Annotated in this window: 195 protein-coding genes and 1 pseudogene (2 of these 196 only partly in view); 73 read left to right on the plus strand and 123 right to left on the minus strand. The window is 33.7% G+C overall.

Annotated elements, in window-relative coordinates:
• The 7 genes from ABWH96_RS19650 to ABWH96_RS19680 all read right to left on the minus strand — a co-directional run.
• A protein-coding gene (locus tag ABWH96_RS19650) for a DUF5686 and carboxypeptidase regulatory-like domain-containing protein (protein WP_375579190.1) crosses the window boundary here: on the minus strand, positions 1 to 2,064 show its 5' portion. The gene continues 609 nt to the left of window position 1, outside the view; the window shows 2,064 of its 2,673 coding nt (coding positions 1-2,064); its start codon is at positions 2,062 to 2,064; the stop codon falls past the left edge of the window.
• 68 nt (positions 2,065 to 2,132) lie between these two features.
• Positions 2,133 to 2,711 (minus strand): nicotinate (nicotinamide) nucleotide adenylyltransferase, encoded by a 579-nt coding sequence (gene nadD, locus ABWH96_RS19655; protein ID WP_375579191.1) that lies wholly within the window; start codon positions 2,709 to 2,711, stop codon positions 2,133 to 2,135.
• Positions 2,712 to 2,714: 3 nt separating this feature from the next.
• Complete coding sequence (locus ABWH96_RS19660; protein WP_375579192.1) at positions 2,715 to 3,056, minus strand: DUF86 domain-containing protein; 342 nt, start codon at positions 3,054 to 3,056, stop codon at positions 2,715 to 2,717.
• Positions 3,046 to 3,357, minus strand: coding sequence for a nucleotidyltransferase family protein (locus tag ABWH96_RS19665; RefSeq protein WP_375579193.1), 312 nt, complete (start codon positions 3,355 to 3,357; stop codon positions 3,046 to 3,048). Before ABWH96_RS19665 ends, ABWH96_RS19660 begins: the two co-directional genes overlap by 11 nt.
• Before the next feature lie 61 nt (positions 3,358 to 3,418).
• Complete coding sequence (gene gmk, locus ABWH96_RS19670; protein ID WP_375579194.1) at positions 3,419 to 3,997, minus strand: guanylate kinase; 579 nt, start codon at positions 3,995 to 3,997, stop codon at positions 3,419 to 3,421.
• Complete coding sequence (locus tag ABWH96_RS19675; protein ID WP_375579195.1) at positions 3,994 to 4,239, minus strand: zf-HC2 domain-containing protein; 246 nt, start codon at positions 4,237 to 4,239, stop codon at positions 3,994 to 3,996. Before ABWH96_RS19675 ends, gmk begins: the two co-directional genes overlap by 4 nt.
• Positions 4,240 to 4,326: 87 nt before the next feature.
• Positions 4,327 to 4,899: a sigma-70 family RNA polymerase sigma factor gene (locus ABWH96_RS19680; RefSeq protein ID WP_375579196.1), complete on the minus strand. Its 573-nt coding sequence runs from the start codon at positions 4,897 to 4,899 to the stop codon at positions 4,327 to 4,329.
• Positions 4,900 to 4,993: 94 nt separating this feature from the next.
• On the opposite strand from ABWH96_RS19680, the gene ABWH96_RS19685 reads away from it, so the two are divergent.
• On the plus strand, positions 4,994 to 5,281 hold the full coding sequence (locus tag ABWH96_RS19685) for a hypothetical protein (RefSeq protein ID WP_375579197.1): 288 nt from the start codon (positions 4,994 to 4,996) through the stop codon (positions 5,279 to 5,281).
• Positions 5,282 to 5,343: 62 nt separating this feature from the next.
• Entirely contained in the window at positions 5,344 to 6,096 is a 753-nt protein-coding gene (locus ABWH96_RS19690) for a glycosyltransferase family 4 protein (protein WP_375579198.1), read from the plus strand.
• 269 nt (positions 6,097 to 6,365) lie between these two features.
• Here the strand turns inward: ABWH96_RS19690 and ABWH96_RS19695 are convergent, their stop codons facing one another.
• Both ABWH96_RS19695 and ABWH96_RS19700 read right to left on the minus strand, forming a co-directional pair.
• Positions 6,366 to 7,181, minus strand: a complete 816-nt coding sequence (locus ABWH96_RS19695) for an FkbM family methyltransferase (protein ID WP_375579199.1) — start codon at positions 7,179 to 7,181, stop codon at positions 6,366 to 6,368.
• Between the two features lie 116 nt (positions 7,182 to 7,297).
• On the minus strand, positions 7,298 to 8,386 hold the full coding sequence (locus tag ABWH96_RS19700) for a glycosyltransferase family 4 protein (RefSeq protein WP_375579200.1): 1,089 nt from the start codon (positions 8,384 to 8,386) through the stop codon (positions 7,298 to 7,300).
• A 166-nt stretch (positions 8,387 to 8,552) separates the two neighbouring features.
• On the opposite strand from ABWH96_RS19700, the gene ABWH96_RS19705 reads away from it, so the two are divergent.
• Positions 8,553 to 9,326 carry a glycosyltransferase family 2 protein gene (locus tag ABWH96_RS19705; RefSeq protein ID WP_375579201.1) on the plus strand — a complete coding sequence of 258 codons (774 nt, stop codon included), beginning with the start codon at positions 8,553 to 8,555 and terminating at the stop codon, positions 9,324 to 9,326.
• Positions 9,323 to 10,411: a glycosyltransferase gene (locus ABWH96_RS19710; RefSeq protein ID WP_375579202.1), complete on the plus strand. Its 1,089-nt coding sequence runs from the start codon at positions 9,323 to 9,325 to the stop codon at positions 10,409 to 10,411. The genes ABWH96_RS19705 and ABWH96_RS19710 overlap by 4 nt, the downstream gene beginning before the upstream one ends.
• Positions 10,412 to 10,463: 52 nt before the next feature.
• Here the strand turns inward: ABWH96_RS19710 and ahcY are convergent, their stop codons facing one another.
• Together ahcY and ABWH96_RS19720 are read right to left on the minus strand one after the other, a co-directional pair.
• Complete coding sequence (ahcY, locus tag ABWH96_RS19715) at positions 10,464 to 11,765, minus strand: adenosylhomocysteinase (protein WP_375579203.1); 1,302 nt, start codon at positions 11,763 to 11,765, stop codon at positions 10,464 to 10,466.
• A 104-nt stretch (positions 11,766 to 11,869) separates the two neighbouring features.
• Positions 11,870 to 12,634, minus strand: coding sequence for a biotin--[acetyl-CoA-carboxylase] ligase (locus tag ABWH96_RS19720; protein WP_375579204.1), 765 nt, complete (start codon positions 12,632 to 12,634; stop codon positions 11,870 to 11,872).
• 59 nt (positions 12,635 to 12,693) lie between these two features.
• Between ABWH96_RS19720 and rsfS the strand changes: the two genes are divergently transcribed.
• The gene (gene rsfS, locus ABWH96_RS19725) at positions 12,694 to 13,047 is read left to right on the plus strand and encodes a ribosome silencing factor (RefSeq protein WP_375579205.1); all 354 of its coding nucleotides are present in this window, start codon (positions 12,694 to 12,696) and stop codon (positions 13,045 to 13,047) included.
• Positions 13,048 to 13,113: 66 nt separating this feature from the next.
• The gene (gene ftsH / locus ABWH96_RS19730) at positions 13,114 to 15,219 is read left to right on the plus strand and encodes an ATP-dependent zinc metalloprotease FtsH (RefSeq protein ID WP_375579206.1); all 2,106 of its coding nucleotides are present in this window, start codon (positions 13,114 to 13,116) and stop codon (positions 15,217 to 15,219) included.
• A gap of 45 nt (positions 15,220 to 15,264) precedes the next feature.
• Here ftsH and ABWH96_RS19735 read toward each other — a convergent pair whose 3' ends face one another.
• From ABWH96_RS19735 to ABWH96_RS19755, 5 genes are all read right to left on the minus strand, one after another.
• Positions 15,265 to 16,563, minus strand: coding sequence for a hypothetical protein (locus tag ABWH96_RS19735; protein WP_375579207.1), 1,299 nt, complete (start codon positions 16,561 to 16,563; stop codon positions 15,265 to 15,267).
• Between the two features lie 350 nt (positions 16,564 to 16,913).
• A complete protein-coding gene (locus ABWH96_RS19740) occupies positions 16,914 to 17,354 on the minus strand; it encodes a hypothetical protein (protein WP_375579208.1) in 441 nt (146 codons plus the stop codon).
• Positions 17,355 to 17,390: 36 nt separating this feature from the next.
• Complete coding sequence (locus ABWH96_RS19745; RefSeq protein WP_375579209.1) at positions 17,391 to 17,894, minus strand: histidine phosphatase family protein; 504 nt, start codon at positions 17,892 to 17,894, stop codon at positions 17,391 to 17,393.
• A gap of 19 nt (positions 17,895 to 17,913) precedes the next feature.
• Positions 17,914 to 19,749 carry an ATP-binding protein gene (locus ABWH96_RS19750; RefSeq protein WP_375579210.1) on the minus strand — a complete coding sequence of 612 codons (1,836 nt, stop codon included), beginning with the start codon at positions 19,747 to 19,749 and terminating at the stop codon, positions 17,914 to 17,916.
• A gap of 216 nt (positions 19,750 to 19,965) precedes the next feature.
• A complete protein-coding gene (locus tag ABWH96_RS19755; RefSeq protein WP_375579211.1) occupies positions 19,966 to 20,601 on the minus strand; it encodes a carboxypeptidase-like regulatory domain-containing protein in 636 nt (211 codons plus the stop codon).
• Positions 20,602 to 20,882: 281 nt separating this feature from the next.
• Here ABWH96_RS19755 and ABWH96_RS19760 point away from each other — a divergent pair, with 281 nt between their 5' ends.
• The 3 genes from ABWH96_RS19760 (at position 20,883) to ABWH96_RS19770 (ending at position 23,993) form a co-directional block, all read left to right on the plus strand.
• Positions 20,883 to 21,266, plus strand: a complete 384-nt coding sequence (locus ABWH96_RS19760) for an ArsR/SmtB family transcription factor (RefSeq protein ID WP_375579212.1) — start codon at positions 20,883 to 20,885, stop codon at positions 21,264 to 21,266.
• The gene (locus ABWH96_RS19765; RefSeq protein WP_375579213.1) at positions 21,254 to 21,958 is read left to right on the plus strand and encodes a YjjG family noncanonical pyrimidine nucleotidase; all 705 of its coding nucleotides are present in this window, start codon (positions 21,254 to 21,256) and stop codon (positions 21,956 to 21,958) included. The genes ABWH96_RS19760 and ABWH96_RS19765 overlap by 13 nt, the downstream gene beginning before the upstream one ends.
• Before the next feature lie 133 nt (positions 21,959 to 22,091).
• Complete coding sequence (locus ABWH96_RS19770) at positions 22,092 to 23,993, plus strand: DUF3857 domain-containing protein (protein WP_375579214.1); 1,902 nt, start codon at positions 22,092 to 22,094, stop codon at positions 23,991 to 23,993.
• On the opposite strand, the gene ABWH96_RS19775 is transcribed toward ABWH96_RS19770, so the two are convergent.
• The 7 genes from ABWH96_RS19775 to ABWH96_RS19805 all read right to left on the minus strand — a co-directional run bounded on the left by ABWH96_RS19775 (position 23,990) and on the right by ABWH96_RS19805 (position 33,047).
• Positions 23,990 to 25,015 (minus strand): hypothetical protein, encoded by a 1,026-nt coding sequence (locus ABWH96_RS19775; RefSeq protein ID WP_375579215.1) that lies wholly within the window; start codon positions 25,013 to 25,015, stop codon positions 23,990 to 23,992. The two genes, ABWH96_RS19770 and ABWH96_RS19775, sit on opposite strands and share 4 nt — an antisense overlap.
• 521 nt (positions 25,016 to 25,536) lie before the next feature.
• Positions 25,537 to 26,373, minus strand: coding sequence for a UDP-2,3-diacylglucosamine diphosphatase (locus ABWH96_RS19780; protein ID WP_375579216.1), 837 nt, complete (start codon positions 26,371 to 26,373; stop codon positions 25,537 to 25,539).
• Positions 26,374 to 26,600: 227 nt separating this feature from the next.
• A complete protein-coding gene (locus ABWH96_RS19785) occupies positions 26,601 to 27,464 on the minus strand; it encodes a DUF4249 family protein (protein ID WP_375579217.1) in 864 nt (287 codons plus the stop codon).
• Entirely contained in the window at positions 27,464 to 29,842 is a 2,379-nt protein-coding gene (locus ABWH96_RS19790) for a TonB-dependent receptor domain-containing protein (RefSeq protein ID WP_375579218.1), read from the minus strand. The genes ABWH96_RS19785 and ABWH96_RS19790 overlap by 1 nt, the downstream gene beginning before the upstream one ends.
• 181 nt (positions 29,843 to 30,023) lie before the next feature.
• Entirely contained in the window at positions 30,024 to 30,293 is a 270-nt protein-coding gene (locus tag ABWH96_RS19795; RefSeq protein WP_375579219.1) for an acyl carrier protein, read from the minus strand.
• A gap of 26 nt (positions 30,294 to 30,319) precedes the next feature.
• Positions 30,320 to 31,669, minus strand: coding sequence for a PAS domain-containing sensor histidine kinase (locus tag ABWH96_RS19800; RefSeq protein WP_375579220.1), 1,350 nt, complete (start codon positions 31,667 to 31,669; stop codon positions 30,320 to 30,322).
• A complete protein-coding gene (locus ABWH96_RS19805) occupies positions 31,656 to 33,047 on the minus strand; it encodes a sigma-54-dependent transcriptional regulator (RefSeq protein WP_375579221.1) in 1,392 nt (463 codons plus the stop codon). The genes ABWH96_RS19800 and ABWH96_RS19805 overlap by 14 nt, the downstream gene beginning before the upstream one ends.
• A 221-nt stretch (positions 33,048 to 33,268) precedes the next feature.
• Between ABWH96_RS19805 and ABWH96_RS19810 the strand changes: the two genes are divergently transcribed.
• Positions 33,269 to 33,697, plus strand: a complete 429-nt coding sequence (locus ABWH96_RS19810; protein WP_085518834.1) for a peptidylprolyl isomerase — start codon at positions 33,269 to 33,271, stop codon at positions 33,695 to 33,697.
• Between the two features lie 62 nt (positions 33,698 to 33,759).
• Here the strand turns inward: ABWH96_RS19810 and ABWH96_RS19815 are convergent, their stop codons facing one another.
• Positions 33,760 to 34,437: an SDR family NAD(P)-dependent oxidoreductase gene (locus tag ABWH96_RS19815; protein ID WP_375579222.1), complete on the minus strand. Its 678-nt coding sequence runs from the start codon at positions 34,435 to 34,437 to the stop codon at positions 33,760 to 33,762.
• A 263-nt stretch (positions 34,438 to 34,700) separates the two neighbouring features.
• Between ABWH96_RS19815 and ABWH96_RS19820 the strand changes: the two genes are divergently transcribed.
• Positions 34,701 to 35,828 (plus strand): DUF4221 family protein, encoded by a 1,128-nt coding sequence (locus tag ABWH96_RS19820; protein WP_375579223.1) that lies wholly within the window; start codon positions 34,701 to 34,703, stop codon positions 35,826 to 35,828.
• 3 nt (positions 35,829 to 35,831) lie between these two features.
• On the opposite strand, the gene ABWH96_RS19825 is transcribed toward ABWH96_RS19820, so the two are convergent.
• Entirely contained in the window at positions 35,832 to 36,512 is a 681-nt protein-coding gene (locus ABWH96_RS19825; protein WP_375579224.1) for a septal ring lytic transglycosylase RlpA family protein, read from the minus strand.
• 100 nt (positions 36,513 to 36,612) lie between these two features.
• Here ABWH96_RS19825 and ABWH96_RS19830 point away from each other — a divergent pair, with 100 nt between their 5' ends.
• From ABWH96_RS19830 to ABWH96_RS19860, 7 genes are all read left to right on the plus strand, one after another.
• Positions 36,613 to 38,676, plus strand: a complete 2,064-nt coding sequence (locus ABWH96_RS19830) for a GAF domain-containing SpoIIE family protein phosphatase (protein WP_375579225.1) — start codon at positions 36,613 to 36,615, stop codon at positions 38,674 to 38,676.
• A gap of 44 nt (positions 38,677 to 38,720) precedes the next feature.
• Positions 38,721 to 39,074 (plus strand): STAS domain-containing protein, encoded by a 354-nt coding sequence (locus ABWH96_RS19835; protein ID WP_375579226.1) that lies wholly within the window; start codon positions 38,721 to 38,723, stop codon positions 39,072 to 39,074.
• Positions 39,058 to 39,474 carry an ATP-binding protein gene (locus ABWH96_RS19840; protein WP_375579227.1) on the plus strand — a complete coding sequence of 139 codons (417 nt, stop codon included), beginning with the start codon at positions 39,058 to 39,060 and terminating at the stop codon, positions 39,472 to 39,474. The genes ABWH96_RS19835 and ABWH96_RS19840 overlap by 17 nt, the downstream gene beginning before the upstream one ends.
• Before the next feature lie 91 nt (positions 39,475 to 39,565).
• The gene (locus ABWH96_RS19845; protein ID WP_375579228.1) at positions 39,566 to 41,713 is read left to right on the plus strand and encodes a peptidylprolyl isomerase; all 2,148 of its coding nucleotides are present in this window, start codon (positions 39,566 to 39,568) and stop codon (positions 41,711 to 41,713) included.
• Positions 41,703 to 42,596, plus strand: coding sequence for a peptidyl-prolyl cis-trans isomerase (locus tag ABWH96_RS19850; protein WP_375579229.1), 894 nt, complete (start codon positions 41,703 to 41,705; stop codon positions 42,594 to 42,596). Before ABWH96_RS19845 ends, ABWH96_RS19850 begins: the two co-directional genes overlap by 11 nt.
• Positions 42,577 to 43,929 (plus strand): peptidylprolyl isomerase, encoded by a 1,353-nt coding sequence (locus ABWH96_RS19855; RefSeq protein WP_375579230.1) that lies wholly within the window; start codon positions 42,577 to 42,579, stop codon positions 43,927 to 43,929. Before ABWH96_RS19850 ends, ABWH96_RS19855 begins: the two co-directional genes overlap by 20 nt.
• A 5-nt stretch (positions 43,930 to 43,934) precedes the next feature.
• On the plus strand, positions 43,935 to 44,915 hold the full coding sequence (locus ABWH96_RS19860; protein WP_375579231.1) for an AAA family ATPase: 981 nt from the start codon (positions 43,935 to 43,937) through the stop codon (positions 44,913 to 44,915).
• Here the strand turns inward: ABWH96_RS19860 and ABWH96_RS19865 are convergent.
• Positions 44,912 to 45,427: a TrmH family RNA methyltransferase gene (locus ABWH96_RS19865; protein ID WP_375579232.1), complete on the minus strand. Its 516-nt coding sequence runs from the start codon at positions 45,425 to 45,427 to the stop codon at positions 44,912 to 44,914. The two genes, ABWH96_RS19860 and ABWH96_RS19865, sit on opposite strands and share 4 nt — an antisense overlap.
• Positions 45,428 to 45,496: 69 nt before the next feature.
• The gene (locus ABWH96_RS19870) at positions 45,497 to 46,636 is read right to left on the minus strand and encodes an AI-2E family transporter (protein ID WP_375579233.1); all 1,140 of its coding nucleotides are present in this window, start codon (positions 46,634 to 46,636) and stop codon (positions 45,497 to 45,499) included.
• Between the two features lie 287 nt (positions 46,637 to 46,923).
• Between ABWH96_RS19870 and dnaK the strand changes: the two genes are divergently transcribed.
• Positions 46,924 to 48,861: a molecular chaperone DnaK gene (gene dnaK, locus ABWH96_RS19875; RefSeq protein WP_375579234.1), complete on the plus strand. Its 1,938-nt coding sequence runs from the start codon at positions 46,924 to 46,926 to the stop codon at positions 48,859 to 48,861.
• Positions 48,862 to 49,198: 337 nt separating this feature from the next.
• Positions 49,199 to 49,855: an outer membrane beta-barrel protein gene (locus tag ABWH96_RS19880; RefSeq protein ID WP_375579235.1), complete on the plus strand. Its 657-nt coding sequence runs from the start codon at positions 49,199 to 49,201 to the stop codon at positions 49,853 to 49,855.
• A 238-nt stretch (positions 49,856 to 50,093) separates the two neighbouring features.
• On the opposite strand, the gene ABWH96_RS19885 is transcribed toward ABWH96_RS19880, so the two are convergent.
• The 6 genes from ABWH96_RS19885 to ABWH96_RS19910 all read right to left on the minus strand — a co-directional run bounded on the left by ABWH96_RS19885 (position 50,094) and on the right by ABWH96_RS19910 (position 53,943).
• Entirely contained in the window at positions 50,094 to 50,570 is a 477-nt protein-coding gene (locus ABWH96_RS19885; RefSeq protein ID WP_375579236.1) for a DUF4168 domain-containing protein, read from the minus strand.
• A gap of 124 nt (positions 50,571 to 50,694) precedes the next feature.
• A complete protein-coding gene (locus tag ABWH96_RS19890; RefSeq protein ID WP_375579237.1) occupies positions 50,695 to 51,276 on the minus strand; it encodes a TIGR00730 family Rossman fold protein in 582 nt (193 codons plus the stop codon).
• Positions 51,277 to 51,305: 29 nt separating this feature from the next.
• A complete protein-coding gene (locus ABWH96_RS19895; protein WP_375579238.1) occupies positions 51,306 to 51,842 on the minus strand; it encodes a DUF4269 domain-containing protein in 537 nt (178 codons plus the stop codon).
• Between the two features lie 192 nt (positions 51,843 to 52,034).
• Positions 52,035 to 52,340: a type II toxin-antitoxin system RelE/ParE family toxin gene (locus tag ABWH96_RS19900; RefSeq protein WP_375579239.1), complete on the minus strand. Its 306-nt coding sequence runs from the start codon at positions 52,338 to 52,340 to the stop codon at positions 52,035 to 52,037.
• Complete coding sequence (locus ABWH96_RS19905; protein WP_375579240.1) at positions 52,324 to 52,560, minus strand: hypothetical protein; 237 nt, start codon at positions 52,558 to 52,560, stop codon at positions 52,324 to 52,326. The genes ABWH96_RS19900 and ABWH96_RS19905 overlap by 17 nt, the downstream gene beginning before the upstream one ends.
• 39 nt (positions 52,561 to 52,599) lie before the next feature.
• Positions 52,600 to 53,943 carry a dihydroorotase gene (locus tag ABWH96_RS19910; RefSeq protein WP_375579241.1) on the minus strand — a complete coding sequence of 448 codons (1,344 nt, stop codon included), beginning with the start codon at positions 53,941 to 53,943 and terminating at the stop codon, positions 52,600 to 52,602.
• A gap of 34 nt (positions 53,944 to 53,977) precedes the next feature.
• Between ABWH96_RS19910 and ABWH96_RS19915 the strand changes: the two genes are divergently transcribed.
• The 3 genes from ABWH96_RS19915 (at position 53,978) to ABWH96_RS19925 (ending at position 58,905) form a co-directional block, all read left to right on the plus strand.
• Positions 53,978 to 55,297 (plus strand): DEAD/DEAH box helicase, encoded by a 1,320-nt coding sequence (locus ABWH96_RS19915; RefSeq protein ID WP_375579242.1) that lies wholly within the window; start codon positions 53,978 to 53,980, stop codon positions 55,295 to 55,297.
• 241 nt (positions 55,298 to 55,538) lie between these two features.
• Positions 55,539 to 56,741, plus strand: coding sequence for an MFS transporter (locus ABWH96_RS19920; protein ID WP_375579243.1), 1,203 nt, complete (start codon positions 55,539 to 55,541; stop codon positions 56,739 to 56,741).
• A gap of 151 nt (positions 56,742 to 56,892) precedes the next feature.
• Complete coding sequence (locus tag ABWH96_RS19925; RefSeq protein ID WP_375579244.1) at positions 56,893 to 58,905, plus strand: hypothetical protein; 2,013 nt, start codon at positions 56,893 to 56,895, stop codon at positions 58,903 to 58,905.
• 202 nt (positions 58,906 to 59,107) lie between these two features.
• Here the strand turns inward: ABWH96_RS19925 and ABWH96_RS19930 are convergent, their stop codons facing one another.
• On the minus strand, positions 59,108 to 61,483 hold the full coding sequence (locus ABWH96_RS19930; protein ID WP_375579245.1) for a prolyl oligopeptidase family serine peptidase: 2,376 nt from the start codon (positions 61,481 to 61,483) through the stop codon (positions 59,108 to 59,110).
• Between the two features lie 186 nt (positions 61,484 to 61,669).
• On the opposite strand from ABWH96_RS19930, the gene ABWH96_RS19935 reads away from it, so the two are divergent.
• Entirely contained in the window at positions 61,670 to 63,388 is a 1,719-nt protein-coding gene (locus ABWH96_RS19935) for a hypothetical protein (protein ID WP_375579246.1), read from the plus strand.
• 208 nt (positions 63,389 to 63,596) lie between these two features.
• Here the strand turns inward: ABWH96_RS19935 and ABWH96_RS19940 are convergent, their stop codons facing one another.
• From ABWH96_RS19940 to ABWH96_RS19960, 5 genes are all read right to left on the minus strand, one after another.
• Positions 63,597 to 64,151: a hypothetical protein gene (locus ABWH96_RS19940; RefSeq protein WP_375579247.1), complete on the minus strand. Its 555-nt coding sequence runs from the start codon at positions 64,149 to 64,151 to the stop codon at positions 63,597 to 63,599.
• A 107-nt stretch (positions 64,152 to 64,258) separates the two neighbouring features.
• The gene (locus ABWH96_RS19945) at positions 64,259 to 66,664 is read right to left on the minus strand and encodes a PKD domain-containing protein (RefSeq protein ID WP_375579248.1); all 2,406 of its coding nucleotides are present in this window, start codon (positions 66,662 to 66,664) and stop codon (positions 64,259 to 64,261) included.
• A gap of 318 nt (positions 66,665 to 66,982) precedes the next feature.
• Positions 66,983 to 69,379 carry a PKD domain-containing protein gene (locus ABWH96_RS19950; protein ID WP_375579249.1) on the minus strand — a complete coding sequence of 799 codons (2,397 nt, stop codon included), beginning with the start codon at positions 69,377 to 69,379 and terminating at the stop codon, positions 66,983 to 66,985.
• A 174-nt stretch (positions 69,380 to 69,553) separates the two neighbouring features.
• Positions 69,554 to 70,270: a LytR/AlgR family response regulator transcription factor gene (locus ABWH96_RS19955; protein WP_375579250.1), complete on the minus strand. Its 717-nt coding sequence runs from the start codon at positions 70,268 to 70,270 to the stop codon at positions 69,554 to 69,556.
• A complete protein-coding gene (locus tag ABWH96_RS19960) occupies positions 70,239 to 71,747 on the minus strand; it encodes a sensor histidine kinase (RefSeq protein ID WP_375579251.1) in 1,509 nt (502 codons plus the stop codon). The genes ABWH96_RS19955 and ABWH96_RS19960 overlap by 32 nt, the downstream gene beginning before the upstream one ends.
• Before the next feature lie 195 nt (positions 71,748 to 71,942).
• Here ABWH96_RS19960 and uvrA point away from each other — a divergent pair.
• Positions 71,943 to 74,770, plus strand: a pseudogene (uvrA, locus tag ABWH96_RS19965) (excinuclease ABC subunit UvrA).
• A 5-nt stretch (positions 74,771 to 74,775) separates the two neighbouring features.
• Here the strand turns inward: uvrA and ABWH96_RS19970 are convergent.
• The 3 genes from ABWH96_RS19970 to ABWH96_RS19980 all read right to left on the minus strand — a co-directional run bounded on the left by ABWH96_RS19970 (position 74,776) and on the right by ABWH96_RS19980 (position 76,596).
• The gene (locus ABWH96_RS19970) at positions 74,776 to 75,225 is read right to left on the minus strand and encodes a hypothetical protein (protein WP_375579252.1); all 450 of its coding nucleotides are present in this window, start codon (positions 75,223 to 75,225) and stop codon (positions 74,776 to 74,778) included.
• A 53-nt stretch (positions 75,226 to 75,278) separates the two neighbouring features.
• The gene (locus ABWH96_RS19975; protein WP_375579253.1) at positions 75,279 to 76,127 is read right to left on the minus strand and encodes an HAEPLYID family protein; all 849 of its coding nucleotides are present in this window, start codon (positions 76,125 to 76,127) and stop codon (positions 75,279 to 75,281) included.
• 88 nt (positions 76,128 to 76,215) lie between these two features.
• Positions 76,216 to 76,596 (minus strand): hypothetical protein, encoded by a 381-nt coding sequence (locus tag ABWH96_RS19980; protein ID WP_375579254.1) that lies wholly within the window; start codon positions 76,594 to 76,596, stop codon positions 76,216 to 76,218.
• Positions 76,597 to 76,703: 107 nt separating this feature from the next.
• Between ABWH96_RS19980 and gdhA the strand changes: the two genes are divergently transcribed.
• Positions 76,704 to 78,062, plus strand: a complete 1,359-nt coding sequence (gene gdhA, locus ABWH96_RS19985; protein ID WP_375579255.1) for an NADP-specific glutamate dehydrogenase — start codon at positions 76,704 to 76,706, stop codon at positions 78,060 to 78,062.
• Between the two features lie 77 nt (positions 78,063 to 78,139).
• On the opposite strand, the gene ABWH96_RS19990 is transcribed toward gdhA, so the two are convergent.
• A complete protein-coding gene (locus tag ABWH96_RS19990; RefSeq protein ID WP_375579256.1) occupies positions 78,140 to 78,361 on the minus strand; it encodes a hypothetical protein in 222 nt (73 codons plus the stop codon).
• 149 nt (positions 78,362 to 78,510) lie between these two features.
• On the opposite strand from ABWH96_RS19990, the gene ABWH96_RS19995 reads away from it, so the two are divergent.
• The 3 genes from ABWH96_RS19995 to ABWH96_RS20005 all read left to right on the plus strand — a co-directional run bounded on the left by ABWH96_RS19995 (position 78,511) and on the right by ABWH96_RS20005 (position 81,498).
• Entirely contained in the window at positions 78,511 to 79,986 is a 1,476-nt protein-coding gene (locus tag ABWH96_RS19995) for a DUF5687 family protein (RefSeq protein WP_375579257.1), read from the plus strand.
• A 4-nt stretch (positions 79,987 to 79,990) separates the two neighbouring features.
• Complete coding sequence (locus ABWH96_RS20000) at positions 79,991 to 80,698, plus strand: ABC transporter ATP-binding protein (protein WP_375579258.1); 708 nt, start codon at positions 79,991 to 79,993, stop codon at positions 80,696 to 80,698.
• 569 nt (positions 80,699 to 81,267) lie between these two features.
• Positions 81,268 to 81,498 (plus strand): hypothetical protein, encoded by a 231-nt coding sequence (locus ABWH96_RS20005; protein ID WP_375579259.1) that lies wholly within the window; start codon positions 81,268 to 81,270, stop codon positions 81,496 to 81,498.
• A 54-nt stretch (positions 81,499 to 81,552) separates the two neighbouring features.
• Here ABWH96_RS20005 and ABWH96_RS20010 read toward each other — a convergent pair whose 3' ends face one another.
• Entirely contained in the window at positions 81,553 to 84,102 is a 2,550-nt protein-coding gene (locus ABWH96_RS20010) for a M14 family metallopeptidase (RefSeq protein ID WP_375579260.1), read from the minus strand.
• A gap of 232 nt (positions 84,103 to 84,334) precedes the next feature.
• On the opposite strand from ABWH96_RS20010, the gene ABWH96_RS20015 reads away from it, so the two are divergent.
• The 7 genes from ABWH96_RS20015 to ABWH96_RS20045 all read left to right on the plus strand — a co-directional run bounded on the left by ABWH96_RS20015 (position 84,335) and on the right by ABWH96_RS20045 (position 97,193).
• Positions 84,335 to 87,658 (plus strand): carboxypeptidase regulatory-like domain-containing protein, encoded by a 3,324-nt coding sequence (locus ABWH96_RS20015; protein WP_375579261.1) that lies wholly within the window; start codon positions 84,335 to 84,337, stop codon positions 87,656 to 87,658.
• A gap of 33 nt (positions 87,659 to 87,691) precedes the next feature.
• Positions 87,692 to 88,768 carry a fasciclin domain-containing protein gene (locus tag ABWH96_RS20020; RefSeq protein ID WP_375579262.1) on the plus strand — a complete coding sequence of 359 codons (1,077 nt, stop codon included), beginning with the start codon at positions 87,692 to 87,694 and terminating at the stop codon, positions 88,766 to 88,768.
• Positions 88,769 to 89,155: 387 nt separating this feature from the next.
• Positions 89,156 to 91,120, plus strand: coding sequence for an endonuclease (locus ABWH96_RS20025; RefSeq protein ID WP_375579263.1), 1,965 nt, complete (start codon positions 89,156 to 89,158; stop codon positions 91,118 to 91,120).
• Positions 91,121 to 91,308: 188 nt separating this feature from the next.
• On the plus strand, positions 91,309 to 92,382 hold the full coding sequence (locus ABWH96_RS20030; protein WP_375579264.1) for an efflux RND transporter periplasmic adaptor subunit: 1,074 nt from the start codon (positions 91,309 to 91,311) through the stop codon (positions 92,380 to 92,382).
• A 4-nt stretch (positions 92,383 to 92,386) separates the two neighbouring features.
• Positions 92,387 to 95,446, plus strand: coding sequence for an efflux RND transporter permease subunit (locus ABWH96_RS20035; protein WP_375579265.1), 3,060 nt, complete (start codon positions 92,387 to 92,389; stop codon positions 95,444 to 95,446).
• A gap of 6 nt (positions 95,447 to 95,452) precedes the next feature.
• Entirely contained in the window at positions 95,453 to 96,766 is a 1,314-nt protein-coding gene (locus ABWH96_RS20040; protein ID WP_375579266.1) for a TolC family protein, read from the plus strand.
• Between the two features lie 139 nt (positions 96,767 to 96,905).
• Positions 96,906 to 97,193: a DUF6787 family protein gene (locus ABWH96_RS20045; RefSeq protein WP_375579267.1), complete on the plus strand. Its 288-nt coding sequence runs from the start codon at positions 96,906 to 96,908 to the stop codon at positions 97,191 to 97,193.
• An 86-nt stretch (positions 97,194 to 97,279) separates the two neighbouring features.
• Here the strand turns inward: ABWH96_RS20045 and ABWH96_RS20050 are convergent, their stop codons facing one another.
• The 8 genes from ABWH96_RS20050 to ABWH96_RS20085 all read right to left on the minus strand — a co-directional run bounded on the left by ABWH96_RS20050 (position 97,280) and on the right by ABWH96_RS20085 (position 106,836).
• Positions 97,280 to 98,218 (minus strand): OmpA family protein, encoded by a 939-nt coding sequence (locus ABWH96_RS20050; protein ID WP_375579268.1) that lies wholly within the window; start codon positions 98,216 to 98,218, stop codon positions 97,280 to 97,282.
• Positions 98,215 to 98,952, minus strand: a complete 738-nt coding sequence (locus tag ABWH96_RS20055; protein ID WP_375579269.1) for a hypothetical protein — start codon at positions 98,950 to 98,952, stop codon at positions 98,215 to 98,217. Before ABWH96_RS20055 ends, ABWH96_RS20050 begins: the two co-directional genes overlap by 4 nt.
• A 6-nt stretch (positions 98,953 to 98,958) precedes the next feature.
• On the minus strand, positions 98,959 to 99,288 hold the full coding sequence (locus tag ABWH96_RS20060; protein WP_375579270.1) for a hypothetical protein: 330 nt from the start codon (positions 99,286 to 99,288) through the stop codon (positions 98,959 to 98,961).
• Between the two features lie 6 nt (positions 99,289 to 99,294).
• Positions 99,295 to 99,894, minus strand: coding sequence for an OmpA family protein (locus ABWH96_RS20065; protein WP_375579271.1), 600 nt, complete (start codon positions 99,892 to 99,894; stop codon positions 99,295 to 99,297).
• A 181-nt stretch (positions 99,895 to 100,075) separates the two neighbouring features.
• Positions 100,076 to 102,364 carry a patatin-like phospholipase family protein gene (locus tag ABWH96_RS20070; RefSeq protein WP_375579272.1) on the minus strand — a complete coding sequence of 763 codons (2,289 nt, stop codon included), beginning with the start codon at positions 102,362 to 102,364 and terminating at the stop codon, positions 100,076 to 100,078.
• 59 nt (positions 102,365 to 102,423) lie between these two features.
• The gene (locus ABWH96_RS20075) at positions 102,424 to 103,722 is read right to left on the minus strand and encodes a peptidoglycan DD-metalloendopeptidase family protein (RefSeq protein WP_375579273.1); all 1,299 of its coding nucleotides are present in this window, start codon (positions 103,720 to 103,722) and stop codon (positions 102,424 to 102,426) included.
• A 255-nt stretch (positions 103,723 to 103,977) separates the two neighbouring features.
• Positions 103,978 to 106,053 (minus strand): hypothetical protein, encoded by a 2,076-nt coding sequence (locus ABWH96_RS20080; protein ID WP_375579274.1) that lies wholly within the window; start codon positions 106,051 to 106,053, stop codon positions 103,978 to 103,980.
• 78 nt (positions 106,054 to 106,131) lie between these two features.
• Positions 106,132 to 106,836: a 2-phosphosulfolactate phosphatase gene (locus ABWH96_RS20085; protein WP_375579275.1), complete on the minus strand. Its 705-nt coding sequence runs from the start codon at positions 106,834 to 106,836 to the stop codon at positions 106,132 to 106,134.
• A gap of 121 nt (positions 106,837 to 106,957) precedes the next feature.
• Here ABWH96_RS20085 and ABWH96_RS20090 point away from each other — a divergent pair, with 121 nt between their 5' ends.
• From ABWH96_RS20090 to ABWH96_RS20115, 6 genes are all read left to right on the plus strand, one after another.
• Positions 106,958 to 108,079, plus strand: a complete 1,122-nt coding sequence (locus ABWH96_RS20090; protein ID WP_375579276.1) for an ABC transporter substrate-binding protein — start codon at positions 106,958 to 106,960, stop codon at positions 108,077 to 108,079.
• Complete coding sequence (locus ABWH96_RS20095; RefSeq protein WP_375579277.1) at positions 108,076 to 109,098, plus strand: iron chelate uptake ABC transporter family permease subunit; 1,023 nt, start codon at positions 108,076 to 108,078, stop codon at positions 109,096 to 109,098. Before ABWH96_RS20090 ends, ABWH96_RS20095 begins: the two co-directional genes overlap by 4 nt.
• Positions 109,091 to 109,852: an ABC transporter ATP-binding protein gene (locus ABWH96_RS20100; RefSeq protein ID WP_375579278.1), complete on the plus strand. Its 762-nt coding sequence runs from the start codon at positions 109,091 to 109,093 to the stop codon at positions 109,850 to 109,852. Before ABWH96_RS20095 ends, ABWH96_RS20100 begins: the two co-directional genes overlap by 8 nt.
• Positions 109,853 to 109,950: 98 nt before the next feature.
• On the plus strand, positions 109,951 to 110,166 hold the full coding sequence (locus tag ABWH96_RS20105; RefSeq protein WP_375579279.1) for a hypothetical protein: 216 nt from the start codon (positions 109,951 to 109,953) through the stop codon (positions 110,164 to 110,166).
• A complete protein-coding gene (locus ABWH96_RS20110; protein ID WP_375579280.1) occupies positions 110,156 to 110,572 on the plus strand; it encodes a putative toxin-antitoxin system toxin component, PIN family in 417 nt (138 codons plus the stop codon). Before ABWH96_RS20105 ends, ABWH96_RS20110 begins: the two co-directional genes overlap by 11 nt.
• A 169-nt stretch (positions 110,573 to 110,741) precedes the next feature.
• A complete protein-coding gene (locus ABWH96_RS20115) occupies positions 110,742 to 111,140 on the plus strand; it encodes a hypothetical protein (protein WP_375579281.1) in 399 nt (132 codons plus the stop codon).
• Here the strand turns inward: ABWH96_RS20115 and ABWH96_RS20120 are convergent.
• Complete coding sequence (locus ABWH96_RS20120; protein ID WP_375579282.1) at positions 111,128 to 111,556, minus strand: Fur family transcriptional regulator; 429 nt, start codon at positions 111,554 to 111,556, stop codon at positions 111,128 to 111,130. The genes ABWH96_RS20115 and ABWH96_RS20120 overlap by 13 nt on opposite strands.
• 136 nt (positions 111,557 to 111,692) lie before the next feature.
• Entirely contained in the window at positions 111,693 to 113,483 is a 1,791-nt protein-coding gene (locus tag ABWH96_RS20125; RefSeq protein ID WP_375579283.1) for an ABC transporter ATP-binding protein, read from the minus strand.
• A 521-nt stretch (positions 113,484 to 114,004) separates the two neighbouring features.
• Between ABWH96_RS20125 and ABWH96_RS20130 the strand changes: the two genes are divergently transcribed.
• The 11 genes from ABWH96_RS20130 (at position 114,005) to ABWH96_RS20180 (ending at position 124,812) form a co-directional block, all read left to right on the plus strand.
• Positions 114,005 to 115,108, plus strand: coding sequence for a Glu/Leu/Phe/Val dehydrogenase (locus ABWH96_RS20130; RefSeq protein ID WP_375579284.1), 1,104 nt, complete (start codon positions 114,005 to 114,007; stop codon positions 115,106 to 115,108).
• A gap of 115 nt (positions 115,109 to 115,223) precedes the next feature.
• On the plus strand, positions 115,224 to 116,372 hold the full coding sequence (nusB, locus tag ABWH96_RS20135) for a transcription antitermination factor NusB (RefSeq protein ID WP_375579285.1): 1,149 nt from the start codon (positions 115,224 to 115,226) through the stop codon (positions 116,370 to 116,372).
• Positions 116,373 to 116,467: 95 nt separating this feature from the next.
• Positions 116,468 to 116,779, plus strand: a complete 312-nt coding sequence (locus tag ABWH96_RS20140; RefSeq protein WP_296621072.1) for a YtxH domain-containing protein — start codon at positions 116,468 to 116,470, stop codon at positions 116,777 to 116,779.
• A 30-nt stretch (positions 116,780 to 116,809) separates the two neighbouring features.
• Positions 116,810 to 117,376, plus strand: a complete 567-nt coding sequence (locus ABWH96_RS20145; RefSeq protein ID WP_375579286.1) for a DUF1573 domain-containing protein — start codon at positions 116,810 to 116,812, stop codon at positions 117,374 to 117,376.
• A gap of 6 nt (positions 117,377 to 117,382) precedes the next feature.
• Entirely contained in the window at positions 117,383 to 117,700 is a 318-nt protein-coding gene (gene yajC / locus ABWH96_RS20150) for a preprotein translocase subunit YajC (RefSeq protein WP_375579287.1), read from the plus strand.
• A gap of 7 nt (positions 117,701 to 117,707) precedes the next feature.
• Entirely contained in the window at positions 117,708 to 118,685 is a 978-nt protein-coding gene (locus tag ABWH96_RS20155; RefSeq protein WP_375579288.1) for a hypothetical protein, read from the plus strand.
• Positions 118,682 to 119,269: a dephospho-CoA kinase gene (gene coaE / locus ABWH96_RS20160; RefSeq protein WP_375579289.1), complete on the plus strand. Its 588-nt coding sequence runs from the start codon at positions 118,682 to 118,684 to the stop codon at positions 119,267 to 119,269. Before ABWH96_RS20155 ends, coaE begins: the two co-directional genes overlap by 4 nt.
• A gap of 216 nt (positions 119,270 to 119,485) precedes the next feature.
• A complete protein-coding gene (acs, locus tag ABWH96_RS20165) occupies positions 119,486 to 121,381 on the plus strand; it encodes an acetate--CoA ligase (protein WP_375579290.1) in 1,896 nt (631 codons plus the stop codon).
• Between the two features lie 118 nt (positions 121,382 to 121,499).
• Positions 121,500 to 123,758 carry a tetratricopeptide repeat protein gene (locus tag ABWH96_RS20170; RefSeq protein WP_375579291.1) on the plus strand — a complete coding sequence of 753 codons (2,259 nt, stop codon included), beginning with the start codon at positions 121,500 to 121,502 and terminating at the stop codon, positions 123,756 to 123,758.
• A complete protein-coding gene (locus ABWH96_RS20175) occupies positions 123,758 to 124,351 on the plus strand; it encodes an ion channel (protein ID WP_375579292.1) in 594 nt (197 codons plus the stop codon). The genes ABWH96_RS20170 and ABWH96_RS20175 overlap by 1 nt, the downstream gene beginning before the upstream one ends.
• Positions 124,336 to 124,812 (plus strand): hypothetical protein, encoded by a 477-nt coding sequence (locus ABWH96_RS20180; RefSeq protein WP_375579293.1) that lies wholly within the window; start codon positions 124,336 to 124,338, stop codon positions 124,810 to 124,812. The genes ABWH96_RS20175 and ABWH96_RS20180 overlap by 16 nt, the downstream gene beginning before the upstream one ends.
• Positions 124,813 to 124,821: 9 nt before the next feature.
• Here the strand turns inward: ABWH96_RS20180 and ABWH96_RS20185 are convergent, their stop codons facing one another.
• Positions 124,822 to 125,034, minus strand: coding sequence for a hypothetical protein (locus tag ABWH96_RS20185; RefSeq protein ID WP_375579294.1), 213 nt, complete (start codon positions 125,032 to 125,034; stop codon positions 124,822 to 124,824).
• Between the two features lie 99 nt (positions 125,035 to 125,133).
• A complete protein-coding gene (locus tag ABWH96_RS20190; protein WP_375579295.1) occupies positions 125,134 to 126,321 on the minus strand; it encodes a glycosyltransferase family 2 protein in 1,188 nt (395 codons plus the stop codon).
• Positions 126,322 to 126,507: 186 nt separating this feature from the next.
• Between ABWH96_RS20190 and ABWH96_RS20195 the strand changes: the two genes are divergently transcribed.
• From ABWH96_RS20195 to ABWH96_RS20205, 3 genes are read left to right on the plus strand one after another with little or no spacing between them, the layout of a single operon-like run.
• Positions 126,508 to 131,583 carry an MBG domain-containing protein gene (locus tag ABWH96_RS20195; RefSeq protein WP_375579296.1) on the plus strand — a complete coding sequence of 1,692 codons (5,076 nt, stop codon included), beginning with the start codon at positions 126,508 to 126,510 and terminating at the stop codon, positions 131,581 to 131,583.
• Positions 131,540 to 132,607 carry a PorP/SprF family type IX secretion system membrane protein gene (locus tag ABWH96_RS20200; protein WP_375579297.1) on the plus strand — a complete coding sequence of 356 codons (1,068 nt, stop codon included), beginning with the start codon at positions 131,540 to 131,542 and terminating at the stop codon, positions 132,605 to 132,607. The genes ABWH96_RS20195 and ABWH96_RS20200 overlap by 44 nt, the downstream gene beginning before the upstream one ends.
• Positions 132,601 to 133,914 carry a hypothetical protein gene (locus ABWH96_RS20205; RefSeq protein ID WP_375579298.1) on the plus strand — a complete coding sequence of 438 codons (1,314 nt, stop codon included), beginning with the start codon at positions 132,601 to 132,603 and terminating at the stop codon, positions 133,912 to 133,914. The genes ABWH96_RS20200 and ABWH96_RS20205 overlap by 7 nt, the downstream gene beginning before the upstream one ends.
• Before the next feature lie 158 nt (positions 133,915 to 134,072).
• Here the strand turns inward: ABWH96_RS20205 and ABWH96_RS20210 are convergent, their stop codons facing one another.
• The 11 genes from ABWH96_RS20210 to ABWH96_RS20260 form a co-directional block, all read right to left on the minus strand.
• Positions 134,073 to 134,837, minus strand: a complete 765-nt coding sequence (locus tag ABWH96_RS20210; protein ID WP_375579299.1) for a hypothetical protein — start codon at positions 134,835 to 134,837, stop codon at positions 134,073 to 134,075.
• 74 nt (positions 134,838 to 134,911) lie between these two features.
• Positions 134,912 to 135,475, minus strand: a complete 564-nt coding sequence (locus ABWH96_RS20215) for a Crp/Fnr family transcriptional regulator (protein WP_375579300.1) — start codon at positions 135,473 to 135,475, stop codon at positions 134,912 to 134,914.
• Positions 135,476 to 135,590: 115 nt separating this feature from the next.
• The gene (locus tag ABWH96_RS20220; RefSeq protein WP_375579301.1) at positions 135,591 to 136,190 is read right to left on the minus strand and encodes a WG repeat-containing protein; all 600 of its coding nucleotides are present in this window, start codon (positions 136,188 to 136,190) and stop codon (positions 135,591 to 135,593) included.
• Between the two features lie 440 nt (positions 136,191 to 136,630).
• The gene (locus tag ABWH96_RS20225) at positions 136,631 to 137,461 is read right to left on the minus strand and encodes a hypothetical protein (RefSeq protein ID WP_375579302.1); all 831 of its coding nucleotides are present in this window, start codon (positions 137,459 to 137,461) and stop codon (positions 136,631 to 136,633) included.
• A 66-nt stretch (positions 137,462 to 137,527) separates the two neighbouring features.
• On the minus strand, positions 137,528 to 138,976 hold the full coding sequence (locus ABWH96_RS20230; protein WP_375579303.1) for an MBOAT family O-acyltransferase: 1,449 nt from the start codon (positions 138,974 to 138,976) through the stop codon (positions 137,528 to 137,530).
• Positions 138,977 to 139,076: 100 nt separating this feature from the next.
• Entirely contained in the window at positions 139,077 to 139,685 is a 609-nt protein-coding gene (locus ABWH96_RS20235) for an HAD family hydrolase (RefSeq protein ID WP_375579304.1), read from the minus strand.
• Complete coding sequence (locus ABWH96_RS20240; protein WP_375579305.1) at positions 139,678 to 140,544, minus strand: decaprenyl-phosphate phosphoribosyltransferase; 867 nt, start codon at positions 140,542 to 140,544, stop codon at positions 139,678 to 139,680. The genes ABWH96_RS20235 and ABWH96_RS20240 overlap by 8 nt, the downstream gene beginning before the upstream one ends.
• Positions 140,544 to 140,903 (minus strand): SxtJ family membrane protein, encoded by a 360-nt coding sequence (locus tag ABWH96_RS20245; protein ID WP_375579306.1) that lies wholly within the window; start codon positions 140,901 to 140,903, stop codon positions 140,544 to 140,546. Before ABWH96_RS20245 ends, ABWH96_RS20240 begins: the two co-directional genes overlap by 1 nt.
• 2 nt (positions 140,904 to 140,905) lie before the next feature.
• A complete protein-coding gene (locus ABWH96_RS20250) occupies positions 140,906 to 141,055 on the minus strand; it encodes a DUF5989 family protein (RefSeq protein WP_375579307.1) in 150 nt (49 codons plus the stop codon).
• A 27-nt stretch (positions 141,056 to 141,082) separates the two neighbouring features.
• A complete protein-coding gene (locus tag ABWH96_RS20255) occupies positions 141,083 to 141,601 on the minus strand; it encodes a carbamoyltransferase C-terminal domain-containing protein (protein WP_375579308.1) in 519 nt (172 codons plus the stop codon).
• Positions 141,602 to 141,639: 38 nt separating this feature from the next.
• Positions 141,640 to 142,944: a carbamoyltransferase gene (locus tag ABWH96_RS20260; protein WP_375579309.1), complete on the minus strand. Its 1,305-nt coding sequence runs from the start codon at positions 142,942 to 142,944 to the stop codon at positions 141,640 to 141,642.
• 675 nt (positions 142,945 to 143,619) lie between these two features.
• Here ABWH96_RS20260 and ABWH96_RS20265 point away from each other — a divergent pair.
• Positions 143,620 to 145,836, plus strand: coding sequence for an exopolysaccharide transport family protein (locus ABWH96_RS20265; RefSeq protein WP_375579310.1), 2,217 nt, complete (start codon positions 143,620 to 143,622; stop codon positions 145,834 to 145,836).
• On the opposite strand, the gene ABWH96_RS20270 is transcribed toward ABWH96_RS20265, so the two are convergent.
• Complete coding sequence (locus ABWH96_RS20270; RefSeq protein ID WP_375579311.1) at positions 145,833 to 146,762, minus strand: sulfotransferase; 930 nt, start codon at positions 146,760 to 146,762, stop codon at positions 145,833 to 145,835. The two genes, ABWH96_RS20265 and ABWH96_RS20270, sit on opposite strands and share 4 nt — an antisense overlap.
• Positions 146,763 to 146,883: 121 nt before the next feature.
• Here ABWH96_RS20270 and ABWH96_RS20275 point away from each other — a divergent pair, with 121 nt between their 5' ends.
• The 4 genes from ABWH96_RS20275 to ABWH96_RS20290 all read left to right on the plus strand — a co-directional run bounded on the left by ABWH96_RS20275 (position 146,884) and on the right by ABWH96_RS20290 (position 150,395).
• Complete coding sequence (locus tag ABWH96_RS20275; RefSeq protein WP_375579312.1) at positions 146,884 to 148,095, plus strand: glycosyltransferase; 1,212 nt, start codon at positions 146,884 to 146,886, stop codon at positions 148,093 to 148,095.
• Between the two features lie 105 nt (positions 148,096 to 148,200).
• Complete coding sequence (locus tag ABWH96_RS20280; protein WP_375579313.1) at positions 148,201 to 148,956, plus strand: hypothetical protein; 756 nt, start codon at positions 148,201 to 148,203, stop codon at positions 148,954 to 148,956.
• Between the two features lie 49 nt (positions 148,957 to 149,005).
• Positions 149,006 to 149,635 carry an O-antigen ligase family protein gene (locus ABWH96_RS20285; RefSeq protein ID WP_375579314.1) on the plus strand — a complete coding sequence of 210 codons (630 nt, stop codon included), beginning with the start codon at positions 149,006 to 149,008 and terminating at the stop codon, positions 149,633 to 149,635.
• Between the two features lie 55 nt (positions 149,636 to 149,690).
• Positions 149,691 to 150,395, plus strand: coding sequence for a TolC family protein (locus tag ABWH96_RS20290; protein WP_375579315.1), 705 nt, complete (start codon positions 149,691 to 149,693; stop codon positions 150,393 to 150,395).
• A gap of 707 nt (positions 150,396 to 151,102) precedes the next feature.
• On the opposite strand, the gene ABWH96_RS20295 is transcribed toward ABWH96_RS20290, so the two are convergent.
• Together ABWH96_RS20295 and ABWH96_RS20300 are read right to left on the minus strand one after the other, a co-directional pair.
• Positions 151,103 to 152,722, minus strand: a complete 1,620-nt coding sequence (locus ABWH96_RS20295) for a hypothetical protein (protein ID WP_375579316.1) — start codon at positions 152,720 to 152,722, stop codon at positions 151,103 to 151,105.
• Positions 152,700 to 153,902 carry a hypothetical protein gene (locus ABWH96_RS20300; RefSeq protein ID WP_375579317.1) on the minus strand — a complete coding sequence of 401 codons (1,203 nt, stop codon included), beginning with the start codon at positions 153,900 to 153,902 and terminating at the stop codon, positions 152,700 to 152,702. The genes ABWH96_RS20295 and ABWH96_RS20300 overlap by 23 nt, the downstream gene beginning before the upstream one ends.
• Before the next feature lie 162 nt (positions 153,903 to 154,064).
• On the opposite strand from ABWH96_RS20300, the gene ABWH96_RS20305 reads away from it, so the two are divergent.
• The 3 genes from ABWH96_RS20305 (at position 154,065) to ABWH96_RS20315 (ending at position 159,484) form a co-directional block, all read left to right on the plus strand.
• Positions 154,065 to 158,039, plus strand: coding sequence for a T9SS type A sorting domain-containing protein (locus ABWH96_RS20305; protein ID WP_375579318.1), 3,975 nt, complete (start codon positions 154,065 to 154,067; stop codon positions 158,037 to 158,039).
• Between the two features lie 129 nt (positions 158,040 to 158,168).
• A complete protein-coding gene (locus ABWH96_RS20310) occupies positions 158,169 to 158,624 on the plus strand; it encodes a lipopolysaccharide biosynthesis protein (RefSeq protein ID WP_375579319.1) in 456 nt (151 codons plus the stop codon).
• A gap of 23 nt (positions 158,625 to 158,647) precedes the next feature.
• The gene (locus tag ABWH96_RS20315; protein WP_375579320.1) at positions 158,648 to 159,484 is read left to right on the plus strand and encodes an oligosaccharide flippase family protein; all 837 of its coding nucleotides are present in this window, start codon (positions 158,648 to 158,650) and stop codon (positions 159,482 to 159,484) included.
• Between the two features lie 2 nt (positions 159,485 to 159,486).
• Here the strand turns inward: ABWH96_RS20315 and ABWH96_RS20320 are convergent, their stop codons facing one another.
• Together ABWH96_RS20320 and ABWH96_RS20325 are read right to left on the minus strand one after the other, a co-directional pair.
• Entirely contained in the window at positions 159,487 to 160,395 is a 909-nt protein-coding gene (locus ABWH96_RS20320; protein ID WP_375579321.1) for a sulfotransferase, read from the minus strand.
• A 10-nt stretch (positions 160,396 to 160,405) separates the two neighbouring features.
• Entirely contained in the window at positions 160,406 to 161,470 is a 1,065-nt protein-coding gene (locus ABWH96_RS20325; protein WP_375579322.1) for an acyltransferase family protein, read from the minus strand.
• A 137-nt stretch (positions 161,471 to 161,607) separates the two neighbouring features.
• Here ABWH96_RS20325 and ABWH96_RS20330 point away from each other — a divergent pair, with 137 nt between their 5' ends.
• From ABWH96_RS20330 to ABWH96_RS20340, 3 genes are all read left to right on the plus strand, one after another.
• Positions 161,608 to 162,936: an FAD-dependent oxidoreductase gene (locus ABWH96_RS20330; protein ID WP_375579323.1), complete on the plus strand. Its 1,329-nt coding sequence runs from the start codon at positions 161,608 to 161,610 to the stop codon at positions 162,934 to 162,936.
• Between the two features lie 95 nt (positions 162,937 to 163,031).
• Entirely contained in the window at positions 163,032 to 163,772 is a 741-nt protein-coding gene (locus ABWH96_RS20335) for an SDR family oxidoreductase (protein ID WP_375579324.1), read from the plus strand.
• A 42-nt stretch (positions 163,773 to 163,814) separates the two neighbouring features.
• Positions 163,815 to 164,987: a hypothetical protein gene (locus ABWH96_RS20340; protein ID WP_375579325.1), complete on the plus strand. Its 1,173-nt coding sequence runs from the start codon at positions 163,815 to 163,817 to the stop codon at positions 164,985 to 164,987.
• Between the two features lie 501 nt (positions 164,988 to 165,488).
• Here the strand turns inward: ABWH96_RS20340 and ABWH96_RS20345 are convergent.
• From ABWH96_RS20345 to ABWH96_RS20410, 14 genes are all read right to left on the minus strand, one after another.
• Positions 165,489 to 165,773, minus strand: a complete 285-nt coding sequence (locus ABWH96_RS20345; protein WP_375581501.1) for a T9SS type A sorting domain-containing protein — start codon at positions 165,771 to 165,773, stop codon at positions 165,489 to 165,491.
• Positions 165,774 to 165,803: 30 nt separating this feature from the next.
• Positions 165,804 to 168,503, minus strand: coding sequence for a dienelactone hydrolase family protein (locus tag ABWH96_RS20350; protein WP_375579326.1), 2,700 nt, complete (start codon positions 168,501 to 168,503; stop codon positions 165,804 to 165,806).
• Positions 168,504 to 168,894: 391 nt separating this feature from the next.
• Entirely contained in the window at positions 168,895 to 169,962 is a 1,068-nt protein-coding gene (locus ABWH96_RS20355; protein WP_375579327.1) for a hypothetical protein, read from the minus strand.
• Between the two features lie 16 nt (positions 169,963 to 169,978).
• Positions 169,979 to 177,673, minus strand: a complete 7,695-nt coding sequence (locus ABWH96_RS20360) for a fibronectin type III domain-containing protein (protein WP_375579328.1) — start codon at positions 177,671 to 177,673, stop codon at positions 169,979 to 169,981.
• Between the two features lie 406 nt (positions 177,674 to 178,079).
• Positions 178,080 to 179,546: a PorP/SprF family type IX secretion system membrane protein gene (locus ABWH96_RS20365; RefSeq protein ID WP_375579329.1), complete on the minus strand. Its 1,467-nt coding sequence runs from the start codon at positions 179,544 to 179,546 to the stop codon at positions 178,080 to 178,082.
• A 24-nt stretch (positions 179,547 to 179,570) separates the two neighbouring features.
• Positions 179,571 to 184,841, minus strand: a complete 5,271-nt coding sequence (locus ABWH96_RS20370) for a tandem-95 repeat protein (RefSeq protein ID WP_375579330.1) — start codon at positions 184,839 to 184,841, stop codon at positions 179,571 to 179,573.
• Positions 184,842 to 184,969: 128 nt separating this feature from the next.
• On the minus strand, positions 184,970 to 185,863 hold the full coding sequence (locus ABWH96_RS20375) for a hypothetical protein (protein ID WP_375579331.1): 894 nt from the start codon (positions 185,861 to 185,863) through the stop codon (positions 184,970 to 184,972).
• Positions 185,860 to 187,026 (minus strand): glycosyltransferase family 4 protein, encoded by a 1,167-nt coding sequence (locus ABWH96_RS20380; RefSeq protein ID WP_375579332.1) that lies wholly within the window; start codon positions 187,024 to 187,026, stop codon positions 185,860 to 185,862. Before ABWH96_RS20380 ends, ABWH96_RS20375 begins: the two co-directional genes overlap by 4 nt.
• Before the next feature lie 78 nt (positions 187,027 to 187,104).
• Positions 187,105 to 188,229 carry a glycosyltransferase gene (locus ABWH96_RS20385; protein WP_375579333.1) on the minus strand — a complete coding sequence of 375 codons (1,125 nt, stop codon included), beginning with the start codon at positions 188,227 to 188,229 and terminating at the stop codon, positions 187,105 to 187,107.
• Complete coding sequence (locus ABWH96_RS20390; RefSeq protein WP_375579334.1) at positions 188,222 to 189,112, minus strand: glycosyltransferase family 2 protein; 891 nt, start codon at positions 189,110 to 189,112, stop codon at positions 188,222 to 188,224. The genes ABWH96_RS20385 and ABWH96_RS20390 overlap by 8 nt, the downstream gene beginning before the upstream one ends.
• A gap of 18 nt (positions 189,113 to 189,130) precedes the next feature.
• A complete protein-coding gene (locus ABWH96_RS20395) occupies positions 189,131 to 189,907 on the minus strand; it encodes a methyltransferase domain-containing protein (protein WP_375579335.1) in 777 nt (258 codons plus the stop codon).
• A 7-nt stretch (positions 189,908 to 189,914) separates the two neighbouring features.
• Complete coding sequence (locus ABWH96_RS20400) at positions 189,915 to 191,138, minus strand: glycosyltransferase (RefSeq protein WP_375579336.1); 1,224 nt, start codon at positions 191,136 to 191,138, stop codon at positions 189,915 to 189,917.
• On the minus strand, positions 191,096 to 192,220 hold the full coding sequence (locus ABWH96_RS20405; RefSeq protein WP_375579337.1) for a sugar transferase: 1,125 nt from the start codon (positions 192,218 to 192,220) through the stop codon (positions 191,096 to 191,098). The genes ABWH96_RS20400 and ABWH96_RS20405 overlap by 43 nt, the downstream gene beginning before the upstream one ends.
• A gap of 4 nt (positions 192,221 to 192,224) precedes the next feature.
• On the minus strand, positions 192,225 to 192,605 hold the full coding sequence (locus tag ABWH96_RS20410) for a response regulator (RefSeq protein WP_375579338.1): 381 nt from the start codon (positions 192,603 to 192,605) through the stop codon (positions 192,225 to 192,227).
• 429 nt (positions 192,606 to 193,034) lie between these two features.
• Between ABWH96_RS20410 and ABWH96_RS20415 the strand changes: the two genes are divergently transcribed.
• On the plus strand, positions 193,035 to 193,589 hold the full coding sequence (locus ABWH96_RS20415) for a hypothetical protein (protein ID WP_375579339.1): 555 nt from the start codon (positions 193,035 to 193,037) through the stop codon (positions 193,587 to 193,589).
• 1 nt (position 193,590) lies between these two features.
• On the opposite strand, the gene ABWH96_RS20420 is transcribed toward ABWH96_RS20415, so the two are convergent.
• The 3 genes from ABWH96_RS20420 to rimO are packed head-to-tail and all read right to left on the minus strand — an operon-like array spanning position 193,591 to position 197,044.
• On the minus strand, positions 193,591 to 194,166 hold the full coding sequence (locus tag ABWH96_RS20420) for a 5-formyltetrahydrofolate cyclo-ligase (protein WP_375579340.1): 576 nt from the start codon (positions 194,164 to 194,166) through the stop codon (positions 193,591 to 193,593).
• Positions 194,159 to 195,724: a bacillithiol biosynthesis cysteine-adding enzyme BshC gene (gene bshC, locus ABWH96_RS20425; RefSeq protein ID WP_375579341.1), complete on the minus strand. Its 1,566-nt coding sequence runs from the start codon at positions 195,722 to 195,724 to the stop codon at positions 194,159 to 194,161. The genes ABWH96_RS20420 and bshC overlap by 8 nt, the downstream gene beginning before the upstream one ends.
• A 9-nt stretch (positions 195,725 to 195,733) precedes the next feature.
• Positions 195,734 to 197,044, minus strand: coding sequence for a 30S ribosomal protein S12 methylthiotransferase RimO (gene rimO / locus ABWH96_RS20430; RefSeq protein ID WP_375579342.1), 1,311 nt, complete (start codon positions 197,042 to 197,044; stop codon positions 195,734 to 195,736).
• A gap of 227 nt (positions 197,045 to 197,271) precedes the next feature.
• Between rimO and ABWH96_RS20435 the strand changes: the two genes are divergently transcribed.
• Both ABWH96_RS20435 and ABWH96_RS20440 read left to right on the plus strand, forming a co-directional pair.
• The gene (locus tag ABWH96_RS20435) at positions 197,272 to 197,736 is read left to right on the plus strand and encodes a DUF6452 family protein (RefSeq protein ID WP_375579343.1); all 465 of its coding nucleotides are present in this window, start codon (positions 197,272 to 197,274) and stop codon (positions 197,734 to 197,736) included.
• Positions 197,705 to 198,439 (plus strand): DUF6048 family protein, encoded by a 735-nt coding sequence (locus ABWH96_RS20440; protein ID WP_375579344.1) that lies wholly within the window; start codon positions 197,705 to 197,707, stop codon positions 198,437 to 198,439. Before ABWH96_RS20435 ends, ABWH96_RS20440 begins: the two co-directional genes overlap by 32 nt.
• Here ABWH96_RS20440 and ftsY read toward each other — a convergent pair.
• The 4 genes from ftsY to rpmB all read right to left on the minus strand — a co-directional run bounded on the left by ftsY (position 198,436) and on the right by rpmB (position 200,155).
• Positions 198,436 to 199,395 (minus strand): signal recognition particle-docking protein FtsY, encoded by a 960-nt coding sequence (gene ftsY, locus ABWH96_RS20445; RefSeq protein ID WP_375579345.1) that lies wholly within the window; start codon positions 199,393 to 199,395, stop codon positions 198,436 to 198,438. The two genes, ABWH96_RS20440 and ftsY, sit on opposite strands and share 4 nt — an antisense overlap.
• 156 nt (positions 199,396 to 199,551) lie before the next feature.
• A complete protein-coding gene (locus ABWH96_RS20450) occupies positions 199,552 to 199,701 on the minus strand; it encodes a DUF4295 domain-containing protein (protein WP_013454144.1) in 150 nt (49 codons plus the stop codon).
• A 2-nt stretch (positions 199,702 to 199,703) separates the two neighbouring features.
• Positions 199,704 to 199,886, minus strand: coding sequence for a 50S ribosomal protein L33 (gene rpmG / locus ABWH96_RS20455; protein ID WP_085518014.1), 183 nt, complete (start codon positions 199,884 to 199,886; stop codon positions 199,704 to 199,706).
• A 29-nt stretch (positions 199,887 to 199,915) separates the two neighbouring features.
• Positions 199,916 to 200,155, minus strand: a complete 240-nt coding sequence (rpmB, locus tag ABWH96_RS20460; protein WP_375579346.1) for a 50S ribosomal protein L28 — start codon at positions 200,153 to 200,155, stop codon at positions 199,916 to 199,918.
• 187 nt (positions 200,156 to 200,342) lie between these two features.
• Here rpmB and rocD point away from each other — a divergent pair, with 187 nt between their 5' ends.
• Positions 200,343 to 201,623, plus strand: coding sequence for an ornithine--oxo-acid transaminase (gene rocD / locus ABWH96_RS20465; RefSeq protein WP_375579347.1), 1,281 nt, complete (start codon positions 200,343 to 200,345; stop codon positions 201,621 to 201,623).
• 96 nt (positions 201,624 to 201,719) lie between these two features.
• Here the strand turns inward: rocD and ABWH96_RS20470 are convergent, their stop codons facing one another.
• Both ABWH96_RS20470 and ABWH96_RS20475 read right to left on the minus strand, forming a co-directional pair.
• A complete protein-coding gene (locus tag ABWH96_RS20470) occupies positions 201,720 to 202,823 on the minus strand; it encodes an acyltransferase family protein (protein ID WP_375579348.1) in 1,104 nt (367 codons plus the stop codon).
• A 10-nt stretch (positions 202,824 to 202,833) separates the two neighbouring features.
• Positions 202,834 to 203,418 (minus strand): ankyrin repeat domain-containing protein, encoded by a 585-nt coding sequence (locus ABWH96_RS20475; RefSeq protein ID WP_375579349.1) that lies wholly within the window; start codon positions 203,416 to 203,418, stop codon positions 202,834 to 202,836.
• Between the two features lie 215 nt (positions 203,419 to 203,633).
• On the opposite strand from ABWH96_RS20475, the gene ABWH96_RS20480 reads away from it, so the two are divergent.
• Positions 203,634 to 205,712: a helix-turn-helix domain-containing protein gene (locus ABWH96_RS20480; RefSeq protein ID WP_375579350.1), complete on the plus strand. Its 2,079-nt coding sequence runs from the start codon at positions 203,634 to 203,636 to the stop codon at positions 205,710 to 205,712.
• A gap of 196 nt (positions 205,713 to 205,908) precedes the next feature.
• Here the strand turns inward: ABWH96_RS20480 and ABWH96_RS20485 are convergent, their stop codons facing one another.
• Entirely contained in the window at positions 205,909 to 206,217 is a 309-nt protein-coding gene (locus ABWH96_RS20485) for a hypothetical protein (RefSeq protein WP_375579351.1), read from the minus strand.
• Between the two features lie 733 nt (positions 206,218 to 206,950).
• Here ABWH96_RS20485 and ABWH96_RS20490 point away from each other — a divergent pair.
• Positions 206,951 to 208,117 carry an AIR synthase related protein gene (locus ABWH96_RS20490; protein ID WP_375579352.1) on the plus strand — a complete coding sequence of 389 codons (1,167 nt, stop codon included), beginning with the start codon at positions 206,951 to 206,953 and terminating at the stop codon, positions 208,115 to 208,117.
• 3 nt (positions 208,118 to 208,120) lie between these two features.
• On the opposite strand, the gene ABWH96_RS20495 is transcribed toward ABWH96_RS20490, so the two are convergent.
• From ABWH96_RS20495 to ABWH96_RS20625, 27 genes are all read right to left on the minus strand, one after another.
• A complete protein-coding gene (locus ABWH96_RS20495) occupies positions 208,121 to 208,513 on the minus strand; it encodes a hypothetical protein (protein ID WP_375579353.1) in 393 nt (130 codons plus the stop codon).
• Between the two features lie 68 nt (positions 208,514 to 208,581).
• Complete coding sequence (locus ABWH96_RS20500; protein WP_375579354.1) at positions 208,582 to 209,064, minus strand: GNAT family N-acetyltransferase; 483 nt, start codon at positions 209,062 to 209,064, stop codon at positions 208,582 to 208,584.
• 21 nt (positions 209,065 to 209,085) lie between these two features.
• A complete protein-coding gene (locus tag ABWH96_RS20505) occupies positions 209,086 to 210,126 on the minus strand; it encodes a serine hydrolase domain-containing protein (protein WP_375579355.1) in 1,041 nt (346 codons plus the stop codon).
• Positions 210,127 to 210,316: 190 nt separating this feature from the next.
• Positions 210,317 to 210,700: a hypothetical protein gene (locus ABWH96_RS20510; protein WP_375579356.1), complete on the minus strand. Its 384-nt coding sequence runs from the start codon at positions 210,698 to 210,700 to the stop codon at positions 210,317 to 210,319.
• 92 nt (positions 210,701 to 210,792) lie between these two features.
• Positions 210,793 to 210,984: a hypothetical protein gene (locus ABWH96_RS20515; RefSeq protein WP_375579357.1), complete on the minus strand. Its 192-nt coding sequence runs from the start codon at positions 210,982 to 210,984 to the stop codon at positions 210,793 to 210,795.
• Positions 210,974 to 211,549 (minus strand): zeta toxin family protein, encoded by a 576-nt coding sequence (locus ABWH96_RS20520; protein WP_375579358.1) that lies wholly within the window; start codon positions 211,547 to 211,549, stop codon positions 210,974 to 210,976. The genes ABWH96_RS20515 and ABWH96_RS20520 overlap by 11 nt, the downstream gene beginning before the upstream one ends.
• A gap of 67 nt (positions 211,550 to 211,616) precedes the next feature.
• A complete protein-coding gene (locus ABWH96_RS20525; RefSeq protein WP_375579359.1) occupies positions 211,617 to 212,186 on the minus strand; it encodes a hypothetical protein in 570 nt (189 codons plus the stop codon).
• A gap of 210 nt (positions 212,187 to 212,396) precedes the next feature.
• On the minus strand, positions 212,397 to 212,987 hold the full coding sequence (locus ABWH96_RS20530; RefSeq protein ID WP_375579360.1) for a toxin-antitoxin system YwqK family antitoxin: 591 nt from the start codon (positions 212,985 to 212,987) through the stop codon (positions 212,397 to 212,399).
• Positions 212,988 to 213,145: 158 nt separating this feature from the next.
• Positions 213,146 to 214,432 carry a hypothetical protein gene (locus ABWH96_RS20535; RefSeq protein ID WP_375579361.1) on the minus strand — a complete coding sequence of 429 codons (1,287 nt, stop codon included), beginning with the start codon at positions 214,430 to 214,432 and terminating at the stop codon, positions 213,146 to 213,148.
• A 187-nt stretch (positions 214,433 to 214,619) separates the two neighbouring features.
• A complete protein-coding gene (locus ABWH96_RS20540; RefSeq protein ID WP_375579362.1) occupies positions 214,620 to 215,795 on the minus strand; it encodes a hypothetical protein in 1,176 nt (391 codons plus the stop codon).
• Positions 215,796 to 215,944: 149 nt separating this feature from the next.
• A complete protein-coding gene (locus ABWH96_RS20545; RefSeq protein WP_375579363.1) occupies positions 215,945 to 217,015 on the minus strand; it encodes a HEAT repeat domain-containing protein in 1,071 nt (356 codons plus the stop codon).
• 197 nt (positions 217,016 to 217,212) lie between these two features.
• Positions 217,213 to 217,755: a hypothetical protein gene (locus tag ABWH96_RS20550; RefSeq protein ID WP_375579364.1), complete on the minus strand. Its 543-nt coding sequence runs from the start codon at positions 217,753 to 217,755 to the stop codon at positions 217,213 to 217,215.
• Positions 217,756 to 218,130: 375 nt separating this feature from the next.
• Complete coding sequence (locus ABWH96_RS20555; RefSeq protein WP_375579365.1) at positions 218,131 to 218,517, minus strand: hypothetical protein; 387 nt, start codon at positions 218,515 to 218,517, stop codon at positions 218,131 to 218,133.
• Positions 218,518 to 218,760: 243 nt separating this feature from the next.
• A complete protein-coding gene (locus ABWH96_RS20560; protein ID WP_375579366.1) occupies positions 218,761 to 219,441 on the minus strand; it encodes a hypothetical protein in 681 nt (226 codons plus the stop codon).
• 228 nt (positions 219,442 to 219,669) lie between these two features.
• Positions 219,670 to 220,287 carry a hypothetical protein gene (locus ABWH96_RS20565; protein ID WP_375579367.1) on the minus strand — a complete coding sequence of 206 codons (618 nt, stop codon included), beginning with the start codon at positions 220,285 to 220,287 and terminating at the stop codon, positions 219,670 to 219,672.
• A gap of 170 nt (positions 220,288 to 220,457) precedes the next feature.
• On the minus strand, positions 220,458 to 221,201 hold the full coding sequence (locus ABWH96_RS20570) for a hypothetical protein (RefSeq protein ID WP_375579368.1): 744 nt from the start codon (positions 221,199 to 221,201) through the stop codon (positions 220,458 to 220,460).
• Positions 221,202 to 221,369: 168 nt separating this feature from the next.
• Complete coding sequence (locus tag ABWH96_RS20575; RefSeq protein WP_375579369.1) at positions 221,370 to 222,503, minus strand: helix-turn-helix domain-containing protein; 1,134 nt, start codon at positions 222,501 to 222,503, stop codon at positions 221,370 to 221,372.
• A gap of 3 nt (positions 222,504 to 222,506) precedes the next feature.
• The gene (locus tag ABWH96_RS20580) at positions 222,507 to 222,914 is read right to left on the minus strand and encodes a hypothetical protein (protein ID WP_375579370.1); all 408 of its coding nucleotides are present in this window, start codon (positions 222,912 to 222,914) and stop codon (positions 222,507 to 222,509) included.
• Between the two features lie 322 nt (positions 222,915 to 223,236).
• Positions 223,237 to 224,889: a mercury(II) reductase gene (gene merA, locus ABWH96_RS20585; RefSeq protein WP_027375687.1), complete on the minus strand. Its 1,653-nt coding sequence runs from the start codon at positions 224,887 to 224,889 to the stop codon at positions 223,237 to 223,239.
• On the minus strand, positions 224,886 to 225,245 hold the full coding sequence (locus ABWH96_RS20590; protein WP_027375686.1) for a heavy-metal-associated domain-containing protein: 360 nt from the start codon (positions 225,243 to 225,245) through the stop codon (positions 224,886 to 224,888). The genes merA and ABWH96_RS20590 overlap by 4 nt, the downstream gene beginning before the upstream one ends.
• A 47-nt stretch (positions 225,246 to 225,292) precedes the next feature.
• A complete protein-coding gene (merTP, locus tag ABWH96_RS20595; RefSeq protein ID WP_027375685.1) occupies positions 225,293 to 225,898 on the minus strand; it encodes a mercuric transport protein MerTP in 606 nt (201 codons plus the stop codon).
• Entirely contained in the window at positions 225,895 to 226,272 is a 378-nt protein-coding gene (locus ABWH96_RS20600) for a metalloregulator ArsR/SmtB family transcription factor (protein ID WP_027375684.1), read from the minus strand. The genes merTP and ABWH96_RS20600 overlap by 4 nt, the downstream gene beginning before the upstream one ends.
• A 316-nt stretch (positions 226,273 to 226,588) precedes the next feature.
• Positions 226,589 to 227,608, minus strand: a complete 1,020-nt coding sequence (locus tag ABWH96_RS20605) for a hypothetical protein (RefSeq protein ID WP_375579371.1) — start codon at positions 227,606 to 227,608, stop codon at positions 226,589 to 226,591.
• Between the two features lie 165 nt (positions 227,609 to 227,773).
• A complete protein-coding gene (locus tag ABWH96_RS20610) occupies positions 227,774 to 228,811 on the minus strand; it encodes a toxin-antitoxin system YwqK family antitoxin (protein ID WP_375579372.1) in 1,038 nt (345 codons plus the stop codon).
• Positions 228,812 to 229,025: 214 nt separating this feature from the next.
• Positions 229,026 to 229,604, minus strand: a complete 579-nt coding sequence (locus tag ABWH96_RS20615; protein WP_375579373.1) for a hypothetical protein — start codon at positions 229,602 to 229,604, stop codon at positions 229,026 to 229,028.
• Entirely contained in the window at positions 229,601 to 230,146 is a 546-nt protein-coding gene (locus ABWH96_RS20620; RefSeq protein WP_375579374.1) for an RNA 2'-phosphotransferase, read from the minus strand. The genes ABWH96_RS20615 and ABWH96_RS20620 overlap by 4 nt, the downstream gene beginning before the upstream one ends.
• A 353-nt stretch (positions 230,147 to 230,499) precedes the next feature.
• Positions 230,500 to 230,686, minus strand: the final stretch of a protein-coding gene (locus ABWH96_RS20625; RefSeq protein WP_375579373.1) for a hypothetical protein. 392 nt of this gene lie beyond the right edge of the window; the window shows 187 of its 579 coding nt (coding positions 393-579); its start codon lies beyond the right edge, outside the window; the stop codon is at positions 230,500 to 230,502.

Genomic DNA, 230,686 nt, shown 5'->3' on the forward strand with positions numbered 1-230,686 from the left:
TTTTACAAAAGGTTGATAATAAAATTTTACATTTGCTGTCAATGCCTTTTGCCCATCAAAATCATCAATTGGATTGATATTCACTGGAAAATTAGGGGTAAATTCTCTTTTCCAATCTATAGTTCGAAAGTCCGCATTATTATTAAGCCTTTTTCTTTCTTCATATTCTATTGCTGCAGACATACCCAATTTTGCAGAAAACTTTCTTTCATAATTCAATCTCATAAAGTCCTTTTCATAGATTTTCATGAAATTTTGCTCCCAGAGGGTAGTGAAACTAGTATTGAGCAATGGAAGAACAACAGGAGCATCATTAAATTGTTGGACATAACGCCCCACTCTAAAAGAGATATCACCTGTTTTGAACTGGTATTTGGCTAAAACTTTTCCAATAAATTTATTTCGAGCTACCGAATAACGCACTGTTGGTTTAATCAAAGCATAAGAGCTTCTATTGAAGTAACTTCTATCCACTGTCGATTTATCTACAGTAGTGTCAAATTTCATGGGTATAAATCGTTTTAAACCAATGCTATAATCAATGTTTAATCCCTCAATTGTATTGTAATGAATTTTTAAGAATGGGTTATATATCTTAAACTGAAGCTTTTTCGCACTGTCCAATTTATACTCACCACCAACCAGAATATCAGTAATCTGAAAGCTGGTTTTTTTCTCAGCTTTTACTGAGTCTTTTTCCAGCTGCTCATCATTAATTACATTGAGACTATCGATTTTTGCATAGCCCCTTGCTTCATCAGTAGAAAGTGGAATAGGTCTAATTTGTGCCCAGAACATAGAGTCTTGATTGTATGCAGCAGAATCTACCTCAAAATCATAAACGCCAATTACATCTTGCTTTGCCAATGAATCTTGCTGTGTTTTTTTGTAAGCTTTCATGATATCAGATAGGTCTTCTGACTTTACAGCAACTTCCTCTTTCTTTTCATTTTTCACTAATTCCTGAGCCTCCTCAATAATTTCCTCAGTCATTTTTCCTTGTTCGGAATCATCTTTGTCTAATATCTTAATTTTTCTTGGCAAAGCAGGATTTAGCTCAATATTATAATCACTCATTGAAGCTAAGTATTTACCTTCAAAACCTACACCCATTAGCTTCCCATCTACATCGAATTGATGGGTGATTGGCATCCAAGCTAAATCATTAATATTTTGATAAACTTGTCTAATCCTCACTTCTATTCCCAATTCAATTTGAGCATTTAAATCCACCCCGAACAATGCCCAATCCTCCTCTACTAATTGAATTTCTCCTTCAAAAACATTTGGTGCGGGCACTTTAGGGATAACTTTTATCTTATTGATCAAATTACTGCCATCCATAAATGCACCCATATGCCTGAATTTATAATAGCGGAAAGCTTTGGAAGAAAGAGGTGAAATAACGGAAGCAATCTCATCCTGATAAAAGCTTCCTGCAATAAAACGCATCGGATTAGCATTGAAATCTGTTTTCTTTGATGCATAAACGGAAATTACTTTTTCTGAAAATTGATTAGGCCTTCGGTAACTGACTTCACTTACCGATTCAGTAATAATCATCGTTTCAGTATCTATGCCTTCCTTTTTTAAAACACTGGTTAAATAAAAAGGAATATCGGTAACTCTTCCTTTACCTTTTACATATACAGTAGCACCATAGGCATCAATTTGTTGTCGGTGATAACTGCTCTTAGCAATGGCTTTTCGCATCATCCAGTTAGCCGGATCAGTAGCTTTGGCCGTGGTGGAAACTTCCTCTAACAATAAACTTTGCTTTGGCAATTTCACATCTAACTGAAGATTTTCATCTCCTAAGTCAATTTCTTTTGTTACGGTCTCATAACCCACAAATTTATACTGAAGTGTATATTTACCTTTTTTGAGTTGTAATTCGTAGTAGGCTTCTTGATTAGTAGAAGTTCCTGAACCAGTTTCCTGCACATAAATAGTGGCAAAGGGCAATGCTTCTCCATCTTCACCATACACCACACCGCGAACCCCTTGAGCACTAATTTGAAATATAGAATGGAATAAAATACAGAGCGTAAATAATTTCTTCATAAACTGGTTCGAATGGAGTTCAAGATATTAAAGTTAAGGTTGATAAATGAAGCTAATTAGAAAAATATTCAGATATAAAGCTTTTTTCCTTTTATCCTATCTAAAACCGCATCTGGCACCAAATATTTCACAGAGCGATTATTTTTTATTGATTTTCTGATAAATGTAGCAGATATGTCCATCAAAGGTGCTTCCACAAAGCGTACATTTTCATGCTCTTCCAATTCAGATTTTTTAGCATTTGGACGAGGATAAACCAACAAACCATAATCGCGCAAAATCACATCGCTGTTCTTCCATTTAGGAAAACTCTTCAAATTATCTTGCCCAATTATTAATTTAAAATGATGGTTTGGATGTTGATCAGTTAAATAAGCTAGTGTATCTGAAGTATAGCTTGGTTTGGGCATAGTGAATTCTATATCTGTTACTTTCATATGAAAATGATCGCCTATAGCTGCTTGAACCAAATCATATCGGTCAAATTCATGCGCTAGTGATTTCTGCTTTTTAAAAGGGCTTTGAGGAGAAACTACAAACCAAACTTCATCTACATCAGGCTCTTCCAACATGGTGTTGGCGATAATCAAATGCCCCACATGAATAGGATTAAAAGAACCAAAAAACAGACCTACGTTTTTATTCATGAGTTATTCAATTGTATCTAAGAGCTCTTCTACTTCCTTTTTCAATTTAGGCAAATGATTCACCACAATACCCCAAATAATTACGTCATCAACTTTATCATAGGAATGAATTACCCAATTTCTTGTATCTACAATTCTTCGAGCATTTTCTATTTTAATTTCAGGATAAAGTTTCAATATGTTATTAGTGGCTTCACCAATAATTTCAATTTCTCTTTCTATCCCTCTTTTTAATAATTTGTTACTTTGAAAATCATGAAAATTCAATTCCCCACCTAAATAATCATGGATTGACTCAATAGAAATCTTAATATCAAAAAGATATTTTTGCAGTTTATGCTGCATAAATTAATTCTTTGGATTCCTCTATTGATTGAATGAAGTATGGATTTGATAAGGAGCGAGAAGTAACTAGATCAATATCTCTATTAAAAATCTCTCTTAGTCGATATTGAAGTGCAAAATAATTCTCAGTATAATCTTCTACAGAAATCCCCTCCTGAAAGGTAATTAAAAAGTCTAGATCGCTATTTTTTGAAAAATTTTCTTTTTGAATAGCAGAACCAAATAAATACAGACTTTCCACCTGATATTTTTCACACAAAGATTTTAAAACTGGTATTTTATTTGAAATTTCAGCATTCATAATAACGAAAAATTAATCTGATTCTAAAAATACGGAATTTATTAAAAAAAGTACAGTCTATTTAAGCTTTCCCAATAAAACCAGCCACCATATCCTCTGCCTTTTTAAGGGAAGTTGGCAAGTCTTCATTCACCAAAGTAACATCAAATTCCTTTTCAAAAGTCATTTCAAACTTGGCTTTATAAAGTCTTTGTGATAAACTGGATGAGGATTCCGAATTACGATTTTTTAATCTTTCCTCCAAAACTTCAAGTGAAGGGACTTTTACGAAAACTGCTAATGCATACTTACCAAAGTATTTTTTGAGCTTTAAACCTCCTTTTACATCCACATCAAAAATCACAGCTTTACCCGAATCCCAGATTCTTTGAACTTCTTCTTTTAAGGTTCCATAAAAATTTCCTTCGTAAACTTCCTCCCATTCAACAAATTCATCCTTATCAATGCGCTTTTTAAATTCTTCTGGGGTAAGGAAATAATAATCCACACCATCAACTTCAGTTCTTCCTCTTTTATCGCGAGTACAGGCAGAAATTGAAAAGCCTAATTCAGGATGTTTATCTAATAAATGTTGGACTATAGTGGTTTTACCAGCTCCGGATGGAGCTGAGAAGATAATTGCTTTACCGTTTTTCTTCATTTTAAGGAGGCTGTTTCAGAAATCTTAGTTTGAATGGAATTGGCTAGTCCTGAAGGGGTATGATTGGGTTTTATATGATTCTTAAGACTCTCTTGTATGGATTTACTCAATAAATACTCCTCTCTACAATATTCGCATTTCTCCAAATGGCCCATTAACTTCTGATGCTGTTCTTGGGTAGCTTGTCCATCAATTACTAATTCTAATAATTCTGTACACGCTTGGTTTTGCTCAACTTCCATGGTTTGCTTATTCTTTAAAAAATTTTGGCTGTTGCCTTAATTATGCAAATATGCCTAATGTTTTCCTCACCTAAAAATCTCCTCCTATTATTTTCGCTTATCCTTATAGCCTAAGGAACTAGCATATTGCTTCAACTTTTCTTTCAATAAATTTCTTGCTCTATGTAACCTACTCCTTACAGTACCTATTGGAATATCTAGTATTTTAGCCATCTCCTCATAAGTAAAGCCTTCAAGATCACATAATATAATTACGGTTCTGAAATCAACATCCAGCGCATTGAGCGCATTGGTGATCTCATCTCCAATTAAATGCTGAACAGTTTCTACCCTAAGGTCGGTTGTAATATTTTCATTAACCGAATCAGAATTATAAAAAGATTCAACTTCCTGATAATCTACTTTATTAGGTTGCTTACTTTTTTTTCTGTAATTATTTATAAAGCTGTTCTTCAAGATTCGAAACAGCCAAGCTTTGGCATTGGTTCCCGTTTCAAAAGAATTGATGAATCTATAGGCTTTCATGAAGGTCTCTTGCACCAAATCCTTGGCATCATCTTCATCCAAAGTAAGCCTAAAGGCAAAATTATACATCGCATCAATATGCGGCATAAATTCCTCGTTGAATACTCTTTGTTTATCTTTGCTTTCGTATGACATGCGCTCTCCCACAGACTAGTTTAATTATTGTATATAACCGAAAAATGGAGAGAAGGTTATACCAAGTAATTCTTAAATTTATATAAATTAAATTATGAATATTCTTATTCTTTGTGCTCAAGGGGGTGTAGCAGGCTCTACTTACAGTATTTCTTATCTGGCTAAGGGTCTGGCTGAAAGAAATCATAATGTTTTTTTAGGGTTGAAAAAAGATACTTTTCTGGATAGTCTTGTAGAGGAATCTAAAGTTAAAAGAGTTTACATGCCATTTGAGGGTAAAACTGATAAAAGAACACGCTCTATAATCAAAGAATTAATTGAAAAAGAAAATATTCAAATCATTAATGCGCAGTCTTCCAAAGACCGCTATGTTGGCCTTTAGTGAATTTCCTAAATCGGAAAAAAGTCAAAATAGTACAAACCAGAAGGCAAAACCCGAAGAAAATGTTTGGGTTAAATAAATTCTTTCAAAATATTTTCAATAATTATTTCTGCGATAAGGTAGTAGTAGTGAGTGAAGCTTTAAAAGAAATTTTTATTCAAAGAGGCATAAAGGAAAGTAAACTTAAGGTAATCCATAATGGAACTCCTACCGAACAGTATCAAGCTAACTTAGAATTAATAAAGAAATTACAAACTGAATTGGGCTATACCGATGATGATATTATAATTGGATGTGTAGCTCGATACAAAAATCAACCACAATTTGTAAAAGCATTACAATTTCTTCCGAAAGAATGGAAAGTGCTTTATGTGGGTTTAGATGAAAAAAGCTATAGGAATAGATTTCCTGATGAACCAGACATACTTGATGTCCCACAGGAAGTAAAGTGTTTAGGAATAGTGAATGACAAAGCCACTGTAATTCAATACTACTCATTGATGACTGTAAATGTACTACCCTCCACTATGGACGGTTTTGGGCTTACTTTAGTAGAAAGCATGGCTATGGGTACTCCTGTAGTCGCTACAAATTATGCAGGCATTCCTGATGTGGTACAACATGAGGAAAATGGGTTGCTGTATGAAAATGAAAATTATGAAGACTTTGCTAAGCAAATCAAACGATTGGTAGAAGACCATAATTTGAGAAATAAGTTATTAGAAAATGGGAAAAAGACTTCCTTTGAAAAATTCTCAATAGAAAACACTATCAATAATTATGAGAAATTTTTTAAGGAGATTTTAGGGAGTTAAGAGTGGGAAGTTGGAAGTGGGTAGGTTGTCCATCCCTAAATAGCATTGACCATTTTGATTAAAAATAGAAATTATAAATAATTCTTCAATGGGAGAAGGAAAAACAGATTCAATGCAAGCTTGAAAAAACTTTGGTTAATTTCTTATGTATCTTTGTGAAATTCTTAGACATACATTGTGGTTAAAAGAAAACAGCCACAGGCTGTCCTTTTTTATCTTTTTGTGGTGAAATACAATGGTTCAGATTAACAAAAAATATTAGAAGTTAGCTAGCTAAATGTCTTCATCATTTCCATTCCGAAAGCAAAATCATTTCGAACTGCAATACTATCGCCTTTAACCCTTTTTACGACAAACCCATTATCAGTGAAGTACTGCTCAGCTTCAGCATATTCTTGAACTCCTAAATGTCGGCTTTCAAATACAATTACCTTAGGCTTATTTTGGCTTAAATCATATAACTTAATTACTTCAAAATCGAATCCTTCCACATCAATCTGCAGCACATCTACTTTCTCTATCTGATATTTTGATCTAAGAAACTCAAAGGTCTTCGATTCGACTTTAACTTGATCAATGTAATTCTCTTTCTGCTTTGGAACCTTAATTCCTTTTCTTTTTGCTATAGCGTCCACTTCTCCTCTGTCCACTTTATCTTGTAGAGTCTTTTTATGAAAAGTAGTCAGTCCAGTAGCCCATCTTTCTCTGGTAAAACTGATTTTATACATATCCATCAAACTGATCTTATCACTAACAGCAATATTTTCCATGAAAACCCCCTTATCTCTCTGATAAAGCGGAAAAAGCTGATAGCGAAACACATCTGGTTGTGGTTCAATTAATAGTCCTTTCCATTTATCTCGTTTTACAAATTTATGAATTGGGTCATGATTAATGCCATCATTGGCTCCAACTTGTATTACAAATACTTGGTCAAGTTTTTTTGATATATGATTGTAGAAGTAGCCTAAACTCCCCTTTTTAGGCTTAAAAAAATATTTGTAGAATATTTTGAATATTATGGAATTACGTGCTGAAAGTCTGAATACAAATTTTTTATAAGCTTGAGTGAAGTATTTTTTCATCCAATTGGGTTGTTTTTTTAAAATAATAAACCACAATAGTACAAAGAATCAAATTTCAGAAAGAAAAATTAGATAATAATTAATTCTAAGCTAATGTAAGGTTAGATTAGCTTTAATTAATCTAAGATTAACTCATTATAAAATTCCTCATACTCTTCCACTGTTTTACTCGTATGAAATACATTTTGAATTCTATTTTGTGCTGCTTCTCCGTATTTCTCTATTAATTTAGGATTGTAAATATATTGCTTCATACCCTCTGCAAGCCCCTCAGCATCTGCTTTTGGCACCACAATTCCTGATTCTCCTGATACCACTAATTTCTTATTTCCAGGAATATCTGTGATTAAAGGAGCCTTCCCTAGTGCCATGGCCTCAATTGCTGCCTTTGTGATGGACTCCCCATAAAGTGAAGCCAGTACAAATACATCACAATTATTCTCTACCTCCAAAATATCGTTTCGGTAACCCAAAATATGGATTTTATCTTTCACAGGGCTCTCTTCAATTAGCTTTAAGAATTCAGGCCTATCCATATTATTACCAGCCAAAAATAATTCAAAAGGAGCATCTTTATCCAAATAATGAGTAGCTTTCAATAAGTATTTTAAACCTTTCATTTTTCGGTCATTGGCAGTACAGATAAATTTGACATTATCTTTACTTTGAATGTATTCTGATAAATCAGCTTTTTCATCAACCTGATACCAGGAAATGTCATGACCTTTATTAATGGTTTTAAAAATAATCCTGTTGCCAAAATAATTCTTAACAAAAAGCTCTTCAATTGCTTTTACATTGCAAATAACAGCATCAACAGTTTTGTTGAAATATTTTAGGTAAATAAAAGGATCATACCATGCAATATTTCCAGTATAACCCCTGTATAAACTCACCTTTACGGGTAATCCTTTAGCAGCAGGAATTCCATTCAAATAAGCCAAACTATTGTACATCTGAAGAATGTCATATTCGCCTTTAATTAATTCTTCTCTAATAAAAGCTATGCTTTCTTTATCTCTTTTTTTGGTAGGATGAAAGGGTATAACTTTTATCCCATGTTCTTCAAAACGAGGAATATAATCAGCTCCTTCATAAGTCATTACCGTAATTTCATGGCCTTTTTTAGCTAAACCGATGAAAATCTCAGCTTCTGGCCTTACTGTCACAATTGATTTATAATTACTAATGACTAATATCTTCATAAAACTATTTTAATTTCGCTGATATAAGAAGTGAGTCTATGCTAAACTAACTTTTTCGCAAAAATGTAGATGTTTCTGCGGTTCGACTTACATTTATAAGTCAAATTTAGGAATTACACCTGCAAAACACATATTTTTGACTATAACTATTAGAATAATCTGGTAAATGAAGCTTTCAGTCACTATCATAACTTTCAATGAGGAGAAAAATATTCAGGCTTGTATTGAGTCAGTAAAGGATGTTGCGGATGAAATTATTGTGATAGATAGCTTTTCAAAAGATAAAACTGCTGAAATTTGTAAATCGTATTCAAAAGTAAAATTCATTGAAAATTCATTCGCTGGCCATGTTGAACAAAAGAATTTTGCAATCAATCAAAGTAATTTTGAATTTATACTTTCCTTGGATGCCGATGAAAGGTTAAGTGAAAAACTAAAAGAAGAAATTCATCAATGGAAAAATGAAGATACATCAGAAAAAGATGCTTATAACATGCCGAGATTAAACAACTATTGTGGCAAATGGATTAGGCATAGCGGTTGGTATCCCGATAGGAAGATCAGGCTTTGGAATAAAAATAAAGGCGAATGGGGAGGCAATAATCCGCATGACAAGGTGATTATGAATAGTGATAGCACGATCGGCAAATTGAAAGGTGATATATTGCACTACACAACTGAAAACTTAAAGACTCATCTTGAACAGGTTAATAAATTTTCTGAAATAGCCGCACAACAACTTTTAAATAAGAATAAAGGTAAATCAGAATATTTGAAGATATATTTCAATCCTCCTTTCACTTTTTTTAAGAGATATATTTTGCAATTAGGCTTTTTGGACGGTTTTTATGGATTTACCATTGCTATTATTTCAGCTCATGCTAAATTCCTGAAATACGCTAAATTCAAACAAATGCGAGATCAACAATCAACCAAATGAAAGTAATCCATTTCAGCACAGAAAAAAATTGGAGAGGTGGCGAACAACAAATCGCTTACTTAATTGACGAACTTAATTCCCATGGAATTGAGAATCATTTGATTTGCAAGAAAAATTCAGAGATGGAAAAGTATGCCATAAATCAAAATATCTCCTTTTCAGCACTTTCAATAAGAAATTCTATTGATTTAAAAGCGATTTTAAATGTAAGCAAGATTTTCAATCAACAAAAAGCTGACTTTGTCCATTTACACACTTCCAAAGCTCACACCATTGGCTTAGCTGCAAGCTTCTGGGCACCAGATCAAAGTTTTATCCTACATAGAAGAGTCTCCTTTCCTATTAGAAACTCATGGATCAATAGAAAAAAATATAATAGTAAAAGCATCAAAAAGATTGTATGTATTTCTAATGATGTAGCCAGTATGGTTGGTAAAATGGTCAATAATACTCAAAAAATAGAAATTATTTATAGTGGGGTAGACTTGGAAAAATTCAATCTTTCTTCTCATAATTTTAATATTAGAGAAGAATTAAAAATCTCTGAAGACAAAAATATTGTGATAGGTGTAGGTGCTCTGAGTCCTGAAAAAGATTTCACGACCTTCCTTAAAACAGCTAAAATTACTTTAGAAGAAGCTCAGAATGTACATTTTCTGATCGTAGGCAAAGGTAAGGAAGCCCCTCAATTGAAAGAACTCTATCAAGAATTGGGAATAAAGAAGAACATAAGTTTTTTAGGATTCAGAACTGATATTCCTTCTATCTTACTTCAATCTGATATTTTCATGCTATGTTCTCAATCTGAAGGCTTAGGAACTAGCTTTATTGATGCTTCAGCAGCAGAATGTGCATTAGTAGGAACAAATACTGGAGGAATACCCGAAATTATTGAGGATGGAAAAACAGGATTTCTGGCAACAGTTGGGAATGAGCAGGAACTTTCAGAAAAGCTCATAACGATTTTACAAAACCAAGAGCTCAGACATACTTTTGCAGCAGCCGCCAAAGAGAAAGCAAAAGCATTCAGTAAGGTGGAAATGGGGAAATATTATATCAATCTCTATGAGAAATTAAGAGAATAAAAAAAGCCCGAAAACAATAATGTTCTCGGGCTTTGGAAAAAATAATTCAATATTAATATCTGTAATACTCTGGCTTATATGGTCCTTCAACCGTAACGCCAATGTATTCAGCTTGATCTTCAGATAAAGTATCTAGTTCAACACCGATTTTCAATAAGTGTAAAGCTGCAACTTTTTCATCCAAATGCTTAGGCAAAGTATAAACCGCATTTTCATATTTATCTTTATGCTTCCATAATTCAATTTGAGCCAATGTTTGGTTCGTAAATGAATTAGACATCACAAATGATGGGTGACCAGTTGCACAACCTAAGTTTACTAATCTACCTTCAGCCAATAAAATAATTTGCTTACTTGATTTCATAGTGATTAAATCAACCTGAGGTTTGATATTATCCCACTCAGCATTGTCGTGTAACCAAGCTACATCAATTTCATTATCGAAATGACCGATATTACAAAGGATAGCTTTATCTTTCATCAAGTCAAACATATCTCCTTTGATGATGTCTTTATTACCCGTTGCAGTTACAATAATATCCGCTTCTGGTAAAGCATTCTTCATTTTCTTTACTTCAAAACCGTCCATTGCAGCCTGAAGCGCACAAATTGGATCAATCTCCGTAACGATAACTCTAACACCAGCACCTCTTAATGAAGCTGCAGAACCTTTTCCTACATCACCATAACCACCGACAACGGCAACTTTACCAGCCATCATCACATCAGTAGCTCTTCTGATAGCATCTACCAATGATTCTTTACATCCATATTTGTTATCAAATTTAGATTTTGTAACTGAATCGTTTACATTGATGGCAGGCATTGGTAGCGTTCCTTTCTTCATTCTTTCGTATAATCTGTGAACACCAGTAGTAGTTTCCTCAGAAAGCCCGTTGATGCCTTCAGCAAGTTCAGGATAGTTATCCAACACCATATTGGTTAAATCACCACCGTCATCCAAAATCATGTTCAATGGCCTTTTATCCTCACCAAAGAAAAGCGTTTGTTCAATACACCAGTTGAATTCTTCTTCTGTCATTCCTTTCCAGGCATAAACAGGAATTCCAGCAGCAGCAATAGCAGCAGCAGCCTGATCTTGAGTAGAAAAGATATTACATGAACTCCAAGTAACCTCAGCACCTAAAGCCACTAAAGTTTCAATTAAAACTGCCGTTTGGATAGTCATATGCAAACAACCCGCAATCCTAGCTCCTTTTAAAGGTTGGTCTTTACCATATTCTTCTCTTAAAGCCATTAGGCCTGGCATTTCTGCCTCAGCTAGCGTAATTTCTTTTCTTCCCCAGGCGGCAAGGGAAATGTCTTTTACTTTGTAATTTTCTGTATCTGTCATTTTAACTTATTTTCTTCTTTATAAATGCATTTAGCAACACAAAATTACCACATAAGTTTTAATAATTAAAGAGAGTATGTGTTTATTGGAGGAAAAGTCAATTATTATGACAGAAGTCGGACTTCTTTGAATTGATATTTCTTAAGAATTCCGCTTTCATCTTCAATTTCCAGTACCCCATCAGGATAAACCTTACGGATTATCCCGTTAAATTTTCCAATGGAATCTTCATAATAAGCCACCTTATCTTTAAGGTACAATTTTGATTCATAGGTTTCATGGATGAATCGAAAGTCCCCACTTCTTAAGATTAAATAATAGTGCTCCAGTCTTTGGACGATTTCGAGCAGAACTTTATCCAAATCGAATTCTTTTTCAAATTGTTTTGCAAAAGAAGTTGCTGTGGGAAGTAAACCATCGGTTTGATTTACATTCAATCCAATCCCAATAATACTTTCAGAAATTCCGTTTTGATTGATAGAGTTTTCAATTAAAATCCCCGCTACCTTTCTCTTATTTAAAATAAGATCATTAGGCCATTTCACAAAAACTTTAGACTCAGCATTGTAGCTTTTCACCACATCAAGAAGTGCTAAGGAGGTCATCCTATTCAGTTCAAATTGTTGAGAAGCTTTAAGAAACTGAGGCTTAAAAAAAACAGAAAAAGTTAAATTATCTCCAGCAGGAGAATTCCATTGATTACCTCTTTGCCCCTTCCCCTTAGTTTGGTGTTTTGTGATGATAATTGCACCTTCGTAGAGCTGTTTTTTGGCAGACATTTGTGCCATCAAATCATTGGTGGAATGACAGCTTGGCAGGGAAACGACTTGTTTCCCTATAAATAAGGTATTGGCAAAGATTTTATGCAATATTATTTCGTAGATTTACAGCAAAGAAACATCTTAGATTTGAAACCAAAAAATATTTAATGAATTCAGAGGCTTTAAGTAAAATAGTAGTGCAGGGAATGCAGGAGAGAAAAGCTCAAGACATCACCATTTTAGATTTATCAGAAGTAAAAAATGCAGTGGCTGACTTTTTTGTAATATGTTCAGCAACTTCCGATACACAGGCAGATTCCATATCTGAATCCATTGAAAAATTTGCCTATAAAGAAGCAAATGAAAAGCCGTGGATGACCGAAGGTAAAAATAATAAAGAATGGATACTTTTAGATTTTGCAAATGTTGTTGCCCACATCTTCAAAAATGACAAAAGAGGACATTATAATCTCGAAAGTTTATGGGGCGATGCCAAAATCATTGAGGTAGAAAGTGTTTAAAAATTTATCATAAACATAATGCTGAATGCTAACGTTATGCTAGCAGCATTGTAATAGTTAAAAGTAATGGCAGAAAAACCAAAAGATAACAAAAGAAAAAAAATCATACCAAAGCCGCCACAAAAGCCTAATTATCAAATATGGGTAATTATAGTTTTAATATCAGTGGTGTTTGGAATTTCATTATTCAGTGGCAGTAGTAATGCCATAAAAATATCAGAAAAAAGATTCGAAAGAATGTACCTGAGCAATGATGTTAAAAAAGTATTATTGCTCAAAAATCAAGGTTTAGTTGAAGTGTATTTGAAAGAAGATGCGCTTCAAAATTCAAAGTACATTCAAGAATTAGAAAACAGTAATCCTTGGAATTACCAACAGGGTCCTCATTATTCATTTGAGATTCCTAGTCTAGATATTTTTGACAAGAACTACTCAGCACTTGAGAGTCAGGTTCCTGAAGAAGATAGAATTGGATATGAAGTAGAAGAGCGTACACAATGGTCTGAAATGTTTTGGAGTTATGGCTTCTTAATTTTCCTACTATTTGGTGTTTGGTTCTTGATGAGAAGAATGTCAGGCCAAGGTGGCCCTGGCGGTCAAATCTTCAATATTGGAAAATCAAAAGCCGCTCTTTTTGATGCTGAGAATAAAGTTAAAATAACATTTAAAGATGTTGCAGGGCTTGATGAAGCTAAAGAAGAAGTAGCAGAGATTGTTGAGTTCTTGAAGAACCCAGGCAAGTTTACCACATTAGGTGGTAAAATTCCTAAAGGTGCACTATTAGTTGGCCCTCCAGGAACTGGTAAAACATTATTAGCAAAAGCAGTTGCTGGTGAAGCAGAAGTACCTTTCTTTTCACTGTCAGGTTCTGATTTTGTTGAAATGTTCGTGGGTGTTGGTGCAGCCAGGGTAAGAGATTTATTTAAGCAAGCGAAAGAAAAGGCACCTTGTATTGTATTTATTGATGAGATTGATGCAATCGGTCGTTCAAGAGGTGGTGGAAAAATGCCAGGTTCAAACGATGAAAGAGAAAACACATTAAATTCACTCTTAGTGGAAATGGATGGATTCTCAACAGATTCAGGTGTTATCATTTTAGCGGCTACCAACAGACCTGATGTATTGGATTCAGCCTTAATGAGACCAGGTAGGTTCGATAGGCAAGTAAGTATTGACAAACCAGACATCATTGGTAGAGAAGCAATCTTTAAAGTTCACTTAGGCCCTCTTAAAGTGAGCAAAGAATTAGATGCTAAAAAATTAGCCGCTCAGACTCCTGGGTTTGCGGGTGCTGAAATTGCAAATGTTTGTAATGAAGCAGCATTGATAGCAGCAAGAAGAAATAAGAAGGCAGTTGATATGAATGATTTTCAGGATGCTATCGATAGAGTTATCGGTGGTCTTGAGAAGAAAAATAAAATCATATCTCCTGATGAAAAGAAAATTGTGGCTTATCATGAGGCAGGACACGCAGTTGCTGGGTGGTTCTTAGAGCATGCTGACCCATTGGTGAAAGTAAGTATTGTTCCGAGAGGGATTGCCGCTTTAGGTTATGCACAGTATTTGCCAAAAGAGCAATTCTTACATCAAACAGAACAACTTTTTGATGAAATGTGTATGGCGCTTGGTGGTCGTGCAGCTGAAGAAATCGTATTTGGTAAAATCTCTACAGGTGCATTAAGCGATTTGGAAAGAATTACCAAAATGGCCTATAGCATGGTGAGCGTTTATGGTATGAACGAAAAAATCGGAAACGTTTCTTTCTATGATTCTAAAGATGGAGGCGATTATAAATTTACCAAGCCTTATTCAGAGGATACTGCAAAAGTAATTGATGAAGAGGTAGGGAAATTGATTGCTAAAGCTTATGTAACCACGAAGAAACTCTTAACAGACAAAAGAGAGCAATTAGAAATTTTAGCTCAGCAATTATTGGAAAAAGAAATTATTTTCCAATCTGATTTAGAAAAACTAATCGGTAAGAGGCCATTTGAGCAGCAAACTACTTATGAAGCTTATACCAATGGGAAAAAGCAGGATAAATTAGACAAAGAAAAGAAAGAAGAAGAGAAGAAGAAAAAGGAAGAAGAGTCAAAAGCTAAAGAAGAAACCGCAGCAGCTGACACTTCAAATTCAGACTCTTCTGAAAAGGAAGAAAAAAATGAAGATTAATAAAATAATTGGATTTAAGTTTAATAGCCTTGCAAATATGTAAGGCTATTTTTTTGTCTTGAAATGTTTTAATTTATGTTCAAGTCGGTTGCTTACACTAATTGAAACTGATTCCGTTTCTATCACTGTTCCTTCATGGTCAGTCAAAATATAGAATGGGAAATCTCTAATCTTTTGATTCTTTCTATAGTTACTTTTTCTAAATGCATTTGATTGCTCAGGCAACAAATGAAATCCTCCCACTTTATTTTGATAAATGAAGGACTTCACCTTTTCAGGAGATTCGTAAGCATCTATACAGATATTTATGAAGTTATAATCTCCTTCAAATTTATGCTTTATTTTATTTAAAAGGTTGAATTCAGAGATCATCTCCTTGTCCCAGAAAGACCAAAAAACCAGTACGTTTTTACTAAAAGACGAATCGCGGGCAAAATAACTTTCTAAAGCCCCATCTATATCTATTCCAAAAAGAAAGTCTATATTTTGAATAGTTTTCAAATCGTTAACTGCTTGCATTTGAATACTCGCCTCAGCTATTTCTTTCTCCCTGAAACTTAAACCCTCCATTAAAACTTGGAGATTTTCCTTTAATTCACTTAGCGCTAAACCAGGTCTAAAAAAATGATGCAGCACCAATATTTCAGATTGCGGATAATTAAAATCTGCCTCAATTTTAGATTTAGTTTCCTTTATCGATAGACTTTTCAACGAATTGGCATTAAAATACTGATAATATAGCTTATAAATGAATTTCCAATATTGAGTATAAGCTGGAACATAATGAATCCAATTTTCATCTATTTCTTTATCGTATTGCTCCATTGCAAAATTAAATAATTGCTTAGCAGAACGGCTATCCCAAACCAATGTATTATAACTATTATCAGCTCGATATTTGACATCGTTCTGAGCTAATTTATGCAAGCTGTCTAATGCATCAGCATAAAATAAATCAATTTCATGTAATTTCTTGAATTTTGAATTCTTAGTGCTCAATGTCCCTGCCAACCAATCTTTTTTAGAAATCAATACTATATTGGAGGTATTAATATTAGCATTAGACAAATCAATCTCAATACCTGAGGATAAATCTTCAATCCATAAATAATATTCTTTAGAATTAAAATCCAGTAAATAGAAATTAATATCGTTTTCGCTTAGTTCAAATACTGTTTTACGCGGGTATTCGAAAGTCGGAGTAAAAAATAAAACATTGGGATATGCGGAGTCCTTCAACTCGACTTTACTATTTTCATCATGTACAAACTCAATAGTGCCTGCAAGGCCGTTATAAGTAAAAAGAAATGAAATTAGCAAACCAAAAAAGAATCTAAAAACCATGATATTTATATTATTTATAACCTGAGTTCGACATTAATTTGGAAATTCAGATTTTCATAAAATTCAATAGACAAGGCGTCTTTTTGAAGATATAGCGAGCTATATCGAAGAAAGACAACGCTGTATATTGGATTTTATGGGAAAGTTTTTCTGATTCCGCTTGTAAACAGCGATTTTCTTCCTAAAAATTTCTTACAATAGCCCGCTATTGCTTCAAAATTTTTAGTTGAAACTCACTATTTACAAACAGTCTGAATCCTAAATTAATAATCGAACTCAGGTTTATAGCAAAAATATAAATATTAGCCAGTATTATTCAATTATGTTACACTTTCCACCATTAAGTTACCTTAAGATTTAAAAATCCTTCTATAAATCGGCTTTCGATAAGCAAACTGAAGCCATAGAACAGGGTATAATAGAAAATCCATTAATATAAATGGAGATTTGAATCTAATATCATCAATTATAAAAGATTGATTTTCCTCAGTTTTTTCCACTATATGATGATGCTTCCAAAGCTTTAAAAAGAAAGGCAATTTCGTTCCTTCATCCACAAATTCGAAAACTGATTGGGAAGTATTATCAAAAGTGATTTCGCTTATCCAATCTTGTTTAAAAAAAATGAAATTCAATTCCAGATGTACTTTATCGCCTTTATTGCATCCTCCAAATTCTTTCAATTTAACTGGAGGAAATGGAGGATTTAATGATAAAAACAATTCTTCATTAAACCCGTCTTTAACTGATAAAAAATCTTGGCCTACTTTAGTTTTAAGTTTTAAATGCATGCAGTGAAAAGCAAATCGATATGTAAATGTTTAGAATTACTCTTTAAACTTTGTGCCATATGTATGGGTAATCACTTCTTTAGATCCCATTCTTAATTCAAAAATCTTGTCATATTCATTTTCATTGATTTCCTCTTGAGGTTGATCAAGACCTAAAGCTTCAATTTGCTCTAAAATAGTATTACTATGTCCCACCACTAAAATAGTATCCGCTTTCATTTCTTTTAATTGCTTTGCAAATTCCTCATATTCTTTTGCATCATAATTGGAAATTTCAAGATTCTTTTGCTCTGCAACAGGTTTAGCGGTTTCTTTCATTCTGACGTAGTCAGTTGAAAAAATTGAATCTATTTCAATATCCTTGAACCAGCTAGCCAAGTCCACCGATCGAATTACACCATCGGTCGTTAGCGGTGGGTCATTTTTAGGGGTCACGTCTTTCTCCGCATGACGAACCATATAAATAACTTTCTTTTCATTTTCATTTGAGCAGGATACAGCCACAAAAGCCATCAAAATAATCGCAACTAATAATCTCATTTATTTTATGTTTAAATATTTAAATTTTAGGAAAGGCCACTACAAACTTAGCTCCTTTTCCTATATCACTTTCACACCAAACACTTCCGTTCATCTCCTCTACATATTTCTTAACTATGGATAAGCCTAAACCAGTTGAAGTTTCATCGCCAGTTGGCTTAGCTGATAAAGTCATATACTTCGTAAATAATTTCATTTTATCCTTTTCGGAAATCCCTGGGCCTTCATCCTTCACAAATACATGATGATATTCATGATGAGTTTCGGTACCAATAAAAATATTACTCCCCAGCGGAGAAAACTTTAAAGCATTACTTAAAAGGTTTTCGAATACTTGTTTTAAGAAAAAAGGATCTGCCAGAACCATTTTTCCATTTAAAATTTTAGATGTATCAATAGAAATATTCTTAGACAGCGCTTTCTCTTTGAATTCAGCCACCGTTTCTCTCAAAATATCAGCCATGTCAATAGTGCTAAATTTGTAATTGAGGCTTTTCTTTTGAATTGATTCTAAATCTAATATTCGTTCAACTAGTTCTTTTAAATGAAAGTTAGAGTTCTCAAGTTTCTCAAAAATATCAATTTCTTCCTTATCCCATTTTTCACTTTTAAAACCAAGAATAGTAATCAAACCACTCATTTGATTAATAGGACTTTTTAAATCGTGGGCAACAATTCCTATAAGATCATCTTTCTGTTTATTTATTTCTGTTAACTCTTTATTCTTCTTTTGTAGTAACTGCCTTTGATGTGATAATTCATCCTTGCTCCTATTCAACTCGGCCAATAGTTCCTGCAATTGATCACTTTTTTCGGTTAAAAGCATATTATCTCTTTCACGAATCTTATTTGACCTTATGAGAAGAATAACAATTACCACAACAAAAATTAAAATAATGCTTACTGAAATTATAATCGTCCATTGCAGCTCTTTTTGACGCTCGGAAGCTATCAGACTTTGGCTTTGGATTTCCTTTTCTTTATTTAAAAAAGCAATTTCATCTGCCCTGTCGGCAACATTATCACCTGCTAACCCCCAAATCAATTCAGAATAGTCATTCCCAAGATATCTTCTTATGATTTTATCTGCTTCTGCACGATATAAATAACTTTCAAAATAATTTTTTACGGGTATTTCCCAATCACTTTCTAATTGGTAAATAAATCTATATCCATCTCTTTTTACTTGAAATTTACTATGTCTCTTTACTGGATTTCCTTTACCAATTTCTATTACATAAAAAGGTAAGCCCACAAAACCTACCATTTCTCTATTTCTACTCACTAAACGAATAATATCTTCATCATTTGGAACATCTACATAATTGAGATTCAAATCATAGGCATTGCTTAACTCATCTAAATCATTTTTATAGGTGGTACCAGACATCGTTGCAGCTTCAAAACCATCAATATGGGTTTTTAAGGATGCTGCATTATCTAGGTAAGGAACGGAAAGATGTGTGATAAAAACACTTACATCGGGCATGTAGGAATAAGAGAAATCAACAAGTTTTGAACGTTCTTTCGTTTTAGATATAACGGAAACTCCAAAAGCAGGTGTTTTAGATTTATCAACATATTCAAATACCGCATCAAATGTTGGAACTTGTTCCCACTCAACAAACAATTTTACGGAATATTTTTTTTCCACAAAGCGAAGAAAGGAATCCATCATTTCCTTTTCGATTCCTAATAAATTACCAATTTCATCTTGATATATAAACGGTTCGATTGGGTAATAATACACTTTTACTTTACCTGAACCCTTCTCTAACACCTCCTGAAAAGATTGTGCATATAGAGAGCCAGCTCCAATGGAGCAAAAAAGTGATATGATGATGAATTTTTTCAAGCTATAAAAGCATTTCAATTCTTAAAATAAGCAGAAACCTACCATTTAAAAAAATTATTAACCTATTATGGATGATATTTCCAATAAGTGCTTTAGCAAGAAACGAAATATTAGTTGTAATTACTTGATGGATTAGGTTAAAAAGGTACAGGAAAGAATGTTTGTATTGTTCTTCAGTATACTTAATTAGAAAATATTGCAATTAGGGATTAGATATTAATCGTTATTAGAAAAATCTCCTCTTTTAATAGCTCTAAATATCTCTACCCATGACATAGGATTTAACAAAGGATTTATCCGTACTGAATTTTTGGTTTGATCATAGAAGGCTTGTTGCTGAACAAACCACCTGTGATTCATAGACCCATCAGCTGGTAGTGTCCTATACATTTCTTGTAATGTAGCAGGGTCTAAATTCCTGTTTATATTATCATATTCATCAGGCAACCTGACCGCTAAAACGGCCTTTTTAAAGGCTTCTGCAGTGGGAGGCATATTATAAACTTGTACCTCATTTAGCATTTCTTTATCGGGTTCTAGTTTAAAAATAACTTTTAAGGTTGAGGATTTAATTTTAGGTACGATATAAGTCGCTTTTTTAAATCCAACTGCACTAATGACTAAACTATCACCTTCTAATGCGGGCATGGAGAAAAACCCATATTGATTAGTTGAAGTTCCCCTACCATAAATAGGAGTATAAATATGTACTCCAGGTACACTAACACTATCCTCATCTAAAATGACTCCAGTGAATTGTATAACTTTATCTTCTTCAGCATCTTCTTGTGAAAAACCCAAAAAAGGAATAATCAATAAAAATGAGAGAAGTATGGTGTTTTTGATTTTCATTAAGACAAATATAATATATAAAAGCGAATTCAAGAAAAATTTAATTAAGCACTGCTAATCAATCTATTAATAAACATTACAAGATAAATAAACCTTCATTATAACGTATGAGTTAAACTTTAGTTCTATGTTAACTAAAAGTTCATAACTTTAACAAAGGGATTCTTAAAATATTAATTTTCAATAAAAACAAAGATGTCCAAAAACTTAATTTGATTCAATATTAATAGAGATATTCATTATTCATTTACTAATTTTAATCTGATTATCAGCTAGGCTTTATGAGGCTAAAGAACTTTACTTTAAATTTTAGTGTACAATTCTACAAGTGTCTTTCTGATGATTCTCGTTTGCGTATACTTTTTTTAGTACATCAAAATCAGGAAATGTGTATATCAGATTTAGAACTGATTTTGGATTTCACTCAAGCGAAAACATCTCGGCATTTATCATATTTGAAAAATAATGGAGTGCTCAATTCCAAAAAAGTTGATCAATGGGTATTTTATTATGTAAAAGAAGAAGTAAAAGATCTGTTGGGTCAAACTTTTAAGTTTGTAGAAAAAGACCAGCAGCTACAGAAAGATTTAGAAACTTTTAAAGTGATGTATTCTAATAGAACTCTCGCTTTAAACATATTACACAGCAAAAAATGGGTGAAATAAACACATATAAGCATATATTTTTCGATTTAGACCATACACTATGGGACTATGAAAAAAATTCAAATGAGGCACTAGGCGAATTATTCCTTAAATACCAACTCAAAAATCTTGGAGTTAATGATTCAATTGAATTTAATATTTGCTTTGATAGGATCAATCGATCACTTTGGAATGACTATAACAAAAATAAAATATCTCGAGATGGGATTAGAGAACAGAGGTTTTTAAGGATACTTAAGGAATTTGAAATTGATGATATTGACCTGAGCAATAAATTATCTACAGAATATTTGATGCTATGTCCTACTAAACCACATTTAATGCCTTATACTTTTGAAGTACTCGACTATTTAAAAGATAATTACCAACTTCATATTTTAACTAACGGCTTTAAGGATGTTCAAAGAATAAAGTTAGAAAATTCTAGATTACACCCTTATTTCTCTACTGTAGTAACCTCAGATACTGCAGGTTATAAAAAACCTATGAGTTCTATTTTTAAATATGCAATTGATAAGGCAGAAGCAAGAAAGAACGAAAGCATCATGATTGGGGATAATTTACAAACGGACATAATGGGAGCAAGAAACTTTGGAATGGACACTATTTACTTTAATCCGAAAAAGGAGCAGCATAAATCGAGCGTCACTCATGAAATAGATTGCTTAAGCCAATTAAAAACTATTTTTTAATGCATGATACATTCATGCCAACAGATTTTTCGCTTTATCGTACCTTAGTATTAATAAAATTACAATTGGAATAATAATTGCTTGATTAATTTAAATTAAGCTATTTAGGATCTATCAACAAACTTGAATCAAAATGCAGAGGATATTTTTAAGTACTTTATTAACAATTATATTTTCATTTCAATTATTAGCGCAAGACAATAATAATCCTAAAAATTCTGCATTTGGTTTAAATGCTGATGCCATCATTTTGTTGGATAGTGGTAAGAGTATTTACAATGAAAATTTTGAATTAATTTTCACTCACACCACAAAAATTGAAATCCTCAGTGAAGATGGATTAAATTGGGCTAATGCAATGATCCCACACAGCGAAAATGATTCCCTTTTGTATATAAAAGGTCACACCTACAATCTTGATGAAAGTAATACACTCCAAATAGATAGTTTAAAAACAGAGACTATAGAAAAAGAAACTAAAAATGGGATAGTAGAAAACTACTTTAGCTTACCCAATGTAAAAGTAGGTAGTATCATTGAATACAGCTATCAAATTAAAATTGAGGATTGGCAACAGTTAAACAGTTGGTATTTCCAAAATGATATTCCGGTTGTCAAATCAATTTACACCACTGAAGTACCAAATTATTTATTGTTCTACAAATATTTGGAAGGCTCCCTTAACCTAGACGATTTCAGTAGAAAAACCGTCAAAAAAATGGTCAAGGATAAGCAAACAGATGTCCTAATCGAAGATTATAGAATGGACAGTATACCAGCCTACATACAGGAAGCAGACGTTCCTGGTTCTGATTATTTTATCTCGAAATTAAAATTTAAGCTTGCTGAATATACTTTACCCAAAAAATCTACTGAATTTTTATTGCCACAAAATTATGAGGAATTAGCCTATAATTGGGCTGGTTCACCATTCTTCAAAGAGGCTTATACTAGAAGCAGTTATTTACAAAATGAAATTGATAAAATATATCATCCTGAATTATTTAAAACGGATGTTATGAAAGGTTTTTATTTCTTCATTAGAAATAACTTCTCTGTTGATTTATCCTTTAATGAAAAAAGTTTAGAGGAAGCTTATAAAGCTAGAAAAGGCACACCACAGCAAATCAATATGCTCTTAACCAAAATGTTAAACCAATCAGGTTTTGATGCTTATTTAATTGCATTAAGCTCATTAGAAAACAGACCCACTTATCCAGAAAATCCATACTTCGAGCTTTTCGATGTTTATATATGTATGGTGAGATATAATGGCAAAAATTATTTTCTCGATGCTTCCGACAAAAATCTACTGTTTAATATGCTTCCTCCTAATTTCATCAATAATGGTGGTTTGGTTATTTCACAAAAGGCTCCTGGCTTTGTGCCTCTGGACTTTAATTTTGATGACAAGGAAATGGTCACTGCTGAATTTGAGATTTCTGACACCGCCACTATCAAAGGTGAATATGAGGTAAAAAGAGAAGGTTATGCTGTCTATAGTTTTGATTCACGCTTTTTAAACAGCAATCGATCATATAATGATTACTTGATTGAAACTATATTTGAGAATATGGATTGGGAGATTAAGAAACATGAAGTAAATGAAGAATTTGAGGAAAATAAAATCCTTAAGGAATACCTTTCATTTGTTAGACCAGTAGATTCAACAGCTACAAATTATATGGAAATAAAGCCTGTAGTATTAAATGAATTCGCTGAAAATCAATTGAAAGCTGAAAAACGTCAAAATCCTATCACCCTGTATACCCCGCTGATTAGGAAAGCTAGTTATTCATATAAAATCCCAGAGGGATGGACAGTTGTGGAATATCCATCTAATAAAAACATAGCCTTAGAAGATGGAAAAGGAAAGCTTATGTATCAATATAAAAAGATAGGGGATTCTTTAAAAATTGAATATACGATTGATTACGATCAGGTAATTTATATGCCCGATGAATATCCCATGATTAAAACTTTCCTACAGGAAGTTACTGATGCCCTAAATCAGAAAATAATTTTAATTCGCTAATTGTGCTCTATCAAGTATAATAAACTTTCAGCCACTATATCCCCCATGGTTTTACAATTATTAAAATCTTTGTGCTTATAATGTTCTGCCAGTTCAGCTTTCAAATTGGTGATATTTTCAGGAGTTGAAATCACGTCTTTCCTCATCGCTTTCATCAACTCTTTTAAGTTATGATCAGATGCCTTCATTCTATTTACGATCAAAGAGCGTTCTTCCTTTTGATATTGCTTAACTGTGGCGGGAGTCATCAACTCCAGACCTAATTCAATAATGGGATTATTCTGCTTGAAATATTGCGGCATATAAACCGCTTTTCTGCCCTCGTAGGATTGCTGATCAAAATCAATGGACTTAATCCTGTAGTGGATTTCTTCAAAGTCAGGTGTGATATCTATTACAAAATTGCTGGAGTGCATATCTCCTAATAATCGAACAAAACACCTTTCAGTGAATTTAACAAATTCCTTTGCCAACCTGATTTTATTCAACTTATCATCATTCATATAATTTCTGATAAATTGATCTCCTGGAATCCCAGGAATATGTTCCTCAATCAAAGTATCACCATTTACGATATAACTCATTCTATTAGGAGATAATAAATGCTCCAATTCTAATCCATATATACGAGAAGCATCAGCTTTTTTAATGTAGAAATAATCGAAATTATCATTGATTTGGTTTACAATCCGCACTCGAAAAGGATAAGTATTTCCATAGGTGCAAGCATCTACTCTATCGACATAAAGATGCTCCATCACGGATAAATCACCATCGGCTTTTAAGATTGCATAGATGTTCTTTAAACCATAATAGATATGTTTCATATCATCCTGAGGGAAAAACAAGGTTTCCCACAGTGTGTCATTGTCCTCACTGTCATAAAGCGGAATTGCATTATTAGCCCTGGTTAAATCACTATATTTGATGGGGATGTCTAGTTGCCTGCCATGATTTCGTAAATATTTTACCAAATTATTGCTGACTGGAAATATCTTTTTCTTCTTACTGATTAAAGCCATATTCGAATATAAAGCCTTTTCAGCAAAAATTTATTATGCAGTCTTTTTTCGTAAGGTTATATACTCTGTTTCCAGATTATCTGTCCTGTTTTCCTCTGTAAAATAAAGTAATACATTGTATTGATCTAAACGTATTTTCAATTGTTTCTCTTTCTACCAGAGAGCAGAATTAAGCATTATATTACCGATTTTTGAGTTTTAATTCTCGCATAATGCTTCATACTTTTTCCATTGATGAAAAAGTATGTCGGCCAGAGGCTGACCAGCTATTGGCTGGCAATCCCGATAGCCATCGGGACTAGGTAAAATGATGCTACTACCCACAAATGCCAACGCCTGCCCGCCTTTTTACCCTCCAGCCCGCTTTTTCGCTAAAGGCGAAATTGGAGGGGTTAGTTATTAACGATTTCATCAAATAAATATGACCTTAAACTATATTTAGATGCTTTTAAAATTATTTATATTTTGAATAATTCTGGTATCCCAGAGAGGAAAACAAGAGCCTTTTCAGCAAAAATTTATTATGCAGTCTTTTTTCGTAAGTTTATATGCTCTGTTTCTATATTATCTTTAGGATCAAGATCGATTTTTTTCATCTTTTTATGATTCGATTTATAATCTGAGGAATCGGCATAATAAACCAGTGACCAGTTACCGTCTTCATCTTCTGCTAGAGCACTCATGCTCTCTACCCAATCACCTGAATTCATATAAATCAATCCATTTATTTCCTTTAGAGCTGCTTGATGAATATGCCCACAAATGATCCCGTCACAATCTTTAATCTTTGCGATTTCAACTAACTGTTTCTCGAAATCATCAACATAAGAAACTGCAGATTTAACCTTTGATTTAACTACCTGGCTCAATGAGTAATAAGGCAAACCTTTTCTTCTCCTATATTGATTATATTTTGAATTCACCCATAGCAAGAAAGTATAGCCTACATCTCCTAATTTCGCTACCCATTTAAGATTAGTGGTGATGGAATCAAAAATATCACCATGCACCACATAGAATTTTTTACCATTACTTTCAATCATTAAATCTCTCGTTATGGTCAAATTTCCCACTTTAAATGGAAGTACTTGATCTAAGAAATCATCATGGTTTCCCCTCAGATAAATGACTTCGGTTTTATGTTCCTCTATCATTTTCAGGATTCTATTAAAAAAGCGAGTGTGTTTTCTCTTCCAAGTACCGTATTTTTTGAGTTGCCATCCGTCAATTATATCACCGTTTAATATTAATCTGTCGCAACTGCATTGCTTCAGGAATTTGACTAGTTCTTTTGCCTTGGAGCCTTTTGTACCAAGATGTACATCGGATATGACTAAAGTTTTGTAGTGTGTTATCATGACCTCTATTGGTTTCCTAAAGGTCATCATTAATTATTATTCCATGTTTAAGTGGCTGTTAAACAATTAAAAAGGATTTTAGCTATTTTCAAGCTTTAGTAACATTAGTATAAAAGTTAGCGAACAGTTTATTAATAGTGGCTAGTTCAATATGTAAAAAAGCTATAGATATTTTACATCAGCTTAAATCAATACAATTAAATTTAAAGATGATTAAACAGAGGTTTTTATTCCCTTTTCTTAACCAAAATACTTTTCCTTTGCACAGAGCTGAACTGAATATAGCCCAAAGGCTCATTCTCAGGATTTGTCAAGTTTTTAATATTAGTACTTGGGTTTACAGGTGGTGGGCTAAAAACTCCTCCATCATTAAATAATAAGTTGATGAATTCAACATAATATTGATAAACATCCTCATTTAAGGTATAAAGCTCTAAACCTACGGAATCTTGATCTTCAAAGGAACCCGGCACAGGCAGAGCTTGAAATTGCTTACCGAAAAATTCCGAAGTCAGAACTGAATTTGAGAAATCCCCTCTTGAATTTCGAAGCGTATCATTAACTGTTACATCTAATTTGAAATATTCAATACCTTCATTATTAAGTTGGCCATCTACAAATAAAAAATAGCCATCCCCAAAAGCTGGCTGACCAAGGCTTTCTAATTCCTCCGCTGACAAATAATAAAGTGTATCAAGTGTAGCGTTTTCCAAAATACTCCCCTTTGCCTCTAAAATTTCATCATTTACTTCAATTTGAAGTGTATAACTACTTCCTACAGTAAGCTCTATTGGACTATTGGATTGATAAAGGCTGTCTTTAGGATTATAATTGAAGCTTTGAATCAAATTATTGTCTGCATCCATCAAACTCACCTTTGCATCAGTAAAAGGTTCTAAGCCCGTAGTATCATAATAATTTAAACTCTCAGATATTTTAATACTTTGAAATGATCGCTCATTAAGTAACCTTCCTTCTATTACCAGTTTAGGATCTGTTTGAGGTATATCTATATCAATAATCTCCTGACAACCCCAACTGACTATTATCGCCAAAATAAGACTCAATATTTTATTTTTATGTGCTTTCATCAGTTAAAAGAAAAGTTATAAGTAACAGAAGGAATTATTCCGAATAAAGCAGTTTTAACAGCTGCTGGGCGAGTGCTAGTAATTGGGCCATCCTCAGATTCACTAAAAGTTGGATCGTTATTGTTAACCTGCCTAAATTCTATTGAAAAAGGATTTTTTCGATTATAAACATTGTAGAATGAAACAGTAATTTCATGATCATATCGCTTCCATCTACTATTCAATTGATAAGTTAAACCCAAATCCATGCGGTGGAAATCAGGCATTCTACTAGAATTTCTTTTACTATCATCGTAGTATGGAATATTTTGCCCATTCACAATATATCTTCCCTCAGGAAAGGTTACTGCAGCACCACTAGCATAAACCCAATTTCCAGAAAGTGATAATCTTTCAGAGAATTTATGAGATAATACTAAAGCTATATCGTGAGGTTTATCATATCTGGCTAAGTATGGGTCACCACTGGCCACTCCCTCAATTTGTCTTTGCGTTCTGGAAAGCGTATAACTTAACCAGCCCGTGGTTTTACCAATATTCTTTCTTAACATAAATTCTGCTCCATAAGACCAGGCAATACCATCTGCAACAGCTGTTTCTATTCTATCATTCAAGAGTACATCTTCACCAGGAAGAAAGTCCACCACATTTTGTAACCATTTATAATAACCTTCTACTGAAATTTCCCAAGCATTATCTTTCAAGTTTCTGAAATAACCCAAAGCTACCTGATCGCCAATGACTGGTTTTATATGATAATCTGCAGGAATCCAGCGATCTGTAGGAAAACCAGCTGTAGCATTGGTCGCTACTTGCAAATATTGGCGCATTCTATTGTAAGATGCTTTCAAACTAGTTTTGGAATTAACCATATATCGAATCCCCAATCTAGGCTCAAAGCCACCATAATATTTCACAATATCGCCACTTTCGTAAACATCAGTTCTGATTTCATTTTCAGGTCTTTTCGCTTGACCGTCTGCATAAACAGAAACGGAATCAGGCCCTACTTTTGCAAAAGATGAGTATCTGACACCATATTCCATACTTAATTTATCTGTGATCGTATGCTGATTACTCACATATAAAGCTGTTTCTACAGCAAAATCATTTTGTAAATTAAAATTTTGAATATTAGAATCCTGTGAAGAAATTTCTGCTGGAGCAAAGACATGATAAATCGCATTGGCCCCAAAAAATAGGGTATTATTATTATTTAAGAAATAATCAAAATCTAGTTTTAGATTATACTCCTGTAAACCAGAGTTCCAATTGAAGCCCGATCCGGCAGTATTAACATCGAAGCCGTAATCGAAATTGCTATAAAGCAAGGTTGTATTTAAAAATAACTTATCGTTAAACAGATGATTCCAACGAGTGGAGAAAGTAGCATTACCCCAATCAAAGCCAAATAAATCCTGGAAACCTAAATTATCTCGGCCAAAATAGCCAGAAACAAAAATTTTATCTTTATCACTAAATCTGTAATTAAATTTGGTATTGAAATCGTAGAAATAGAGTGTATTATTTCTAATATTTTCATCTTGAGCAAAGGTTAAAAATAGATCGGCATAAGTTCTTCTCCCTGAGAGTAGCAAAGAAGATTTACCTTTCACTATAGGGACTTCAGCTGTCAATCGGCTACTAATGCTCCCTATTCCTCCAGAGGCTTCAAATTCCTGGTTATTCCCTTCCCGCATTTGAATATCTAAAATAGAAGATATTCTTCCTCCATATTTTGCGGGGATTCCTCCTTTATAAATCTCCACATTCTTTACCGCATCTGGATTGAAAACAGAAAAGAATCCTAATAAATGACTGGCATTGTAAACAGTAGCTTCATCAAGCAAAATTAAATTTTGATCTGAGCTCCCTCCTCTCACAAACATTCCCGATGTACCTTCCCCAGCAGTGGAAACGCCTGGCAATAATTGTAAACTTTTTACCACATCCACTTCACCAAAAAGAGCTGGCATGGATTTAATTCTATCAATTTGCAGCTTCTCTGTACTCATTTTTACAGAACTAACATTTTCATCGCTACGTGTGGCAGAAACAACTACCTCCTCCAAGCTTGAAGTTTCTTCCTCCAAACTAAAATTGATAGCTAAATCTTTTGATAGGTTAACCTCTATTTCTTTGGTAGCATAACCAACATAACTTGCTTTGAGAGTATATTCTCCTGCAGGTAATTCAAAAGAATAATAACCGTAGACATTGGTCGCCATACCATTTCCAGGTTGATTTTTATCAACTACGGTAGCACCGATTAAAACTTCACCTGAGCCTGCTTCTTTAACATATCCACTCACTGTATATTTTTGAGCATACAATTGAGAAGCTATAAAAAACAGCAAAATGATTAATTTAAATTTCATAAGGGTTGATAGTAGGGAATAATTGTATTGATGGGAAAACGATGCTTATCTCCTTTTGTTAACGAATTCATAAAAACATAACAATTGTTTTTATGAACGGAGGATATTTAGGACAAATAAAAACCGATGGAAATAAAAATTAACCACCGGTATCAAATCAAGATTTTAATATTAAATATATTTATTCAGCTGACTGAATTTTTTCATTTATATATTTAACAGCCTGATTGATAGTAGATAATTTTTCCGCATCCATATCTGGAATCCTAATATTGAAATTTTGCTCGAATTCCATTACCAACTCTGCATAATCTAATGAATCAATTCCTAAATCCTTTATGAAGCTTGCATCAGCAGTTACTTCAGAACTAGCAATTCCTAATTTTTCCACTAGTATATTGGTAATGGTTTTTTGAATTTCTTCTTTTGGCATTTTGATTATTTTTTCCACAAATATAACTTTTTAAAGGGTAATCACTAAAATTTTAATACAAACTCCGTACCAACTCCTAACGTAGACTGAACTGAAATATTACCCTGATGTTTTCTCATTATTTCTTTAGATAAACTCAGACCTATTCCTGACCCGTTTTTCTTCGTTGTAAAGAACGGAATAAATATTTTCGTCAAAGCTTCTGGCTCAATTCCAGCGCCATCATCTTTTACACTGATAACGACTCTCTTTTTAGCATCAAGGTTGGAACTAATCCATATATTTTTTTCTTCCTGCTCTGAATCAAAAGCTTCCGATGCATTTTTAACTAAATTAATGATTACTTGTTCTACCAATTCTCTATCCATAGAAATCTCAGGAATCCTTTCATCCAATGATTTATGAACCTGAATCGACTTCCCTTTTAATTCCTTGCTCATCAATAAACAAATCCCTTCCAAAAGCACATTTACATCCTCATTTTTGAGCTTAGGAGTTGGTGTATGCGTTAAATTCCTAAATTCATTTAAGAATCTAATTAAACCTTCACTTCTACTTTCAATAGTTTTAAGTGAATACATCAAGTCCTCCATGTCATCTTTTTGAATCGGAACTTCTTTGGCACCATTGACTTTGTAGTCGCTGAGCATTTCACGAGTAGTCCCTGTTAAAGACGAAATAGGTGTTACAGAATTCATGATCTCATGAGTTAATACCCTAATAAGATTTCTCCAGGCTTCCATCTCCTTCTCATCCAGTTCGGTTTGGATGTTTTGTAAAGAAACTAGTTTAAATTGTTTATCATGTAATTGCAGTTCAATAGCATAAACAGATAATTGCCTGCTTTCTTCACCAATATTTACTTGAATTAATTTGCTTCCTCCTGTCTTTAGCTCTTTAAAAGTGTCAACTAACTCCTCACTCACTTTAGCCAGTTGTTGAATATTATTGACCTGATAGGAAGTATTCAATAATTTTTTGGCTGCAAAATTATACAATTGAATATCACCTGATTTATTAAAAGTGATAATACCTATACCAACATGCTGCACTATATTTCGGAAATATTGATATTCAGCTTCTTTTTCTTTTTGCCTACTTTTTATAGCATTAATAATTGCAGAATATTGTTGCTTTAAATCTTCATTTTTCTCCTCAGGTTCAAAATCGATTTCATTGTTTTTTAGTTGTTCTAAAAAACGATTGATAGAGATTTCATTTGCCGCTTGTTCTTTAAAAAATGCCCTGGCTTGAATCACAATCAACACTAGGAATAATATACCCAGAAATGTAGATTCATTATAAACCGTCACTATTGCCCAAACAAAAATGGTTAAGGACAATAATACCAGTCGAATTAAAAACTTTTTTAAAAGTGGATTATTGAAGGTCATATTTGCTCAATCTTCTATATAAAGAGGCTCTTGTCAATCCCAACTCTTCGGCTGCCTTCGAAATATTCCCTCCATGTATTTGTATTGCTTTTTGAATGGTTTGTCTTTCCACATCCTCCAAATTAAAACTGTCATCAATGACTGTTGCTTGCTGTGAATTTGGGTTGCCTCCTTTTGACAAAAAGAAAAAGTCATCTGCTTCCAAGGTTGAATGGTCTGCCATAATCAATGAACGCTCGATAGCGTGTTGCAATTCCCTAATGTTGCCAGGCCATTGATATTTTTGTAAAAGTCTTAAGGCATTTTGGCTTATTTTCATGTCGCCTTTTTTATACTTTTTAGCATAAATCCCTAAAAAATGATCTGCCAAAAGGGGGATGTCCTCAATTCGCTCTCTCAAAGAAGGCAAATGAATCTCAACCGTATTGATTCTATATAATAAATCCTGACGGAAATCTCCATCATTTACTCTTGCATTTATATCTTCATTGGTTGCACATATTAAACGAGTATCAAATGGAATGGCCTCATTACTTCCTAAGCGAGTAACAGTCCTACTTTGTAGAACATTTAATAGTTTTGCCTGAAGCGGAGCACTTAAATTCCCGATTTCGTCCAAAAAAATGGTACCCTTATCAGCAATTTCAAATCTTCCTGCCCTATCTATTTTAGCATCTGTAAATGCTCCTTTTTTATGCCCAAAGAGTTCGCTTTCGAATAATGAATCAGTCAAGGCTCCCATATCCACGCTTACAAAAGAATGGTCTTTTCTGGTTGATTTCTTATGCAAAGCTCGAGCTATTAATTCTTTTCCTGTCCCATTTTCGCCTAAAATCAGCACATTGGCATCCGTTGCCGCTACTTTATCAATTATGGTAAATACATTCTGCAATGCCTTACTTTCACCAATTATGGATTTAAAAGGCGCGTCAATTGATTCTTCTAATTGTTGCTTTTCCTGTTCCAGTCGACTGACTTGATTATAAGAGTTTTTAAGTTGAGCAGCAGCATGAATAGTGGCTACTAGTTTTTCATTTTGCCAAGGCTTTAAAACAAAGTCCGTAGCTCCTTTTTTCAAAGCGTTTACCGCTGTCTCCACATCACCAAAGGCAGTTATTAAAATCACCACAGCTTTAGGATCTCGTTCTTTAATTTGCTCCAACCAATACATCCCTTCTTTTCCACTGGTGGTATCCTGACTGAAGTTCATATCCAACAAAATCACATCATAGCTTCCCTGATTTAACAGAAATGGAATCTTTCTTGGGTCTTTTTCGATAAGGACTTCTTTCACATGTTTTTTCAACAGCATTTTAGCTGCAAACAACACATCTTCATCATCATCTATAATTAATACTTTATTGATTTCTTTTTCCATTATATTTCAATTCTATGGTGAATAAGATAAAAACAATGCCAAAGCTTAAAAAGAGCTTTTGAGCTTACAATTTAAGGAATTGGCTTTAAAAACTGTTCACTTTCGTACAAAATTGTTACATAATCGTACAATTTTAGGATTTAAGCGAGAATATTTTTTCTTTAGGGAATGATAGTGGTAGCTTTGTGGTTTATAAAGAGAAATTACAAAAGCAAAAAGTTATGTCAACAGCAAAAAAAGGCGACAAAGTAAAAGTTCACTACACAGGTAAATTATCAGACGGTACTGTATTTGATAGTTCTTTGGAAAGAGAACCGATTGAGTTCGAATTAGGTGCAGGACAGATGATTGCCGGTTTTGACAAAGCGGTAGATGGTATGACAATTGGTGACAAGAAAAGTGCCGATATACCTAGCGCGGAAGCTTATGGTGACAAAAGAGACGATATGATGGTTCCAGTTCCTCATGACAAGGTTCCTGAAGAAATTAAACCAGAGGTGGGCATGCAATTATCAATGCAACAGCCTGACGGTCAAGCTTTACCTGTTTTAGTAGCAGAAGTAAATGACGATCATATAGTTTTAGATGCTAATCACCCATTAGCAGGAAAAGACTTAAGTTTCGAAATAGAATTAGTTGAAATCAGCTAATCAGTTTAAAATTTTAATAAGGAAAGCCCGGCAATAGTTGGGCTTTTTTTGTGACCAATTTTTTACCTCACATTCCTCTTCAAAATCATCTTGGCAAATAAGCCTGGGAATATCCTTTTAAGTAAAACTCCAAAACGCTCTGTTCCTCCGATAACCGTTTCCAGTTTATCCTTTTCAACTGCACTAATTATCCTTTTTGCACATTCCTGAGCAGTCATTCCATTGGCTTGAGCATTATCCATTTCCCCAGTTGGTTTTCCATCCGAACCTAAGGCATTGACTGATACATCCGTTTTAATAAAACCAGGGCAAACCATGGTTACTTTTATGTTATCATTATGCAATTCAGTTCTTAAGGAATCAAAAAAACCGTGAAGCGCATGTTTGGCAGCTGCATAGGATGAGCGCCAAGGAGAACCGAATTTACCCACTAAACTACTGGTCACTACAAAGTGTCCGGATTTCTGGTTGACCATATGTGGTGCTACAGCTTTTGTCAGTGCTATGGTTCCGAAATAATCAATTTCCATGATTTTCCTATCTACTGATAAATCGGTTTCAAGCGCCATACCTCGCTGGCTGATTCCTCCATTATTGAAAAGGATATCGATTCTTCCAAAATGAGCCAAAACTTCTGCCACTTTAGAATTAAAGGTCTTGATGTCAGCCAAATCTAATGGAAGTATCATGATATTTTCAGGCTTGGAAGACTTCGCTCTCACTTCTTCTAAAAGCTCCATTCGTCTGGCAGAAATAACTACTTTGGCTCCTTTTTTATAAGTTCATAAACAACAGCTTCTCCTATTCCTGAACTAGCACCTGTAACCCAGGCGATTTTATCTTTAATTTTTGTCATAATTGGCTCAATTCATCATCTAGAAAGCGAATTTACATTTTATCAGCTTCAATTCTTTGGAAAAACAAAAAGAAATTCAACTAATTATTTAGTGTGTTTAAAAATTGTTATACCTTAGTGCCTCTAATACAAAAATTACACGCTAACATGAAAAATATCATCTACCTTCTCTTATCCATAATTATCATTTCCTTTTCATCCTGTAGTGGAAATTCTGAAAATGAAAAGCAAAATACCGATATTAATATCTCAATAGATTCTGTAATGGTGGATTCCAAAGGTGAAATCATCGACACCAAATATGGCATATACTCATTTGGCTTCAATGATGATAAAAATTTCATGTATAAGTTCAATACCAATAACCGACATGGCTTGGAAATCATTGATATGAATAAAATGGAGTTAGTTGATTTCATTCCGTTTGAGGTTGAAGGTCCAAATGGCACTACTGACAGAGTGAGAGATGTTTATTTCATTTCAGAAGATAAAATTGCGCTAGTAGTTTATCAATCAATTATAATATTTGATATGAAAGCTGAATTGCAGCATAAATACACCATCTCGGAGGAGGAATTTAAAGGAGATTCGATTCCAAAAGAATTCAGTGTGGAATCAAGCGGCTTATTTGTGCCAAAGAAAATGCTTTCCTTCAACTTAATCAACAAAGGATTTGGAGAATTAAGAGGATTTACAAAATTAAATTTGACCCAAAACAGTCGTAAAGAATATTTTATTGATGAACTGAAAAAACTTGCTGACTACCACATTTCACTAACACAGGATGGTAGAATGATGATGATAAGAACAAATTTGTACACTGATTTTCAAGACAACAAATTCATATTAAGCCATGACATGGAAAATGAATTGTATTATTATGATTTAAATTCTGATAGTATAATCCATAAAAAATATGAGAGTAAACTAAGTGAAAATAAAAATAAGGCATTCGGGAAAGATGTTGAATCTAGAGAAGCAATCGGAAAAATCATGACAGCCAGAAATAAAGAGATTAATTTTAAAAATCTTGTCTTTGATGACTCCCGCAATCAGTTTTATCGATTTTCAAGCTTCTCCACTACTCCAGATCAAGAAGTAGACAACTGGAATATCATCTTGACCATTTTTGATGAAAACCTTAATCAAATACATGAAATAGGGAATATTGAACTAGTTGAAGTACCAGAAACTTATTTTGTGAAAGATGGAAAAATTTATATTTACAAAAATATGGAGGATGAATTGGGATTTTTGGTTTTAAGTTTTAAATAAATCTTAATACCTAGTAACAAAAGCATCAGGAAAGCGATCTGCAATTTTAGCTTTTAGCTTATCAGCTTTTTTTCGATTGCTATAATCCCCCAAAATCAACGCATATACTGTAGCATCATTTAATTCCTTTACCTCAACAAAAAGTGTGGCTCTATAAGATTTCTCAATATTTTCTGATAACCTCAGCATATTGTTAAAGCCTTTAAAACTTCCTATTTGGACTCCAAAGCCAGATGGGCTTTTTCGTTTCACGTTCATTTCAAAATAGGTTTCAATATCTATCTTTTGATCTATTTGAACAGGCCTATTGCTGTTTGTCCTTCCATCTCCAGCATCAATCACTTCAATCTGAACTTCTGCTAACCCTTGATTTATAAATTTTAAATGCTCTGCAGCTGAGCGAGATAAATCTATAATCCTACCTTCTACAAAAGGACCTCTATCGTTTATTCGTACTTCTACAAATTCTCCATTTCCAATATTCGTGACTTTTACGATAGTTCCAAAAGGCAAGCTTTTATGAGCTGCAGTCAGTTTATTATGTTTATATTTCTCCCCGCTTGCAGTTTGTTTGCCTTCAAACTTATCGGCATAATAGGAAGCTTGACCTTTTTGAATCTGACCTAAAGAGACCGCAAGACCAAGAAAAAATAAAAAGTAAGTAAGTATTAGTTTTTTGAGCATTTTAGTTCTTTTTTTTGTGTACATGAATTTAATGTTTGCAAAACTATTTTCACAATAATATTTAAACGCTTATTTTGCCAAAATATAGAAAAATAAAAAATTGATTTCAGAAAAAGGACTTTTACGCCTCACTTTATTATTTGCAATTCTCTGCTGGCTTTCATTAGTACTGGCAGATTTATTTTTGCTATTTGCTGAAATCAATGAAGCTAATGCAGGAATCACCAAAGAAATCCCGCAACTTTTACTTTCCCTCTATATTATTTTCGTCTATTTCTTTTTCAAAATTAAAATACAAAAGGCAGAAAGCATCAATTTTATTGATTTACTGTGGCATGTTTTCTCCACTGGACTGATAGTTTCATTAGTACAACTTGCCGTAAGTCTATTTTTCTATCTTTTGAGCGATAGCAAATTGATGCAAAACCCGTTGATGGTAAATTTTTTCTACCATATAAATTTGGGAGCTGTTATCATCTTTTTGGTTTCTACTTTCATCGTTTGGAAAAGGCTAATCCTCTATCAAAAGAATAAAAGACTATTAATCATATGGCAAATATTTGAATACTCATTACTAGCATCCTTGTTATACAGCTTTTTCCAAATTGGTGCTCAACAATGGCTTTTCAATGGCTTACTGGGTATTTTCGTACTCTATGGTTTAGTATTGTCATTTAACTTAAAATGGATTGCTTACTTAAACTTTAAGCAAAAATGGAGGAGCATACTGCTACTCGCATTGGTAATATTATACCTCTATTATTTCATTAATAATCTTTTCGGCTTCTCTACAGAATTCAATCTAATAATGGATTTGCTAGATAATGTATATATATTATCTATTGCTGGCTTTATATTTCTATATGCATTAATCTCCATTTTAGTTATACTTTTCAATTTGCCAACTTCCTCTGTTTTTGAACAAAAAATAAGTGAGGTTTTAAATTTCCAGCGTCTAAGCCAGTCAATTCAAAAAGGAGATAATGAAAATCAAGTTTATGAAGTTTTATTGGAAAGCAGCAATAATGCGGTTTTTTCTACCAGTGCCTGGCTAGAAATTTATGAAGATGATGAACCTCATCAGATATTAAAATCCAATATCACAGACCTGAAAATCACTCAAGTACGAAAAAGCATTCAAGACAGTGGGATTTACGCTTATCTTAATAAGCATAAAGCAAATAATTTCAACAAAGACTTAAACTATAACAAGCTCGCTACTAATTTAAATGATCCAGATTATGGCTCAGTATTGGTAATGCCATTAATTATTCAAGACCGACAAATTGGTTTATTAGTAGTTTTAAAAGATGTTTCTGATGGATTCAACAGAGAGATGATCAATATCATTAGCTCTTTTGTAAACCAAGCTTGTATCTCTATTGAGAATTTTGAGCTTTTGACAGAAGCATTAAAAAATGAGCGCTATAAAGAGGAATTAAAAATTGCTTCTCGCGTACAGAAAAGTTTACTTCCACATTCTTTAATTTCAGACAAAGAATTTGAAATGCACGCCTTTTATGAATCAGCAGATGAAGTAGGAGGTGATTATTATGATTTCTTTAAAACTACAGAGCATAAAACCGCAGTAATTATTGGAGATGTTTCTGGTAAAGGAACTTCTGCATCATTCAATATGTCTCAGATGAAAGGTGTATTCCATAGTTTGGTACAGTTTGATTTAGATTCTAAAACTTTTTTCACAAGAGCAAATCATGCTTTGAGTCACTGCTTGGAAAAAACATCTTTCATTACAGCAGCATATTATACTATCGATTCCCAAGAGAAAAGCATTAGTTTTTCAAGAGCAGGCCATTGTCCAGGCTTATTTTATAGCAGCAAAGAAAATAAAGCAGAATATTTTCATAATAAAGGAATGGGCTTGGGAATTGTCAGAAATGACAGTTTTGAAAAGTTTATTGATATTAACAAAATACATTACAATAGCGGAGATATTCTTTTCTTATATACAGATGGAATAATTGAAGCCAAAAATGGTGAGGGTGAGGAGTTTGGCTATGACAGATTAAGCAGCTATTTAGAACAGAACAGCAAGAAAAGTCCTAAAGATATTCAAGACGGACTCATTAAATATTTATATGAATTTATAGGTACAGAAAATCTTGATGATGATTATACTGCTTTAATTATAAGATTTTTATAACATGGCAGTCAACTTACTGAAAATAAGCACGTAATAAAGTTTGTATGATTAACATAACAACAAATATTGAGGGGGAAGATCACATCCTAATGGTAGAAGGTGATGTTGATGCTAGTTCTAGTATTCATTTGGATGAAGCTTTAACTGAATTGGCAAATGATGAGTCAGTAAAATTTATTTTAGTAGACGGAACACAATTAAATTATATTTCGTCTGCAGGTTTAGGGGTTTTTATGTCTTACATAGACGATTTTAAAAATAAGAATATCAGAATGGTTATATTTGGTTTAAGCGAGAAAGTATTGAATGTATTTCAAATTCTAGGTTTAGATCAATTGATGACTATAGTAAGCGATAAGAAGGAAGCGAAGGAGAAGTTACATGAAGTTCAATCTTAAAGTATATTGCGAAAAAACACGCCTTAAGGATATTCGGGAGTTTATAACCGAGAAGTTAAAGGCATATGTTCATGATGATTTAGAAATCAATCAAATGGTTTTGGCAGTAGATGAAATCTGCGCAAACCTTATCATCCATTCTAATTATTGTAATGCCAACGAGGTTATTAATCTTGAAGTTTTTGTAGAAAAAGACGGTGTTACCTTTGAAATTTCTGATGAAGGTGAAAAGTTTGACGTTAATAATTATAAAGAGCCTTCCATTCAAGAAGTAGTGCAAACCAAGAAAAAGGGAGGGATTGGCCTCATGTTGGTTAGGAGAATCATGGACAAAGTTGAATTTATCCATAAAGAACAAAAAAACACTTGCATATTGCATAAAAGGTTCAAACACAACTAAAAACAATAAATTAATCTCTTCACTGTTTGCCTTAAATTTTCCCGTGTGAATCCATTTATATAAATTGCCATTCAAAATTCACTAAAGCCAAATGAGGAACATCAAAGGTTTATTAATACCCCTTTTATTTATATTTATAAGTTCTTGTAAAACAACACAAAAAACCTCTACATCCGAGGAGAAACAACCTTTATTCACAATTGATTCTTTATCGGTATATCCAGATGAGTTTATATATGCCTATGAAAAAAGCAATAAAAATAAAGGCGAAATTGAGCCGATAGAAGATTATTTGGATTTATATATTGACTTTAAATTAAAAGTACTTGAAGCCAAGTCAGAGGGTTTAGATACTACTCAAGCTTATTTAAATGAGTTAAATGGCTATCTGGAAGAAATAAAAAAACCATACCTAACTGCTGAGAAAGTAAATAAGGAACTTGTTAACGAAACTTATGAGCGATTGCAAAAGGAGGTAAATGCAAGCCATATCCTTATCAGAGTAGATAAGGATGCAAAAGCTGAAGACACTCTTAAAGCCTATCAAAAAATAAGCGAAGTTAAAAGGAAATTTGAAGCTGGTGAAAGTTTTGAAGCACTGGCAAAGACATATTCTGAAGACCCATCAGCTCAAAGCAATAATGGATTATTGGGTTGGTTCACTGCCTTTCAGATGGTATATCCCTTTGAATCTGCTGCTTATAATACTGAGGTCGGTAATATTTCACCTATAATCCGTACTCAATTTGGTTATCATTTAATTAAGGTAAATGATAAAAGAGAAACCTTAGGAAGAATTAAGATTGCCCATATCATGAAGCGATTCCCGCCACAGGCATCAGCTGATGACTCAATAAAAGTTGAAGAAGAAATCAGAGATATTTATGATAGACTAAATGAAGGAGAAAACTGGTTTATTCTTGCCACTAAAGAGTCAGAGGATTTAAACACTAAAGATAATGGCGGAAGCCTTCCTTGGTTTGGTGCGGGAAGCCTACCACCCTCTCTTGAAACACCAGCTTTTGAATTAGAAGAAAAAGGAGATATCTCCCAACCAATAAAAAGCCCTTATGGCTGGCATATTTTGAAATTAGAAGACAAAAGAGGAGTTGGTAGCCTGGAAAGCATGCGTGAAAGTTTGAGCAGAAGAGTTCAGCGCGATCAAAGGTCTGAATTGAAAGAGGTAGAAGTCATAAGAAAATTAAAAGCAGAAAATAATTTCACTAAAAGACCAGAGGCTTATAGCCTGTTAAAATCGAAAAGTGATGTTGGCATTGAGAAATTTAAAAAGAGGGAACTGGAAATGGTTCTATTCACAATTTCTGATAAGGAATATTCAATTGATGACTTTTTGAGAAGTTATAATTCTTCTGAAACCCTAAGTGAAGAGCTAGAAAAATTCGAGAAATCAGAACTTATTCAATATGAAGAAGAAAACCTTGAAATTAAATATCCTGAATACAGGTTTTTAAGACAAGAATACAAAGACGGATTACTTCTGTTTGAAATAATGAACCAAAAAGTATGGAGTAAAATAAGCGAAGACTCGACTGCTTTAAAAGAATTTTTTAAAGAAAACAAAAGCAACTACAAAAGCAGTGAAAAAATTAAAGTCGCTCGAATTGTCTTTTCAGACACTTCCTCAATAAAACCCTTTAAAAAACCAATAAATGGGACTTACTTTCCGTTAACTCCAGAGTTGGAATATGATAAAACAACAAAATTGAGCAAACAACTATCAATAGACAATAAGGATGAAAACAAAGTATTTATAAATTTGAAAATCCCAGAAAACATTAGTCAAAATGATTCATTAAGCCTATTTAAGGATTTAAATCAGTCTTTTAGTAATATGGAAGTAGTGAACCTTATCTATTCCGATGAAAATAAAATATATTTGCAGTTGCTTTCGGAGGCAAATCAATTTTTAGCTGCTAATAATAGCAGTATTGAGTCTGCATCTACTGAAACTTTGGAAAAATCTGAAAACTCAGTTTGGTATAATAATAGTGAGAAAGATTACAGTAAAAATGTGACAAAAAATGGGATGATAGAATTTAAATATGCTTTAGAAAGCTATCCTCCAAAACAAAAATCTTTTGATGAAGCAAGACCAGAAGTGATGGAAGATTACCAAAAACATCTTGAAAAAGAATGGTTAGAGGCATTAAGTCAGAAGTATACTATCACAGTAAACGAGAAAATATTAAATAAAATAAATTCAAAAATTGAAGAATAAATTTTTTACCATATTACTATTTCTAATCTCAATAAATTTTTGGGGTTGTGACTATATCAACCTTAAAAAGCTGGGTAGTGAGGAACAAACAGTTGAAGAAGTGAAAATTCCTGTGGCTAAAGTTGGGAATTCCATGCTTTACCAAAAAGATTTGACTGGAATAGTAGCAAAGGATATTAATCCAAAAGATAGTGCCAATTTGGTTAACCGATATGTGAATTCATGGATAAAAAAACAGTTACTTATATCCGAAGCTTCTGAAAAAATAAATTTTGATCAAGCCTCTATTGAAAGAAAAGTGTTGGATTATCGTTATGCTTTAATGGTGCATGAATACAAAAAGTACCATGTGGATAATAATTTAGACACTATGGTAACTAATCAAGAGATCATGGATTATTACCAAAATAATAAAGATAATTTCGAACTGAAGCAGAATATCATTAGAGGTTATTTTATTACGGTAACCAAAGATGCTCCTAAAATTGACCAGTTAAAAAAGCTAATCAATTCTGATAAACCCGATGATTTTAAAGAATTAAAGTCATATTGTTTTCGATTTGCAGAAACGTATTTCTTAGAAGACTCAGTTTGGATAAATTTTGATGAGGCCATTAGGAATACTCCTTTTGTAGGGGTGACTAACAAAGTGGATTTTTTAAGGTCAAATAAATTCGTAGAGGATTCGAATGAAGAAAACCTTTACTTTTTAAGAATAAAAGAATATAAAATTTCAGACCAAATATCCCCATTGGAATTTGTTAAGAATGATATCAAGCAAATAATATTAAACAAAAGAAAAGTGGCAATAGCCAACCGATTAGAAGAGGAAGTTTTTGAAAATGCGAAGAGTTCAAATAAATATGAAATTTACAATCAATAGTCATAAATCAACAATCATTGTTTTGGCACTTATTATGATGCCATTTTTATCTTTCAGCCAATCTGAAGGAGAAGTGGTGGATAAAATAATAGCTAAAATTGATAATTACATCATTCTGGAATCAGATTTGGCACTTGCCTACAAAGATTATTTATCGCGAGGTGGAAATCGAAATAGCCCTAATGCAAGATGTGAAGTTTTGGAAAACCTCATTGTTAATAAATTAATGTTGGCAAAAGCAGAAATTGACTCTGTAACCGTTTCAGAAGCTCAAGTAGAGGCTCAATTGGAAAACCGTATGAAAATGATGGTTCAACAAATAGGCTCGGAGGAGAAAATCGAAGAGTATTATGGCAAGACGCTTGATGAATTTAAAGTTGAGATAAGAAGTGATGTGAAAGAACAGATGGTAGTAGGGGAAATGCAACGTACCATCACTGCTGATATTGAAGTTACTCCACGACAGGTGAAAAATTTCTTTGAAGATATCCCGAGAGATAGTCTTCCATTTTATTCTACTCAAGTTCAGGTTGGTCAAATTGTTAAAAAACCAACAATGAGTAAAGAAGCAAAAGACAATATCAAGGCACGTTTAAATGGGTTAAGAGAAAGAATTTTGGAAGGAGAAGATTTCGAGGATATCGCTAGATTATATTCCCAGGAACCAGGAGCAAAGAATTCTGGTGGGAATATTGGCTTCTTTGAGAGAGGCCAATTAGCACCTGAATATGAAGCAACAGCATTAAGATTGAAACCAGGTGAGATTTCACAGCCTGTAGAAACGGATTTTGGTTTTCATATAATTGAGCTATTGGAAAGAAGAGGAAATGAATTTAATACCCGTCATATTCTTATTCTTCCAAAATTCACACAAAAAGATATGGACAAGGCTGTCAATTTTTTAGATAGTATTCGAACATTAGTCATAAATGATAGTATAACATTTGAGGCAGCTGCTGCTGAATACTCAGATGATATGAATACCTCCTCTAGTGGTGGATATTTTATGGAAAGTGAAGAAGGAGGAACAAAAATTTCTGTGGATGAGCTAGATCCGAATGTTTTCTTTACCATTGATACAATGGAAGTGGGGAGTATTACAAAACCGCTTATTTTCAGACAACAAGATCGTTCGGAAGCAGTTAGGATTTTATTCTATAAAGATAGAATTAAACCACATAGAGCAGATATTAGAATAGATTATCAAAAGATTAAGCAGGCGGCATTAAATAAAAAAAGAAGTGAAAAATTGGCAGAATGGTTTGAAGAGTCTAAATCTGATGTTTTCATTGTTTTAGATGATCATTATAAAAATTGCCAAATTCTTAACTGATCAATATGGAGAAATTTGAAAATGAAGTGGAAGCTGCAAATGCTTTACATGAAAAATTTGAAAGCTTAAAAAAAGAAATTTCCAAAGTTATTGTTGGCCAAGATGAAGTGATTAGGCTAGTAATAAGTTCATTTTTCTGTCATTCACATAGCCTTTTAGTGGGCGTTCCAGGCTTAGCAAAAACTTTATTGATCAATACAGTAGCTTCTGCTATGAATTTAAAGTTTAATCGTATTCAGTTTACGCCCGATTTAATGCCCTCAGATATAATTGGGGCTGAAACATTAGATAAAGACCGTAATTTCAAATTTATTAAAGGCCCAATTTTTAATAATATCATTCTGGCAGATGAAATCAATAGGACTCCACCTAAAACACAAGCTGCATTACTGGAATCTATGCAGGAAAAAAATGTGACGGTGGCAGGTGAAACTTATGCATTACCAGACCCATTTTTTGTACTAGCTACTCAAAACCCGATTGAGCAAGAAGGAACTTATCCTTTGCCAGAAGCTCAACTAGATAGATTTATGTTCAATATTACGTTAGACTATCCTTCGTATGAAGATGAGTTAGATATTGTGAAATCTTCTGGACAAGAGCTTGAAGGGGTCAATGCAGTAATGTCATCTGAAGAAATACTTTATTTCCAGAAACTAGTAAATAAAGTCCCTGTAACTGATAATGTAATTGAATTTGCTGTAAAGTTGGTTCATAGCACAAGACCTAATACTGAAAAGGCTTTCAACATTACCAATGAATATTTGGAATGGGGAGCTGGCCCGAGAGCCTCTCAGTTTTTGATTAAGGGTGCAAAATGTAATGCTTTACTTAGCGGAAAATATTCTCCCGATATAGAAGATGTAAAAGCTGTTGCCGTTCCAGTTCTTAGACATCGCTTGGTGAAAAACTTTAAAGCTGATGCAGAAGGTATGAGCATTGAAAAAATAATTGAAGAGTTGATTTGGAAGGTAGAAAACAACTAAGCCTTATTTATTTTTTCAGTAACTTTATATAAACCAATTGCTAAAGCATTCACTACATTAATAGAAGAATTATTTCCAAACATGGGAATATGATAGTGATTTTCACAAAGTTGGAGTAGTTTTTCAGAAATGCCTTGTCTTTCAGAGCCTACTATTACAACCGTCTTTTTATATTGATCTGCTTTAAAATTCTGAATAGGTTTACTCTTGTAAGTAATTTCCAGAGCAATTGATTGATACCCTGAATCGGTAAGCTTTTTAATTTTATCTTCCCCTTCAGGCAAAAATTCGTAATTCGTGGTTTTATAAGTATTCCTTGAAGCCCTTTTTACTTTAGTGGTTAAATCAATGGCGTGCTCACCAACGAAATATATCTTCTCTACTCCAAAGGCCTCAGATAAACGCATTATCATCCCCATATTTTCAGGAGTTCGGATATTCTCAGCCATTAAAACAATTTGATGTTCTATTGGAGCACTTTTAAATTCATAATGTGATTGTTGAATTTCCACTTTACAAAAATATGGATATTATGATGATTAATTCTCCTTTATAATCATGGAATTTAGAATAATTATGGGCTAATCTTTCTTATCTGATTTATTGAAGAATCTTTTAATATTTGTAAATAAATCTGCATGTGTTTCTCCTGGAGCCATATGTATTTCTGTTCCTATTAATGATGAAATAGGTTTCAAAGGTTCGAAATAATTGCAAAAAACTTTAAAAATAGCCATCATAGGCACTGAAAGAATCAGCCCTGCAATTCCCCAAATCAATTGACCAATCATTAGGGTAATAATTACAAATAATACACTTAGCTTTAAATTCTCCCCTATTATTTTAGGATTAAGCACATTACTTTCCAGTAGTTGACTCAGCCAAAACAATCCTATCACACTCACTGGGTACACTAAGGAATCATAATTGAAAATCGTGAAAAGCAATACGATGCTGGCTCCCATTAATGAGCCTATATATGGAATTATACAAAATAAAGCAGGCAAAAAACCAAAAAACAAGGGATATTCAATCCCAATTATTAATAATCCTGTAGTATTTATTGTTGTTAGGATAATAATTAAGAGTAAATTCCCTAATACATAATTTCTTCCAACCTTAGAAGCTTCTACTATGGCATTTCCAATATTGTTTCTTGTTTCTTCATTTCTTCCAAATTTTTTAACAGCCTTAAGTAGCCCTTTTCTATAGTTTAGAAATAGAATGGTGAAAACGAGAAACAATAGAATATTTCCCAATGATTTTAATATACTACTAATTACCTGGGGGAGAAATTTATTATTATCTACAACCTCCTTGGCTTTGTTCATTACCTCGGGAGTTTTCAGATTTTCTTTAAGATCGAGGTTCTTATTGATAGCTTCCACTATTTTGTTAACCGTATCAATTAATTGATTCTGGAAGGATCCTAACTGATCAATAATCTTAATAATCTGATTAGAATACAAAAAGATTACTGTACCAACTATACTAATTAAAGTAAGTATGGTAACCAAAATAGCTAAAAACTTCGGGAAGGATTTACGCTCCAAAAAATTAACTACCGGTAAAAGAATAAATGAAAGTAAGAGACCAGCTGCTAAAGGAAAGATGACAGGCTTACCTATCCATAAAATAGTTATACCTGCTATAAATACAATCATTTTCAATGCTATAGAGGCATAAAAAGTAAATTCTGGATTTCTATCTGGTGTTTTCAAGGTACTTACTGTGACGGGGAAAATAAAGAATAGGTTACTTAAGTACTTAATTAAGATTTGTTAAATTCTGTGAGGTATCCTTATTTGTCATTAATCGCAACTATTTTTTTTGATCAATGACAAAATAAAGGTTTTTCAAAATCAAATGGATACAAAAGCTGCCGAATTCCCATGAAACCAATTTACAAATGTCATAATGTCAGATAAAATGAATGCATCTCCTATTGGCACATCCATTGTTACTTAATGTGAAAAATGAATTTAGAATTAGAAAAATAAAATAGATCATGGGAAAAATTATTGGAATTGACTTAGGTACTACCAACTCCTGTGTGGCGGTAATGGAGGGTAATGAGCCCGTTGTCATCCCCAACAGTGAGGGTAGAAGAACTACTCCTTCAATTGTAGCGTTTTTGGATGAAGGGAAAGGCGAACGAAAAGTAGGTGATCCTGCAAAACGTCAAGCTATTACCAACCCTGCCAATACAATTGCATCAGTTAAAAGATTTATGGGTAAGAAGTTTTCTGAGGTTTCAGAAGAGAAAAAAATTGCTTCTTACAAAGTTGAATCTGGAAATAACGATACAGTTAGAGTTAAAGTAGGAGATAGAAATTATACTCCTCAAGAATTATCTGCAATGATCCTTCAGAAAATGAAGTCAACTGCAGAAGATTACTTAGGACAAGAAGTAACAGAAGCTGTTATTACAGTTCCTGCTTACTTTAATGATGCAGAGCGTCAGGCAACCAAAGAAGCTGGACAAATTGCAGGTTTAGAAGTAAAAAGAATTATCAATGAGCCTACAGCTGCTGCTTTGGCTTATGGATTAGACAAAAGAGATAAAGATCAAAATATTGCCGTTTACGATTTAGGTGGTGGTACCTTTGATATCTCTATACTAGAATTAGGTGATGGCGTATTCGAAGTAAAATCTACCAATGGTGATGTTCACTTAGGTGGTGATGACTTCGATCAAGTAATCATCAACTGGTTAGCAAACGAATTCAAAGAAGAGCAAGGCATTGACTTGAAACAAGACCCAATGGCATTGCAAAGATTGAAAGAGGCTGCTGAGAAAGCTAAAATTGAGTTGTCAAGTTCTACTGAAACAGAAGTGAACTTGCCTTATATCATGCCAGTTGATGGCGTGCCGAAGCACTTGGTAAGAAAATTAAGCCGTTCAAAATTCGAGCAATTATCTGACGACTTAGTGAAAAGATCAATGGCTCCGGTTAAGAAAGCTTTAGAAGATGCTGGTTTATCTCCTTCTGAAATTGATGAAGTAATCTTGGTAGGTGGTTCAACACGTATCCCAAGAATTCAAGAAGAAGTGGAGAAATTCTTTGGTAAGAAACCTTCTAAAGGAGTTAACCCTGATGAGGTTGTGGCAATTGGTGCTGCGATTCAAGGTGGTGTATTAACTGGTGAAGTAAAAGACGTTCTTTTATTGGATGTAACACCATTATCATTAGGTATTGAAACCATGGGTGGTGTAATGACTAAATTGATTGAATCGAATACTACGATTCCTTCTAAGAAGTCAGAAACATTCAGTACGGCCTCTGATAATCAGCCTTCAGTGGAAATCCACGTATTGCAAGGTGAAAGATCAATGGCAAAAGATAACCGTTCCATCGGTAGATTCCACTTGGATGGTATTCCACCAGCGCCAAGAGGAGTTCCTCAAATTGAGGTAACATTCGATATTGATGCCAATGGTATTTTGAATGTATCAGCCAAGGATAAAGGAACAGGAAAAGAGCAAAAAATTAGAATCGAGGCTTCTTCAGGATTATCAGAAGAGGAAATCGAAAAAATGAGAAAAGAGGCAGAAGCTAATGCTGAAACTGATAAGAAAGAGAAAGAGAAGATTGATAAAATCAATCAAGCTGACTCTTTAATATTCCAAACTGAGAAGCAAATGAAAGAATTTGGTGACAAGTTATCTGAAGGCAACAAAACTGCCATTAACGATGCTTTAGCTAAATTGAAAGAAGCACATAGCAGCCAAGATGTTGAAGCAATTGATAGCTCAATGGAAGGCTTGAACAATGCATGGCAAGCAGCTTCACAGGAAATCTACCAAGCGCAGCAAACAGCCGGTGGTGCTGAAGGACAGCCAGGCGGAGACGCTGGTCAGGAACCACAAGGCGAAAGCAGTGATGGTGTAGATGATGTGGAATATGAAGAAGTAAATGATGATGATAAAAAAGATTCTAAATAAAAATCAGTAAATCATAAATTTTATTGAAAGCCTCTCAGAGAAATCTGAGGGGCTTTTTTGTTTCAACAAGTTCCAGTATAAGTGTTTTACTTATGGTGCAGTTTAAAACAGTAACCGATCAAGAATATTCAAATACTCCCTGAAATTACACTTGTAAAAAATCAGTGTATTGATATATTTGAAGATAGGGTCAGACTAAATGAATTTTAACACTATCTTCAAAATTTTTGTTTACACACTTTGTGGGATAGTGTCATTTATTTAAATGGGATAGTGTCACATATTTAAATAACTTTGACAACTTAAAGCAGAATATAATTCTTACTATTTCTATTTTATGAAATCACTACTACTCTTTATTGTCAGTATATTGATAAGCTTCTCTTCACTAGCTCAAGCAGATGAAATCGATTTTGGTATAGAGATTGGTTTATCAAAGCCAAAAATTATTTCTAATATCGACATCTTTGATTATACTGATGCATCTTTTCGTCCTTCAATTTCACTTTATTTAATGAAGAACTTAAATAAAAATTGGTCCTTTGAAGTAGGTATTGGCTATTTAGATTATCGGTTTGAAAATGAGAACAATTACGTTTTGGTCAATCCTGACGGCACTTTTATTAATTTATCAGGAGTGAAAAATTTCCTATTACTAACACTCCCATTAAAAATAAAGCGTCATTTTAACAATAACGGATTGTATTATTCAGTTGGATTGACTAATAAAATCTTATTTGACGCCTATATGTACCTTCAAAACACAGAAAACAATAAAAAAAATCAAAGAGAAACAATAGGAGCTCAGTACAGTACATACGCATTAGCAATTGATGGAGAATTTGGATATGAGTATTCAATATCTAGTAAAATGCGACTTTTCACTTCTTTTAAATGTAGCACTGATTTAATTGATCTAGATCCAATAGCTTCCAAGAAGGACGATTATTATGTATTAGTGATACCTTCCGTTCAAATTGGCTGTGTTTTTTAAATCTATTCATTTCCTAAGTAAGGATATATTTATGTAGTGATTGATGGTAAAGAATTAAAGATTCAAAAAAACATAAAGAATTTCCTTTTAATTTATTAATGAAAGATGTTGTTATTCAAGAGGATAGAATTGTAAAAGCGTTAGCTAAATAACTTAAAATACTGCACTCAAAATCATAAAAAAAAAGACCACTCATTTTGAAAATGAATGGTCTTTTTTATGAAAAAACAATCTACTATTAACCTTTTGATTTAGCTTGAACAACAGTATCAACTTTTTTTCTGAATTCCTCATCTTGTTGATAAGCCATCATAATTTGTTGATACTTCTCTTGGCTAATATCGTGCTCATCCAATGCGGCAATCATTTTCGACTGAGTTTCCTGGTTATTGGCCATAATATCCTGAGCAGCGGCATTAAAGGCCTCCATTTCTTCAGGGCTGGCCTCCTCATCAGACTGACCTTGCTGAATAGCTACAATCTCATTAAATCTTTCCAATTCTAAATCATTATCTTCAATGATACCCATCGCTTTCTTTTCAGCCTCTTGCTGCACTTTTGTCACATCTAAATTTGCTTCAACAAATGTTTCTATTTCCTTATCAGTGTAGTCAGTTGAAACTTCTTGTTGCTGCATTGGCATTTGCTGTTGTGCAAATACTACTACTGCAAACAATGACATTATAGCGGTTGCAAAAATTCTTCTCTTCATCATTTTATGGTTTTGTTTAGATATAATTTTACACCCAAGGCAACGAAGGAGAGGTATATTGTTGCCTTGAATTGTGGAATTTTTGAAAGTTCTTTAAATACTGAAATGAAATAATAAAATACTGAAATCAAGTTTCCGATTCCAGTATCCATTTTGGTGTTTCAGGAGCCTGATATTGCTCCATTTTAGTTAATAGATTATTAATATCATGATCGCTCAGTAGCATTTCTCTATTAATATCCTTCAAAAAGTCTTGTGCTGTCATTTGAGAAAGCATATCTAAAAGTGGTTGATAAAAATTTTCCATATTCAATAAACCTACTGGTTTTTTATGCAAACCCAGCTGTCCCCAAGTCAGGATTTCAAATAGTTCTTCCATGGTGCCAAATCCTCCTGGCAGTGCTATAAAACCATCTGCCAAATCATGCATTTTTAGTTTTCGTTCATGCATAGAACTAACCACTATCATTTCAGACAATTCGGTATGGGCAACTTCTTTAGTTTGCAAAAAATCGGGAATAACACCGATCACTTCTCCCTTTTCACTGAGAGCGCCATCCGCAACTGCCCCCATTAAACCAATTTTAGCACCACCATAAACAACACCAATATTTTTTTGAGCTAAAATTTTACCTAAAAGAAATGCTTCTTCACTATATTTTCCGTTTTTACCTGCGCTTGAACCGCAGAATATTGTAATTCTCTTCATATCTAATGATAACTTAAATTTAAGTAATATCAAATGATTTTATGTTGCTTTCCATATCCCAAAAGGGTCTGATAGGGGTCTCCTTTCAAATTTAACAATTGAGCAAATGCAGGTTCTGTTTTCATACCCGATTCCTTCAAGCTTATAATTTCTTTTTTGAAGTCTTCACTTCTAGCGTTTAATACATCATATTCAATCAACATATGCTGAAATGCAATTTGCTGATTGGAAGGGATGTTTTGTGCAAATATTTCTACAGGAAAGGTATCCAACTTAAAACGGATAATTACTGTAGGTTCATCCTGAAATATTTTTTCCATTATAGAAAATTGGGGATAATTGCTAAAATGTTTTTGAATATCATCTTTAAACACCTGCTTATCTTCGAATGAGCATACGATATCTAAATCACTATCTTTAATGGCAATGTCAATAGGAATGGTTCCAACCAAAAGAGGCTGGAAATTTGCTAACTTTTCCATGACTTTATTTTCAGCCAACACTTCATAAGCTTCTTTTTGGTGCTGGCTTCCATTTTTGAGATAGTCGATTGATTGGAAATTCATTTTGTTGTTTTGATTTAACAATTATGTATTTTGTTAAGTGAATAAAACGATTCGATAAACTGTTGTTCCATAACAACAAACTTATGGTTTAAGAAATATTTCCTTTCTTACATCTAAAATTTTGTACACCAATCATATTCAGGATAGATTTATTTTAGTATTTTATTAAGGAATCTTGCTAGATAAGATATATCAAAGTTCTCTTTTATCAGGATTTTTATAATTATTGAAGAAAGATAAAATAATAACAGATTTTTCGTCTTCATCTATCTCGTAATAAAGACTATTATATTTTAAGATAACAGCTTTGTGAATATTCTCTTTTTCAGATTTGGGATATAACCTTGGATTTTCTTCAATGAGATTAATTGTGAAGTCAATGGCTTCTTTCAAGTTAACAGTAACTACCTCAGGCCATCTATTTTTTAAATAATTTGAAATCTCTTCTAATTCACTTAATGCTTTTTCAGTCCATAAGACCTTATAGCCATTTTCCATAGCGCCTTTTTGCTTCCGATTGAGAAATTAAGTTTCCTTTTTTAGCATCTTCTCGTCCCAACCTAATAGACTCTTTTTCGGCTTCAGATAAATCCGCCCAAAAATCCTTATCTGAATATCTTTTTATATCCTCAATTTGACGCAATATGGCATCATTTTCTTGGGCATTAATCCAGCTTATCAGATCTCGTTTTAAATCCTCTGTTTTGGTATTCTTCATATTTTCAAGTTATCATTTATAAAACTCAAATCAAATAAATTAAATTCCATTGGTTTTAAACAACATCCTCTCTCCCACTCCTGCTTCAATTATATTTCCCTTATCATAAACTTTCTGTCCATTCACGAAAGTGCTTTCAATGGATGACTGGAAAGTATGTCCTTCAAAAGGAGACCAACCGCATTTGGCTAAGATATTTTCTTTAGTTACTGAATATTCCTTATCCAAATCTACCAAAACGCAATCTGCATGATAGCCTTCACGGATATAGCCACGATCTTCTATTCTGAATAAAATAGCCACATTGTGAGATGCTTTCTGAGCAATTTTCTCCAGACTGATTTTTCCTTGTTTATAAAAATCCAATAAGGCTAAAAGACTGTGTTGAGCCAAGCTGCCAGATGGAGCAGAAAAATATTTATTTTGCTTTTCCTCTAAAGTGTGAGGTGCATGATCGGTGGCAATCACATCTATTTTATCATCTAATAACGCCTGGAAAATCGTGTCTCTATCCTGAGCGGTTTTCACCGCAGGATTCCATTTAATGAAAGTGCCTTTTTCTTTGTAATCAGCGTCTGAAAACCATAAATGATGAATACAGGCTTCTGCAGTTATCTTTTTCTGCTCTAAAGGAATGGAATTATCAAATAATTCGGTTTCCTTTCCAGTGGAAATATGCAGTACATGCAGTCTAGATCCATGTTCTTTTGCCAATTTTACTGCCATTGAAGATGATATATAACAAGCTTCTTCAGAGCGAATAATGGGATGCATGCCAATAGGGACATCTTCGCCATATTCTTTTTTGAATTTTTCTGTATTGGCTCTGATAGTAGCTTCATCTTCACAATGCGTGGCAATCAACATAGGAACTTTAGAAAAAATATTATTGAGGGTTTGCTCATTATCCACCAACATATTTCCAGTTGAGCTACCCATAAAAACCTTTACCCCGCAAACTTTTCTTGGATCTGTTTTTAAAACCTCCTCAATATTATCGTTGCTGGCCCCCATGAAGAATGAATAGTTGGCAATAGAGTTTTTAGCCGCAATCTGATATTTGTCTTCCAGTAATTCCTGAGTCAAAGCATTGGGAACTGTATTAGGCATTTCCATAAAGGAAGTTATCCCTCCAGCCACAGCCGCTCTTGATTCAGTGAAAATATTGGCTTTGTGGGTTAAGCCCGGTTCCCGAAAATGCACTTGATCATCAATTAAACCCGGTAAAAGATATTTTCCATTGGCATCAATTACTTCATCTGCCTCCTCCGCATTGATGCTGGAAGCAATTTTTTCGAAGCGACCGTTTTTCATCAGTACATCTAACTGCTGAATTCGCCCTTCATTTACTATATTTGCATTGACAATCAGAATGGTTTTCATATTTCAGTTAATTTTTTCCTAAAGAACAGACTTCATGTCGCAAGATACCGCATCCTTTCAAGATTTTAAACTCAACAAACAATTATTCAATGCAATTGATGATTTGGGTTATCAAAAACCTTCTGAAATACAAATTAAAGCTATTCCAAGGATTTTAAATGGGCATGATGTAATTGGTATAGCGCAAACCGGGCCCGGGAAAACTGCTGCTTTTGTCCTTCCCATGTTAATGAAACTAAAATATGCTCAAGGTCATGATCCAAGAGCATTGATCATAGCCCCTACTCGTGAATTGGCGATGCAGGTTTATGAAAATATTTTGGAATTAGGGAAATATACTGATTTGCGAACGGTTTGCCTTTACGGTGGGATTGGCACCAAAAAACAAGCCGAGGAAGTTGCCCAAGGATGCGATATTATTGTAGCCACTCCTGGAAGATTATTGGATATTTACAATGCAGGCGTTCTGAAAACCAAATTGATTAAAACTTTTGTGTTAGATGAAGCCGACCGTATGATGGACATGGGCTTTATGCCTCAAATCCGAAAGGTTTTGGAGCTTCTGCCTATGAAAAAGCAAAATCTATTTTTCTCTGCCACCTTCCCTGAAAAGGTTGAAAAATACGCTTATGAGTTTACAGACTTCCCCGAAAAAGTAGAAGTAACGCCTGAAAACATGACTGCTGAATTAATTGAGCAATCTTTATATCATGTCCCAAATTTCCTTACTAAAATCAATTTGTTGAAATACCTACTTGACAAAGAAGAATTCAGTAAAGTCTTGGTATTTGTACGAACCCGAACCAATGCCAATAATGTATTTAATTTTGTGGAGCGGAAAATCACAAAAGATTCTCGTGTAATCCATGCCAATAAAGCACAATCCACTCGGATTAATGCTATTAAAGACTTTAAAGAAGGTAATATTAAAGTATTGGTCAGCACAGATGTAAGTGCCAGAGGAATTGATGTAGATGAAATCAGTCATGTTATCAATTTTGAGGTGCCCAATAAATATGAGGAATATGTGCACAGAATTGGAAGAACAGGCAGAGCCGAGCATCATGGCATAGCCATCAGTTTTGTCGATCCTTCTGACATTTATCATATAGAAAAAATTGAGGAGCTAATCAGCCAAAAAATTACCGTTAAAGAGCTTCCTAAAGAGGTAGAATTAATGGAAACCATGCCCTCAGAAAAAAAGGATATGGAGCAGGAAATTGACCGCCAGAAACATTTAGAAAATCCTGACTTTAAAGGCGCATTTCATGAAAAGAAAAAGAAGAATCTGAGCGGAAAGGCCAGGGATAAGGCTTTTGGGAATAGGCCTAAGGATAAAAGGAGGAAGAAGTAAGTTGGCAAGTTAGCAGGTTTTCAGGTTAGCATGATTTCTAAGTTAGCCAGAATTGATGATTTGATTAACTGATTTGTTGATGATTCGATGTGCTGAAGTGCTGATGTGCTGATGAATTGTGCAAAGAACTTTTTGTCAATTGGTTTTTGTCAATTGTCTATTTATTAGAAATATCAGAAGAAGCGAGAAATAGAGTTAAAGCAGTCTAGATTCTATACTCTTGATTCTAAAAATCTATCAAATGAGTAATTGGAAAACATTATTTACAGAATATAAATACATTTTAAGTTTGGGCTTTGTCTTTGCCTATTTTTCCAGTTTTGGGCAGACTTTCCTGATTTCGCTTTATGTACCTGATATTGAAAGTTGGTTGGGACTCAACAACACTACAATGGGTAGTTTGTATGCCGGAGCCACAGTAGCTTCTGCTTTTACTTTGCCTACTTTGGGCAGTTTATTTGACCGAATGAAGTTGGGCAGTTATATGGCTATGATTTTAATCGGCTTAATGACCGCCCTTCTGGTTTTATCTTTCTCCATGCATATTGTCATGGTTTTTGTTGGGCTTTATATGTTAAGGCTTTTTGGACAAGGATTGATGAGCCATACAGCAGTTTCCACTATGTCGAGATATTTTGACACCAATAGAGGCAAAGCTATTGGGATTGCAACCACAGGTCATCCATTTGGAGAAGCCACCATGCCTGTTGTCATTACACTTATTATAGGATGGTTAGGTTGGCGAGGTTCATTACAGTTTAATGCAGCCATTGTTTTAGTTTTTATAATGCCATTGGTTTACTGGCTCTATAGTAAAAAGAATAAAGAGCAAGTTCAATCTGAGTCTAAAATTGATTTGGGGAAAAGTAAAGTCAGTGCCTGGAAAATCCTTAGTAATAAGGCATTTTTAATAATTGCCCCTGCTGTTTTCACCTTAGGATTTACGAACACTGCTATTTTCTTCTTTCAACTTAAACTGGGGGCTGCAAAAGGCTGGAGCGCTGCCTGGGTTTCCTCCTCTTTAGCTGCTTTTGCAGGTGCTAGCGCCTTGGGTATGTTTGTAGCTGGACCCTACATTGATAAACTGACGGCTAAAAAATTATTCCCTTTTGTCTTGATTCCTTATGTCATTGGAGTACTAACGCTTTTGATTAGTGACTCTCGTATCATTTACCCTCTAGCATTAGCTTTAATGGGCTTTGCTCACGGATTTGGTAGTACTGTGAAAAATGCGCTTTTCGTTGAAGTCTTTGGAGTAGATATCATCGGAAAAGTCAGAAGTTTATTTGTAACGGTCATGGTTTTAAGTACTGCTTTAGGCCCTTTATTTTTTGGAGTTTTAGTTGATGCAGGTTATACTTTTAATGAAGTTTTTCTCAGAAATGCTATTGGGATTGCAATTGTGATTTTGTGGAGTTTTAGAATTAAAAGATTCCAATCATGACCCATCCTTAATGTCCTATTATATTATTGGTCTTTCATTACTAGATTAGAATTAACTAGCTAAAGATTCTAGGTTCAAATTTTGATTTCCGAAACATTTTTTTATGTTCTATTAATGTATGTAAAATATTTGGAATCAAAGATTTGAAGCTATGATCAACTTTTTACAGTTAAAAAAACTAACCTTATTCATCCTTTCAATTATCACAATTTCAGCTGCTTGCTCAAAAAATATAAATGCACAAAGTGCAGAAGAAGATTTTAAAAGTCTTTTAAAAGAGGAAGCAGAGGATTTTAAACTATTGAGTCAAGAATTTATTAAAAACAAATCCAATGAGTATTTATTAAAATCCACTTATAAATATGATAATAATGGGGAAGAGATAAAAGTACCAGTACTAATGGGATATCCTGGTGAGTCAAATTTAAAAGAAGCTGGAGTTAGCAAACCAAGCTCCATTCATGATATTTATTTTGGTTTAAATTTTGAAACCTTAGAAGGAAAGCTTGAAGGATCAAAATTATACGGATTAAAATATGAAATTGAAAAACTACTTAATAAGGAAAAATTGGTAAAGTGGCAGATACAACATGGTGATATTCTGAATGATTTGCCTGTATTAGCCTTATTCCCTTTAGATGTAGAAAATTTCCATTTCAAGAGTATGTCCATCTACCAAGGACCTTCTTCTAGAAACCTAAGTAACTCTGTAAATTATTACAACCAGCAGCTTAATAAGTCAGTAGAAGTAATAATTGAGCACGGATTGAAAGCCAGAATAAATTTTGAAGTTTGTGACAAATCCTCTACATATTCCGTAAATGGGAATGAATATAATGTAGAGAAAAACACATCCAGAAGAAATAAAACAAGTCTTACTTTAAAATATTATCAAAATGAAATTTTAGTAACCCTCAGAACGGAGGCTGATGAAAACCGTGATCTGGAAGCCGAATTAGAGGAGCTAAAACCTTTGCTGGTAGCTTTGGATATAGAAGCCATGGAGCAATTTGAATTTTTTTCAGTTCAACAACCATTTGAAAATGTATCCAATATACCTATGGAAAAAGATATTTTCAAAGACTTCATCACCATTCAAAATGATGATTATAATTTGGATAAGGTGACTACTCGAGAAGACAAAATGATAGTAACTTATCATATTTCAACTCCGCCAGAACAGGCAAATTTTAAACTTCACCTTGCATATGGTGATTTCGGAAAGGAAATCAAAGGCAGTATAATGAGTGTGTACAGAATAAAGCGATTCACCGTATTCGAAGAATTTGAATGCGATAATGCTGAAGATAATAGAAAAGATAATCTAGATAAGATAAAGGACTCCTTTTCATTTGACAAAATAAATATTGCCCGCTGGGAAAAAGAAAATATAGATTTTTCAAAAGTTAATTCATTAATTGATTTAATGCCTGCTCAAATTGGTGATTTCAAAATCACTATTTTAAGTCCTGACATGTACGATCCTGAAGCGAAATTCGCTTACAAAAATGAAAAAGGTAAGGAAATCAAAATGGCATTTACTTATGGTGATGAAGCCATAAAAGAATATCTTCAATACCAATTGATGACATTTAATAAAAATGAAAATAATATTAATGGTGTATTAAGCGTCAAGAATTTCAATTACCAATATATTGTAAAAAGAGATAATCTTATTGTCTACACTTTTGATGACAACCTATTAATTGCTTTTTACATTGATAGCGAAGGAAGTACGATAAAAAAAACCAAGGCAACTTTAAAATCATTTTTAAGGGAATTTGAAATTGAGAAAGTCTTGAACTGGGAGCGCCCAAAAGATCATAAAATTACCTTCCCCAGAAAATCTAAAGATGGTGTCGATATATGCTTAGATACAAAATGCATGGAAGAAAAACTAGCCAATTGCGAACCTGCCGTATTTGGGGGACGGTTAAGTCGAAGGCTAAGCGTATTCTATCAAATTGAAGAATCAAAAGGTAATCACTGCAAACTCGCTATGATTTATGACCACAATCCAAATGACGATTGGGAAGGAAAACCTTTATATTTCACCATTCCGAAAAATGGTGATTTTGATAAAGAAGTAGTTCAAAAAGTTACCGATTGCTTGGAAGGAAAAAGTGATGATTGTTCTGGCCCCTTATTAGATGAAATTGAATAGGACTTAAGCAAGTATCATATTTTGATTTCTTATAGGTGCTACTGCCGTAACAAATGATTTAATTTTAGTTACCAATAACGAACAGCAGTTCACACGTTTTTCAAATATTAAAATAGAAAACTGGGTGAGTTAATAAACTCAGGATATTAACTTTATAAAGGGCATTCCAAATTCCATGAAATGCCCTTTTACTTATTACTTACTACTCCTTCAACGTATCTTCAAACAGCTCAAAAATCCTTCGATACTCATCTGTCCAGCTACTTGGCTCTACGAATCCGTGGCTTTCGACCGGGTAAACCGCCATTTCCCAATTTTCTTTGCCTAATTCGATTAGTCTTTGAGATAATCTGACTACATCTTGGAAGTGCACATTGGTGTCCACCATTCCATGAGCAATTAACAAATTTCCTTCTAAGCCTTCAGCAAAATAAATCGGTGAACTTCTTTCATACGCAATTGGGTCTTCCACTGGTGTATTGAGAATATTGCTGGTATAGCCGTGATTATAATGCGCCCAATCTGTTACCGAACGAAGCGCAGCACCTGATTTGAAAGTTTCTGCTTCATTAAATAAAGCCATTAAAGTGATAAAGCCACCATAGGACCCACCATAAATGCCAATATTGTCTTTATTTACACCCAATTCATTAACCAGATACTTAGCTCCATCTACTTGGTCGCTTAAATCTTTGCCGCCCATGTGGCGATAAATTCCTGTTCTCCAATCTCTGCCATAACCAGCACTTCCTCTGTAATCAATATCCAAAACAGTATAGCCATTATCCGCTAATAAATTATGGAACATATATTCCCTGAAATAAGAACTCCACCATTGATGGGCATTTTGTAAATAACCCGCACCATGTACAAAAATCACAGCTGGTTTACCATTGCTTCCGCCTTCTGGCTGATAAAGACGCGCATGAACTTCTGCTCCATCTTCTGCTTCAAAGGTGATGTATTCAGGAGTTCTCCATTCATAGGACTGAAATTCATCAGAAATGGAGTTCGTTATTCTTTTGGCTTCCGAATTAGCTTGATTATTCATTACATATAATTCCCAGGGCTGAGTAGCGGTACTTTTTCTGAGAGCTATTTTACTTTCGTCTGGAGATAAAGCATATTCCATTCCGCCTTTATCAGCAGTTAATTGCTCCATTTCTCCACCATCAACTGGCATTTTAAATAAATTTCGAATACCCGGACTTTCAGGATTGGCTAAGAAATAAAAATGACTTTTATCATTAGATAAATTCACATCATAAATCTCAAAATCCCCTTTAGTTAATTGCTTTTTCTTCTTTTTGGTTTTACTCAAATCCACTGAATACAGATGACTGTAACCACTTTCTTCAGATTGGAAATAAAGGGTTTTATTATCAGCTAAAAAGCCTTTTGTAGAACCGCCCCAAGCATAGCCAACTCCCGGACCTGCAATCCAAGCTTCATCTCTTTGTCTGTCAATTAAATCTAATTTGGCAGTTTCAGGGTCGAGCAAAAACAACCATCTATCTTTATTATCAGTAGCCCTGGCATCAATAATTGTATATTTTCCATCTTCAGAAAATAAAGGAGATTGGAAAATCATTTTTCTGCTCTCAAAATCTTCTTCTTCTCTTTCAGGATAATCACTCCAAAATTCCGGGATTTGATTCAGTCCTTCTACTTCATCAATGCTTACCATTTTATTTTCTCTAGTTTTGAGATTAAAAACTCCCAACTCCATATGAGCTTGCTCTCCACCAACTTTTGAGCGAGCATTCAAATCTTTTGTATAGCCAGATTCAGTCACATAATCAGGGACAATGGTATTATCATCCCCATTTGGAGAAATATATAATCGGTAAATAACATAATTTCCATCAGGACTGATACTGGATTCAATTAATCTTTTACCATCTAGATAAACAGTAGGAATTCCTTTTGAATTAATGCTCTCTTTATATTCATCAGATTTTTCTTCTTTCTCTTTCTTTTCTTTTAGTACACTGATTAATTCAAGCTGTTGATTATTTAACCAATTCTCTTTATCCGATTTTTTAGCTGATTTCTCTTTGGGTTCTGCCTCTTTGCTAAACTCAATCAATTGACGGGTTTTTCCAGTTTTTCTATCCCAGCTAAATATATTGTTATCTACTACATAAAATATCTTCTCCTCATTTGATAAAAAGCCGGTATTGGAAATTCTTTGTGAGCTCTCAATCAAAGGCTCGATATTTCCAGTTTTGATTTCGGATAGATATAGATTTCCATTTCTTATAAACAGCTTTTCTGTTTTTGCTTTATTATAAACACCATTTCTATCAGGATAACTCATTTCCTGCTCATGACTTATTGGGATAATTTCATCCTTATCAAAATCATAGGCATAAAGTGAATCTTCAGGATTGTTATCAGGATTCCAGTTGAAAAATAACTGATCACTATTTTCGCCCCAATAAAAATTATCAGGTGAATGTCCAATCCATGCTGGGTCACGCATAATTTTTTGAACACTTATCTCCCCTATATCTTGAGAGATTAGACTAAGCGTATGGAATATTACTAAAATAAAACTTAAAGATATTTTCTTCATTGGAATGCTATTTTAAAACGGTAGGCTTAAAGTACTCTATTCTGATAGGAAGTGAAAATGAAATTTGATAAAAGGAGGATCTGATGAACCAAAAATAAAGTTAATTTAACTTCAAACGTAAATAAAAATGATAATTATCACATTTAATCATTTTTAAATGATATATTTACCAAAAAACTTATTATCATGCGTATATCAAGACTTTTAGCACTTTCTACACTTTTTTTAATTCAAATCCATTTCACCTATTCTCAAGAAGTTGAAATTTCACATTCAGTTGAAAAATTGACATTAAGCGAAGACGGGAGATATTCTTTAGTGAAAGGTGGAAATAGTTATACTATCCTAAATAATAAAACAAAAGAAAAAGTATTAGAAACTGAATTAATTAATCCTTTAAAAGAGGCAGCAAAAAATAAAACAGGCGGAACAAGCATGTTAATATTTGGTGCATTAAACAGAGCTGTTTCATTTGAATATAGCTCTGACACCACTCTTATTAAAGGTTATGATTTAACGAGTGGTAAGCAAATCTATAAGTTAGATACCATTACGCTTGGGGTTTCATATGCTGAGGAATTTGTGAAATCAGTAATGTTGGTGGTAGGGCCAGAAGATAAAAAAATAAGAACTGGTAATGATGCTGAAGTTCAAAATTTACGAATGAGAGGTAAACGGGAAGGCAGTGTAGTATTGAATAATTCAACCTTAAAAACATGTATTCATCCTATAGGAGAATTGAATGCTATGCTTATAGTCGCTAGAGAAGGCGTTTTATTTTTTGATGTAGTAACAGGAATTATAAAATGGAATCAAGTAGATTTTCCTTCAGGAATTGCCGAAGCTATTTACATCCCCAAACAAAACTCAATTGTTCTTGCCAATGCTTATGCAACAGACTTCAATAAAGCTTTTGCTAAAAAAGTAATCTTTAATGTAGCTGCCAGCACTGGAGAACTTCTTTGGGAAACAGAATATAGCAGTAATTACAAACCAAACCGAAGCTTTGTTGTAGATAACCGATTGTTATTAGATTATTATGGAATGGAAATATTCGACTTAAATACGGGTGAAAGCTTGGGGATGAATGTTGATCAAGAAAGGGTGCTGAAATTCAGTAAGTTATTTGATGGTGCATCTGCCGCTTACGCTTCTGGGCAAGAGACTAGCCTTTCTACAGTAGCAGCCTATATACCGCCTGTAATAGCTGACGGATTTGCTTACTATTCAGTCGGCTTAGTGCAAGGTGAACCTTGGATGTATGGCAATGATAAACATATCCAAAAAATAGACCTAATGACAGGTGATATAGTTTGGACATCAGAAAAAGTAGTTGGAATTAATACTGAATTGTCTCAAATGAATCTGGTAAATGATAATCTGATTTTAAAATATAAGGGGACTGGTCTTAAAAGTCAATATGAACTTTATTGGTTAGATATTCAGACTGGAAAAATATCAAAACGAGTGGAGAAAATTAAAACAGATAGGAATCAAGAATTAGTAAATTTTCAATATGATGAAAATTATCTAGTGGACTATGACAAAGAAGGAATGGCCTATTATGATTTAAAATCTGCTGAATTAATCAAAAGAGAAGACAGAAAAGATTTAGCTATAAATTCTTCTTGGGTCAATCAAGATATAGTATTTTTTTATGAAGATGCTGTAGAAATAGTGAGAAACCAAAAAACCACTTCTTACAAATTAGATATGCCTGAGTTAGCTTATTCTATTAATGGAATAATTATAATTGAAGGAGCAAATGAAGTATTAACTATTGATTCAACTACTTTAAATGAAATTTCTAAAACAAGCTTTGAATCAAGTTCATTTGTTGTTTTACCCGATGAAAACACTGTAATAGAGCAGAGAGAAAATTCGGTTGTTTTTAGCGAGCTTTAAATTAAAATTTGTCAGGCACCTTTCTAAGATCATAATGAAACCGGTCTGACTATCGTCTGACCTAACTGATGTGATATAGTCAGACTAGCAAAATAAAGGCATCAGCCTCAAAAAAACCGCCTCCAATGGAGGCGGCTTTCCGGCTTAAAATGAAAAAACAACACCTAAACAAACACCCGTTTTGCTTAGGTCTCGTTTTCATGTTCAATTACATTTTCAAGGTAATGCCTAGGGTCAAATAGCTTAAGGCTCCTCTTCCTCCCTCACCAAACATGGCGAAGTTATCGCTAAAGTAATAACGAACTCCTAGTGCTGGTCTTAAGAATACAAAATCAACTTCTCCTTCACTATTGGTATCTCCTGTATAAGTCAATACCTCAAAGCCAAAATTGGCTAAAATATATAAATCCCACTTGGAGTCATCAATGTCTACATCCAGTTCTTCTTTAAGCAAAGTGCTATAATGAAAAGAGCCTCTACCCCCAAAAGCAATTATATTAAATCCGTAATCATTATTCAAATAAGAATATCTCCAGCTCTTATAACCTACATAAGGTCCAATTCCAAAATATTCGTGTACGCCTATTTCATAATTAGCAGTAAGAGCTGGTAAACTATAGGTTTGATTACCTACTAGTCCATATCCATAATAGCCTAAGCCAATACCGGGACTAAATAAATTATCACCTTTTTGGTAGACTTGAGCTCTAGCATCAAATGCCAAAATGCTGAATACCGCTATTATTATTATAAATTTCTTCATGATTTATGTATGTATTAAAATTATAATCGTATAAAATTTAGCCAACTCATTTATATTAGAATTCATTTTCCAATTATTAAGAGTTGGCTAAATGTGTGTTATTTCAATTATAGAAACTGAACATTATCTCCTCCATTAGCTGAAAATGAATTTTCAGCTTCAACTGTACTTACTGCACTAGCATCTGTATTATCGATACCATTTACCACATCTCCAGATCGAACAATCAAACCTTCATTATCACTATTAGTCAATGTACAGTCATAAATATCTAATTTTCCTTCACTCACAAGAATATTGGCATATCTGCTCGCACCACTAATATATTCAAGTCTTTGACCATCAGAACCACCATAGGAAATCTCAGTATGCCTAAATTCATTAAGTGCAGATTGCGATTTAATTAGTATCCCAGCCCACTTTATATTACCAGACACATTTGAGGAGGTAAATTTAATTGGGTTAGAATCACTACCTACTGATTTGATAGAACCGTCAGATGTTACAGTAAATATTCTTTCTTGATCAAATCTCAATTCTGCTCCTTCGCTAATTTCTAAATCAGATTCCACATCTACGTCTGTTGTAAATATAAAATAGGCATCGCCATTTAAATTATTTATGGTTTGATCCTTACTCATATCTCCAATATATATTCTCACACCATCATCTCCATTTCCTGAAAAACTAGTATTCGCATCTATTTTACCAATCTCATCAAAATTTATGGACATAGCATAATCGTTATTGTCTATAAATTCATTACTAGAAAAAGTATTTATAGAATTCTCCATTGCGAATATCCCTTCACTTTTTCCATTTGAAATTAAGGAATTTGATATAGAGATTTGGCCAGTTGCTTCTATACCGATATTTGCAAACCTGCTCGCACCTTCAGTGTAGAACATTCTTGATTCACCGCCATAAGAAACTTCCACATGATCTAATTCATTTTGAGCATTTCCTGATTTTACTAATAACCCTCCCCAATATAGGCCACCTGAGATATTTGAGGAAGTCATAACTATCTTATTATCCGATGTTCCAACAGCTTTTAGCAATCCAGTTGTTTCAACTGTAAAAAACTCATCTTGATCAAACTCCATCTTAACTCCAGCACCAATATTTAATTCACTCTCTAAGGTTATATCACCAGATACTCTAAAACTTTGATCATTTTTTAAAGCAACAATACTTTGGTCATCAGTCATAGTGGACTGAAAAACTCTTATATAATTCCTATTGCCATTATCAGCGACATTTGTGTTGCCATCTATCTTTCCAATCATGTTAAAAGGAATGGAAAATGCATAATCACCATTATCTTTGAATTCATTATTTTCGAAATCAACAAGTCCGTTTGAAATTACATATCCACCCTGACCTAAACTGTTCGATATTGTTGAATTTTTAATACTCAATTTCCCATTATCAGTGATTCCTATGTTTCCAAACTGACTTGCCCCATTAGTATAAAATAATCTAGAATTTCCAGCATGGGATACTTCTGTATAACTTAATTCATTGTTTACATTACCTGAATGTATAATTAATCCACCCCATTTTATATTACCTGCAATATTGGAACTTGTAAACTTGATACTATCGCTTTCAGTACCTACTGCTTTTAAAACTCCTTCTGATTCGACCTCAACAAAAGCATCCTCAACTACTTGAATGAATACACCTGGTTCAATTGTTAATTCTGCATTTATATCAATACTTCTTGTAATGATATAATCAGGTAAGCTTGGGTCCTCATATAAATTTTCTAAAGTTGTATTAGTATCAAAATTGGCATTTATCTCAACCGGTGAAACCTCAGCCTCAATTGCTACCTCAGCTGTACTTTGATTACCATTTCCATCATCAACTGTTAAGGTAATGGTATAATCTCCTGGTAAATCCGCTGTAAATTCAAGTGTAGCTGTCTCTTGGTTTGCTAAAGTTGGCTCACTATCAGTTGGAGCCGAAGTCACTTCCCATAAATAGGTTAAATCATCTCCTTCCGGATCCGAAGAATTTGCTCCTGATAATTCAATAGTGTTGCTTACATTTATAACATTATTGTTATTGTCTGGTGAAATTGTCTGTCCATTAGCATCTGTAATGATTGCTTCTGGTGCTTCATTATTATTCTCTTCTGCACTTATCACCACATCATCAGTAGCGGTATTCCCATCAGGATCTTCTACTGTTAAAGATGCGGTATAATCACCTGCCACATCTGGAACAAAAGTAGCTCGTTCACTTGAAGCATTAGATAAACCTGCACTACTTCCTGTTGGGCTTTGTGTCAATTCCCAACTAAAAGTTAGATCTCCACCCTCTGGGTCTGATGAATTACTTCCGTTTAGCGTTACGGTACTACCTACAAAAGCATTAATATCCGTTCCTGCTTCTGCTGTTGGTGGATCACCTATAGTAGTTTCATCATCCTTTTTACATGCTAGTGTAAATACTAGTGCTATTAATAGCACTGTCCATTTGTTAAATAATTTTAAGTTTTTCATAATTGTTTAGATATAGTTTTTTCCTTTCATAATGCTATACACCAATTTTCTCCTTACTGGGTCACATTTTTTAAAAAATTATTGAAAATATTGTCTAATTCTAAAACCTCCTATTTTTAAATGGCACTTCTTTGTCTATACTTGAAGACTACAGATTATGACCAAGCCTGAAACAAAAATCACCTCAAAAGGAAAATATTTCCTGTTTTAAATTAAATACAATGGCTAAAGACTATGTTGAATGAATTTTAACCCTCTATTAAAGAGAAAATGGCATCTGCGATAAAATCACAGATACCATTTTAAATCATTTATAAACTACTCCTGAAAAACATTGCCGAGGGCATTATCTGACAAAGTATTATCCGCTTCGAAAGTTGCCGGAGTTACTCCACTTCCCGATGCAATTGCAATTCCATATCCTGCACTATTCGTAATTCTACAATCTTGTACATCTACAAATGAATCTATTGTAAAATCCTGAACATTTAGGTTTGCTTTTTCAACACTATATTCTGTGCTACCTCCGTAGGAGATATCCACAAATTGCAGCTTATTACCCACATTACCTGTGGCAAAAAATTGAATTCCCTTCCATGCTCCTGCTGTTTTTGTTTTACCAGTGAATACAATTCTTTCAGAATCTGTTCCAACAGCATTCATACTACCATTTATTCTAAAACCTTCGTCTGCCTCAAATTCCAGTACTACACCTGGTTCAATTGTAAGATTTCCGTCTATAACAATTTCTCCATCCACAAGAATTGGAGCTCCTACATTTTTCCAAGTTATATCATTTTCAAGTGAAGATGATGATGGACTGAAAGCTTCAATATAGTCACTACCATTGCCTTCAAGATACTCAGAGGTGTTATCAAGATATTTTATTTGTTCAGGATCAATTTTTATTCCTGCCAAATTATTATCGATGAACTGATTATTGGTAAATTCAGGAAACTCAGCATCAGATCGATAATCCATCGATAAACCATACCCATCGCTGTTTCGACTGATCACATTATTTATTTTCAGTTTTGAAGTTCCTAAAAAATAACTAACTCCTAAATTTGATTTCCCTATTGTGGAAGAAATCTCAGTAGACCCACCATATTCTAAAGTCACATAATTAAGTTCATTAAGCACATTATTGGTATCAACAAAGTATAATCCTCTCCAAAAACCAGAGGTTTTATTAATACCTGAGAAAAGAATTGGTTCAGACTCAGTTCCTATGGCAATTAGGGTGCCTGTAGAAGTTACACGCATATAATTATCACTTCCAAATTCTAAAATAACACCAGCATCTAAAGTCAATTCAGCATTAACATCTATATTAGCATTGATATGATAAGGTATGTCATTATTTAATGCCGACCAATTCGCATCTTCAGAAACTGAAGCACTACTAGAAGCTGTGAAAACTTCAACCGCATCTTTTTGATTATTCTCAATTACTGTATTTCCATCTATATCGCCTGCTGCCAATATAGAAATATACATAGCAGTCCCATTATTATTTTTGATTACATTATTTGTAAACTCTGGAAAACGTGCGTTTGCACGATAATCTAACGTAATTCCACGACCATCTGCATCTCTAATTAATGTATTATTTACCTTTAAATTTGAAGAGCCTAAAAAATAGCCTATACCTATATTTCCTTTGCCTATAGTACTGTTAAACTCTGTACTACCACCATATGAAACCCTACAATAAGTCAACTCATTAGCATTACTTTCTGAATCAGAGAAATATAAGCCTTTCCAATAACCAGGAGTTTCATTTAATCCAGTGAAAATGATACTATCACTTTCTGTACCTATAGCAGAAAGCGAACCTTCACTTGACACATTAAACCCAACATTTTCTACAAATTCAATCTTCACACCCGGATTGATAGTTAATAAAGCATTAATAGCGATATCTGACACAACTCTATAATCTGGTAAGCTTGAATCATCGTAAATATTCTCTAAGGTTGAATTCTCATCAAAATTCTCATCAATTATTACTGGTTGAACCTCTGCTTCAATCGTCACCTCTGCGATGCTTTCATTACCATTCCCATCATCAACTGTTAAGGTAATTGTATATTCACCTGGTAAATCAGCAGTGAAATCTAGATTAGCCGTTTCTGCATTGCTTAAAGTTGGAACGCTATTAGCTGGTGCAGCAGTAACTTCCCACAAATAAGTTAAATCATCTCCCTCTGGATCAGTTGAATTAGCTCCTGTTAATTGGAAAGTGTTACCCACGTTAATTACGTTATTATCATTACTTGGAGCTATAGATTGATTATTAGAATCAGTGATTATCGCCTCCGGTGCCTCATTCACGTTTTCCTCTGCAGCTATCACTACATCATCAGTAGCAGTATTTCCATCAGGATCTTCAACTGTTAGTGTAGCCGTATAATCACCCGCTACGTCAGGAACAAAAGTTGCCCGTTCACTAGATGCATTAGATAAACTTGCACTACTTCCCGTAGGAGTTTGGGTTAGTTGCCAACTAAAAGTTAATGCCCCACCTTCCGGATCTGATGAATTGCTACCGTTTAATGTTACATTACTTCCCACAAAAGCGTTAATGTCAGTTCCTGCGTTTGCTCTTGGTGGATCACCCTTATCTGGCTCTTCATCTTCCTTACAAGCAAGTGTAAATACTAGTGCTAATAAAAACACAGTCCATTTGTTGAATAATTTTAAGTTTTTCATTTTTTTTTGGTTTAGTTAACTCTATTTAGATTCTCAAATTGTACTCTGAACTACTATTAATACAATTTTTTCTAAATATATAGCAATTATAAAGCTAAAATAAGTATTCTACAAATTAGAAATAGTATACATTAGGTTTCAGTTAGTAAGCAGTTAGGTTGGATGAGTAGCAATTTAAAACTGTAAAAAATTACTAACCTTTTCTTTATAGCTTTTTGAGATAGGATAAATCTTTTTATTCATCATTTCTAATGAACCTCCGTCACTTTTAAGGTATCTATTGATAAATTCTGTATTTACTAAATAAGATTGGTGAATTCTTAGAAAGGTATTTGAATTAATAGCCTGCTCAATAAACTTCAACGTTTTACTAACTGTATTGATAGTTCCATCTTTAAGGTGAATGATGCAATAATTATTATTGGATTCACAGGCAACTATTTGGTTATACGGAATATAGGTTGTGCCATGCATATCATTAATGGCCAATCTTTCATTAGTAAAATGCTTTTGTTCTTTATATATTTCAAGGAAGGTTTTAGAAACAACTTCTTTCAACTCTGATGCATCAATGGGTTTTAGTAAAAAGGCTTCTGCCTTAAATTTATAAGCTGGAATGGCATATTTGCTATGTGCAGTAGTAAAAATGACTCTAACATTAAAATCACCTATTGTTTCTAAAAATTCCAATCCATTCATTTCTGGTAAATCTATGTCCAAAAAGAGTATATCTGGTTTTTCGGAAATAAGCAAAGCCATACCTTTTACTAAATTTTGAGCCTCGCCTACAATAGTAATTTCATCACTACAAAACCTATTGAGATCAAACTTTAAAGTCTCTAGACAATGAAGTTCATCATCAATTATAATTGCTCTCAATTTTCTTTCCATCAATAATTAGAGGTAAATATAAAATTACTTTTGTTCCAGCTGATGCTCCATTTTCCAAATAGAGATCCTTTATTTCCAATTTTGCTTGATTGCTATCTAACAAATTTAAACGTTTTTGTGTAAGATCGACCGCCATAGATTTTTTCTTACCCAGTTCAGCAAATTTATTTTCATTATCTTCTTTATTCCTTCCTTTCCCATTGTCTTGGACTTCAAACCTAATTAGAGAATTAGAGGCTAAGCTTATATTAAGACTTATTAATTGGTCTTGTTTAGAGTTATCAACCCCATGCACTATGGCATTTTCCAAAAAAGGTTGTAAAATTAATGGAGGAATGCTTACCTCATTTATATTAACTGCATCATCTACCTCAACAATATACTCAAAACTATTATCAGCACGCATTCGCTCGATTCTCACATAAATTTTAAGCATCTTCAATTCTTCTCTTAGATTTACATATTCGTTTTCACTACTCTCCAAAATATATCTTACCAAGCGCGAAAAATCAGTTAGGTAATCATAGGCTTGATGTGCATCATTTTTAATGATTAATGCTCTGATCGCATTTAATGCATTAAACAGAAAATGAGGTTTCATTTGGCTTCTTAATGCGGTCATTTTTACACGATCGATTTCTTTTTCAAGTGAAAGTTTCAAAACCTTTTGTTTTTCCTTTTCAAAAAGTTGCTGCTCGTTTATGAGGGCTTCACTTCGTTCTAATACCTGCCTTTTTAGATCTTCATTATATCTATTCAATAATTCTTCCTTCTCTTGGATTTCAGAAATCATTCGCTCCTTAAATATATTTCTTTCTTTTTGAATCAGGCTAGACCTATATGCTAAACCTAAAGAAAACAATAGAATTTCTAAAAGAGTACCAATTCGCATGTAAATTACATCCAAAGCGAAAACAGATACTACAGCTCCAACTAAAAATAATATGGATCCAACCATATAAAATATCACAAGTTTATTCTTGGCCTGTGCTAAAATTACTATTTGCATATAGATGGTAGCAATAGTCGCAATTGTCCGCTCGATATATGACAGCCAATCATTAAAGAACTCATTATTAACGGTAGTAATATTAAGAATAGAAAGTATTATGGATACCAAAAAAAAGATTCTGACATAGTAGGCAGCTCTGTAGAAAATAGGATAATCCTTTTTTGCATTTAAAAATAGCATCCCAAATTGAAGAGCTGCAAAATGGGCTATGTATTGAAAGGTATCAGATATATAAAAATTTATTCTGGGGAAATACGCTTCTATTTCACTGGTGATATTATTATATATAAAATCAGATCTTGAAAACAGATAAATTCCAAGCACAAAAATATAGAGAGAATAATAGAAATAAATTGCTTTTTTTTCATATGCGTAAACACCAAGGGCATACAACAGAACAAAAAACATTATACCTAAAAAACCAATGTTGATTAAATCAACCCAATACATTTGATTAATATCCATTCTTATCTTGAAAACATGGGCTATTACAAAGGGCTATATTAATAAAAAATAATTAATTAGTTTCATGAAAATTATAATCTTGATCAGCAAAGCTATACTCATTTCTCTATCCTGTTAATTATAGTAAGAATTCATTTAACTTATCCACCCAACAAATTCCTTTTTCTCGGGTTAGCCTTTTATCTTTGTAAGCTTATGGAAGTAGTCGAAAAATTAAATGGTCAAGTTGATTTTGAAAACCTTGACCCTAAAAAATATATCATCATTAAAGGTGCCCGGGTTAATAATTTAAAAAACCTTAGCGTTGCCATTCCAAGAAATAAATTAGTCGTAGTTACAGGACTTTCTGGTTCAGGAAAATCTTCATTAGCTTTTGATACTTTATTTGCCGAAGGGCAAAGAATGTATGTAGAAAGCCTGAGCTCATATGCCCGACAGTTTTTAGGCAGAATGGAAAAACCAGAGGTCGATTATATAAGAGGGGTTTCTCCAGCAATTGCCATTGAACAAAAAGTAAACACCCGAAATCCTCGCTCAACAGTAGGCACGACTACAGAAATTTACGACTATATGAAACTCCTTTTCGCTAGAATTGGAGTCACCTACTCTCCTAAAACTGGGAAGATAGTAACACGCGATACTGTTACCAGTATTTCAGATGAAATTCACCAACATAAGGAAGGTGAACGTTTCATGATTTTAGCTCCTTTGATTGTTCCTAAAGGAAGAACTTTACAACAAGAACTAGAATTACTTTTAAGTAAGGGATATACTAGAGTTGTATACAAAGATGAGGTTTTACAGATAGAAGATATCTTAGAGGAAAATCAATCCTTGAAGAGAAAAGATTTATTCATATTAATTGATAGGACTTCAGTTCAGAAAGAGGATGAAGACAATCAGTTCCGAATAGCCGATTCCATTCAAACCGCTTTTTTCGAAGGACATGGAGAATGCATCATTGATTATGTAGAATCAGATGGTAAAAAGCATACAATGATCGTTTTGAATTGGACGGAATTCAATTTGAAGAGCCCTCCATCAATTTATTTAGTTTCAATAATCCTTATGGGGCTTGCAGAACTTGTGAAGGTTTCGGAAAAATATTGGGAATCGATGAAGATTTAGTGATCCCGGATAAAACACTTTCAGTTTATGAAGGAGCTATTGCGCCATGGAAAGGCGAAACCATGAAAAAATGGGCTGAGCCCTTATTAAAACATGGAATTGAATTTGACTTCCCTATCCACCGTCCGATTGAAGAACTTTCTCAAAAAGAATATCAATTACTCTGGGAAGGCAATAAATACTTTAAAGGATTGAATGATTTCTTCGATCATTTGCAATCGAAAATGCACAAAATTCAATATAGGGTTATGCTTTCTCGCTACAGAGGAAGAACCGTATGTCCAGATTGTAAAGGTACCCGCTTAAGAAAAGACGCAGGTTATGTGAAAATCAATGATGCATCTATTATTGATTTGGTTTTAAAGCCAATTGATAAATTAATTGAATTTTTCAGTGGCATAAAACTCACTGAAAATGAGCAAAAAATAGCCGGAAGAATTCTAAAGGAAATCAATAATAGATTGGAATACCTGATGGAAGTAGGTTTGAGCTACCTCACGCTCAATAGATTAACTTCCTCTCTTTCAGGTGGTGAGTTTCAGCGGATAAAATTGGCTACTTCTTTGGGAAGTGCTTTGGTAGGATCCATGTATATTTTGGATGAACCTTCTATTGGCTTGCATCCAAGAGACACCGCTCGATTGGTTAAAGTATTGAAATCCTTAAGAGATATGGGTAATACAGTCATCGTGGTAGAACATGAAGAAGAAGTAATGCTGGAAGCCGATGAAATTATCGATATTGGACCTGATGCTGGAGTTCATGGTGGAAACTTGGTTTTCCAGGGAAATTTGGATGAATTAAAAAAGGCTGATAATACCCATACTGCAAGATTCTTAAATGGAAGCAATGAAGTAGCCGTTCCGAAAAGCAGAAGAAAATGGAAAAACAGCATTTCCATAAAAGGAGCTAAAGAAAACAACCTCAATATTAAAGAAGTGAAAATTCCTTTAGAGGTTGTGACGGTTGTGACTGGAGTTAGTGGCTCTGGTAAATCTACTTTGATTAAAAAGATTTTGAATCCAGCATTAGCCAAAATGATTGGTCAAGGCAGCACGGAAAGCACAGGGAAATTTGAAAAGCTGGACGGTGATTATAAAAAAGTAAAATCCATTGAATTCGTGGATCAGAACCCTATTGGAAAATCTTCTCGCTCCAATCCAGTAACTTACGTAAAGGCTTATGATGCCATTCGACAATTATTTTCAGATCAGACTTTAGCCAAACAAAGAGGCTATAAACCTGCCTTTTTCAGTTTCAATGTGGATGGTGGAAGATGCGAAATGTGCCAGGGAGAAGGCATCCAGAAAATTGAGATGCAGTTTATGGCAGACATAGAACTGACCTGTGAAAGTTGTAAAGGTAAGCGATTCAAAAATGAGATTCTTGAAATTAACTACTCAGGTAAAAACATAGCAGACGTACTGGATATGACGGTAGAAGAAAGCTTAGAATTCTTCGCTGGTAATAATCCCATCATCAATAAACTACAGCCCCTTTTTGATGTAGGTTTAGGTTATATTCGCTTAGGTCAATCTTCCAATTCATTAAGTGGTGGAGAAGCGCAAAGAGTGAAATTAGCATCCTATTTAGGTAAAGGAGGAAGTCTAAAAAATGATCATAACCTCTTTATTTTTGATGAGCCTACAACTGGTTTGCATTTCCACGATATTAAAAAATTATTAGAATCCATTAATGCTTTAATCGAGCAGGGCAATTCAGTAATTATTATTGAGCATAATATGGAAGTGATCAAAACAGCCGACTGGATTATTGATTTAGGGCCTGAAGGCGGTGAAAAAGGCGGGAAAGTTGTTTTTGAAGGACTTCCTGAAGATATGGCTAAGATAAAGGGCAATCATACTGCTCAGTTTTTGAAGGAAAAATTAAAGTAATTTTATTAATCCACTTTATTCAGTTTGAATGTGTAGAAGCCATGATCATCATAAACTTCTAAGTTCAAGTTGTTAAAACCAATTTTAGTAGCATTACTGTAAAAACTAAATTTTTCACGGTGGATATGATCAAAGAATTCCATATCTAGTGTATAAATTCTTTCATTTCCATCGTGATATTGGGTTTTATGAAGTGTTAAAAACCAATCACCACTGAAATATGCATCTAATGAAGCATCATAGTATTCAGCAAATCCATCGTCATAAAATGTGATTTCATCTCCTCTATAATCATCCATTAAATTTTCTCTAAAAAGAGCGAAATCCCCTTTATAAAAAGCACGGTCAAAATACCAACCGCCTTCAATTCGATTTTCTCTTCTTTCTAATCTTCCACTATCGGTGCAGGAAGAAATAAAAATAACAATCAGTAAAAAGTAAGATAGCTTTTTCATAGGTCTGATTTTTGATTTATTTTTTTAAACCAAAAACCAGACCAAATTGAATTTTATTTGTGTTTATGGCCAGGTTCATAAATCAACCTTATGAAACTGCTTAAGCGTTCTCTTTCTCTATTTATAGGTATTCCTCCCACAATACCAACTAGCAAATTATTAGAAATAGACACTCTCATTTGAGGCCTGATAGTCATATCAAAATCATTTGCCGCAAGAGTTTTATTAAACTCTACTCCAATAAAATTACGTGTATTAGGTATCATATAATGAAAACTAGTATTGATTTCATATTCAAATTCACTTTCCAATTCATTATTAAAAGGAATAAATAGTCTTGGTTCAGTATAAATTAATGAATGAAATCCATTTCTCCAGTTGGTTGCCGCAATTAGAAATGGATTCACCACATCTCCTTCAAAAACTGAATTGCTGCTAATACTTTCTAAGGCAGTAAAAACAAACTCATTAATTCCACCGATGGCCATGGAAGTATTCATTTTTTCGGACACTAAAAATGTCCACTGAAATGCCGTTTTAATTGATTCAATTCGATTGGAAGGACGCAAACCATTTGATGCTTCCAAACCATTTGAAGTATAAATGGATACGGGTACTTCAATTTCCAAACCCAACCTGTCCTTTACAGCCCACTCGTATTCTACCAAGGCTTCGTACTTATCATAATTTAAACGATCGAACATTCCTAAGCCTACATTCCATTCCCTTTCTCCTTTTCTGGCCCCTAAATCTCGAATAAGATCAATAAAGAGTGGTTCTGCATGTTCAATTTTTAATGCTTTTTCCGAATTATCATTATCTGCCTCTTGAGACTTAGCAGAATTTATTGAGCATAATAATAGTATTGCTATAACTACAGCTATAGATTTATTGTAAATCATTGTTGTAATAATTTAAATGAGTAAACCCTGAATAATAGAGTTATTAAATAATTTTGATCAACAGAATAGTTGATTTTTAGAAAGTGATTTACAGAAATTTGGGTGGTGGTGTATCAAGCAATTGATACCCCTTGGCTAATCTAAAAATAGGATATATAGATTGATTTTTACTTCTATTATTTTTTACATGAGTTAAATCTAAATTTAAGGTGGTATTCAAAAATTTCTGAATCCCATCTACTAAATTATCTGAACTATCATCATGTTCATCGGTCTCAAATAAATCTGAATTTACAGCATCTTCGACCAAAATCTCCAAAAGACCAGCAGCATTATTCTCAATTGCCATATTTGGATTGAAACGCTCCATTTCAGGTATTAAAATATTATTAAGCAAAATAGAAATGAGTATAACAGAAGAAACTATTTTACCAGTTTTGGATGCGATATATTTTCTGAGGAATTTCAATTTAAATCCAAAATAATAAATATAAGAGCAACAAACGTACACAGAATCTGTTTGGTTTAATAATTTTTCCCATATTTAATAATCCAAAATCCTTCAACTTAATTTTTATGTCTGAGAACGAATTATTAGAGCAAATAAAAAAGAGAAACCCCAACGAGCCAGAATTTATTCAAGCAGTTGATGAGGTTATTTCCTCAATCGGAATAGTTTTTAAAAAACATCCTGAATATCATAAGCTGAAGTTGTTAGAAAGAATGGCGGAACCCGAGCGTTTGATTTCATTTCGGGTAAATTGGCTAGATGATGATGGCGAAGTTCAGGTTAATAGAGGATTCCGTGTGCAGATGAATAGTGCCTTAGGGCCTTATAAAGGAGGGTTAAGGTTTCATCCTTCGGTTAATCAAAGTATTTTGAAGTTTCTGGCTTTTGAGCAAATCTTTAAAAATGCATTGACTGGATTGCCATTAGGAGGCGGAAAAGGAGGAGCCGATTTTGACCCTAAAGGAAAATCAGATAACGAAATCATGAGGTTTTGTCAAGCTTTCATGAGTGAGTTATATCGCCATATAGGCCATTTTACAGATGTACCAGCTGGAGACATAGGGGTTGGTGGAAGAGAAATTGGCTATTTGTTCGGTACTTATAAAAAATTACAAAATGAGTTTACGGGTGTCCTTACTGGAAAAGGCAGAGAATGGGGCGGTAGCTTAATCAGACCAGAGGCTACAGGCTATGGGCTAGTTTACTTTTCTCAATATATGTTGGAAAAAATTGACAATAGTTTGAAGGACAAAAAATGCATTGTGTCGGGCTCTGGCAATGTAGCTCAATTTACTTTAGAAAAATTAATTGAATTAGGTGCTAAACCGATTACGGCTTCGGACTCTTCAGGATACATTATAGATGAAGAAGGAATTGACACCGAAAAACTAGAACATATTAAGCAAATTAAAAATATTAATAGAGGCAGAATTTCAGAATATCTAGAAAAATACCCCGATGCTAAATATGAAGAAGTAGATAGTGAAAAAGACCATAATCCTTTATGGAAAACTAAAGCTGATTGTGCTTTTCCTTGCGCTACTCAAAATGAAATCAATAAAAAGGATGCTGAAAACCTCAAAAAAACTGGTATAAAACTACTAACAGAAGGAGCCAATATGCCATTGACTCCTGAGGCTATTGATATCATCTGCGAATCTGAAATTTTATACGCTCCAGGCAAGGCTACAAATGCTGGCGGTGTGGCTGTTTCAGGATTGGAAATGAGCCAAAATAGAATAGGTGTTTATTGGTCGAGAGAAGAAGTGGACGAAAAATTAAAAAACATCATGAAAAATATTCATGAAAATTGCGTAAAAACAGCCGAAGAATACGATTTGAACCAACATGACTATTTAGCTGCAGCTAATATTTTTGGTTTTCTTAAAGTGGCCGATGCGATGAAAGCTCAGGGAGTTATGTGATTATAAAGTTAAGTTGTCATAACATTTTTAATTTCATTCTGAAAATTAATTTATTGTTATGACAGCTAATGCCGCTTTTAATCGGGATCACCACTGCATTTACAAGTTCTATTTCTTCCCGAAGTGGATGTGATCCCTCGCTTATAACCATTGTTCTCACAACATTCTTGACAGACTTCACTATAAGATATAGGATCGCTTGATGCACCTACACAAGCATCAATTTCTTCCCCACCGCAAGAGGACATTACAAAACCGAAAATTAGGATGGCCAAGACTGTTTTTGTAAAATTTTTCATCACTTTACAATTTATTGATTCTGTTATCATCACACTTTTCTACATTAAATTGGGTCAATAAACACATAAAATAATTCCAATTATCAAATAAGTCTTTGAAAATAAAAGTGTATCAATTAGTTTTCAACTTACTATCAACCTTTATTAGTATGAAATGGATTTTAAAACATCAATGGCTAAATTTTAGAAGATCACCTTCTTTTGAAAAGGACATAGGCATCAAAATTTTTCTGGCTATTTTAGGCTTACTTGTTTTGATGAATTTAATAGTTGTAAGTGCAAATCTGAATGAAACATTAACCGCTTTGGGGGTAGATTCAGATCCGACCCAATTGGTTAATCAATTTCTTCTTTACTATTTTATAAGTGAATTGGCAATTCGTTATATCATGCAAACTGTTCCGGTTTTGGATATTGAACCATATTTACACTTGCCTATAAAGAAAAAGCTAATCACTAGATTTTTATTGATTAAGTCTATTATAAACCCTTACAACCTGATTGCTCCAGCTATTTTCATCCCACTGACCATTAGCACCTTTATCCCAGCTATAGGAATGGAAAAATCATTAATATGGTTGGCGTTTACTCTTCTTATATCACTTTGCCTACATTTTTTCAATATTCTTTTGAAGAAAAAATTGGAAAGTAAAAATATAGTTTGGGTCATTTTCGCTTTAATAATCGTAGTTAATTATGCAGGTAATCAGTATTTTAACTTTACTTTAATCCCATTGGGTAATTGGGCAATAGTAATTTATAATTCACCGATACTTTTATCCATACCTATCATATTATTAGGGTATTTGATATATACTAGTTTCCAATTTTTTTATCAAAACCTTTATTTAGAAGATTTATTTGATGCCAAAATGATGTCAGGGGAGAAAATAACTGGTAAACTTAGCAATTGGGAAAATAAAGGCATAATTAACACTTTAATTGTTCAAGAGCTCAAATTAATCCTACGACACAAAAGGAGTAGATCAAGTATTATGATGGCAGGAATATTCCTATTCTACCCATTATTCATCTTTAGTATGGGAAAAGAAACGCAACAATCTAGCGCTATGGCTATTTTTGTCAGCATCTTTTTCACTGGAATATTCATCATTCAATATGGGCAGTTTTTATGGAGCTGGAATACAAATCAAATGGATTTCTTCTTAACGAAAATAAACCCCTATACACATTGGGTGGAATCAAGATATCGTCTGTTAATATATTCGGTCTTGATCACTTCTGTGCTTTCCCTTCCCTATTTCTATTTTGGTTATGAATTGATGATGATTATGGGAGCCACGGCCATTTATAATGTAGGAATTAACAGCATGTTGATTATGCGGATGAGCCTTTGGGGCCCCAAACCAATAGAATTGGATAAAAGCTCTATGATGAACTACCAGGGGGTAGGAGCGGCACAATTTGTAGTAGGAATTCCGCTGATTGTAGGCCCTGTAGCAGTATATGCTATATTCGCAAGCATCTGGAATGGACAAATAGGTATTTTAGCTATTGCCTTAGTGGGGCTAATTGGTTTAATTTTTAGAAAAGCCTTTTTCAATTCGATTGCAAAAAAATTAAAACAAGATAAATACAAACTTATTTACGACTTAACCATTTAGAAAAGTGATCAAAATCAACAACCTTAAAAAAAGCTATAAGCAAATAACAGTCTTAGATGTTCCTGAAATGGAGATTCCAGAAGGCCAATCCTTTGGTTTGGTTGGAAATAATGGGGCAGGAAAAACAACGCTATTGAGAATTATGCTGGACCTGATTCGTGCGAGCGAAGGGGAAGTATTGATAGATGATGATGCAGTTAACAATAGTGAAGAATGGAAAAACTTTACAGGTTCATTTATTGATGAGAAATTCCTGATAAGTTATCTCACTCCAGAAGAATATTTTCAATTTATTTCAAAAATTAGAGGAGTAAGCAAGGGCGATTTAGATCAGCACCTCAATCTATTTGAACCACTTTTCAATGACGAAATATTTGGGAAAAAGAAATACATCAGAGATCTATCAAAAGGAAACAAGAAAAAAGTAGGAGTTGCTGCGGCCTTATTGGGTGACCCTAAGCTTGTTTTATTAGATGAACCTTTCGAAAATTTAGACCCAACCAGCCAAATTCGCTTGAAAAAAATCATTCAACAATTTCAGGCTGAAAAATCAGTCACCTTTGTAATATCAAGCCACGATCTTAATCATGTTACAGAAATTTGCGAACGTATAGTGATTTTGGATAAAGGTGAAATTGTAAAAGATATAAAAGTAACAGAACGTACTTTACAGGAACTTACAGATTATTTTGGGGAGCATGCGGGGATTTAAAAATAACATTTGATTAAAAAACTGACCCATATTAGAAAATAAGGTATGAAATAAGTATTAAATCTATTGTTTTCCTTGCTAGGACACCTTAATTAATCAAATCATTGATATTTTAGACAACTATTGTAAAACTGATAAGAAACACATTAAATGACCTTAATAAAAGGATGAAATATGTTAATTTTTTTTTGTTGAGCTCATTAATAGCTAACTCCCCCACTTTCGCCTAAAGCGAAAAAGCGGGCTGGAGGGTAAAATGGCGGGCAAGCGTTGGCCTTTTTGGGTAGTAGCATCATTTTACCTAGATTTTTTGCCAGCCAATAGCTGGTCAGCCTCTGGCCGACATACTTTTTCATCAATGGAAAAAGTATGAAAGGGAAATCTAGCATTTATACTCAGAAATTTAGAGTATATTGTTTGAATTTGCTCTCTGGGACACCCGAATTTATTAAAATATTGCCATCAGGACATTTAAACACACTTATCAAAATTAACCGAGAAAAACAGGAAAACTGACCCATTTTAAAAAATAAGGTGTGATATAAGTATTAAATCTAAATGCTGTAATTATGAAAAAGCTTTTTTACTTATTGATGTTCATTGGGTTCCTCTCCTTTGGTTTAACTGCATGTGGCGGTGAAGAAATTGATGCTTGTGTTGCTGTGGCAAATAATGCCAACAATCATGATGATGCGGTAGTTGCTTGTGATGATTGTTGTCGAAGCAATGGTTATAAAAGAGGTGTAACCACCACAAAAAACAGCAACACAACTTGTGAATGCAGCGGTGAAGAAGATTAAATATCTTTAAGTCGAAATAAAAACCAGCTCAAATGAGCTGGTTTTTATATATGATTATTCCCCAGCTCTTCCACTAATAGTCTGACCATAAAAGACAGCGTTCATAAGCAAGCGATTGGTTCCATACCAGAATGCTCTAAAATTAGTGTTATCGGTAAAGGAAATTACTTTTCCTCCACCCACTCGACTTACCGTTACAGCTGAGGTACCTTTCAACTTTTCGGCATTCTCTTCTGAAATATAACCATTCAACAATGGTGATTGCGTATATCTAATCGGATTAGCATATTGATTTTTGGATTTTTCCATGAACAATGTACTATTTCTGAAAATAGGCATTCTCTCATTTTTCAATCCATAAGTAAGCGGATGGCTTAAATCCAATTCTACTTCAAAAATAGCTCCTCCAATTACCTGTGCACCTCTATTGTTGCCCAAATCTTCATATGCTTCATAACCTGTAGTATCTGGCTTATTTTCTGCAAACTTCACTTTTGATAATTTTTGATCAGAAAGCCATTTTGCCGCAGATTTATAAGCAATGATAGTACCTCCAGCTTGTGTCCACTGTTGTATTTTATTCTTTTGACTTCCAATACTTCCATAACCCCAGCCATTCGGCATAATCAAAACATTATATCTACTTAAATCCACTCTGGTAAAGTCATTAACATCTATTTTAGTAATCGGCATTTCATAATGCTGATCCATCAAAAACCAAATCTCACCAGCATCATAAGAACTGATACCATCTCCTATAATCATGGCAATTTTCGGCTGGTTCAATGATTCAAATGCAGGACTTCCTAAGTTGATCCCATTTGTATTGCCGCTTTTCATAGAATAAATATTTACACCAGAATTATCAATTGCATCCTCCATAATCTGATAAATTTGAATAGGTGTTTGCTCTTGTTGCTTTACCGGAATTAAAATTGAACCAATGGCTAAGGTTGTTCCATCTTTTAAGACAATTTCCTTGGTATTGACTTTAGTTCTGATACCAGCTTCCTGTATTTTATACAATGCTTTTGGTGCATAAAAATCATGCCATTCCATGATGTAAGCATATTCACTTTTACCACCTATAATGCTTCCTTCAGGCCGCATAGAAGCTTCAAATTTTTCCCCTAAAAGGTCACTGTTGAAATTTCGCTTATCCAGACTTTTATAATCTAAGTTATAGGACATCCCCATATTAAAGGCAGATACATCATAAAAAAGACTATCCGTAAAACTGGTTCTTACATCAAAAATAGCTTTAATCAACCTACTTTGATATTGATTGGTTGGAATGATATAGCTATTGTCAGTTTGAAAACCATTGGTGCTTTTGGCCAATTTATGAACTTCAATTTCATGTCTGTCCAACATTTCTGCAAAACGATATAATTTAGAAGCATCTTGATCTGAAACTACCCAAGCTTGTTCATTAGCTTCGGAAGCCATATTTACAGAATTCTTATAAAAATCTCTTTGGAACCCAAGCAATTCTTCTCGCATTTCATATCCAGCTTGAAGTGTACTTAAAGAAGCGGTAAATTGATTCTTGATGGTAAAAGGAAATTCTAAAACTCCATTTACACTTTCTTGTGCATGTCCTCTTGAGCTGGCTTGTTCGAACAAAATTCCTATTGCCCCTTGCACATCTGGGAAAGTGGAGCCTTTTCCATAATAAAAATCATCAAAGCTTTCTTTACTGTAATAAAGAGAGCCTATTCTATCTAAAAATCTCGCATGATATTCACCGATTTGCCCTGTCAGGTCTTGATTTTTCTGGGGAGTGATGGGGTGCGTTCTTTCAGGAATTCCAGGTTGAAAAAAGAAAGTACTATTGGTTCCCATTTCGTGATGATCCGTCAAAATATTAGGTTTCCAGGCATGAAATTGCGCAATTCTATTCTGCGACTCAGCTAACTGCACCGGCAACCAATCCCTGTTCATATCAAACCAATAATGATTCGTTCTGCCTCCAGGCCAAACCTCATTAAATTCTCGATCATTCGGATCGGTCACTAAGTTTTCGCTTTTGTGCATGTTCGCCCAATTAGCAAATCGGTTCAAGCCATCAGGATTGAATGCAGGATCCAGTAAAACGACCACATTTTTCAATTTATCCTCAACGTCTGAACCTTGAGCCGCAGCTAAGTAATAGGCTGTCAACATAGAAGCATTGCTTCCACTTGGTTCATTACCGTGAATAGAAAAGCCCATCATCACCACTGAAGGCATCTGTGCTATATCTAAATTTGAAGATGAGCTAGGATCTGTTAATTGTTTATGCTCAGTTTTAATTTCATCAATTTTAGAATGATTATCAGGATGAGTGATGGTCAATAATAATTGAGGTCTGTCTTCATAAGTCTTTCCAGTTTCAATTATAGTAATTCTATCGGAAACATCAGCCAATGCTTTCATATAATACACCAACTTATCATGGGTAACATGCCATTCGCCTACTTGATGCCCAATAACACTTTCAGGCGTTGGGATACTAGAGTCATATTCCAAACTGTCAGGTAGAAAATAAGATAAATCTTTTTGAGCGAAGGAAGAATTCACTGCAAATAATAGGATAATAATGTATGCTATATATTTCATCATATAATAAAGTTTGATTTCAAATTACAGATAATTTGTGAGACAGCCATTTGTATTTTTTTAAGCGGCTTATTTCTAGTTTTTATAAATATTAATTTAATGAAATCATTTTTAATGTTAACTTAATGTTAATTTTACACAAGGGAATTATAATCAATAATTAATCTTTTATTCAGGAGATAGAAGAATTAGCGGTTTAATTTTGCATAAAATCTAAAAAATAACTTAAAAAGAGATGAAGAAAATTTTACAGAGTTTATGTGTAATAACGATTTTGTTTGCTTTTGCAACAGGATCGGCTTTTGCGCAGGGTGTAACTACATCAGGCCTTTCCGGTGTAGTAAAGGACGATAATGGAGAAGAATTGCCCGGTGCTACTGTACAGGCTATACACACTCCATCAGGTACAACTTATGGTAGTGTAACAAACTTAAGCGGTAGATTTCGAATGCCAAATGTAAGAGTGGGTGAACCTTATACGGTTACAGTCTCTTTTGTTGGCTTTCAAGAGTATGTGATTGAGGACATAGACTTATCTTTAGGACAAACGCTTAATCTTAATATTAATTTAAAAACTAGCGTAGAAGAATTAGGTGAAGTCATGGTAATTGCAGAAAGAAACCAGACTATTGATGGTGATAGAACAGGTGCATCAACCAACCTTTCTAATGAAAGAATTGCTTCGATGCCAACTATAAGCCGTAGCATTAATGATTTTACTCGTCTTAATTCGCAATCTAATGGTACTAGCTTTGCTGGTGCAGACAATAGGTATAATAATTACACTATTGATGGTAACCTGTACAATAACAACTTTGGTTTAGGTAGCTCTCAATTTGCAGGAGGAAATCCTATTTCAGTTGATGCTATTGAGGAGATTCAGGTAAATATTGCTCCTTATGATGTAACTCAAAGTGGTTTTACTGGAGCTAGTGTAAATGCGGTAACTAAATCAGGAACAAATAATATTGAAGCTTCTGCTTATACACTTTTCCGAAACCAGAATACGCAAGGTACTACTCTGAATGGTGGTCAGGATGTTCCGTTTTCTGAGTCTAAAACGCAAATTCATGGTGTAACTTTAGGATTGCCTATTATAAAGGATAAATTATTCTTTTTTGGTTCATTCGAATATGAAGACAATGCTATCCCTGGTGATACCAGAAGAGCTGCAAGACCAGATCAAGGTTTATTGCCTGATTTGGAGCTTGGAATTGCCCGAATGACTGCTGACCAAGCAGAATTTGTGCAAGAGCAAATGGAAGAAATTTATGGATACGAAACAGGGGCTTATGAAAACTATCCTTTTGAAGATGTTGCAACACGTTTAAATTTCCGATTAGACTATAATTTGAATCAGCAAAATAAAATTATGGTGCGCTATAACAATTTCCAGCAAAGAAGAGATGTTGGAATCAACGGAAGCAGTTTACGTTACATCAATCAATTACGTCTAGGAAATACTAACCGTTTTGGCAATGAAGCATTAACTTTTAGAAACGGTAATTACGGAAGCGAAGAAAACGTTCAATCAATTGTAGGGGAATGGACTTCGAACATCAGTAATAACCTATCAAATAAGTTGAATATTGGTTACACTAGTGCAGTAACACAAAGATATATTCCTGGCGATCAAAATTTCCCAATGATTGAAATATTAGAGCCTCAGGGTTCAACACCATTGTACTTTGCATCCTTAGGCACTGAACTTTTCACAAGAGGTAACTTACTTGATAACAAAACTTTTAACATCACAAATAATGTTAATTATTTCATGGGTGACCATACCTTCACAGCTGGTGTCAACTTTGAATACATGACATTTGATAACGCTTTTAATCCAATGTGGGATGGTTGGTATAGATGGAACTCGTACGATGATTTCGTAGCCGCAGTTATTGATCAAGATGAAAGCGTTCGTCCTGCTGGTTTTGGAATTGGATTTACATATGATGAAAATAATCCTTTTGAATTACCAACGGATAGAACTGAATTTGGACAAGTAGGTCTATATGTTCAGGATGAATACCAAGCTACTCAAGATTTAATATTAACTTTCGGGGTACGAGTTGAATTACCATTCTACCCTATTGATGCCCCAAGAAATCCAAATGTAGAAGCTTTAGGCATAAGCGTAGAAGATCCTAGAAATCCAGGTGAATTCATAGAGCCAAGAGTAGATCAGTTCCCTTCAGTTAATCCTGTGTTCTCTCCTCGTTTCGGATTTAACTGGGATGCACTAGGTGATAAAACCTTACAAGTACGTGGTGGATCTGGTCTTTTCACAGGTCGTCCAATTTTTGTTCACCTATCTAACCAAATTAATGGAAATGGGGTAACAAGAGGAGGAATTGGTATTGAGGCTGACGAGTGGGGTCAAGACGGGAATCCAGAATGGGAAGGTTTCCAAGCAGATATTAACTACTATCGTCCTAATCCTGCTGAGCAAGAGCCAACCGTTACAAGCAGTTTAGCCGTTACTGATCCAAATTTTAAATTACCACAATCTTGGAGAAGTAATTTAGCAGCTGATTATGTATACAATGGCTTTGTGTTCACTGTAGAAGGTATTTTCTCTAAAGATTATAACACACCTTTCAGTACAAACTTGTCTAGTACGCCTACAGGTGAATCAGTTATTATTGGAGGTAATGAATATCCTACTTATACTCAGGAACCTTTAGGAGGTGAAATTAGTGAGTTATTCTATTTAACAAACATTAATGACCGTACTTTCGCTTCTTTGACTTTAGAAGTTAAAAAAGATTGGGGTAAGGGTATCTTTACTAGCTTAGCATACACTAGAAGCCGAAATAGAGACTTTGGTTTAGGAGGCGGTTCTCAAGCAGCTTCTTTATGGCCTCAAGATGTACAAAGTGGAAGAAATACTCCTGAAGAAGGATTTTCTAGAAATGATCAACCAAACAGAGTGGTAGGTTTAATTTCATTCAACACTAAAGGTTTGAATGAAGCAAACAATACTTCTTTCAACTTGTACTATTCTGGAAGCGAGCAAGGTCGATTCTCTTATACCTATAGTGGTAATTTAAGTGGAGAAAACAGTGGAGTTTCATTGATGTATATCCCTGAAAATTTTGAAGATGCACAGTTAGTAGATAGAGTTAGCGGTGGTGTTATTACTCAAACAGCACAGCAACAGTGGGACATATTGAACAACTATATTGAAAATGACCCTTACTTACGTGAAAACAGAGGTTCTGTTTCTGAAAGAAATGGTGCTCTTTTACCTTGGTTAAACAGATTGGACCTTTCCATCACACAAGATATACATCTAACTAAAGACCCAAGCAAACATAAGCTTCAATTTAGAGCAGACATCTTAAATGTACTTAACATGATGAATGATTCATGGGGTGTAAGCAGAACTACAGTTCAAAGAAACTTGATGAATTTTGAAGGTACGGACGAGAATGGAAATGCACAATTTACCATCAATCCAATTCAAGGTGAATCAACATTCCCTACTGATGTTACTGTTCCAAACTTTAACTTAGGTCAAACTTGGAGTGCTCAATTTGGTGTTAAATACATCTTTTAATTGAAAGTGATAAATTTTAAAATAAAAATTAATATGAAAAATATATTTAAATATTCATCTTTCGTAATTGCAGCATTGTTGATTTTAACAACATCCTGTATAGACGAAAACTATGATGATAGCTCCAATGTTGGAATTACTGACAAACAGCTGCTCATCAACGTTTTAAATGCTGAAAATCAATCTAGCGAGTTAAGTATTTTCTTAGACCTTGTAGAGGCAAATGGATTGACAGGCGCCTTAACTAGCAGAAGAACTCAAGATCAGATTACTGTTTTTGCTCCTAATAATGAGGCTTTTGAAATATTGGCAGCAGATCTTGGTTATGACAGTTTAGATGCTTTACTTGAAGACGAAGATGTGAATCTAGTAGAAATATTGGAGACGCATTTAGCACTTGCAAATCTTACACTTTCTCAAATAGAAAACGGAGATTTCAGATCAATAGCTACCTTTTCAGGTATTAACATTCCTATTAGACGTGAAGGCGGTAGTATTGTACTGAATGCAAATGAGGACTTAGAAGTATTGGCTTCAAATACAGAAGGTAATGGTACTGTCCATATTATATCTAGAGTATTTTTACCAATCAGATTTAATATTGAGTTTGCTGAAGACTTTGGAGCCGACTTTGCTGGATGTTCTGAAGCTTTAGAAGCTTGGACTGTTGAAAATGTAGTTCTAGCTGGCGGTTCTGGTTGGGAATGTACTGGTTTCGGATTTGAAGGTCAAGGAATTCAAGCAAATGGTTTTTCAGGCGGTGCTCAAGAAGTAGATTCATGGATTGTTTCACCTGTTTTAGAATCTAATGATGTAGTACTTAATACCTTGAAATTTAAGTATGCTAGTAGATTTGACGGTCCTAACCCTGAAATTTGGGTTATTTCCGAAGCAGATTATGATGCAAGTGCTGGAATTGATATGGATGCTTGGACAAAACTAGATTTTAATTTCCCTGCTCCAGCAAGTGCAAATAACGTATTTTCAGATCTAGCCGTGACTATTCCTTCTGATTTCCATTCTGGAGCATACAGATTTGCTTTCAGATATTTATCTGGAGCTGGTGCTACTAGAGCTACTATTGATAACATTCAAGTTGGAGAAGAATAAAACTCTCCACTAGATTTCCTTTAAAAATATGAAACCCGAAGTAGTTTTGCTTCGGGTTTTTCTTTTTAATAAGACCAGAAAATAATTACAGTATTCAATTAATCTCCGAATTAATTTTAAGTAAATCGGTTTAAACATTTAAGTTCGATAATTACTTATCCGTTATAAAAGGCTGCTCTACTCAAACAGAAAGGCACAATTTGAGAATGGAGATATAGCTTTAAATATAGGATAAAATGTGATCTTAATTTAAAAGCATTTATTGATATCAAATTTTTGGATTATATTAATATATCCAGTTAAATTTGATTTTTCTAAAATCATCAAAAATATTAGTTCTTAATTCCAATAATCCAGACTTTAAGAACTGGAAAATCTATACCTGAAATGAAAAAAATACTACTACTATTAAGTCTCTCCATTTTAACCTTTCAAGCCATAGGGCAACCCGATGGCTACTATGATGGAACAACTGGATTGACTGGAGAAACCTTAAAAGTAAAGCTTCATAAAATCATTAATGATCATGAAGTAAGATCTTATAGCGAATTTAGAGATGTGATTCTTCCAGACCTCGATCAAGATCCTAATAATCCTGAAAATATCATTCTGTTTTATAAAAACGCTTCCATTCCAATTGAGAATTTTGCTTCGAACAATGAGCCAGACTTTTGGAATAGAGAACATACTTGGCCATCATCACATGGTTTTAACGATGAAGATACAGCCTACACGGATGTTCACAATTTAAGACCTTCAGATGCAACTGTAAACAGCTCAAAAAGCAATAAAGACTTCAATGATGTTGAAAATATTGAAGATAATGCAGAAGGAGAAGCTCCCGACACCTACACCAATGCAGATTTTTGGGATCCTAGAGATGAAATAAAAGGAGATGTAGCCAGAATATTATTTTACATGGCTACTCGATACGAAAGTGAATCACTTGATCTTGAATTAGTGGATAGAATAAGTTTTTCTGGTGACCCTGAATTAGGTGTATTGTTCACCTTAATCCAATGGCATACTCAAGATCCGGTGGATGCTGCTGAAAGGGAAAGACATGAAGGGGCTTTCGGATATCAAGGAAATCGAAATCCATTTATTGACCATCCTGAATGGGTAAATGAAATTTGGGGAAGTGCTACCACACCAAATCTCATTATAAATGATCTTAATTTTAGCAGCGATTTTGGCAATGTTGAAATAGGTTCTGCAATAGAGCAGCAATATGAAATAAATGCATATAATTTAACAAATGATGTTTCTGTTGAAGTAGAAGCTCCTTTTTATGTATCTGCTGACGGAGAAAACTACTCGGATAGTATTGGATTTTCATTTAACAATAATCCAGAACAAACTTTCACTGTTTACATTCGATTTGAACCAGACACAGAAGGTCAAGAGGTTAATGCTGAGGTACAGCACAGTACAAACGGTGACTCTGAAGTGCTTCATGTATCAGGAAAAGAAGGGGCTCTTGAATTACTCAGGATTGCGGAAGCAAGGGAACTACCTTTGGGAGAAACTGTAAGTGTAACAGGTGTGGTAATTGATCCAGGCAACAATAGCAGTAATAATAGAGTAATTTATGACGGTACTGCCGGAATTGTGGTTAGAAGCTTTGATAGTGGCAATGAATCTGCAAATCTTCAACAAGGAGACAGTATAATTGTAACTGGTGGCTTGGAAGAATATAACAACCTTTTACAGATTGCTAAATCTCCAATTAATATTACAATAGTTGAGCAGGGAGTAGATCTTCCTGAACCAAAAATTATTGAGATATCAGAGGTAGGCGAGGAATTTGAATCCCAACTAATTAAAATTGAGAATGTTGAATTTATAGAGTCCGGTAATTTTATGGGAGGCGGTGCTAGTGGAAATTTCACCATTACTGACGGTGAAAATGAATTGATTTTTAGAATCGGTTCTAGCTCACACCCTCTAGTTGGGGAACCAATACCATCTGAAAGTTACAATGTTACTGGATTTGTGGGCCAGTTTGGTAATGATTATCAAATTTCACCTCGAACCCTTGATGATCTGGAATTAGTAGTTGATGATAATGACTCAAGCGATATACCTCTTGCCGTTGATGACTATAAATCAATAGATGGCTTGATTTATCCAAATCCTGCTAAGGATGAAATATTCATCAGAACTAATAAAGCTAACTTTAACCAGCCAATTACAGTAATGATTTATTCTGCTGATGGAAGTGTTAAAAAAAGATTGAATAATATTTCAAAGGACACTAGCATTCGTATTAACAATTTAAGTACCGGTATTTACTCCATAATGATTTCAAGTGAAAACCAATACTATATTCAAAAACTTGTCAAATATTGATATTAAAGTAATTTAAATATAAGGGTTCTCTGTATAAATATCTGGAGAACCCTTTATATCCAATCATCCCCATTTCCTACCGTTAGAGAGAAAGCATTATAAATCAGTAACCTTATCGCTTTAAGTAAGTTCTAACTATTCGTATGTTTGTACATCCATTTAGCTCAATATTTTTTTAACCCATTATCATGAATAAGATTATTATTAGGATTATAGCCTCAATAGCTGTCCTGGCTATCATTATATATTTGGTGTTTCCCAATATTTTTTCTTCTAATGAAGAAAACAAAAAAGAATCGCCTACTGCCAAAGGGAACACTAAAATCTCTATTGATGCACAAATCGTAAAATACGAGACTTTCAAAAACGATATTGTACTAACAGGCTCTTTACTGGCTAATGAATCAGTACAATTGGCAAGTGAGATTTCAGGAAAAATCGATAATATCTATTTTGAAGAAGGTCAATTTGTTAGAAAAGGAAAGTTATTGCTGCAAACCAATGTGGCAGACTTAGAAGCAAATTTACAGCGTCTGAAATATACGGCTCAACTCAATTCAGAAACTGAAAAGCGACAAAAGCAATTATTAGAAAAAGAGGCCATCAGTAAAGAAGAATATGATATTGCTTTTACTAACCTTAAAACAACACAAGCGGAAATAGATGCTTTGGAAGCTGAAATTGATAAATCTAGAATAAGGGCTCCATTTTCAGGATTTATTGGATTAAGATATGTAAGTGAAGGAAGCTATATCACACCCACTTCTCAAATTGCTTCACTTTATAATGTAGATCCTATTAAAATTGAATTCTCTGTTCCAAGCAGATATAGTGGATTAGTTAAAAAAGGGAGCAAAATCACCTTTTCATCAGAGGCAGAAAATAAGGACAGAGAAGCTACAGTTTATGCCATTGAACCCCAAATCGATCCCGTTACACGTACTTTATCTGCCAGAGCACAAACAACCAATCCTGATAATACACTTATTCCGGGACAATTTATAAGAATAAATTTAAGTTTAGAAAATAGAGAAAATGCTATATTAATTCCTACCACAGCCATTATGCCTAAAGCAAATGGCCATACAGTTTTTATCATCAAAGAAGGGAAAGCATTACTTAAGGATGTAGAATTGGGAGCTAGAACATCCACGAGAGTTGAAATCCTTAAAGGGATTAGCAAAGGCGATACAGTTGCAATTGCAGGTGTACCTCAATTGAAAAATAGAGCAGAAGTAGATATTAAAAAGCTGGAAAAGTAAGCAAATGGCATCATTATCGAAAATAAGTATCCAAAGACCAGTTTTAGCAATAGTGCTATCACTTGTCATATTGATTTTTGGCTTTATCGGATTTAATTTTCTCGGTGTTAGAGAATATCCATCTGTAGACCCACCAATTATTACCGTTACAACAGATTATGCTGGGGCTAATGCGGATGTTATAGAGTCACAGATTACGGAACCATTGGAGGAAGCAGTCAACGGTATTGCCGGTATTAGAACCATCACTTCCACTAGTGCAGAAGGTAGAAGTAGGATTACAATTGAGTTTAACTTAAGTGAAGATTTAGAAGCGGCCGCAAATGATGTAAGAGACAAGGTTTCGGGTGCTAGAAGAAGACTTCCTGAAGATGCCGAGCCCCCAACAGTAAATAAGGCTGATGCGGATTCCGACCCTATTGTTTTCCTAAATATCAATAGTGAAGAAAGAAGTCTTTTGGAATTATCAGCCATTGCCGAAAACACTTTTAAAGAAAGATTACAAACCATTTCGGGTGTTAGTGAGGTGAGGATTTGGGGTGAAAAGCGGTATGCTATGCGTTTATGGATGGATCCCATCAAATTGGCCGCTTATCAATTGACTCCCTTGGATGTTTTAAATGCCTTAGAAAGTCAAAATGTGGAATTGCCTTCAGGTAGTATTGAAGGAGATATGATTGAATTGGTGGTGAAAACGCAGGGTCAGTTGACATCGGAAAAGGATTTTAATGATCTTATTGTGGCTGAAAGTGATAATAGTTTTGTCCGATTTTCTGATATCGGATATGCGGAATTAGGTCCTTTAAACATGCGGACTGTATTGAAGAGAGATGGCATTCCGATGGTAGGGGTTGTTTTAATTCCGCAACCTGGTTCTAACAGTATTGATATTGTAGATGAATTTTACAAAAGAGTAGATAACATCAAAAAAGACCTTCCAGAAGATATAAATCTAGGAATAGGCTTTGATCAGACTGAATATATAAGGGAATCCATCAATGAGGTGCAACAAACCATCATTATTGCCTTTCTATTAGTAATCTTTATCATTTTTGCATTCTTACGAGATTGGAGAACAACAGTGATTCCAATTGCTACTATTCCGGTGGCACTGATTGGTACATTCTTCGTGATGTATCTGGCAGGTTTTTCCATTAATGTTTTGACTTTATTGGGTATTGTTTTGGCTATCGGACTGGTCGTGGATGATGCCATTGTGGTTCTTGAAAACATTTATACTAAAGTAGAAGATGGCATGGAACCAATGGAGGCAGCCAAAAAAGGAGCGATAGAAATTTTCTTTGCCGTTATTGCTACTACAGTGGCTTTAGTGGCAGTATTTATGCCTGTAATCTTCCTAGAAGGAATCACTGGTAGGCTATTCCGTGAGTTTGGAGTTGTGGTTGCGACTGCCGTGATGATATCGTCATTTGTGGCACTATCATTAACTCCTATGATGAGTAGCAGAATTTTAAAAAGAAGAGAAAGGCATAATTGGTTCTACAGAAAAACTGAGCCCTTCTTCGTTTGGCTTAATAAAGGTTATGCTAGAAGCTTGGATGGGTTCATGAAGGTAAGATGGATGGGTATTTTGTTATTCCTAGGTGCAGTTGGCTTAATATACGGTCTATTTAAAATTCTACCTTCAGAATTAGCTCCATTAGAAGATAGAGGGATGATCTCTGTAAGCACCACTGGACCGGAAGGAGCTACTTTTGAATATATGGGAGAATATATCGATAATCTAGTAGAAGTTACTATGGATACCTTACCTACTGATGGTTTGATCTCAGTAACATCTCCTGGCTTTGGTACTCAAGGCACTAATTCAGGTTTTATGAGAATTATGCTTGTAGATGCCTCAGAAAGAGAAAAAAGTCAACAGCAACTCTATGACGAATATACTCCAGTTCTAAATGAGTTTCCAGCTGCCAAAGCATTTGCCTTTCAACAGCAAACTATTGGCGGCAGAAGAGGTGGCTTACCAATTCAATATGTTATTCAGGCTACTTCTCTAGATAAACTTCAAGCAGTCTTACCTAAATTCGTTGAAAAAGCTAGCAGCAATCCGACATTTACCGTGGTAGATCAGGATTTGAAATTCACCAAACCTCAAATTGATATTCAAATAGATAGGGAAAAAGCTCGTTCATTAGGTATTTCTGTAATTGATATTGCTAGAACACTTCAATTGGGGCTAAGTGGTCAGCGTTTCGATTATTTCATTATGGATGGTAAACAATACCAAGTTATTGGACAGGTTCAAAGAAATGATAGAAATGCACCTATAGATTTAAGATCATTATATGTTAGAGCAGAAAACGGTCAAATGCTTCAGCTAGACAACTTAGTAACTTTGGGAGAAAGCTCTACCCCACCTTCATTATATCGATATAATAGATATATTTCTGCTACATTATCAGCAGGTCTAGCGCCTGGAAAAACTATTGGCGATGGTGTGGAAGCAATGGATGCAATAGCTGCTGAAGTATTGGATGAAACCTATAGCACATCCCTTTCAGGAGCTTCATTAGATTACTTTGAAAGTTCTTCAAGTTTATTGTTTGCCTTTGGATTTGCCATTATCTTAATTTATCTAGTTTTGGCAGCACAATTTGAAAGTTTTAGAGACCCTATCATTATTTTATTTACAGTTCCATTAGCTGTTGGGGGATCATTTCTTTCACTTTATCTGTTTGGAGAAACATTAAATATATTTAGCCAAATTGGTATCATTATGCTCATAGGACTAGTGTCGAAAAATGCAATTCTGATAGTGGAATTTGCTAATCAGAAAAAAGCACAAGGATTGAGTCTTAATGAATCAATAACTGAAGCTGCAAAATCGAGATTCAGACCTATATTGATGACAGCTCTATCTACTATTTTAGGGATTTTACCAATCGCACTAGCATTGGGTGCAGGATCAGAAAGTAGAGTTTCTATGGGTATTGCAATTATCGGTGGATTGATATTCGCTACGGGATTAACATTATATGTAATTCCAGCTATTTATTCTTATTTCGCAAGTAAACATGCGCGTGTATCACGTGTTGAATCTTAAATTTTTATGATAAAGTATATCAGTTTATCTTTTTTAATGCTTTGGGGATTCTCCCTAAACGCTCAAAAAATCAGCTTAAATGAAGCCATTGCAGTTGGAATGGAAAACAACTTTTCTATCAGAACAGCTAAAAACATAGAAAAGGAAGCGCAGATTAATGCCAACTATGCTACTTCGGCATTTCTTCCTGTGATTGATGTTACAGCAGGACAAAGCTATGAAGTAGAGGATGTTACCCAACAATTTATTGAAGGGCCACCCCGTGAAATTGATGGAGCACGATCTAATGTATTTAATGTAAGAGGAGATTTGACATGGACACTTTTTGATGGCACAAAAATGTTTCTAGATTATAAATCTTTGCAGCTTGAGCAGAATAAAAGCAGATTTGAAACACAAGCAGTGCTTGAAAACACTCTTGGAAGCATTATACAATCCTATTTTCAATTGGTATTTGAGCAATCTCAGCAAGAAGTTTTAAAATCTGCAGTAAATCTATCACAAGAAAGATTAGAAATAGCACAGGCAAATTACGAGGTAGGAAGATTTTCTAAAACAGAATTATTAGCAGCGCAAGTTGATTTAAATACAGATAAAAGTAATTTGTTGAATCAAGAAGAAGTAATGCAACAAGCAAGAGTTTCTTTGAATTTACTTTTAGGCCAAGATCCAAATGAAACTTTTGAAGCCACTGATAGCATGTATATCAATACGGAATTGAAGTTAGATTCACTCTTAGATGACCTTAGCCTTAGAAATAAAGAATTACTTGCTTTAATGCAACAAGAAGATATTCTTAAAATTCAAAATAAGACTGTAAATACTGAACTTTTACCCCAAATAGATTTTAATCTTGGATATGGATATTCAAACTTAAATTCACAAGCAGGCTTTTTATTACAAAATCAAGCTTTGGGTTTAACTTATGGATTAAGCCTTTCTTGGAGGATTTTTGACAGGCTTGACCGTTCCAGAAGAAACCAGACAACGCAAATTGCAGTAGAAAACAATACCCTTGCGATGGCTGAATTAGAAAACCAATTGACAGGTGACTTATCCTCTGCTTATGTTCGGTATAGAAACAAGTTAGATTTAATAAAATTAGAAAAAGATAACTTGGAAGTGGCTAAAGAAAATGCTGATATAGCAATCGAACGATATAGAGTTGGGCGTTCCAATGCCATTGAGCTACGTGAATTTCAACTCAATGCAATTGAAGCCGAAAGCCGTTTGCTAAATGCTATATTCCTAGCTAAACAAGCAGAAATCAACCTATTGGCTATCAGCGGAAATTTACTTAATAAAGAAGAAGTTAATTAAGTCCTTATAGTCAATCCAATAAGTTTCTTTAATTTTGAACTCCTTTGTACTGCGAGCAAATTTAATACTTTCATAGTACTGAAAGTTTGATTCAAACATCAGTCGCAGATTAATATCATAACTGAAGACAAACCTTAAAATGTTTGAAAAATTAAAAAACAGATGGGATTTAAAATCAGGCTGGCAAGTGGCTATCGTTTTACTAGTTTTTGCTTGCACAGGATTTACAGTAATGTTCCTGAAAGAACCTGTATTATCTCTATTTGCTGCTAAGGAAGAAAGGAATTGGGTATTTTCTACAGTTTACTATATCCTAATCTTTCCTGTCTATTTTGTAATACTACTCTTCTATGGCTTTATTTTTGGACAAAGTAAATTCTTCATGGGCTTTGTTAAAAAAACCTTAAGTCGTTTTAAAAGAAATTAATAACAAGTCAGTTAATTCCCCTAAACTAAAAAAAACCGAGAAAATCTCGGCTTTTTTAATATCTATCTATATTTCAATAATATTTTCTAATCTCGATCAACCTTGAAGTTCACCCTTCTATTTTTAGCTCTATTTTCTTTGGTATCATTAGGATATGCTGGTTCAGATTCTCCTTTGCCTAAATACTCTAATCTTTCTTTAGTGATTCCATTATTCGTTAAATAATTCACGACCGATTGAGCTCTTCTTTCAGAAAGAACCTGATTGTAAGCTTCAGGCCCTGTACTATCCGTATGACCTATAATAACAACTTCAATTTGACTGTTATCATTCATAACCTCTACCATTCTATCCAATTCTGATTTACTGCTAACTAACAACTCATAGCTATCAAAAGCAAAGAAAACATTATTTAAGACAATTTCAGCCTTTTCCTTAATAGGAGCCATGATCATATCATTATTAAAGCTTTTAGATTCTTTTTGGTTAGTTAAATCAACATTCTCACTAATAGGTAAATATCCTTTAACCTTTGCAATGTATTGGTATTCTTGTCCTGCAGGTAAGGTGATTTTGTACTCCCCTGTTGTTGGATCAGTCTGTACTTTACCCACTTCAGTGCCATCTAAGGTTTCGTATGAAACTATTGCATCAAGTGGTTCTTGAGTTTCAGCATCCACTACCCTTCCAGAAATAGTGATAACAGGATTTAACTCATTGAATAAAGGCATTTCCAATCGATGAATATCCATATCACCAACTGAATCTTCTTTAGTATAATAAGCATAATTTCCTTCTGCTGGCATACTGAAAAATAAGTCATCTCCGCTAGAATTTACCTGAGGTCCCATATTATATGGCTCACTCCAGTTTTGCCAGGTATCATCTAACCTTTGAGTCATATAAATATCACTTTTCCCAAATCCGATATATCCAGAAGAGGAAAAGAATAAGGTTTTATCATCAGCTGCTAAGAAAGGCGATGTATCATCAGTGGCTGTGTTAACTGTTTCACCCAAATTCATAGGGGCTGTCCAGGCCCCATCTCTTTTTCAAAACTCACATATAGATCTCTATCACCATATGAATCATCTCTTTTGACAGACATTATCAATGTTTTTCTACTATTGGCTAGATAAAAATTAGCCTTTTCAGACATATTGTAGAAATCATCAATATTAAGCTTCTCAGGTTGCGACCAGTTATCTCCTTCTTTTGAAGATACTGATACTCCTGAGAACATCTTCTTTTTCTTCTCATCATACTCATTTCCAATAAGTAAAACTAGTGTATTGCCATCCGGTGTGATAGAGCTCACCCAGTTTGGACCATCACTATTCAAAGGTTCCCCTACATTTCTTGCCTCTTGCCACTCATTATTCACTGTATCTAAATCACTAACCCATATATCTTCATAATCCTCAATTCCACCTATATTATCCGGATGAAATTTTCTACCAAAAAACAACTGCTTCCCATCAGGACTTAAAATAGGTTTCAACTCCTCATAAGGGCTATTGACTCTTTCATCTAATCGCTCAGAAACCAACTCTTCTTTTACATTGGGCACCAACTCTAACTGTAAGTCAATTGGTGTTTCTGAATCTGTGATTCCAATAGCATCAATGCTGTAATATCCTGGAACTGCACTTCCATCAAATTCTAATTTTACGGCCGCTACATTAAATTCTGTTAACTCAGTAAACAATCTCAAGAAACGTCCAGGCTGATTCACTATCACTGGTTCTCTTTCAATCATTAAATATTAATTCCCAGCTTCATCATAAAAGAAAATTTTTGTGAGCGCACTTGGATTATACGATTCTGCAATTGCTATCTGTCTTATAGGTTTAGGATCATCAAAACCTACCTTTACAAATTCATCTCTTCCAGGTCGATTTGGAGTCCAGGCACTTGGGCTACCATCACCCCAAGGGTATACATTGGGCTTACCTAATAATTGTTTTACTGAATATTGTGTTTCTTCTAGTTCTGATGAAAACTCTATTACTCTATCTGCCCAATTGGCATTCTGAGCTTGTGAGTAATGAACGATAAATAAAAATGTCAGTAGTGCTAAAGATAGTTTTTTCATTTTATTTTATTCAGTCTTTAATATTCGAGCTTCAACTCGTCTATTATTAAGTTTTGCTTCTTCCGTATTTTCTCTGCTTAAAGGTTGGGTGCCTCCAAACGCTTTTGTTTTAATTCTATCTGGATTTACGGATTTAGATGCTAAATAAGATTTTACAGCCTTTACTCTTTTTTCACTCAATCTCATATTTGCTGAGGCACTACCTCTAAAATCAGTATGGCCCTCTAATTGAATCTCCATATTTGGATAATCTTTAAGCATACTTATTAGCTTATCCAATTCACTATATGATCCTTCCAGTATTTCTGCTTTACTTTGCTTGAAATTTATATCTAATCTTAAAATTGACCCAGAACCCGAAGGCATTAAACTAAAGACCAAAGATTTGTTATCCGACTTTATGGAAATTTCCTCTTCGATTCCAATGTAACCTTTAGCTTCTACTTTAACTTTATATTTATTGTTTTCTTTAACTTTAAAAGAAAAATCACCTGACTCAGGATCAGAATGAAAAACTCTAATATCCGCACCATAAGGCAAACTTTCTAATGTTAATGTAGCTTCAATGGGCCCTTCTAAGGCTTCATTTATTACTTTACCTTCCAAATCTACCCAATTTGACCCTGGCTGGGCTATTACATTCTGAATGCAAAATATAAATATAATATTTAATATAAAGAACAAACCTTTCATGTAGAAATTTCTTTTGATTTTTTATAAAATAATTGTGCAAAAGTAAGTTTAATTCTCGAAAACCATAAAATTATTCGATGAAAATATAGGAATACTATTCTAGTGGCTTTTTATTAAACATCAAGTAGCCAATATTAAACAAAAGTAAAAAAGGTGAGTTATCATCATAATAATGAGCTGACAAGCTTATTGGCCCAATAGGCGACTTATAAAAAAGAGCACCCATACCTGAAAAATAATAGTCGGGAATTAAACCTGTATAACTAACTAAATTTTCATTTTCTTCCCATTTGAACAATGGTTTGAAAGCATGTCCTTCTAGCCTAAAATCAAAATTTTTATATAGCTCAATCTGATATTTTAATCCACCGGCAATAAAAGCAGGTGCTCTAAAATTTTCTAAATATAATCCTTGGCTTTCAAAAGTTGGGAGATAGGCTGGAGTATTCAACATGGTAGACCTGTAATTGCTAAAAGCTGGAACACTACTTGCTTTTCCAGTTAATGAAAACCCAACGTCCCCATATTTTAAGGGAAAATATTGTTCATAATTTGCTTCCAATTGAACCCAGTTATGGACTTCTTCATTTTGATTTACTTCGGAGGTGGAACCAGGCCGATAAATTTCAGTACCATAATTATGAATTAAATATACTCCTATATTCTTCCCCTTGGTGGGAAATAATTTTTGATTTAGATCTGAATAATTTAATGAAAGTTGATGATGTAAACCATAAAATCTATTGTAATCTAAAGTATCAGAAGATACATATTCGTCCCTATTAGTATATTCGTTAACTTTTCGTAACAGGCTACTTTTCAACTCAATTTTCATTTTTCGAAATATGGGAGCTCCAATATTCAAACCGTAGTTTCTATCAAATTGATTGATAGGAGAAACCCTCCTGTTATCCAGGAAATTCCCAGTATTAAGATAGTCCCATCCATTATAATGAAAAAAAGGCTCTACATAAAATTGGTAACCAAAGGGGAAGTGTATTTTAGCATTGTATCGAAAAGATTTATAGAATTGACCAATATTTAAAGATGTGTTATGATTGAATAAAAAATAGTTTAGATGATCATATCCAGCTCCCATAAAAAAATTACTTAGACCAGATGTAGCCACATTTCCACCGAATTTGAGTCTTATATTTTGCTCTCCTTCCGAACTTAGAATAAAATCATAAGAATCCTTTTTGTTATTAAAGACAATTTTAGGAAACACTCCACTAAAATATGGATCCGCTATTAGTTTATAATAATTTGCTTTTAGTTCTGTTATACCTATTTCAGGTTTATTCTCAGGATTAAGAATCTTATCGATATACCTTATTTCACCAGGACGAAAATTCTCATAATTAAAACTTGAAAATTTCAGTGATTTGAATTGGCTTTTATATTCTTGTCTGGAGTTTTCAATTTCTGTTTGGCTTTTTCTTCTCTCAATTTTGTCTAATATTTCAGGCATAGCCCTCATAGCTTCAGCATAACCACTATCTATAATTGCATCAACTTTATCAAAGTCAAAACCAGTTATATCTTCAGTATTTGGCTCAATAAACACACTTGAATTACCCAAATCATTAGGATTTACTTTATCCATTATCATAAATAACAATGAATTAGAAATCAACTTTCTATCATCTTCAGGATATTCTTCAAAAATTTTTGTGGAAACATTAACTCCAATCATAAGATCTGGATTATGCTTTTCCTTCATGCGGGCAGCGGGGAAGTTATCGTAAATACCACCATCAAATATGTATTCTCCTTTAATTTTAACAGGTTTATAAACATAAGGAACAGACATGGTAGCTCTCAAGGCTTGACCAAGGTTTCCTTTATCCATATAAACCGTTTTCTGAGTAAATATTTCTGCACCTACTGCTGTAAAGGGAATAAAAAGATTAGAAAAATCTTCATTTGCAGCTTGATTTGCACTAGCTGTATATTCAGTTAATGCAAAATTCAATATTAAATCATTGGCGAGCTTTGGTCTTAGATTCGCATCAAAAGTGGAGTCAACGCCTAAGTTAATTTCAAACCATTGTGGATTAGGATCATTTTGGAAGTAAAAAGTATTAAAATCATCTGGAAATCTTCCATCAATCCAATTCTGGAAGTCTTTTGAACGAGCAATGGAATCTATTTCCTTGGGACTAAAGCCTGAAACATAAAAACCTCCAACTACTCCACCCATAGAGGTACCCATGATATAATCTATAGGTATATTATTTTCTTCCAAGGCTTTTAACACACCAACATGAGCTAAGCCTTTAGCACCTCCTCCACTTAAAACTAATCCGACTTTTTGAGCTAAAACAGATTGGTATAAACTTAAAAAAATTATGGAAAGCAGTAGCTTTTTAGCGACTTTCATTTTACTCAGTTTTTATCCTCTCACACTTGAAATCAAAAAATAAAGAACTGCTTTCAATTTTATTGCATACCAGCCATTAAAACTTCCTCTTCGCTAGTTGGATAAGGGATTTGATCTAGTTTGCTTTTAACATAACCTTTATATCTGTTAAAGTTAGAAAGATAATCTTCTTTAATAGGTTCAGATGGTGGCAAATCAACTTTCATAGCATCGACTTGCTTTCCATTTTTCCAGAATCTGTAGCATAAATGAGGACCAGTAGCCAGTCCTGTTTTGCCGACATACCCAATCAACTGACCTTGCTTAACTTTCATGCCCGGTTTAATTCCTTTTGCTATACCATTCATATGCAAATATTGGGTAGAATAGGTTGAATTATGACGAATCTTTACATTTCGACCGTTATATTTCTCATATCTAGCTTTAGTAATGACTCCATCACCTGCTGCATAAATTGGCGTGCCTGTAGGAGCAGCATAATCGGTTCCTAAATGTGCTTTATATCTCTTTTGGACAGGATGATACCTTTTAGCGGTATATCTGGAACTGATTCTTGTAAATTTTACGGGGTATCTTAAAAAGGCTTTTCTTAAACTTTTTCCTTCTTCATCGAAATAATCCACTCCATCACCTTGATCAAATGCAACCGATAAAAATGGATTATTGTAATGAATTAACTCAGCACCTATTATTTCCTCTATTCCAACAGAAATTCCATCAATAGTTCTTTCTGTAAATAATACTTTAAACTGATCTCCAGGATAAATTTTGGTAAAATCAATTTGCCATCCATACATATCTGCAACTAAATCGACTAACTCAGGTGTTCCGCCATTTTTTAAAATTTCTTCATAAAGTGAAGACTGGATAGTTCCACTAATTGCTTTTTCTTCAATCTCTACTGGTCTTTTTTCAACATGAACCTTAATAGAATCTTTCAAATTAAAAACTACATATTCCTCAGGATTTGGCTCATAAACTAAAGCCGTTGCAGAAGGCAATGAATCCTTGTCTTGGTATATAACAGTATATTTTTTGTTAGGAGCTATTTTTCTAACATCAAATACATTTTTAGCCACATTTGCCAACTGAAAAATAGTTTGATGAGATACATTATAGGCTAAAAGAATATCAGAAATACTTTGGTTTCGCTGAACTGCATGTTCTTCAACTTGAAAAGAATCCACTACCATTCCATATAAAATTGTTGGGCTTGCTTCTAATATCTCCGAAGAAATTGAATCAGATTTGGTTTCTGAATTTAACTCTGCAACACTTACTGAACTGTATTCAAAAGTGTAAAAATAAGCAAGAGACATGACTGTCAATACTACCAGCGCACTTAATATTTTCCTCATTATTTATTACTATTTCTTAAAGCTTTCTGCAATATTATTATATTTTATTAAAAGTCAATGGATTAGCTACAATATTTTAAAGTAATCATTTAAAATTTAAAGCCTTTAATTGATATTTTTCTAAATTTAAAAACAAATTACGGTTTAGCTATGCGTATTTCACTTAAATAATTATTTAATTCATGAAAATTCTGAAATATAAAGTATGAAAACCTTCCAGCATAGCTTTTTCATCACTAACTTGACTAATTTGGTTTAATAAGAACCAAAAAACCTTCTTATAAACCATTCGCTAAATAATAAAAGAAAAATCAATAAATAGGGCAGTATATTTTGCGTGATTGGAGTTGTTTCACTTTTACCACTTAAAACTTTAGGATAATCTTTAGAGGATAAATATGCTTGTAATTCTTCCCATTCATCTGATTTAAAAAACTTACCTTCGTTCTTCTTGGCCAACCTTCTCATTAAGTTAAAATCCGCTTGTAGGTTTTGGCTCTCAATATCAAACTCATCTACTATAAACTGGCCATTATTTTTAAAATCTTTCCCTTGAATATTAGTGTTAGCTAAATATTCATACACTCCACCCTTTAAATTGCCCAATTCGAAGTTTGGCTTCAAGCGGTCAGGAGTAAATTCATAATTAAAGGTGCTATCGTTCTCATCTCTTAATGATAATTGCACAGGGATACCATAAATTCTATCAAAAACCTCATTATACATTTCAACCTGAAATTTCACTATTTCATTATCAGCAAAAGCATCTTTAATTGGGAAAGCTTTAAATCTATCTTTTTGATTATTTGCAGTCAGATAACGAACTGTTTTCATTACCCATTCATCAAAGAAATCATGACTTTGTGTATTTAAATATTCCACCATTCTCCAAATCCTAAAGTTCTGAATCAGCATGGTTGCTTGCCTGATTTCATCATCGCTGTAGAATACAAAAACAGGTTGCTGGGTTTTTACTTTCCCAACTTGTTTCATCATAAATGTTTTGGCCAGTGGATGAAATTGATGATTAGCAAATGGCAAATAAACAGGAGGGAGATTATCTACAACCTCCTCTTTTTCCTTATTTAATTCAAAAAGCTCAAATTTTGAATTAATGTGGACAAAAGCTTCATCAATTTCATCAGATGGTCTTAAATCAACAGATTTATTAATTTCATTATGTAAATTAAAATTCAATTTCGGCCCTGTAATAAACCAAAGTGGCATTCCAGAATTTTTGAGCTTATTGATCTCTGAATTAAATGCATTTCCAACATTTGGCAAATGAAATAAAATGGCTAAGTCATATTCCTCAATATTTTTGACAGCCTCTGAATCAATCCCTTTAATGACCATCTTATATTCATAATTATCATTTTGCTCAATTGAAGCTGATAAAGCCTTAATATCTGGATGTGGATAAGGTGCAAGCAATAAAATTCTCTTTTTACCTTCCACTACATTCACATATGCATTTTTACTATTGTTATTAGGATTAAATTCCTGCTCTAATTGCTCTACTTCTATTTTATAGTCTTGAAAGCCTGTTCCTTTTGCCTCCACTAAAAATTGAACAGAAAATAATTGTTGCTCATCATTAAAACGGATTGTTTTCTGACTTATCTCTTTGCCGTCTTTTATTAATTTCACATTAGTATTTCGACCTGAAAAACCATTCTGTATCACATCTACCTCAATCGGAAATTGATTACCTTCATAGGCTACTTTATTATATCGAATTTGCTGAAGAATGACATCCTGTTTTTGAGTAGTATCCCCTAATCCTACAGATGACAATTGAAAAGGAAAGGCATAGTAGTCAGGGGCAATTCCTTGATTATATATTCCATCTGAAAAAAACACCACCTCTGAAATTAGCTTTTTATCCACCTTTTCAGTGATATTTTTTAATGCTCCATTTAATGGGCTGGACTTTCGATTGTTTTCAATGCTGTCCACATCGGTGATTTCATTTCCGTTTAGCCCATAAATAGGTATAGAAACATCCTTTTGCTCTTCTATGGTTTGCTTTAATTCTTTTATTGAAAGAAAATATTCTTGCAGATCTGATTTACTTTTATTTACAGATTCGGAATCATCCCATAAGAATATAATATTAGATTGTTCGCTTTCTGTTTTTTGTACGCTTAAAAAAGGCTCTAGCAATAAGTATGATATAAAACTCACTGCTAAAAAACGCAAAACAAATAATACTTTATTCCAAACTGGAGTCCACGGAGTTTTCTTTTTACTGTAGAGTAAATAGGCATAACCTAACCCTATTATTATAAATAAAATTAGCCAATAAGGGGAATAAGTCGTATTTAACATATTAAAAAGCCAATTTTATCATTTATAGTCATTAATAAAAGGAATTATCAAAAGCTTTACAGTTTATAATACATTTTACTACTTAAGTAATAGTGATTTCCCAGATAAGTAAGGGACAACATCATAAATGCTTTCTTGTATACAGAACTCAATATCTTTTACCACATTCAACTTAGCCAATCTTTTAGCATGAGAAGAATCTTTCATATACGACATCATATCATTTTTAGCAGTAAGATACATTGCTTCTGCGGCTAAAGGGGCATCACATGCAAATTCAAAATCACCTTTTAACTGGTGACTTAAGGAACCTGCAAAAAGCGTATCTTCCAGATTAAATTTCCCCTTCCACCCTGCACATAATACTATAATATCTTCCTCTTTGTTTTTCAAGTATTCTGATATTGCTTTCAAATTCAAAAATGCTCCAATCAAAATTTCCTTTGCTGATAGACTTTTATTAATGGCTAAAGTTCCATTAGTAGTAGTTACCGCAACCTTCTGACCTTTCACTTTTTCATCCATATATTCGAAAGGAGAATTGCCCATATCAAAGCCTTCTGCTTTGCTACCATTTCGTTCGGCTGCAGCTAAATAACCAGAATTTTGCAATTCTTTACATTCTTCCAAAGTGGATACAGGTACAATTTCCTTAACCCCATTCGCCAATCCGCTGACCATACAAGATGTAGCCCTTAAAATATCCACTACCACTACGATTTTATTCTCTAAATCATATTGATGCAATAATTCGGGCGTTAGGCAAACGTCTATATTTTTCATTCTCTCTATTTTAACTTGCTTGAAATGCAAAAATTGCAAAATATTTTGAAATAAAGGCTTAATCATTGAATTGTATCTCAAGCAATAGGCAATCAAATCATTTTGATTAATTTTACCCTCTATGAAATTACGCTTAAACCTACTTATTATTATAGCTCTTGCTTTTGGATGTAATCAAGCTGAAAAGGAAGAAGAATCAAAAAACGGTAAATCTTTAATTCAATATAGCAAGAAACTGAAGATTGAAGAATATAAAGACTACTATGAGGTGAAAGTGCTGAAGCCAAATTCCTCAGATAGTAGTTCTTTATCCTACATTCTTTATAAAAATGAAAAACCTGAAATCAAAGCTGATGCATTTATCCAAATCCCCATAAAAAAAGCAGTTTGCTTATCAACTTCACATTTACCCCCTTTCACGGCTCTTAATTATAGCGATGCCCTAACTGGTTTTCCAAATACAAAACTAATTTTTAATGAGGAGCTTTTACAATTGGTAAAGGAAGATAAAATTCAGGATGTAGGTCGAAAAAATGGCGTAAATGTTGAAAAAATTATGACGCTTCAACCTGATCTCATCATGGCCTATGCTTTTGGCAGCAGTATGGAACAATTAAAACCATTAGAAAAAGCAGGGACACCAATCATTTTAAACATTGATTATCTGGAAAATACTCCTTTGGGAAGGGCTGAATGGTTAAAACTGACCGCTGTTCTACTAGATCAGTATAAGGCAGGGGATAGCCTCTTCCAAACTATTGAAGCAGCTTATTTGGAAACCAAAGGTTTAGTAGAAAATATTGAAGAGAAACCAACTGTAATGACAGGTCTCATGTACGGGGATGTATGGTATGTACCTGGAGGAGAAAGTTTTGCTTCAAAATTTATTAAAGATGCAGGTGGAGATTATATTTGGTCTGAAAATTCTCAAACTGGTAGCTTAGAACTCAGTTTTGAAAGCGTTTTATCCAATGCTCAAGATGCAGATTATTGGATAGGTGCAGCCTCAATTACAAGCCTAAAAGAGTTAGAAAACACCAATAATAAATACGCATTGTTTGATGCCTTTCAAAACCAAAAAGTATACTCCTATACAAAGCGCGTAAATCAAAATGGAGCCAATGATTATTTGGAGTCTGGTTTTATGCGTGCCGATTTAGTTCTAAAAGACTATATAAATCTTTTACATCCTAATATATTAGAGGATTCAACTACCACCTATTTTGAAGCCCTAAATCCTTGAAAAAAATCACTGCCTATAAAGTCATTATATTATTAATCCCAATTCTGTTGGTATTAATGGTGCTTTCCATCAGTTTGGGGTCTGTCAGTATTTCATTTATGGAAGTATTAAAGATCCTAACAGGGACTGAAACTCAAAATTCTGCACATTATAATATTTTATTTTCATACCGATTGCCCAAAACACTCACCTCAGTATTTGCGGGAGCTGCTTTAGGCTTTGCTGGTTTACAAATGCAAACGCTTTTCAGAAATCCCCTGGCAGGTCCTTTTGTATTAGGAATTAGCTCTGGAGCAAGTTTAGGTGTAGCATTATTAGTATTGTTGGGAGTAGGCGTTAATGGTGCACTAGCCTATTGGGGAATGGCCATTTCTTCTATTATAGGCTCTCTTGCCGTGCTATTGATGGTCGTTTTAGTTTCCATAAGATTAAAAGACAGTATGTCTTTATTATTGGTAGGATTAATGTTTGGAGCCTTTACTTCTGCCATTGTTAGCGTAATGCAATATTTCAGTACAGCAGAAGAAATTCAAAATTTTCTTTTCTGGACTTTCGGTGCTACAGGAAATTTAAGCTGGACAGAATTACAAATATTCATTCCCACCATTATTATTGGAATTTCACTTGGCTATTGGCAAGCAAAACCGCTTAATGCCTTATTAATGGGGGATAATTATGCACAAAGCATGGGCTTAAGAATTAAAAATGTAAGATTATTTTTAGTGATTTCAACCAGCATATTGGCTGGTATAGTAACTGCCTTTTGTGGCCCCATCGCTTTTTTAGGCCTGGCTGTACCCCACATCAGCAGAATATTATTTAAAACCTCCAATCATTTTATACTGATTCCTTCCACCTTACTATTAGGTGCTTGTTTATTGTTAATATGTGATATTATTGCTCAAGTGCCTTTTTATGATTTAATATTACCCATTAATGCAGTGACTTCATTGTTCGGAGCTCCTGTGGTGATTTGGTTAATTTTAAGAAGAAAAAACATAAGTAAAAACTTTGGATAATCTAGCTCACATAATGACCACTTCTGATTTATCCATTGGTTATAAAAATGGGAAATCACTCAACACCCTGATGGAAGGACTTAATTTAAAAATTCAGAAAGGAAAATTAATAGCCCTCTTAGGAGCAAATGGGGTTGGTAAAAGTACTTTAATCAGAACTTTAGCCAATTTGCAAAAAGCTTTAAATGGGAAAGTCTTTTTAAAAGGAAAAGAAATTAAAGAATACGAAGCAAAGGAATTTGCAAGACAAGTAAGCTTAGTTTTGACAGACCCCGTTCAAAGCGGAAATTTAAATGTTACCAAACTCGTGGAAATGGGGCGCTTCCCTTTCACCAACTGGACAGGGAGATTAATGCCAAATGATCATGAGAAAGTTGAAAAAGCAATTCAGTTATGCGCCATAGCCTATATAAAAGATGCAAACATTACTGAAATCAGCGATGGACAATTGCAAAAAGCTATGATAGCAAGGGCATTAGCGCAAGATGGGGATTTAATGTTACTTGATGAGCCAACAGTGCATTTGGATGCCAATAATAGATATACTGTTTTAGAGCTCCTAAGAAATTTAGTAAATGAAACACAGAAATCTATTCTCATTAGTACTCACCAAGTAGAAATTGCCCTCAAAATGGCTGACGAAATATGGCTGGCCAACTGTGGTGAGAACATTAAATGCGGAACCCCAAATGAGCTAATCCAAAATGGAGATATCGAAAGAGCTTTTCCTTATTTGAAGAAATTGGAGTTATAAGATTTCAACATAAATGCTTTAATTAGATATAAGAACTAGTGTACAATAATTCATGTTATTATTATAATTCGTTATATTTGAGATGAACAGGCTAAGAAATGGAAACATTAAAAATAGATATATTGAATCCAAAGGCTAAAACTTTATTAAAAGATTTAGCAAATCTTAAATTAATTAAGATTAGAAAAGAAAAAGAGACCTCTGATTTTAGTGAATTACTAGAAAAATTCAGATCCCAATCTAGCTCTACTCCAAGTTTAGAAGAGATAACACAAGAAGTAGAAGCTGTCCGTAAGGCTCGCTATGAAGACTAAAAGAGTTGTCTTAGACACAAATCTGTGGATTAGCTTTTTAATATCTAAAAATTACACTGAATTAGATGACCTCATCGAATCAAATAAGGTAAAACTATTATTCTCATCAGAATTAATTAAAGAATTTCTTGAGGTCGCAACCAGAAAAAAATTTGAAAAGTATTTTAAAAAGAAGGACATCACAAGACTTTTAGAACAGTTAAATAATTTTGGTGAATTAATTGAAATCAAATCAAACATCTCAGTCTGTAGAGATGAAAAAGATGACTTTTTATTAAACTTATCAATTGATGGTAATGCTGACTATTTGATTACCGGAGATTCTGACTTATTGGTTTTAGAGAAAATTAGTAAGACGAAAATTATTTCATGGGCTGATTTCATTAAAAAGAATAAATTAATATAGGGATTGACCTCAGAAAAATTTTAAAAATTAATTTGAGTTTCTTTCTATTCTGAATTTCAAAAAAATTAAAATTTTATAAAAGTTACATCTGTCATTTTTGGGACACTCCATCTTAATATAATCCAAAAATAATCTCTAATTTTGCTCTTTCATCACTATCAACTCAACCGTGAGCAATTTTTTCAAAAAAAGTATCAAAATAAGCGAAGAAAAACAATTTTTAAAGGTTGTAAGCCAGGGAGAACGAACGCAATTCAGCTTAGTACTGCAAAATGCCGAGAAAATCCATAAAGCTATTCAAGCATCCGATAAAAAATTAATCCTATTGGACTACAGGCTCACAATTTTTAAAATGCCCCATAACGAAGCTTTCAACTTATTAAAAGTATTTGAGCTTAAATTAACTGAATTTAAAGAAGTAAAAATGGCGGTAATTATAAATCCAAGAACTGTTGAAATCGGCAGCTTTTGGGCTTCTATTTGCCGAAAAAGAGGATTTGATTACCAAATTTTTCAGGATGAAGAAGAAGCTAAGGACTGGTTGTTAGCAGAAAATCAAGCAGGTTGACATTCTTTACAAATACCATTCATTGTATAACTTATACTATTAAGTTGATAGCCATTTTCTAGCTCAACATCTGGTATTTTCACATCTTCTAAGCAGTACGTCTGGTTACACTCTTCACAGATAAAATGTGCATGTTTATCCTGATGAACATGTTCAGGGCAACTGTCTGAACAAATAGCATAGCGCATATTACCGTTTGGATCAGGCGTTTGATGCAAAATACCATTCTCTTCAAAAGAATTTAATGCCCTATAAATAGTTACCCTATCATGGCTGGATTTCAAATCCTTCTCTATGTCATTAACGGATAAAGCATGCTTAGAACCCATGAAGATCTGGAGCATCTCCAAACGAATCTGCGTTTTTCGCAATCCATTTGATTTTAATATATTTTCTGCTTTAACTGTCGTTTCCATAGCCTTTTTATCTTCCGTAAATATCGTGATTATTAAAGAGAATTCAAACTAACGCAATGGATTTGCTTTTGCTTTCCACTTTGATAATTCCATAAGGACATTTTATTAATTTTCAATTTCTCAGTAAAACCAACAATTAGTCCTTATCAACAGCTTCCCCTTGCAATTGCTTCTGATAGAGTTCTTTGTAAGGCCCATCCTTATCCAAAAGTTCTTGCTCAGTACCTTGCTGTACGATCTGACCATCATCCAGAACAATAATATAATTTGCTAATTTTGCTGAGCTTACCCTGTGGGAAATAATCACACTGGTTCTATCTTCCATTATTTTCTTTAATGCATTTAAAATGGAATTTTCCGTTTTGGTATCCACTGCGGATAATGCATCATCCAAAATCATGATTTTTGGATCTCTGGCAATGGCTCTGGCAATAGAAACCCTTTGTTTCTGTCCACCTGATAAAGTAATCCCTCTTTCTCCCAATTCAGTATCATAACCTTTAGGGAAATCAAGAATATTATTATGCAAATCAGCATCTTTTGAAGCTTTCAACATTTGTTCTTCACTTAAGCCCGTGCTGCCAAAAGTGATATTATTTCGAATAGAATCAGAGAATAAAAAGACATCTTGCGGCACGTATCCTATTTGACTTCTAAGATTTTCAACTTTAAAATCTGCAATAGGAATATCATCAACTGTGATTTTTCCAGAAGTGGGGTCATACATACGGGTAATCAGATTGGCAATCGTACTTTTTCCTGAGCCCGTAGTCCCAATCACGGCCAATGTTTCCCCTTTCTTCACTGAAAAACTGATTTCTTTCAATGCCTTAATTCCGCTATCGGGATAGGTAAAGCTGACATTGTCAAATACAATTTCTCCTACTATATCTTTTTCTAAATTTTTCTCAGATACAATTTCTGTTTGTGTACTTAAAAATTCATTTATTCGCTTCTGAGAAGCTGCAGCCCTTTGAATGATGCTGGTTACCCAACCCACTGAAGTTACAGGCCATGTCAGTAAGTTTACATAAATAATAAACTCTGCAATATTTCCAGCACTTACGGCTCCATTCATCACCTCCACACCACCAATGTAAACTACCAAAATAACACTTAAGCCCACCATCCCCATTATTAATGGGAAGAATAAGGCTTGAATAAAAGTTAATTTAAGTGCTCTGAATTTATAGTTATTAGTTTCCTTAGTGAAGTTCTGAAGTGAATCTTCTTCTCTGACGAAAGATTTTAAAACCCTAATACCAGAAAAAGCTTCTTGCACCAAAGTGGAAAGTTGAGATTGACTGATTTGAATCTCTTCTGATCTTTTATTGATTAAATTATTAACGAAATAAATACTGATCGATAAAAATGGCAAAGGTATTAATGAATACCATGTTAAAGTGGCATTTACCGAAAACATAATTGGAATTACAATACAGAAAAGTGTAATGAGATTCACAGTATACATTATGGCAGGCCCCAAATACATCCTCACTTTGCTTACATCCTCAGATATCCTGTTCATGATATCTCCGGTATTATTCCTTCTGTAAAAACTTAAAGGTAGTTTTTGATAATGATTATAAATTTCATTTTTCAGATCATACTCAATGTGGCGGGACATTACGATAATAGTCTGCCTTACTAAAAACAAAAATAATCCTCTCCCTAATGCTAATAGGATAATAAGACCACCATAAATTAAAATAGCAGAAGAGAAAATTTCATAGTAATTTGATTGCAAATCAAAATTTTCGAACATGCGATACATTTCAATATTTTCTTTCACTAAATTGAAAGCATAGCGCACTACCTGAGCTGGAAATACCGCAAAGAAATTGGACACTATCATAAAGAGAATGCCCAGCAATAGCAGATATTTATATTTTAAAAGATATTTATTTAGATGCTTTAATTCTATCACGAGATAACAACGTTTGATGAATTAGATGGTTCAAAGTAAAAATTAAACCATACAAAAGGAAGAATTTAAAATGCAAATATACGATTCCACATATGGAATGAATTCATTTTAACATGAATTATTCATGAGAAGATTAGAGGGAATGATAATAGTTAAGCTTTAATGTGAGTTCCACAATCTAATTATCAGATAGTTAGGCTATATAGATTGTCGATTCTTTGGACTAAAAATTCATGCGAATTTTCTGGATTAAAGCATATTTAATGACTTTTATCGAAAATAATTCCAACAAATAGCCCTCTAACAAATATCGCAATACAGCTATATACAAAATTAAATTTTAATTATAAGGACCTTTGAAAATTATCATTTCGCACATATGCAATTCAACTCTTGAATTATTAGATTTATGCAATTTTAATAAGAATTGATTTGCAGTAAAATTAAAGTTATTTTTGCATTGATATTTCCCGAAAGGTAGGGAAAAAGAAACGACAAACGACATCAAAATTAATTCCAAAATGGTTGAATTAAATGAAAAAGAAGCCCAAAAGAAGTTTTCAGCATTTGAAACAATAGCTGAAATGGGGCATGAACAAGTAGTTTATTGCTACGACAAACCTACAGGCCTTAAAGCCATAATCGCCATTCACAATACCATTTTAGGTCCAGCATTAGGCGGAACAAGAATGTGGACTTACAATAATGACCAAGAAGCTTTAATAGATGTACTCCGATTATCCAGAGGAATGACTTATAAAGCCGCTATTTCAGGACTGAATCTAGGAGGCGGAAAAGCGGTTATTATTGGTGACCCAAAAAAGTTAAAAAATGAAGCTTTCTTGAGAAGATTCGGAAGATTTGTAGATAGCTTAAGTGGAAGATACATCACTGCTGAGGATATGAACATGAATACTTCTGACATGGTACACATTTCATACGAAACCAAAAACGTAATGGGATTACCAGAATCTATGAATGGAAGTGGAGATCCTTCGCCAGTTACAGCTTTTGGCGTTTACATGGGCTTGAAAGCCACGGTAAACAAAGCTTTCGGCATTGACAGTCTTCAAGGAAAGAAAATCTCGGTTCAAGGTGTTGGTCAGGTGGGCCACTATTTAATAGATTATCTTATTGAAGAAGGTGCTCAGGTGACTATTACAGATATTAACGAAGGTAATATCAAAAGAGTAACGGATAAACATAACGTTTCAGTAGTACAACCAGAAATGATTTACGATGTTGATGCTGATATTTATGCTCCATGCGCTATGGGTGCAACCATAAATGATGACACTATCAACAGATTGAAAGCTAATGTAATTGTAGGTGCTGCCAACAACCAATTAGCAGACGAAAAGCGACATGGAAAAATGCTACAAGAGAAAGGCATCTTTTATGCACCTGACTTCTTGGTGAATGCTGGTGGTATTATTAACATCTTCCCTGAATTAATGAAGAATTACAATAAGCCTTTGGCTTTGGAACAGACAGAGAAGATTTATGACAAATGCCTAGAAATATTAAATAAAGCTGAAGCTGAAGGAAAAACTTCTCATCAAGCTGCTATCGAAATCGCAGATCAGCGTATGGCAGATATGGGGAAGGTGAAATTAGCTTACTAAGTTTTGAATTATTAATTTTGCAAGGAAGGTGGAAAACTGCCTTCCTTATTTATTTTATTATCGTTCTTTTTATTACTGATTATGCTGAACAGAAAGTTCCTTACGAATAAAAGTTATGCAAGCGCTTTATGCGGTTCAAAAATGTGAAGAAGCAAATTTCGAGCTTGCTCAAGACCATATTGAAGATATCTTCACCCCAGATTTGAATTCAATGGAAGTGCAAGACAAAGCGCTGTTAAAACAAAATGCCAAAACAGCTAAGAAAATATTCAAATCAAATTATCAAGCACACCAAATAAAAGAAGAACAGGACAGCAATCCTGAAGTTAGAACAGCAGTCAGTGACGCTATCAATCTTTTCCAAAATAATGTTAAAAAAGACATCTCTTTCATTAGAAAAGACATGTTAGAGGCCGTTAATACACTTTTAGAAAACTACTACCTCTCTTTAAAATTGTTGATTGAATTTTCTGAATTAGCAAAAGAAGATGTTGAAAAGAGACAAAAAAGATTGTCAGAAAGTGGAAAACAAATATTCGAAAGTGAATTAAATCTTCATCATAACAAAGGCATCAAGATTTTAAAGGAAAATGATGAATTACAAAGTGAATTTATTCGTTTTGGGACTAGCTGGGAGGATGACATGCTGGATGTTCAGGAATGGTACAGAGATTTCTTGAAAAAAGCCGATTTCTATAAAGAATACATGCTTAAAAATGATCCAAGTTTTGAGGATGATGTTGAAGTACTAAACCAAATTTGCCGTCAGTTAATCCTGAAAAATGAAGCCATCACCAATTTTATGGCTGAAAGAGATCTTTATTGGGAGGAAAATAAATCGGCCTTGAAATCAATGTTGAAGAAAAGCATCAAATCTTTAGATGATATGACGCAACATATTGAACTGATTGAACTCTCAGCTAATTGGGAGGATGATAGCGAATTTTTTAAAGAATTATTTCAACAGACAATTACTCATGATGATGAATATGAAAAACTGATATCAGAATTTGCTCAAAATTGGGCAACTGACAGGATTGCCGCAGTTGATATGATCATTCTCAAAATGGCCGTTGCGGAAATGCTCAATTTCCCAAGTATACCTGTAAAAGTGACAATTAATGAGTATATTGAGCTTTCTAAAAATTATAGTACGCAAAAAAGTAAGCAATTCGTAAATGGCTTACTGGATAAAATTTCAATCAGTTTAGAAAAGGAAGAAAGGATTAAGAAAAGCGGTAGAGGTTTGATTGACAATAAATAACCTAGCAATCCTATTTGCGTAAAATCCAAAAAACTTTAACTGGACATTTGAATCATTTTTTTTGTACAGTATATTTACAGCTAAAGGAAAAAATTATGAGTAAAGGAGGAAGTAACTTATTTGCATTTTTAGCAGGCGCAGCTGCAGGAGCAATAGTAGGAATTTTATATGCACCAGATACGGGTGAAAACACTAGAGATAAACTCAGCTATCGTTTAGGGAAATATAAAGAAATGTTGGAAGATCTTTTGAATGATATTGCAGATGGTGAGGATTTAGGTTTGAGTACTGCAAGAAGTGATGGAGAAAAAGTAGTGAATTCTGCAAAAGAGAAAGCTGAACAACTACTAACTGATGTTGATGCTTTATTAGGTCAAATCAAAAATAAGGAAGAAAAATCAAAATAAATTTCAATTAAATAAAATATAAATCTTAATATGAAAAGTATAATATATGCAGTTTTAGCAGCAGGATTATTGTTGCTAGGATCCTGTTCAGGAGACGTAGAGAAAAGAGTAACTGATTTAGAAAGAAGAGTTGCTGCTCTTGAAGGAAATGGTGGAAGCACTGCAAACAATGTGTCAATGCAAACACCTAATCAAAATAAACCTCAGGTTCAAAGCAATACTCCAAAAGAGAAACCAGAAGGTCCTTTACCTCAAATGGAATTTTCTGAAAAGGTTCATGACTTTGGAAACATAAAAGAAGGTGATGTGGTAACTAAAGTATTCAAATTCAAAAATACTGGAGAAGCCCCATTAATTATTTCAAATGCTTCTTCCTCTTGTGGATGTACAGTTCCTTCTTACCCTAAAGATAAGCCAATAGCCCCAGGTGAAGAAGGTGAGATTGAAGTAAAATACAACTCAAGAGGCAAAAAGAATCAGGACAACAAAGTAGTAAGAATCACTGCTAACACTTGGCCTGCAACTAATAATTTAACAATCAAAGCATTCGTAGAGCCAAAAGCTAACAATACAAATGCGGGACCAGTAAAACAATAATAATTAATGATACAATTTATTTTAGCACAAGCTACTACAGGTGATGATAGCGCTTGGATGAGCCAATTACTATTATTTGGCGGTATAATTTTAGTATTCTATTTCTTCATGATCCGTCCGCAGCAAAAAAAGCAAAAAGATCAGAAGAAATTTATTGCGGAAATTAAAAAAGGAGATGCTGTTGTTACAATTGGTGGCTTGCATGGAAAAGTTTACCAAGTAGAAGACGATAAAATAATTTTAGAGGTTGACAAAGGCACTAAAATGATTTTTGAGAAATCTGCAGTATCATTAGAACAGAGTAAGAAACTTCAAGAAAAATAATTGATTATTGAAGCAATTTGAAAAAATATGGGATTGGTTGAGCAATATATTCTTGCCTCAATCAAATGATACTATTAAAGTGGTAGTCTTGTGTATAGTCACAGCTACCACTTTTTGGTTTTTCAATGCGCTAAATGATAATTATTCTACAAGAATCAGTTACCCAATTAAATTCACCTATCCTGACTCATCTTTGGTGGTGGTAAATGAACTACCTGAAAAAGTGAGCATAAACGTCAGTGGAGGCGGTTGGAATCTACTAAGAAAAACTTTTTGGTTTACCATCACTCCTGTTGAAGTTCCTTTGGAAGATCCAGTGGGGCAAAATTACATCTTAGGCAATTCCCTTTACACCCTAATTGCCGACCAAATGACAGAAATTCAATTGAATTATGTCGAAAACGATACCTTAAGAATAGAGATTGACTCTATAAGATCAGCAAAGTCCAAACTATCAATTGATAGTTCAAGTATTAATCTGGCTAAAAATTACAGACTAACTTCTCCCATTAAAAAATCACATGACTCTGCCATCTTTACAGGGCCTGAAAGATTCATCAAAGACGTCCCAAAAGAAGTTTTCATTGAAATTGATGAGGAAAATATATCCAGCAATTATTCAGAAGAAATCTACCTACCCACATTTGGATCGAGTTTGGTAAATCGAAATCCTGTGGAAGTGAAAATAATTTTTGATGTAGCTAAATTTATTAAACAGGAACTCATGCTTCCTTTTGAAAAAATAAATGTACCTGCAGATTCCAATGACTATATATTTAGAGATAGTCTAGCAAGAATATCGTTTGAAATTCAAGAAAAACTAGCAGGTAATTACAATTTGGACAGCATTCAATTAGCAATTGATTTCACAAAAATAAACCCTTCCGACTCTACAGTAAAGCCAATTATTCAATCTCTCCCTCAACAATTAACAGAAAAAGAAATTAAGATTGATTCTATTATTTTCAAATATATTAAACCATGAAAAAAATAGGGATTACAGGGGGGATAGGAGCAGGCAAAAGTTTAATCTGTGAAGTATTTCAACTCTTAGGAATTCCTAACTACCCTGCCGATTATAGAGCAAAATGGCTGCAATCAAACGATCCAGAACTTAAAGCTAAAATAGCCCAACACTTTGGTAAAGAAGCCTATTTTGAAAATGGAGATCTTAATAGAGATTATCTAAGCAAAGAAGTCTTTGGTGATGATGAAAAATTAAAACTACTCAATAGCTTGGTACATCCTGCTGTTGGAAAAGATTTTGAAAACTGGTGTGACCAACATGCTGACAAACCTTATGTTTTAAAAGAAGCCGCTTTGTTGTTTGAAACAGGTTCTTATAAACAATTAGATGCCACTATTAACGTCCATGCCAGTCAAGAACTCAGACTGAAAAGAACTTTAGAAAGAGATTCGCAAAGAACCAAAGAAAGTGTTTTGGCGATCATGAAAAAGCAATTCTCAGATGAAAAGAGAATGGATTTGGCGAATTATGTAATCTATAATGATGAGAGTAGGTCAGTTATTAAGCAAGTGATGGAGTTGCATGAGGAGTTGGTTGGGTGATTTGCATAGGTATTCTAATCAGAATAATAAGATTACTCAATTTATTTAATAGGATTCATTTTAGTGGGAAAAAGTCTGTGATATAAACGGTTGAATCAGTTTCACTAATGAAACAAACGATTTAATCAACTGAAACCTACACTACCATTTCATTTTAGTTTAAATCTTACTAAATTAAGTTCAAAATAATTTAGAGACTTAGCTAATTGATATATTATGAGTGATAGAATTCATACCCTCAGCGGGTACATACACGAATACCAAAGAAGTGTGCATCAACCAGAGCAGTTTTGGTCGAGAATTGCAGATTCATTTCACTGGAAAAAAAGATGGGACAAAACGGTGGAATGGAATTTTGAAGAACCCAAAATTGAGTGGTTTAAAGGTGCCAAATTAAATATTACCGAAAATATATTAGAAAAAAACCTCTTCACCCTAGGCGATAAACCTGCCATTATTTGGGAGCCCAATGAACCAGGAGATGAAAATCAAATCATTACCTATCGTCAGCTTTACGAAAAGGTAAATCAGTTCTCCAATGCCATGAAAGCAAAAGGAGTGAAAAAAGGCGATAGAGTCATCATTTATATGCCAATGGTGCCAGAAGCCGCTATTGCCATGTTGGCTTGCGCGAGAATCGGAGCGGTTCACTCAGTAGTTTTTGCTGGCTTTTCCTCCAATGCTTTAGCTGATAGAATTAATGATTGCCAAGCCAAAATGGTTTTAACTTCAGATGGAAATTTCAGAGGTGCAAAATCAATTCCTGTGAAAGCCGTGGTGGATGAAGCTTTAGAAAAAACCAAAACTATCGAAAATGTTATTGTTTTTAAAAGAACTGGTGAAGAGGTTGAAATGAAATCAGGCAGAGATATTTGGTGGCAAGACGCCATAAAAGGTCAATCAACCGAATGTCCAGCAGAAACCATGGATGCTGAAGATATGCTTTTCATTCTCTACACTTCTGGTTCAACAGGAAAACCAAAAGGTGTGGTGCATACTTGCGGTGGTTATATGGTTTATACCAAATACTCCTTTGAAAATGTATTTCAATACGACCAAGGAGATGTGTATTGGTGCACAGCCGATGTGGGCTGGATTACGGGACATTCCTACATAGTTTACGGGCCACTTCTAGCAGGAGCTACAACAATTATGTTTGAAGGTATTCCCACCTACCCTGATGCAGGTCGCTTTTGGGATGTGGTAGATAAATACAAAGTGAACCAGTTTTATACTGCTCCGACTGCCATTCGAGCATTACAAGCACACGGAACTGACCCTGTAGATAGTAGAGATTTGAGTTCATTAAAAGTTATAGGATCAGTTGGTGAGCCCATCAATGAAGAAGCCTGGCACTGGTATCATTCCCATGTGGGGAAAGGAAAATGCCCTGTAGTGGATACTTGGTGGCAAACCGAAACGGGTGGCATCATGATATCTCCACTAGCTGGAATCACCCCTACCAAACCTTCTTATGCTACGCTCCCACTTCCAGGTATTCAGCCTGTGATTGTAGATGCTGATGGAAATGAACTAAAGGCAAATTCAGTAGAAGGAAATCTATGTATGAAATTCCCTTGGCCTGGGATGCTGAGAACTACTTATGGTGATCATGAGCGTTGTAAAAATACTTATTTCGCTACTTATAAAAATATGTACTTCACGGGTGATGGAGTAAAACGGGATGAGGATGGTTATTACAGAATTTTAGGTAGAGTTGATGATGTTATCAATGTTTCAGGACATAGAATGGGAACTGCGGAAGTGGAGAATGCTATTAATGAACATCCTAAAGTGATCGAATCAGCTGTAGTGGGTTATCCGCATGAAGTTAAAGGACAGGGCATTTATGCTTATGTGATTTGCGATCTGGAAAACAGAACCGAAGAAAACCTCATCAATGAAATAAGCGAAACGGTTCGAAATATCATTGGTGCTATAGCCAAACCTGATAAAATTCAGGTAGTTTCTGGATTACCTAAAACACGCTCTGGTAAAATTATGCGTAGAATATTAAGAAAAATCGCAGAAGGAGACACTAGCAATCTTGGTGATACTTCCACTTTATTAAATCCTGAAATAGTGGATGAAATTAAAGCGGGAGCTAAATAAATATTTAAAGAATTATTTCAAGTGGGTTTTTAATTACGATATCCACTTGAAATTTTAACTATTTCTTTATTACTTATTTTATACAAATAAAAGCATTTATTGTTATATTGAGCTTTCTATGAAAGCTTTCTTTTCCATACTTATTTCTATCTTCTTAATACATTCACTATCAGCCCAAACTATTGATAGTCTTAAAAATCTACTGTCATCAGAAATTAGTGAATCAGAAAAGAAAAACTTATTAATTGAGCTCTGCGAGCACTATCGAGATTCAAACCCTAATGCAATGCGATTATATGCAGAAGAACTCATCACGCTCTCCAAAGAGGACACTACTAGCAATAGTTATGCATGGGCGCAATATTATTTAGGCGATTACTATTACTTAGTAGATGATTTTGAAAAAACTGAAAAATATTTTCTTACCTCATATGAAATATTCCAAAAACGGGAGAATTCTATTGGAGCTTTAAAATCTGCTTCTTCTTTAGCTAATATTTATTTCTTTCGAGACCGCTATAAAACAGCCCTCAACTTTGCTGAATCAGGTTTAGACTTGGCCTATGAGGTAGATGATAAAGCAACTCAATCTAACCTATTAGCACTTATGTGTGATATCTACACCTATATGGAGCGCTATAATTTAGCCATCCAACATTGTGTTCAATCTCTGAAAATTAAGGAAGAGATGGAAATTAAAAAGGGTAAAGAGATTACACTTAACACAATCGGTTTGATTTATCAAGAATTAGGTACTTATGAAAAAGCTAAAGAATACCTTTTCGATGCTCTAATCTTGGCTAAAGAAAATGGTGAGCCCTACAATATAGCAACTACTCATAGTAATATTGGCAATTTTTATTTAGCAACTGGGAAGGTTGAAAATGCATTGGAAAGTTTTCGAAATGCTATGAAAATAGATTCCGCTAGTCAGGATAAAACGGGATTAGCTTATTCATTTTTTGATATAGGGAAGGTCTATAAATTCAAAGGAGAGGTTGATAAGGCAATGCAAAGCTTTAAGAAATCTGAAACCCTTGCTCAAGAAATAAACATGCCAGAACTACAAGCTAGGATTGGACTTGAAATTGGTGAAGTTTATTTCGCTAAATCTGATTTTCAAAATGCCATTCAAGAATTGAAAAACAGTGTAACCATCGCTCAAAAAATCAATTCTTCAGGTATTCTGAAAGATACTTATCAAAAATTATCAAAGGTTTATGATAAAATGGGTGATAAAAATAATGCATTGATTTACATGAAACTTTTCATGCTCGAATCAGAAAGAAAGTATAAAGAGGAGAATATACGATCTATAGCTGAAATTGAAGCACTTTATAAAATTGATAAGAAAGAAAAAGAAATTGACTTATTGAAAAAAGATAATGCCATTAAAGAATTACAAGCAGACCAACGTAGCTTTTTTATCATTACCTTAAGTATCGGCCTACTTTTATTAATTATTCTCATTATCATTCTGTACAACCGAAACAAACTGAAAAACAGAGCTAACAAAGCTCTTAATCAGCAAAATATTGCCATCCAAGAGCAAAAAGAAGAAATAGAAACCCAAAAAGAAGAATTAGCAGAAACGAGTAATAAACTTTCGGATAAGAATCAACAGATTACTGATAGTATTACATATGCCAAGCAAATTCAAGATTCGTTACTTCCTCAGCTTCCAACCATTAAAGAGGTTTTACCTGAATCATTTATATTTTTTAGACCGAGAGATATTGTAAGCGGTGATTTTTACTGGTTCACTCAAATAGAAAATAAAATTGCATTCGCTTTAGTAGATTGTACTGGTCATGGCGTACCTGGGGCTTTTATGACTGTACTAGCCAATTCACTATTAAATCAAATCGTAATAGAAACAGGGATTACGTCTCCAGACTTGATCGTTTCCCTTTTAGATCAAAAAATCCAACAAAATCTGCATCAGCAACAATTGGGAAATGCCAATACGGATGGTCTTGATATTGGTCTTGTTCTATTAGATCCTAAAGGCAAGAAACTTGAATATACTGGTGCTAAAATCCCTTTATATATTTATCAAAATAATAAATTAGAAATTATAAAAGCGGATAGAAATAGTGTTGGAAGCACACAACAATCCGAAAAATCATTTACAAAACAAGAAATCTCCTATAAAGAAGGTGCCATGATTTATATGAGCTCCGATGGCTTTCAGGATCAATTTGGAGGGAAGGAAAATAAAAAATATATGAAAAGTAATTTTCGTAAATTGCTTTCAAGAATTCCAGAAAAAAATATTCAAGAACAGCAAGATTTGATTGAAGAGGCATTCATTCGATGGAGAGGTAACAATCCACAAACAGATGACATCCTGGTTATAGGGCTTAAATTAAAATAATGGATTTTAGAAGTTATCGAAAATTAGCTTACTACCCACTCATTTTCGTGGCCGTCCTCCTATTTTTAGTATTTAATTTATTAGAGTTCGAACTACAATCAGAAGAAGGAAAAATAGATAATTTATCAGATGCAATTTGGTATTCTATTGTAACCTTGACCACTGTTGGCTATGGAGATATGGTGCCTACCTCAACAGGTGGGCGAGCCATCGGATATGTTTTAATTTTCTTAAGTTTAGGTGTTTATGGTCTTCTAATAGGACAAATTTCAACTGTTATGGCAAATATCAAAGAACATAAAAAATTAGGTATGTACGGAACAGATTTTGAAGATCATATAGTAGTTATTGGCTGGACTCAATTTGGCAAAACAGTAATAGATCAACTTATAAAAGCAGGCAGAAAAGTAGCTATAGTTACCCGCAATAGAGATAATATTGATTTATTAAAAGAACTTTATCAGGACAGGAATCTTTTTGTTCTTTACTCTGATTATGAAAATTTTGAACTTCTGGAGAAGGTCAATATTCGAAAATCCAATACCGCTTTGTCAACCTTACTGATGACACTGAAAAATTGGTTTATATACTGAACCTCAAGAAAGAATATGAAGGTTTAAAATATACGGTGACTTTAGAAAACACTAACCTAAAGCAAACATTTTTGAGTGCTGGCGTGAATCATGCCATTTCCCGAAATGAAATCGCTATTAGATTATTGGCTAGTTATATGTTTGAACCAGATGTTGCCTTATTTTCCGAAGAAATACTGGCCTATCCCACTAATGATGAGGAATATGACATAAAGCAGTTTAAAGTAATGGAAGGTAATCCATACATAGGACAAGAATACGATAAAGCCTTTTTCGAACTAAAAAAGAATGAAAATGTGATTCTGATGGGATTGGTTAGAATTGAAGAAGGCAAAAGAGTTTTATACAAAAACCCCTCAGTTAATTTCAAGATTAAAGCTGATGATTATTTAATTATGATGATGAACCAAAAAACTCAAAAGGTTATAAAAAGAGTATTCGGACTTGAAGAAGGACTTTAAAATATTTGATTATTCCTCTATTTCTATTTCATAAAATTCATAATCTTTCCCTTTTCCATAGGCTGTTAACTCGCTTAAATTGAACTCCTCCAAAGTAGTTAAATCTTTACATTCAAAGTCCTTATGACCTGTGGCTTTAGTCACCCTAAATTCATGAACTTCCCCATAATTCACCAAATAATAATCTTTACCCACTCGAACTGTTTCAATTGATATTGACATGATATAATAACCTTATGAAATTCAAATAGCTTAAAATATAGAACCTTTTGAACTGGTTAAATTATATTAAGTTTCAAAAATCCTCAAAAAGCTAAATGGTTATTTTGTATCAACCGAAGTTTTTTTCCTTTTTGATTTTTCCCATACTGCAGATTGTTTCCCTTTCAGTAATCTTATAAAACCTTGATAAACGGATAAATTCATGAAAGTAAAATAAAAGGGAAGCAAAATAATTTTAGGTATTTTACTTTTTCCTTCTACAAAGGCTCCAGCTAAGGCTATTAAATAAAATAAAATCTGAAGACCCATTAAGATAACATAAATACCTCCAAATATTATGGCCAAATAGATATTGATAATGAAAACAATGAGCAAACTTAAGGGCGTGAGGGACCACCTAAGCATCCTATGAGACACGTATTGAAAACTAAGCCAACCGTATTTAAATATATTAAGTAAAGGGATAAATATCAGAATAGATTGAATTCCTCCAGCTGCTATTCTAACTTTTCTCTTTCGTTCCTCAGCTATTGAGTCAGAGCCTGTTTCCATTGCGTAAGCATCAGGCTCATAAACCACCTTAAATCCTTCTTGAGCAATTCTCATAGAGACATAAAAATCTTCAATAAGAATACCATCTGGAACGACAGGCATTAATTCTCTTCTCACTGAAAACAGCTCACCTGCTGCCCCTACCACAGTATGTAATTCCGAATCCCACTTTTTTAATGCAGATTCATATTTCCAATAAGCACCTTCACCACTCCCAGCCATATCATTAGCACCATCAGCCATCACACGTTTTTCACCTGCAACAGCTCCAACTTTTTCACTTTTATAATGTCTAGCTATGTTCAGAATTGCATCTCCATTTAAAAAGGTATTGGCATCACAAAAAATTAGAATTGGAGATTTCATAAAAGGAAGTATCCTGTTGATGGCAGCGTTTTTCCCCTTACGTTCATCTGAGTGATATAACGTTATTTCATTATACTCATTAATTATAGCTTCACTACCATCTGAGGTGCCATCGGTTACGAAGTAAATATTTAATTTATCAGAAGGATAATTTAATTTTAAGGTATTTTCAATTTTTTCCCTGATAATTTCTCTTTCATTATAACAAGCAATAATTAAACTCACCTCTGGCATTTCATTTAAGGTATAAAATTGCCTCTCTGTAGCATTAAAAATCTTTTTAATTTTAATTAAAATATATAACAACACTGGATATCCAATGTACGTGTAAGTTATCAAGCCTATTCCTGACCAAAAAGTAATCTCCATATAGTTATTATTTCTTACTTTATCAATTTAAATGGCTCTGAACTTTATTTACATTAATTGAGGTTTAAAACACTTATAATTATAATTCATGGCCTTATGTAATATTTTAATCGATAATCGAACGCAATATAAAATAATACGCTTAATATTTTGTATTTTTCCGACTTGAAAATGTAAAGAATACCAATGTTCTCTATCAGCCTTTTTAATAAATACTTTTTATATTATTTACCATTTGTTTCCATCATATTGAGTGCTAATGTGGTATCAGGACAAAGTAATCCTGAATTTCAAAGCACACCTGTTACAGAAGCCACTTATGGAAATTTATATCAATACGATATTGTTGTTTTTGATGCTGATGGAGATGATCTAGAAGTAATTATTCAATCTGGTAGTTTGCCTGTAGGTATTACGTTGAATGAAGTTGCTGGAGAATATTCCTTGGAAGGAATACCCACAGAAACGGGTGATTTTCCCATAATTTTGGAAGTTTATGAAACAGTCCCTCCAGCAAATAATGCAACACAAAGCTTTTCGATACAAGTCAATAAAGCTCAACTTTCCGTTACAGCCGATGATCAAAACATAGTCTATGGAGATGCAATACCTCCGTTGACCACTAGTTATTCAGGTTTTGTAAATGAAGAGGATCAATCAGATCTAAGCACTGCACCTACTGCAACCACCACTGCAAATAGTAGTAGCGGAGTGGGCAGTTACCCTATTACTGTTGACGGAGGTGCTTCTGATAATTATGAGTTTGCTTACACCCCTGGCAATTTAAACATTGCAAAAGCTGATCAAACCATCTCTTTTGATGCCATCCCTGATAAAACTTATGGGGATAGTGATTTTAACCTTTCCGCCAATAGTGACAGCGGCTTGCCTGTTAACTTTGTGGTTTCCTCTGGACCTGCTACCCTAGCTGGAAATACCTTAACAATCAATGGTGTTGGAACAATTGAAATTGAAGCTCAGCAGGATGGTAATGCTAATTATAATCCTGCTCCTCCTGTAAGCAGGAGTTTCTCAGTATCAAAAGCTCCTCTTTCGGTAACCGCTGATAATCAAAGCATAGTTTACGGGGATGTCATTCCTCCACTGACCATCAGTTATTCAGGTTTTGTAAACGAAGAGGATCAATCGGATTTAGATACTGCGCCAACTGCAACCACCACTGCAAATAGCAGTAGCGGAGTGGGCAGTTACCCTATTACTGTTGACGGAGGTGCTTCTGATAATTATGAGTTTGCTTACAACCCTGGCAATTTAAACATTGCAAAAGCTGATCAAACCATCTCTTTTGATGCCATCCCTGATAAAACTTATGGGGATAGCGATTTCAACCTTTCCGCAAATAGTGACAGCGGTTTGCCGGTTAGCTTTGTGGTTTCCTCTGGACCTGCTACCCTAGCTGGAAATACCTTAACAATCAATGGTGTTGGAACAATTGAAATTGAAGCCCAGCAAACTGGTAATGATAATTACAATCCTGCCCCACCTGTGAGCAGGAGTTTTTCAGTATCAAAAGCTCCACTTTCCGTTACAGCCGATGATCAAAACATAGTCTATGGGGATGCAATACCTCCGTTGACCATTAGTTATTCAGGTTTTGTAAATGAAGAAGACCAATCGGATTTAGATACTGCACCAATTGCAACCACCACTGCAAATAGTAGTAGCGGAGTGGGCAATTACCCTATTTCTGTTGCCGGGGGTGCTTCCGATAATTATGTGTTTTCTTACAATTCTGGTAACTTAAACATTGCAAAAGCTGATCAAACCATCTCTTTTGATGCCATCCCTGATAAAACTTATGGGGATAGTAATTTCAACCTTTCCGCCAATAGTGACAGCGGTTTGCCGGTTAGCTTTGTCGTTGCTTCTGGCCTTGCTACCCTTGATGGAAATACCTTGACGATCAATGGTGCTGGGACAATTGAAATTGAAGCCCAGCAAGCTGGTAATGATAATTACAATCCTGCTCCGCCTGTAAGCAGGAGTTTTGAAGTTTTGAAAGCTGAAGCAGATATTCAAATATCAAATACTTTACAAAATTTTGATGGTAGTCCTAAAGAAGTTACGGTTACCACGCAACCTGAAGGACTGAATTATTCCATAACCTATGATGGAAGTTCAACTCCTCCAACTAGTGCTGGTTCTTATATAGTTGAAATAGAAATTGTGGAAGATAATTATAAAGGCCAACTTATTTCTGAACTAATAATTAACAATGCACCTACTACCAGCGGAATTCCAAACCAAGAAAAGGAAGAAGATAGCGCCCCACTACAACTTAACTTATCTAATTATTTTAGTGATATAGAAGACGATGTATCTGCTTTAACATTTGAAATCAAAAATAACACTAATCCGCAATTATTTTCTCAAGTTGATTTAACAAATAATATTTTAGAATTAAGTTTTGAACCCAATGCAAATGGAACAAGCACAATAACTATTAGATGCACTGATTCGAATGGTTTATTTGTAGAAGATACTTTTGAAATAGAACTGACTTCAGTCCAAGACCCTCCTTTTTTTACTAGTTCTCCAGTTACTGAAGTTTTGCAAGATGAAGAGTATCAATATTTAATTACTACTGATGACTATGATTTAGATGATGTTCTTTCTATTACAAATATTATATCTCTACCTTCTTGGTTAAGCTTAAACGATAATGGGGATGGAACAGCTGTACTATCAGGATCGACAAACAATGATCTTGTTGGCGTTTATGGTATTGCATTAAGGGTGAGTGATGATAAAGGAAACACAGCTGATCAATTTTTTGATATTGAAGTAGTGGATGTAAATGATCCTCCAATATTTACAAGTACTCCCATTGTTGAAGCGGAAGTAAATGAAACATATACTTATAATATAACCACCGAGGATATTGACGAAAACGATGAAGTTTCAATTTATGCTATTGAAAAGCCTTCCTGGTTAACCTTTTCTACTTCATCATTACCACAAGGAAACGCTAAATTACAAGGCACCCCAACTAATGATGATAGAAACAGCTCTCAATATGTACAACTTTTAGCAGTTGATATTAGGGAAGACAGTACCTATCAAAATTTTGAGATTATAATAGATTTCCCCAACACAGCTCCTTACTTTACTTCAGAGCCTATAACAGAAGGAAAGCAAGGTGAATTATACGAATATCAAATTACAGCAGATGACTTAGAAGGAGATGCTTTAACTATTAAAGCTTCAAGTTTACCAAACTGGTTGAACCTTGATGAAGAGGAATGGCTTTTATCTGGAACTCCTGATAATGATGCGGTAGGTGAGCAAAGTATTTCTCTTGAAGTAGAAGACTTCTTAGGTTTAACAAATTCTCAAACCTTTGTTATAGAGGTTGAAAATGTAAATGACCCACCTGTTATTATTTCATCACCAATTACAACTGCCACACAAAACAAACTTTATGAATACAATATTGAAACAGAGGATATTGACTTAAATGATGAAGTTGAAATTAGCATAACTAAAAAACCGGATTGGCTTAATTTCGATAACCAATTTTTGCTAAGCGGAATTCCTACTATAAAAGAGGTTGAAAACAGCCCTTTCGAAGTTGAAATAAAAGCTACTGATCTAGCAGGGGCAAGCGATATTCAGTCATTTGAGATCAAGGTGGAATTAGAAAATAATCCACCAACTATTGACCCTGTAGAAAATCCTGAAGCATTAGATGAGGATTCAGAAGAAACTTTCACTATTAACCTGACAGGCATAACAGATGGCGGTGAAAATTCTCAAGAAATTAGTTTAGTGGTGTCAACAGATTTACCAGGTTTATTTGAAACCCTTTACATTGATTATCAATCGCCTGAAGACACAGCCGAATTAATTTATAAAATCCTTCCCGATTCCTTCGGAATTGCAACCGTAATGATTAAAGTTGAAGATGATGGGCCTAGCTCCACTAATTCTGTGGAAACTTCTTTCCAAATTGAGGTTATACCCATAAATGATGCTCCAATTTTTATTTCGAACCCTGCAGAACGAGCCCTACCTAATGAACTATATCGATATGAAATAGAGGTGTCTGATGCAGATCCTGAAGATCAATTAACAATAAGCAAAGCAATTGGGCCTGAATGGTTAGTATTAACCGATAATAAAGATGGAACTGCGGTTTTGGAAGGTCAGGTACCAGCAGAAGCAGAGGATCAGGAGATATCCATTTTGGCTACTGATCTACAAAATGCCAGCAGCACACAATCCTATTTATTAAGAATTAACGAACCACCTTTAGTTTCTGACTTTACAGTTCAAACTGATGAAGATGTTCCTTATCAATTCAAAAATTCAGATTTTAACAATAATTATACAGATGCCGAAGATGATGCAATAGATGAGGTGAAATTATACTTCTCTAGGGGAAGTATACAGGTAGAAGGGACAGAAATCAATTCAGGGGAATCCATAAAATTTAATGAAGAATTAAACTTGATATATAGTCCTCCTCAAGATTTTTTCGGGAATATCAAATTAGAATGGTCAGCTAGTGACGGATTTATATATTCGGAAAAAGCTGAAATTTTAATGGTAGTAGATACAGTAAATGATAAACCCATTTTATCTAATATTGAAACAACAGACTTAGAATATATCCAAGGATCAGAACCGATTTTCATTACTGAAACCATTACAGTATCTGACATTGATGACCTGACAGCTGATACAGCATGGGTGCAAATTTCAGAAAATTATAACCTTACTGAGGATCGGCTATTATTGGACAATATCGATATCAATGATATAGAATTTGAATTTAATCAAAGTTCAGGATTGCTTCTCATAACAGGTAATGCTTCAAAATCAGATTATGAACTGATATTAAGATCAGTTAGCTATCAAAATATCAATTCGCTTTCAAATGATACTAATCCTAAAAATATAAGCTTTATCATTAGCGATGGTGAAGACCAAAGTAAGCCAATATCCCGATCAGTTCAATTATCCAATATACTTCCAGAATTAGATATAGTAAATGCTTTCACTCCTGATGGTAGTGGAGTAAATGACACCTGGGATTTTCCAAATTTAGAGGCATTTGAGCAAGTCAATATTTCAGTTTATAATACTCAAGGAGTAAGGGTATATCATTGTACAGAAAATAATTGCGAATGGGATGGGAAATTCAATCAGGAGGAACTTCCTGCCGGCACTTATTTCTACTTAATTAAATTAAATAATGGCAGAAGAAAATATGAAGGAAATGTTACGATCCTTAGATAAGATTCATAAAATAAAAGCCATTATATTATTTATAATTGGTTTTATAGGCAATGTAGAGTTGGTAAGTTCTCAAGACGTATTGTCTCGCACTCAAATTTTTCATGCGATAGAGTGGCAAAGCCCTGCCATGGCTGGAATCCAGAATAATATGTCTGCTGATATTATGTACCGTCAAGCATTAAATGGGTATGGAAGTAATTCTGGGTATATACAAGCTGGTTTTTTTTATCCTATCAAAAAAGTAGATAGTAAAAATATTAGCAACTCATCTTTTGCCATAAGCAACCCTGAAAAAGCTGAAGAATTTTATAACTCGAGATCAGCAAGAAGAAAACAAGGTGTTGGCCTTCAGCTTAATTCTATTCAACTTGGCCCTTTAGATAGAACTGAAATTAAAGGATTTTATGCTTACCATATCCCTATTAATTCAAAATATAATTTAAGTTTAGGAAGTGCATTAAAATTTCAACAAAATAGTATTGGCTTTGACAATTTAAACGTTAGGGATAAAACAAATGATGATCTATATCAAAGGTTGATAAATGATAATTCTGGCAGGCATTCTAATGTTCAAATGGATTTAAGTTTAGCGTATTATAGCCGTAAATTATACTTAAGCTTTGTGGTAAACTCACTTTTTACCCAGTCTTTTAAAGCTACGGAGATGGCTCCTTACATGAATGATGGGATGAACTTTAGTTTGATGGCAGGCTATAAATGGAACTTAAATTCTGAGCTGAGCCTTTTGCCAAATGCAGAAATCAACTACTTTGCCACCACTGGTGGTCAATACAAATCATCCGTTAGATTAAAATATAAAGAGCTGGTTTATATAGGAATGGGGATGCATCATCAATTAAAATGGTCAGGTTTATTAGGATTCAATGTGCCAGGCAATTTCTTTGTTAACTATTCCTATGATTATTATACAGGATTTATTCAAGAATTTTCTAATGGTGTCCACGAGGTGAGCTTAAGTTTTTTGTTTAATAATAAAAATTCATCTACTCCATATACATGGTAAGACAACAATTCATTTACTTTTTAATATCTAATTTTCTTTTTATTAGCTTCTTTGGCTTTGCTCAAAAACAAGTAGATTCAGTTGTGAAATTATCCGAATCTATTAACTCAAGCGCAGAAGAAATTCAGCCCTTATTAAGTCTAAGTGGTGATAGTTTGTTCTTTGCAAGGTTTTTTCATGAGGAAAATATTGGAGGAAAATATAGTGGGTCAGATATATGGCTAAGTATTTTTGATGAGGGTACTCAAGAATGGGGAAAAGCTTCTAACCAGCTTAAAAATTGGAATGACAAACGAAATAATTTCATAGTTGGCATAAACCCAAAAGAAAAGATCATTTACCTAAATAATCCCAAAAACCCTGATAAAGGCATTCAGTTTGTTAAAAAAATAGGTAATTATTGGACTAAACCAGAAAATATCTCCTTGCCCGGCATTCCTAAATCTGGTTACCAAGGATTATATGTAAGTCCTGATTACAGTGTTATTATATTGGCAATGAAAACAGAAAATGGGTTTGGTAAGGAAGACTTATATATTAGTACTAAAAACGACCAAGGCGATTGGACTAAACCTGTGAGCTTAGGCTCTACTATTAATACTTCAGAATCAGAAATCTCTCCTTTTTTGTCTGCAGATAAACAAACCTTATATTTTGCCAGCAAAGGACATGGTGGTTATGGCGATATGGATATTTTTAAGTCTGAAAGGTTATATGATAGCTGGAATGTTTGGAGCAAACCCATTAACCTAGGAGACAAAATCAACTCTCCTGCTTTTGATGGATATTACAGCCAACATGGAGACAGCCTAGCTTTTTTTAGCAGTAATAGGGAAGGCGAGTTGAGTGATGTTTATGAGGTGAGGTTCATATCACCTAAAAAATTTATTGACAGTAATAAAACCATCAATATAAGCAGTGCACAACAAAAAGCTGATAGGATATATTTAAATGAGGATAAACTAAGCACTGAATATAGCATCCCCTCAAATTTCATGATAGAGGTAGCCTTGACTGAGTCTATAAATGGAAATAATTTAATAGAAGAACAATTATGGTTCTTAGCGGGCAGGCTAAACCAATATCCCAATTTAAAGGTCGCATTTAAAATAGTGCCTATAGACAATATTTCATCTGACATTCTGGTCATACGATCCAACAAAATCATAGCAGAATTATTTTCAGAACTCATTTTGCAAGGTGTAAATCGTTCAAAATTAGAATATGATGGAATTGAAATAAGTAATAAGGAGTCACAAGGAAGAAATCAAAAAGTGAGGATAATCCCTTTGTTTTTTAAGGAGTAAAAGGATATCCTCTTTATTTTTTAAGCTTTTTACATCTACTATAAAAGGTGCAAATTCACAGTCAAAAAATGACCCTATTAGATTCATTTTAGTATACATCAGAATACTTTTCCTTGTTCTAATTCTGGCACAAATCTTAGCATCACGACTTATTCAAATTAAATGACTCTATATAGTATGGGCTGGGCACCAACATTATTTGCATAAAAATTGTCAAGTACGTATTTCTTAAATGTTTTCTTGAAAATTAATGAAGGTAAAATGTCTATGTATTTATCCCATCTACAATGATTGATGATGGAATACTTGGCATTTTCCTCTTCCAAAGGAAATAATAAGGTAGAATTATCTAATTCTGTTTCTTCTTCAAACCAACCCGCTGTGTATTCCCATACCATTAAGTTTTGCTGTCTGTTTTTAGCGGAGAAATAATTAAAAAGGAACACTCCTTTCTTTTTATGATTGACATTATTAATTCTTCTAATATTATAGGCTGACATAATATTGGTATAACTAGCTACTCTCTTTATATGCTCCAGCATTTTTTCATAGATATTTTTGTTTTTGAGTTCCTCACAGACTTTTTCTGAATGCGTTTCGATCAAAATCGCAAAGTCAAATTTTGCTATATGAACATCATTACTGTTTTCCTTCACATATTCACCCAATCCAGGAGGAATTATTGTGGCCTTAAAAAGATTAATTTCTATTACTCCACTTATTTTTTCTAACTCTTTACACCATTTCTTGCATTGTGCAATTAATTTTTTCTTTCTTGAACTTGTGGTAAGAAAAAAGGGCGTTAGTTTTTTATCAATTTCTGCTGCAATGTGAATATAATTTGAAGTTGAAGGGTTTACTAGAGAAACTCTGTCATAATTTAAGTGTTTATTCACCACTTTTAAGTCTGTGATTTTAGTCATTTGTTTGGTTTTTAAAGTTATGAAACAAAAGTCCACATTGGTTTTTGCAAATCTTTTAACAAATGATAAAAACGTTATTTAATTGCTCTTATCCTGCTTAGCGAAACCTGAGTGATCCCTAAATAATTAGCTAGGTCTCCCAAACTAATCCTTGCTAATAGTTGAGGGTTTTTAGTTACGAAATTGGAATATCTCTTTTTTGCATCTTCTTCAAGGATTTCGCTTATCCGTTCCATCATATTAAGATTGGCAATAGTCATAAATTTCCGAAAGAAGGTTTCTAATTTATGATGTTTGAGGCAGAGCTGTTCAAATTCAAAAAAAGACAATGAATAATATTCGGTATCTTCAATGGCAATTATATCATATTTCGAATACTTATTTTTAGCGTAGCTTTCAATATCTGCAAACATGATGTTCTCTTCAAAAAACCGCATGATAAATTCCTTACCATCTCCATTAAAGCAGAATTTTACAATCCCTTTTTTTATAAAAAATAATTCTTTTGAATGGCTGTTGCTATAAGCTAAAAATTCATTCTTTTTTACGCTTCTTAATTTTAAAATTATATTCAACTCAACTGACGAAACCTCATCAAGTGGGGAAATTTTATTACAAAATTCGATGAATTCGTTCATTTTGGTTTTTCTTGTTGCTAACGATAATTGTTATAGATTTTCAAAATAAATTGATTAGGAAATAAGATTATGTATTCTACATGGGTTGTTTATCCAGATTTTGAATAGTCACTTTTTACTTTATTCTATTTCCCTTTTTGTCAATTTCAAACCATTCGTCACTTTCTACTCGTCTGTGTTCGTCTAAATCCAAATACTCCTTTGCGTTGTATGTCACTTCAGCTCTACCGTCCTCAAACCATTTGGCATAGTCATATTCACACGGAATAACTACTTGCCCATATTTGTTAGCATATCCCATCTTTCCATTTCTTAGTACTCGAACTAAACCATCATTGAAGTAATCTGGTCCATTGTCAAACATCACTATATCATAGAGTATGTTTTGGTTTCTATCAATTGCTATTTGTCTCCCATAAGTACTATCATTGGGGTGCTCTATTACATTGGCATAATGCATTAAGGTGTCCGTTCCGAAGTACGCATATTTGCCAAATGTAATTATAGTATCGTTTTTTTCATTCACAAAGGCTACTCTTACTCCATATTGAAGATAATCTTCATCCGTAATGGCTATCAATGCTTCCGTAGAGGTAGTATCAGATAAGGGTTTATCAAAATACTGATAGTTGGTCGTTTCATTTTCGATATATTCTCTACAAGAGAGGATCGACAAAAGACTAAATACTAATACAATTAAGTGTTTTATTTTCATTATTTTAGTCCAAAGTTTCCCAATAATATGTTTCCACATTCTATCTCTTATGTTCCTCAAAGTTCTATTTTGGACATAGGAGGTGTAGTAAGTATAAAGGTAAAAAATGTAATGAGTCAAATCTACCCTCCAATTATGTTTGATTATTTTATCTGCAAGATAATTGTATATATAAAAACGATCCTCTATAATACTATCTGTTTCATTTGGGTATTGTCTTTTAAAAATTGTAGATACAGGTCAAAAACGGATTTTTCGTAAAGAGAATTCGAAACCCGCTTTAAAAGCGTTCGATAGAATTTCATCAATTCTGAAGGTTTATAGAATGTTAAATAAACTAAAATCTGAAATGATTGACCCAATAATAAAATTTGCAAGAATAATCATCTTGAAATTTGATTTTACTGAAACTTATCTTTCTTTTTCAAAAATAAAATTTTTTAGTTTAAGTCTCGTCTTTCTTTTCCTTCAATAAATTTTTTAAGTTCGGACGTAAATTTTGTTGCCCCCAAATTATTCACGTGATCAGAATTTCTAAAAAGTGAATCAGGATATGAAAAATCATTTGTTTTATCAAAAATTATTGCTTTACTACTGTATTTTCTTTTGAGCGAATCATAAGCCTTTAATATATTATCTGGAATAGCACTATAATAATCAACATGTACTGGTGAGCTTACAAGAAAAACCTTTATATCATTTCGGTGACATAACTCAATAATTGACTCCAAATAATTAATTGAAACCATTGAAACCCCAACCTCTTTATCATCTTTATAATAATGACGTTTAATGCTTGTCTTCCAACCTGAAATATTTCTTAAATCAGAATTTGAATACTCACCTATGTAGTAGCTATGATCTAATTTTGGATAAAATGAATTATTTTTAAAATAAACTTCCAAAAATTGGTGATAATCAACCTCAATAACTTTTTCTACTTCATTAAAATTATGGATAGGGTAACTTCTTTTAAACATTTCTAGTGACCAAAACTTATCAGAAAATTTATAATCGTTGAATTGTGAGATATTGTGAGGAGCAAAACCAATTACCACTATTTCTGGCTTATTGGTTTTCAACACTTTTCTTAGTTTCCAATAGGTGAGAATATAGGGTTCTGCAGTCTGTGAAATATTTACAGCATTTGCCAGATACTTAGGATTAATACTTCTAGTAGGATGAGAATCCCCAATAATTAAAACTCTTGGATTACCTAATTCTATGTTTTGATTTGAATAGATAAAGTAATTTACGCTTATATTAACCATAAAGTACCCTAATAATGGCAGTAGAAACAGTATAATCCGATATAAGAAATTTGCAGCTTTCATAAACTAAAATTGAAAATAAATAAATTCTTGTTCTTTACCGCCAAACCATAAGATTGCAATTATAAGTGAGTAATATACCATGTATCTTATAGATCGTCTCCAATTTAACCCCAATTTAGCAATAGCATATTGCCACTCCCTTCCATGCCATTCAATTAAAATAAATATACCAATAAGCATTATTATTATTGAAACACTCTTCAAATCTTCAAATTCAGGTATAGTGAAAATTGAAGGGGAAAAAATCTCAATAATATAATTAAAGGCATGTTCTAGATTATTGGCTCTAAAAAATATCCACGCAAAAACAACTAAGGAAAATGTCATGAACATATATAAACATTCCTTCAGAGTTGGTAATAATTTACCTTGGGCAACAACTTCAATATTATTTCGATTGTTCTTTGTCAACAATAAGGGGAGAAAATAAACTGCATTTAGCGCACCCCATACAATAAAAGTCCAGTTTGCTCCATGCCAAAATCCACTGACAATGAAAATAATAAATGTATTTCTTACTTTCATCCATATACCTCCTTGGCTTCCACCTAATGGAATATAAAGATAGTCTCTAAACCAAGTCGACAATGAAATATGCCACCTTCTCCAAAATTCAGCAATATCTCTAGAGAAATAAGGAAAATTGAAGTTCCTCATTAAATCAAATCCAAAAAGGCGAGAAGTACCAATCGCAATATCTGAATAACCTGAAAAGTCCCCATATATTTGAAAGGTAAAAAACAACGCTCCCAAAACTAATGTACTTCCAGAATAATCTGCTGAATTATTGAATATCATATTTGCATATTCAGCACAATTATCAGCAATCACAATTTTCTTAAATAAACCCCAAAGAATTTGGCGCAGACCATCGACCGCTTTTGAATAGTCAAAGCTTCTTTTCTTATAAAATTGGGGTAATAAATGAGTTGCTCTTTCGATTGGCCCCGCTACCAACTGAGGAAAAAAACTAACAAATGCAGAAAAGGCAATAAAATCTTTTGTAGCTTCTAGTTTCCTATTGTAAACATCTATTGTATAACTCAATGTTTGGAAAGTATAGAAACTAATCCCAACTGGTAAAATAATATTTAAGGAACTGCTTTTAATTTCCATTCCGAAAAATGAAAAAGCAGTGATAAAATTGTCTAGAAAAAAGTTATAATATTTAAAAAAACCTAGAACTCCAAGATTAATCAAAATACTTGTCCATAACAAAGCTTTTCGCTTTATATGATCATTTTCATATTTAAGTTTTTTACCGACCGAAAAGTCAATTATTGTACTAATAACAATTAATAATAAAAATCTCCAATCCCACCAGCCATAAAAAACATAACTTGCTAATACGATTAGCAAATTTTGATAATTTAAATTTCTATTGTTTAGATACCAATAAAGAATAAAAACTATTGGTAAAAAAATTGCAAAGTCTATTGAGTTAAAAAGCATTTCCCCTTTACTATCTTAATTAATAAATATTTAGTAGTCTTTATTCAAACCAATTTAAATATTCAAATCATAACTTAATTCATATTTAAATTAAAAACTCTTAATCAAACACTTTATAAAAAGCTTTGTCGGCCATTGAAAGCATTTCACTATCTCCTTTGGAGTCTCCGTAGGCATAGATCAAATTAAAATTTTCTAAATTATAGCGTTGCTTTATTTGGACTACTTTTTGTTTCCCTTTGCAATTTTGCCCTGCAATTTTCCCCGTCAATTTACCATTTGAAAGCTCCAATTCGGTAGCTATTAAATCAATATTTTGGTTCTCACTCCAATATCTAATCCAATTTTTGGGAGATGCTGATACTACTACTATTTGATGGCCTCTCTCCCTATGCCAAGCAATTTTCTGACTGGCTTCAGGTCTGATATAGTATAATAATATTTGTTCATTGAACTTTTTACATTTTTCTTCAAATAAGGAATAATCAAAATTTCTGAAAAAATTATTAAAAACTATTTCCTTAATCTTTTTACTACTAATAATGCCTAATTTAAAAAGAACCAAAGCAGGAAATAGTAAGATTATTCTCAGATAAAAAGTCCTTTTACCAGAAAAAAACTTGAGGAACAGCCACATGCTATCTTTTCGTGTGATCGTACCGTCAAAATCAAAAAAAGCTATAGAAGTTTTTGTCCCAACTTTAGGCATATAACAGAATATAAAAAGAAAGCACCCAGGCCAATATAACTACCAAAATAAAAATATCTTTATATAAAATCTTGACAGGTGAACCACTTTTTTTCTCTACCATGGTAATTTGAAGATATCTCATCAATCCTGCTATCACAAATATGCAGGTTAAAAAAAGATATTCAGATTCATACCGCACTTGCACTTCATCTGAAACTGTGTACATGATATAGGACACAATCATTACGGAAGAAAGCAAGGTTAGGCACGCATTGACAAAATCTAAATTATAACCTGATGAAGCCTTTCTAATCGCTTTGCCTCCATTTTCCACTAAAATTAAGTCATCCCTGCGCTTTGCCAATACTAGAAATAATGACAAGAGTAAAACCATAATCATAAGCCAATGAGAAACAGGGACAGCTGATAATTCCCCTCCAGCAATTACTCTCAGTAAAAACCCAAATGCCACTATGAAGAGATCCAAAATTGCAATATTCTTTAATCCAAAAGAATAGGCTAAGTTTAATACCACATAAACTAGAATGCAGATAAAAAATATGAAATCAATATAAAATGCTAAACTTAAAGCTAAGAAGAATAAAGCAGTGGAAATAAAAACAGCTGATTTAATACCGATTTTGCCTGAGGCAACTGGTCTGTATTTTTTCTCAGGGTGTAAGCGATCTTCCTCCACATCAAAAACATCGTTTAAGGCATAAATAGCACTGGCAGATAATGAAAATATGATAAAACCAGCTATACAATCATAAAGTTTGACATTGGAAAACAACTCTCCCGCAAAAAATAGTGGTAAAAAAACAAATGTATTTTTTATCCAGTGTTTGGGACGGAGTAATTTTATGAAAGCCAGCATTACCAAATATTTTCTAGTTCTTCCTTACTATATAAATGATTTCGCTCATCAAAATTTGAATCTCTTGGCTGTTTTAGTCTCAAGGGATCTTTAGTGAATATTCGAGAGAAAAGCGCAATAGGCGTTAAAAAAAAGAAGAAAATAAGGCTTAACAGTATTCTTGTATTAATCCAACCTAAAATAAGCGCAATCTTCATCCACAGCCAATTGATAGCTTGGGCAATTTTCTGTGAAAGTGCTCCAAACACTGCTATACCAACTGCGATATAAAGCAATAATTCAATCCCAAAAAAGAGGTAGAATAACAGAAAGCCCGCAGTAATAACTAAGACATTTCTAAATTTATCAGAATTTCCCATACCTAAAACAATGTATAGATAAATGGCGCAATAGCTGAACTACCACCTAAAACCAATAATACCCCTATCAAAATTAGGAGCATAATTACTGGCGCTAACCACCATTTTTTTCTGGCTTTTATAAAGTGCCATAAATCTCTTAAAAAATCCATTTTTTGTATATTTTAAAATATAATAATCTAATCTAAAACGTATTCCGCTTTCCAGTTATCGGTATCCTTCCACTCTGGCTGTTGCGATTTGTCAAATACATATCTACCCATTACTAGATAATCCATCTCAGTCCGCATAAAACACCTGTAAGCATCTTCTGGAGTACAAACTATCGGTTCGCCCCTTACATTAAAACTTGTGTTCACCACCATTCCATAACCTGTTTTGGATTTAAAGGCTTTAATCAAATTCCAATATTCAGGATTTGTCTTTTTGGACACCGTTTGAATTCTAGCTGTGAAATCCACATGCGTAATAGCAGGCACATCTGATCTAAGACTGTACAATTTATCCCTTAAAGGAAGTGAAAGATAATTTTCAGGCAACTTTTTTCTTCTCCCTTCCTTAATTGGCTGTACTTCCAACATATATGGAGAAATCACTTTTTTATCAAAAAACTCTGATGAGTCTTCCTCTAAAATAGAGGGTGCAAATGGACGAAAGGATTCCCTATATTTTATTTTTAGGTTTAGTTTCTTTTGCATTTCCTCATTTCTCGGGTCGCCTAATATACTTCTTGCTCCTAATGCCCTTGGCCAAATTCCATGCGCCCTTGAAACCAACCAACAACTGAGCCATTAGCCAATAAATCAGCCACCAATGAATAGAAGTAATCATCATCTTTGATTAGAGAAGAGCTGGCACCATACTTTTTTGCCACATATTGAATATCCTTATCCAGATAGGAAGGGCCTAAATACGAGCCCTTTATTTGATCTAACTCATCGGAAATAATTCTTTCATTATTATAATAAATATAATAAGCTATCAAGGCTGCTCCTAATGCACCACCAGCATCTCCTGCTGCTGGTTGAATAAAAATATCTTTGAATATCTTCTCATTTAATAATTTACCATTTGCCACGCAATTCAATGCAACCCCTCCTGCCAAGCATAAATAATCACTATTGGTTATTTCCTTTGCATGGCGGGCCATTTTAATCACAATTTCTTCGGTGACATTCTGAATGGCCAGACCTAAATCACAATGTTTTTGCTCTAGGTCGCCTTCTGGCTCCCGTTTAGTCATGCCAAAAAGCGGCTCCCAGGCATTATCCTTAACCATTTTCAAGCCTGTGGCATAATTGAAATATTTTTGATTTAACCATATCGAACCATCATCATAAATATGAATCAATTCCGATTTGATTACTTCCTCGTACTTCTTAATATTCTCATGATCTTTTCTCCCATAAGGCGCTAATCCCATTAATTTATACTCCCCTGAATTAACCCTAAACCCTAAAAAATAAGTGAATGCAGAATACAATAATCCCAGAGAATGAGGGAATTTTAATTCCTTCAAGATACTTATATTGTTATCTTTTCCGTGGCAAATAGAGGCTGTGGCCCATTCGCCTACACCATCAATAGTTAGTATGGCAGAATCCTTAAAATTAGAAGGGAAAAATGCACTGGCTGCATGAGACAAATGATGCTCTGGAAATAATAAATTAACCTTTTTTTTATCGAAAGCCTCAATTTTTCTTAGCTCATCAAATATTAATTTCTTTAAGAAAATCTTCTCTTTTAGCCATACTGGGATAGCGGTTATAAAGGATTTTAACCCTTTGGGTGCAAAACCATAATAAGTTTCAAGGAGTCGTTCAAACTTTAAAAATGGCTTATCATAAAAGACAATGGCATCCAGCTTATCTAAAGAAGTAGCACATTCCTGTAAGCAATATTTCACCGCATTTGTTGGAAATGACGGGTCATGCTTTTTACGAGTAAAACGTTCTTCTTGAGCTGCAGCTATAATATTGCCATCTTCCACAATTGCTGCCGCAGAATCATGATAAAAAGCAGAAATTCCTAATATCTTCACTTAAGCGTATTTAAAAATTGATAAGTTTTTTCTTAATTTTTCCTCTTTTACTCAGAGCAAAATTTAATTGGCTGTTGTTTCTGAAATAAACATACTAAAACATTCTGATTAGAAAAAATTTTAACTAAACATCTCAAAATGTTTACAAGTTGAACGAGGTTTTGTAATGAAAAAATATTTAATTGCATTCAATTAACATCCTAAATGAGCAAGAGAGTATACTTTTTTGATTTCGCAAGAAGCTATCCTATCTTTTTGACATTGTTTGATCATTCAGTTCATGAATTCAATATCTGGTCAAGTTATTGCTTTAATCAAGATATTTCCATAAAAATATTGACAACTTTCAAATAGGGCATTTTAATTTTTTAGATAGAATTTAATAAAACAAGAGTGCAAAAGATGAATAATTATACCAATTTACAACAGAATCAAATTTAATCGTTAAAATAAATGATTTTGAATTACTTATTGAAGTTAATGCCGTATTCGTCAAATTTGATATTATAATGCTAGTTGTAGCAAAAATCCCTTATAAAAGTAATCTTGCATTGCAAAGAATCTTTTAAGTTTTTCTTTTAGTGTATTACTTAACTATATTAACTTAAAAGCAATTTTTTAATGAACTATTACGATATTTACTGTTAGTTTAAAAGACCTTAAATTTAAATCCTCATGGATATTTTATACCTGTTAAATGAATTATGGAGAAAGAAATGGATAATCATCCTCATTCCAATAATTTCAGTTATAGCGGCTTTTCTACTCACCATGAATTTAAAGCCCATTTATCGATCTAATACGCAAATTGCTACTGGTTTCACTACTAATGAAGGCGTTAATATATCAGACGAGAGATTCAATCTAAGAGAAGTTGATTTAAAATTTAACAACTTGCTAGCTATTATGAAATCAGGCACGATCTTGAATATGGTTTCATACAAAATGGCAATAGATAGAATAAACAAAGAATTAGAAGCTGATACACCAAAATCAAATTTCACAAATGACGAACTACTTTTAGCTGAATCTATTTTTCAATCTTATCTAAGAAAACAGGAATCATTTTCTATAGAAGACGAAAAATCAAAATTACTAAGGGAAATTTTAAACGAATATGGCTACACCTTTAATTTCTTCCGAAATGGGTTTGATATAAAAAGACTACCAAATACTGACTTCATACAGGTCTCTTTTGTATCTGGAGACCCTGAAAAATCAGCTAATGTCCTAAATGTTTATTGTGATGAATTTCTTCGGTACTATGCCAATACGAAAAGGGAATCAACCAGCGAATCGGTTACTTTTTTCGAAGAATTAAAAAAGCGAAAGAAGGAAGAGCTGGATGATAAAAATCAAGCGCTAAAGGTATTTAAATCAAGTAACAATTTAATTGGAAGCAGTGCGGATGACAATCGTTCCACTCAAATGTATGAATTAGAATCGCAAAGAGACCAAATCAACAATAATATTTACGGATTAAGATTAAAGTTGGAAGATTACAAAGCCACTTTAGCCGAAAAAACGAGTGGAAATAGAAATGTTTCAACATCAAGTTCGAATGAAAGGATTTTAAATATCAAAAAAAAGATTGACAATCTAAATGAGAAATTCATTAGCTCAGGCTCTAATAATGCACAACTTCTAGATTCGCTTAATTTACTAAGGCAACAATATAAAGTAGAATTGACATTAATGGAAAGAGGCAATTCTGCACAAGCAACAAAAGGGCTAAGTGCAGGTGAACTTCAAGACCTAATTAAAAGTACCGAAATCGAATTACAGGTTCAAGGATCAAGACTTGCTGATGTAAATAATAAAATCAACAATATTAGAGGTAATTTATCAAGCTATGCCAATAATGAGGCAATTTTAAGTACATTAGAAAGAGATGTGCAAGTAGCTTCGGATGAATACTTAGCAGCTGTTGAAAAATTTAATGAAGCTCAAAATAAATTAATGGCTTCTGCTGGTTCGATCAGACAAGTTTATAAAGCTGTCCCCCCTGCAAGCCCTGAACCATCTAAAAGGCTAATTATCATAATATTAGCTGGTTTTGCCACATTTGGACTTTGTATATTTATAATTATTATGTTGGAAGTCATTGATACCAGTATGAAAACCCCTGCTCAATTTGAAAGGCTTTCAGATTTAAAACTTTCAGGTAGTTTGGTCAAAATTGATACCAAAAAATTGAATTTCATCAACCTTTTCGCCAAAAAACAGGAAGACGATGAATTGGAATTATTTAAGCATTTTCTTAGAAAAATAAGATATGAGATTGAAAATGATAATGCCAAAACTTTTTTAATCACTAGTGCTAGAGAAGGTGTAGGCAAAACTTTTACAATTTTTTCTTTGGCTTTTGTATTAAGCATGATCAAAAAAAGAGTGCTCATTATTGACACTAATTTTAAAAACAACGCCTTATCAAATTGGCTAATCTCTCCTAAGAAAAAAACTAAATATCTTGATCAAGGCAAAACAGACAGGACAGAATTAAGGCTATATAATGAAGAGGAAGAAAATGAAAATAGTACACAAAGCGATATTGATCTAGTACAACCTACAAAACATAAAAACATATTTATAATTGGTAATGGAGGAGGTAACGAATCCCCAGAGGAGATTTTTTTCAACAAGGATTTTAATAGCTTGATTCAAGGCTTATCTAACAGATTCGATTATATTTTATTGGAAGGCTCCGCATTAAATAATTATTCTGACTCCAAAGAATTAGTGAAATATGTTGATAAAATCATCCCAATATTTTCAGCGGAAGACAGTATTAAACAAATGGATAAAGATTCGATCGCTTACCTTAAAAAGCAAGAAGATAAGCTTTCTGGCGCAATTCTTAATTTAGTTGATTATAAAAATTTAAACGTCTAATCCAGCCAATGACTAACATCTTTATTGATTAATTTTTGTAACAAAAGAATATCCTCTTTATAGATTTCATTAGATATTTGACGCTTCAATTCTTTAGTTAATTTCGGCTTTGAGAGGTTTTTACTTCTCAAATCATTTACTTTCTTGAAAAGGAATTTATTTCCCTTTATTCTTTGAATGCTTTTTTCTGAAATGATTTTTTTCATTCCTTTGAAAAAAAAACTATTTGACCCAATTAATTTGTCAACTATCGGATTTTTAATAAATCCCGACTGATTGTAGGTAATTGAAAAATCAATTTCAAAATCTTCCTGAACACCTAAAAATTGAAAAATCTGCCGATGAAGTTTCTCTGGGTTTTCTCTTAATTCTTCATATAGAAAAACTTTTATTTGCGACTGATCAAAAAGCTTAAAATACCTGTCTAGATATTTTCCATAATAACCTTCCTTTATCAGGTCATTTCGTTCCCACCAAATAGAGTTTCTATCCAAGCAATCTTCAAACTTTTGAGTGGGCAATTTACTATCTCTTGCCAGGTGCAAATATCTAGAATATAGCCTTTCTGCAGGTTGCCTTAAAATGGCAATCAGTTTAGCATCAGGAATATAGTGTTTTATTCTAGCTGCTGCATTTTCATGATACATATAAGTATTGGATGTTTCACCCCTAACTTGATATGATTCTGCTCCTTCAAATAATTTTAAATATTCATCAATATTTGTGACCGAACTATTATAATGCTTCAACTGAGGTTTACCCTCAAAATCTTTAGCAGTATTTAATTCATATCCGAAAAAATTAGGCTCTTTCACAGGGCTGATAAAAATGTTGGGGTGTTGCTTTAAATAATTATCTACACTGGTTGTTCCTGATTTACCTGCGCCAATTATGAGAAAATTAGGAAGATTCTTGAATGAATTCATTTATATCAATAATTGTTAGATGAAATTCCAAAATTAAAAAGACCATAATTAATTCTTTAAAATTACAGTTAAATTTTGCACATCTCAAAGATTTCGTTGTAATAAATATTACTTTTGTGAAATGGAGTTTTCTCAAATTATATACATTGCATTAGCCAGATGGGATGGTCAATATGCTTCTACTGCATTTTCTATTGCTGAAGAATTATCAAATCAGCAAAAAAAAGTTTACTATATTGAAAATCCATTGACCTTAAAAGACATATTCATTAACATTCATAAAAAAGAAATTACAAAAAGGCTTCCTGCACTCTTCCTTGGAGTAAATAATACATATAAAATAAAAAACAATTTAATTGCTGTCACTCCACATGCTGTTTTACCTATAAATTGGATGCCTAAAGGGAAAGTGTACGATATATTTACAAAATTCAATAATACTTTATTTAACAGTTCTATAAAAAAGATTGTAAAACAGGAAAAGTTAAAAGATTACATAATCTATAATTCATTTAACCCTTTTTATAATTTTGTTTCCAAATCTACCCCTGCAAAACTGTCCATTTACCAATCAGTAGATGATATCAGCCAATCTGATTATATTAAAAAACATGGGCCATATCTCGAAAAAAAATATGCTCAATCTTCTGATTTGGTACTTGTTACCTCTTCTCATCTTAAGAAAAAGTTAAGCATATATAATAAAAACACTCATTTGGTTGCTAATGCCGCTGATGTTAGACTTTTCAATAAGACCTTAAATCAGGAAGGTAGCGAAGTCCAATTAGGTGAAACTTTAGCAAAATATAAAGTGGTAATCGGTTATGTCGGCAATATTTGTCATCGGATAGATTACAAGCTACTTTTAAATATAGTTAATGAATATCCTGAGTATTTATTGCTAATGGTTGGCCCAATTAATACCAACAAACCCGAACTTCAAAAACTGAAGAAATATGATAATGTATTCTTTGCAGGCTCAAAAAAACCTACAGAATTAATACCCTACCTTAGAAAAATGAATTGTTCAATAATTCCATTTCTTATTAATGAGTTAACCAAAAGTATTTATCCTTTGAAAATTAATGAATATTTGGCGGCAGGCCTTCCCGTGATCACAACTAATTTCTCTGAAGATATTAAAAGCTTTAAAGATGTTATATATTTAAGTGATGATGAGCAAGATTTTACAACTCAAATTCAGAGAGCAATAAATGAAAACAGCCCAGAAATGGCAAAAAAAAGAATTGAATTTGTAGCTTCAAATAATTGGACTAATAGAACTTTTCAGATATTGGATATTATTAAAAATCAATCTTACTATGAGCGATAATAAAAATGGAAAGAGGTTTACAAAAAGAGATTTCATCATATTTATATGCGTGGCTTATGTTGTATTTATTTATCTAATAATCTTTCTTAAAATATCATTTATTGAATGAATTTATTTAAGAAAAACATATCATTGAGACAAATATTTCAAGTACTGGCTCTTCTATTTTTGGCTATTCTAATTCCTTACTTGATGGTCAAAATATCTTATTTATTAGCCGTAATACTATTAATCACAATTGTATCATTTCTTGTTGTAATTAGTATCTTTTGGAGTTATAGGACAGGCCTTTATATTTTATTAGTTTATAGTTCATTTATATTCTTGATTGATAGAATATTAATGGTTGATGTGCCCTATGGAATTGCGGTTGAGTTCCTTATTATATTAATTTTTATTGCATTACTAATCCAACAGAAAGGTAAGAACAGTTTTCAGTGGAAATTAAATGAACCCATTGTAATCATACAAATAATATTTTATTCTTATTTCATTTTACAAATTGCAAACCCTAATGCTGTCAGCATCTCTGCTTGGTTAGCTTCATCTCGATTTTTAACGACATTTTTGCTGTTTTATATTATTTTACATTTTTTTAGTAGCATTCGCCACATAAAATTCTTCACGATTTCATGGCTTATAATAGCCATGATGGTTGCTTCCTACGGTATTTTTCAAGAATATTTTGGCCTTAGAGATTTCGAATGGCGCTGGATAAGGGCAGTTCCTAACCGTTATGATTTGTATTTCGTTTGGGGTCAGATGAGAAAATTTTCTTTTCTCTCCGACCCATCAGCTTACGGTCTGTTTTTAGGCTTTACTGGACTTTCTACACTTATGATGTCTTTGGCGCTATTCTAAGTCAAAAAGATTTGCCTTGGTTTTCATGACGCTCTTCATGTTTTTTGCAATGTCATTTGCAGGGACGAGAACTGCTTATGCAATGGTTGCAGTTGGAGTGTTTTTGTTCATCTTCATGAACTTACGTGATCCTAGAATACTTGGGATAAGTGTTTTTGTTATAATTTTGGTCACCATTCTAATTACTGGGCCTTTTTACAGCGGGCCTATTAATCGTATGAGATCAACATTAAATCTTTCAGAAGATGCATCCATGAACGTTCGTGATGTGAAAAGAATACGATTACAAAAATATATTAAAAAAAACCCAATTGGTGGTGGAATAAATACTGCAGGAAATGCAGGCCTACGGTACTCTAGAGGTCATCCGTTAGCGGGTCGTTATGATCCAGACAGTGGTTACTTAAGGACTGCACTTGAAATGGGTTGGATTGGTGTGTTTTTGGTGATTTGCTTAAATGGTGCTATTGTAATAAAAGGGATATCAAATTACTTTAGTCTTAAATGTCCAAAATTAAGAACCTATAATTTGATGTACGTCATTCCTTTTTTAGGTTTAACTGTAGCACACTATACGCAAGACGCTTTATTTCAAAAACCAGTAAATATTCTGGTTATTGCAACTTATGCATTAATGGTAAAACTGCCTGATTTAGATATAGAGGAACAAAAATCATAATAAAATAGATTGTTTGTATCTTTTATAATAACTTTAATTTAAATTACTGAATAATATGCTAAGAACTATATTATCGCTGTCTATTTTAGTCATGACCTGCATTAATGGTATCTCTCAATCAATCGACTATAATAAAGTAATATTACCTGAAGGGATTTCGGATATCAGTTTTGAAGAAAAATTAGTGCAATTAGCATGGAAAAATCATCCTGCTAATGAAGAAGTCAAAAAATCAGTTGACTTGGCAAAGTATGATTTGAAAATTTCAAAAAGATATTGGTTGGATGGATTTAGGATGACAGGAAATTTAAATGAATTCAATATTGATCCAGCGAGAGATATCACAAATAGATCTCAATTTTTCCCAAGATATAACTTTAGTCTAGCTTTACCATTAGGACAGCTTTTTACTAATCCTGTGGAAAATAAACAAAGCCAATTAAGAGTGGAAATGGCTGAAAGCAAAGTAAACGCTTTAAAGCTTGAACTCAGGCGAGAGGTGCTTTCTGCCTATAATGATTACTTAATGTTTGAAGAAATCTACAAAATCCAATCTTTGGCACTGGAAGATGCTGAGATGAATCACAGTATAGTAGAGGAAAGTTTTAAACAAGGTGAAGAATCATTTGATAAATATAATGCCAGCAACAATCTAATTAATCAAAAAAAGATAAGTAATATTCAGGCTTCAAATGATTTAAAAAACGCAAAATTGAAATTAGAATCTTTGATTGGCGTCCCACTTGAAGATATACAATAATTTTTCATTATTTATTACAAGCAAAAATATCCATCATTTTTCATTTATATGGTGAATAATAAGTAGGGCTTGCTTAAAACAAAAAAATAAAAATGAACTTTAAACCAAATTTGGCAGTGATCATTGGATAATTTTTTTTCAGCAATTGCAAGCTTTTTTAAGGTAAATCCCCATATTATATGCACTAGAAAATCAAATTTGGTTTGTCTGTATCTGAAATTAAACCCTTCTGATATAACCTGAGTTCGACTCTAATTTGTAAATTCAGATTTTTCACCCAAGGGGTGACCAGCCTATGGCTGGCATCCATTCAATAGACAAGGCGTCTTTTAGAAGATATAGCGGGCTACATCGAGGGAAGACAACTCAGTATATAAAATTATATGGAAAAGCTTTTCCTATTCCACTTCTAAACAGCGATTTTCTACCTAAAAATTCTTTACAATAGCCAGACTTGAAACTCACTATTTATAGGCGGTCTGAATCCTAAATTAGAATCGAACTCAGGTATATAGTTAATCTCTATAAAAAACACCCTCATGAAATGCGTTTTTTTGATTTTGTTGTCATCACGATATACATATTAAAAACTAAAAGAAATCAAATTAGATCCAGATTGTCAACCATTCTTATTTTTCATCAATCGATATGCTTTGCTAGGAGATTCAATAATATCTAAAGCAAGTCTTGCATAAAAATAAATGAATCTATTCATTTTGATTTGTTTTCTTTACATAAACTTCAATATAAGACTCCTCGGGAATTCTCGGAGCCAAAAATTTAAACTTATACTCATAATTTCTTATAATACAATCTCTTACATCATAGGGGTAGAAATTATTTAGATCAGGAATATCTTGAAATAAAATCAAATCATATTCTTCATTACCAATTTTTTTGCAAAAATACTCCACTTCCCTATCGAAAAATGCTACTCCATGGTGATACCATAACGGATGTTGAGTTCCCTTTTCAGTCTTATATGGAATTTCATAGGCCAATTGTGTTAATTCAGACATATTAAGCACTTTCAAATTATCATTTGAATGTTTAATTACTGGCATAGCCAAAATTTTATGAATTCCAGTTTCAGTCTCCTCTGGTATCTTTATGCCCTTAAAACTTTTTATATCAGGAATCAGCCAATTAGACCGTTTCATTTTGGAAGTATCATTTTCTAATACATAAGTGTTTTTAGAAACAACATTCTCTTCTGTTTTATCAAAAAACGGCTTTACTTTCGAACGAATATTCCTGACCCAAAACACATTAGACCACCATAGCCCTACCAAACATATGATTATAAACAATGACCAATTTCTACGGAATAATATTTTTTTATCAATTTGGAGCAATACAATTCCAGCAATGATACTATGGAAATAAATATTTCCGTCTAGAGGGGTGTAGCTTGTCACTTGAATAATAGAAGCCTGAAATAATATAAAAAGACCAATGAAAAAAGGTATGAATATTTGAGTATCAAATACTGCTTTCCAATTGTTATTTATTCGATAAAATAAAATTCCAATGATTAATACTAGGTAAAACTTAATCCATTTAGAAGCACCTAAAAATTCATCAATTAAATCGAATATGGTTAATCTCGAGAAATGTGGAGGCTGACCGTAATTAAACCAATATTGAAAATCATACCCCAAAAAAGGCACAATTAATAATGCCATTACAAATAAATAGCTACCCGCAAAGGTTAGAATACTTAAGAACTGCTTTTTCTTTAATGAAGCAAATAAAATGATGGCTCCTGAAAACAAGAGTGCAAAACCTCCAGTATCTTGTTTTGTCATAAAGGTTAATCCCGCAAAAGCTGCTGAAAGAAATGAATAAAGAATTAGCTTTTTTCTTTCTGTTTCTGCCACAACCTTCAATGCAAAAAGTAGTGATGCCATTTCCAAAACAAATACAAAATGATTGTACCATGGCCAGAAATTGAACAAAGTATAGGATAATACAAAAACAATTAAGGCCACTATCCTTGCCCCAACATCCAACTTTAACTGCTTAAAAATTCTAGTAAACAGAAAATTTGAAATGATATTTATAAATACTTGAACCTTCAGAAGAGTGATTACATAAGGGCCAAATATTTTAAAGAAAATGGCTGGGAGAATCCAAAAAACATAACCCACTGGAGTACCAAAATCACGATAAGGAATTTCCCCCATGGAAATTCGAAAAGCACCTTCCCAAGCTAAAAATAAATTTATCCTGTAGGGAAAAGAAAATAAAAGCGGGATGAAAGGTGTTGCAACAATAATAACCCACTCAATTATTTTCAGCCTATCATTTTGATTTAATAGCTTCAAGCTTATCATTTTTATATTGAGGTTGATAGTATAAATAAAATATAATTGAAAAAATAGTCGGTATTAAATAAATCAAAAATGAAATAACCCACAACTCATAAGGTACACCATATTGATTTTTACCTAAAGCTCTTTCGCTAAATACTGAAATAAATGGTGCAAAAATAACAACTAAAAGAATCATCAGTATTGAAGTTATTAGCACATATTTATTTTTTAGAAAATTAATCCACAAATCCTGATGCTTTGCAATATGTTTTAGGCTGGATATTATTACCCATGGAAAAATCAAATACAATAATCGAATCTCATTAAAGATCCCGAAAAGGAAAGTGGTTAAAAATATCATAAAAACAGCTAAAAAAACTGCCTTATTGGAAAACAAACCAATATTATCATTCTGATTTTGATTGTTTCTAAAAGAAAAAAGAAAAGGTGGCCATAAATAGGAGAATGATAAAAAACTAAAAAACACCAATTGAAAAGGATTTGATAAATTCCAATTAAGTCCTAGCCAAAAATCGTATGGTTCAGTTCCCGCCTGCCACCTAAATATCAACCAGATTAATAATGGTAATGCACTAAAAATGAGTTTTTGAAGTATTGATACCTTTGCAAAAAGCAATACTAAAAATGGTAACAGCAATAATGTTTCCCTAATAAACACACCAATGCAAATTATAATGAGATAAAAAGCATACTTTCTATCATACAGAAAATAAATAGCTGACAATAAAAATAGAAACGCCAATTGATCTTCCCTGGTATGTACTGGTAGTGTATAAGCGAAAAGGACTGGTGCCATGGTGAGATGCAGCAATACACCTAAAAAAGATAAAGAAATTGACTTTAAAATCTTTAGTAATAAAAGATAAAGCATGCAAGATGTAGCAATAAAGAATAGCCAACTCAAAATCAAATAACTCCAGTAGAACTTTTGATTTTCACTTCCTCCACCAGGAATAATCTTACTTACACCTTTAACAACCAAAGGAAAAAGTATCCGATATTTAAAAGGAGGGGTTTTGCTTAGCCCCCATTCTGATAAGTTAAAGGAAGTCGATTGTAATTCTTTCGCTAAACTCTCTTTATTTTGGATATAGCCGTCAAAAGCATACTGGTTTAAGAAAAATATAAAAGTGCTTAAAACTGCGATGATGATCAGCCGATAATTTAACATTTGTTGTATACAAGGATTTAGCAATAAACCTATGCATGTTTTTCAATAATTCAAAAAAATCTTCGTTAATTTATATACGAACCTTGATCTATCAATCGAAAAATAATGTGGCTTCATCGAATTATATATTATACTGAAAGTTTTTTAAGTCGCACTCGTCTATTGTTAATATTAATAGCGATATTAATTTCTTTACTTTTCATCAACTTCACATTATTCGCTCAACAAACAGAAGGTCAAAGCCTCGCAGGAACCAATTATTTAATTTACACACCTCCTGATTATGACCCAGTTCAAAATGCAAGTCCATTATTAGTAACCCTCATGGGTGGTAGTGAAATTGGAGATGATTTAAATACTTTTCTACAAAATAATTCAAACAGAAGTCCTGCTTGGCTAATCGATAGAGGCGAATGGCCAGATGATTATCCATTTGTTGTGCTAACTCCACAATTACCAAGAGATGAGGAGATAGCAAATCCGAACGACCAAAGTTGGCCAACTGATCTTATTGATGAGGTGATCTCTCATATTATCAACAATTACAACATCAACGAAGACCAGATATATTTGACTGGGGTAAGTTTGGGTGCAAAAGGCTGTTGGGACTATGCCGCAGATTATCCCGCAAAAACAACTGCAATTGTTCCAATTTCAGGGCCAGCAGATATTTCTACAGCATGCCAATTGAAAGACATCCCGATTTGGGCTATACACGGTGGAAACGATGGATTGGTAGATCCATTCATCAATGCAACTGGAGAAATGGTTGATAGTGTCAATAACTGCAACGGACAGTATAAAGCAAGATTTGATTTAATACCTTCCAGAGGGCATGATATTTGGAATGACATATATCCTGAAACAATGGGCTTATCAATTTTCGATTGGCTTTTAAATTTTGAAAAAGGGGTAACTACCAATGCTAAACCTTATGTTGGTTTAAGTCCAAATTTAAAACTAGTGATGCCAGATGAATTCATAAACCTATATGGCTTTGCTTTTGATGTAGACGGCAATATAATAAACTACGACTGGGAAGTGATTAGCCCTGCTTCAGCTGAAATAGAGATAATTGACGATAATAACATCAGACTTTTACCAAATGAAGAAGGGATCCACCTAATTAAGCTAACCGCCACTGATAATGATGCTTTAAGCCATTCCGATACTGTGGAGATTGAAATTTTTGATGAAATACCAGGGAGTTTAAATTTTATGACCGGCCTAATGTTACAGGATGGCGAAAATAATATAGATCTTTTTCCTTTGGAGACTGGAGACAACATCATTAATCTATTCAACTTAGGTACTGATGATATCAATATTAGGGCAATTGACGATGGTGTTTGTAATAGCTTTAGATTTGCTATAAATGCTTATCAAAATATAAGAACTGAAAACAGAGAAACGGTTGGATTATTATTAAGTAGAAGAAGAAATCCTCCTGAATGGAATGTTAGAACTGGAAGTTATACCATTAGTGCTACACCTTATTCTGGAAACAAAAATAATCTTGGTGTTTCAGGCATCTCAGTTATTCGGAAATTATTGGTTTTCGACCAAGAACCCAAAACCTATGAACTAATACCTGATTCAGATATTAGCTTGCCTGAAAATTGGGTAGAAAACACAAGTTCTGAAAATCCGCAAACATTTCAGGAAAATTTTCAAAATTTCATCATTAATGATAGTGCCTACACTACCCAAGCTATTTTAGAAACAGGTGTGGTGACCAATATTCATTTAAAACCTGGGAGTTATTTAACTTTAAATGATTCTTTGGCTATTCCACTTATTTTAGATTCCGCCTCTACCCTTCAAATCAACAATTCAACAATTGTTGATTTTGAAGAAATCCACCCTAATTCAAATATCATCTATAACGCAAATGGACAATTAAATAATAGAGATGCAGGAAATATTGAAGTAACTACATCCAATGTATTAAGTATAACCGAAGATTCTTTGTTTGTCAGCAACTTATTACTTGGTGAAGGGGCTACTATTCAAAATAATACACAAAGCCTTAGTATAACTATTCAAAATGATTTGACCATTGAAGGAATGAGTGATTTCTCACCCACTTCACCATTTTCAATTATATTTGATTCGAATAAAAAACATCAACTTTTTTACGGGGGCACTATTCTAAATTTTAATTCAATTGAACTTTTAGGAGAAGATACACTGGAATTTTTAACTGAACCGGCAATAATTATTAATTTGAGTAGAATTAACTTAGCTGAAAACTCACTATTGGATGCTGGCCACTGTAACCTTAATATTTCAGGGGACAATGTTTTTTCTGAAAATCCTACAAACGGAAAAATAAAACTGGGCAACAAAAGCAATCTATTTATTGACGCCAATCCAGCACAAGATGTATTCCTCAATTTGGATGAAGCTGGAAATATCCTTAAAGATATGAGCTTTAATATTACTGGAGCCAATAAAATAATACTATCAGATTCCTTAAAACTATATGGCGAAATTGATGCAGTAAATGGAGTGATAAGCAGTAATGGTTATATGCAACTTCTTGCCACTGATTCCATGACGGCTTATATATTAAATAATACAGGAAGTGTTGAAGGGGATGTACAAATTGAAAAAATAATACCAGCAGGAAGGCTCTATAGATATATTGGCAGTAGTGCTTTGAATTTTACAATTGAAGATTTTCAACAACACATCCCTGTAACTGGCTCCTTTACAGGCTCCAGTACTGGAAACGGATTAGGAAATGCTCCTTCCATGTTCAGTTACGATACAAATAGTGAAAACTGGATCCCCTTCCCGACCAGTACAAACCAAGAAATATTTGAGGTCGGCAAAGGCTATGCAGTGTTTTTTAGAAATGAAAATGATAAAGCAAAAATCAAATGGAACGGAGAATTAGTTCAATCCGATTTTAATTATACTTTAGATGGAAACTTGAATATTGGAGACGAACTTTCTGGATGGAATTTAATAGCCAATCCATACGCTACTCCAGTATTATGGGGAAATATTGGTTGGAATTCTTCTGGTTTGAGCAATAGTATTAGCATTGCAGATAATTCAGTAGAAAGCGGTAGATTTTTAGTATGGGATGGAGAAGTGGGCGATGTTGAGTTTTCTGGTATCATCTCTCAAAATCAAGCATTTTGGATCAGGTCTATAGATGAAACTCCCAGCCTGACGATTTCTGAAGCTGCTAAAATTGAATTGGGCAATGCCACTACATTTAGAAAAACTTCTGCATCAACTTCAGGATTGGTCATTACTCTTTCAAATGAGAAATTTATTGATCGATTATATTATAAAATGAATACAATTGGTTCAACTGAGTTCTTACCCAATATTGATGCGGTCAAAAAAATTAATGGCTATTTCAATATTTTTTATAAAAAAGATGATTTAATGCCTCTGGCAATTAAAAACCTTCCGAATGATCAATGTTTTAATAGTAAATTAGGGATTGAAGGCTTAGAAAATGGGAATTATTCATTAGGATTTAAAGCATTACTGAAAGACTCTCCTGCTGGAAACTACCTACTACATGACCACTTAATTGACAGTCTGATGCTAATTCATGATAATTTTCAATATGATTTTTCAGTTCATTCAGAAGACTCCATTTCTCCTAAAGATAGATTTAATTTAAAGTTTGAATTAGATCTTCCACTACCTGAAATCACCCAGGTGGATAATAAATTAATGGCAAATTATTCACACAACATTCAATGGTTTAGAGATAGTATTTTAATTGAAGGTGCAACAGAAGCTATTTTAATCCCTGATCAAAATGGTAATTTTTATTTTCAAGTAGAGTCAAATTCCTGTTTTCTGAGTTCTCCTTCCTTTCATTTTGCTGTAACAGGTAATAATCTGCATTCAAATGGGATTTATATTCACCCTAATCCGATAAAAAATGATAACCTAATAATAAGGTCATTTGGGAATGAATATAATTCTCTCCAGATAAGCCTAATAAATATAGATGGGAAAGAAATATTAAAAAGAAAAGAAGTTTATTTGAGTCAGAATTACGCTGAATTGATGCTCACCAAAGAGATTAAAAACGGCATGTATTTTTTATTAATCCAATTGAAAGATAAAATATATCATAAAAAAATCATTATCAACAGGTAGAATTTGATCTTTCCCTTATATTTCAGAAAGTACTTAATCCTTATTTTTTTAAATCATACATAACTTAAGATGATGAGCATTAAAATTTATATTAAATTTGGCTAATATAACATCTAACTAAATAGCTTCATGCCCAAAAAACAATCCTATTGGATTCAATCAGGAAAGTTTACATTGCTCGAAAGAATATCGGTATTGATTTTCGGAGTCTTTACTTTTATTCTGCTCGTAAGGATATTAGGGAAGGAAGAATATGGTGCCTGGATGTTGTTCATTTCTTTAGCTACCTTATTGGAAACCGCAAGAAATGGATTTTTCAAGAACCCCTTAATCCGATTTAGCAATACTGAAAACGAATCAGAAAAAGGCTTAATCCAATCCACTTCATTAGTATTGAATTTTATATTTTCCCTTAGCATTTCATTGCTATTGTCACTTATTGCCATTCCATTGTCAGAAGCATGGCAATCACCCAGTTTAGTTCAATTGCTATATATTTTTATACCTACCAGCTTAATACTGGCGTTATTTTTCCATCTGGATTATATTCAAAGAGCTAATTTTCAATTTTTGGGCCATTTTTAGGCTATTTTTTCAAAAATGGGATTTTGTTTTTTGTAGTGTTGTTTCATTATTTTTTTGAAGTACCACTTACTTTATTTCAATTAGGGGTTTGGTTTGGGGCTTCAGCTTTAGTTGGCACTTTAGTTTCTTTTATAGCAAGCAAAAGAAAGCTTAGTTTCCAAATGAGCAAAAAGTGGACACGCGAACTCTTTTCTTATGGAAAATACACTTTAGGCACTAACATCAGTGCCGTTTTGATGCGAAATATTGATATTTGGATGATCGGTTGGTATTTAACCCCTGCGGCCGTTGCTGTCTATAATGTTGCCATTAGAATTGCAAATTTATTTGAAGTCCCTTCCATGGCACTTGCCAGTATTTTATTTCCTGAAGCAGTTCGTAGGGCTGAAGCAGATGGAGAATCTGCTATGAAATCTTTATATGAAAAATCAGTGGCTGTGATATTACTATTTAGTGTTCCATTTGCAATTTTTGTAATAATTTTCAGCAATGAAATTGTGGCTTTATTAGCTGGCAAAGAATATGCGGAAGCTGGTGTAATTTTAAATATCACTATGCTTTATGGCTTATTGATTCCATTTAATAAGCAAATGGGGGTGGTGCTGGATGCTGTAGGGAGAGCCAAAAGAAATATGTTTTTCGTTATGCGAAATGCAGTAATCAACACGATTTTAAACCTTATACTTATCCCATATTTGGGCGTTATGGGTGCCGCATTTGCCACATTAAGCACTATGGTCATAGTTTTATTGATCAATCAAATCTATTTGCATAAAAACTATGACATCTCTCTAAAGAGCATTGGCTTATATTTTGGTGATTATGGGATAAGGGCGTTTAAAAAAGTTTTTAAAAAGTAACGCTAATATTTCCATTGACTAAGGTCTTTATCAATCAAATCTTTCAGTTTTTCTGTATCTTTTTGAAAGAAAGTATATAATTCCTTGGCAGTAGATTCATTCAATTCTAACTGGTTCATATTTTTACCTGAAAGCCAAGTCACCATGCGTTTTCTTTTTTCTTCTGTTGGAAATAATAACCTGGCTAATGGTCTTACCATTTTCCTGATTCTGTTTTCGCTTTGAAGACTTTCATGAAGCAATCTGTTTTTTGGTTTACCAGAAACATTAAACCTCAAATCAAACTGAATTTCTTGATCTGGTTCAACATCTAAAAATTCAAACACTTCCTTTATGCAATTTGCAGTATCATGTTGTAAATCCTCATTTAAGATAACTTTTACATTTTCAAAATTATCCATAAAAGCTTTTACAGGTTCGTAATATTGACTAACCTTTTTATAATGGTAGATCAATTCGTAATTATTTTTAATCCGTTCTGGCTCATTCTTTAAAGCTTCCTCAAAACTTCCACTTTCCCTTTCGTCTCTTATTAAATGTTGATATGCAGAAAAAGCCCTTTTCACTGGATTTCTTAGAATGATTATGATTTTAGGACTTCCTAATTTTTCTTTAATAAGCGGAATTGTACATGAATGAAAATAAAGTGTATCAGCACTAGCCTCTCCAACTGCTTTCTCATTAGCAGAATCAAACATTTTCAAATATTGATCCCAATCTTTAACATACCAACTTTCCACTTGCTTATCCTTAGGCCCACCCATAGGAAATTGCATGCATTGGCTTGAAAAATATCTAGGCTCCTTATGCTTGGTTATAAAAACATCAGGATGTTGTTGTAAATACTGTGCCAATGAGGAAGTTCCACATTTTGCCATTCCTACTATAAGAAAATTGGGTTTTACTGTCATTATTATTGAATTAACTTCCTATTATTATTCTACTATTTTTACCAAACACCTTTTTTACAAAAAATATAATTATCATAGCTAATGCTAAAATAGCAACTAAGTAAACTGAATAGCTAAAGACGTTTAAACTAGTAATTGGAATTATTCCTTTCTGTACTAGTATTTGAAATATATTAATGATATATAAATGAAGAAAAAATATACCAAAACTATCATTTCCGGTTTTCACCAATAGAGGAAAACGATAATCGTTCAACCTCTTAAAGCCAATAATCAATAAAATACATAATAAAATGGCTTTCAACTTACTGAGGTTAAATATAAACACCATTGCCTTCTTATCCCTTAGCTCAAGATATTTATTCACAGGAATAATATCATATACCTCTAAAGCAGTCATAACTATATATCCAGTACTCAATAAAATAAGCCAAAGATTATTTACTGACAGTATTTTCAGGCGATGCTTAGCTACCCACATCCCTAAAAGATAAATGGGAAGAAAATGAACAAATGAAATGATTGGATTAGCATGATAGCCAAATCGAACTGTCCAAAGGCCAACTATACAGATTAGAGGGACTATATAATCAAATAACCTCTTATTACTGAAATTCCGAAAAAAATATGACCCTAGATAGAATATACCAATCATCGGAATAAACCATAAAACCCCCGAATGACGTCCAGTTATGAGCATCCAAAATATTTTATACATAATTGAAGCCTCCTGAAATTCCGGAGTCATCCACCAATGATCACCAGTATCAATAAAGAGTTTATCGACAATAGCAGGGACAGAAATTATCAGATAAGGGAAGATCACAAATTTTAATTTCTTTTTGAGGTACTTAAAGTAATTGAATTGATTATGGCAAAGATAATAAAACAAAAAACCCGCTATAAAGACAAAAAGCACTGTTCCATTATTAAAAATACCAACTAGTAGAGATTTTGTAACAGAAAAACCTTGCCATGGAATTGATATAATACTGTGAATGCCTACAATAAAAATAATAGCAAGGCCTCTAAAATTATGTATATAGTCTAAAAAGGGCTTTTTTTCGATTTCCAATGGTCAATTGATTGATAGTATTTCCTCTTTGCGAATTTATGCTTTTTTATATTCACATCATAGTTTATTAATAAATCGACTGAGAATTATTCAAAATTTGTAACTTGTGAATCAATAGCAACTAGATAGCTTTTTCGATGCAAAGAACACTTATTACGAATTGGAACAAGTTTCCTGAAATTGAAGCTGAAGTAAAACATTATACAATAGGCAGCGAGAATGATCCGTCTTTTTTGCAAGATGAATTTATAGCAAGAGGAAATGGAAGAAGCTATGGAGATGCTTCCTTAGGAGATAACGTTTGCTCCAGTTTGAGGCATAATAAAATACTCCATTTTAATAAAAAAGAAGGTTTATTCATTGCGCAAAGTGGAATTCTGTTTTCTGAAATATTGGAAGTTATCGCACCTCATGCTTGGTTTCTACCCGTAACACCTGGCACAAAATTTATTAGTTTGGGTGGTGCCATTGCCGCTAACGTTCATGGAAAAAACCACCATGTGGAAGGGAGCATTTCCCGCCATATTCAATTCCTTGACATTTTATTGGCAAATGGAGAAATCATGAGGTGCAATAGAAGTCAAAACTCATCCATATTTTATGCAACTATAGGTGGAATGGGACTTTCTGGGCTTATAGTGTCTGCTGCTATTCAGTTAAAAAAAATTGAATCCACTAACATTTCCCAGTTGCAACTGAAAGCCCATAACCTTTCTGAGATCTTAGAGTATTTTGACCAATATGCAGGTTACACTTATTCTGTAGCGTGGATTGATTGCTTAAAAAAAGGAAAAAACTTTGGCAGAAGCATCTTAATGTTAGGTGAGCACAGTAAAGAAAATGAAGTTCAAAATAAAAACAAGAAGTTAATCCCTCATGGCAATAAGGCCATAAATGTTCCGTTTAACTTTCCTGAATTCGTATTAAATGACTTTACGATCAAATGGTTCAATAAACTGTATTATCATAAAAACATAAAATCTAAAAAAGAATTACAGTCGCATTATGACCCTTTCTTTTATCCATTGGATTCAATTTTAAATTGGAATAGGATTTATGGGAAAAGAGGATTTATCCAATACCAATTCGTGCTGCCAAAGGAAAACGGAAAGACTTACCTAGAAAAAATACTAAAAAAAATAACAGATAAAGGCTGGGGCTCATTTTTGGCAGTATTAAAAATGTTTGGCCCTGAGGATGAAGGGTTTTTATCATTCCCAATGGAAGGCTACACATTAGCTTTGGATTTTCCTTTAAGAAATGGCTTGTTTCAATTTTTGGATGAGCTTGATATAATAGTAAAAGAAGCAGGTGGTAGAATTTATTTAACAAAAGATGCCAGAATGAGCAGCCAAATGCTGAAAGACAGTTATCCTAAATTAAAAGAATTTCAGGAAATCATAATGGAAATAAACCCTGAAAAGAAATTTCAAAGTTTATTATCCAAAAGATTAGAATTAATTTAAAATGTAATAACATGATTTAAGTGTGCATGAAATTCGAGTAAATTGAATTTAATTATCAAAGTTTATAACATACCTTTAAAAGAACAATTGAATATATGCCATACAAATTTAAACACCTTCTGATATTAGGTGCCAATAGTGATATTGCAGAGCAAGTGGCTTATCATGCTGCTAAAGAAAAAATAAGCTTAACTTTATGTAGCAGAAATATTGATAAATTAATGGCATTGCAATCTGATATTGTGGCCAAACATGAAACCAAGGTTTACATTAGTCAATTTGATGCTGATAAAATTGATGGGCATAAAAATTTCTATGAGAGCTTAACAGAAAAACCAGATGCCGTTTTATGTTCTTTTGGAATATTAGGAGAGCAAGAAAAAGCTGAAAAAGATGACTCATGGCAAAATATCATCCAAACCAATTTCATAGGTGCCGTTTCAATTTTAAATATTATTGCAAACGATTTTGAACAGAGAAAACATGGATTTATTGCTGGCATAAGTTCCGTAGCAGGAGAGAGAGGAAGACAAAGCAATTATTTTTATGGCGCGGCTAAAGCTGGTTTAACCACCTATCTCTCGGGTCTAAGAAATAGATTATACCCCCATAAAGTGAGTGTATTGACAGTAAAACCTGGTTTTGTTAAAACAAAAATGATAGATGGATTAAAAACACCTGAGCTGCTAACAGCAAACCCTTCCAAACTAGCCAAAGCTATCTTAAAAGGTATGAATAAAGGAAAAAATAACATTTATTATAAACCAATATGGTTTTTAATCATGTCCATCATAAAATCTATACCAGAATTTATATTTAAAAAATTGAAATTATAATAATATTTATTAATTTTATCATATAAATATGAAATTAAAGATATGCAAAAAGTAAACTATCTATTCGCTTTTCTCATTTTATCATTTTATATCCTCTCGAGTTGCACAGAAAAAAATGATGTCTCCCCTCAAGACAACGATATTGAAGAAACTGAAAAAGAGGAAGAACAAGAAACTGAAATTATATTGGATTGGGCAGATGAATTTCCACAAGTTAGGGCAGGAATTAGATCAGCCGACTTACTCATAAAAACAAAATCTACAGTAAAAGTTTATTATATCCTTAGTGAAAAGGACTTAGAAGTTGAAAAAGCTGAAGATATTAAAAATTTGGTAGATCAAGAGACATCGGAAGATGTCTTGCTAAGTGGTGTAGAATCAATGAATTCAACCGAAGACACCTTAAAGGTCACATATGACGGATTATCTGCTTTAAAAAAATATTATGTCTATTCAATTTTAGCACACCCTGAAAAGGATAGTGTGCGAGATGAGACTTTTGTATTAGAATTTGAAACTAATGATCGTCAAAGTGTTCGTTCATTTGAATCTACTGAAGAAAATAGGGAAGTACTATATTTAGTATATCAACTAGAAGAAGGGCTGAAGTATCCTGAAAAACTAATGCCTGCTGTTATTTTCATGGGTGGAAATGGCGAAACTGCAAATCAGGGCGAAATAAACCTCATCAGGAATGGCTCCTTACCGCAATTCATTGACAAAGGAAATGATATTCCAATGTATGTATTTTCACCTCAACACATTAAAAATAATTGGAATATCCACATGATCAATGAAATGGTGGATGAGGCATTGGAAAACTACCCCATAGATCCAAAAAGAGTTTATATGACAGGTATAAGCGGAGGCGGATTTGCTGCATGGAATTATGGAGTTGAGTATCCAGATAGATTAGCCGCGATGGTGCCGATTAGCGGTGGCGGTAATTCCAATAAAGCCTGTGAATTAAAAGAGGTTCCTATTTGGGCATTTCACAATGAAAATGATGGAATAGTCAGTTCGAATGGCTCAAAAAGTATGGTGAATTCTTTAAATGAATGCCCACCAGATGTAGAGGCTGAACTAATCCTATTTGAGGATAATGGCCATAATGCTTGGAGAAGGGTGTACGATTCTGGGCATAACGATTGGAATAAAACCGAGGTTGAACCCGTAAATATTTATGAATGGTTTCTACAATTTCAAAAGGATTGACTTGATAATTAATTTTCATTGCTCAGACAACAGATCATCAGTAATGATTATTACAAGTCCTCTTCCCGTATGAAGAAATATGCTAAAACCTAGCAATCTCAATGTTTGTATATAATTTTCTAGCCGATAAGAAAGAGCAGACTATGGAATAGTTCATCTAACAATAGCACTAAAAAGACTGTTTAACATCAAATATTTAGGCTCGATTGGTACATTTCGGTTTACAACTATTCAAACGTATAAGTTTATTTTTAAGAGCCACCTGATAACTATCTGGAAATCAAGCCAGTTTGGATGGTTTCACCAATACTTTTACATCATTGTTATCTAAAAATAGCCTCAGGTCGGTAACTCACCAGAGGCTGAAAATTAACTATTTGGATGAGATGGACTGTTCGCCACCTACCATGGTTCATTATACTTTAAGCTCTTTTAATAATTGCTATTATATAACAAAATCATATTATCTCCTTCGAAGATCAATTCAAAGAGTTTGAGAACTTATCTCAAGATAATCTTAAAGATACCTAATTTACCACCATCCACTATCTTTAGCTGATACATACCATTATTCAATTGATTTGGCAGTTCCATTCGGTAGCCTATTTTCAATTGATTATTATTTACGTTTTCCGAATGAACAACTTTACCATTCAGATTATGTAATTGCAGTACTATTTCCTCTGAATTAAAGGCATCAGACTGAATATTTAAGTAGTAGTTGCTTGTGGGATTAGGATAAATCCTAACAGATTGATAATCAATTTTTGATTGATTTGGTGTAATGGTAAACTCATATACATCAGATGTAACAGATTAACCATTAAACTCAACAACTACAAAATAGGAGCCGCTAATTTTGAAAGGGATCTTGCTTTTCTCATTGTATTGTTCTTGTAGTACATCCTCATAAAACCAACGGATGCTAGCATTTTCAGGTGCATTTTCTATCAAAATAGAATCTGAAACAAGTGATAGTTGAGCAAGCTCAAATATGGTCGGGTTGTCAGAATATTTGTCGTCTTTAGTAAAACTGATATTCGAATCTCGAACTTTTAACCTTACTTCATCTGTAGCCAAACCACCTCTATCATCCTCTACGGTAACCTGAAATTTATAAATCCCTACTTTGAGTTCACTTAATTCCATGGTAGGGGTATTTATTCCTGACCAAACAAAATCATTTTCCCCACTAATCAACTCCCATCGATAACTTACAATTTCACCGTCCATATCTGAAGCTATGGCATTAAACGTAGTAAAATTTTTATATGATCCAATAGCTTTATTTGTACCTGCATCTACAACTGGTGGAATATTATATTCCTCAGCTTTTACTTCTACATAGGTAGCATGAGTTTTATGAGCACCGTCATTATCTGTAGCAGTAAACCTAAAATGATAAATTCCTTCCTCTAAATTAGTAGCTTTAAGTGTTGCAGTATTTTCACCTGATAAGGTAGCATTACCCCCTGAAACTTTTTTCCAGAAATAGCTTACAATTTCGCCATCAGGGTCAGAGGCATAGCCCTCCAACACAACCTCATTTTCTGGCAACACTATAAATTGATCACGGCCAGCATCTACAAATGGACGTTCATTAAAGTCTTCTTCATTTATATTTACAGTTGCAGTATCTGAATTTGTTACTCCTTCATTATCAGTCACCGTAATAGAATAAACATATTGCCCAGTTACATTTAGGTCATTTACTGTTAGCGTGGACGTGGTGCTATTTTGCAAAGTGGAAGCCCCAGCCTCACTGACAATTTCCCACAAATATGAAGCTATACTTCCATCAGGATCTGATGCTGTTGCTTGAATGTTGGTGGTACTGGTTGGCAAAGTAATATATTGTTCCTGATCGCTGATTGAAACCGTGGGTACTTGATTCGCTTCCACTACAGTAATTCGTTTAAGGTCCGAATCTGTTGCACCGTCATCGTCTGTAACAGTCAAACGAAAAGTATAGACCCCACCACTTACTAAGTTGTTGGCAGTTGCCGTTGAATTATCGCCATTTGAAATAGTGGCTGAAGGCCCAGAAGTCTTCTCCCAAAAATAAGATACAATGGTGCCGTCCCCATCACTGCCCGAACCAGCTAAATTAGTGGAATTGGTGGGGAGTTGAACCGTGATGTCCCCTCCTGCATTTGCCATGGGCACTAAGTTTTCACCATCAATAACTTCAAGTCGCATCTCATCACTGTGTGTTGCATTATCATTATCCGTCACTGTAAGTTCAAATTTATAAATACCCGATTCAAGGTTAGATACTTTAAGTTTTGAATTATTGGTGTTGTTCAAGGTAGCTGCTCCACCAGAAGTTTTTCGCCAGGAATATGCGGAAATAGATCCATCACTATCAGAACCGCTACCATAAATAGATATGGAGTTAGTCGGCAATACAATTTGTTTATTGTTACCAGCATCTGCAAGAGGTGAAGAGTTAGATTCCACCACAGTAAGTTTCATTTGATCATGAGCTGAATTGTCATTATCATCAGTAGCAGTTAACCTGAATTTATAAACTCCATTCTTTAGTTTACTGACAGAAAGTTTTGCTTTAGTTGTATTCGTCATTGTCAGAGAAGGGCCAGATATTTTCTCCCATAAATAACTGCTGATAGCATCTGAAGAACTAGCACTTCCAGAAATAGTAGTATTATTTTTAGGTAAATTTAAAATCTTATCATTTCCCGCATTCACAGAAATAGTGGATTTACTTTGCATCATAAACCAATCATAAAGATTGGGACTATGAATGGAGTTATCTGTACTATATGCATTTGACCAAGAGTTATGTCCAACTCCTTCATATATTGACATTTTAGCCTTCGGGCTAATGGTGGGAGTAATTGCATTTATGGCATTGACCATATTTACTGTTCTTAAGTATGGTACAACACCATCAGCATCCCCGTGAAAGGCCCAAACAGGTATATTTTCTGCTGCAATATCTTCAGCTTTACTAGTGCTATTCCTACTACCACATACGGGAGCAACTGCAGCGATTTTTTCAGGAAAACTTTGTGCATAAAACCATGCACCACCTCCCCCAAGGCTTAAACCTGTAACGTAAATTCTATTTTCATCAATTCTGAGGCCGCTATTGAGAACATGTTCAACTACTTCATCCATATAACTTGGAGACCAATTTCCATTACTTGTTTTTAACTGAGGAGATATTAAAATAAATGGAAAATCATGTCCTAGCTTCACATGTTTTGGAGGGCCATTTCTGGTAACTTTTGTTAAATCCCCTTTACTATTACCTCTTTCACCCAATCCGTGAAAGAAAAACATAATTGGGTAATCTTTATTATTTTCATCGTAGTCAGCAGGAAGATATTCATAATACCAGGTTCCTTCAGGACTCTCTTTTGCTATTTGATTTTGAGAAAAAGCTAAACTTTGATTTAAAATAAAGCTAATGATCAATAGCGATATAACTCTGTAATTAGCAACTAAATCTATCAAACAGAATTTCCCCTTTATAATACTTTTTATCAACATAATTAAATTTTATGATTTAAAGCTGCGTTTTCATCGAATCATTACATTGATTTGAGGTTTATATTTACAACCGTATGATAAAGAACGCATTATAAATCAGATAATTTTAAAGGGCTTGGAACATATTCACTAGATTCAACGTGGTAAGACTCTTATATTCTTCTTAAAAGGGCCACACTCTTTCATATCCTATCTGTAAAAACTTCCTCATCTTGAGGTGAGCAATGATTTATCATATTTTCACTTAAAACGCTTAAAGTAAATTTAAATGTTGAAAAGTTTTTGAAAAAAAAAGTAGAAAATTTTAAAAATGTTAGGAATGATACTCAAAAATGAAATGTTGGATTTTGACAATCTAAGGGTGGGCTTGGTAGAACTAATTAGCTGAATTTCATTCTAGTACTGCATTAATTTCTTTTGCTATGATTTGATTTCCATTGGGTGAAACATGGCAGAAATCGATGAAAATATGTTCATTCCCGTTAAATGAGGCACTTAAGTCATAAACCCAAGGATATTGTTTTTCCTTAATTTTTTGATAAAATAATTTATAAACTTGCCTAAAATTTTCTCCTAAAACAGGGCCTAAATCCAAATGATCTACTCTGGGATTTCCCACATAAGCAGCTGGTTGCAATATGGCATAAAACTTACCCCCTCTTGAGGTCACAATATCATGTGCAATTTCCCAATTGGTAAGCATAAAGTCTGCTATTGCTTCTGCCTTCTCAGGCGAACTTAAACAATTATACATTTCATCTCTTTCCGCAGGATTTATCTTCTTGGATAGAAGTATTAATTTATCGAAGAAAATCTTTCCAATAGCTTCTTTAATCATACTGAAATATGAGGTATAGAGTTTACCTCTAAACATTGGAACTAATCTATGACCAGGAACTTCCACATCCGAAGGACACAAAAAAGCCGCATCATTGACTCCATCATAAAAAATCACTATATCAGATTTTTTACCCTCCTCATAAAGTGAGATTAAAGCATCAAGATTTTGCCTTGAATTATAGGCTAATTGTCCATGATTGTAAACTTTAAAATCTGAATTCAATTTTTGAAATAAGGAAGGAATGGTATTGTGATCGTCTGCTCCCTCTCCCCATAAGGTTGAGCCACCAAAAAATCGAACGATTTTAGCAGAATCAGATTTTTGAGATGCTGCTATAGTTTTTCTAATACCTTTCTCATCAATATTGGTTGTTTCTCCATTATATGGCTTCGTTTTCCAGCCTACAAATGGCTCATAGAGATGATTAACCTTATTATAATCTTGAAATATCTTTCTCGCGTATTCCCGATTATCCTGATAGTTCGGAAGATCAGCTCTACTTTTAGTATTGCTGTTCTTAAGATAAACCCCAACTAAAAAATTCACCACGAATAATAAGATAAGAAAAATAGCAAGGTTGATAAATATCAGCCTTGCTATGGACATTAATTTTTTCAAATTCACTTTTATTTTACTATTTCAAAACTACTTTAAAAACACCAATTTGATCTTTATCAAGCACTCTCAGTTGATAAATACCATTATTTAAGTTTTTGGGAAGTTCTAATCTATAGCCGTTTTCAATTTCTGTTTTATGCACCGTTTCAGATATAATCGTTCTACCACTTAAATCCAAAACCTGCAGTCTTATATTTAGCCCGTTTAATGCCCCTGAATGTATATTTAAATAATTTTTATCAGTAGGATTTGGATAAATAAGAATGCTCTCCCTATCAAGTTTTCCAATAGTAGAAGAAATTATAAACTCAAATTCCTCTGAATTAGCTGAACACAGATTATGTTCTAATAATACCGAGTAAAACCCCTCCTCATTTAAAGGAATACGATTTTTATTTTCATATTCCGGAAGCAATTCATTATTAAAAAACCAGAATAATTTAGCTTCAGATTTAGGATTTTCAATAAAAAGTGAATCGCCCTCAAATTTCAAAATTGGTGTTTCCAATGAATTAACCTGAACTGGAACCTCAACTAATTCTCCTTGATTACAACCAAAAGTATTTTCGACTTTCACTTGGATAGGAAGCATTTCTAAATTTAAATTATTAAGAAATAAATCAACACCTTTTTCATTCTCTAGTAATGTCCCAGCAGAATACCATTTGACTGAATAGTTATCATAATTTCCATCCAAGGTCACTGAAATACTATCCCCTGCACAAACACTATAATTTTCTTTATCAAAACTTATAACAGGATTGCTCATGATTTCAATTGGAATCTCTACCATTTCGTCATTAGTACAATCTAACTGATTATAAGCCATAACCGAAATCGGCAACAAATCTTTAGTCAATTTCTCAATTTTAAGATTTGAGTTATTTTCACCTTCAATCAAATTACCAGAAGTAAACCATTTATATTTAATGCTTTCGTTGTCGGCATTGAGCGCTATATCAAATTCTTCTCCTTCAAAACCTATATAACCCTCATCTAATAGTTCAATTTGAGGTAAATTAACTACTTCAATACTATGTGTAGTGTTTAAAACCATTTCTTCGCAACCAGATTTTGAAGCAATAATTTTCAATTCGGATAAACCCATACCAACTGAATTGATATCAATAGGAATTTCTATTTCATCACCATTGCCTAAAACAGATGTTGAAACTTCACTTTCACCATTATAAGCTGTGTAATAAATACCATCTTGACTATTTGGAATATTTACAGTCAAAGAAGAAGCTGTACCTGAACAAAACTCAGTCTGATCACCCCACTGAATTTCTTTATTTTCAATAAGAAAATCTCCTTCAAAATCATCGGCATACAATTCAATCATAGATTTTTCCGAAACACAACCATTAGCAGATTTTATTTGTGCTGATATCAATTCATATTCATCTTCCAAGTCATGATAGAACAAGGTATCTCCAGAATATTCAATGGACGTTTCATAGGACTCATTATACCATAAAATTTCATCTGTTTCATTCTGTCTATTTGCAATTAGCATTACTGAGGTTCCTTCACATTCTACAAGAAAATCCTTTTGCAATTCAGGAGCTTGTAATTCTTCTTTTTGAAGCTCAACTTCTCCACCAATATTATAAACACTACAACCAGGGAATTGAGATTTCACATAAAAATGTTCAACAGAATTTACCGAACTACTATCGATTGAAAAAGATAATGATTCATTAGTAGCCATAAGTGGTGTAGAAACTTGATTTCCATTTTCATCAGTTATAAAATAAAGAACTCCATATTGGGTATTTTCAATTTCGATTTCCGTTGATGAATTTCCAGAACAAAATGTATTATCATATACCAAATTTTCATTCAACTCTCTTTCAGGACGAACAAAATTTAAAATAAATCTATCTTGATAACTCGCTATTTCATTTTCGTCCACACTAATGTTTATGATCTGATTTTGATTTAAAGCTATAGTATCTTCATTGTAAGTATCAATCAGTGTGACTTCTGCCAATTGAAAACGATCAATATTTTCAAATTTTAATTCCAAATCACCACTTAGGACATTATTCATTTGTAAAGGAATACTTAAATCACAAAATTCCATTGACATATTATTCATTGCCAAATTAACTCCGTCAGTTGACTGAGAGTAAAAATTAATAATAGAATTAGGTCGCTTAAAGCCATCTTCCAACTTAACATATTCATCAGAGGCCGATTCTTTAAATTTAATGTAAGTCGCATCCTCTTGATTCGATTGATCTTTTAATACAATCTTAAGGTGATGATCTATGCCTGGAACCGTTCTAAAAAATTCTGCATTTGAAGCATTTTCATTTGTTGAAATAGCATCTTCTGTAATTGTTAAACTTGGATTTAAATTAGTTGCTTGCACCCAAAAAGCTTGACCAGAAGCAATTTCTCCATTTACCAGATCACCTGTATCATCACTTCTGTCATAAATATAGAATTGAGACTCATTATTAGGCATGTTCTTGGCTACTGATACCACATTTCCTATTCCACTTGACACCCACCCCTCGTTAGTCCATTGAATGGTAGCGGCATAAGGATTACCAATCAAGCTCCAGCCGTCTTCCGCATCTCCAGTGCCTCCTGATACATTGTAATTAAAATCTCCTTGGTGAAGATTACCAATATTCTCAATTAAAACTGCATTGTTTTGATCTCTAATATAAGGTGCATAACCTGTACCAACATTAATTGGATAGGTATTATCAGTGCCACTTGGCGGATATTCTTTCCAACCTCCATTATCTTCATCATAATAAAACAAAGAAGCAGATGAAGCTAATCCACCTCCAGTGCTGGCACCGCTAAAGTCTCCAGTTATAGGAAAAAATTCCTGCCAATCTTCAACAGTTACTCCAGATACGGGCGATGAAATATACCTATATAATTTAGCGGCCGCCATATACCGTTCAGCTTTTACCTGCCCGAGTAATTGAGCACCATTTTTCATAGGTAATACTTGAGCTGTTATCGTATCATTTGATTTAAGAATCAGATGACCATTTGATTGGAATATTCCAGCATCTAATTTGATTCGATCAAACAACTTTAATTCATTTTGAAGTTGCATTTCGCCAGAAGCAATGAATTCCAAATTCGTAAGTTTATTCATTTCAGTATCCATACGAAGATAGGATGTGGCACTACTTGAAGAATTAACACTTATACTACCTAAATTGGAGGCAATTGACGCATTTGCATTTTCTGAATTAATATCAGCATTCCCCACAATTTTAAGCGTATGAGCTCCAATATTGATTTGGCTGTTATCAGCTGTTTTTAATCCACCACCATTTCCACTGCCTAATGAAATTTCAATTGGTTGAACTGATTGTATATTTACAGTATCATTTGAAGATATTGCTAGATCGTAAAACTGTAAATTCCCGCTAGCTTCGAGATTATGATGACCACCTCCACTAAACTCAAGAGCTACCAAATTATCCAATGCTAAGGAGTTTAATTCATTCTGAATAAGAAAATCACCATGAATCAACAATTTAGAGAGATTTCCAGGTAAGCCTTTCAAGCCCAAGGCCCCAGTAATTTCAAGATTTCCTGAAATTTCCATAATTCCTTCACTCAAATTTTTCTGACCAGTACTGTTTAAAGTAACATTGCCAAATTTTCCTGCTGGCAAATTGTCGTAAGTGTTAAAATAAATATGTGAGCCTGGCTCTGAAGGCAAAAACTCTGGAAGGTTTGCAGTATTAACTTGAACTACTGCATTATCCATTATTTGAACTTTTCCGTCCAAATCTGCTGAGATTTCCAATGTTTCTCCTGATTCAACTACCAGTTTTGAAATATTTCCATCGATTTGCCATTGATTATTCAAAACGGAACTAGAGCTTCTATTCCTTAATTTGAACACTTGTCCATTATTGATGAAATTTTCAGGTGCAGTACCTGATCCATCAGTTGATAGACCCCAAGTGCTTAATTCATTTATATTCCCTGTACTTTTAGCATAATAAAAAACGGGGGAATCTGAAGACACACTAATTCCACTTGAAGGGGCTGAAGTATTACCACTGACATCAACTGCTGCTACTGTCAATATATAAGTAGTTTCAGGTTCCAACTCACTTGTATAAAAAGAATTATTATTGCTTTCTCCCAATAATTCCCCATCTGCATAGACTAAATATTTATCCACTTTATGATTATCAGTCGAAGCAGTCCATTTAATACCCGTATTGGTGTAGGTAGTTGATACCACTTCCAAATTTGAAGGTACGCTAGGCGGGTCTGTATCTGTTGTTGTGGTAGCATTAGCTGTATTGGAGAAAGATGAACTACCATTTTCATTTACTGCTTTTACTTTATAGAAATAAGCTTGACCTGGCAATAAGTCCGTATCCTCATGAGAAGTAAATCCATTTTCTATACGACCAATCATTTGATAATTTCCATCACTTTCGGGAGCCCTATAAATTTCAAAATGCGTTAAAAATTGAAGTAGTTTTGTTTTTACTTCTGAGAAGATATAGGCATGTCCGTTGTCATTCAAATGAACTCCATCTCCTGCATCAAGGGTTGACTCAATCATACCATTATCATCAGCCAAGCTATCAAACACATCTACTACATAAGTTGTAAAGCCAGCTCTGACAGAATCAAGTTCTTCTAATAAAACAACTCTCTTATTTGAAGATGGTCCAAAATTTCTCGGTTGAGGAGTAATGACAAAAGTCTTTATTCCTGCTTGATTTGCCAAAGCCTTAATTTCTCTATAATGCGCCATGGTCGTTTCAGCAGGTATTTCCAAATTCGCATTGTTAGACGGAAGATTAATAATCAAGTAATCAGGATTTAGGCTTAATGCCTTTGTTATATTATGATCAGTATCCACTGATGGATTTGAACCGTTATCACTGCCATCGGGTCTAATATGATAAGTAGTAAAGCCCCCTACAGCTAAATTTGTAAGTGAATAAGTAGTGGTGCTATTTTCTCCTAACCAATGATCCAAGCGACCCACCCAAGCACTATCTGGATCCACTCCATAGCCTTCTGCAGTAGAAGAACCCAATACCACTATATCTAAATCATCAGGAATTAAATCACTATGATCCCAAGATAAATCAATTTGATTCATACCATTTGTAGAAGCCGTTAAATTAGTTGGAGCAGATGGTGGGTCATTAACTTCAATTGTTCCGCTTTTGAGCATAGAGTCAGGGATTAATGTCCAGCTTCCACCATTAAATCGATAAAAAACCTCTAAACATTGACCTCCACTTTTCTCAAAGTGTGTAACAGTAATTGGGTAAGCTCCTTCGCTAAAATTCAGTACAACAGGAATATCATCACCATCATTACAACCATGTAATCCATCATTATCAAAGACTAAATTTGCAGGATCGAAGCCTCCTATATAAACCCGACTTCCATCATCCGAATTTGTTTTAAATTCATATTGCCCAGCATTTTCAATATTGACATAACCATCAAATTTGAAACTAAAGAAATCATCTTGTGTGCGTTCACTAAGTCCAAAATTAGGGACTGTACCAGTGTATTCTATAAAACTCCAGTCAATTTCATCCAATGAATCGTAAGAACTAGTACTATGCTCATAGGTTAGCCCTTCAAAAACAGTGGTGACATTTACTTGATTACTGGCCATTGAAATATTACCATTATAGTCCACTGCCTTTACTGTAAAAGTAAAGTTGCGTCCTTCTGCCAAGTTTTCAACCGTAAAGCAAGTAGCATCACTATTAGTGGCAATAGAGTCTGCTCCAAAGTAAATATAATACTGTGCAACAGCTTCATTATCTGTAGAGGCTTGCCAGCATAGAGTAGCGGAGGTTATGGTGTAATCTTCTACTATCAGGTTATTGGGCGTAGATGGTCTTTCATTATCAGATCCTGAAAGAATTGAAACCGCGGTAGTATAAGGCGATACCTTATCATTAGAGACTGCCCTAAGCTTGTAAAAGTATTCCATGCTTGATACAGCAGAAGTGTCTTCAAATGAAATGGCATCTTCCTCCAATAATCCCATAAATTGATAGAAACCATCTACCTCGGTACTTCTATAGACTTCATAGCCTTTTTCATTTTGACTTTCATCATCCCAAAAAAGCCTCACACTACCACTAGAAGTTAAATTCGCTTCAATATTGGTAGGAGAAGTTAAATCTGCAGGAGCATTAAAGGTGACATATATTTCCTTCGAAGGAATACTTGGGCAGCCACCAAAAGTCTCCGTGGAGACACTATAAGTTCCCGCTGATTTTACATTATGAAAGGAAGTAGTATCACTCAGCACCACTCCGTCTTTTTCCCAATAATAATACAGATTACTAGCTTCCTCTGTTTGGAGTTGAACTGAATCCACTCCATTAATATCAGGCAAGTGGGTGGTGTTTAAAGCCGTAATCTTAGGGGTTATGACCACACTTTCCTTAATCACTACAGGTTTTGACCATTTATTCCAATCAGCCTCAGATGGGTTTTCCTCAAATCTACTGAACCTTACTCGATAAGTCCCTGCTATATCTGCAAAAGCAGTAGCGGAATCTAAACCGGCTATAATTTGTCCATCACGTTCCCATTCATATTTCCTAAATCCTCTAGGCACTCCTAATTTAGCACCCTGTCCGTTACTGGCACAAATGGTACTGTCTCCATAATAAACATGGATATCAGAATTATCCCTTTCTCTTATCCACGAAAAAAAGTCTGGCTCGTTATAGGCCGTATTCCAAGTTCCGTGTCCAAGATTATCGTAAATATAATATCTGGCCAAACCACCCATCTCCTCAAAGTTTCGAATAAGTGTATTGGTCTGATTTACAGTTGGATTTCCATCTTTTCCTCCTTGAAAAACCCACATAGGTATGTGTGCGATCTCCTCACTATTTTGAACTTTTGTGTTAGCAGCTGAAGGCGACATCAATAAAACACCTGCAAATAAGGCCGGATCTGTTTTCAAAAGTGTTACAACATGTTGGGCACCATTTGATAATCCATGCACCACAACTCTATTTCTATTAATATTATATTGATTAAGAATATTATGAATGATTCTAACAACACTTTGTATTTCTGACCCATTCCAACCATTTAAATTTTGAGGGAATAGTACAAAACCAGGGAAATCTCTAGCACCCAAGGTTGGGTCATTTGGTAATTTAGTACCTGCTCTATTTACAGCATCAAGATGTTGTTTTCCACCATGCAATAGGTTATGGTCATTATTTAACAAGTCTCCAGAAGTACTAGGCCCTGCCTGAGGGGAATTTTCATTTGGATCCCAATTAGTACCACCAAAATAGCAATTATTACCCCAACAATTTCCCCTTTCACCTGCTCCGTGTAACATTATAATTAATGGGTAGCCCTCTTCAAAATTCTCATCATAACCATTTGGTTCTAACAAACGAAAATTCTGAACGAACTCTGTATTTGGAATATCATAAATAAGATGACCTTGGCCATATTGATCAGAATTCCAACTTGTCCTATTAAAATAACTAGTAACTCCTCCATCTGTAGACCCCCTAAAACTGTAAGTACCATCCAATATCGGGTATTTATCAATATTCAATTTAGGTCCATCGGGGTTACCAGGCTTGTCATGAAACTTATACCCATGCACATAGTTATTTACAATCTGTCCAGAAGTAGTATTTGCCATCAAAATGATGAACTTCAACGTAAGTATAAATAACCTTTTCATATATTATAAAATATTAAAGACCAAACAGATAATTAAAAAATCACCTTTAGGTTGAAAGCAATTAAGCAAAAGCTATTTAATCAAATCTTTAATTTTGACATGTACCTTTTGTACGTAAAATTAATAATTATAAACGTTTAAATCGAAATTTATTCGACTAATTTTAAAAAAAAATCTATTAATAGTAATATTTGTTACTTGGGGTGAAAATTACTGGAATGAAGGTACTTTAACCAAATATCGGAAATAAAAATATATATACAGAAGTATTTTATTTAGAGGAATATTTTCACACTTTGATTTTTTATTGAATGTATGATTGAATCTAATGTAGATTTGATTGAAGAATTGTCACTAGAATTAATGTTGTTTTAAGAAAGTTGAAAAAATACATCCAAGACAAAGATTATTTTATCTCTAAAATCCAGCTTTCATTGAAATCCAAAATATTGGCATTTTTAATTGACCTCAGCTTTTGTAAAGCAGTCTCCTTATTATTAGTCTTTTGTGCTATAGTATAGTAATATGAAGTTTTATTATAATAAGCTATGTTTAATTGATAACCGAATTCTTCAGCCATTTTCATATATTTTTCAGCATTAGCTTTAGAAGAAAATGCACCTACTACAATATAAATCCCTTTCATATTATCTAAAACCTTACTAACTTTCTCATTAAATTCTTCTTCTGGATTCTTTGTTTCAGAGGTGAAAGGAATGTCTTCATTTTGATTTAATTGAGTTGTATCATTTTGAACTAAATTTTCAGATTCTACTTCTGCTTTTGATTCTAGCTCAACAACTTTATCCTCAACTGGTTCACTCCTCTTATCACGTTCAGTCAGTTCAGTAGATTCAACTTTAACACTATCCTTCTCTACTTCTATTGGTTCCTCAATCTTTTCCTCTGTCTTAGCTTCTGTAATTAACGCTTGATTTTGAGGTCTAAGCTCTTCTAAATAATCTCTTTTGCCTGACATAAAATTCAAATAAAACTCCTGAGAACCTTGCCCAAACTGACTCGATTGATCATTAGACATTTCATATGCATATCCTGCACGTATTTTATTCATAAATTTAAAGCCTATATTAAAGGTAAAGCCATTAAAAGAATGGTAACCTGCTCCCAACCAGATATTATTTTTATAACTAAAAAACCCACTCGCTTGATAATAACCATCTTTAAATTCATTATTATAGCTTTGATATATAAGCCATGGAGTAAAACTTATTTCATGGTTAATATTTATAATGTAATTAACAGAAGTAGTAGTAGATTGAAAAGGGACAAATTTTGGATTTAAAAATTCATTAGTATTTTTAAGATTAGGTTCTATCATAAATGGAAGTGAAAAACCCACATTTAGATTATTGAGCTTATAATAAACTCCTGCTTGTGCCAGTGGGTTAAAACTTTGATTGGATAATCCACTAACTGCAGGATCCAATGGATTGTCAATAAAATCATTGTTAATATAAGTTACATCTGCTCCCAAACCCACTCCAAAACTTAGCCTGTGTAAAGTGCTTTTCTCCTTCCCTGGAAAGATACTGTAAGCAAGATTCAAATTTGCTTGATTGGTATTAAACAAAGCCCTTTGATCATTAATTGCTATTAAACCTAATGCAAAATGTTTTCCAAATGGTAACTGAGTTGATAATCGGATGGTTTGTGGAGCTCCTTCAATTGCAGTCCATTGCTGACGAAAATTAGTTTCCAATTCAAAAAAGCCAGTATGTCCCGTATATGCAGAATTAATAAAGACTGGAGATAAATAATAATGGTTGAAAGGGATATTTTCTTGTCCTTTAGCCTGAAAGCTAAACAACACAATTAAAAACAATATACATTTATCAAGATTAGAAACCTTCATTTTATTATTTTTTTAACTCCGCAATTATCTAATTATAACTACTGACCCCGTTAATTTTTGAGAAGTATCGCTACAGCTTATCACATAATAGTATGCTGTTTCTGGCAATGGCCTACCGTTAAGATTTCCATCCCATTCATTTGCATAGCCAATTGATTCATATACTTTTTTACCAATTCTATCAAATACTTTGATGACACAATTACTTATATTTTCTACCCCTTCAATGTTCCAAGTATCATCTATACCATCACCATTAGGTGAAAATATTTTTCTTGGCCTTGCTAATTCAGCTTCTGCTAAAACAGTAATTCTTTTTGTTGCTGAATTCTCTAAACTATCTATATTCGAAACATTTACCCTTACATAATAAGCTCCTTCTTCGAAATTACTTACTTGCACAATATTAGAAGTATCAGGCTCAATTTTTAAATCCGTTGGGCCATAAAGCTGCTCCCAATTGTAAGCTGAAATAAGGCTATTTTCAGATTCAGCAAAAACTTCTATAGTAATAGATGAATCAGGAAGCTGTACTACAACATCTCCACCTGCATTTAGAGTAGGCGGGCTTGGCTCAAACTCTTCCTCTTCTGATAAAACATTAAGTTGAACTTCATCAAAACTGCTTTGACCAGCATTATCAATCGCTGTAAATCTAAATTTGAAAATACCCTCACTTAAATTAGTAATTAATAATTGATTCGTATCCTCTCCTGATAAATCAAGGTTTTCACCTGATATTTGTTCCCATAATAAACTGGAAATTGTTCCCCCTGCAGACTCTGCTTCCCCAGTAATTAGTACCTCTGCCTGTGGCAACTGGATTGACAAATTAGATCCTGCATTGACAATAGGTGGCTCTAAAAATTCTTCAGAAAGCACTTGAACATTTACAAAGTCCTCAGCAGTTGCCCCTTCAGTATCGAATACCCTAATTCTAAATCTGTAAGTTCCTTCTAATAAATCACTGACACTAACTGTTGCTTGTCCACTATTGGTTATGGTCAGCTGTGGACCGCTTACTTTTGACCATACATAGGTTAATTCATCACCATCAGGATCGTTTGCAGTAGCCGTAATATTTACAGAATTTTCTGGAAGATTTATTTGTATATCATTACCCGCATTTACTGTTGGAGGGCTATTGGCATTTTCTGGTAATACCGACAGTGTCATTGCATCAGATGCTGTAGCACCATCATCATCTGAGGCTGTAATTTCAAAAACATATTGATCAATTTCTAATTCACTCAACTCAAGGTCAGGAGTAGTCTCATTACTTAAAACCACTTCGCCTCCAGATAACTTAGACCAAGAAATACTAGAAATTTCACCATCAGAGTCAGAAACGGTAGCATTTATGGTAGATTGGTTTTGAGGGAATTTTATATTTTTATCTGGCCCGGCATTAACAACAGGAATTTTATTTGTGTTTTCTGGAAAAACTGTTAAAAGCATATTATCAGTTGATGAAAGCCCCTCGTCATCTGTGATTTTTAATCTAAAATTATAAACGCCTAGTTCCAAGCTGCTTAATATTAAATTAGCATTTGTAGAATTAGTTAGTACAGCACTTCCACCTGACACTTTAGACCATAAATAACTTGCCACATTGCCTTCAGGATCAAAAGCACTTCCATTTATCACAACTGAGTTAGTTGGTAAAACTAAAGATTTGTCAGGGCCTGCGTTTGCTATTGGAGGCTGGTTCACATCTTCATCAGAAACAGTTAAAATCATTTCATCACTATCTTCAGCATCCCCATCATCTAATACTGTTAATTTAAAAACATATTGGCCTATACTTAAATCTGAAATAGTAAGGTTTGGAAGATCAGAATTGGTTAAGGTAAGAGGATCCCCAGATAATTGAGACCATTCATAGCTTATTATTTCTCCATCATTATCGGTTGCAGAACCATTTATAGTTATAGAATTTAGTGGTAAAACTGCTAATCGGTCATTTCCTGCATTCGCTACAGGAGATTCATTAGTGGATTCAGATAATACAAACACAAAAACTTCATCAGAAGCAACTGCTCCATCATTATCTGTAGCTGACAACCTAAATGTGTAAGAACCTGCAGTGAGTCCTGAAATTGATAAATTTGGTGTATTCTGATTATTCAAAGTCGCTGAAGCTCCACTTATTTTAGCCCAACTATACAAGGAGATTTCTCCATCAACATCTGATGCACTTCCATTTAAAGTAGTTGAATTCGTAGGTAATTTAATAGTTTTATTTTCTCCCGCTTCAACAATAGGAAAAGAGTTTACGGATTCTCCAAAGACTGTTAATTTCATTTGATCAGATGCTTGAGCACCATCATCATCAACTACGGATAATTGAAAAATATATTCCCCTTCAATTAATTCAGTAGCCGTCAAATTTAATGTATTTGTATTTAAAAGTGCCGCACTTGACGGCCCACTTATTTGAGTCCATTCTATAGTAGCTAATGTTCCGTCCGAGTCAGATGCAGTTCCGTTGATTGTAATAGAATTGGTTGGCAAATCAATGTTTCTATTACTTCCAGCATTTACAGTTGGACTATTATTATTTTCCTCATTTACATTGACTACCATAATATCAGTCCCTGTCTCCCCATCATTATCTGTAACAGTGATTTCAAATCGATATTGACCAGCTACTAAATTCTTGGCCTCCATTGAAGCCTGGTCATCATTTATTAAGTCAGCTGTAGAAGGCCCATTAATTTGAGCCCATTGATAACCTTCAACTGTACCATCTTCATCCACACCTGAACCATTAATCTCAACACTATCTTGAGGTAAAGTAATAGTTTTATTAGGGCCAGCATTAGCAATTGGAGGAGTGTTTAAAGCAGTTACTGTTACCCTTACCTCATCTGAAGCCAAACTACCATCATTGTCTTCTACAGTAATCTGGAAATCATAAATACCTTCTTTGAGCTCATCAATAACCAAAGACGAGCTATTTTCACCTGATATTGTAATATCCGTTTCTCCGCTTACTTGTTCCCACAAATAAGAAATTACCTCTCCATCTTCATCTGATGCACTCGCGTTTAATGTCACAGAATTTGTAGGTAAGGTGATTGACTTATTGTTTCCTGCATTAACAACTGGCGCTATATTAACTTCTTCTGGAGCAACATTAACATCAACAGCATTAGTTTTTTTTCCACCATCATTATCAGTTACACTAAGTCTAAATCTATAATTCCCTTCTACTAAGTCAGATGCCGTTAGGGTTGAAGTATTTTCACCTGATAAAGTGGCAAAACCACCAGATGCCTTAGTCCATTCATAATTCACAATTTCACCATCAGGATCCGAAGCTGTTCCACTTAAAACCACCTGATTAATGGGTAAAACAATAAATTTATCTGGACCTGCATCAACATTCGGGAGTTGATTTACTACTTCATCATTTACATTCACTATTGCTTCAGCCGAATTTGTTGCACCATCATTATCTGTCACTATAATAGAAAAAATATATTCCCCAGGACTGTTCAAATCACTAGCGGTTAGTGTTGAAGTAGTACTATTTTGCAGAGTAGAAGAACTCGGTTCACTTACAACCTCCCATAAATAAGAATTAATACTTCCATCTGGATCTGAAGCCACCGCTTTGATATTTGCGGAATTCGTAGGTAAGGTAATAGTTTGTTCTTCCTCCACAATTGAAACCAAGGGTACCTGATTCGTCTCTAGTACAGTAACTTGCATAAGGTCAGAATCGGTAGCTCCATCATTATCTGTAACTGTTAACCGAAAAGTATATGTTCCTGTTACTAACTCATTAGCAGTGGCCGTAGAATTATTGGGATTAACTATTGATACAGATGAACCAGAAGTTTTTTGCCATAAGTATGATGAAATTGTTCCGTCCTCATCGCTTCCAGTTCCAATTAAATTAACTGAATTCGTAGGCAATTGAATTGAAACATCACTACCAGCATTAGCAATTGGGCTTAAATTTTCTTCATCCAAAACCTCTAATTGTACCTCGTCACTATCTGTTGCATTATCATCATCCTCAACAGTAAGCTCAAATACGTAGATACCCGCTTCTAGATCTGTAACTCCAAGATTTGCTTCATCAGTATTTGATAAAGTAGCGCTTCCGCCAGAAGATTTTGTCCACAAGTAACTTATAATATCCCCATCACTATCAGAAGCAGTACCTGAAATTGTTATGGAATTCGTGGGCAATTGAATTTGTGTATCTTCACCTGCATTTGCAGTTGGTGGTGAATTAGAATCGACAACAGTAAGCTGCATTTGATCAGAACCAGAATTACCATCATCGTCAGTTGCAGTTAATCTAAATTGGTACAGCCCCTCAACTAAATCACTCACTGAAAGAGTAGCGGTAGAAGCATTGCTTAAGGTAACTGATGGGCCAGATACTTTTTCCCATAAATAACTATTAATGGAGACAGAAGAATTGGCAGTTCCAGATATACTTGTACTATTCGTAGGTAAATTTAATGTGATATTTTCTCCAGCATCAACAGCTAGAGAAGCCTTACTTTGTGCCATAAACCATTCATAAATATTGGGCGTATGCAATGAATTATCGGTTCTGTAAGCCCTAGACCATGCATTATGCCCTACTCCTTCATAAATTGTCATTATGGGTTCAGGATTGATAGCTGGGGTACAATTATTTATGGCATCTATCATGTTAATAGTCCTGTTCACAGATACCACACCATCTGAATCTCCGTGAAAGGCCCATATGGGGACATTTTCAGCGGCTATATCACAAGCCTTACTTAAATTATTTCTGCTTCCACAAACTGGGGCAACTGCAGCGATTTTTTCAGGGAAGCTATGGGCATAAAACCATGCACCTCCACCCCCAAGGCTTAAACCTGTAACATAAATTCTATTTAAATCAATCCGGAGGCCATCATTCAGCACATGCTCAACCACCTCATCCATGTAATTTGGTGGCCAATTGCCTAAATTGGTTTTCAGCTGTGGGGATATTAGAATAAAAGGAAAGTCGTGCCCGTTTTTCACATGCATGGGAGGCCCGTTTCTGGCAACTTTCGTTAAATCCCCTTCATTATCACCTCTTTCACCCAATCCGTGAAAGAAAAACATGATAGGGTAATCATCTGTATTTTCATCGTAGTCGGCAGGAAGATACTCATAATACCAGGTTCCAGATGGGCTCTCTTTAACTGCTTGATTTTGAGAAAAAACTAGGCTTGAACTCAAAATAAAACCGATTATCAGTAATGATATAGTTCTGCTTATTGATAATACTTCAAAATCGCAGGAAAGTCTCCTCATTATACTTGAATTTTCCATACCTTTAGTTGATAGAAATTATCAGTGTGTTTATAGGGATTTTAAGCTATTACACGGAGTATAATTACAACCGTATGTTAAGGTATAAAAAAAATGCTAAATAATCTAAGTTACTGTAAATTAAATTGATAAATATTTCCTCCAATAAGATTCATCTCTTTTTCATCTACCACAATTAGTTCATTTTCGTTTTTGAAAACAATACCTGCTTTATGCGAATAATGATTTAATTTATACTCCTTAAATTTACCTTTTGAAAATTCGGGATACTTGAAGTCTTCTATTGTGATGATTCTGTTATGGAATAATAATGCAATGGTTTTATTATTATTTGATATATCAGCACCAGTAATCCAATTATTTACCATAACCCCATCAAGTTTAAATGCATCAACCTTTTTTGCCATATATTTACCACTTTTTATAGGTAAGGCATAAACATTTATAATTTGATTATAAGGTTTAGTCCTGTTTTTTGTGAATAGGTACAAAGAATCATTAAGGCAAAAAAATGCATCAACGTCAAAATTATTTCTATTGGGAAGGGGAGGGAAATTTTTCTGGTCTTCAAAACTAAACTTTATGACTTTTGCTAATGTTATTTCCTTTGTAATACTGTCAGGATTAGGAATGATATATATTTTCAATTCCCTTTTGTCAGACTTATTATTGCCAAAAGCCCCAATATATAAATTACCATTATTATCCTTTGTTAAATCTTCCCAGCCCCTATTTTTATTGGCCAAGTGAACAGTTTTTACTAGATTACCAGAAGAATCAATTCCAAAAAGCACTGGTATCCCTCCATCATTATGAGTCCAGAATACTTCATTATTAAATGTTTCAAGCCCCGATCCTTCATTGATGGTTTCAGGCAAGGTGCCTATCTGGCGGAAACTAAACTGTCGGGTTGAAATTTGCTCCAGTATAGGTTGGCTAATTTCCTGTGCCGAATTAGTGAATGAATAAATTACTAATGAAAAACATAAAAAAAAATATTTCATAATTCTGTCAGTGCTTTTCTGGGTGAAAATGACTTATAAGTTTCTAGCCACTTCTCGGCTGATAATTTCCAGCTAAAATCATTGCTTCTTTTAAGGCCCTTTTCAGTCATTGAAACTTGTTTTGCTTCATCTGACAAGGTCAATTTTATTTTTTCCGCTATCTCCATCGTTTTTAGTGGATTCACATAAATTGCAGCATCTCCTCCTACTTCTGGTAAAGAAGACAAATTTGAAGTGATTACTGGTGTTCCGCAAGCCATAGCTTCCAACACAGGGATTCCGAAACTTTCACGAGTTGAAAGAAATAAAAATAAAACTGCGCCATTATAAATATTTACCAAATCATGATTGGAAACATATCTTTTAGTGGTGATATAATTTTTCACCTCCTGCAAATGATTCCTATTTAAAATATTTTGGAAATATTTTAATTCAACATCTAAAACTACAAGAGGAACTACTTCTTTAGATGGTGTATTTCGGACATAGTTAGCATATGCTATGATAGAATTCTCCGTATTCTTTCTTGGATCTCTACTACCAAAAAGTAATATATACTGCTCTGGAAAATCATTTTTTTTGAGAAACTTAATAACTTTTTCCTTGTCTTCTTCTACCTTAAAATATTCGGAACAAGCATTATAATAAGTTTTCAATTTCTTTTCGGATATATTGAAATACTTCGATATTTTTTTCTTTTCATAATTTGAAACCGTCCCAATTTTAGCGCACTTATGGACAATTCTTGGAACGATTAGTCGTCTATATAAATTTCCAATTCTTTGATAAAGACTACCTTGAATAATTTGTAATTTCTCAAGATAAATTATATCGTGAAGAGTAAGTATCAAAGGAATATTTAAAAATAGCGGAGCAGTATTCGAGGTGCAATGCAATAAGTCTATCTCATTATTTTTTGCTAGCATTGGGAGGTATAACTGCTCCCAGATCGCATAATTTGAGGAATATTTTTGAACTAAATGAAAATTGGAAGGAGCGTTTAAAAATATACTAGAAATATCTTCATTTTTTGAATTACTAAACACAAAATACTCATTTTCAGTATCTAATAATTGCAATGCTCTAATAAGTTCAATAGTCACAATATCCATCCCGTGCTTTTTATCACGGAATATCCGTTGAGCTTCTATGCCGATCTTCATTTTCAAATGGTTCTAAGGTTCTAATAATCAAGTTAAATAAAAAAACTTGAATACTTTTCTGATTAACTGTAACTTTAATTAAATTAATTTATCATATTCATTTTCAATTTTATTTACCATCAATTTAATAGAAAACTCTTCATTAATTTTTTGATATGCTTTTTCTCCAAAACTTGTAATTAACTCTGGATTATTTGCCAGTTCTAGAATTGCATTTTTTAATTGTTCTGGATTAGATTTATCAACAATCAATCCATTTTCTCGGTTCTGTATGACTTCTAATATCCCATCAGCTGGACTTACAATACACGCCTTTTTCATAGACATAGCCTCTAGTAAGCCAATTGGTAAGCCTTCCCATAAAGAAACTAGGCAATATACATCAATAGCTGCCAATACTTCTGGCATATTTTGATGAAAAGGAAGAATTATTACTTTGTCATGCAAATGATAATAGGAAATCAATTCTTTTTTTTCTTTATCAAGCTCTCCTTCTCCAATCAAAACTAATCTTATTTTTGGATTCTCTTTTTGAGCAAGATTAAACCCTCTAATCAAATTCAAAGGATCTTTTTGAAAAGTCATTCTAGCTATTAAGCCATACCAAATGAATTCCTTTAACAATCCATTCTTTTTCCTAAACTCATTATCATCAGTTAAGTAATTAAATTTATCACGATTAATTCCGCATTTTATTAAAACGGATTTATAATTTTTATAAAGTCGTTTGCCAGTTTTCTGATTTGACTGAGAAACATTAATTACCAAATTAACTTTTTTAGAAATAAAGGCTTCACCCAATTCCCGAATAATTCTAACTAATCGGCTTTGCGCATCATTGAAAGACCACCCATGAACAGTATAAAGAATTGGCTTTTGTAAAATCTTTGATGCAAATAATAGGTTAGACGCTGCTCGAGTCCCGTGAGCATGAATAATATCAATTTCATACTTCTTAATCAATTTAATGACTTTGATAATTACAAAAAGATCAAAAGACTTATTAGTTTTAATTACCTGTACTTCTATACCAATATTTCTAAGGTTAGTCACCATTGGCCCTTCAGTGAACGATAAGACGACTGGCTTAAATCTATCTTTATCTAAATTTTTAGCCAGATCAAAAACGTGTGTTTCACCACCACCGATTTTACCTTGCCTTATACCAAGCAAGACATTAATTTTTGATTTTTCTTTACTCATATTTGGGTTTCGTAAAATGCCATTTTATAGCATTAATGTAAGCCCTAAAATGGCCATTTTTCCTATCAAAAGAAGATTTCATTAATTTGGAAGTCGACACTATAAAAAACAAATAGAAAAGCCCTACCACTCTCTTTATCCCTTGGAAATTTCTTTTTACAAACAATATTCGATTTCTATGCATATAATATGTTTTAAACGGGCTATTCTTGCCTACAGACATGGATTCTTTATGGTAAATAATTGCTTTTTGTTCCACTTTCACTTCAAAACCTGCTCTTATTATCTGCTGAGCCCAATCCAACTCTTCATAATATAAAAAATAGAGTTCTGGCATTCCGCCCACTTTCTCTATTACTTCCCTTGGCACCATCATAGCCGCCCCATGACCAGCGTATGTACTCAAATAATTTTCATATTCATGCCCGTCTTCTTTCTTATTTCCATAGGCAAAATTGCGAGACAAAATATTAAGCGGGGAAAAGCCTGCATACTGAATAATATTGGTTTCATAAAATTTAATTTTGGGGGATAACATGCCAATTTTATCATTTTCCTCAAATCTTTGAAGAAGAATATCTACTAAATTATCAGAAATTATAGTATCATTATTTATAAAAAATAGATATTTCCCTTTGGCATGTTTAATCCCTAAATTATTTCCTCCTGCAAATCCAAGATTAGTATCGGACTTAATAACTTTAGCGTCTGGAAATTTGGAATGGATTAAGGGATTTGGATCTTCATTTGACCCATTGTCAACAACAATCACTTCATATAAATAGTCTTTATTCTCCAACTTAAAGATAGAGGAAAGCAATTCTATAGTATCTTCTAAACCATTAAAATTGACAGTAATGAAACTAACATCTACAAATTTCATATATATATCATTTCAAAATCAGCTTTCTATCTGCTTCCAAACCATATGATATCCTCCTGACATCCCTGTTGGTAAGTAATCTGCAATTTTAGAATCAAATTTCTGAATACTCATAGAATTCCTAGCGACAATTGAAAATGGAAAAACATCATCTATAAAGTTAGCCGCACTAAGCTTAATAATTTCAAAGCCTGAATTTTCTGCTAACTTTTTCAATTGTTTTTTTGTGAAAAATTGAATATGGTCTAAATCAGATGCTGCAGATTGAATAGTTGTTCCAGAATAACCTAACTTACTCTTCACTGTGCTCAACAATTTCCAACTTAAACCATTGTTATTTCTGATCTTAATGAATGGTCGAGTAACAAACATCTCTCGAGGTCCTATTCCATTAGGGACAGTAACGATTAACACTCCATCATTTTTAATTAAATGACTTAACTCTTGAAGAAGGTTTTCAGGATGATGCAAATGCTCCAATACCTCTGAACAAATCACAACATCGTACTTCTTGCCTTTTAATTTTAAAGTCTCAGCATTTGCCTTTTCAAATATCACGTTTGAAAATTTATTTTGACTTTTGGCAATATCCAATGCATCTTCGCTTAATTCTATCCCATGAACATTGTAACCTAGTTCGCCAAGGTTTAGACTGATTATACCATTACCACAGCCTACATCAAGTACATTAACATCTTCAGGAGATTTGTATCCATCCTTTAAAGTTGATACAATAAAAGCCAATCTTTTAATGTCAGCATACCTTGTATATTTCGGTGTTATTTTCGATTCCATTACAATGTTATAAATTTTTATGAGGAGTGTGAATAAATGTTTTTTTAGACTCTTTCAATTTGAACAGTATTCCCAACATTGTGAAGAGTAATCTAGGGATTCTTATTACTGCATAAATCAAATTCTTGTTGAAATACACTTTTGGAACAGCCAAAAACAAAGTCGCTAAATAAATTAATAAAGTTGTTATCCAAAAAATTGATGGGATCAAAAATAAATCAGATAAAAAAGTAGACATGACTATTAAAAGAACAAACAGACCCAAATTAAACATTCTAGGGAGTTGTGCTTGAATCAGCACTGCCATATGAAACAGATCAAAATTACCTTTGAATAAAGATTTAATTCCTATTGAAAAATATCGTTTCAAGAACATAAAATGGCTTGAAATCCATCTTGTTCGTTGTTTCTCAAACACTTTTATATCTTCTGTCTTTTCATCATATACATAAGCCTCTTTCAAGTAATTAATATGAAGAGAATCTTTTAATATCTCTATTTGAAATTCTTTATCAAAACCACCAATGGCGTCTGAACATTTTAATTTTTGATATATCAAATCATAAGAAAAAGCCATTCCAGATCCAGCTACAGGACTAGAAACTCCTAAGCCTTCTGCTCCTTGCCTAAAAATCGTATTGCTAATTTCTTCACTAATTCCATCTAAAACAGAATAAGAGGTATTGACATTCTTAGCCTTTCTTCTTCCTTGAATAGCAACTGAACCATTTTTAAATGAAAGGGCAAGATATCTGAGAAAATCTTTACTCATTACATTATCAGCATCCAATATTACAACATGACTATAATTAGGGTAATTATTCAGTGCACTAGAAATAGCCTTTGCCTTTGTACTTTTTTCAAAAGAAACTACATGAGTAATAACATCTGTTTTCTCAAGTTCTTTTAAAGTTGAAGATTTTAATTGGTCTGCTATAACGATTAAATCAAATGAATCTTTAGGGAAATCAACTAATAAATTTTTCTTAACAGTATTTAAAATAACAACATCCTCCTTATAAGCAGGAATTAAAACAGCAAATTTAATACCTTCTGGAGGATTATTATTTATCTTTAGTTTCTTTTTGTAATTACGAGAAGCGACAAGAAAAATCAAATTATATATAACTATAAATACGATGTACAGCTGTACAACTATCTCTATTGTGTTTATTACAACAATCATGATCAAACCCTTTCTTCTTGCAACAAGGCAGGTACGGTTTTCCACAACAGCATTAAATCCTTTTTAAAGGAACTGTTCTTTGCGTATTCAATATCCAAAGAAATTCTTTCTTCTTCAGACATTTCAGCTTTCCCTCTTTTAGTAACTTGCCATAAACCAGTTATTCCTGCCGCAGCCATAAACCTTAGGGCACAATGATCTTTAGTTAATTGTTGAGCTTCATAAAGTGGCAATGGCCTATTGCCAACAATAGACATATCTCCTTTCAGTACATTGATTAATTGAGGAAGTTCATCTAAACTGGTATCTCTTAAAAACTTGCCGAATCTGGTGATTCTTGGATCATCTTTAATTTTGAAAAAAACAGAGTTTACGCTAGAAGCGTTATCTACATCAGAATTACCTCCATATTGATTTAAGTGGGAAAGCTTACTAAGCTCCTTATCCGCACCATCTGCCATGGATCTGAATTTTAAAAAATTAAAGATTTTGTACCCTACGCCTGCTCTCTTAGACACATAAAACACAGGTCCTCTGGACTCCAATTTTATGATCAATGCAATTAGGAACATTATCGGACTGATCAATACTAGTAAACTTCCAGAAACTATAATATCAAACAACCTTTTAGTAGTTCCGATTTTATAATTTGCAATTTTATCTTTTGTGTCGTTTTCCTCCCTGGTCAGCTTTTTGAAAAGCTTAAGAAAATCTATCCAATAATTTAATTTCTCTGGGTCAAAACCAACTGGGAAACAATCATCTGCCCCCACTCTAAGTATTTTTTTCTTCGTTTCTGTTTCAACTTCATCAGATACAATTATTATCGGAATAATATTATTTGTAGCTCGAACATTATGACCAAGCTCACTTAGATTTTTGAAAAATATGTGATCTAAATAATTTGTATGAAAAATAATTGCATCAGGTGCATCACTTGATGAAATTTGTTCAATAGACTTTATTAAGTTGTGAATACTATATTTCTTTATTTGAGCAAACATATTTAAGTTAGGCTCATTAAAGGCTTCATTACTTACATAAAATATTTTCTTATTAAAGGCCTTATCCTTTATTAAAGAATCGTTGTCAATTTTATTATTAAAAAGTTTATTGTTAGTATCCATATAATTATTGCTCAATTTTTCCTTTAAAAACTCCATCTAACAATTCATATAATTGCTCAGGGTCAAATGGTTTCTCCAAATAACCTTTAGCTCCCAACTTCATACATCGGTTTTTGAAAGCTTCATCAGTTCTGCAACTGACAAACACGAAAGGTATTTCAGAAAACATTCCGCTTTGTGAAATACTTTTAAAAAAATCGTATCCATTCATTTTAGGTGTATTAAAATCTGAAATAATCATTGAAGGAATATTGCCTTCTGAAAGCCATTTCATCCCTGCCAAACCATCATTTTTAAATATTAATTTATAGTACTTTTTCAATAAAACATCCAATAAATATCTCATTGGTTCATCATCCTCAATTATTAAAATTGTATGTTTCATTAACATGTATCTTTTCTACAACTATTAGATTAATAATTTATGATGCTATTTTAACTTATTATCAATATATTTATATTAAATTGATTTATTTCAATACCTAAAATTAGTTATTATTAACTATCTATCACAAAAATTAGATGTATTTTTTTTGTCTTTTCATGGATAAATCGTTGACTAAGCTAATTATCTTGTTAAATAGCAGGTTTTTACAGACAAACACAGATATATTTAGACTAAGGTTTTTACTATTTATTACATCTATAAATTCCTTCCATTTAATTTCTACAAAATCAATGTGAATGGGAATAAAAATTAACTATTATCATGTAAGATATTTAAGATAATTTATATGTATTATTACGTCTAGGAATATTTATTGTTCAATAAGTAATAATCGAAAATCCTAGATTTCATCAATTACTATTTATTATGAAAAAAACACTCTTAATATTTACACTGACATTATTGATAGGAATTAGTGCTTATGTTGCCTATAAAAAATTCTACCCTAAAATAGTGGCTCAAGCTGTGGTAGATAAAAAATACCTTAATCTTCTTCCAAAAAAATACAGTGAAAAACTAACTACAATTAGCGATACAGTGAATAGCAAACTTGATAAAGTAATTACCAGCACTGCTACGGAAGGAATTGAATTAAAGCAGTTAGAGAATGCTGTTTTAGAAATAAAAAAAGAGGACGTTGAATTAATCTATCAAAAATTAAGGAAAACCAATATTAAATCTGTTGAACAAGTTTTTGACACTATCACCAATAATATAAAAATAAAAAGCTTTAACCTTGAAAGTTTAAGAGAGCCCTTTCTACATCACGTAGAAAAAAAACATATCAAAAAGGGCATGAAATATATTGAAATGCATGATTTGTTCAATACAATAGACGAAGAAAGCGCACGGCAAATTGCCCTTCAAATATTAAAGCAAAAAGAATCGAAAATTAAAAAGAAGCTAGAAGAAACCAATTAACCTAATTGATTTTAATTTCCTCAAAAGGAGTAACCATCCAATGCATCGGAATGTCAAATTGATCAATAAATAAATCCCCCTCTATTAATGGACCTAAAGTAACTCCCACAAATAGAGTTCTACTATTACAATTCTCCAGAAAACGATCATAATACCCCTTTCCATAACCTATTCTATGACCGTTCTTGCTTCCTATAACCATAGGGACTAACACACATTCAATTTCATCGATTGAGTAGGCTTTTCCATCTTGAGGCTCTGGTATACCCCATTTATTTTCTAAGAAAGTTGTATTTTCTTTGATTTCAACATGGCTCATAATAGGGCTATATAAATCAGAAATTGCCGTAATCACATCAATTTCTGGTTTTTCGCTCCATAAGTATTGTATAAAAGGAAAAGTATCTGGCTCTTTGTTATTTTTTATAGGGATGAAAGTATGGATACTTTTAAATTGATTAACTCCAAAGAAGTCTATTAAACGATTGCAAAGCAACTGATTCCTTCTTTCATATTCAGTTTGACTTAAAAACCTCCTTTTTTCTAAATAAACTTTCCTCAAAGTATTTTTATCCATCCCATCGCATTATGTGGAATTGCAAATTAAATGGATCAAAAGCCTTTATCAACTTTTTAATGAATTTATCATCTGCTTTATAATACGGGATAAAATTTTCTTTACGCTCTTGCAATCCATTTGCAGGGAAAAGGAAATCTTTAACCTCATCAATTTGCCGCATTTTATCCGAATGCTTTCTTTTCTCTGCAGCCATCATCTTCTTCTCTATTTTATCAATAGCATTACTGATTTTCTCAGTCTCCGCCTCAGTCATTTGAGCAAGGCTTGGATCAACATCTCCAGCATATCCTCTTATTGCGGTGAGCAATGTATTCAATTGCTGGCGCTCATCATTTAAGTTCAATTTTTGAGCACTAATCTTTTTTGTGATTTCTTTTTTAAGCACTTCTCTTTCTACAAAGAGATCCAAATCCTTTAGCTTAAGTTTTTTAATTTTGTGCCGTATTCTGTTCGGAATTATCATTCCAAAATTACGAGGTAAAAGAATTGGAAAAGGAATATGCTGAGAATCAAAGACAGGCTTCAACTGCATCCAGTAAGCTACCTCAGCTGGGCCTCCTGTGTAGGCTAAGTTTGGTAGAATCACCTCCTGATAAACTGGTCTTAATATTACATTAGGACTGAAATTTTCAGGATGTTCATCAATCTCCTTTTCGATTTCCTCTTCAGAAAAGCTAATGTCAGTATTTAAAACATTAAACTTTCCTTCTTCCTTTACTATCCTTTCTCTTAATCCATCCTTCAAATAAAAGAAGTTAATCTCTCTTGGGTAGGTCTGAGTTTTATACCCCATATCATCTAAAGATGTAGAGCATTTTTCCACCAATTGATTAGCCGTATTCTTTAAAATATCATCATGGATAATAGTTTTAAATTCTGCTTTCAATTGTACATTATCTGCATCTAATACCAATAATCCATATTGTCCGTAAAATGCATTCACATATTCCCGAACCGCATCAGCCAGGTTTTCAGCTTCTGCATATGCTTTATAAAAGATACTGTCTTGTCCAGCAATATTGGCAGCCAGCTCAGCCAAGCCTTCTGTATTCATCCTGCCTACAGCTCCACTTTGCTCAGTATTCCATTTATATTTTTTACCATCAGCCTGCATGCTTTTAATTTCATCCAGATCATGGTCTTCTGAAGCCATCCAGTAAACAGGCACAAAACTATATTCTGGATACTTAGCCTTTAATTGTTGACAGGCATTTATAACCGTGATGATCTTAAAATGAAAATAAAGTGGCCCCGTAAAAATATTAAGCTGATGCCCAGTGGTAAGTGTAAATGTTTTAGCATCCCCCAGGTTTTCAATATTCTTTTTAACCGCCTCCTCAACTTTGGAAACCTGAGTATATTGATTTTCTAAAACCTGAACAAGGACATCCCGATTGATCTTATGTTGTGATTTCTCCTGAATTTGGTCTTGAAAAGCCTCTAGATTTGGGTAGCGATGGTAGAATGGCTTTAGTTCTTCTTTTTGTTGTATAAAATCATTAAATATAGGCGCAAAAAGCCCTGTTTCAGAAAAATCAATACACCCTACCTTCATATTTTAATGTTATTTCAAATTACCATATAAGTCAAACTCTGTGGCATCTGTGATTTCTACTTCTACGAAATCCCCTATTCTGGCATAGCTTTCAGTAGCATCTATCAATACTTCATTATCTACTTCAGGAGAGTCATGTTCTGTTCTACCAATGAAAAATCCACCTTCTTTTCTATCTACCAAAACTTTAAATGTCTTACCGATTTTCTCTTGATTCAATTCTTGAGAAATCTGAGTTTGTAATTCCATTACGGCATCTGCTCTTTCTTGTTTGGTTTCATCGGGAACATCATCCTCAAAACTGAAGGCATGAGTATTTTCTTCATGGGAATACGGGAAAATACCTAGTCGATCGAATCTGGTGTTTCTAACAAAATCCATCATTTCTTGAAAATCTTCTTCTGTTTCTCCAGGATGTCCAGCAATCAAAGTAGTTCTCAAGGCTATTCCAGGGACTTTCTCACGAATACGCTCAATTAAAGCTTCTTGCTTTTCACGAGTAGTACCTCTGCGCATCATTTTCAACATTTTAGTAGATCCGTGCTGAAGTGGCATATCTAAATAATTACAGATATTATCACGTTCCGCCATCACATCCAAAATATCCTCTGGGAAACCAGTTGGGAAGGCATAATGCAATCTAATCCATTCTATTCCTTCCACATCAGAAAGCTGTTTTAATAATTCAGCCAAATTTCTCTTCTTATAAATATCTAATCCGTAGTAAGTAGAGTCTTGTGCAATAAGTAAAATTTCTTTAGTACCATTTCTGGCCATATTTTTAGCTTCCTTCACCAATTCTTCAATCGGACGAGAAACGTGTTTACCACGCATAATCGGAATCGCACAAAATGAACACGGACGATCACATCCTTCAGCTATTTTCATGTAAGCAAAATGATTAGCAGTGGTAGTAATTCTTTCGCCCACTAATTCATGCTTATAATCGGCATTGAATTTTTTTAGCAACATGGGCAATTCCATAGTACCGAAAAAAGCATCTACCTGCGGAATTTCTTTTTCTAAATCATCTTTATATCGCTGAGAAAGACATCCTGTCACATAAAGTTTCTCAATTATCCCTTCTTCTTTTGCATCCGCATAGCGCAAAATAGTATCAATAGATTCCTGCTTGGCATTATCTATAAATCCACAAGTATTTACCACGATGATATTGGAATCATCCTTTTCTGATTCATGCGAAACATCAATGTCGTTTCCTCTCAACTGTGTGATCATCACTTCCGAATCCACCAAATTTTTGGAACATCCAAGCGTAACCACATTTACTTTGTCTTTCTTTAATCCTTTCGTCTTCAAAATTTTCTCCTCTTTAAAAATATCTTTGTAACAGATTACATAAAATTTTGTGCTTTAATTCAGATTTGAATAGATATATTACTTTTTTAAGCAATTGCACTATAGGCACTGTTTCAAGACGCAAAGTTAATCAAATATTATAGGAATTGTTTCAAATGTGATGAATTACAATCAATTCCTTCTTATCTCGTTTAGCTTGTCAGAATATATAATATCTTTGCATCCCAATGGAATCAATTATCAAAAAAAGCTTAGTTTCAATATTCATAATCAGTCTTTTTGCTTGCGAGGTAGATAGCGTTTGCGGAAGTCAAAATGTAGATTATGTGACTTTCAGAACTGTTTCTCTCGATGCCAATTTGGAGGAAGTTAATGTCGATGTGGTGTTTGACAGTATAGTTAGCCCTCAAACAGATAGTGTATTCTTTTTTCAAGACACCTTATTTAATTTTGAACTTCCCTTAAGCCCCGTAGAGAACCAGACTGATTTCTATTTCTATTATGGCCCGTTTGTTGATACGATCCGACTTAGTTATGAGAAAAGAAACTGGGTAGATTCACCTGAGTGCGGAATCGATATGCAATTTATTGGTATGGATACTGTTTTTCAAACTTTCGATTCTCTTATAATTGTCAATGATACATTAAAAAGCAATATAAATGCGCCTAATATTAAGTTGTTTATTTTTTAGCTTTTTCAGTTTTTCTTTATTGGGACAAGTACCCAATAGTAGTGTTGATACTGACTCAACCGAGCAAAGAATTGTAGAACCAGAAAAGCCAAAAGTCCCAAAATCTTTCTTTATTCCAACAGGAGTTAGGATAGGTACTGATTTAGTTGCTTTAGGTGTGAATGTATTTGGTAATGCCAGACAACGATATGAACTACAGGCTGACATTGATTTCCACAGAATTTATTTAGTAGGGTCTTACGGAATCAATAAGTACCAAACTAGTGGGGAAGGATTTGAATATAACAATAATGGAAATTATTTCAGAGTTGGATTAGAAGCAGACTTTCTAAAATTTGATCCCGATCATAATACCTTGACATTCGGACTTCGATATGCAAGAGCTAGCTATTCTGAAAATTTGACCACTAACATAATTAGCCCAGTTTACGGCCCCTATGAAGAAAGCTTGAGTAATGATGCAGTAAGTGCAAGATGGTTTGAAATGACTACTGGTCTAAGGGTTATGATAATGAAAAACCTATATATGGGCTATAATTTCAGGATTCAATTGAATAGAAGGGTTTTTGATGCAACTAATTTCAGAACCTATGATATTCCTGGATTTGGAAGAGGAGAATTTAAAAATAGATGGACTTTCAATTACTATTTAACTTACAGAATTGCCTGGAGAGAAAAACAAGTAATGGAAAGAAGTCGCTAAACGCGCTTAAAGAAAGAGTCTACAAATTCCATTTTGTTGAAAACTTGCAAATCTTCTACTTTTTCACCTACCCCAATATATTTAACAGGAATTTTAAATTCTTCGGAAATACCGATTACTACTCCACCTTTAGCAGTTCCATCTAATTTTGTGATGGCTAAGGCCGTTACTTCAGTAGCTTTAGTAAATTCTCTGGCTTGAATCATGGCATTCTGCCCTGTTGAGCCATCTAACACTAATAAGACTTCATGTGGGGCTTCGTTCACAAACTTTTGAATTACTCTTTTGATTTTAGATAACTCATTCATCAAATTCACTTTGGTGTGTAATCTTCCAGCCGTATCGATGATGACTATATCCGCCTCTTCTTCAACACCTTGTTTCACTGCATCAAAAGCTACAGAGGCAGGGTCTGTATTCATACCATGAGAAACCACAGGAACATCCACTCTCTCACCCCACATTTTCAACTGGTCAACAGCTGCGGCACGGAAAGTATCTGCAGCACCAAGGATCACTTTCATACCTTGCTTTTTATATTGAGCTGCTAATTTACCAATGGTAGTCGTTTTTCCTACTCCATTCACACCCACTACCAATAAAACATAAGGCTTTTTGATATCTTCAGGTAAGGAAAAGTCTTTTAAATCTTCAGTATTATTCTCAGATAAAAGTCCTGCAATTTCTTCCCTAAGTATTTTATCTAATTCGCTTGTGCCCAAATACTTATCACGGGCTACTCTTTCCTCAATTCTATCAATGATTTTAACAGTAGTATTTACCCCTAAATCAGAACTGATTAAAATTTCCTCCAATTCATCCAACACATCCTCATCAACTTGGGATTTACCGACTACAGTTCTCCCTAATTTAGAAAAGAAACTTTCTTTGGTTTTTTCTAAGCCTTTATCTAACGACTCTTTTTTTTCTTTGGAGAAAATTTTAAAAATACTCATTCTGTTATGGTTTAGGGTAGTGGTAATTATAGGCCAATAGTATTACTACGGAAATAACGCACTAAAGTAATTAAGAAAATGAAAGAAGCAGAAGTGTATAAACAAAAAAAGTCCCTAAAGAGGGACCTAAATCAATTTAAACCTTAAAAACTACAATTATTTTTTAAGTGCCTCTTTGGCCATATCCAAAGGTACCATCTCTTCACGGAAAGTATAACCTCCGTTTTTTGACTTCACCGCTTTGATTACTTTAGCGTAACCTTTAGCATCTTTATCTTTTAAACTTGCTACTACTTTCTTAGCCATGATTACTTAATTTCTTTGTGAACAGTATTTTTCTTCAAAATTGGGTTATACTTTTTCAACTCCAATCTTTCTGTAGTGTTTTTTCTGTTTTTTGTTGTGATGTAACGAGATGTACCCGGAGCACCACTTTCTTTATGTTCAGTACATTCTAAAATTACCTGAACTCTATTTCCTTTCTTAGCCATTGTGCTTTATATTTTTGAGCAATAGAAAATTATACTAATACATTACCGTTTTCACGTGCCTTCTTCAATACGGAAGTGATCCCATTTTTATTAATGGTTCTGATTGCGCTGGCAGACACCTTTAAAGTAATCCACTTATCCTCCTCAGGAAGGTAAAACCTTTTCTTTTGCAAATTTGGTAAAAACCTTCTTCTGGTTTTATTATTAGAGTGAGAAACATTATTTCCCACCTGAGGTCTTTTTCCGGTAATTTGACAAACTCGTGCCATATCTATTTAAATTATTTTTGTTGTCGATTTCAAATTGGTCTGCAAATATCGGCAATATTTTGATAATCACAAACCTTAGCCTAAAAATACCTCCTAATTTTTTTGGAATTACAAGGGATTGCCGTCCTGTTTTGTTAGATTTACATTTTAAGAGAGTGCAATTTACGAATTTTTAAACATTAAAGCTATGATTGAAGAAATCAAGAACAGTCAACAAGCCATTGACATGGAAAACAAGCACGGAGCTCATAATTATCACCCCCTACCTGCTGTATTGGCCAAGGGAGATGGTGTTTTCCTTTGGGATGTAGAAGGAAAAAAATATTATGACTTTTTATCTTCATACAGTGCAGTTAATCAAGGACACAGCCATCCGAGAATTTTAGAAACCCTTAAAAAGCAAGCAGAGACGTTAACTTTAACCTCTAGGGCTTTTCATAATAATGTTTTAGGGCCTTTTGAGAAATATATTACTGAATATTTCGGTTTTGATAAAGTTCTTGCTATGAATTCTGGTGCAGAAGCAGTTGAATCTGCTCTGAAAATTGCTAGAAAATGGGCTACAGAAAAAAATGGAGTGGCTCCAAATGCTGGGAAAATAATTGTCGCTGAACAAAACTTCCACGGAAGAACCACTACTGTTATATCATTCTCCAGTGATGAAACTGCCAAAAAGAACTTTGGCCCTTATACTCCTGGTTTTATTAAAATACCTTATAATGATACTGAGGCTTTAGATAAAATTTTAGAAGGAGAAGATAATATTGTCGGATACTTGGTAGAGCCAATTCAAGGTGAGGCTGGTGTTTACAGACCTGATACAGATTATTTAAAGAAATGTAAAGAAATCTGTAAAAAGCATAATGTTTTATTCATAGCTGATGAAATCCAAACAGGTATCGCTAGAACAGGTAGTTTATTAGCTGTTTGTGGTGATTGTACTTGCGAGGGACATTGCGAAAAGCAATCTACTTATGTAGAGCCTGATATTTTGATTTTAGGTAAAGCACTTTCCGGTGGTTTTTATCCAGTATCAGCAGTACTGGCAAATGATCACATCATGGAAGTATTAACTCCTGGAACTCACGGTTCTACTTTTGGAGGTAATCCATTAGGTGCTGCTGTTGCATTAACCGCTTTAGAGGTTGTGAAAGATGAGAAATTAGCACAGAACGCAAGAAAGTTGGGGCAGCTTTTCAGAGATAGGATGCAGAAATTTGTAGATTCTTCTGATATGGTTAATCTTGTAAGAGGTAAAGGCCTTTTAAATGCAATTGTGATTAATGACTCAGAAGACAGTTCTACTGCTTGGGATATTTGCATGGCTTTAAAAGAAAATGGCTTATTGGCTAAACCAACTCACGGAAACATCATCCGATTTGCTCCACCGTTGGTCATTACTGAAGAGCAATTGAATGAATGCTGTGATATTATTGAAAAAACTATTAAGGAGTTTAAGAAAAACTAAGCTCTGTTTGATGAAAATTGTAAAAGCTCGGAGGTTTATCCGAGCTTTTTTTGTGGACAATTTTCATTCTTTTCTAATTCCAAATTATCAATCAATTCAAATCTTAATCCCTTCTCTTGACAACCTTGTGGTTTCATTTCTAATTTCAACGGATTTTGGCTTTAGCCCAAAAAGTGGCCTGATCCAACGAATTCTTCTTATCAAGAAGTCATAACTTATAAAGCATCCGCCAAAAGTAGCCAGTATAACTGCTATTAATTTAGTATAAGGATGAATATCCAATGGGAAGATGATAAATGAAGCCATAAAAAGGAAAAACATATGTATTACGTAGATCGGATAGGCCGCACTGCTTAAATATGTAAGTGCTTTGCTTGGTTGATTTAAATACTTATACCCGAATCCAAAAACCGTATATATCCACAAATTAGATTCCACTGGGATGAGGTAATTCAATAGATCGCTGGTGAGTCCTTGTAAACGCAGAAGATACAAGATAAAAGCAATCGCAAGTGTTGGCCATCTTAATTTTGTAACATTTTTCCAGAAATTTTGCCCAGAATAAACACACAAAAATCCTGTAAGGAATGCAATCATTCCCATCCAAAAACCATGTGGTGTCATTGCATAGAGTTCGAAGTTTTCAGGTTGTACTAGTTTGGCTTCTATTATGAATGGAATCATGAGCACTAAAAGTGCAAGCGGGCTTGCCATGAGTTTGTTCAAAACTGAAAATAACTTGCTCTCTTGTTTATTTTTTAGATAGAAAAACAAAGGAGTGAAAATCAGCACATAAATAAATATATTACCTAAAAACCATAGGTGTGCAGGATTTAACATATAGGACAGCCCTTGATGATAATAGTATTGCCATAACCAAACGTGCAATGGCACTATCACTAACATTCCAAAAATAAAAGGTAGCAAAATTCGCTTTGTCCTTTCAAACAAAAGCCCTTTCCAACTACGCCTCTGAATGGCAAAATACACGCCCATTCCCGAGACAAAAAATAACAAAGGAATTCTCCATACATTAAGCATAGACATAGGAATCCAAATGCTTTCCAATGCTTCATCATTCTGAATAAAACCAATAAATACGCCCCATGGCTGAAAGCCAATTGCAATATGGTATATTAACAATAAACCAATAGCAATCACCCTCAGCCAATCAATATCATATCTTCTATTTGTCAGCATCAGTCAATGATCATTGTTTGTTTTTAATCATTTGAGCAATGATGACTCTGTCTTTTTTCAATTGATCATAGTCTAATTTTAGACCTAAAGGACCAAGGTCTTTGCTGATTTGATCGTACATAGGCTTTAATGCTTCAAATGGAGCTGAAACTGATTCTAGGGCTGTAGCATCATAAGAATTCTTTACTGCAATATCTGCCTTTTTCTCAAGCAAAGCTTTCACAATTTCAACTCTACCGTAAAAAGCTGCTGTATGCAATGGTGTTGAGCCATCTGCACTGGTTGCATTTATATTAGCCCCACTTTCTATCAGCAACTTGGCGGCCTCTGTTTTTCCAAAAATAGTGGCAATATGCAGGGGTGTTGAACCATAATCATCTTTTTCATTAAGATTTGAATTGGCTGCCACATGTTCTTTTATAGCTTTTACATTTCCGAAAAATGCGGCCTCTTGAATAGGTGTACTTGGTTTTTCTACTTGCTCAGATTTAGTGCCCTTTTTCTCGTTATGTTGACAAGCTACTGTCGAGATTAATGTAAAAGTCAAGGCTAATGCACTTAGAAATTTTGTCGCTCTTGAATTAATTGTTTTCATGATCTTTGTTTTTAATTGTTTATAAATTTTTGATTTATACAAAGGTCTGTAGGATTTGCTTTTGTCAGTTAGCAAGCATGCTTCAATAGATATAAGCTATGCATTTTGTATAAAAACTATGGATATCGACTATAAACTATGATGCAAAAGACTCAAAATGAGCTTTGTAAATGGCATTTTAATTCCCGAATATTGCGTATCTTCAAAGCATTAAAATGTTAGACCACCTAAATCACAAAAGTCCGTTTTTACAAAAAGTTGTAGCAGTTATTCAAGTTAATTTGGATGATGAGCACTTTGGTGTAACTGAATTAGCGGAAGCTTTGAACATGAGCAGGTCCAACTTGCTTCGAAAAGTAAAACAGGAAACAGGTGAATCTGTCAGCATATTTATTAGGAATGTTAGGTTACAAAATGCTTATCAATTATTGAAAAAGGATGAACTCACAGTTTCTGAAATATCATATCGGGTAGGCTTTGGGAGTACCTCTTATTTTACTAAATGCTTTAGGGAATTATATGGACATACTCCCGGAGATTCATCAAAAATAAATATTGAAAAAGACCTAAGCGAACCTAGCAATCCTGATTCAAAGAAAATTGTAGGATCAAAACGACCTATTCTGGTCGGAATAGGTATTCTCTCAATTGCAGCAATAGTGCTTTTACTAATTTTCTATCAAAAAAAGGATAACCCTTCAAAACCATTAGCTAAGTCAGTGGCTGTTCTACCTTTTAAAAATGACAGTGCCGACAGCACCAATTTGTATTTCATGAATGGATTGATGGAGGCAATATTGGACAACTTTCAAAAAATAGAAGACCTAAAAGTAACCAGCAGAACCACATCTGAAAAGTATAGAACCAACCTAAAATCTATACCAGAGCTATCAAAGGAATTAAACGTCAATTATTTTGTAGAAGGCAGCGGGCAAAAAATTGGTAATGAAATCGTATTGACCATTCAATTGATAGAAGCTCCAAGTGACAAACATCTCTGGTCAAAAAGATATAAGCGCGAATTAAAAGATGTATTTGAGTTGCAGGCCGATGTGGCTAAAAGTATTGCTGCGGAAATCAATGCAGTAATCACTCCAAAAGAACAAGAACGAATAGAAAAAATCCCCACGAATAATTTAGTTGCTTATGATTACTATTTAAAAGGGCTGACCTTATTAAATGATGAAACCGGAAATGGATTAAAAGAAGGAATAGTCCAATTTAAGAAAGCCATTCAAGAAGATGGAGAATTTGTCAATGCATACGCTTACATTGCGATATCTTATTACTATTTAGACCTTTTTAGGCAAGAGAAACAGCACACCGAGGAAATTAGGAATTATGCTGATAAGGCCATGCTTTTAGATGCCGATTTGGGTGAAAGTCTTATTGCAGATGCCTTGTATTTTATGCAAATCAAGGATTATCCTAAAGCGGAGCAAGCCTTATTAGAAGTTTTGGAATATTATCCTAATGTAGCCTGGATTCACAATTTCTTGTCCGATATCTACGCCTATATGCTTCCCAATACTAAAAAATATTTGATCCATGCATTACAAGGGATTGAAGTAGCTGTTTCAGACAAAGACTCTGTATCTACAAGCATCACCTACTTACACTTGAGCAATGCTTTGGCACAAACAGGTTTTCTTGATGAGGCGGAAAAATATATCAATAAATCGAAGGCCTATGATCCTAAAAATCATTATTCGAAATATCTCCATGAATATATTAAGCTTGGCCAGCATAATGATTTGAGAAAAACTAAATCAGCGCTGATCGAAATCTTTAAACAGGACACGACTAAAATTGATGTGATCAGTGAAGTCGCAAAAGTCTGTTATACCTTAGAAGAGTACGAAGAGGCTTGGTTTTATTATGAAAAGCTCATTTCAATCAGGTCTGCATTGAAATTAGATATTTATCATAATTATGATCTCAATATGGCTTTTGTTTTGGAACAACTTGGAAGGAAACAGGAGGCCAATAGTTTTTATGAGAGCTACTTGGCTTTTGCAGAAAATGATCAATCTATGTATACAGAATTGATTATGGCTGCCTATCATGCGGCCAAGGGTGATGTTGATAAAGGCATAAACGGCTTAAAGGCATTTTCTAAACAGGATAATTATCAATATTGGTTCGTTCTATTTCTTGATAAGGACCCAATTCTATTAAAGATGAAAGATCACCCTGATTTTCAGAGTACAGTACAGAAAATCCGAACCAAATTTTGGGAAAATCATGAAGAGATTAAAAAAATGCTAATCGATGAAGATATTGTTCGAATGTAGTTGTGTCAATCTCGATATAATTACACTACTTGACAAGGGCTAATGTAATAAGAAATGTAAGCCTAAGTTTTCATCGGATCGTATTTCACCTTGATTGGTAGGAATATCTGAAAAACCTATTGATAATAATTTAGCAAATAAAGAGGATGTCCGAAAAGTCGAGACACCCTTTTTACCCAATAAGTAATTGAAAATATTATCTTCTTTTACCTTTTGACGGCCTAATATCATTTACAGGGCCAAAATGCTTAAATTCTAGCACCTTTTTCTTTCCTTTTATTAATTTTATTTCCGCAGGAGCTAGCTTTAGATCAGAAGTCTTGACAATAGCTCCATCAAAAAAGGTTTTGGCCTGTTGAAATTCTCCCTTGTCAAAATCATGGCGCTCCTTGTTAGATTTCACAGGTACCCCAGGGATAACGTGATACAAATCTACTTCAACAGCATATGTTGGCTTTAATGAAGTAATAAAACCTTGAACACTCTTCTTAATACTTTTGATCATACACTTAATGATTTAAAAGCTTTGAAATAGCTTAAAAAAATTGGCTTATGCAAGTTTGCAAGCTATCGCTTTAATTAGGTTTGACGTAATTTAAAAGGAGAAATTTCATACTAAAACACTCATTTTTGCACGAAGATCATCATTATAAAATAATGTTTGGATAGTTTCTATGTATGTTATACTTGAAAATTGCCGATTACATCATTCAGTTAATAGCTTAATTCTCGACCTTAGAAAGTTAAACCACTGCAACATAATTGGGTATCTGTAAGCTTTATCATAACGGTTTTGTAACTCACTTTAAAAAACTGTATATACATAAGATTAATATTAATTAAAATAAATTCATTTTTCATCTCGACCGTATTTTATTCTTATTTGCCTATGCTTTTTCACTAACCATTTTGTTTTTTGAGTGTAAAGACGGTGTCGGACCCTGATAATGATCTAAACGATCTTAGTTTAAGTTTTGAAGTAAGCGAACCATCGGTTGAAATTCCATCAGGTTTGACACAAACTACCAATCAATATTCTCAAAAGGTATACTTTAGGTGCATTGTCTAAATATATATATCTAAATGCTCTTAAAATATGGAAAAGGCTTGGCTTTAGCGCTGCTTTTCCTCCTTCCAAAATCGTGCATACTGAGCTAAAAAGTGATGAGACATATTCTTATGACCAAAAATTAGTTTACTTTCCCCAATCCCCTTAATTTTGAGCAAAATTTAGAATCATGTCCGATAGATATAACCAGCGCGGAGTTTCAGCCTCCAAAGAAGATGTTCATAATGCCATCAAAAACCTTGACAAAGGACTTTTCCCGCAGGCTTTTTGCAAGATTGTGCCGGACCACCTGACCGGGGACGAAGACTATTGCACGATCATGCATGCGGATGGGGCTGGCACTAAATCTTCCTTGGCTTATATGTATTGGAAAGAAACGGGTGATATTTCTGTTTGGAAAGGCATTGCACAAGATGCTATTATCATGAATATTGATGATTTGCTTTGTGTTGGTTGTACTGATAAGATATTGCTTTCTTCCACAATTGGTCGAAATAAAAACTTGATTCCAGGCGAAGTGATATCTACCATTATTAACGGAACAGAAGAAGTATTGCAGATGCTGAGAGATAATGGCATGAACATCATCAGTACGGGTGGTGAAACAGCAGATGTGGGTGATTTGGTAAGGACAATCATCGTAGATAGTACCGTTACCGCTCGAATGAAAAGAGATGATGTGATTTCCAATGACAATATTAAAGCTGGACATGTAGTAGTAGGCTTGGCTTCTTATGGACAAGCCACTTATGAAAATGAATATAATGGCGGAATGGGAAGTAATGGTTTAACTTCAGCACGTCATGATGTATTCAATAAGGAATTAATGGCAAAATATCCCGAGAGCTTTGACCCATCTGTTCCTAATAATTTGATCTATACGGGTTCAAAGAAATTAACCGATAAGGTAGAAGGCGTGGATTTGGATGCCGGAAAATTAGTTTTATCTCCAACTAGAACTTATGCTCCTGTTATCAAGAAAGTTTTAGAAGAATTGCCGGGAAAAGTAGCCGGAATGGTACATTGCAGTGGCGGTGCACAAACCAAAGTGCTTCATTTTGTGGAAAACCTGCATATTATTAAAGATAATTTATTCACAACCCCCCCGCTATTCAGAATGATACAAGAAGAATCCAGAACAGATTGGAAGGAGATGTACAAAGTTTTCAATGTGGGGCACCGGATAGAGCTTTATGTAGAGGAACAAGAGGCTCAAAAGATTATTGACATCTCTAAATCATTTAACATTGATGCTCAAATTATCGGAAGAGTAGAAGATTCGGAACAAAAGAAAGTGACGGTGAGGAGTGAGCATGGAGAGTTTGTATATAATTAAGAACTATTTTCCATTTACAATTGACAGTTCAATATAGATCAAGAATAGGACTACTATAATTTCTCCAATGAAATAAAAAAGCCCTAAAAGGGTAAGTTGATGGAAAAATGTAAGGATCAGAGCTACTGTAAGGATGCAATACAATAAATTAGCAATAGCTATTGCTTTCAAATAGGGTTTCCATTTCATTTTCATGAATAGAAAGCAACTCATAGAGTAAATAAAAAATACCACAGCAATTAATGCCAATGAAATCAAAATATCTGTAGGTATTCCGATGTATTCCTGAAAATTTGTGAAGACAATTCCTAAAATTGATGCAGTTAAGAATGCTCCTAGGGCATCAATCAAGAATATTTTTTTAGGTGGAGAAAGTAATTGATCAGCCAATTTCATATAAAATCTATTTAATTGAAGATGAATATTAAATCACATATTGCTTCATCATAATATCCGTTTGTAGGTCACTCACCCAATTTAAAAACATGTTTATCAAAAGCTACAAAACCAACTTTTTCGTAAAACTGGATTGCTTTGGGGTTTTCTTCCCATACGCCTAACCATAAGTAATCTAATTTCTTTTGCTTTGCAATTTCTAAGGCCTTTTGGTAAAGTAGCTTTCCAATCCTCTTACCTTGATACTGTTTCAAAACATAAATCCGTTGAATTTCGAGCGAATTTTCATCATGAATATCGGTTTGGGAATGGCCAAAATTAATCTTTAAATAACCGACTATTTTATTCTCAAATAAGGCAAAATAAAATTCAGAATTTTGATCCTTTAATTCTGATATCAATTTATCAGAAGCAAACTCTTCCTCTAAATACCTCTTCATATCCTCCTCCGTATTTCCAGCAGCATAGGTTTCGAAGAAAGTTTCCTTACTAATTTTTTGTAAGTCGGTTATTTCCTGAAGAGTTATTTGTTTGATTTGAATGCCACTCATTTTTTGAGGTTGTTTTGGTATTTAATTTTTTTCAATCATTAGAGCTTCAATCACCGGATATCTTAATTCTACATATTTATTACTATTCGATAAATAAATAACAACTAACTCCTCATTTATCCCTCTCATGATTTGAGATTTATAACCACTAGCTCCACCATTATGTCCTGCAAATAGACGCTTTTCACCATTAATTTCAGGATCATTTATAAACCACCCACATCCATATCTTATTTTGTCGCTAAAAGGCGTAAAAACTGCTTTCAAACTCTCATTTGAGATCAATTTTGCTCCTTTTAATGCACTATCCCATTTAAATAAATCTGTAACAGTAGAAAACATTCCAGCTGCAGAAAATGATTGCGAAATATGCCAGTAGGGTGCATTAAAAAACCCGCTATCTTTTTGCAAATAGCCTACAGCTAAATTAGGTTGTATTATTTCTTGTGAATAGTAAGCCGTATTTTGCATATTGAGTGGATCAAGTATATTCTTCTTCAACAATTCATCAAACTCTTTACCTGTTACCTTCTCCAATATTGCCCCTAATAAAAAATACCCGACAATATCAGAATATTTGAATTGAGTGCCGGGTTGAAATTCTAAATTTGTTTCACAATATTTCTTTATAAATTCTTCTTTAGTCATTGCTTTGTACCTGCTCGTCAAGTCTGCGTTAGGAATTCCATGAGTATGAGTTAGCAAGTGCCTGACAGTAACCTTGTTCCCAGTCTCTTTTCTAAAATCTGGTAGGTAGTTAGAAATTTGATAATCTAGGTTTAGATTTCCTTTCTCTACCTCTTGCATTACTAAAATTGCGGTGAACTGTTTGGTCAATGATCCAATTAAAAACTTTGTATCAATCGTATTGGGTACATCAAAAGCTTGATTGGCCATCCCATACGCCTTCTGAAAAATAATTTCTCCATATTGACCCACTAGGAGAACTCCATTCAAATTCTCTTTAGCATCTATTTCATCTATGATTTTTGAAATCTTTTCGACCTGTCCGAAAGCCGGAATAGTTGTCAGAATGAAAAGAATAATGGTTAGTAGTCTCATCTGTTTAATTAAGCTGGAGTACATAGTTTACTTTATGAAATTCTGTGGCTTTAAATGTACAAAAAATTAAATTTCCTAACTGGGCAATTCACAAGTTTGACGGACTTTTACGAACAGCCATCTGAAGTTTCCATAAAGTGCCAAACAGCAATGATTTCATATAGAATGTTACAGAGAGGCTTTTGTTACTCTACTTACTCATTCTTCCTTTAACTTTATGTTTGTTGAAAGTTAGATTCTTGCCTGAATTATTTTTCTTTAATAATGCCATAGAAATTAAAGTCGCAATAACGGAAATAATTAGTCCAGCATTTAGTCCAAGAAGGATAAAGCCAAGAGTAAATGTTACTACTAATACAATTAAAAATACAGCTATTCTGTTTTTAATAAGTTCCCCGAAACTGTAGTCAACAGCTCTAATGTCATCAATTTCATAGGTGTGAGTTTCATAGCAAGAATTGCACTTCATTTCGAATTCCTCTCCATATTTTTGTACAATTTTTATTCGAGTCGCAGCTTTAACTGGGCTATCATTCTCTGACCTACATTCTTTACATTTTACTATTAGCTTCATATTTAAATGTTTGTGTATTTTCTGAGTATTCTCTACAACTTTAAGTATAAGCGTAATGCGGGTTTAGGAGCAAAAATGCTCAATTTCACTGTTTAACCCGCATTACGCTTATACAATGTTGTGGGTAGTATATCGTTCGGGTCTACTTCAGTAATTTTCCCATGTCTCAATACAATCATTGGACTATTCTTTTCTTTTTTAAAAAGAACTAACTTTCTGTAAGTCTCTTCTAGTCCTTTTACAATTTTGTCGCGTTCTTCTTTTAATTGCTCTTTAGTTCCCATAATATTTTTCTTTTAACTCTTCCCACTGTAAAACATTATTGACTGTAATATCATTCAATGATCCTTCTGCAATAATTTCATAGCTGTCCCCAGAGTTATTTACAAATAACCAGTTATCCACTCTGTGGAGAAACAGATTGAGAAAGTTCTTCAGCCCACTTTTATACCTTCTTCTAATCACATCCTCTGGAATATGATGCCCACCTTCTTTTACTCTGGTGGCTACTCTAGAAATCGCTAATTCTTCCGAGTCCAGGAGAAAGAACAAACAGGTTACTTGATAACCTAGATGCTTGGCTTTCTCAATGAATGTAACATAGCTTCTTGTCGAGAGTGTAGTTTCAAATGCGAAACTTTCACCTGCTTCCAACAGGTTTTTAATCCTTTTCAACATCATTCTTCCTGCTTCTATCCCCACTTTTTCTGGCTGAAAAGGTGAAATTCCTCTAGCAATTTCGTCTGCATTCACAAACTCCTTGCAATCAAGTATTTCTGGAAGAATTGTGTAAGAAGCAGTTGTTTTTCCAGCTCCGTTGCATCCAGCTATGACGTATAGTTTTTTCATCCGAAACAAATATACAAATTAAAGACAATCTGGATGCTTTCCGATTTTACAAAACCCCTCATGTTTTTTAATTCATATATTTACTTTGATTATAATCAATAATATACGGAAGATACAATTCCTTTAGTATTATTTTTCTTACTAATTTATCATTGTACTCTTCATCTTTAGTGTGGTATAGAAGTCCTCTTGCAATTAATCTTGGGCTAATATCTCCTACTTGATTTTTAACTTCTAAATATGAATTTAATGTAGAGTTTTTTGGAATGTTTAGTCTCTTAAAACAGCTAAAAAAATTTTCAGAATTGTCAGTGTGCCGATGTATCAGCTGATCAAATTTATTTTCCCTTATCAAGTTTAGTAAATCAGAATCGGCTTTATATTGAAAAAATATAGGCGGATCAATATCGCAAAGAGTTGCTATTTCAAACACAAATCTTCCGTAATCAGGTTGGTTTTGCTCTGTTTCTAACCCTTCCCTGATAAGAAGTTCTTCAAAATTCTTCTCTAGTAATGAAAAAGTTTCTTTCGTATCGGTGGAGATACAATTCTCAAAGGAGTTGTTCAAACGATTTTCATCTGATGAGCTACAGCCTAACATTGACAAAAGGAAAAGGGAGAAAAATAGATTTTTCATTTTATTCTAAAGTGAAATACTAAGCCACATGGAAAATTACCCACAACGCTATGGCTATGATGAGTGGGGCTTAGAAACTACTAAGCTTGCCAATTGCACACAGCCACAACAATTATTAAAATTACAAATTGTGGCTGACTTTCCAAGTACCGCCAAACTTTCCTGTCTGATGAAACCCCATTCATTCATAGCTGATGTTGCCAACCGTATCTATTTCTGTTCAACTTTTATGGTATCTCCTGTTTCAGAAAGTTCTATCCACCGCCCAGTTGGTGCACCCAGCTTGTAATTCTTAATTGTCTTCAGTTGACCAGTATTGAAAAACGTCCTAAATTCTCCGTTAAATTCTCCGTCTTTATATTCTCCTATTTGAGTTATTTGTCCGTTTGAATCGTAAACCTTAAAAAGTCCCTGTCTTCTACCCATGCTGTCCCTAAATTCTTCAAAATTTAAGGTGCCATTTACTGTGTACATTAAAAAGGAGTCTACTTTAATACCATTGTAATAATTCGCTTTTAACTTGTAAAGTCCTTTTGGAGTATAGTAAATTTGCGTTCCATGAAGAGTGTCTTCCTTATAGTTTTCAATACTTGCCAATTGTCCGTTCTTAAAATAAGTAGTCCACTCACCATTCTTGCGTCCGTTAATCAATTGTCCTTTGGGTTTTTCTTTTTCCCATTTATTCTGCCTCTGAACAAATTTCAAATCGTCAATTAATTGGATGCGGTTGAAATATATATAAGCTACTATTAATCCAACAATTGTTATTAGAGTGACTTTAATTTTTGTTTTTTTGTCCATCTGATTCTATTGTCCTGCTAATGGATGGCAACGTCCAACTAAAATGATTATGCGCTTCCAATTGCTATAAGCGCAGTAATTTCAAGTTCACAAAATCGTTTCAAAGTGCTCAATTCGTATATTCATTTTAGTTTTTGTTGTACACCGTGGATTAATATTTACCAGACGTTCAATTCAAGTTGGCTAGTTTCAATATTAAAATTGTACTCATATACCTTATCATCATCTACTGACACGAATTTTAAATTTTCATCTGTAACCATGGCATCATTAATCCAAGGTACGCCACTGGGTGATGTAAAAGATTGAGAGGACTTGTACTCAACTTTATTTCCTGTAGCAAGATCATATCGTAACACCTCAGTGACATAATCGCCATTTTTGTTTTTGTTATGTCTTAAAAGATAAATAAATTTTTCATCGACTGCAAAATCATTAATATCAGTACCGTTCTTTATTTGAAATACTCTACCTTGAAATCCGAAAGCAGTATTTATACTATAATCGGATTTTAATTTTAGGAAATTGTAAGTATCATTCTGCCAATCCCCACCTTTTTCATGAAATTTATGCATAATTATATACTCATTATTATTGACTTCGATGATCCTTTGAATTTCAAGTCGATTTGTTGTATCAATAATAAAGGAAGGTTCTGGAAGTAGCATAGAGTCAGCCTTACTATTAAAATTAAAGCTAAAAATTTCAGCACTGTAACTACGATCATTGTCAAATAAAACCCATTGGTTCAATGGAGTTGTATAGGATTTAGTTACTGTCTGGATTTTATCGTCTATTACAGTTGCTGATATAAAATCACTATTTTCTTTTCCAATAATTTTTATATATTCTTGCTTTTTTGCAACTAGATTCTCAAAATTGTATTTTATTCTTACAAGGTTACTATTGTTTTTATCCTTTTTTGCTTCGTATATAATCCTTATACTTTTTTCACCTAATGTAACCTCTTCAATAAATTCAGAAACTCCTTCATGTGAGAATGAGAAGGCATTCATTTTTGGAATCCAATCGATCATTTTACCATCCTGATCAAAATGTAAAATACATGGGTCTATTTTTTGAAAACCTTTGCCCGATTTAGCAGTTCCATTTATATCGCATATAAGGACAAATGTACCATCATTTAAGACGTCAATTTTTGGATTTTTAATATCGCTTTTATGAGAAATTTTTATATTTTCATTTTCAAGTTTCAGGTATAAATACTTCATTCCATATTGATCCTCCTTCTCAAAAACAGCGGCAATGGTTCCATTATCATTGATTGCAGCATTTGGACTCCAGCCATCAGGGCTAATTGGATGATGATTTCGAGTAATTTCTAAGTTTAAAAATTTTGTTTCTGTGAAAGAATTAGACTGTTGCTCATTGTCCGATGAGCATCCCATAAATAATAAGGGCAATAGATAAAGAAGGTTTTTCATAAGTTTCTGCTTTTTTTCGTTATTCTCTGTTAGTTAAAGCTATGGTGTACAACGTTAAGAATATGGGGCGTTGGGCTGTTCAAGGCTACAAACTACCCATTTTCTACATATTTTGTTAAATGTAATCATTTTCGATTTTACTACTGTCTGCCCAATGACCTATATTTAGTGTTGGGCATTCGTTATTTTATTGTTCCGTGATAGTAAACCATGGAATATTGATTTTTCCTTTCATCAGGTAGATGTTTACAGACTCCCCAACCTCTATCCTATCATAAAGGCTCTTCGAAATACTGACATCTTCAGTTTCAGCTACAGGTCCCCAAGCCTTCAGTTCAAGGTAGTAAGATGTCGATTTACCAGTACTTATTCTCATATGCAAAACTTCACTAGAATAAACCTTTGGTTCTGATTCATCATATATGCAGTTATAGTTGATAATACCACCATATGAATAGACGAATACAAAAACTACTATAAAGATAGCTGTAACATAATCAATTGCTTTTTTGAATTTGAGCTCGGATGTGGTTGAAAACATAATTAAGCTTGTCGCTATTGTAACTGCAAATGCTGGTAACCAGAAGTTTGAGTATTCTAAAATATTGAAATCGATAAAACTCCGTAACGCAAGTGCCATTCCAGGTAAAATAAATCCATAAATTGTCGATGGATAACCGCTATTATTCTTTTGATCTATACGGATCAGACCCCTAAAAAAGTGGAGACTTGCCAGAATAAAAACAGGAAAAATCAATGCAATTAAAGTAATGAGCTCATATGGCCTTGGATAGAAAAAAAGTAAAACAGCTAAAAGACTTCCAATTCCATTCAGAGTTCGCGCGACTAACCTTGCCTGTTTAAGCTTATTTTCTCGTTCCTCTACAGTTCTGCCATATTCTTCATTCGCTAAAATCTGTTCTACTTCCTGAGAACTCTCAATCACATCTACATCAACAAAATTCGTATATAGCCATTGGTTAAATGAATTTTTGTTACCGATAAATTGACTGACTTTAATGGGTTTCAGGTGAGCATTTTTCGGTATCAAGTATGTATAATTTTGATCTATACGATAGCCTTTAATGTTGGATAGTTCAAGCTCTTTGTTTTTGAAAACGTCAACTTCAACTACTTTATCGGAATTGATAATGATCCTTCCTTTGTAAGTACTTAATAATCCGTAAATCATAAACAAAGACATTCCAATTGATACTGGAACTAACAGAAGTACCAACCACCAAACGATTTCATCAGCCATAAATGGCATGATTCCAAGAAATACAAAAAGTGCTATTAAAAGTGGTGTGAAAATGTAAATAAAAATTGACCACCCTTTGGCCGTTCTAAATTCTTGATTCATGTTTTTTATACGATCCTGAATGATGCCCAACGTTGATATATGCGTTCGGTGGTGGATTTTAAAGCAGTTCACTATCCGCCGGCAGAGAAGAAAGATAATGAGAAACAGCCTGACTTGCAACGACCGCCACCACTGAGGCATATATGCTGTTACCTGCTGTTTTTCTGGTTTTCAAGATAATCTAAAATGCTAAAATATTCTTTTCCCTGTTTTACCCATTTAGCAATAACAAGCTCAATAAATTTATCTTTGTCAGGATTGTCTCTAAATATATCAATTTTCTCTGTTAGTTGACGTGAAACTACAAAGTCCCAACTTGTCCCATAAAGAGTATCGTAAATTTCATTTTCTCTTCTAGTAAAATCTTCAAATTTCATTTTCGCTAAATCATCAAGCATATCAACTCGACTAAACAACTTTGGCAATAATTCATTTTCTAGGAGTCTAATAATTTCTGTAATATAATTATCTGGACGCATTGTTTTAGTTTTCTCAAAAAAGCTATCAAATAGTCTGTTTTCGGAAATATAAAATTCAGAAGGGGTATAGTATTTTGAAAATGTTGACTTGTGATGTTTGGGAATACAATAGACATTGATATATCTAATGAAGTCTTTTTTCATTTTTTCAATATAGATATGAATGTCATATTGCTCATTTTCTACAAATAATAGATTTAGCTTATTTTGATTTAATTGTATCTCTGCAATTTGACTCCAGTTTTTCTTGGTCGTTGTTTCTGCTTTTTTTAAGTCAGTCCAATAGCCTTGAAAAAATGGATATTTATTGCCAACCAATTTGTGAACTCCATTTTTCACAACTTCTGAAATGGTATTTCTGACATTAATAATCCTAAGTGAATGGATAATTTCAGATTTAATATCAATGCTTCTTGTTTTTTTGTAGAAATCAAGTAAGAACTGAGCCGATTTTTCGCTACCATTCAGATTCAATCCTCTGATGCACCTACAAACTATAAAATTATCTTTTTCAGACTCCGTTTTCTTAATGAAAAAATCCTCTAATTGCTTATTATTATAATTTGAAAGCAGTCCAATCGCATCGATTTTAACCTCACGTACTTTATTTGTCAGTTCTTTTAAATCTTCAATGTAGCTCTCATCAGGCTCTATTCCATTCAAGCTATTTAACAAATTGGATTTTTTATATTTGTCCTTAGTTTGATTGATTGATTCAAAGACTTGTTTAAAATCTGTCATGATGCTGTTTCTTAAATAGCAGGTAACGCGAAGCTAAAATGCGTTTGCTACACTTCACTGATGAAATACTAAAGTAGCGAAGCCAAACCATAACCACAATTATTGGAAGAAAAAAGAAGAGACACATACTATCTGCTTGTCCTAAATCTAAAAGAAATAATCAGTTTGGCTTTGTGGGGAATTTCCTCTTCACCTTGCTAGAAGCAGTAAGCAAATGCATTTTTAGGTAATGTTACCTTTCTTTTTTTTGTCAGCAAGTTTTTTTTGTCAGCAAGTTTCTTTTTTCTGAATATTACGGCACTTACTAATACTCCTATTGCTAACCCAAAAACGAGATACAACTGTGGCTGAAGTTCATTGATTGGGTATTCGATATGTACATCTTCCTTCATATGCTCTATAAGTGAATTACTTCGTTGGTTTTTTACGACTACGGCCAGTATTCTTCCTTGCCAAGTAAAAAGACCACAAGCAAGTATTATAAACAATGATATCAACTTCTGTTTGAATGATGAGATATTTGCAAATTTATTTACTCCAAAATGCAGTAATGGAATAAGTCCAATTGCAAATGTGAAACAAATATTGCCGGAACTCAATGGATCAGTACCCCGCGTGTTCAGAATTATCATTGGATCCTTAACTTGATTCATAGAAAAAATCATAAATTCTGGCCAAAGAAATGCACTTAGCAAAAAACAAAAGAGAGTGAATCCTGCAACCCTGTAATATTCGTTCATATAGTTGACTATTATTTTATTAAAGTATTGAAAATCTGTAATTGACAATTATGCGTTTTTTATCACCCGAGTTTCCCCTCTGTACCGTTAGCTAGCGAAGTTCACGGCTTTGCAATTTGGAAATGAAAGGTAACGCCTGTATAAAACCCGTTTGCTATACTAGGCTATGAAATACTGAAAGTAGTAATTTATGCTTTCTCCGCAAACTGATACACTTCATTAATTGCAAAAAATTGGATTAACTAAGTACCATAAATGCTCAAAGTAATATCCTTGCTTGCCCGCTATGAAAAGCAAGCATAAATTACGGGCTATTTAGCAGACACTTCCCTACAAGGTGGTGAGCAAATGGGTTTTATGCGATGTTGTAAAACGTTATTTCTTGATTACATCAGACTCTAAAAGTACAACGGTCATAGAATCCTTATATACTTTTTTGATATAAAATAAATCTTTTCCTTGTCCTCTCCAAAATGGATATTCGGTATTAAATAAGGTGTCTGACACTTGCTCCCATTTGCCTTGGACAGTTTCAAATTGTATAGGTTCAGTTCCGCAAAATCCCACAGGCTGTACTCTTGTCAATTCGTTATTAGGCTCTAATGCAAAGCCAAAATTATCCTCGGTCAAACTGTCTGTTCGAATGAAAGTAATGGTGTCACCGGACACATCTCCCTGCATCCATTTTCCTTCAATTTTGTATTCGTTGCTTACGCAAGAAACCAAGGATGAAATAATTAAAATTGATACAAGTCTTTTCATGGTTGAGGAAATGTTTTACAACGCGAAGCTAAAATGCGTTTGCTACACTTCGCTGATGAAATACTAAAGTAGCGAAGCCAAACCATAACCACAATTATCGTAAGTAAAAAAAAGAAACCCTTGCTGAATGCTCGTCCTAAATCTAAATGAAAGCACCAGTTTGGCTTCGTGGCAATTTACCTCTTCACTTTGCTAGAAGCAGTAAGCAAATGCATTTTTAGCAAATGTTAGAGAGATTTTATTTTATGCCATTAAAAAAATGTCCACAATTATCCTATTTCCGATTCTCCATCTTAACCATCCTGTCGCAGATGAAGGACAATCGGCAATATATGTTGAACAAGGCATCCCCTCATTTGGATTCTTAGAGGAATTGTAGAAGCAATCATATTTAACTTTAATCCAGTCTCCTTTTACTTCCAGCACACACAATAATTCATGCTTGTCATCAGGAATCTGAACCGTTTCAGACGAGTCATTTGGTTTTTCCTTTATGGGCTGGTTCTTAAAGTCATTATTTTCAATACTACGTCTTATTCCGTGGGAATCCGTTAAGTACTCCTCCCAAGTCCAGAATATGTAATTTGTACTTTTGGGAACATATTTGATATCCTTTTCATTTACCAAAACTTTATAGGCATCTCCAACGGAATCTAAAACTACAACTTGGACAATTCCATAATCTGGTTTATGAAATTTAGCACAAAATGGAGATGGAGCTTCATAATCATAAATATCCCATGAGCAGAATTTGTCAGATAGGTTTCGGTCATTAAAAGCCTCAAAAATGAACGGTCTGTCACTTTCAGTATTATATCCTAATAGGCCAATCCCCAGTTCCGAGGTGGGATTCGAATATTCGCATTGCCCAAAAGCAGATGCATTGAAAGATATTAAAATAAATATTATTATCAGATTCCGCATATTCTCTCTAACGCGAAGCTAAAATGCGTTTGCTACACTTCGCTGATGAAATACTAAAGTAGCGAAGCCAAACCATAACCACAATTATTGAAAGAGAAAAGAAGAGAACCTTGCTGAATGCTTAACCTAAATCTAAATGAAATCATCAGTTTGGCTTTGTGGAGAATATCCTACTCGCTTTGCTAGAAGCAGTAAGCAAATGCATTTTTAGCAAATGTTATCTTCATTTTATTTTAAAGTCCATTTCGATTCTAAGGTTAAACTATCCGATAAAATAATTCTCTGACACCATCCTTTCATTGAGTAAGGCATTTGTAGTTTGTAAGTCTCAGAATTACTTAAAAGTTCAATAGTTATTTCTTCAATTTCTGGTACGCTTTTATTTTCATTTCCAATGTAAGTTGGTTTGTAATTATCAGCAATGGAACTTTGTCTGTTCAATTCTCCTAAAGTCATCTCAAAAGAGTTAGAGATTAGTTTTACAGTCTTGAATTCTTGTCCAGACCGATTGAATACCTTAAAATATACTCGTTCAGATATATTAGTATGGAGATTGAGAATAATAATAAGAGCAGGGATATTCAATAGAATGAGAACAGGAGGAATAACAAATATTTTCGAAGGATTTTCTGAGTTCGCAGACCAAACTATAGAACTGGTGATTAATCCAATCAGTGCAATTGGTACTGAAATTAAAGTCCACTTAAACCCGTAGTCTTCGAGACTTGAATAATCGATAGCGTACCAATCTCTTGCTGCCCACCACAAAACAAAAATTGCTGTCCCAACTGCAAGAATTAGAGGACCAATTGCAAGAGAAAACCAAAAGAGTTTTTTTTTATTCATTTAGCTGTTCTATAGAATGCAGATTTTGAAGATAACGCTTAGGCTATGATGAGTGGGGCTTAGAAACTACTAAGTTTGCCAACTGCACACAGCCACAGCAATTAATTAATTTACTAATTGTGGCTGACTTTCCAAGTACCGCCAAACTCTCCGGACTGATGAAACCCCATTCATTCATAGCTGGTGTTAGCATTTCGTTTATCATTCACAGCTATTGCTACTTCTATTTTGCTTGAAACGATTTCATTTCTAATTTTCCCTGCAGTCCAATCAGTTAACCCATTTATCTCGTTAATAATAACATTTTCAAGTTCCATATAATCATCGGTTGCATTTCGTTCAGTTATTTCAGCGTTAGAAGATTCACCATCCTTATTAACAATGAAACTCACAACAAAATATGGAGCATTCACAATATTGGATATCAGTTCTATTGAATCTTTTGCAAAGGTCTTTTTATTTAGCCTTTTGATAATTTCTTCTTGCCCATTGAAATTTGGATTAGTTGCCAAAAGCGGTCGTTCATCGAGTTGTTGTTCAGGAAAAACTGATCCTCTATTGGTTGCAAGAAATAAACTATCCGCTTGGTTTTTAATCAGCATCAAATAGTTTGAACCAAAACGTTCATTTATTACGCTATCCATTACAGATTTTTGACAATATCCTTCCCCATGCATAGATGCTACTAACTCCAATTGAATATTAGATTCACTCAATACTTGTCTTAGCTCCCTCTCGTATCTTGGAATCTCATTAATTAGCACATATTGTACTGTATCTTTTTTTAAGAGCTTAAATGCCTGTTCAATTTCTTCTTCACATATTGCATCTTCCAAATCCACAACATCTTCTTTATTCGGTTTTGAAGAACATCCGAAAATAATTAATATGAAAAATGTAATTGTATATCTCATGAATGCTAACGTTAAGAATATGGGGCGTTGGGCACTTCAAAGCTCCAAACTATCAATCTGCTACATATTTTCTTAAATGTAATCATTTTCAACTTTAGCACTTACTGCCCAATGACCTATATTTAGTGTTAGCGGTTCGTTTTATTCAGTTCGTTACAGATTGGTAGTTCAATTTGCCCATCTGTCAATACAATAGTTTACAATCTTTTCAATATCAGTTAGTGGTTGAGATGAAGCCTCTCCACGAACATAAAATTCTTTTCCTTTATGTCCGTTCAAGAAAACTGGTCTATGTTTACTAGGTGAAACAGTTACTACAAAAATTTCTTTTCCTTCAAGTTCGAAAAACTGTCCGACAACATTGCTTTTAACAGAAAAGGAAAGAAAATGAGAAAGCATTTGGTCAAATTCAAGTTGGAAAAAATCTTTTGGACTTTTTCCATTGGCTAATCTGTAATCATATTCAAGTCCTTGAATTTCTCCTTTGTCTGTTAAACCGATAAAAAGGAAACCGCCTCTTGAATTTAGAAAAGCACAAATTGCTTTTGCAATAATTCCTTTGACGCTGATACCAGCTTTTCCTGAAGAAAAATTATAAAGCAAGGTTGGCTTAAATTCTACTTGATTGCTTTCGCCATTTTTTATCAACTGCTCAAATGATAAAGTTTCCTTTTCTGCGACTGGTGATTCCTCAATTTCTTCAGTCTCATCATCCTCTTGCGGTCGGTCATAACCTGTCCAATCAAAAGGAGTTTTAAGAATTTTATTTGTTTCAGTTTCCGCTATGTCGTATTCATAAAAATCAATATTCTGTTTATAGTTTTTTGTATCGTAATTTAATTGCTCATAGTACAAAAATTCATGGTTAAGAGCATCCATTAAACTTTGTGGGTCGTCCGAAAAACTAATTCGTCCGATACCATGAATTAAAAATTCTTCGCCAACTTTGTCGTCAAATATTTTATCTTTAATTGGTTGGTCTATAACCATAAAAACCCCGATACCGTTACCAAAACTGTCGCTGAATTCAATTTCCTTTTCGCCTATTTTGACCTTCGTGCTAGTTCCTGGGTCAATGAATGAATTTAGCTCTACTCTTGCTTGTTTATCCGATGAATACTTCTTGTTCTTACCTTCAAGTAAAACATCAATGAAGTTTTGATAATGTCTAAATGCATTCTCTCTTGCTACAATTGGATATTCATTTTCAAACTTTTCTTCAAATTCTAAAAAGTCAATTTCATTCCCTTTTACCAAACGGATGAGTTTTGCTTTCACTACATAATGTATTGCTCCTTTCATATTCTATTCTTCAATTACAGTTCCGTCAGCCGAAACCCAAAAATGTTTGATGCCTAAAGTTTTGAGAAATGGTGTCAAGTGTCCAATTGTTCTTCTTATGTCTTTGTCGTCTGGGTGTGCAATTGCGAATTTACTTTTTGGATTGAGATACTTTTCGTCAAGAATTTTTACAATTGCTTTACCAAAGTGAGTTTTTATTTGCCCACTGTCAAAATACTCTCGTTTTTTTGTCGGTGAGTTTTTCCCTGCCTTTGCGCCTTTTGCTTCCACAATAAGTGTTTTGTTTGATTTTGAAGCTACGATATCGTTGCCTTTTGTCTGCCCCAAACAAAAACTGTCAATTGTCCAACCACTTTTTTTCAGGTGGTCAGCTAAAATTGTCACGGTTTCATCTTCTGTTATTTTACTCATTGCCCTTAAATTCTTGTGGCTCGATTGATAGTTGCACTGTCGTCATCGTATGACCGCTAACGGTTTCGTGTATGAGCAGTAGCGGATTTGAAAGTACAAACCTTTCAGTTTAGCACAAAGCTTATTAAAAGCACAGACCTTGATTTTACCACTTCACCCGCTATTGCTTATACACAATGTTGTGCGTTCGCCCTTTATTTTCAGTCGGTTTAGTCAATTTTCAAAGGTAGGATTTTTTGGGGTAGGGAAGGCACTCTCTCTTGCAAGTTTTGGTCAAGCGTTGGCTGGTGCGACTTGCAAGAGTGTGTGCCTTTGGGGCGGATTAACTGGCACAGCAACTTAATTTTGATACGTCTTTTCCGAAAGTTATTGCTGCTAATTTTATACCTTCTCCCAAAGTCAAATAAGGGTAGAAACTGTCTGCTAAGTCTTTCACCATTATTCCGTATTTGATTGCCATACTTAATTGTTGTATGAGTTCTCCACCTTCGGGTGCGACTACTCTTGCACCTATAAGTTTGTCAGTTTCCGAGTTACGAATGAGTTTGATGAAACCCCTTGTGTCGTTGGCTGCTATGGCTCTCGGTACGTCTTTCAATTCCAATTTTGACACTTCAAACGGAATGCCTTTTGATTCTGCCTGTGCTTCATCTAAACCTGCCCCTGCAATTTGTGGGTCAGTAAACACCACCCAAGGTAAAGAAGAATAATCGGCTTTATTATCTGTTCCTGAGAACGCATTTTCAACGGCAATTTTACCTTCAAAAGCGGCTGTATAAACAAATGCAGGGGTGTTGGTTACGTCACCTGCTGCGTAAATGTTAGGTAGATTGGTTTCCATTTTTTCATTCACAGCGATATGTCCGCTTTTGGTGAGTTCCAAACCAATGTTATCTAACCCTAATTGGCTTGTATTGGCTTTTGTGCCTGTGGCAATTACTACCTTACCTTTTTCTATAATTTGCGTAAATGAACCGTCAGGACATTTACAGTGAATGATGGTTTCATTCGCTTGTTTCTCGAATTTCACGGCTCTGAAATTAGGTAAGATTTCAATGCCTTCTTTTCGCATTTGGGTTTCCAATGCTTCACTGATGTCTGGGGTTTGTGTCCGTAGAACACGGTCGGTAAATTCAATGATTCGGACTTTAACGCCTAAACGATTGTACGCCATTGCAATTTCCAAACCTATGTAACCTGCTCCCATAATGGTCAAGCTTTCGGGTTTTTCTTCCAAGTCGAAAAGGGAAACGTTGGTCAAGTAGTCAATTTTGTCCAATCCTTCAATAGTCGGAATGTTGGTCGTAGCTCCCGCAGCAATTAAAAATTTGAAGGCTTTGTATTCCTTGCCATCAACCAAAATGGTTTTGTTGTCTTTGAATTTTGCCCAACCTTTTAGCATAGTCAGGTTTTCAAAATCGCTTACCACATCCATATATTTTTTCTCTTGAAGTGTGGCTACTAATTTTTTCTTGTCTTTGATGATTTGAGCGAAATCAATATCAACTCCTTTTGGCTTGATGCCTTCAAAGTTGGAATGTGTAGCGTGATAAGCCGACTCGCCTGCACGAATAAGATTTTTAGAAGGCACACAACCCACGTTGACACAAGTACCGCCAAAGTCCAAACCACCGTTTACCATTAAGGTCGATAATCCTAAACTTTCGGCTTTGATTGCTGCCGAAAATGCAGCCGAACCGCCACCGATAATGATTAAATCAAATTGATTAATTCCGCTGTTTCCATTATCAGGGATTTCACTTTTTACACGATAGTTTTTTGTGCCGTTGATGGTATTAATGATTTCTTCTTTGCTGGTTTTGGTAGGGTCAAAAGAACATTCGCAAGTAGCTTTTGGATAGCTCACATTAGCTTCTTTTACACCTTCATTTTTGGAAAGTAATTTTTCAATGCCTGTTGCACAATGGTCGCAGGTCATTCCTATGATGTCAAGTTTTATTATTTCTTTGTTCATAATGATTTCTCTTTTTGATTTTCCTTAATGATTTCGGCTTTATAGCCTGTCTGCTCAATAACCTTGATGATAGCGTCAGGATTTGTTTTCTTTGGGTCGTATTGGATGGTTGCCAAATCGCCCGGATATTCCACTTTGTGTTCAATAATGCCGTCCACTTCTTTGAGGGCATTTGAAATATGGTTGGAACAACCTGCACAAGTCATTCCCGTGATTTTCAGTTGCAGGGTCTTACCTTCTTGCTGTGTTGTATTTGCTGTTTGTGCTTTATTGTCAGTCGGTTTGCAACATTGTGCATTGAGCTGAGCAATTCCAATTAGGAACAAAGCACTCAATAGAATTAAATTCTTTTTCATTGTGTAATTATTTAATTAAGATCTTAAATACAAAAGGCAAAAAAATACTATTTCTTGCCAACCACTTTGTAACCTGTACCGTTGATGGCTTCTTCAATTTGAGCGATACTCACTTTGGTTTGGTCAAATTCTACTTTGGCAATCGCTTCTTCATAAATCGCATCTACCTTAACAATGCCTGGCAATTTGTTCACATCATTTTCTACGTGTGAAGCACAACCATTGCAAGTCATTCCTTTTACATCAAAAGTTACCGTTTGGATGTCAGAAGCATTGACGATTACAACTTCCTTGTTGTCGTTTGAAGGATAGAAAATGTGTGCATAGTTTGGAAAAGCGAGCATCAAGGCTGCAAACACGGTTACAATTCCCAAGAATGTTTTGGTCTGCATAAAGGGTTTTTTTTCGTCTTCTTCGCAATCACATTGGATTTCTTCGGCTGTTCGTGGTTTGAGTTTCTGATACCAAGCAAAGCCCAATACCAAAACGGTGATACCGATTAGATAAGGTCTTGCTGGTTCCATCCATGAAAAGGTAGATGCCACTCCTGAAGCTCCTGAAATAAGAGCCAATACAGGTGTAATGCAGCAAAGTGATGCTGCTACTGCCGAAAGCACACCCGCTCCGACAAGTCTGTTGTTTTTCTTGTTCATACTGTTTCCTTTTTTGAATTGTTTATGATGTGTTTAAAAAATGGACGAAGTAAAGTAAGTTGCTCCTGTTTCAAAGAGTAGAAAATGGTTTGTCCTTCTCTTCTACCTTCAATGACGTTTCCGTCTTTTAGTTTTCTGAGGTGTTGCGAAACGGCAGGGATGCTCATTCCGAGAATGTCTGAAAGGTCGCAAGGACAAAGTTCGTTTTCTTCTTCTAAGAGAAATAAGATTTTTAACCTTACTTCGTTTCCTGCCAATGCTAAAAGTCCACTCAGTTGACTGAATGCCTTGTCGTTGGTTTGAAGTATTTCTCTACAATTGTCTATTTGAACCTTGTCGGCAAACACACGGATACACGATTGATTGTTTTCCATAATTTCCTTGTTTAGGATTTAATAACGCAGCAAAAATACAAATAGTTTTCTTATTTAAGCAAATACTTAATTATAGTTTTTAACAATTCTTCTTTGTCAGCGGTGGGTGATTTAGCTCTTTTGGTTTTTTAGCGTTGGCTTTGAGTGTCGGAAAAACCAAATGTGCTAAATGTGCGGTGGGTTTTTAGGGTGACGCACAACGTTAAGGCTAAAAACTGTGGCGGATTAAATGCCTAGTCTTGTCCGCACTAGATAAAGGTAGCAAAAAGAGAGAATATATCAATTGCCTGCTAACCGCCATTGGTTTTAGCTGGTGTTAGCGACTTTTATCCTCTTTCAAATGAGTTTCAAAGAGATTTCTTATATCATCTGCTATTTTTAGCTCCTCTACATTGTCATAAACTTTATACCAAGACATGGGTGAGTGATAAGAAAAAGTTCTTATTTTATTATCAATTTTTATTTGGTAAGTATAGGTGGCTCCATCAGTTATCATGCTTCGTTTCTCAACTATTCTGCCATCTTTCAATTTCATGGTCTTTTTCATTCTTGGTCTAATCACTTCCATTGAAGGGAAGTTAAAAAAGTTCATGGAGTGAAGTGAGTCAGTAATCGAATCCCAAGATTCCTTTGGGGTCAGTGGGGTTACTTTAGTCTTATTAATTTTTCGCTTTTCATAAGTCTTATTAGGATTAAACCAATACTCAACTTTTTTAGCTTCAAATTTCCCTTCTATGCACTGAATTATAGTTACTGAACCTCCGTTTACAAGAGATGGGGTATAATAATATCTGATTTCCACTGGATGTTTAGAATTCTGTAGATAGCCAATTCTTCTGTGGTCATCGATGAAATTTGTTTCCTTTTTTGTCGTATCAGCTGATAATTCTAAGTCTGCAAATAAAGCACCACAATAATCACGATTCTTTATAAATGTCTTAAGTATTTGCTTTTTGTACTCTTCCCAAAAGTCAATACCGTGGATTGAATCAAGATATTGAATGACTACTCTGTTATACTCAGATTCCCTCATTTTGGCATGTTGTGGAATAATACTGTCGAGGGCAATTACTTCGTTTTTAAAACCGAATGATTTTTCTATTGAATCTAGTTGATAGGGCTCTATCGTTTCGTCAATTCTAGTTCCTATTGACCCCCAAGTTAATGAAAAGATATTGAGCAATCTTACTGTATCGTTTTTAAGGTCTTGTTTCGCTTTAATGCTATCAAACGGTATCTTGACTAGATACATGGAATCTATTCTAGACCTGTCCTGCGCTTTGCCATGAAAGAACAGGATATTACTAAATAATATGAGGAGTAGCAGTCTATTCATTAAATGCTCTTATTGGCGCTAACGGTTCTCGGCTATGGCTAGTGCGGAGTTTCGAAGCTCGGTTCTTCACCGTCCGCTCTTACGTTTATTTTTTTGCAATATCCTCATTTTCACTCAATCAGCCCGCATTAGCCATAACCGATGTTAGCTGCATACCCTTTATTCTTATTTTTCTTCACCGTTTACATATTCAACAGTGTCTGTTAGTTTTCCCTCAGCGTCATAAATGTTTAGAGTACCCGTCCCATTCTTTATGGTTCCTTCATCATTCTTTTTTCCATTCCTGTTGTAATTGGAATAAACATTCCAAAGTAATCCATTTTTATATTCTCTCTCTGTCCAAAGCTGTCCATTGTCATGGTAATATTTATAATTCCCATTTAATTTATCGTTTTCATAGTTTTCAATCGATTCAACTTTGCCATTTTCATAGTAAAACTTCCATTTTCCAAATTTGTCTTTTCCATTGATATAGTATCCGGTTTCTCTTAATGCCCCACTTTCATAATAGGTTCGAAGGTATTTAAGTTCTTGTCCTGCAATTGTCGTGTCAGTGAATTTTGCCTGCAATTTACCATTAGGATAATATTGCTCAAGAAGCCACATTTGTCCGTCTATGGCATTGTATACTTGTTGTAGTTTATAAGGGTGATTAACGTCATATATTTTACCAATTCCATGTTCAATACCATTTTTCCAATGTTTTATTTGAATCGGTCTTTGGTACTTCTCTTCATATCCGTGATAATTGATTTCCTCCCCATGTTTTTTCCCATTTTTAAAGTTTGTAACTATTCTTCGATTCCAATAAAATGGGGGTTCTTTATCTCTTGATTCATAAGTAGTCCATATTCCTTCTTTTTTGCCATTTGAATATTCTCCAATTTCTTTTTGCAAAACACCTCCAAAAGTCATCGGCACATCTTTGTCACCCACTTTTATAGTTACCGTTTCCCCCATCATAGATGAGTCGAGAGCATATTCAATCCAAAGTCCTTCCTTGACTCCATTTTCAAATCTACCGCTATCCTCAAATTGATCAATAGCATTTGGATCAAGAAGGTCATCGCTAATAGTAGGATTTTCAAACCATTCTTTAAGAGCCTTTTTTGCCTCCTTTTCAGTTTTCTCATCCTCTGTCTGACTAAAACAGAAAGATATATTTAGAGTCAGTGTAATTGTTAATATAATTGTCTTTATCATTTTATTATGGGTTGCAGCTAACGCTTACTGTATGAAGCGTGGCTGATTTAAAAGTACAAAAGTTTCATGCTACTAACTAGGCAATCTGCAGGATTGCTTGCTAAATTACTTCTATACAGTAAGTCAATCCTGCGGATTGACGGGCTTTCTAAAAAGAAATGCAGTATCGTTACCTACTAAACAGCCATGATTTCATACAGAGTGTTGTAGCCAGTTATTCTTCACTAATGTAATCATCTATCGATTTTTTATTACTTAAATCAATGGTTTCTGTCAAGTCCCAGTCGTTCAATATTAGGTTCCATTTTGCCTCAATTTCGAATAAGGTATTTATCAACTGTTCCTTATTTACCGAATCTTTGTTAAAACGGAAACCGTCAATCCAAATGTTCTCAATCATGTCATTTTTAAAATCGCAGAATACTGCTGATGAGTCTAATTTAAATCCCCAAGTACTTGAACAGGTAGCTTTATAGGAACTATATCCATGATAAACTTCATCGACCTTTTGAAATCCACATACTTCCATTAAAGCTTTAAACTCATTAATTGATATTTTTCTTTCTGAAGTCTTAATATTTTGTCCTTCGCGAACATAAATATCTGTGAATCCTATACCGTCACTATGCTTTTGAGCAAACTCATCTATATTTTCATTTTCGTCTTTCAAGTCAACAAAATTCTCTCTAGGAACTAACTCAACTTGACAATAAAAGTCTTCATGCATATAAAGACCACTCTTTTTCTCATCAGGTTTGTTATTCTTACTTTTCAACCAGTTAAAAAGACTCATATTTCAAATTTGATATATTTTACATCAACATTTTCTGTCAACCATACACCGTTTTCAGAAAGATAGAATTCAATTCCATCAGTATTCATTTTCCCAGCATCAATTTTCAAAACAATTGGTTTCCCATATCGCATTCCGACCTTTTTCGCAGTTTCTGTATCACTTGATAAATGAACATGATGACGATTTTGCTTTAAAAGTCCATGCTTTTTTATTGAATCAATATTTCTGGTTGCGGTTCCATGAAATAGTATTTTTGGGGGTAATTTTTTCTCCCATTTCAAGTCAACATTTATTGAATGACCTTGATTAGCTCTTATTTTCGAAAAGTCATCATTAAACTTAAATCTTTGCTTGTCACTTGATTTTACAATTTCCTTTAATATCTCAATGTCAATCGAGTAATTAGCTTTATGCATTCCCTGAATTAAAAAATCCGTATTAACCCATCCATTTTCGTCAAGTTCTAAATCAATCGTTTCAGGTTTGTGTCTCAAAACCAAACTCAAAAACTTACTTATCTTAATCTTATCAGTTATCATTTTGTAGTGAGCTTTCCTATAATTCTGACTAACATTTAATTAAACTGTTGCATATCAATTATTTACAATCATCATGTTTTGTTATTAATTCTTTTAATTTCTTGGCTCCACCGTTAGCTTGCGGAGTCAATGACTTGGCTATAGGAGGAATTGGCTACAACGCTTACTGTATGAAGCGTGGCTGATTTAAAAGTACAAAAGTTTCATGCTACTAACTAGGCAATCTGCAGGATTGCTTGCTAAATTACTTCTATACAGTAAGTCAATCCTGCGGATTGACGGGCTTTCTAAAAAGAAATGCAGTATCGTTACCTACTAAACAGCCATGATTTCATACAGAGTGTTGTAGCCAGTTATTCTTCACTAATGTAATCATCTATCGATTTTTTATTACTTAAATCAATGGTTTCTGTCAAGTCCCAGTCGTTCAATATTAGGTTCCATTTTGCCTCAATTTCGAATAAGGTATTTATCAACTGTTCCTTATTTACCGAATCTTTGTTAAAACGGAAACCGTCAATCCAAATGTTCTCAATCATG

The sequence above is a fragment of the Marivirga tractuosa genome (assembly GCF_042140215.1).
Lineage (GTDB): Bacteria > Bacteroidota > Bacteroidia > Cytophagales > Cyclobacteriaceae > Marivirga > Marivirga tractuosa_A.

Coding starts and splice junctions, on each gene's coding strand:
- nadD (WP_375579191.1), bottom strand. CDS start 2,711: ATGAATAAAAACGTAGGTCTGTTTTTTGGTTCTTTTAATCCTATTCAT.
- ABWH96_RS19660 (WP_375579192.1), bottom strand. CDS start 3,056: ATGCAGCATAAACTGCAAAAATATCTTTTTGATATTAAGATTTCTATT.
- ABWH96_RS19665 (WP_375579193.1), bottom strand. CDS start 3,357: ATGAATGCTGAAATTTCAAATAAAATACCAGTTTTAAAATCTTTGTGT.
- gmk (WP_375579194.1), bottom strand. CDS start 3,997: ATGAAGAAAAACGGTAAAGCAATTATCTTCTCAGCTCCATCCGGAGCT.
- ABWH96_RS19675 (WP_375579195.1), bottom strand. CDS start 4,239: ATGGAAGTTGAGCAAAACCAAGCGTGTACAGAATTATTAGAATTAGTA.
- ABWH96_RS19680 (WP_375579196.1), bottom strand. CDS start 4,899: ATGTCATACGAAAGCAAAGATAAACAAAGAGTATTCAACGAGGAATTT.
- ABWH96_RS19685 (WP_375579197.1), top strand. CDS start 4,994: ATGAATATTCTTATTCTTTGTGCTCAAGGGGGTGTAGCAGGCTCTACT.
- ABWH96_RS19690 (WP_375579198.1), top strand. CDS start 5,344: ATGTTTGGGTTAAATAAATTCTTTCAAAATATTTTCAATAATTATTTC.
- ABWH96_RS19695 (WP_375579199.1), bottom strand. CDS start 7,181: ATGAAAAAATACTTCACTCAAGCTTATAAAAAATTTGTATTCAGACTT.
- ABWH96_RS19700 (WP_375579200.1), bottom strand. CDS start 8,386: ATGAAGATATTAGTCATTAGTAATTATAAATCAATTGTGACAGTAAGG.
- ABWH96_RS19705 (WP_375579201.1), top strand. CDS start 8,553: ATGAAGCTTTCAGTCACTATCATAACTTTCAATGAGGAGAAAAATATT.
- ABWH96_RS19710 (WP_375579202.1), top strand. CDS start 9,323: ATGAAAGTAATCCATTTCAGCACAGAAAAAAATTGGAGAGGTGGCGAA.
- ahcY (WP_375579203.1), bottom strand. CDS start 11,765: ATGACAGATACAGAAAATTACAAAGTAAAAGACATTTCCCTTGCCGCC.
- rsfS (WP_375579205.1), top strand. CDS start 12,694: ATGAATTCAGAGGCTTTAAGTAAAATAGTAGTGCAGGGAATGCAGGAG.
- ftsH (WP_375579206.1), top strand. CDS start 13,114: ATGGCAGAAAAACCAAAAGATAACAAAAGAAAAAAAATCATACCAAAG.
- ABWH96_RS19735 (WP_375579207.1), bottom strand. CDS start 16,563: ATGGTTTTTAGATTCTTTTTTGGTTTGCTAATTTCATTTCTTTTTACT.
- ABWH96_RS19740 (WP_375579208.1), bottom strand. CDS start 17,354: ATGCATTTAAAACTTAAAACTAAAGTAGGCCAAGATTTTTTATCAGTT.
- ABWH96_RS19745 (WP_375579209.1), bottom strand. CDS start 17,894: ATGAGATTATTAGTTGCGATTATTTTGATGGCTTTTGTGGCTGTATCC.
- ABWH96_RS19755 (WP_375579211.1), bottom strand. CDS start 20,601: ATGAAAATCAAAAACACCATACTTCTCTCATTTTTATTGATTATTCCT.
- ABWH96_RS19760 (WP_375579212.1), top strand. CDS start 20,883: ATGAGGCTAAAGAACTTTACTTTAAATTTTAGTGTACAATTCTACAAG.
- ABWH96_RS19765 (WP_375579213.1), top strand. CDS start 21,254: ATGGGTGAAATAAACACATATAAGCATATATTTTTCGATTTAGACCAT.
- ABWH96_RS19770 (WP_375579214.1), top strand. CDS start 22,092: ATGCAGAGGATATTTTTAAGTACTTTATTAACAATTATATTTTCATTT.
- ABWH96_RS19775 (WP_375579215.1), bottom strand. CDS start 25,015: ATGGCTTTAATCAGTAAGAAGAAAAAGATATTTCCAGTCAGCAATAAT.
- ABWH96_RS19780 (WP_375579216.1), bottom strand. CDS start 26,373: ATGATAACACACTACAAAACTTTAGTCATATCCGATGTACATCTTGGT.
- ABWH96_RS19785 (WP_375579217.1), bottom strand. CDS start 27,464: ATGAAAGCACATAAAAATAAAATATTGAGTCTTATTTTGGCGATAATA.
- ABWH96_RS19790 (WP_375579218.1), bottom strand. CDS start 29,842: ATGAAATTTAAATTAATCATTTTGCTGTTTTTTATAGCTTCTCAATTG.
- ABWH96_RS19800 (WP_375579220.1), bottom strand. CDS start 31,669: ATGACCTTCAATAATCCACTTTTAAAAAAGTTTTTAATTCGACTGGTA.
- ABWH96_RS19805 (WP_375579221.1), bottom strand. CDS start 33,047: ATGGAAAAAGAAATCAATAAAGTATTAATTATAGATGATGATGAAGAT.
- ABWH96_RS19810 (WP_085518834.1), top strand. CDS start 33,269: ATGTCAACAGCAAAAAAAGGCGACAAAGTAAAAGTTCACTACACAGGT.
- ABWH96_RS19815 (WP_375579222.1), bottom strand. CDS start 34,437: ATGGAGCTTTTAGAAGAAGTGAGAGCGAAGTCTTCCAAGCCTGAAAAT.
- ABWH96_RS19820 (WP_375579223.1), top strand. CDS start 34,701: ATGAAAAATATCATCTACCTTCTCTTATCCATAATTATCATTTCCTTT.
- ABWH96_RS19825 (WP_375579224.1), bottom strand. CDS start 36,512: ATGCTCAAAAAACTAATACTTACTTACTTTTTATTTTTTCTTGGTCTT.
- ABWH96_RS19835 (WP_375579226.1), top strand. CDS start 38,721: ATGATTAACATAACAACAAATATTGAGGGGGAAGATCACATCCTAATG.
- ABWH96_RS19840 (WP_375579227.1), top strand. CDS start 39,058: ATGAAGTTCAATCTTAAAGTATATTGCGAAAAAACACGCCTTAAGGAT.
- ABWH96_RS19845 (WP_375579228.1), top strand. CDS start 39,566: ATGAGGAACATCAAAGGTTTATTAATACCCCTTTTATTTATATTTATA.
- ABWH96_RS19855 (WP_375579230.1), top strand. CDS start 42,577: ATGAAATTTACAATCAATAGTCATAAATCAACAATCATTGTTTTGGCA.
- ABWH96_RS19860 (WP_375579231.1), top strand. CDS start 43,935: ATGGAGAAATTTGAAAATGAAGTGGAAGCTGCAAATGCTTTACATGAA.
- dnaK (WP_375579234.1), top strand. CDS start 46,924: ATGGGAAAAATTATTGGAATTGACTTAGGTACTACCAACTCCTGTGTG.
- ABWH96_RS19880 (WP_375579235.1), top strand. CDS start 49,199: ATGAAATCACTACTACTCTTTATTGTCAGTATATTGATAAGCTTCTCT.
- ABWH96_RS19885 (WP_375579236.1), bottom strand. CDS start 50,570: ATGATGAAGAGAAGAATTTTTGCAACCGCTATAATGTCATTGTTTGCA.
- ABWH96_RS19890 (WP_375579237.1), bottom strand. CDS start 51,276: ATGAAGAGAATTACAATATTCTGCGGTTCAAGCGCAGGTAAAAACGGA.
- ABWH96_RS19895 (WP_375579238.1), bottom strand. CDS start 51,842: ATGAATTTCCAATCAATCGACTATCTCAAAAATGGAAGCCAGCACCAA.
- ABWH96_RS19900 (WP_375579239.1), bottom strand. CDS start 52,340: ATGGAAAATGGCTATAAGGTCTTATGGACTGAAAAAGCATTAAGTGAA.
- ABWH96_RS19905 (WP_375579240.1), bottom strand. CDS start 52,560: ATGAAGAATACCAAAACAGAGGATTTAAAACGAGATCTGATAAGCTGG.
- ABWH96_RS19910 (WP_375579241.1), bottom strand. CDS start 53,943: ATGAAAACCATTCTGATTGTCAATGCAAATATAGTAAATGAAGGGCGA.
- ABWH96_RS19915 (WP_375579242.1), top strand. CDS start 53,978: ATGTCGCAAGATACCGCATCCTTTCAAGATTTTAAACTCAACAAACAA.
- ABWH96_RS19920 (WP_375579243.1), top strand. CDS start 55,539: ATGAGTAATTGGAAAACATTATTTACAGAATATAAATACATTTTAAGT.
- ABWH96_RS19925 (WP_375579244.1), top strand. CDS start 56,893: ATGATCAACTTTTTACAGTTAAAAAAACTAACCTTATTCATCCTTTCA.
- ABWH96_RS19930 (WP_375579245.1), bottom strand. CDS start 61,483: ATGAAGAAAATATCTTTAAGTTTTATTTTAGTAATATTCCATACGCTT.
- ABWH96_RS19935 (WP_375579246.1), top strand. CDS start 61,670: ATGCGTATATCAAGACTTTTAGCACTTTCTACACTTTTTTTAATTCAA.
- ABWH96_RS19940 (WP_375579247.1), bottom strand. CDS start 64,151: ATGAAGAAATTTATAATAATAATAGCGGTATTCAGCATTTTGGCATTT.
- ABWH96_RS19945 (WP_375579248.1), bottom strand. CDS start 66,664: ATGAAAAACTTAAAATTATTTAACAAATGGACAGTGCTATTAATAGCA.
- ABWH96_RS19950 (WP_375579249.1), bottom strand. CDS start 69,379: ATGAAAAACTTAAAATTATTCAACAAATGGACTGTGTTTTTATTAGCA.
- ABWH96_RS19955 (WP_375579250.1), bottom strand. CDS start 70,270: ATGGAAAGAAAATTGAGAGCAATTATAATTGATGATGAACTTCATTGT.
- ABWH96_RS19960 (WP_375579251.1), bottom strand. CDS start 71,747: ATGGATATTAATCAAATGTATTGGGTTGATTTAATCAACATTGGTTTT.
- ABWH96_RS19970 (WP_375579252.1), bottom strand. CDS start 75,225: ATGAAAAAGCTATCTTACTTTTTACTGATTGTTATTTTTATTTCTTCC.
- ABWH96_RS19975 (WP_375579253.1), bottom strand. CDS start 76,127: ATGATTTACAATAAATCTATAGCTGTAGTTATAGCAATACTATTATTA.
- gdhA (WP_375579255.1), top strand. CDS start 76,704: ATGTCTGAGAACGAATTATTAGAGCAAATAAAAAAGAGAAACCCCAAC.
- ABWH96_RS19990 (WP_375579256.1), bottom strand. CDS start 78,361: ATGAAAAATTTTACAAAAACAGTCTTGGCCATCCTAATTTTCGGTTTT.
- ABWH96_RS19995 (WP_375579257.1), top strand. CDS start 78,511: ATGAAATGGATTTTAAAACATCAATGGCTAAATTTTAGAAGATCACCT.
- ABWH96_RS20005 (WP_375579259.1), top strand. CDS start 81,268: ATGAAAAAGCTTTTTTACTTATTGATGTTCATTGGGTTCCTCTCCTTT.
- ABWH96_RS20010 (WP_375579260.1), bottom strand. CDS start 84,102: ATGATGAAATATATAGCATACATTATTATCCTATTATTTGCAGTGAAT.
- ABWH96_RS20015 (WP_375579261.1), top strand. CDS start 84,335: ATGAAGAAAATTTTACAGAGTTTATGTGTAATAACGATTTTGTTTGCT.
- ABWH96_RS20020 (WP_375579262.1), top strand. CDS start 87,692: ATGAAAAATATATTTAAATATTCATCTTTCGTAATTGCAGCATTGTTG.
- ABWH96_RS20025 (WP_375579263.1), top strand. CDS start 89,156: ATGAAAAAAATACTACTACTATTAAGTCTCTCCATTTTAACCTTTCAA.
- ABWH96_RS20030 (WP_375579264.1), top strand. CDS start 91,309: ATGAATAAGATTATTATTAGGATTATAGCCTCAATAGCTGTCCTGGCT.
- ABWH96_RS20035 (WP_375579265.1), top strand. CDS start 92,387: ATGGCATCATTATCGAAAATAAGTATCCAAAGACCAGTTTTAGCAATA.
- ABWH96_RS20040 (WP_375579266.1), top strand. CDS start 95,453: ATGATAAAGTATATCAGTTTATCTTTTTTAATGCTTTGGGGATTCTCC.
- ABWH96_RS20045 (WP_375579267.1), top strand. CDS start 96,906: ATGTTTGAAAAATTAAAAAACAGATGGGATTTAAAATCAGGCTGGCAA.
- ABWH96_RS20050 (WP_375579268.1), bottom strand. CDS start 98,218: ATGAATTTGGGTGAAACAGTTAACACAGCCACTGATGATACATCGCCT.
- ABWH96_RS20055 (WP_375579269.1), bottom strand. CDS start 98,952: ATGATTGAAAGAGAACCAGTGATAGTGAATCAGCCTGGACGTTTCTTG.
- ABWH96_RS20060 (WP_375579270.1), bottom strand. CDS start 99,288: ATGAAAAAACTATCTTTAGCACTACTGACATTTTTATTTATCGTTCAT.
- ABWH96_RS20070 (WP_375579272.1), bottom strand. CDS start 102,364: ATGAAAGTCGCTAAAAAGCTACTGCTTTCCATAATTTTTTTAAGTTTA.
- ABWH96_RS20075 (WP_375579273.1), bottom strand. CDS start 103,722: ATGAGGAAAATATTAAGTGCGCTGGTAGTATTGACAGTCATGTCTCTT.
- ABWH96_RS20080 (WP_375579274.1), bottom strand. CDS start 106,053: ATGTTAAATACGACTTATTCCCCTTATTGGCTAATTTTATTTATAATA.
- ABWH96_RS20085 (WP_375579275.1), bottom strand. CDS start 106,836: ATGAAAAATATAGACGTTTGCCTAACGCCCGAATTATTGCATCAATAT.
- ABWH96_RS20090 (WP_375579276.1), top strand. CDS start 106,958: ATGAAATTACGCTTAAACCTACTTATTATTATAGCTCTTGCTTTTGGA.
- ABWH96_RS20105 (WP_375579279.1), top strand. CDS start 109,951: ATGGAAACATTAAAAATAGATATATTGAATCCAAAGGCTAAAACTTTA.
- ABWH96_RS20110 (WP_375579280.1), top strand. CDS start 110,156: ATGAAGACTAAAAGAGTTGTCTTAGACACAAATCTGTGGATTAGCTTT.
- ABWH96_RS20120 (WP_375579282.1), bottom strand. CDS start 111,556: ATGGAAACGACAGTTAAAGCAGAAAATATATTAAAATCAAATGGATTG.
- ABWH96_RS20130 (WP_375579284.1), top strand. CDS start 114,005: ATGGTTGAATTAAATGAAAAAGAAGCCCAAAAGAAGTTTTCAGCATTT.
- nusB (WP_375579285.1), top strand. CDS start 115,224: ATGCAAGCGCTTTATGCGGTTCAAAAATGTGAAGAAGCAAATTTCGAG.
- ABWH96_RS20140 (WP_296621072.1), top strand. CDS start 116,468: ATGAGTAAAGGAGGAAGTAACTTATTTGCATTTTTAGCAGGCGCAGCT.
- ABWH96_RS20145 (WP_375579286.1), top strand. CDS start 116,810: ATGAAAAGTATAATATATGCAGTTTTAGCAGCAGGATTATTGTTGCTA.
- yajC (WP_375579287.1), top strand. CDS start 117,383: ATGATACAATTTATTTTAGCACAAGCTACTACAGGTGATGATAGCGCT.
- coaE (WP_375579289.1), top strand. CDS start 118,682: ATGAAAAAAATAGGGATTACAGGGGGGATAGGAGCAGGCAAAAGTTTA.
- acs (WP_375579290.1), top strand. CDS start 119,486: ATGAGTGATAGAATTCATACCCTCAGCGGGTACATACACGAATACCAA.
- ABWH96_RS20170 (WP_375579291.1), top strand. CDS start 121,500: ATGAAAGCTTTCTTTTCCATACTTATTTCTATCTTCTTAATACATTCA.
- ABWH96_RS20175 (WP_375579292.1), top strand. CDS start 123,758: ATGGATTTTAGAAGTTATCGAAAATTAGCTTACTACCCACTCATTTTC.
- ABWH96_RS20185 (WP_375579294.1), bottom strand. CDS start 125,034: ATGTCAATATCAATTGAAACAGTTCGAGTGGGTAAAGATTATTATTTG.
- ABWH96_RS20190 (WP_375579295.1), bottom strand. CDS start 126,321: ATGGAGATTACTTTTTGGTCAGGAATAGGCTTGATAACTTACACGTAC.
- ABWH96_RS20195 (WP_375579296.1), top strand. CDS start 126,508: ATGTTCTCTATCAGCCTTTTTAATAAATACTTTTTATATTATTTACCA.
- ABWH96_RS20200 (WP_375579297.1), top strand. CDS start 131,540: ATGGCAGAAGAAAATATGAAGGAAATGTTACGATCCTTAGATAAGATT.
- ABWH96_RS20205 (WP_375579298.1), top strand. CDS start 132,601: ATGGTAAGACAACAATTCATTTACTTTTTAATATCTAATTTTCTTTTT.
- ABWH96_RS20210 (WP_375579299.1), bottom strand. CDS start 134,837: ATGACTAAAATCACAGACTTAAAAGTGGTGAATAAACACTTAAATTAT.
- ABWH96_RS20215 (WP_375579300.1), bottom strand. CDS start 135,475: ATGAACGAATTCATCGAATTTTGTAATAAAATTTCCCCACTTGATGAG.
- ABWH96_RS20220 (WP_375579301.1), bottom strand. CDS start 136,190: ATGAAAATAAAACACTTAATTGTATTAGTATTTAGTCTTTTGTCGATC.
- ABWH96_RS20225 (WP_375579302.1), bottom strand. CDS start 137,461: ATGGTTAATATAAGCGTAAATTACTTTATCTATTCAAATCAAAACATA.
- ABWH96_RS20230 (WP_375579303.1), bottom strand. CDS start 138,976: ATGCTTTTTAACTCAATAGACTTTGCAATTTTTTTACCAATAGTTTTT.
- ABWH96_RS20235 (WP_375579304.1), bottom strand. CDS start 139,685: ATGCCTAAAGTTGGGACAAAAACTTCTATAGCTTTTTTTGATTTTGAC.
- ABWH96_RS20240 (WP_375579305.1), bottom strand. CDS start 140,544: ATGCTGGCTTTCATAAAATTACTCCGTCCCAAACACTGGATAAAAAAT.
- ABWH96_RS20245 (WP_375579306.1), bottom strand. CDS start 140,903: ATGGGAAATTCTGATAAATTTAGAAATGTCTTAGTTATTACTGCGGGC.
- ABWH96_RS20250 (WP_375579307.1), bottom strand. CDS start 141,055: ATGGATTTTTTAAGAGATTTATGGCACTTTATAAAAGCCAGAAAAAAA.
- ABWH96_RS20255 (WP_375579308.1), bottom strand. CDS start 141,601: ATGCAAAAGAAACTAAACCTAAAAATAAAATATAGGGAATCCTTTCGT.
- ABWH96_RS20265 (WP_375579310.1), top strand. CDS start 143,620: ATGGATATTTTATACCTGTTAAATGAATTATGGAGAAAGAAATGGATA.
- ABWH96_RS20270 (WP_375579311.1), bottom strand. CDS start 146,762: ATGAATTCATTCAAGAATCTTCCTAATTTTCTCATAATTGGCGCAGGT.
- ABWH96_RS20275 (WP_375579312.1), top strand. CDS start 146,884: ATGGAGTTTTCTCAAATTATATACATTGCATTAGCCAGATGGGATGGT.
- ABWH96_RS20280 (WP_375579313.1), top strand. CDS start 148,201: ATGAATTTATTTAAGAAAAACATATCATTGAGACAAATATTTCAAGTA.
- ABWH96_RS20285 (WP_375579314.1), top strand. CDS start 149,006: ATGTCATTTGCAGGGACGAGAACTGCTTATGCAATGGTTGCAGTTGGA.
- ABWH96_RS20290 (WP_375579315.1), top strand. CDS start 149,691: ATGCTAAGAACTATATTATCGCTGTCTATTTTAGTCATGACCTGCATT.
- ABWH96_RS20300 (WP_375579317.1), bottom strand. CDS start 153,902: ATGTTAAATTATCGGCTGATCATCATCGCAGTTTTAAGCACTTTTATA.
- ABWH96_RS20310 (WP_375579319.1), top strand. CDS start 158,169: ATGCCCAAAAAACAATCCTATTGGATTCAATCAGGAAAGTTTACATTG.
- ABWH96_RS20320 (WP_375579321.1), bottom strand. CDS start 160,395: ATGACAGTAAAACCCAATTTTCTTATAGTAGGAATGGCAAAATGTGGA.
- ABWH96_RS20330 (WP_375579323.1), top strand. CDS start 161,608: ATGCAAAGAACACTTATTACGAATTGGAACAAGTTTCCTGAAATTGAA.
- ABWH96_RS20335 (WP_375579324.1), top strand. CDS start 163,032: ATGCCATACAAATTTAAACACCTTCTGATATTAGGTGCCAATAGTGAT.
- ABWH96_RS20340 (WP_375579325.1), top strand. CDS start 163,815: ATGCAAAAAGTAAACTATCTATTCGCTTTTCTCATTTTATCATTTTAT.
- ABWH96_RS20350 (WP_375579326.1), bottom strand. CDS start 168,503: ATGTTGATAAAAAGTATTATAAAGGGGAAATTCTGTTTGATAGATTTA.
- ABWH96_RS20360 (WP_375579328.1), bottom strand. CDS start 177,673: ATGAAAAGGTTATTTATACTTACGTTGAAGTTCATCATTTTGATGGCA.
- ABWH96_RS20365 (WP_375579329.1), bottom strand. CDS start 179,546: ATGAAGGTTTCTAATCTTGATAAATGTATATTGTTTTTAATTGTGTTG.
- ABWH96_RS20370 (WP_375579330.1), bottom strand. CDS start 184,841: ATGAGGAGACTTTCCTGCGATTTTGAAGTATTATCAATAAGCAGAACT.
- ABWH96_RS20375 (WP_375579331.1), bottom strand. CDS start 185,863: ATGAAATATTTTTTTTTATGTTTTTCATTAGTAATTTATTCATTCACT.
- ABWH96_RS20380 (WP_375579332.1), bottom strand. CDS start 187,026: ATGAAGATCGGCATAGAAGCTCAACGGATATTCCGTGATAAAAAGCAC.
- ABWH96_RS20385 (WP_375579333.1), bottom strand. CDS start 188,229: ATGAGTAAAGAAAAATCAAAAATTAATGTCTTGCTTGGTATAAGGCAA.
- ABWH96_RS20390 (WP_375579334.1), bottom strand. CDS start 189,112: ATGAAATTTGTAGATGTTAGTTTCATTACTGTCAATTTTAATGGTTTA.
- ABWH96_RS20395 (WP_375579335.1), bottom strand. CDS start 189,907: ATGGAATCGAAAATAACACCGAAATATACAAGGTATGCTGACATTAAA.
- ABWH96_RS20405 (WP_375579337.1), bottom strand. CDS start 192,220: ATGGATACTAACAATAAACTTTTTAATAATAAAATTGACAACGATTCT.
- ABWH96_RS20410 (WP_375579338.1), bottom strand. CDS start 192,605: ATGAAACATACAATTTTAATAATTGAGGATGATGAACCAATGAGATAT.
- ABWH96_RS20415 (WP_375579339.1), top strand. CDS start 193,035: ATGAAAAAAACACTCTTAATATTTACACTGACATTATTGATAGGAATT.
- ABWH96_RS20420 (WP_375579340.1), bottom strand. CDS start 194,166: ATGGATAAAAATACTTTGAGGAAAGTTTATTTAGAAAAAAGGAGGTTT.
- bshC (WP_375579341.1), bottom strand. CDS start 195,724: ATGAAGGTAGGGTGTATTGATTTTTCTGAAACAGGGCTTTTTGCGCCT.
- ABWH96_RS20435 (WP_375579343.1), top strand. CDS start 197,272: ATGGAATCAATTATCAAAAAAAGCTTAGTTTCAATATTCATAATCAGT.
- ABWH96_RS20440 (WP_375579344.1), top strand. CDS start 197,705: ATGCGCCTAATATTAAGTTGTTTATTTTTTAGCTTTTTCAGTTTTTCT.
- ftsY (WP_375579345.1), bottom strand. CDS start 199,395: ATGAGTATTTTTAAAATTTTCTCCAAAGAAAAAAAAGAGTCGTTAGAT.
- ABWH96_RS20450 (WP_013454144.1), bottom strand. CDS start 199,701: ATGGCTAAGAAAGTAGTAGCAAGTTTAAAAGATAAAGATGCTAAAGGT.
- rpmG (WP_085518014.1), bottom strand. CDS start 199,886: ATGGCTAAGAAAGGAAATAGAGTTCAGGTAATTTTAGAATGTACTGAA.
- rpmB (WP_375579346.1), bottom strand. CDS start 200,155: ATGGCACGAGTTTGTCAAATTACCGGAAAAAGACCTCAGGTGGGAAAT.
- rocD (WP_375579347.1), top strand. CDS start 200,343: ATGATTGAAGAAATCAAGAACAGTCAACAAGCCATTGACATGGAAAAC.
- ABWH96_RS20470 (WP_375579348.1), bottom strand. CDS start 202,823: ATGCTGACAAATAGAAGATATGATATTGATTGGCTGAGGGTGATTGCT.
- ABWH96_RS20475 (WP_375579349.1), bottom strand. CDS start 203,418: ATGAAAACAATTAATTCAAGAGCGACAAAATTTCTAAGTGCATTAGCC.
- ABWH96_RS20480 (WP_375579350.1), top strand. CDS start 203,634: ATGTTAGACCACCTAAATCACAAAAGTCCGTTTTTACAAAAAGTTGTA.
- ABWH96_RS20485 (WP_375579351.1), bottom strand. CDS start 206,217: ATGATCAAAAGTATTAAGAAGAGTGTTCAAGGTTTTATTACTTCATTA.
- ABWH96_RS20490 (WP_375579352.1), top strand. CDS start 206,951: ATGTCCGATAGATATAACCAGCGCGGAGTTTCAGCCTCCAAAGAAGAT.
- ABWH96_RS20495 (WP_375579353.1), bottom strand. CDS start 208,513: ATGAAATTGGCTGATCAATTACTTTCTCCACCTAAAAAAATATTCTTG.
- ABWH96_RS20500 (WP_375579354.1), bottom strand. CDS start 209,064: ATGAGTGGCATTCAAATCAAACAAATAACTCTTCAGGAAATAACCGAC.
- ABWH96_RS20505 (WP_375579355.1), bottom strand. CDS start 210,126: ATGAGACTACTAACCATTATTCTTTTCATTCTGACAACTATTCCGGCT.
- ABWH96_RS20510 (WP_375579356.1), bottom strand. CDS start 210,700: ATGAAGCTAATAGTAAAATGTAAAGAATGTAGGTCAGAGAATGATAGC.
- ABWH96_RS20515 (WP_375579357.1), bottom strand. CDS start 210,984: ATGGGAACTAAAGAGCAATTAAAAGAAGAACGCGACAAAATTGTAAAA.
- ABWH96_RS20520 (WP_375579358.1), bottom strand. CDS start 211,549: ATGAAAAAACTATACGTCATAGCTGGATGCAACGGAGCTGGAAAAACA.
- ABWH96_RS20525 (WP_375579359.1), bottom strand. CDS start 212,186: ATGAAAAATCTATTTTTCTCCCTTTTCCTTTTGTCAATGTTAGGCTGT.
- ABWH96_RS20530 (WP_375579360.1), bottom strand. CDS start 212,987: ATGGACAAAAAAACAAAAATTAAAGTCACTCTAATAACAATTGTTGGA.
- ABWH96_RS20535 (WP_375579361.1), bottom strand. CDS start 214,432: ATGAAAAACCTTCTTTATCTATTGCCCTTATTATTTATGGGATGCTCA.
- ABWH96_RS20540 (WP_375579362.1), bottom strand. CDS start 215,795: ATGAATCAAGAATTTAGAACGGCCAAAGGGTGGTCAATTTTTATTTAC.
- ABWH96_RS20545 (WP_375579363.1), bottom strand. CDS start 217,015: ATGACAGATTTTAAACAAGTCTTTGAATCAATCAATCAAACTAAGGAC.
- ABWH96_RS20550 (WP_375579364.1), bottom strand. CDS start 217,755: ATGAACGAATATTACAGGGTTGCAGGATTCACTCTCTTTTGTTTTTTG.
- ABWH96_RS20555 (WP_375579365.1), bottom strand. CDS start 218,517: ATGAAAAGACTTGTATCAATTTTAATTATTTCATCCTTGGTTTCTTGC.
- ABWH96_RS20560 (WP_375579366.1), bottom strand. CDS start 219,441: ATGCGGAATCTGATAATAATATTTATTTTAATATCTTTCAATGCATCT.
- ABWH96_RS20565 (WP_375579367.1), bottom strand. CDS start 220,287: ATGAATAAAAAAAAACTCTTTTGGTTTTCTCTTGCAATTGGTCCTCTA.
- ABWH96_RS20570 (WP_375579368.1), bottom strand. CDS start 221,201: ATGAGATATACAATTACATTTTTCATATTAATTATTTTCGGATGTTCT.
- ABWH96_RS20575 (WP_375579369.1), bottom strand. CDS start 222,503: ATGAAAGGAGCAATACATTATGTAGTGAAAGCAAAACTCATCCGTTTG.
- ABWH96_RS20580 (WP_375579370.1), bottom strand. CDS start 222,914: ATGAGTAAAATAACAGAAGATGAAACCGTGACAATTTTAGCTGACCAC.
- merA (WP_027375687.1), bottom strand. CDS start 224,889: ATGAACAAAGAAATAATAAAACTTGACATCATAGGAATGACCTGCGAC.
- ABWH96_RS20590 (WP_027375686.1), bottom strand. CDS start 225,245: ATGAAAAAGAATTTAATTCTATTGAGTGCTTTGTTCCTAATTGGAATT.
- merTP (WP_027375685.1), bottom strand. CDS start 225,898: ATGAACAAGAAAAACAACAGACTTGTCGGAGCGGGTGTGCTTTCGGCA.
- ABWH96_RS20600 (WP_027375684.1), bottom strand. CDS start 226,272: ATGGAAAACAATCAATCGTGTATCCGTGTGTTTGCCGACAAGGTTCAA.
- ABWH96_RS20605 (WP_375579371.1), bottom strand. CDS start 227,608: ATGAATAGACTGCTACTCCTCATATTATTTAGTAATATCCTGTTCTTT.
- ABWH96_RS20610 (WP_375579372.1), bottom strand. CDS start 228,811: ATGATAAAGACAATTATATTAACAATTACACTGACTCTAAATATATCT.
- ABWH96_RS20615 (WP_375579373.1), bottom strand. CDS start 229,604: ATGAGTCTTTTTAACTGGTTGAAAAGTAAGAATAACAAACCTGATGAG.
- ABWH96_RS20620 (WP_375579374.1), bottom strand. CDS start 230,146: ATGATAACTGATAAGATTAAGATAAGTAAGTTTTTGAGTTTGGTTTTG.